General features: G+C 55.3%; 191 protein-coding genes and 6 tRNA genes (1 of these 197 cut by a window edge). 47 read left to right on the top strand and 150 right to left on the bottom strand.

Translation table 11 applies throughout. The features are described 5' to 3' along the window. Positions 1-190: 190 nt before the first annotated feature. From ACL7TT_RS01520 to ACL7TT_RS01505, 4 genes are all read right to left on the bottom strand, one after another. Positions 191-523 carry a hypothetical protein gene (locus ACL7TT_RS01520; RefSeq protein WP_413392581.1) on the bottom strand — a complete coding sequence of 111 codons (333 nt, stop codon included), beginning with the start codon at positions 521-523 and terminating at the stop codon, positions 191-193. Between the two features lie 700 nt (positions 524-1,223). Then, on the bottom strand, positions 1,224-1,508 hold the full coding sequence (locus ACL7TT_RS01515) for a hypothetical protein (protein ID WP_413392580.1): 285 nt from the start codon (positions 1,506-1,508) through the stop codon (positions 1,224-1,226). Between the two features lie 732 nt (positions 1,509-2,240). After that, positions 2,241-3,263, bottom strand: coding sequence for a site-specific tyrosine recombinase XerC (gene xerC / locus ACL7TT_RS01510; RefSeq protein WP_413392578.1), 1,023 nt, complete (start codon positions 3,261-3,263; stop codon positions 2,241-2,243). A 5-nt stretch (positions 3,264-3,268) separates the two neighbouring features. Beyond that, on the bottom strand, positions 3,269-6,274 hold the full coding sequence (locus tag ACL7TT_RS01505; protein WP_413392577.1) for a CHC2 zinc finger domain-containing protein: 3,006 nt from the start codon (positions 6,272-6,274) through the stop codon (positions 3,269-3,271). 124 nt (positions 6,275-6,398) lie between these two features. Between ACL7TT_RS01505 and ACL7TT_RS01500 the strand changes: the two genes are divergently transcribed. Next, positions 6,399-6,806: a helix-turn-helix domain-containing protein gene (locus ACL7TT_RS01500; protein ID WP_413392575.1), complete on the top strand. Its 408-nt coding sequence runs from the start codon at positions 6,399-6,401 to the stop codon at positions 6,804-6,806. A 75-nt stretch (positions 6,807-6,881) separates the two neighbouring features. Here ACL7TT_RS01500 and ACL7TT_RS01495 read toward each other — a convergent pair whose 3' ends face one another. The 27 genes from ACL7TT_RS01495 to ACL7TT_RS01365 all read right to left on the bottom strand — a co-directional run bounded on the left by ACL7TT_RS01495 (position 6,882) and on the right by ACL7TT_RS01365 (position 47,667). Continuing rightward, entirely contained in the window at positions 6,882-7,238 is a 357-nt protein-coding gene (locus ACL7TT_RS01495) for a hypothetical protein (RefSeq protein WP_413392573.1), read from the bottom strand. Positions 7,239-7,249: 11 nt separating this feature from the next. After that, a complete protein-coding gene (locus ACL7TT_RS01490) occupies positions 7,250-13,174 on the bottom strand; it encodes an RHS repeat-associated core domain-containing protein (protein WP_413392571.1) in 5,925 nt (1,974 codons plus the stop codon). A gap of 1,209 nt (positions 13,175-14,383) precedes the next feature. Then, on the bottom strand, positions 14,384-23,839 hold the full coding sequence (locus ACL7TT_RS01485) for an LPD38 domain-containing protein (protein ID WP_413392569.1): 9,456 nt from the start codon (positions 23,837-23,839) through the stop codon (positions 14,384-14,386). An 84-nt stretch (positions 23,840-23,923) separates the two neighbouring features. Beyond that, positions 23,924-25,240 (bottom strand): hypothetical protein, encoded by a 1,317-nt coding sequence (locus ACL7TT_RS01480; protein ID WP_413392567.1) that lies wholly within the window; start codon positions 25,238-25,240, stop codon positions 23,924-23,926. Between the two features lie 13 nt (positions 25,241-25,253). Further along, entirely contained in the window at positions 25,254-25,541 is a 288-nt protein-coding gene (locus tag ACL7TT_RS01475; protein ID WP_413392565.1) for a hypothetical protein, read from the bottom strand. Next, positions 25,541-26,008, bottom strand: a complete 468-nt coding sequence (locus ACL7TT_RS01470; protein ID WP_413392563.1) for a hypothetical protein — start codon at positions 26,006-26,008, stop codon at positions 25,541-25,543. Before ACL7TT_RS01470 ends, ACL7TT_RS01475 begins: the two co-directional genes overlap by 1 nt. A gap of 6 nt (positions 26,009-26,014) precedes the next feature. Next, positions 26,015-26,758: a hypothetical protein gene (locus ACL7TT_RS01465; protein ID WP_413392562.1), complete on the bottom strand. Its 744-nt coding sequence runs from the start codon at positions 26,756-26,758 to the stop codon at positions 26,015-26,017. Next, positions 26,755-27,150 carry a hypothetical protein gene (locus ACL7TT_RS01460; RefSeq protein WP_413392560.1) on the bottom strand — a complete coding sequence of 132 codons (396 nt, stop codon included), beginning with the start codon at positions 27,148-27,150 and terminating at the stop codon, positions 26,755-26,757. The genes ACL7TT_RS01465 and ACL7TT_RS01460 overlap by 4 nt, the downstream gene beginning before the upstream one ends. 23 nt (positions 27,151-27,173) lie before the next feature. Continuing rightward, positions 27,174-27,536, bottom strand: coding sequence for a DUF4376 domain-containing protein (locus ACL7TT_RS01455; RefSeq protein WP_413392558.1), 363 nt, complete (start codon positions 27,534-27,536; stop codon positions 27,174-27,176). Beyond that, positions 27,520-27,903, bottom strand: coding sequence for a hypothetical protein (locus ACL7TT_RS01450; RefSeq protein WP_413392556.1), 384 nt, complete (start codon positions 27,901-27,903; stop codon positions 27,520-27,522). The genes ACL7TT_RS01455 and ACL7TT_RS01450 overlap by 17 nt, the downstream gene beginning before the upstream one ends. Further along, a complete protein-coding gene (locus tag ACL7TT_RS01445; protein WP_413392554.1) occupies positions 27,900-30,185 on the bottom strand; it encodes a phage tail tip fiber protein in 2,286 nt (761 codons plus the stop codon). The genes ACL7TT_RS01450 and ACL7TT_RS01445 overlap by 4 nt, the downstream gene beginning before the upstream one ends. After that, positions 30,185-31,786: a hypothetical protein gene (locus tag ACL7TT_RS01440; RefSeq protein ID WP_413392552.1), complete on the bottom strand. Its 1,602-nt coding sequence runs from the start codon at positions 31,784-31,786 to the stop codon at positions 30,185-30,187. The genes ACL7TT_RS01445 and ACL7TT_RS01440 overlap by 1 nt, the downstream gene beginning before the upstream one ends. Before the next feature lies 1 nt (position 31,787). Further along, positions 31,788-32,486: a hypothetical protein gene (locus tag ACL7TT_RS01435; RefSeq protein ID WP_413392550.1), complete on the bottom strand. Its 699-nt coding sequence runs from the start codon at positions 32,484-32,486 to the stop codon at positions 31,788-31,790. Beyond that, positions 32,487-32,780: a hypothetical protein gene (locus tag ACL7TT_RS01430; RefSeq protein ID WP_413392548.1), complete on the bottom strand. Its 294-nt coding sequence runs from the start codon at positions 32,778-32,780 to the stop codon at positions 32,487-32,489. An 85-nt stretch (positions 32,781-32,865) separates the two neighbouring features. Then, complete coding sequence (locus ACL7TT_RS01425) at positions 32,866-33,408, bottom strand: hypothetical protein (RefSeq protein WP_413392546.1); 543 nt, start codon at positions 33,406-33,408, stop codon at positions 32,866-32,868. Further along, a complete protein-coding gene (locus tag ACL7TT_RS01420) occupies positions 33,408-37,256 on the bottom strand; it encodes a pyocin knob domain-containing protein (RefSeq protein ID WP_413392545.1) in 3,849 nt (1,282 codons plus the stop codon). The genes ACL7TT_RS01425 and ACL7TT_RS01420 overlap by 1 nt, the downstream gene beginning before the upstream one ends. Before the next feature lie 3 nt (positions 37,257-37,259). Continuing rightward, the gene (locus ACL7TT_RS01415; protein ID WP_413392543.1) at positions 37,260-37,631 is read right to left on the bottom strand and encodes a hypothetical protein; all 372 of its coding nucleotides are present in this window, start codon (positions 37,629-37,631) and stop codon (positions 37,260-37,262) included. A 16-nt stretch (positions 37,632-37,647) separates the two neighbouring features. After that, positions 37,648-38,262 carry a hypothetical protein gene (locus ACL7TT_RS01410; RefSeq protein WP_413392541.1) on the bottom strand — a complete coding sequence of 205 codons (615 nt, stop codon included), beginning with the start codon at positions 38,260-38,262 and terminating at the stop codon, positions 37,648-37,650. Beyond that, entirely contained in the window at positions 38,262-38,909 is a 648-nt protein-coding gene (locus ACL7TT_RS01405) for a phage adaptor protein (RefSeq protein WP_413392539.1), read from the bottom strand. The genes ACL7TT_RS01410 and ACL7TT_RS01405 overlap by 1 nt, the downstream gene beginning before the upstream one ends. Beyond that, complete coding sequence (locus tag ACL7TT_RS01400) at positions 38,896-39,459, bottom strand: hypothetical protein (RefSeq protein ID WP_299940458.1); 564 nt, start codon at positions 39,457-39,459, stop codon at positions 38,896-38,898. The genes ACL7TT_RS01405 and ACL7TT_RS01400 overlap by 14 nt, the downstream gene beginning before the upstream one ends. A gap of 128 nt (positions 39,460-39,587) precedes the next feature. Then, complete coding sequence (locus ACL7TT_RS01395; RefSeq protein ID WP_413392537.1) at positions 39,588-40,220, bottom strand: DUF2306 domain-containing protein; 633 nt, start codon at positions 40,218-40,220, stop codon at positions 39,588-39,590. A gap of 80 nt (positions 40,221-40,300) precedes the next feature. Continuing rightward, positions 40,301-40,765, bottom strand: coding sequence for a DUF1203 domain-containing protein (locus ACL7TT_RS01390; RefSeq protein ID WP_413392535.1), 465 nt, complete (start codon positions 40,763-40,765; stop codon positions 40,301-40,303). 308 nt (positions 40,766-41,073) lie between these two features. Continuing rightward, positions 41,074-41,457 (bottom strand): hypothetical protein, encoded by a 384-nt coding sequence (locus tag ACL7TT_RS01385; RefSeq protein WP_299940465.1) that lies wholly within the window; start codon positions 41,455-41,457, stop codon positions 41,074-41,076. A gap of 61 nt (positions 41,458-41,518) precedes the next feature. Then, positions 41,519-42,754, bottom strand: coding sequence for a N4-gp56 family major capsid protein (locus ACL7TT_RS01380; protein ID WP_413392533.1), 1,236 nt, complete (start codon positions 42,752-42,754; stop codon positions 41,519-41,521). A 21-nt stretch (positions 42,755-42,775) separates the two neighbouring features. Next, the gene (locus ACL7TT_RS01375) at positions 42,776-43,864 is read right to left on the bottom strand and encodes a hypothetical protein (RefSeq protein WP_413392531.1); all 1,089 of its coding nucleotides are present in this window, start codon (positions 43,862-43,864) and stop codon (positions 42,776-42,778) included. A 138-nt stretch (positions 43,865-44,002) separates the two neighbouring features. Further along, positions 44,003-46,096: a portal protein gene (locus tag ACL7TT_RS01370; RefSeq protein WP_413392529.1), complete on the bottom strand. Its 2,094-nt coding sequence runs from the start codon at positions 46,094-46,096 to the stop codon at positions 44,003-44,005. Beyond that, positions 46,096-47,667 carry a hypothetical protein gene (locus ACL7TT_RS01365; RefSeq protein ID WP_413392527.1) on the bottom strand — a complete coding sequence of 524 codons (1,572 nt, stop codon included), beginning with the start codon at positions 47,665-47,667 and terminating at the stop codon, positions 46,096-46,098. Before ACL7TT_RS01365 ends, ACL7TT_RS01370 begins: the two co-directional genes overlap by 1 nt. 165 nt (positions 47,668-47,832) lie before the next feature. Between ACL7TT_RS01365 and ACL7TT_RS01360 the strand changes: the two genes are divergently transcribed. After that, positions 47,833-48,717, top strand: coding sequence for a right-handed parallel beta-helix repeat-containing protein (locus ACL7TT_RS01360; protein ID WP_413392525.1), 885 nt, complete (start codon positions 47,833-47,835; stop codon positions 48,715-48,717). A 106-nt stretch (positions 48,718-48,823) separates the two neighbouring features. Here the strand turns inward: ACL7TT_RS01360 and ACL7TT_RS01355 are convergent, their stop codons facing one another. The 18 genes from ACL7TT_RS01355 to ACL7TT_RS01270 form a co-directional block, all read right to left on the bottom strand. Beyond that, positions 48,824-49,369, bottom strand: a complete 546-nt coding sequence (locus ACL7TT_RS01355; RefSeq protein ID WP_413392523.1) for a terminase small subunit — start codon at positions 49,367-49,369, stop codon at positions 48,824-48,826. Beyond that, positions 49,369-49,632: a hypothetical protein gene (locus tag ACL7TT_RS01350; protein WP_413392521.1), complete on the bottom strand. Its 264-nt coding sequence runs from the start codon at positions 49,630-49,632 to the stop codon at positions 49,369-49,371. The genes ACL7TT_RS01355 and ACL7TT_RS01350 overlap by 1 nt, the downstream gene beginning before the upstream one ends. After that, positions 49,629-50,135, bottom strand: a complete 507-nt coding sequence (locus tag ACL7TT_RS01345; RefSeq protein ID WP_299948452.1) for a hypothetical protein — start codon at positions 50,133-50,135, stop codon at positions 49,629-49,631. Before ACL7TT_RS01345 ends, ACL7TT_RS01350 begins: the two co-directional genes overlap by 4 nt. Before the next feature lie 210 nt (positions 50,136-50,345). Beyond that, the gene (locus tag ACL7TT_RS01340; protein ID WP_413392519.1) at positions 50,346-50,681 is read right to left on the bottom strand and encodes a hypothetical protein; all 336 of its coding nucleotides are present in this window, start codon (positions 50,679-50,681) and stop codon (positions 50,346-50,348) included. A gap of 290 nt (positions 50,682-50,971) precedes the next feature. Further along, positions 50,972-51,334: a D-Ala-D-Ala carboxypeptidase family metallohydrolase gene (locus ACL7TT_RS01335; RefSeq protein ID WP_413392518.1), complete on the bottom strand. Its 363-nt coding sequence runs from the start codon at positions 51,332-51,334 to the stop codon at positions 50,972-50,974. A gap of 103 nt (positions 51,335-51,437) precedes the next feature. Beyond that, a complete protein-coding gene (locus ACL7TT_RS01330) occupies positions 51,438-51,695 on the bottom strand; it encodes a type II toxin-antitoxin system RelE family toxin (protein ID WP_413392517.1) in 258 nt (85 codons plus the stop codon). Continuing rightward, a complete protein-coding gene (locus ACL7TT_RS01325) occupies positions 51,670-51,828 on the bottom strand; it encodes a hypothetical protein (RefSeq protein ID WP_413392515.1) in 159 nt (52 codons plus the stop codon). The genes ACL7TT_RS01330 and ACL7TT_RS01325 overlap by 26 nt, the downstream gene beginning before the upstream one ends. 2 nt (positions 51,829-51,830) lie before the next feature. Beyond that, entirely contained in the window at positions 51,831-52,055 is a 225-nt protein-coding gene (locus ACL7TT_RS01320) for a hypothetical protein (protein WP_413392513.1), read from the bottom strand. Positions 52,056-52,330: 275 nt separating this feature from the next. Next, the gene (locus ACL7TT_RS01315; protein WP_413392511.1) at positions 52,331-52,759 is read right to left on the bottom strand and encodes a hypothetical protein; all 429 of its coding nucleotides are present in this window, start codon (positions 52,757-52,759) and stop codon (positions 52,331-52,333) included. A 221-nt stretch (positions 52,760-52,980) separates the two neighbouring features. Continuing rightward, a complete protein-coding gene (locus ACL7TT_RS01310; protein WP_413392509.1) occupies positions 52,981-53,361 on the bottom strand; it encodes a hypothetical protein in 381 nt (126 codons plus the stop codon). Further along, positions 53,358-53,648, bottom strand: a complete 291-nt coding sequence (locus ACL7TT_RS01305) for a nuclease domain-containing protein (protein ID WP_413392507.1) — start codon at positions 53,646-53,648, stop codon at positions 53,358-53,360. Before ACL7TT_RS01305 ends, ACL7TT_RS01310 begins: the two co-directional genes overlap by 4 nt. Then, on the bottom strand, positions 53,635-54,078 hold the full coding sequence (locus tag ACL7TT_RS01300; RefSeq protein ID WP_413392505.1) for a hypothetical protein: 444 nt from the start codon (positions 54,076-54,078) through the stop codon (positions 53,635-53,637). The genes ACL7TT_RS01305 and ACL7TT_RS01300 overlap by 14 nt, the downstream gene beginning before the upstream one ends. Next, entirely contained in the window at positions 54,078-54,641 is a 564-nt protein-coding gene (locus ACL7TT_RS01295; protein ID WP_413392590.1) for a replication protein P, read from the bottom strand. The genes ACL7TT_RS01300 and ACL7TT_RS01295 overlap by 1 nt, the downstream gene beginning before the upstream one ends. After that, on the bottom strand, positions 54,544-55,419 hold the full coding sequence (locus ACL7TT_RS01290) for a helix-turn-helix domain-containing protein (protein ID WP_413392503.1): 876 nt from the start codon (positions 55,417-55,419) through the stop codon (positions 54,544-54,546). The genes ACL7TT_RS01295 and ACL7TT_RS01290 overlap by 98 nt, the downstream gene beginning before the upstream one ends. 322 nt (positions 55,420-55,741) lie before the next feature. After that, the gene (locus ACL7TT_RS01285) at positions 55,742-55,993 is read right to left on the bottom strand and encodes a hypothetical protein (RefSeq protein ID WP_413392501.1); all 252 of its coding nucleotides are present in this window, start codon (positions 55,991-55,993) and stop codon (positions 55,742-55,744) included. Positions 55,994-56,347: 354 nt separating this feature from the next. Next, positions 56,348-56,524 carry a hypothetical protein gene (locus tag ACL7TT_RS01280; protein ID WP_413392499.1) on the bottom strand — a complete coding sequence of 59 codons (177 nt, stop codon included), beginning with the start codon at positions 56,522-56,524 and terminating at the stop codon, positions 56,348-56,350. A gap of 18 nt (positions 56,525-56,542) precedes the next feature. Next, positions 56,543-56,731, bottom strand: a complete 189-nt coding sequence (locus ACL7TT_RS01275; protein WP_413392497.1) for a hypothetical protein — start codon at positions 56,729-56,731, stop codon at positions 56,543-56,545. A gap of 43 nt (positions 56,732-56,774) precedes the next feature. Next, positions 56,775-57,002 (bottom strand): helix-turn-helix transcriptional regulator, encoded by a 228-nt coding sequence (locus tag ACL7TT_RS01270; protein WP_413392495.1) that lies wholly within the window; start codon positions 57,000-57,002, stop codon positions 56,775-56,777. Positions 57,003-57,104: 102 nt separating this feature from the next. Between ACL7TT_RS01270 and ACL7TT_RS01265 the strand changes: the two genes are divergently transcribed. The 11 genes from ACL7TT_RS01265 (at position 57,105) to ACL7TT_RS01215 (ending at position 64,856) form a co-directional block, all read left to right on the top strand. Further along, complete coding sequence (locus ACL7TT_RS01265) at positions 57,105-57,764, top strand: helix-turn-helix domain-containing protein (RefSeq protein ID WP_413392493.1); 660 nt, start codon at positions 57,105-57,107, stop codon at positions 57,762-57,764. Positions 57,765-57,782: 18 nt separating this feature from the next. After that, the gene (locus tag ACL7TT_RS01260; protein WP_413392492.1) at positions 57,783-58,052 is read left to right on the top strand and encodes a hypothetical protein; all 270 of its coding nucleotides are present in this window, start codon (positions 57,783-57,785) and stop codon (positions 58,050-58,052) included. A 516-nt stretch (positions 58,053-58,568) separates the two neighbouring features. Further along, positions 58,569-58,802 (top strand): hypothetical protein, encoded by a 234-nt coding sequence (locus ACL7TT_RS01255; protein WP_413392490.1) that lies wholly within the window; start codon positions 58,569-58,571, stop codon positions 58,800-58,802. Beyond that, positions 58,799-59,518 (top strand): hypothetical protein, encoded by a 720-nt coding sequence (locus ACL7TT_RS01250; protein ID WP_413392488.1) that lies wholly within the window; start codon positions 58,799-58,801, stop codon positions 59,516-59,518. The genes ACL7TT_RS01255 and ACL7TT_RS01250 overlap by 4 nt, the downstream gene beginning before the upstream one ends. 7 nt (positions 59,519-59,525) lie before the next feature. Next, the gene (locus tag ACL7TT_RS01245) at positions 59,526-60,032 is read left to right on the top strand and encodes an HNH endonuclease (RefSeq protein ID WP_413392486.1); all 507 of its coding nucleotides are present in this window, start codon (positions 59,526-59,528) and stop codon (positions 60,030-60,032) included. Continuing rightward, positions 60,029-60,439, top strand: coding sequence for a hypothetical protein (locus ACL7TT_RS01240; RefSeq protein WP_413392484.1), 411 nt, complete (start codon positions 60,029-60,031; stop codon positions 60,437-60,439). Before ACL7TT_RS01245 ends, ACL7TT_RS01240 begins: the two co-directional genes overlap by 4 nt. Then, a complete protein-coding gene (locus tag ACL7TT_RS01235) occupies positions 60,432-61,184 on the top strand; it encodes a recombinase RecT (protein WP_413392482.1) in 753 nt (250 codons plus the stop codon). The genes ACL7TT_RS01240 and ACL7TT_RS01235 overlap by 8 nt, the downstream gene beginning before the upstream one ends. Then, entirely contained in the window at positions 61,181-62,746 is a 1,566-nt protein-coding gene (locus ACL7TT_RS01230) for a YqaJ viral recombinase family protein (protein WP_413392480.1), read from the top strand. Before ACL7TT_RS01235 ends, ACL7TT_RS01230 begins: the two co-directional genes overlap by 4 nt. 84 nt (positions 62,747-62,830) lie before the next feature. Next, a complete protein-coding gene (locus ACL7TT_RS01225; RefSeq protein WP_413392478.1) occupies positions 62,831-63,361 on the top strand; it encodes a hypothetical protein in 531 nt (176 codons plus the stop codon). Positions 63,362-63,809: 448 nt separating this feature from the next. Next, positions 63,810-64,376 (top strand): BRO-N domain-containing protein, encoded by a 567-nt coding sequence (locus ACL7TT_RS01220; protein WP_413392476.1) that lies wholly within the window; start codon positions 63,810-63,812, stop codon positions 64,374-64,376. Positions 64,377-64,586: 210 nt separating this feature from the next. After that, entirely contained in the window at positions 64,587-64,856 is a 270-nt protein-coding gene (locus ACL7TT_RS01215) for a helix-turn-helix transcriptional regulator (protein WP_413392474.1), read from the top strand. A gap of 215 nt (positions 64,857-65,071) precedes the next feature. Here ACL7TT_RS01215 and ACL7TT_RS01210 read toward each other — a convergent pair. Together ACL7TT_RS01210 and ACL7TT_RS01205 are read right to left on the bottom strand one after the other, a co-directional pair. Continuing rightward, positions 65,072-65,159, bottom strand: a tRNA-Ser gene (locus ACL7TT_RS01210). A 140-nt stretch (positions 65,160-65,299) separates the two neighbouring features. After that, positions 65,300-65,866, bottom strand: coding sequence for a nitroreductase family protein (locus tag ACL7TT_RS01205; protein WP_413392472.1), 567 nt, complete (start codon positions 65,864-65,866; stop codon positions 65,300-65,302). A gap of 242 nt (positions 65,867-66,108) precedes the next feature. Here ACL7TT_RS01205 and ACL7TT_RS01200 point away from each other — a divergent pair, with 242 nt between their 5' ends. Continuing rightward, positions 66,109-67,509, top strand: a complete 1,401-nt coding sequence (locus tag ACL7TT_RS01200) for an adenylate/guanylate cyclase domain-containing protein (protein WP_413392470.1) — start codon at positions 66,109-66,111, stop codon at positions 67,507-67,509. 43 nt (positions 67,510-67,552) lie between these two features. Here ACL7TT_RS01200 and cyoD read toward each other — a convergent pair whose 3' ends face one another. The 13 genes from cyoD to msrB form a co-directional block, all read right to left on the bottom strand. Next, positions 67,553-67,873, bottom strand: coding sequence for a cytochrome o ubiquinol oxidase subunit IV (cyoD, locus tag ACL7TT_RS01195; RefSeq protein WP_299940523.1), 321 nt, complete (start codon positions 67,871-67,873; stop codon positions 67,553-67,555). Beyond that, a complete protein-coding gene (locus ACL7TT_RS01190; RefSeq protein ID WP_413392468.1) occupies positions 67,866-68,498 on the bottom strand; it encodes a cytochrome c oxidase subunit 3 in 633 nt (210 codons plus the stop codon). Before ACL7TT_RS01190 ends, cyoD begins: the two co-directional genes overlap by 8 nt. An 8-nt stretch (positions 68,499-68,506) precedes the next feature. Beyond that, positions 68,507-70,582, bottom strand: coding sequence for a cbb3-type cytochrome c oxidase subunit I (locus ACL7TT_RS01185; RefSeq protein ID WP_413392466.1), 2,076 nt, complete (start codon positions 70,580-70,582; stop codon positions 68,507-68,509). Then, a complete protein-coding gene (locus ACL7TT_RS01180) occupies positions 70,579-71,613 on the bottom strand; it encodes a cytochrome c oxidase subunit II (protein ID WP_413392464.1) in 1,035 nt (344 codons plus the stop codon). The genes ACL7TT_RS01185 and ACL7TT_RS01180 overlap by 4 nt, the downstream gene beginning before the upstream one ends. A gap of 307 nt (positions 71,614-71,920) precedes the next feature. Next, positions 71,921-72,751 carry an NADPH-dependent 7-cyano-7-deazaguanine reductase QueF gene (gene queF / locus ACL7TT_RS01175; protein WP_299940535.1) on the bottom strand — a complete coding sequence of 277 codons (831 nt, stop codon included), beginning with the start codon at positions 72,749-72,751 and terminating at the stop codon, positions 71,921-71,923. An 8-nt stretch (positions 72,752-72,759) separates the two neighbouring features. Then, on the bottom strand, positions 72,760-73,533 hold the full coding sequence (locus ACL7TT_RS01170) for an ABC transporter permease (protein WP_299940583.1): 774 nt from the start codon (positions 73,531-73,533) through the stop codon (positions 72,760-72,762). Then, positions 73,530-74,465 (bottom strand): ABC transporter ATP-binding protein, encoded by a 936-nt coding sequence (locus ACL7TT_RS01165; protein ID WP_299940586.1) that lies wholly within the window; start codon positions 74,463-74,465, stop codon positions 73,530-73,532. The genes ACL7TT_RS01170 and ACL7TT_RS01165 overlap by 4 nt, the downstream gene beginning before the upstream one ends. A gap of 184 nt (positions 74,466-74,649) precedes the next feature. Continuing rightward, positions 74,650-74,725, bottom strand: a tRNA-Gly gene (locus ACL7TT_RS01160). A gap of 39 nt (positions 74,726-74,764) precedes the next feature. Next, positions 74,765-74,840 (bottom strand) — tRNA-Glu (locus tag ACL7TT_RS01155). A gap of 106 nt (positions 74,841-74,946) precedes the next feature. Continuing rightward, positions 74,947-75,022 (bottom strand) — tRNA-Gly (locus ACL7TT_RS01150). Position 75,023: 1 nt separating this feature from the next. Beyond that, a tRNA-Glu gene (locus tag ACL7TT_RS01145) sits at positions 75,024-75,099 on the bottom strand. Between the two features lie 120 nt (positions 75,100-75,219). Further along, positions 75,220-76,038, bottom strand: a complete 819-nt coding sequence (locus ACL7TT_RS01140) for a DUF1499 domain-containing protein (RefSeq protein WP_413392462.1) — start codon at positions 76,036-76,038, stop codon at positions 75,220-75,222. Further along, positions 76,035-76,448, bottom strand: a complete 414-nt coding sequence (gene msrB, locus ACL7TT_RS01135) for a peptide-methionine (R)-S-oxide reductase MsrB (RefSeq protein ID WP_299940591.1) — start codon at positions 76,446-76,448, stop codon at positions 76,035-76,037. Before msrB ends, ACL7TT_RS01140 begins: the two co-directional genes overlap by 4 nt. A gap of 127 nt (positions 76,449-76,575) precedes the next feature. Here msrB and ACL7TT_RS01130 point away from each other — a divergent pair, with 127 nt between their 5' ends. Then, complete coding sequence (locus ACL7TT_RS01130) at positions 76,576-77,790, top strand: pyridoxal phosphate-dependent aminotransferase (RefSeq protein ID WP_413392460.1); 1,215 nt, start codon at positions 76,576-76,578, stop codon at positions 77,788-77,790. Continuing rightward, positions 77,790-78,212, top strand: coding sequence for a hypothetical protein (locus ACL7TT_RS01125; protein ID WP_413392459.1), 423 nt, complete (start codon positions 77,790-77,792; stop codon positions 78,210-78,212). The genes ACL7TT_RS01130 and ACL7TT_RS01125 overlap by 1 nt, the downstream gene beginning before the upstream one ends. Here ACL7TT_RS01125 and ACL7TT_RS01120 read toward each other — a convergent pair. Genes ACL7TT_RS01120 through ACL7TT_RS01100 form a run of 5 tightly spaced genes read right to left on the bottom strand, consistent with a single transcriptional unit; the run spans position 78,209 to position 82,939 of the window. After that, positions 78,209-79,150, bottom strand: a complete 942-nt coding sequence (locus ACL7TT_RS01120; RefSeq protein ID WP_413392457.1) for a class I SAM-dependent methyltransferase — start codon at positions 79,148-79,150, stop codon at positions 78,209-78,211. The genes ACL7TT_RS01125 and ACL7TT_RS01120 overlap by 4 nt on opposite strands. A 3-nt stretch (positions 79,151-79,153) precedes the next feature. Then, entirely contained in the window at positions 79,154-80,302 is a 1,149-nt protein-coding gene (locus ACL7TT_RS01115; RefSeq protein WP_413392456.1) for an ATP-NAD kinase family protein, read from the bottom strand. Then, positions 80,293-81,468: a 4-phosphoerythronate dehydrogenase gene (locus tag ACL7TT_RS01110; protein ID WP_413392454.1), complete on the bottom strand. Its 1,176-nt coding sequence runs from the start codon at positions 81,466-81,468 to the stop codon at positions 80,293-80,295. Before ACL7TT_RS01110 ends, ACL7TT_RS01115 begins: the two co-directional genes overlap by 10 nt. Continuing rightward, entirely contained in the window at positions 81,465-82,358 is an 894-nt protein-coding gene (locus ACL7TT_RS01105; protein WP_413392453.1) for a 5'-3' exonuclease, read from the bottom strand. The genes ACL7TT_RS01110 and ACL7TT_RS01105 overlap by 4 nt, the downstream gene beginning before the upstream one ends. Beyond that, entirely contained in the window at positions 82,355-82,939 is a 585-nt protein-coding gene (locus ACL7TT_RS01100) for an elongation factor P hydroxylase (protein ID WP_413392451.1), read from the bottom strand. Before ACL7TT_RS01100 ends, ACL7TT_RS01105 begins: the two co-directional genes overlap by 4 nt. A 292-nt stretch (positions 82,940-83,231) precedes the next feature. On the opposite strand from ACL7TT_RS01100, the gene ACL7TT_RS01095 reads away from it, so the two are divergent. Then, on the top strand, positions 83,232-83,918 hold the full coding sequence (locus tag ACL7TT_RS01095; RefSeq protein WP_413392450.1) for a hypothetical protein: 687 nt from the start codon (positions 83,232-83,234) through the stop codon (positions 83,916-83,918). 141 nt (positions 83,919-84,059) lie between these two features. Here the strand turns inward: ACL7TT_RS01095 and tusA are convergent, their stop codons facing one another. From tusA to ACL7TT_RS01070, 5 genes are all read right to left on the bottom strand, one after another. Further along, the gene (gene tusA, locus ACL7TT_RS01090) at positions 84,060-84,290 is read right to left on the bottom strand and encodes a sulfurtransferase TusA (RefSeq protein ID WP_413392449.1); all 231 of its coding nucleotides are present in this window, start codon (positions 84,288-84,290) and stop codon (positions 84,060-84,062) included. A gap of 72 nt (positions 84,291-84,362) precedes the next feature. Beyond that, positions 84,363-85,001 carry an alpha/beta fold hydrolase gene (locus ACL7TT_RS01085; protein ID WP_413392447.1) on the bottom strand — a complete coding sequence of 213 codons (639 nt, stop codon included), beginning with the start codon at positions 84,999-85,001 and terminating at the stop codon, positions 84,363-84,365. Then, positions 84,994-85,218 carry a YheU family protein gene (locus ACL7TT_RS01080; RefSeq protein ID WP_413392445.1) on the bottom strand — a complete coding sequence of 75 codons (225 nt, stop codon included), beginning with the start codon at positions 85,216-85,218 and terminating at the stop codon, positions 84,994-84,996. Before ACL7TT_RS01080 ends, ACL7TT_RS01085 begins: the two co-directional genes overlap by 8 nt. Before the next feature lie 88 nt (positions 85,219-85,306). Further along, positions 85,307-86,119: a class I SAM-dependent methyltransferase gene (locus ACL7TT_RS01075; protein ID WP_413392443.1), complete on the bottom strand. Its 813-nt coding sequence runs from the start codon at positions 86,117-86,119 to the stop codon at positions 85,307-85,309. 22 nt (positions 86,120-86,141) lie between these two features. Continuing rightward, positions 86,142-86,441, bottom strand: coding sequence for an MTH1187 family thiamine-binding protein (locus ACL7TT_RS01070; RefSeq protein ID WP_413392442.1), 300 nt, complete (start codon positions 86,439-86,441; stop codon positions 86,142-86,144). Between the two features lie 130 nt (positions 86,442-86,571). Here ACL7TT_RS01070 and ACL7TT_RS01065 point away from each other — a divergent pair, with 130 nt between their 5' ends. From ACL7TT_RS01065 to mnmC, 4 genes are all read left to right on the top strand, one after another. Continuing rightward, the gene (locus ACL7TT_RS01065; RefSeq protein WP_413392440.1) at positions 86,572-87,102 is read left to right on the top strand and encodes a glycine cleavage system transcriptional repressor; all 531 of its coding nucleotides are present in this window, start codon (positions 86,572-86,574) and stop codon (positions 87,100-87,102) included. A 71-nt stretch (positions 87,103-87,173) separates the two neighbouring features. Next, positions 87,174-87,647, top strand: coding sequence for a tRNA (uridine(34)/cytosine(34)/5-carboxymethylaminomethyluridine(34)-2'-O)-methyltransferase TrmL (gene trmL, locus ACL7TT_RS01060; protein WP_413392439.1), 474 nt, complete (start codon positions 87,174-87,176; stop codon positions 87,645-87,647). A gap of 13 nt (positions 87,648-87,660) precedes the next feature. Then, entirely contained in the window at positions 87,661-88,200 is a 540-nt protein-coding gene (gene fldB / locus ACL7TT_RS01055) for a flavodoxin FldB (RefSeq protein ID WP_413392438.1), read from the top strand. 13 nt (positions 88,201-88,213) lie between these two features. Continuing rightward, complete coding sequence (mnmC, locus tag ACL7TT_RS01050) at positions 88,214-90,211, top strand: bifunctional tRNA (5-methylaminomethyl-2-thiouridine)(34)-methyltransferase MnmC2/FAD-dependent 5-carboxymethylaminomethyl-2-thiouridine(34) oxidoreductase MnmC1 (RefSeq protein ID WP_413392436.1); 1,998 nt, start codon at positions 88,214-88,216, stop codon at positions 90,209-90,211. Here mnmC and ACL7TT_RS01045 read toward each other — a convergent pair whose 3' ends face one another. Continuing rightward, positions 90,212-90,829, bottom strand: a complete 618-nt coding sequence (locus tag ACL7TT_RS01045) for a DUF502 domain-containing protein (RefSeq protein ID WP_413392435.1) — start codon at positions 90,827-90,829, stop codon at positions 90,212-90,214. It lies immediately after the preceding gene. A gap of 9 nt (positions 90,830-90,838) precedes the next feature. Between ACL7TT_RS01045 and ACL7TT_RS01040 the strand changes: the two genes are divergently transcribed. Continuing rightward, positions 90,839-91,663 carry a glutaminyl-peptide cyclotransferase gene (locus ACL7TT_RS01040; protein WP_413392433.1) on the top strand — a complete coding sequence of 275 codons (825 nt, stop codon included), beginning with the start codon at positions 90,839-90,841 and terminating at the stop codon, positions 91,661-91,663. On the opposite strand, the gene ACL7TT_RS01035 is transcribed toward ACL7TT_RS01040, so the two are convergent. Next, entirely contained in the window at positions 91,644-92,075 is a 432-nt protein-coding gene (locus tag ACL7TT_RS01035; protein ID WP_413392432.1) for a hypothetical protein, read from the bottom strand. The two genes, ACL7TT_RS01040 and ACL7TT_RS01035, sit on opposite strands and share 20 nt — an antisense overlap. A 153-nt stretch (positions 92,076-92,228) precedes the next feature. Between ACL7TT_RS01035 and recQ the strand changes: the two genes are divergently transcribed. Both recQ and ACL7TT_RS01025 read left to right on the top strand, forming a co-directional pair. Next, positions 92,229-94,031, top strand: coding sequence for a DNA helicase RecQ (gene recQ / locus ACL7TT_RS01030; RefSeq protein ID WP_413392430.1), 1,803 nt, complete (start codon positions 92,229-92,231; stop codon positions 94,029-94,031). A 99-nt stretch (positions 94,032-94,130) separates the two neighbouring features. Next, positions 94,131-95,642 carry a CoA-acylating methylmalonate-semialdehyde dehydrogenase gene (locus ACL7TT_RS01025; protein WP_413392428.1) on the top strand — a complete coding sequence of 504 codons (1,512 nt, stop codon included), beginning with the start codon at positions 94,131-94,133 and terminating at the stop codon, positions 95,640-95,642. A gap of 222 nt (positions 95,643-95,864) precedes the next feature. Here the strand turns inward: ACL7TT_RS01025 and cysM are convergent, their stop codons facing one another. Next, positions 95,865-96,758, bottom strand: a complete 894-nt coding sequence (gene cysM, locus ACL7TT_RS01020) for a cysteine synthase CysM (RefSeq protein WP_413392426.1) — start codon at positions 96,756-96,758, stop codon at positions 95,865-95,867. Between the two features lie 352 nt (positions 96,759-97,110). Here cysM and ACL7TT_RS01015 point away from each other — a divergent pair, with 352 nt between their 5' ends. After that, positions 97,111-99,990 carry a response regulator gene (locus tag ACL7TT_RS01015; protein WP_413392425.1) on the top strand — a complete coding sequence of 960 codons (2,880 nt, stop codon included), beginning with the start codon at positions 97,111-97,113 and terminating at the stop codon, positions 99,988-99,990. A 21-nt stretch (positions 99,991-100,011) separates the two neighbouring features. Here the strand turns inward: ACL7TT_RS01015 and acpS are convergent, their stop codons facing one another. From acpS to ACL7TT_RS00975, 8 genes are all read right to left on the bottom strand, one after another. Beyond that, on the bottom strand, positions 100,012-100,398 hold the full coding sequence (gene acpS, locus ACL7TT_RS01010) for a holo-ACP synthase (RefSeq protein ID WP_413392423.1): 387 nt from the start codon (positions 100,396-100,398) through the stop codon (positions 100,012-100,014). Continuing rightward, complete coding sequence (gene recO / locus ACL7TT_RS01005; protein ID WP_413392421.1) at positions 100,395-101,144, bottom strand: DNA repair protein RecO; 750 nt, start codon at positions 101,142-101,144, stop codon at positions 100,395-100,397. The genes acpS and recO overlap by 4 nt, the downstream gene beginning before the upstream one ends. Before the next feature lie 31 nt (positions 101,145-101,175). Next, positions 101,176-102,075, bottom strand: coding sequence for a GTPase Era (gene era, locus ACL7TT_RS01000; protein ID WP_413392419.1), 900 nt, complete (start codon positions 102,073-102,075; stop codon positions 101,176-101,178). A gap of 111 nt (positions 102,076-102,186) precedes the next feature. Then, positions 102,187-102,867 (bottom strand): ribonuclease III, encoded by a 681-nt coding sequence (rnc, locus tag ACL7TT_RS00995; protein WP_413392418.1) that lies wholly within the window; start codon positions 102,865-102,867, stop codon positions 102,187-102,189. Further along, a complete protein-coding gene (locus ACL7TT_RS00990; RefSeq protein ID WP_413392417.1) occupies positions 102,860-103,288 on the bottom strand; it encodes a DUF4845 domain-containing protein in 429 nt (142 codons plus the stop codon). Before ACL7TT_RS00990 ends, rnc begins: the two co-directional genes overlap by 8 nt. A gap of 64 nt (positions 103,289-103,352) precedes the next feature. Further along, complete coding sequence (gene lepB / locus ACL7TT_RS00985) at positions 103,353-104,120, bottom strand: signal peptidase I (protein ID WP_413392415.1); 768 nt, start codon at positions 104,118-104,120, stop codon at positions 103,353-103,355. Between the two features lie 49 nt (positions 104,121-104,169). Next, on the bottom strand, positions 104,170-105,975 hold the full coding sequence (gene lepA, locus ACL7TT_RS00980) for a translation elongation factor 4 (RefSeq protein WP_413392413.1): 1,806 nt from the start codon (positions 105,973-105,975) through the stop codon (positions 104,170-104,172). 131 nt (positions 105,976-106,106) lie between these two features. Further along, complete coding sequence (locus ACL7TT_RS00975) at positions 106,107-107,504, bottom strand: Do family serine endopeptidase (RefSeq protein ID WP_413392411.1); 1,398 nt, start codon at positions 107,502-107,504, stop codon at positions 106,107-106,109. Positions 107,505-107,677: 173 nt separating this feature from the next. On the opposite strand from ACL7TT_RS00975, the gene mpaA reads away from it, so the two are divergent. Next, entirely contained in the window at positions 107,678-108,382 is a 705-nt protein-coding gene (gene mpaA / locus ACL7TT_RS00970) for a murein tripeptide amidase MpaA (RefSeq protein ID WP_413392409.1), read from the top strand. Here the strand turns inward: mpaA and ycjG are convergent. From ycjG to rpoE, 5 genes are all read right to left on the bottom strand, one after another. Further along, a complete protein-coding gene (gene ycjG, locus ACL7TT_RS00965; RefSeq protein WP_413392407.1) occupies positions 108,370-109,317 on the bottom strand; it encodes an L-Ala-D/L-Glu epimerase in 948 nt (315 codons plus the stop codon). The two genes, mpaA and ycjG, sit on opposite strands and share 13 nt — an antisense overlap. Positions 109,318-109,356: 39 nt before the next feature. Next, positions 109,357-109,809, bottom strand: coding sequence for a SoxR reducing system RseC family protein (locus ACL7TT_RS00960; protein WP_413392405.1), 453 nt, complete (start codon positions 109,807-109,809; stop codon positions 109,357-109,359). Between the two features lie 4 nt (positions 109,810-109,813). Beyond that, the gene (locus ACL7TT_RS00955; protein ID WP_413392403.1) at positions 109,814-110,944 is read right to left on the bottom strand and encodes a MucB/RseB C-terminal domain-containing protein; all 1,131 of its coding nucleotides are present in this window, start codon (positions 110,942-110,944) and stop codon (positions 109,814-109,816) included. A 1-nt stretch (position 110,945) separates the two neighbouring features. Beyond that, positions 110,946-111,647: a sigma-E factor negative regulatory protein gene (locus tag ACL7TT_RS00950; RefSeq protein WP_413392401.1), complete on the bottom strand. Its 702-nt coding sequence runs from the start codon at positions 111,645-111,647 to the stop codon at positions 110,946-110,948. A 117-nt stretch (positions 111,648-111,764) separates the two neighbouring features. Next, positions 111,765-112,379, bottom strand: a complete 615-nt coding sequence (gene rpoE, locus ACL7TT_RS00945) for an RNA polymerase sigma factor RpoE (RefSeq protein WP_299940683.1) — start codon at positions 112,377-112,379, stop codon at positions 111,765-111,767. 178 nt (positions 112,380-112,557) lie between these two features. Here rpoE and nadB point away from each other — a divergent pair, with 178 nt between their 5' ends. Then, a complete protein-coding gene (gene nadB / locus ACL7TT_RS00940) occupies positions 112,558-114,165 on the top strand; it encodes an L-aspartate oxidase (RefSeq protein ID WP_413392399.1) in 1,608 nt (535 codons plus the stop codon). A 25-nt stretch (positions 114,166-114,190) separates the two neighbouring features. Here nadB and ACL7TT_RS00935 read toward each other — a convergent pair whose 3' ends face one another. After that, the gene (locus tag ACL7TT_RS00935; RefSeq protein WP_413392397.1) at positions 114,191-114,643 is read right to left on the bottom strand and encodes a protein YgfX; all 453 of its coding nucleotides are present in this window, start codon (positions 114,641-114,643) and stop codon (positions 114,191-114,193) included. Next, positions 114,618-114,863, bottom strand: a complete 246-nt coding sequence (locus ACL7TT_RS00930; RefSeq protein WP_299940689.1) for an FAD assembly factor SdhE — start codon at positions 114,861-114,863, stop codon at positions 114,618-114,620. Before ACL7TT_RS00930 ends, ACL7TT_RS00935 begins: the two co-directional genes overlap by 26 nt. 112 nt (positions 114,864-114,975) lie before the next feature. Between ACL7TT_RS00930 and ygfZ the strand changes: the two genes are divergently transcribed. Continuing rightward, positions 114,976-116,016: a CAF17-like 4Fe-4S cluster assembly/insertion protein YgfZ gene (gene ygfZ, locus ACL7TT_RS00925; protein ID WP_413392394.1), complete on the top strand. Its 1,041-nt coding sequence runs from the start codon at positions 114,976-114,978 to the stop codon at positions 116,014-116,016. A 634-nt stretch (positions 116,017-116,650) separates the two neighbouring features. On the opposite strand, the gene ung is transcribed toward ygfZ, so the two are convergent. From ung to ACL7TT_RS00900, 5 genes are read right to left on the bottom strand one after another with little or no spacing between them, the layout of a single operon-like run. Further along, a complete protein-coding gene (gene ung, locus ACL7TT_RS00920) occupies positions 116,651-117,376 on the bottom strand; it encodes a uracil-DNA glycosylase (RefSeq protein WP_413392393.1) in 726 nt (241 codons plus the stop codon). 2 nt (positions 117,377-117,378) lie between these two features. Next, on the bottom strand, positions 117,379-117,963 hold the full coding sequence (locus ACL7TT_RS00915) for a uracil-DNA glycosylase family protein (RefSeq protein ID WP_413392391.1): 585 nt from the start codon (positions 117,961-117,963) through the stop codon (positions 117,379-117,381). A 9-nt stretch (positions 117,964-117,972) separates the two neighbouring features. Next, positions 117,973-118,905 carry a hypothetical protein gene (locus ACL7TT_RS00910; RefSeq protein ID WP_413392389.1) on the bottom strand — a complete coding sequence of 311 codons (933 nt, stop codon included), beginning with the start codon at positions 118,903-118,905 and terminating at the stop codon, positions 117,973-117,975. A gap of 11 nt (positions 118,906-118,916) precedes the next feature. Then, positions 118,917-119,399, bottom strand: a complete 483-nt coding sequence (locus ACL7TT_RS00905; protein ID WP_299940701.1) for a YajQ family cyclic di-GMP-binding protein — start codon at positions 119,397-119,399, stop codon at positions 118,917-118,919. Further along, complete coding sequence (locus ACL7TT_RS00900; protein ID WP_413392387.1) at positions 119,399-119,950, bottom strand: YaeQ family protein; 552 nt, start codon at positions 119,948-119,950, stop codon at positions 119,399-119,401. Before ACL7TT_RS00900 ends, ACL7TT_RS00905 begins: the two co-directional genes overlap by 1 nt. Before the next feature lie 82 nt (positions 119,951-120,032). On the opposite strand from ACL7TT_RS00900, the gene ACL7TT_RS00895 reads away from it, so the two are divergent. The 5 genes from ACL7TT_RS00895 to ACL7TT_RS00875 all read left to right on the top strand — a co-directional run bounded on the left by ACL7TT_RS00895 (position 120,033) and on the right by ACL7TT_RS00875 (position 124,815). Beyond that, a complete protein-coding gene (locus ACL7TT_RS00895) occupies positions 120,033-120,644 on the top strand; it encodes a LemA family protein (protein ID WP_413392385.1) in 612 nt (203 codons plus the stop codon). Then, on the top strand, positions 120,641-121,387 hold the full coding sequence (locus ACL7TT_RS00890) for a TPM domain-containing protein (protein ID WP_413392384.1): 747 nt from the start codon (positions 120,641-120,643) through the stop codon (positions 121,385-121,387). The genes ACL7TT_RS00895 and ACL7TT_RS00890 overlap by 4 nt, the downstream gene beginning before the upstream one ends. Then, on the top strand, positions 121,381-121,998 hold the full coding sequence (locus ACL7TT_RS00885; protein WP_413392382.1) for a TPM domain-containing protein: 618 nt from the start codon (positions 121,381-121,383) through the stop codon (positions 121,996-121,998). The genes ACL7TT_RS00890 and ACL7TT_RS00885 overlap by 7 nt, the downstream gene beginning before the upstream one ends. A gap of 240 nt (positions 121,999-122,238) precedes the next feature. Beyond that, complete coding sequence (locus ACL7TT_RS00880) at positions 122,239-123,249, top strand: lipid A deacylase LpxR family protein (RefSeq protein ID WP_413392380.1); 1,011 nt, start codon at positions 122,239-122,241, stop codon at positions 123,247-123,249. Positions 123,250-123,978: 729 nt separating this feature from the next. Beyond that, complete coding sequence (locus tag ACL7TT_RS00875; protein ID WP_413392378.1) at positions 123,979-124,815, top strand: MBL fold metallo-hydrolase; 837 nt, start codon at positions 123,979-123,981, stop codon at positions 124,813-124,815. Between the two features lie 61 nt (positions 124,816-124,876). Here the strand turns inward: ACL7TT_RS00875 and ACL7TT_RS00870 are convergent, their stop codons facing one another. From ACL7TT_RS00870 to ACL7TT_RS00830, 9 genes are all read right to left on the bottom strand, one after another. After that, on the bottom strand, positions 124,877-125,302 hold the full coding sequence (locus tag ACL7TT_RS00870; protein ID WP_413392376.1) for a hypothetical protein: 426 nt from the start codon (positions 125,300-125,302) through the stop codon (positions 124,877-124,879). Then, positions 125,303-126,787, bottom strand: a complete 1,485-nt coding sequence (gene lysS, locus ACL7TT_RS00865) for a lysine--tRNA ligase (protein ID WP_413392373.1) — start codon at positions 126,785-126,787, stop codon at positions 125,303-125,305. Between the two features lie 72 nt (positions 126,788-126,859). After that, a protein-coding gene (gene prfB / locus ACL7TT_RS00860; protein ID WP_413392371.1) for a peptide chain release factor 2 occupies positions 126,860-127,955 on the bottom strand; the annotation gives its coding sequence in 2 pieces (ribosomal slippage) (positions 126,860-127,882 and positions 127,884-127,955; 1,095 coding nt in all). 328 nt (positions 127,956-128,283) lie between these two features. Then, positions 128,284-128,733, bottom strand: coding sequence for a hypothetical protein (locus tag ACL7TT_RS00855; protein ID WP_413392369.1), 450 nt, complete (start codon positions 128,731-128,733; stop codon positions 128,284-128,286). A gap of 40 nt (positions 128,734-128,773) precedes the next feature. Then, on the bottom strand, positions 128,774-129,403 hold the full coding sequence (locus ACL7TT_RS00850) for a LysE family translocator (protein ID WP_413392367.1): 630 nt from the start codon (positions 129,401-129,403) through the stop codon (positions 128,774-128,776). Positions 129,404-129,411: 8 nt separating this feature from the next. Beyond that, positions 129,412-130,323 carry a DMT family transporter gene (locus ACL7TT_RS00845; RefSeq protein WP_299940732.1) on the bottom strand — a complete coding sequence of 304 codons (912 nt, stop codon included), beginning with the start codon at positions 130,321-130,323 and terminating at the stop codon, positions 129,412-129,414. An 80-nt stretch (positions 130,324-130,403) separates the two neighbouring features. Beyond that, the gene (gene recJ / locus ACL7TT_RS00840) at positions 130,404-132,131 is read right to left on the bottom strand and encodes a single-stranded-DNA-specific exonuclease RecJ (protein WP_413392366.1); all 1,728 of its coding nucleotides are present in this window, start codon (positions 132,129-132,131) and stop codon (positions 130,404-130,406) included. 49 nt (positions 132,132-132,180) lie between these two features. Further along, positions 132,181-133,581: a threonine synthase gene (gene thrC, locus ACL7TT_RS00835; RefSeq protein ID WP_413392364.1), complete on the bottom strand. Its 1,401-nt coding sequence runs from the start codon at positions 133,579-133,581 to the stop codon at positions 132,181-132,183. An 88-nt stretch (positions 133,582-133,669) separates the two neighbouring features. After that, positions 133,670-134,974, bottom strand: a complete 1,305-nt coding sequence (locus tag ACL7TT_RS00830; protein WP_413392588.1) for a homoserine dehydrogenase — start codon at positions 134,972-134,974, stop codon at positions 133,670-133,672. 404 nt (positions 134,975-135,378) lie between these two features. Between ACL7TT_RS00830 and ACL7TT_RS00825 the strand changes: the two genes are divergently transcribed. Further along, on the top strand, positions 135,379-136,395 hold the full coding sequence (locus tag ACL7TT_RS00825; protein ID WP_413392362.1) for a type I asparaginase: 1,017 nt from the start codon (positions 135,379-135,381) through the stop codon (positions 136,393-136,395). Between the two features lie 160 nt (positions 136,396-136,555). Then, a complete protein-coding gene (gene aspA / locus ACL7TT_RS00820; protein ID WP_413392360.1) occupies positions 136,556-138,022 on the top strand; it encodes an aspartate ammonia-lyase in 1,467 nt (488 codons plus the stop codon). 44 nt (positions 138,023-138,066) lie between these two features. Here the strand turns inward: aspA and ACL7TT_RS00815 are convergent, their stop codons facing one another. The 7 genes from ACL7TT_RS00815 to ACL7TT_RS00785 form a co-directional block, all read right to left on the bottom strand. Next, complete coding sequence (locus ACL7TT_RS00815; RefSeq protein ID WP_413392358.1) at positions 138,067-138,819, bottom strand: DsbC family protein; 753 nt, start codon at positions 138,817-138,819, stop codon at positions 138,067-138,069. 316 nt (positions 138,820-139,135) lie between these two features. Then, positions 139,136-140,407, bottom strand: coding sequence for a patatin-like phospholipase family protein (locus ACL7TT_RS00810; protein WP_413392356.1), 1,272 nt, complete (start codon positions 140,405-140,407; stop codon positions 139,136-139,138). A gap of 308 nt (positions 140,408-140,715) precedes the next feature. Continuing rightward, the gene (locus ACL7TT_RS00805; protein ID WP_413392354.1) at positions 140,716-141,729 is read right to left on the bottom strand and encodes a YhdH/YhfP family quinone oxidoreductase; all 1,014 of its coding nucleotides are present in this window, start codon (positions 141,727-141,729) and stop codon (positions 140,716-140,718) included. Positions 141,730-142,064: 335 nt separating this feature from the next. Next, positions 142,065-143,216, bottom strand: coding sequence for a protease SohB (sohB, locus tag ACL7TT_RS00800; RefSeq protein ID WP_413392352.1), 1,152 nt, complete (start codon positions 143,214-143,216; stop codon positions 142,065-142,067). 79 nt (positions 143,217-143,295) lie between these two features. Continuing rightward, a complete protein-coding gene (locus ACL7TT_RS00795; RefSeq protein WP_413392350.1) occupies positions 143,296-143,946 on the bottom strand; it encodes a cation/multidrug efflux pump in 651 nt (216 codons plus the stop codon). A 43-nt stretch (positions 143,947-143,989) separates the two neighbouring features. After that, positions 143,990-144,805 carry an NAD(+) diphosphatase gene (nudC, locus tag ACL7TT_RS00790; protein ID WP_413392348.1) on the bottom strand — a complete coding sequence of 272 codons (816 nt, stop codon included), beginning with the start codon at positions 144,803-144,805 and terminating at the stop codon, positions 143,990-143,992. A gap of 13 nt (positions 144,806-144,818) precedes the next feature. Continuing rightward, positions 144,819-146,516, bottom strand: coding sequence for a hypothetical protein (locus tag ACL7TT_RS00785; RefSeq protein WP_413392346.1), 1,698 nt, complete (start codon positions 146,514-146,516; stop codon positions 144,819-144,821). A gap of 385 nt (positions 146,517-146,901) precedes the next feature. On the opposite strand from ACL7TT_RS00785, the gene nhaB reads away from it, so the two are divergent. Then, on the top strand, positions 146,902-148,437 hold the full coding sequence (gene nhaB, locus ACL7TT_RS00780; protein ID WP_413392344.1) for a sodium/proton antiporter NhaB: 1,536 nt from the start codon (positions 146,902-146,904) through the stop codon (positions 148,435-148,437). 282 nt (positions 148,438-148,719) lie between these two features. Here nhaB and dnaQ read toward each other — a convergent pair whose 3' ends face one another. The 3 genes from dnaQ to ACL7TT_RS00765 are packed head-to-tail and all read right to left on the bottom strand — an operon-like array spanning position 148,720 to position 150,745. Further along, positions 148,720-149,454 (bottom strand): DNA polymerase III subunit epsilon, encoded by a 735-nt coding sequence (gene dnaQ / locus ACL7TT_RS00775; RefSeq protein ID WP_413392342.1) that lies wholly within the window; start codon positions 149,452-149,454, stop codon positions 148,720-148,722. 13 nt (positions 149,455-149,467) lie between these two features. After that, complete coding sequence (gene rnhA, locus ACL7TT_RS00770; protein WP_299940767.1) at positions 149,468-149,905, bottom strand: ribonuclease HI; 438 nt, start codon at positions 149,903-149,905, stop codon at positions 149,468-149,470. A 51-nt stretch (positions 149,906-149,956) separates the two neighbouring features. Further along, entirely contained in the window at positions 149,957-150,745 is a 789-nt protein-coding gene (locus ACL7TT_RS00765) for a class I SAM-dependent methyltransferase (RefSeq protein ID WP_299940769.1), read from the bottom strand. A 217-nt stretch (positions 150,746-150,962) separates the two neighbouring features. Between ACL7TT_RS00765 and gloB the strand changes: the two genes are divergently transcribed. Then, a complete protein-coding gene (gene gloB / locus ACL7TT_RS00760; protein WP_413392339.1) occupies positions 150,963-151,745 on the top strand; it encodes a hydroxyacylglutathione hydrolase in 783 nt (260 codons plus the stop codon). A gap of 370 nt (positions 151,746-152,115) precedes the next feature. Continuing rightward, positions 152,116-153,675, top strand: coding sequence for a LysM peptidoglycan-binding domain-containing protein (locus ACL7TT_RS00755; RefSeq protein WP_413392337.1), 1,560 nt, complete (start codon positions 152,116-152,118; stop codon positions 153,673-153,675). Between the two features lie 97 nt (positions 153,676-153,772). On the opposite strand, the gene ACL7TT_RS00750 is transcribed toward ACL7TT_RS00755, so the two are convergent. The 11 genes from ACL7TT_RS00750 to ACL7TT_RS00700 all read right to left on the bottom strand — a co-directional run bounded on the left by ACL7TT_RS00750 (position 153,773) and on the right by ACL7TT_RS00700 (position 169,235). Continuing rightward, positions 153,773-155,656: a SurA N-terminal domain-containing protein gene (locus ACL7TT_RS00750; RefSeq protein WP_413392335.1), complete on the bottom strand. Its 1,884-nt coding sequence runs from the start codon at positions 155,654-155,656 to the stop codon at positions 153,773-153,775. A gap of 121 nt (positions 155,657-155,777) precedes the next feature. Next, positions 155,778-156,050, bottom strand: a complete 273-nt coding sequence (locus tag ACL7TT_RS00745) for an HU family DNA-binding protein (protein WP_299940781.1) — start codon at positions 156,048-156,050, stop codon at positions 155,778-155,780. A gap of 259 nt (positions 156,051-156,309) precedes the next feature. Next, a complete protein-coding gene (gene lon / locus ACL7TT_RS00740; protein ID WP_413392332.1) occupies positions 156,310-158,715 on the bottom strand; it encodes an endopeptidase La in 2,406 nt (801 codons plus the stop codon). 275 nt (positions 158,716-158,990) lie between these two features. Further along, a complete protein-coding gene (gene clpX / locus ACL7TT_RS00735) occupies positions 158,991-160,280 on the bottom strand; it encodes an ATP-dependent Clp protease ATP-binding subunit ClpX (RefSeq protein WP_299940786.1) in 1,290 nt (429 codons plus the stop codon). A gap of 165 nt (positions 160,281-160,445) precedes the next feature. Then, the gene (gene clpP / locus ACL7TT_RS00730; protein ID WP_299940789.1) at positions 160,446-161,087 is read right to left on the bottom strand and encodes an ATP-dependent Clp endopeptidase proteolytic subunit ClpP; all 642 of its coding nucleotides are present in this window, start codon (positions 161,085-161,087) and stop codon (positions 160,446-160,448) included. Positions 161,088-161,275: 188 nt separating this feature from the next. Further along, entirely contained in the window at positions 161,276-162,586 is a 1,311-nt protein-coding gene (gene tig / locus ACL7TT_RS00725) for a trigger factor (RefSeq protein ID WP_413392330.1), read from the bottom strand. A gap of 191 nt (positions 162,587-162,777) precedes the next feature. Further along, positions 162,778-162,862, bottom strand: a tRNA-Leu gene (locus tag ACL7TT_RS00720). A gap of 179 nt (positions 162,863-163,041) precedes the next feature. Further along, the gene (gene fadA, locus ACL7TT_RS00715; RefSeq protein WP_413392328.1) at positions 163,042-164,217 is read right to left on the bottom strand and encodes an acetyl-CoA C-acyltransferase FadA; all 1,176 of its coding nucleotides are present in this window, start codon (positions 164,215-164,217) and stop codon (positions 163,042-163,044) included. Between the two features lie 11 nt (positions 164,218-164,228). Continuing rightward, on the bottom strand, positions 164,229-166,385 hold the full coding sequence (gene fadB, locus ACL7TT_RS00710) for a fatty acid oxidation complex subunit alpha FadB (protein WP_413392326.1): 2,157 nt from the start codon (positions 166,383-166,385) through the stop codon (positions 164,229-164,231). Between the two features lie 255 nt (positions 166,386-166,640). Then, positions 166,641-167,291: a helix-turn-helix domain-containing protein gene (locus ACL7TT_RS00705; protein ID WP_299940798.1), complete on the bottom strand. Its 651-nt coding sequence runs from the start codon at positions 167,289-167,291 to the stop codon at positions 166,641-166,643. Between the two features lie 87 nt (positions 167,292-167,378). Beyond that, positions 167,379-169,235 carry a beta-ketoacyl synthase gene (locus tag ACL7TT_RS00700; protein WP_413392324.1) on the bottom strand — a complete coding sequence of 619 codons (1,857 nt, stop codon included), beginning with the start codon at positions 169,233-169,235 and terminating at the stop codon, positions 167,379-167,381. 140 nt (positions 169,236-169,375) lie between these two features. Here ACL7TT_RS00700 and ACL7TT_RS00695 point away from each other — a divergent pair, with 140 nt between their 5' ends. Further along, positions 169,376-170,362, top strand: a complete 987-nt coding sequence (locus tag ACL7TT_RS00695; RefSeq protein ID WP_413392322.1) for a GlxA family transcriptional regulator — start codon at positions 169,376-169,378, stop codon at positions 170,360-170,362. On the opposite strand, the gene ACL7TT_RS00690 is transcribed toward ACL7TT_RS00695, so the two are convergent. After that, positions 170,342-170,995, bottom strand: coding sequence for a class I SAM-dependent methyltransferase (locus ACL7TT_RS00690; RefSeq protein ID WP_413392320.1), 654 nt, complete (start codon positions 170,993-170,995; stop codon positions 170,342-170,344). The two genes, ACL7TT_RS00695 and ACL7TT_RS00690, sit on opposite strands and share 21 nt — an antisense overlap. A 9-nt stretch (positions 170,996-171,004) precedes the next feature. Then, positions 171,005-171,472, bottom strand: a complete 468-nt coding sequence (locus ACL7TT_RS00685) for an Hsp20 family protein (RefSeq protein ID WP_413392318.1) — start codon at positions 171,470-171,472, stop codon at positions 171,005-171,007. Between the two features lie 150 nt (positions 171,473-171,622). Here ACL7TT_RS00685 and thpR point away from each other — a divergent pair, with 150 nt between their 5' ends. After that, positions 171,623-172,213: an RNA 2',3'-cyclic phosphodiesterase gene (thpR, locus tag ACL7TT_RS00680; protein ID WP_413392316.1), complete on the top strand. Its 591-nt coding sequence runs from the start codon at positions 171,623-171,625 to the stop codon at positions 172,211-172,213. Between the two features lie 16 nt (positions 172,214-172,229). On the opposite strand, the gene ACL7TT_RS00675 is transcribed toward thpR, so the two are convergent. Beyond that, positions 172,230-173,219 (bottom strand): hypothetical protein, encoded by a 990-nt coding sequence (locus tag ACL7TT_RS00675; protein ID WP_413392314.1) that lies wholly within the window; start codon positions 173,217-173,219, stop codon positions 172,230-172,232. A 478-nt stretch (positions 173,220-173,697) separates the two neighbouring features. Here ACL7TT_RS00675 and ACL7TT_RS00670 point away from each other — a divergent pair, with 478 nt between their 5' ends. After that, positions 173,698-174,048 (top strand): HPF/RaiA family ribosome-associated protein, encoded by a 351-nt coding sequence (locus ACL7TT_RS00670; protein WP_413392312.1) that lies wholly within the window; start codon positions 173,698-173,700, stop codon positions 174,046-174,048. A 280-nt stretch (positions 174,049-174,328) separates the two neighbouring features. Here the strand turns inward: ACL7TT_RS00670 and gorA are convergent, their stop codons facing one another. Continuing rightward, the gene (gorA, locus tag ACL7TT_RS00665) at positions 174,329-175,690 is read right to left on the bottom strand and encodes a glutathione-disulfide reductase (RefSeq protein WP_413392310.1); all 1,362 of its coding nucleotides are present in this window, start codon (positions 175,688-175,690) and stop codon (positions 174,329-174,331) included. Between the two features lie 248 nt (positions 175,691-175,938). Between gorA and ACL7TT_RS00660 the strand changes: the two genes are divergently transcribed. Beyond that, positions 175,939-176,439 carry a hypothetical protein gene (locus ACL7TT_RS00660; RefSeq protein ID WP_299940823.1) on the top strand — a complete coding sequence of 167 codons (501 nt, stop codon included), beginning with the start codon at positions 175,939-175,941 and terminating at the stop codon, positions 176,437-176,439. A gap of 148 nt (positions 176,440-176,587) precedes the next feature. Here ACL7TT_RS00660 and ACL7TT_RS00655 read toward each other — a convergent pair whose 3' ends face one another. The 4 genes from ACL7TT_RS00655 to ACL7TT_RS00640 all read right to left on the bottom strand — a co-directional run bounded on the left by ACL7TT_RS00655 (position 176,588) and on the right by ACL7TT_RS00640 (position 180,852). Further along, on the bottom strand, positions 176,588-177,739 hold the full coding sequence (locus ACL7TT_RS00655; protein WP_413392308.1) for a TIGR01620 family protein: 1,152 nt from the start codon (positions 177,737-177,739) through the stop codon (positions 176,588-176,590). Next, positions 177,736-179,166, bottom strand: a complete 1,431-nt coding sequence (locus tag ACL7TT_RS00650; RefSeq protein ID WP_413392306.1) for a YcjX family protein — start codon at positions 179,164-179,166, stop codon at positions 177,736-177,738. The genes ACL7TT_RS00655 and ACL7TT_RS00650 overlap by 4 nt, the downstream gene beginning before the upstream one ends. 143 nt (positions 179,167-179,309) lie before the next feature. Beyond that, complete coding sequence (locus ACL7TT_RS00645) at positions 179,310-180,119, bottom strand: GIN domain-containing protein (RefSeq protein WP_413392304.1); 810 nt, start codon at positions 180,117-180,119, stop codon at positions 179,310-179,312. A gap of 310 nt (positions 180,120-180,429) precedes the next feature. Then, entirely contained in the window at positions 180,430-180,852 is a 423-nt protein-coding gene (locus tag ACL7TT_RS00640; RefSeq protein ID WP_413392302.1) for an HIT family protein, read from the bottom strand. Between the two features lie 336 nt (positions 180,853-181,188). Between ACL7TT_RS00640 and ACL7TT_RS00635 the strand changes: the two genes are divergently transcribed. Beyond that, complete coding sequence (locus tag ACL7TT_RS00635; RefSeq protein ID WP_299940834.1) at positions 181,189-181,548, top strand: globin family protein; 360 nt, start codon at positions 181,189-181,191, stop codon at positions 181,546-181,548. Positions 181,549-181,640: 92 nt separating this feature from the next. On the opposite strand, the gene ACL7TT_RS00630 is transcribed toward ACL7TT_RS00635, so the two are convergent. From ACL7TT_RS00630 to ACL7TT_RS00595, 8 genes are all read right to left on the bottom strand, one after another. Next, a complete protein-coding gene (locus ACL7TT_RS00630) occupies positions 181,641-182,549 on the bottom strand; it encodes a DegV family protein (protein ID WP_299940836.1) in 909 nt (302 codons plus the stop codon). Positions 182,550-183,252: 703 nt separating this feature from the next. Then, complete coding sequence (locus tag ACL7TT_RS00625; RefSeq protein WP_413392299.1) at positions 183,253-184,605, bottom strand: ATP-binding protein; 1,353 nt, start codon at positions 184,603-184,605, stop codon at positions 183,253-183,255. Positions 184,606-184,617: 12 nt separating this feature from the next. Next, positions 184,618-185,292 (bottom strand): response regulator transcription factor, encoded by a 675-nt coding sequence (locus ACL7TT_RS00620; RefSeq protein WP_299940839.1) that lies wholly within the window; start codon positions 185,290-185,292, stop codon positions 184,618-184,620. A 46-nt stretch (positions 185,293-185,338) separates the two neighbouring features. Further along, positions 185,339-185,656: a PepSY domain-containing protein gene (locus tag ACL7TT_RS00615; protein WP_413392297.1), complete on the bottom strand. Its 318-nt coding sequence runs from the start codon at positions 185,654-185,656 to the stop codon at positions 185,339-185,341. Positions 185,657-185,720: 64 nt separating this feature from the next. Further along, the gene (locus ACL7TT_RS00610) at positions 185,721-186,278 is read right to left on the bottom strand and encodes a glycine zipper 2TM domain-containing protein (protein WP_413392295.1); all 558 of its coding nucleotides are present in this window, start codon (positions 186,276-186,278) and stop codon (positions 185,721-185,723) included. Positions 186,279-186,469: 191 nt separating this feature from the next. Then, positions 186,470-187,834 carry an L-cystine transporter gene (locus ACL7TT_RS00605; RefSeq protein WP_413392293.1) on the bottom strand — a complete coding sequence of 455 codons (1,365 nt, stop codon included), beginning with the start codon at positions 187,832-187,834 and terminating at the stop codon, positions 186,470-186,472. Between the two features lie 117 nt (positions 187,835-187,951). Then, complete coding sequence (locus ACL7TT_RS00600) at positions 187,952-188,314, bottom strand: TlpA family protein disulfide reductase (RefSeq protein ID WP_413392291.1); 363 nt, start codon at positions 188,312-188,314, stop codon at positions 187,952-187,954. Positions 188,315-188,327: 13 nt separating this feature from the next. Further along, on the bottom strand, positions 188,328-189,716 hold the full coding sequence (locus ACL7TT_RS00595; protein ID WP_413392289.1) for a YihY family inner membrane protein: 1,389 nt from the start codon (positions 189,714-189,716) through the stop codon (positions 188,328-188,330). Between the two features lie 127 nt (positions 189,717-189,843). Between ACL7TT_RS00595 and arsC the strand changes: the two genes are divergently transcribed. The 4 genes from arsC (at position 189,844) to sppA (ending at position 193,121) form a co-directional block, all read left to right on the top strand. Continuing rightward, positions 189,844-190,188 (top strand): arsenate reductase (glutaredoxin), encoded by a 345-nt coding sequence (gene arsC, locus ACL7TT_RS00590; protein ID WP_299940853.1) that lies wholly within the window; start codon positions 189,844-189,846, stop codon positions 190,186-190,188. After that, positions 190,188-190,823, top strand: coding sequence for an NAD(P)H:quinone oxidoreductase (gene wrbA / locus ACL7TT_RS00585; RefSeq protein ID WP_413392287.1), 636 nt, complete (start codon positions 190,188-190,190; stop codon positions 190,821-190,823). Before arsC ends, wrbA begins: the two co-directional genes overlap by 1 nt. Next, positions 190,820-191,167, top strand: a complete 348-nt coding sequence (locus tag ACL7TT_RS00580; protein WP_413392285.1) for a DUF2069 domain-containing protein — start codon at positions 190,820-190,822, stop codon at positions 191,165-191,167. Before wrbA ends, ACL7TT_RS00580 begins: the two co-directional genes overlap by 4 nt. Before the next feature lie 85 nt (positions 191,168-191,252). After that, positions 191,253-193,121 (top strand): signal peptide peptidase SppA, encoded by a 1,869-nt coding sequence (gene sppA / locus ACL7TT_RS00575; protein WP_413392283.1) that lies wholly within the window; start codon positions 191,253-191,255, stop codon positions 193,119-193,121. A gap of 31 nt (positions 193,122-193,152) precedes the next feature. Here sppA and ACL7TT_RS00570 read toward each other — a convergent pair whose 3' ends face one another. The 7 genes from ACL7TT_RS00570 to purF form a co-directional block, all read right to left on the bottom strand. Further along, entirely contained in the window at positions 193,153-193,458 is a 306-nt protein-coding gene (locus ACL7TT_RS00570) for a DUF3175 domain-containing protein (protein ID WP_413392281.1), read from the bottom strand. Between the two features lie 78 nt (positions 193,459-193,536). Beyond that, on the bottom strand, positions 193,537-194,778 hold the full coding sequence (locus ACL7TT_RS00565) for an MFS transporter (protein WP_413392279.1): 1,242 nt from the start codon (positions 194,776-194,778) through the stop codon (positions 193,537-193,539). A gap of 3 nt (positions 194,779-194,781) precedes the next feature. Beyond that, on the bottom strand, positions 194,782-196,812 hold the full coding sequence (locus tag ACL7TT_RS00560) for a transglutaminase TgpA family protein (RefSeq protein WP_413392277.1): 2,031 nt from the start codon (positions 196,810-196,812) through the stop codon (positions 194,782-194,784). After that, entirely contained in the window at positions 196,812-197,810 is a 999-nt protein-coding gene (locus ACL7TT_RS00555; RefSeq protein ID WP_413392275.1) for a DUF58 domain-containing protein, read from the bottom strand. The genes ACL7TT_RS00560 and ACL7TT_RS00555 overlap by 1 nt, the downstream gene beginning before the upstream one ends. 4 nt (positions 197,811-197,814) lie before the next feature. After that, positions 197,815-198,726 (bottom strand): AAA family ATPase, encoded by a 912-nt coding sequence (locus ACL7TT_RS00550; protein WP_413392273.1) that lies wholly within the window; start codon positions 198,724-198,726, stop codon positions 197,815-197,817. Positions 198,727-198,900: 174 nt separating this feature from the next. Further along, complete coding sequence (locus ACL7TT_RS00545; RefSeq protein WP_413392271.1) at positions 198,901-200,082, bottom strand: O-succinylhomoserine sulfhydrylase; 1,182 nt, start codon at positions 200,080-200,082, stop codon at positions 198,901-198,903. Between the two features lie 99 nt (positions 200,083-200,181). Beyond that, a protein-coding gene (purF, locus tag ACL7TT_RS00540) for an amidophosphoribosyltransferase (RefSeq protein ID WP_413392269.1) crosses the window boundary here: on the bottom strand, positions 200,182-201,656 show its 3' portion. The gene runs 13 nt beyond the window's last position; only the last 1,475 of its 1,488 coding nucleotides appear in the window; its start codon lies off the right edge, out of view — the gene reads right to left on this strand; it ends in the stop codon at positions 200,182-200,184.

Raw genomic sequence — 201,656 nt, 5'->3', positions numbered from 1 at the left:
GCCTAGAGCCACCGCAATCTCTGCTTGTGTAAAACCGCTTTTCTTGAACGCCTCAATCTGGCATCTTTGCTCATAGGTCAGTTGCTTGTAGTGTCTCATTGCATAACTCTTGCCGGAGAAAAAGCGAGAAGCCTACGGGCAACTGGTTGCTTTTTCTAGCTCCATTGAGATATGCACTTACAAGTTGAATCTAGGTAAATAAAACAAATGCACACACAAGAACTAAAATCGAGAATAATATTGACACCCTTCCAAAGAGAATATGTCTTTCACAAATTTTGGCTAGATCTATATCTTTAAAAAATTTAAATTCTTTATCCTTTAAGAATTTATTGAATAATTTTTGCTTTTCGAATTCATTTGAATCAAAAGAATCAGATATAAGCAAGCTGTGATACTTATCTGGATACAGCTCCTTTAACTTACTTTTAATCATAGTCTTATATTTCCATGCTGCCACGGAAGTTAAAGCCGTTAGAAGAATGAAAACAATAAAAAAAACAGAAATAAGTGAGTTATTCATTAAAATTAAACACCTCGTATTTAAATCCAATCACCGGCCTGGCAACGGAGCCCCCTCGAACTAGACCAATTCCAACCTTTCCATTCAGACCATCAGACCCTAACGCTCCAGCTGCTTTAACACCAAATAAACCATATATAGGTGTAGCAATAGATGTTTTCCCCAGAAAGTTTAGTCCTGAGTCATTACCCGGAAATAAAGGAGCCTTAAGGTTTAAATCTGCAGTCAGGGAGTAACTATGACCCCCAACATAGCCTGCGCCTCCGAACAAACTAAGACCGTCTTTATTTAGGACGAGATCAATCTTTATCCCTGAATGTTGCGAAACTAATCTAAGTCCAGAGATCTGCCTAGTGTAAGAGGCAGTAATTGAGCCGTTCTCTACAATTTCATTAGCTAAGTACTCAAGAAGGTTTATCGGGTTCAGAGAGTTTAGAATGTAGCTGTTAATTGAATCCCTAGTCTTTTGTGCAACAGCATGACACTGACACAATATCGTAGCTACAGCCCGATTTTCCCCAATGCGATCAGCAACTTAAAGAGCACTTCCCCGGCGAACGGCGCTCTTACCAACTTTTTTGCCCCGACGCGGGTTTTACTTTAGCGGCATACTTTCCCAGTGGCAATGCTTTCACCAGATTCGCTCCCTGTCGCCATTGGAGCCGCAACGCGGAGGGGGCCAGCCCCTCCTAATTGACAGTTAGAACGGTGGTGCCTCCTCCTCAATGGCTTTAATCAGGTGGCGGTATTCCTGCCGCAGGTGCTTGACGTAGAGCTGCCATTCAAGCTCTAACCGCTCCCACGCTTCGATAACCCCCCAACCCTGCGGCAGGTGTTCCATACGTTCCAGCACGAAGGCAGCGGCGATCTGTTCGCTGGTACTGGCGCCGCTGCTGCCAGTTGTGAGTAGGTCGTTAGCGGTGTTAAGGATTTTGTCCAGGGGATACGGCAGTTGGTTTATTTGCTCTTGGATTTGCTGTTGCATGGCCATGCCTCCTTGAGTGGCTGTTGTGTGGCCACTTGGCAGAACCTCGCGCGCAGGTCGGTCAAGGCTGCGTAGCGCTTTCTGCTGCGCACCGCGCAGCGGCTTGGCCTTGAGGGGGCGAGCACGGGGTTATGCTGAGAAGGCACACAACAGACACGGAGGTTCGGTTGGCACTGGACCCAAGGTAGAAGGTTTGTGCGGCTTGCCGCAGCCTGGCTTTGAGCGCGGCGGAGGAAGGCGGGAAGAACACCAGGCTTATTCCGCGCGCACTTTCTGACCCTGCTACACAGTAAGCCCCCTTGGGGGCGCGCCGACAGGCGCGGGGTAAACGCCATGCGACCAGCCCGGCCTGCCCGCTTTAAAGACTTTACGCTGGCACAGCACTTTGTCAGAGCCGCTGGCCCCTCAGCCGGCGTAGGGCTCGCCCACGCCGGCGGGCAGGTGTTTTTCGGGCGGGGAGGCGCGCTTACGCGCCGGGGGAGGCATGGCTAGGAGAGCGGCCGCTAAGGGAAGATTGCGGCTGGCGCCCTGCTTGCGCTTTTTCTGCAAGCAGGGTGACAGACGCGAGCTTGCCTTTGCAGCCACCTCTTTTCCTGTGCAGTGCGCAAGCGCTGCCCGGAGCCACGACTGTGGCGGAGGCTGAACGGACGGTTTGTAATCTCCCCTGGCATGAGGCGAGCCTGGCACCTTGGCTTGCACTTTTTGCAAGCCATGTGACAGGCGGATTGGTGCTTAGAGTATCGCTTCTTCCTGAGTTTCGGCGTGCAGTGTTTCCAGTAAATCCGCCTCGTCAGTGTCATGCTGCTGCACTGTTCGCCTGGTCTTTTGCTGCCACTTGGCCGGGTGCGTCACCTCGTAAATCTGCTTGAGCTTTACGATTGAGACATGAGTGTAAATCTCCGTGGTCTGCAAGTGTGCGTGGCCCAGCATTTGCTGGATAAAACGGATGTCGGCGCCATTGTCCAACATCAGGGTCGCCACAGTGTGGCGGAACAGGTGGCAGGAGCCGGTTTTACCAATGTCGGCTTGCTTGATGTATTTGCTGACCAGGCGACTGAGGCGGTCGGGGGTCAATGGGAGCCCGTTCGCTTCGATAAAGATTTGATGGCTGTCCGGCTCCATCACAAAGCCGGGGCGGATCTCCTCCTGGTAGGTTTGCAGCCATTCAATGGCGCGCTCTCCAATCGGGACAAAGCGGTCTTTCTTCCCCTTGCCCTGTCTGACGGCCAACACGCCCTGGCTGGCATTGAGGTCAGCCTTTTGCAGGTTGACGCATTCCATGCGCCGTATGCCGGTGCTGTAGAGCACTTCCAGAACGGTTCTGTCCCTTATCCCTTCCACTGTCGTAATGTCCGGTTGGGCGAGGATAGTTTCTGCTTCTTCCGGGCTGAGGGTGGCTTTTGGTAGGCGCCGCTCCATCTTCGGCAACTCCAGCTCGCTGGCCGGATTGTAGAGTAAATAATTTTGCCGTGTGGCCCATTTAAAGAAGCCCCGGATCGGGATCAGCCGGGCGGCCTGGTTTCTGGCGCTATAGGGTTTGCCGCTGCGATCCCTGGAGTGGTGCAGGTGGCGGCGGTAGCGTTCCAGGATCGGCTTGGTCACTTCGTTGGCGCGGCTCATGCCCCGCTCTTCGCACCAGTTGGCAAAGTGATCCAGTGCCGTGGTCTGCTGGCCCACTGTACGCGGCGAGTAGTGCATTGCCTGCAAGTGATCCAGGTACATGCGGCTAAGGAAGTGCAGGCTTTTGTTGTCCACCCTGGTTACACCAGTACGACAGGATCAACAGTATTTTTTTTAGCCCCAGAAGTGCTTTTCGCACTTTTCGGACCAGTTTCCGCTAACCTCTTATCAACACTGGAGTTTTCCGGTTTTTTAGAACCTGACTGCCCCCTGACCAGGCCCTGACCGCACCCTGACCAATTCCGTGTTTGCCCTGACCGATTTGCTTCTTGCCCTGACCGGTTTCTGTCATAAGTTAACTTTTCCACATTAATCAGGCCCATGAGATGGGGTTCTTCATCGTTACCATCGAACAGCAGTTCGTAGTCATAACGCCCACCAAGCCCCCGGTGCGCCAGCAGATATTCCATTTCCACCAACCTGGCGACATGGACCTTTAAGGCCGTATCACTCCATTGCACGTATTCCCGAACAGCGCGGCGGGTAAAGCGATAATCCTTTTGTGCCAAACTGTGCTGTGAGCACTGGTCGCCAACCATCTGCTGGATCAGCCTGAGCAGCTTGCGTGTCTGTGGTGGCAGCTCGTCCAGGGTACGGCCCAGCACCTCATGGGCCAACCGATTGGCGGTTTCTATGTCGCTGCGCTGTACCTCCAGATATTCCATGGCTTTGCCATTGCGGGTAACGGTTTTAACTTGGCGCTGGTACTGATGCAACAGGGCAATGCTGTCGATTAGGGTCAGGTACTTTTCGTGATCCCTTCTGGTGCGGGTTTTGTCGTTCAGGAAGGTGAGCTGGTCCGCGTAGGGGTTGATGACAGCCAGAGGCTTGAGAAGTCGTTGGGCGTTGCGGTGCAGCTTGACCAGATGAGCTTTTTCCAGCTTGGCTTCCAGACCAGCCAGGGTGCGGCGTTGGCGTTGAGCGGCATGGATCAGTTGGGTTTGTTCTCTCGATTCGTTCACTGTCAGCACCACACAGCGGTTCAACAACTCTTCATCAATGTCGATAGCAGTGGTGGTTAAGAACAGCATCACCGGGCCTTCCACCTTGTATTCCCGCGTCACCAGATTGCCGGTGCTGTCGTCCTTGCCAGTGCTGGCAATGGTGATCTCTCCCTCGCTCTGTAACAGTTTTAGGGCGTAGCTGGCCTGGCTTGCGCCCTCCTCTTCGGCAATGGCGAGGATTTTATGCTTGAGGTTGGTTTCCCCCATATAGAACAGGCTCTGCCCGGTCATGGCGGAGTACTGCACCCGCTCCTCTTCCGGTATCAGGTTTAATACGGATTCCATCAAAGCGCTCTTGCCAGCAGCACTGGTGCTTTGGATCATCACCGCCAGGGGCCTGTCCAGTTTGCGACTGCCAGCAGCGAGGTAGCCCACCAGTTTGTTGGTTTCTTCGCCCACCACACCACAGCGCTCGAAGTCAGACAGGATACGCTGTAGCAGGTCCGGGTCGCACAACAGCTCCAGGGCCTGCTGTCGCTCTTCATCACTTAACCGACTCGGTTGCTTTTCTTCCGCCTTGTTACCGCCCAGGTGTTTTTCCTGTAGCTGTTCCAGTTTGAGTAATACTTTGCCCAGGTCTTTTTTTAAGGTGTTTTCCTCCTGTTCCAGCTCCAGTGCGGCCAGCTTGATAAACTGCTGCCGATGCCTGGCGCTGTACAGGTCGAAGGTGTCCACGTGCAGATCACTATCGCAACTGACCAACACATTTACTTTCAGCACTTCATGGCTTTTGTTTTTATCAAGGCCGCGGATTCGGTAACGACGGGGCCCGAAGCTCAGGGTAATTTCCTGGTCGGTCACTTCGGCGGCAACATCACTTCCGGGTAGTGCGGGGACAACCTCAGCCGGTGGTGTCACTTCTGGCTCTGTGGATTGAGCGGCTAAAGCAGGGGCGGTTCTAGTTGCGGTTTCCGCTTCCACAGTAACGGGCTGTCCGGTTTGTGATGTGATCTCTAACTGTCGTTCAGGCGGTTTACCGCTTCCCAGCCAACCCGCTTTTCTGATCGCGAGCCCCAGGCTTTGCTGTGCTGGCGTTACCTGCAAGGCGTATTCGTTAACGTCCATGTCCTTGGGTAATTCGATACGGAAGCAGTCGAAGCCTTCTCCATTCAACCGTTTGGCCAGTTCTTCTGCGGCAGCATTGCCAGCCTGGTCCCGGTCATAGGCGATCAGAACCCGCTCAACGCCGCAGTCCTTAAACTGCTGCAAGTGATCAGAGGTAAAACCCGAAGTGCCGTAGCTGGCGGTGACATTGCGGTAGCCCGCTACCCAGAAGGTCATGGCGTCCATCAGAGCTTCGCACAGAATCACTTCCCGCTGATCCTCCAACCCTGCACTGTTCCAGACTCCGGCATGGGGGCCGGGTAGATACAGATGCTTTGGGGTGCCTTTGCGAAGATCATCGCGCAGCTTGCGGCCATAGATTTCCACTGCGTCGCCGTCACCGTTGAAGACGGGCACTATCAGCGAGCCGTTGAAGTGCTCGTGACCACTGTCTCGCAGTACGCCAATCTCTTGCAGCTTGCCGCGTACCTCGGCACCGGCCTTACGGTTCTTGGCTGGCAGGCGGTAGCCCAGGGTGCGGTTGGCAAAGCCGAGCTTGAAGCGCTCAATCAGCTCTCGATCCCCAAGACCACGGCCAGCCAGGTAGTCCAACGCTTCGGGGTTTTGCAGTAGGGTTTCGTGATAGTAGTTCACCACTTGGTTGAGTAGTTGCCGGGCTTCGCTGTCCCCGGACAGTAGCACTTCCATTTTCTGTACTGTGCTGCGTGTTACCGGCTGAACCGGAGCGGCTAAAGTGGGAAGGTCGTTACGCAATATCTCGACAGCGTGGCGGAAGCTGACCCCCTGCGTTTTTATCACCCAGTCGATCACGCTGCCAGCCGCACCGCAACCAAAGCAGTGATACAGGTTGGTCTTGGGGCTAATGATCAGCGAGGGGGTCTTATCATTGTGGAAGGGGCAGCGGCCCACCTTGTCTTTGCCGTGGCGCGCAAGCTTGATGCCATAAGCCTCCACCAGCCGCTCCAGGGACACTTCCGCCTTGATCCGCTCGATTTCCCTGTCTGCGATGCGTGCCATTGCCTATTCTCCCCAAAATCTGTCAAGCGGCCATTTAATGCGTTTTACATATCATTATATATGCGCATATAATATATTCGTCAAGATGTATTACACACCACCGATTACACTTGAGGCCCTTATCATGACAAGTGAACTGATACTACTCATGCAAGACCAAGAGATAAGAAAGGCTTTTGGCTTACGCCTCAAGGAACTGCGCAAGCAAAAGGGCTGGACTCAGAAAGAGCTGGCCAGGCAGGTTGATATACGCTTTGCGCAGCTCAATAAGTATGAATGTGGAATGCACATACCTCCTATTGAGCGCCTCATACAGCTCAGTACAGCCTTGGGTATCACGTTGGATTATTTAGTGATGGGCAACGAAGAGAACATTCAGCCACTTCACAACCGACGGCTAATGGAGCGGCTAAAAGAGTTGGAACAATTTGATCACGAAGACCAAGAAACGATTATTAAGATGATTGATGCCATGATTGTAAAACGGCGGGTTGAAGGTGCTATTTCGCCTATCGATAACCCAGGCAGCTAAACAAAAGCCCACCCTCTACAGCCAGCTAATACAGCTGGCTGAGTGCACACAAAATCATAAATGCCAACACTAATGTTAGCGGCTCTTGCTGCTTACAGCCCAAACACCTTTATCAACTATATCAATCATTTCTTTTATAGTGAGATGCTTCACCTCTATTGGGTTACGATATTTAAAAACAAATAATAAATAATAGAAAGGGTACAAAATTTTCAATATATTGTTCTCTTTCACAAAATTATTAAAGCTCTGTGATGGCATATAAATTTTAAAATGACTGACAAAACCCTCCAGAAGACAATCAAGGCGCTCATCCTCATGACGAGTCGACCAATCAATATCAGAAACAATGTCAGTTCCATCATTTAGTTGATCTGAAGGCACCTCAGAAAAGTCAGATATGTATTTTATCACTTCGCTTCTTGTACCCATATCTCCAGCTCCTACTGACTTGGCCTGGTGCAAGTAGCAACACACTGATCCAATGCTCTAGCATCTGGAAATAGAGATGCAGCCCCAAGTATTGGTACTGATCGACCAAGAACCGTACTAAGTTTATTTGAAGTCAAGAAGCCGCTCTTAAGCGTTGGGGCTGGCAGCTTGATAGGCAAGCGTGTATTGCCAAATAATTTTCGAGCTGTGAGAGAGGCTGGTGAAGTCCCCTTACTTGATCCCTCCATTACAAAACGTTTATTTATTATTGGAGCCCCTGATGCAGCAACCCCAGCTTTAGCAACTGTATCAAGCCCTAAAACTTCTGACGCACACTCTATGGTGCACTGAAGATATTGACCGGGATCATTAATTAACGCCCCTATATCCTTGATCAGGTGTGGCTCTGTCTGCCCCTTTTGTGCAACACCAGAACCCGGTGATAGAGTGCGTACGTAAATATTAGCAGTTGAGGAGCCACCCTGAGCCAGATCAGCTAGATTAGCTAATTCAAGCCCCCCCAATATTTCATCTAAGAGATCCGCCAGACTCTGACTACCTACCTCTACAAGATTCTGATGTGTCGTTAGATAAAGTTGCCCATTAATCATTGCTGAGCCTCTAAAAAAAACTGGCCCCCATTTTAGTTCTGGTAACCTAGATCCAGTAACTTCTACCTCCTCGATCGGCTGTTCAGGATTATCTCCTTCACCATCAGTGGTTTTTTTGGTTTTTTTTCTCGGTGTAGGCCGCTCTTTTTCCTCCTCTGCTACATACCCACTAGGGTCAGTAAAACTCAAGGGATTATTAAAGACATAACTATACCGGTTCCAGCTCTGGCTGTAAGTGGGCGCCTGCACGATGGGGTCGGGGCTTAAGAACCTTCCGAGGGTCGGGTCGTAAATCCGCCCGTTCATATGGATCAGGCCGGTTCTGTCCAGGTGCTCGTGGCCGGTGTAACCGCGCTTGCTGGTCACGTGTTGCACCGCGAGTAGCTCCAGCGTCTGCTGCAGTCCCAGATCCCCGCTCCAATCGTCCTGGCGGCGGCTGCCATCGGGGTTAAAGGCGGTGCTCAAAATCTCCAGGCCATCCGCATCGGTAATTTTCTCCACAGAGCCCAGGTGATCCCGGTGCAGGTACTGATACTCACCGGTGGTACTTGCGGGGTCTGTGATCGCTATATGCTGCACCGAACCACTCAGGGTGGTGCGCTGAACCCGGCTAATCAATCCATCGTGAATGGGCCAAATTACTTCAAAGTTACCAACAATAAAGGCCTTTTCGGTTTTGAGTTGGTCGCCTTCCATCCAGTGGGATTCACGGTAAAAACGCTGCCCATCGGGGCCGTATTTGAAGCGGTCCCTGGCTGTCGGGGTGCTGTCGTTCTGGCTGCTGCCCAGCACAATCTCCGTGGGCAACTGCCGCGCATTCCAGCGGATCCATTTGTCGTCGCCTGAGGTGGCATCGTAGCGTTCTATGGCGCCGTTGGCATCGTAGTGCAGGCTGTGGGCCACGCCGTCGATGGTTACACTACTGACCGCATTGGGGCCGGCGTTGCCGGACTGACCATACTGGTAGCCGGTCACCTGGGTATCGGCACTATTGCTGGAGGTCTTGGAGAGAATATTGCCCAATTCGTCGTAGCGTGTGCTGAGCACCCGGTTGCCACCGGCCACGGTGGTGGCGCTCTGCAGGCGGTTCAGGCCATCGTAGGCAAAGTTTTCCTGTTTTTGCAGGGTTTGTGCGGCACTGTAGGTCAGGCGGCTCTCCAGGGTGCCGTTGGAACGCCAGCGGTAGGCATTGTTCTGCACCTGGCCACCGCCGGTATTGATGGTTTCCAGGCGCCCGGTATCCGGGTTGTAGGTGCGGTTGGTTACCAGGCCGTTACCGTAGGTTTCCTGTTCCACCTGGCCCCAGGCATTAATGTTATCAAACGTCTGCAGGGGGTTGTTGCCGGCGGCGTCGCTGCTGAGGCTCTGCAGATAGCCGCGCTGGTTGTAGCGGTAATGGCCCTCCACCCCATTGGGGTAAATGATTTTATTGGTGCGGCCCTGGCTATCGTAGCCATAGCGGTGCCGGTAGCTGGGGACCTGTCCATTGACATTCAACCGGGTCCAGATGTTATCCAGCTTGCTGTCTGTGCGATAGATGTACTCCTCAAGGAATACCTGGGTGCCGCTGTCGGTATAGCTGCGGTTCTTGAGGGCGCCAATCGCATTGGTGGCATCATATTCCCACTGGGCCAGGCCCTGGGCATCCTGTTGTTGCAGCAGGCGGCCCAGTTGGTCGTAGCGGTAGGTGATACTCTGGCCCTTGTTGTCGGTCTGCCGGTCCATTTCACCAAAGGCGTTGTAACCGCTGGTAACCGTGCCCAGGTTGGGGTCGGTGAGGCTGGTGCGGAAACCGGCCTGGTCCATCACAAAACTGGAGGCGATTGTGCCGCTGTCACCGATGACGGTTACGGTCTTCGGCAGGCCGCTGCCATAGTAGGTGTAGTCTGTGGCCACCGCCAGGCCGGTGGCATCGTCCACGGTTTTGGCCAGATCGCCGTTGAGGTCGTAGTAGCTCTCCTTCACCTGGGTGCTGGTGCCCCCCTCGCCCACCACGGATTCTGTCACGCGGACCTTTACCTGCTTGCCGCTGCTGCCGGTACTGGTGGCATAGTGGATGGCCACGGTGCCGCCGCCGGCCTTGTCGATTGTTTTGAGGCGGTGGCGCAGGTCGTATTCGTAACTGGTGATCGGCTTATTGCCATCAACCGCTGCCGCATCCTGGGCAAAGAAGGGCGCCGTTTCCAGGGCCAGGCGGCCCAGTTGGTCGTACTTAAACTCACGACGGGATACGTGATTGCCGGAGAACGCCTGGCTGTCCTGCTGTACCAGACGGCCCAACTGGTCGTAGTAGTACTCTGCCGTCGGAGTGATCGACGATTCGGTCTGCACCCAGTAGGGCACCTCGATGTCGCCAACGGTGGGGCAACTACCGTGGCAGAAATTGTACTGGCTGGTAAATGCAACACCGTCGGCATTGGTGCGGCGCACTGTGCGTCCGAAAGGATCGTACTCGATGCGGGTGGAGCGGTTGTTGGCATCGGTAATTCGGCTGGTGCTGCCAAAGCGGTGGTCGTACGCCATGGTGATGGTGTGGCCAAGGCTGTTGCTGAGGCTGGTGGGGTAGCGCCGGTCGGCAAATGCACCGTTCACCACCGTGCTGCGGGTCTGGGTACCGGTGCCATTGAGGGTGGCATCCACCTTGCCGGTGGCCGTTTCGCTTTTAATATTGCCGTAGGCGTCATAGGCATAGGTGACCGCCAGCTGGTATTTGGCATCACCGGGGTATTGGGTCAGTGTCTGCACCCGGTTGGTATTGCCGTAAGGGGTCATGGTGCTGCTGGCCACCTGGTCCGGTGTGCCGGTAATGGCGCCGGCGTAGTGGCGCTGCTCCTGGGCACTGGGGAAACCAATCAGCCAGTGGCCGCTGACACGGTTTTCCAGCAGGGCGGTGCTTTCCACACTGCGCCGGGGATTTCCGTAGACGCTAACGGGGATAACATCTCCCCACACACTCTGGCTTTCGCTGATCTGGGCAGATTGCACGGTGCGGCTGGTGCGCACACTGCCACTGGGCAATTCACCGGCACTCCCATAGCTGCTGGTTTGGGGGGTGGTATCGGTAATCGCATAGCCCAGGATCTCCCCACCTTCCAGCAGGGTATCCAGGCTCTGGGCCACATAGGGGTAATAGGTGCTATTGCCCCCGGCCGACAGTGCCAGGGCACTGTGGCTGATACGCCCACGCGTCAGCAGCTCGCCGAAGGTATGGTTGTTTTTATACTGCAACTGCCGCGCCACTTTGCCAAAGTGGGGAAAGTCCTGGCGGAACTGGCGGTAGGTGACGATATTGGCTTTGGTATCGTAAATCCGCTGGGCGCTATAGCCGAGAAAGCCCCAGTGTTTGTCACTGATGAGGCCCACCCCCTGGTAAGCGTACTCGGTAGTGTGCCAACCGTTGCCGTAAGCGTCCTCGGTACTGTGCAAATCGTTGCGGTAACCGTTGGAGCGGAGCATCTTCGTCACCACAGTGCGGTAGTCGCCGTCCACCGCCTCTACCGGGCTGGCATCGGGAATGGCACCGACGGAGCCAAACAGGGTTGTGCCCTCATCAAAGCGGCCCACTGCCTGCTCGCCGGGTTTATCGGAAATCCGCTCCAACTCAAACCTGGTCTGCGCGCCCAGGCCGTCGGTGACGGTCTCGATGCCCGTGGCAAAATCCTCCGGGTTGGCGGAGTCGGTCAGCTTCCAATCAAACTCCAGCGGGTTGAGGCACTGGCGGCCGCCGCCATTGGTGTTATAGGCACACAACTGTATCTGCTTGAGGCGGCGGTAATGCACCTGAACAGCGTCCTCAGGCTGCTCTTCGGAAACTGGCTTGATTGGACCAATGGGATCAATGGGACCAATAGGATCAATAGGAGCAATGGTATTAATTGGATTAGTCCTGATCGGATTGATCGATTTATATTCCCTCTGCAACACACCATTTTGAAGCGCGAACTGATACCCTGGATCAAAGTCCGCGGGCTCCTCTTCAGAAATCAGCTTGTACTCCCGCTGCAGCACACCATCGAGATGTACGCGGATATGGTGCAGCAGCACCAGCTGTTCCTGCTGGATATCCTGCACAGGAACCGGCGGCGCATCGGTGCGGGTGCCGTACTGGAATTCGATTTTTGCATCGCCCTGGTTGCCGTAAGTGATCTCCAGGGGATAGTTGATGCCCTCCACCAGATCGCGGTGGTATTTGTAGGCCATGGTATTGCCGAAGGCATCGGTGACTTTATTCAGGCTCCAGCCGAAATGGGGAGAGTCCTCAATCTTTAAACGGCTATTGCTGGTTGCGCCGTACTCTTCGATCGCGCCACTGGGCATTTTCACCCGAAACCAGAGTTTGTCCGCACTGTTTTTGTGTAATTCAATCAAACGGAAACTGTCGCGCAGGGTGCGATACGCTGCCCCCGCCTGCCAGTGGGTACCGGAAACCAATACCAGGGGTTCGCCATCCAGGCACAGGGAATCCTGATTATTCAAGCGCACTCTATCACTGCTGGGCCGGTTAACCACACAGCGGCGGATACTGCTCAAGCCGCCCACGCGCCAACCGTGACCGAGAATATCCTCCGGCAGGGCTTCATTCATACGCTTGTTAAAACGGGCACTGGTATAGCGCAGGGACAGGTTCGGTTGCAGTCCGTTGACGCCGGGCGCCACTTGCACAGGTACCGTGATCATGGCACTGCCGGAAACGCTGACATCCGCATTGTAAGCCAGGGTTCCGGGGGTGTTTGGAGCTTCGGTGGTTACCGCCGGTAACTCATCGGTGTTTTCCAAACTATGCACCTTGATCCAGGAGCTCAATACGGATTTGCAAGCAAAATCATTACAGGCATCCAGCTTGTAACGGTAACTGCCGGGGGCACTGGCCCCAGCAAAATAGCTGGTGCCCGATGTAGTGACTACTTTCCAGCAGTTGCCATCGGACTCCACAGCACAGCCACTCTCATTTTGTCCCAGGCGCATCCGCTTTAGCCGGTAACTGCTGGCGCCGACATCTACCCAGGTGATGGTGTGATCCAGGTTGTATACATGATTGGGCAAGTTGTCGGAAAACCTGGGTGTGGGGGGCGTGGGTGGATTGAGCTGTTTGGTCGGCGACCAGGCACCGCAGCCGGAACTGTTACAGGCCCTGGCTCTGAACTTATAAACAGCGGCGGTGATATCCCGGCCCGTGGTCGCCTTGCTGATAGTGACCAATGTGGTTTTTCCAAGATTGGACCCATCGAGACTGCCCACAAAAGGCACATAGCCATAGCCGCTGCCACCCACACTCCACTGCAGCTGATAATGGGTGATAGGGTCCGAGGCATCGGGGTTACCCACAGAACTCCATTTTAATGGGAAACTGGAGCCCGGCAGTGTACTGCCACCGGGCTCCACCCAATGGCCAACCTTGCCTGGAAGATGCTTAACAGTAATTGCGGGAGAAGTGTTCCAACTGCTGTAATTGTAAAAATTACCAACTTTGGCATAGGCGCGAACCCTGTATCTGTACTGGCCGCTAGGCAGGGTGCCAGTAGAGGGGAGCGCTACTGATCGGGTACCAAGACTCACTTTCGGGCAAGTGCTTTCAGTCTGCCATACCCCATCTTTTTCTTGGCACCATTGGTAGCCGCTAACTAGAGGGCCCTGTGAGGATGCCCCCCACTGCAAGGTGTATTTGCCATCGGTATCGGTGGATCCATCCTCTACGGTACTGGCGTTATAGCCGATGCTAGGCGGGGTGTTCGGTTTAAAGGCAACGTTGACTGTAAGTGTGTCAATTTTTGACCTTATGAACGAGGTTCCAGGACAGGAGCCTGCAGCCTCAGTCTGAAAGTTTAAACCAAACCGACTATCATCAGGATCGCCTCCAAAGCCAGGATCACCCGGGTGGGGGTTGGGATCTCTCCGACAAGTTTCGTACCAGTACTCGTAGCGGTATTGAGCTGAAGAGGTTACCGAAATTGATTTGCTGAGAGCTCCTTGCGGAGAATATCTGAACAACGAAATATTGCGGGTAAATACTCCATTTTTATACTCTTGAAGATAAGCGCTCAAAGTATAGTAGGTGGAAATCGACCCAGTTGGCAGGGTATATGTAAGAGTATATTTACCATCCGCGTCGTTACCTGGGCCATTCAAACTATCTGCCGAGGCATTCGATACCAAAACGCTCAAAAAAAACACTAAGCAAAATACAATAAACTTCATATACCCAACCACTATTTTATTTTTTAAATCTTACACAGGTGGGCAGGCATTCTACTTTTCAGAAAACAAGTTGCAACTTTTAATATTGCTAAAATTCCAATTTTTATCTAAAAAAACACTTCGAACAGTTTTTCAGTAGGATGCATCAGATTTCTATGTCAATCGGCGAGCAAGTTGGTACTTCTACTCCACTTAGTATCCACCCAACACTTCGCAGTTTTCAGGAAGAAATGTGTAGGAACCACGGGCAGATACTGAGACAATAAGCTTTTCAGATCCAATTAACGTAGCACCAGCCCATGGACTTAATAAAAGCTATTTTCGCCAGAATGTCCAACATTAAAAAACCGCCTCAGATCTTTGCGAGGCCCTGGCAGCCACCGCATTGACTTTCTCCTGAATCACATCCAGCTTTAACTGCTTGGCCTTGCGCGACACATCCTCCGCCAAAATACGCTCGCGCCGCTTGCGCAATTCGCTCAGGTGCCGGCTGGCTTGATTCAGTGGACGGCGCTGGGCCAGCTTGTTGCGGTGCTCAGTAATGAACTCTGCTCTTTCCCGGCCTCGCAGCTCCTTCAGGCTGGCCGCCAGTTGACTCACTTCTTTCAAGCGTTCATAGAGATCGTTGGTATATTGGGTGCTGTAAGGCGGCCTGGTGCCGCGGTAAAAGCTCTTCAGTACCGGAATGTCCGTAGCCAGAAACTCCCCCTGATTGGGCTTGCCCTGTGCCAGGGACACCAGCATATCAGAGACAGACAGCGCATAGGCCCCCATGGTGCCCGTATAGCCCACCCAGAAGTGCTCCATCTGCTTTGGGGACCAGCCGACTACTTGGGCCAATGACACCATCGTATCGCTGGTAAAGCTGTTGTAGCGGTCTTTGGGGAGCTTGCGCTGGTCTCCCAGGGATTCAATGGGCTTGTCGAAGTGGAACGAGCGGTTAGCGTACAGCTCCACCGCGGGCAATAGCATCTGCGGAGTGATATTGAAGCCCAGGGTTTCCAGCAGCCCATGCTTCATACTCCACAGCAATTTCTCGTCCGGCTGATTATCCAGTATCCAAGTGTGCATCATACGCTCGGGAATGGTGCCGGCGAGAATGCCGATTTCAAACGGCTTCGGCACACGGAGATGGTGATCCCCCATGAAGATATGCCAGTAGGCATCTTTCTCCCAGTCCGGCAACGACTGATAGTGCTCATCGTCATCATTCCACAGCGCCAGCGCGGACGATACCAGTGCGATCTTGGCCACTGCCATGCCCACCAGCGGGTCCATACGCCAGGTCCAGGGTTTGTGCAGTTCCCCTTTGAGTTCGCCAGCACGTATCAGTTTTGACAGGCCCTGCAGGCGGGCATTCAGGAAAGGCACCACATCGGTCAGAACATTCATTGCCGCCCAATTGCCGCGCAATGAGTAGTCCATTAAATCTTTGGCCTCGAAGGCCGCCTGTGCCTTGGACTTGCCTGCTTCCAGTGCAGCCTTGTAAGTAGCGAGGCGGTTGGAATTCTCAAGCTTGTCTCCCTTTTCCCGATACCATTGCCACGCCTGCTGTACCTTGGACCAACCCGCTTCTCCCACATCAATCACGCTATCCATGTGATTGTCGATCTCAGTGCGCGAGAGCCCCTTTTTCTTCAGGGCACGGCGGATCATCTGCGCCCCTTCCTCCGGATCACCACCGTGTACATAACCGCCCTGGAAGGAGGCGTTGGTGGCTGTCATCGCCCAAAACTCTTCATCTTCCTTCGCGGCAGCGGTGATACCGGCCACTGTGTCTTTGCCGAATACAAACCCATCCTTGTTGATCGCCCAGGCGTGGGCCGCATCGCGCACCAGGTTCCGCAGCATAAAATCCGGGCTGGCAGTAACCCCAGTGGTCAACAGACGTTTGAACCCGCGGGCGGCACGAATCGGCATCCAGTTGATTCCGTTATCGGAGAGATGCACCAAGCCCCGTAACAGCGCTGGATCATTGACCCGGTAATAGGTGTTCCTGCCATTGCGTTGCACCCGAATCACCTCCGGGTCTGTGGGTGCTGTAATGGCCCATAGTTTCTCGAAGCCACTGCTGTCCAGTTGGTTCAGTTCATGCAGCACTTCCAGTTCACCGGCCTCCGGCAGTCCCAGTTGGTCCGCCATCATTTCCAGATAGGCTCGATCGGCCTTGATACGCTTTACCACTTCGGACCTTGGCACAATCGCGGCGGTGTATTTCAAGCTTTCGTCGCTCAGGTAATCCGTGCCCTTTAGGTTATCCACCGTTTTCAGCAATGCCCTGTTTTTCATGGCGGCATCAGCCAGTTTCATCCAGTTGGTGAGGATGTTCTGCAACAGGTCGTTGGTGGAAGTCGCACCGCCTTTCAGTGCCTTGATACCGGCGCTCTGGTGACTGAGCCCGCGCTTGGTACGCGGTGCCAACAAACCATTGCCGTCCAGTTCCTGGCGGTAGAAAGGGATATACCATTCGGAAGCCCACTTTCTGCGGGACTTGGGATCAATCAGCCCTGCTTCCTGAGCCAGGTCCAGCATGGCCCGGTTCAAGGCGCTATAGGCCCGCTTCGCCTCCAAAAACCTGGCTTCCCGTCCCCGGTTCAATACCAGCAGCTCGGCTATATCGCGCTTGGATAGATTTTTCTCGCGGCCCTGCAGCATCAATTCCCTGGCGCGGTTGCCACCCATCCAGCCCAGCCAGTCGTTCAGGTCCGGGCCCAGCGCCTTGAAAATATCCAGCAGGCCCTGTGTGCCCTGCCGGTACTGCGTGACGCCCTCTTTCCATTCCAGGCCGCCCTTGTGCAGGATATGGAACATCACATCGGCAATACCGGAAGCCAGGCGGGCACCCACATAACCGGAACCGGCGAAATCCCCGGCGGCTATGCCCTTGCCCACCGCCTCCTCTGCACGCTGAATGCCCACCAGACCGTCGAAGGTGCCTTCGTAGGTACGCGCCTTTGCGCTGGTCCAGGCTTGACGAAAATTGGCAGTTTGAAAACGATTGATCAGGCGGCGGATACCGCGGGCTTCGGATTTGCCCAGACCCAGGCGGGCCAGGGCTTCGTCGGTGGCGGGATCGGAAAGGGAGTATTGAAGCCTTACCAGTGGCCTTGGTAACTTCTGGCTAATTGAAGCCAGAGCCAGTCCCCATGCTTTTTGATCTGAGGCTCCCATAAAGGCAGATGTGAGCGCCGCCCTTTTAAGCGACGTGCTTCCAAATATCTGCCGACCCAGATTCTCGGGCCCGCGCGTTCGGAATGCAGAAGCTCCCAAAGCTCGGACTCTTTGTCGGTACCGACCAACAGACTCATCAGCCAGTCCGTTAAAGAAACGGTCAGGAACGGCGTCCCCTGCCCTTCCTCGGTGCTCTCTTTCTCCAACTTTGCCAGCAAAGCTCCGAGCGAATTCGAATCGGCCATTTTCAAAGCTGTAGCGGACATACTCTATCTCCGGCAGCAGGCTGGAAACATTATGATAGGACGCCTCCAGAAGTCGGCGCAAATTCTCCGTGTCGGAATCCCCAAAGCGCAGCGGCTGCACCCATTCCATCCCGTCGTCAGGATGTTCCTGCCTTGGATGTGGGTGAACGTGCCTGGTGGAGCCGAATTTCAAGGCGCTGGACAGCATGTGCTCGGTACGTCGCAGCATGGCTGCATCGCTCAGCCCCTCGGGATCACCGATAAACACCTTGCCATTGTTATGGGCATAGTTGCCGACAACGGCATAGATATTCTGGCCACCGCCCAGGCCCGCATCGAGACGGGAGACATTGATCCACACTTCCCCGTCGCCGTTCTCCAATACCTCCACCGGCTTGTACAGGGTCTTTCCGTCCTTACCCTGCTTTTGCTGGGGTACCTTCAACAGCCAGTGCCGCATCACCTCCTTGCCCCGTGTGCTGTTACCCTCAGCAACATTCTCCAACCGAATACCAGTATCCGTTTCACGCAGTATGTCGGCCAGATTTTTCGCATCCGAAGGCGGTACCCGGAACAGGTCATCGTGGCCGGCCAACAATTTCCATAGCGCTACCACATAGTCGTTGGCGCGGCGCTTTGTGGCATAACGAACGCCATGCTCCTTTCCTTTACCATCGGCACCGCGGCGCAAAGCCCGCTTCCCCCTGGCCAGAAGTTCCACAATATCCGCTTCGGTCCATCTGGAGTTAAAGCCCACCTGGCGCAACCAGCGGCGCACTATGGCAATGATGTTCCTGAGTAACGTGTTGTGTGAATCGTTCTCTGCCAGGTGCGCCACATATTCATCCGCCAGCCTGCGCCTGGCCTCGGGGCCGCTCAGCCCCTTGAGTTGGCTGTGGTACTTGCTTTGCAGCGTATCGCGCACGTCCATCGGCATGTCCCGATAGATTTCCGTCAACACCGGGTCCAGGCGTTTTTTTAGAGTCGCACGAATGCCCTTGTGCCCTATCACCTCATGCAAGTAAACACGCGCAGCATCGGCGGGATGGTTAAGGTTGCCGGCCACAATATAGGCGCTGCCACTCTCCGCATGGTAGAGGCCGCGCACCTGTCCGCTCACGCCATCCGCCTCAATCTGCTGGCGCAGTGCCGCAGGCAATCCGGATTCATCCGCCACCACCTTGGCATCAACGCCTACCGATTGCTTAATCCGACTGAGCGCGGCCTTGGCTAATTCTGGTTTAATGCCTTTGCCAGTACCCAGAGAATACAGTGCAGCGCTTTTTTCTGTATCTTGCGCCTTCGCTGAATTCACAAAGGTATCGACGTCTTCCTCAGGCTTCTCGATCACTACCAGGTTGGTTTCTACACCCGTGCTGTTGAGAGAATCCTTAAAACTGCCGGATGGCAGCTCTGACACAGTAGACTCCAGGTCTTCCAGCCACTTGCGGAAACCCTGCGCCTTGCTGTCGCTACGGAAATGGATACCGCGACCGGTAATAGCCACCAGTCGCCCACCCGGTTTCAGAAACTGATAGGCATGCCGCACATGGTCGGCATCCTGCCCCTTACTGAAAGGCGGGTTCATCACAATGCGATCGTAGCGCTTTTGGCTATCAAGCTGCATAAAATCCCGACCCACCAGAGTGTGCCCTTTTTCTTCGAGAATTTCCCGTAGGTTGCTGGACTGCTCCACCGTATCAACATTGGCTCCCGCATCTCGCGCAGCATCGGCGAGAGCACCGTGCCCTGCAGAAGGTTCCAGTACCTCCATGCCCGTCTGAATATCGGCCTCGTCAATCACGCGCTTGGCCAACTTCGGCGGGGTCGGATTGAAGTCGATGCCGACGCCCTTGCGTCCCACCAGGGAGCGCTCAAGTTCTTTCAGTCGGTTGGCTTTCTTTTTCTCGGTGCCCTGCTCAACGACATCCAGTTCACGCAGGGCCTGGCGCAATTGATGCAAATCCTCAATGCCCATGCGGCCCAGGCGTCCGCCCTGGCGCACCTGATCCAGAATATTGGGTGCTGAGTGATGCCCGTCACTGCCAAAGCGGTCGGCGTATTCCCGCAGCTTGACCAACGTTTCCTCCCATTGATGCCCAAGGAGCGGCTTCAGCGGGCCAAAACTTTTTTCACGGCCGCGCAGTGTATCCACGGCCTTTTGTAAGCGCCTGCCTGTCTGTACAAAACCCTTGCGCTGCTGCATATCCTCCGCCAACCACTTGAGTGGGCTGACGTGGGCGATAACTTCCGGCATCTTGGCATGGCGCACCACTGCATTGATGTCAGCAGGTTTTAGGGGCTCGCTGACGCCCTTGTTGTTGGTGCGCTTTTCCGTATCCGGCAGGCTGCGCACATAGGCATGGTAGGCTTGCCCAAAGACCCCCTGTAGTTCATTGAGCTGGGTCATTGTCGAAAGCCTCGACAGCACCGGCGCATTGCCAGCTTCTGCGGCTTTAGCGATTCGTCGCAACAAACGACTCTCATCAATTTGTGCGCGGGCGCGGGCATCGGCATGGGCTGCCATGGCCGCACGCCGCGTGGTATTTTCCTTGCGCTCAACCTGGAGTGCCGCCTCTCCGGTGGCTTCCAATCGGTCAGCCAGTTCCGCCACTTTGGTAGTGCGCTTTTTCAGTTTGCGCTGCTGGCGCTCCTCAACCCGCACGGCGTTGTCCACGGCTTCACCACCGATCACCTTGAGGAAATCGGCCCGCGCTTCCTCGCTGTTAAACTGGAAACCCGGTACCGCACCATTGCCCCGATAATTGGAGTAGTAGCCGCCCAGTTGCTTGGCCACTTTGTTGAGTTTGTGGTACTCCTCACGCGGTAAACGCTCGCCTGTGAGTTTCACCACATAAAGGTCGTGGCCTTTCTTGGTATGGGTAGTGTCTATGGTTTCGTAGGCAACGGAACCCTCCATTTGCGCACTGACCTGGCTGCGCTCTTTCACCAGCTGTACGCGCTGCTTTGCCTCCACCTGGGTGCGCAGTCGGTCGTATTCTGCCAACTGGCCGTCGGTCAACTGGTCTTCCCCCCGGTGAAGCACCAATGCCCGGTAGTCCTCCAGGTTCTTCGGGCTTTCCAGCTGCTGTGATAACTTTGCTTCGGCTTCCTTATTCTCCCGCTCTGCCTGTTGCCGGCTCTCGGCAAATCGCTGTAAATCCTCCGCACTGGTGCTGCGGGCAATATCCACGGTTTTTTGCCACTGCTCACGTTCGGCCTGTGCCGGGTCATCACCAACCCCAAAGGTTAAACTGGGTGCGTTCCTGTCCAGCAGATAGAGGCTCAGCAACCGCTTTTTAACCGCCCCAACCAACTCCGGTTTTTTCAAATCCACTTTCCAGCGGAAGCCCGCCATATTCATCAATTGTGATTTTTTGTACTGGTTGAGCCGGCTGGTCACTTCTTCCAGGTTGTCGAGTAGCGCCTTCAGGCCCGCCTGGAATTCCTGAATACTGGCCTTACCGGTGCGCAGCTGTTTGCTCAGGTGGTTGTGGAAATTGACTGAATAGGGACCACCTTTGAGGTCTTTCTTAGGGGTGTCGGCGTGGGAGGAAACGGGTTTAAAATCCGCTTTGCTCTCCGTGGTTTTAAATTGTTTCTCAGGAGGTTTGGCTGCTTTATCTACGCCAGTTTCCTGCGATGACTTGCGCAGCGTCCCAGCAAGCGGCTGCTTGGTATCGCCTTTCAGCCAGGTCTTGAACGCCGGCATGTCCATGGCCGTTACCGGTCCGACCTTCCACCCCTTGTCATAGGCCCCTTTGTAGCCGGCAATGGCCTTGGCTTTGTCACTGAATCCCAACAGGACTTTATGCTCATCAAAGCTGCCGTCCTCGTTCACCTGATCCAGCACAAATACCCGTTCGGAATCCACATCAGGCCCCACGAAAACATCCACATGGTCGCCGTCGGCACCCTCGGTTTTGCGGATATAGCCGTAGTGGTGAGGCAGTGTGTTTTCCCAGCGCTTGCCGTTTAGACTGGTGCCGGAGCGGACAGAGCCGCGGGGGTTTTCGATGGAAAGTTCCAGGCCGTGCAGCTTGACTTTGCCCACTTTGTAGTTGCCCGCTTCTTTCTGGGCATCTGTCGGTTCCGGCAAATTGTTATGCGGGCTGGTGGCGGCTTCCCTGGCAGCCGTTTCGATTTCCTTATCGGTTGATGTCAGTCCTTCAGGTTCGGGTCGTTGAGTATCGGTCGCAGTCGCTCCATTATCCGCTTGTTGCGCTCCACCTTCTTGCGCTCTTGCTCTTCTCGATAGCGCACCCGCTCGCGATTGATCTCCTCCCGTGTGGGTTCCCTGTACTCCGGCTTTTTGGATTTGCTCATACAATGCCTCGGCGTGCTGTTTTAGGGGAAGTTGTTGCGCAATCAACTGTGTCAGGGTTTCGTGGGATACACCGGCTTTCAGCGCCTCCTCTTCCAGCATCGCATAAGTACGCGGTCCATGACTATCGGCAGGATCAAAGCGAAAGCGACCCTTTTCATCGTACCAACTCCGATCATCGACAGGGTCGAAAACCCCCTCACCATGGTACCTTTCCGTCAGCTCTACCGATTCTCGATCCAGACCGTTTTCCACTTCATAGACGTCCATCAAGGATTCGATGGCACGTTGTTGACGCGGACCCAGCTTTTCGCCCTGCAGAGCTTTATATACGGCCTGGCGGACATAATTGACAGACGCCAGGTCCTCACTGTTTTGAAACCACTCAGGATTGACACTGGATGTGCGCCCATTAATGCTGCCACGGGTATCCCGCTGATAGGACACATCACCGCCGGGCACAAGTTCACGTGCCAAACTCTTCACAGCGGATCGATAGCGGCGATTGGAAAACCTTGCACTCAGGCCCTGGGCCTCCACTTTTTTTACCGCCTCAACTTCTGGAAGACCATCAACCAGCGTATTCGCCGTTTGAAATTCCGCTTCCCGGTCTAAAGAGCGGTTATCATTTTCCCGCTCATTACGGGCAATACGTTCCTCCAGCGCGCGGGATTTAGCCTCAAGCTGCGATGGCGGTTCATACGCAACCCCTGCGCTCTGCGATTCCTTGGGCAACAATTTCAGGATATTTTCCTGCGGAAGCGCTACCCGCTCAAACTCGATACCGTTTTCCGCTGGCTTTTCTCGCGAGGCTTCCAACGACTGCATATCCTGCGCATAGGGTGTGTAATCAACCGTCCCTTCCTGTGGAGCACTCGTCTCTGGCATGCTGGTACTATCAAGGGGCAATACCACATCAAAATTGGGATTAATCTGTTGTCGCGCAGCTTCCAGACTTTGCACATACGACGCTTCCTGGTTCATCTTGAGGATTTCCGCTTCAATCTCGGATTCCAGATCTTCCGTACTCTGTGCCTTGCGCTGCTTTCTGGCTTTTATCTCCTCCTCGATTTTCTCTGGTGTGCGAGGCAATAAGCCCGTCGCCACGGCTGTCTGAGCGCCAACATTAACTACCGCACCAGTACCTCCACCTGCTACAGCGCCAGCCAAGCCACGATCAACACTCTCAACAGCCGACCAATCTTTGTCAGTATCCAGCGTTTCGCCAGCGTAATCAGATTGCTCCTGCACAAACTCGGTACCGGCCTCTCTCTTTGCAGCCCCGACTACACGCTTGGCAGATTCTTTCAAGCTGCCAGCCCCACCGACATTGACAGCACCTTTGGCACCGATCCGCTCCAGAACTGCAGAGGCGACCGCAGGGACCAGAGCTTTCCCTAACTCCGTACCATCAACCTGGTTCTTGTCCCTGGTATTTTCTACGCGGGTTTCAGCGATCTCCTCTGTTCGCGATGCAACATAGGCAGGCAGCGTCGTGAGGGCCGCAGCCATGTCGGCAATGGAACTACCGGACTGCTCGACGATATAGCCCGCCAGGTTTTCAGCACTGACATCGCCTTTCAGCCTTTCCCATGTAAAAGTGGGTCGATAGTCCAGATCTATGTCATTGAGTAATTGGCCACCCTGGTTCAGCACAGAGTTAAGGTCTTTCTCGTAGGGCTTTTTGCCCCGCCACAGTTGCACTCCTTCATCACCCCAGGAGACACCAGCATTCGGGAGATTCAGATCCTCGGTAAGATATTTCTCACCGATAACGGCTACATTACCAATAAACTGCAACAGATTGCCGCTAACCTCTCCGGCCCGTTCACCGAAATTGCGCGATGCATTGTTTAACCAGCCGCGATCCACTTTCGGGCCTGTCACAGCCGCCCCAGGCTGGACCCGCCCCGGAGCAACACCTGAAGGATCTCGAATTGCAATAGAATTGTCCTGCTGTTGATCAAACTGGTCAAAGAAATTACCTTCGGTGGACTGCTGTTGCGAAGGTTGATCGGCAGGTGCAGGATCGAACTGGTCGAAGAAATTGGCCATTGCATTACATTCCAGTAGGCATACGAAAGACGCCCCCTGTCTTGGGACAGAGGCGATTACATTAAGCAGAAGGGATGGCGGTGTTTAGCCGCCGGAACGGGGAACTTCGGGGAGACTGGCAGTTTGGTTTATGTACTGTTCGTAGCCCTCTGGCACAAAGCCGTATTTTTTGTAAAACTGGGCTGCCAGGTTTGGATTGGCTGACAAAGCTTCCATAGCTGCCGATGGAATTTTACTTTGGTCACCACTCACACTCGGACCCGTGTTCTGCTGACCTGCCATTTGCTGGCCACTGCCTTCCCCGGCGCCGTGCAAATTCAGATACTCCTGAATAAAATACTGCCTTGCACGCTCTCTACTTCCGCCCCAAGGTTTGAAGTCAGAGTCATCACTGGAGAACCATCCCGCACTCTCATTGATGCGTGCGTCCGCATAGGCTTCGGCCTTGGGCATTAACCCCGTCCTTCCCTGCGGCGCTTCCAATGGGATCACCTCATTGGTTTCGGGATCAACACGCACAAGTTTTTCACTAAAGCCATCCTTACCCTTCACGGTCTTGATAATCGGCTTTTCCGGTCCGCTCAGCTTTCTGGGGTCTTCCAGGTATTTAATGCGCGCAGAGAGTGATTGATATTCGTCGCTATCCGGCTTGACCTTTGCACGTGCTACCAGCAGCCTCTCCAGCTCGGTAGTGTTTTTAGTTGGTTCCGGGTCTTTCAGTTTGCCACGACTTCTCAGGTAGCCCTCGGGGTCTTTGAGGATTATTTCCACACCACGATCATAAGCCATGGCACGCTGCATCAATCCATCTATCGGATACTGGCGCACAGGATCGTCATCGGCTGTTGATTGATTTTCAGTTTTCGGTACTACCTCGCCATTACGCCGCACTCCGATTACCACCGTACCCGGCTGCTTGCCACGGGTAACCCCAGCCACGCCTTCCAATTCGTCGGCGACTTGGCTCTGCTCAATCAGATCGGGGCTGGTAAACTGTACCGCCCGTGCTGTCTGTGGTGCCTCCAGACGTTGCGTGCCGTTTTGCAACCCGGCAATGCTGCTGCGCAAATTCTGAATTTCTTCAAAGCGCGGGTCGCTCGATAGATCAAACTCCCTGCCATTTTTCCTCGCATCCAACGCCGCCAGCGCTACTTGATCCATAAAATTGTAGTAACGATCTTGCAGTTTCATCCTATACTCGGCTTGCTGCTGCTTCCACTGCGTATCTCTCCTGGCATCTGCCAGACCGCGCTGACTTCTGGTATAGGCAAGCTCTTCTTCTGCCAAAGTATCGGCTTTGGCCTGACGCTCCCGCTGTATCCGGCGATCTTTCACGCCCTCCATAAAACTGAAGCCCTGCATAAAACCATTGGCCGCGTTGGCCGTGCTTAATCCTGCCATAGTGATTCCCTCCTTAAAAAAGTTCGCTTGTTGCCCAGCCAGCCAGGGCACCCAGCGCTGCGCCATACAACATCCCCATAGGCCCGGCAAATGCACCACTCTTCGCACCAGCGGCCATGGAGGCGCCAATACCAGCACCAGCACTGACATTTGTAGACTTCTGCTGCTTCTCAGCCATCTCCAGCTGGTCGTTGCGCATTTCGCGCTGACGCTCATTCTGAGCCACCTTTTCCATGCCCTGCATGGCGTCCCGCTTGACACCACGGCCAACGCTGATTAACCCGTAGCTTCCACTCATCATTAACGACCCTCGCTAATAGCTTCTCTCAGTCCGACGGCACCGGCTCCAGACATCACCTGTTGCTGGCGATCCTGTACATGCAGTCGGGTATTGTTTCTTGCAGCCAGCTTCGCGGCGGTTCCACTGGCGGCATTGGAACGGCTTTCACTGGCCTGCTCGCGCGGACTCATCGACAACCCATAGCGACTGCGATCCCGCTGCAAACTTTCTTTTGAAGTAGCAAAGCTCTGCTCCATAGCAGAGCCCGCCCGGTCCACGGCCTCAGTGACTGCCTCGGGATTGGTGGCAAAGTCGATGGCCTTGTCCTCGTAAGGGGCAAAGCGGTTCAAATAGTCCTGCCACTCGGCGCGGTAAATTCTCGCCAGGGTGTTCTCGGCGCTACCGTCGAAATACACCCCACCGCGACCATAGTTGGCACCTTGCCGCTGATCACGCACCCCATTGATTGCACTGTCTAATGCACCCATGCTGAATTACCCCACTACCTGGTCGTAATTAAGACCGATTCTCGCGGTCTGGTTTTCTGGAAGCTCTGTGGTCAATCCATAGCCTGCGGGCTTTTTCTGGGCGTTATCAAGTCCGTAGCTGGTGGCTACACCGGCAACATTGCCCACCATTTGTTGTGTCATGGCAGACTCGTTAAATGCCTCAGCAGCGTCACTGCCCGCTTTATCTGCTGCAGCATCTGCCAAACCGCCAAGGCCCGCTGTCGCCGCGGCAGATTTTCCCTGCCCCATATTGACGATATTCTGCACCCCGGTGACATATTCATCTTTTTGGCTGTTGCCAGCCCTGGTCACCGTCTCCCCGGTGGATTGCCCTTCGGCAACCGCCATAGAGTTCGTGGCAGCTTTGAATTTCCCGCTATTGGGGTTGATGCCTGCAGAAGCCAGATTGCCCTGAAGATCCTCTTTCGCTTCACTGAATTTGGCCCTGCTGTGCTGGTTCGCCGAGCCCTCGGCAAAATCCATGGCGGCTTTACTGTCCTGTGCATCCACCCGGTCCATATAACCCTGCTCAAGACCAGAGTATTTCTGCTGATAGTGATTCCACTTCTGCGCCACCACATCCGCAAAGGCTTTTTCATCGGCAGTTTCCTTTACCTTGCCATCCCCCCCTTTGTGAAATACCCGGCGGAATCGGAAAGGCTGGAAAGTTTCAAACTCGCCGGTACCGGGCAATGCCGGTATCAGCGCGCTATCGCTCATATCAATCACAATGGAATTCTCCAAATAGTAAAATCATACTCAGTATGATGACGCTCAAAACCCAGACGCCGGGCAAACTGGTCGAGGACCGGCAGCACCGTCCAGAATTGGATACAGCCTGCATCCACCTCCCGCGCCAATGCCTTCACCTGCGGCAGATGGGTACGGATTGCATTACCGCGTCGGCTGTAGGCCACCCAGACCTCGATTATTTTTTCTTCCGCCTCAGCTTGCGGGCGCAGCACACAGAAGCTGTCTTCATCGGTAAACAAAAAAGCCCGTTTATTGGCCAGGGCATACACGATTTGAGAGAGCATGTGCGGCACACCGCAGCGCTTGCCAATGGCATCAATGGGGTTTTTATAACGGATCAAATGCTGGAAGGGTTGCAGCTGCAACATGGGCTTTTATTATGCAGGGGATATTAAAGGGTCCATTCCCTCAGTTGCCGCAGTGTGACGCCATCACGTTTGAACTGCTGCGCGGTATCGTGGAGTACGGAACTGCGTCGGGCTTTTTCCGTCATGGCATGTGCGTAAAGTTTGCCCAGGTCGTCCTTCGTAAGCCATACCTGATGATTGTCAGCCGTCATCCAGGCAACATTCGCCGTACCAATCTGCTCCCAGTTATGTATGCGCAGCTGTAAACGGTGCAAACTGTCCTGATCCACATCCAACTGAAAGCCACCTACAAATAGAGGTGCTTCCTCTTGTGTGCGACGCCATGTATTGATCTGCTCCCGCGAGGCCGGCACATTCAGCGGATCGTATTCAGGTAACTTCGGCACGAATCACCTCGCTATGGTAGGGAAAGCATTCAAGGGTGATTGGGTAAATGCCCGGCTCAACCACCGGCCAAATCACAAAGCCATCATTAACAATTCCCTGCCAGTTGGGCACCACCAACTGCGCACCGCTCGGGATATTTTTTATCACAACCTCTCTGCCTGAAGGGTCGTACTGCCAGGTAACCGCCATACGTGGTCGCTTTTCGATGGCCCCGTCCGCCACATAGTCCTCGTTGACATCCACGTCTCTGTTCACAAACATCCAATCCAGGTGCTCGGGAACGGAGGTCTCCAGCTCCACCAGGGTTATCGCACCATCCAGGGTCCATTGAATCTGCCCATTGGACGGATCAAAAACGACAATCATCGCTTGGTGCCCAATATCAGCAAATTGGCATTGCGTAATTTTCCCCCTTTGTGCGCCAGATGCTTCGCAGTCACCCTGACCGATACACTAGAGGCACTGGTGCCGCCATAACTCATGGACACCGGCACCGACCAGTTCATATCCGAGCCGCCACCCACGTCCTGCCAGATCACATTACCCTGCTGGCGCTTACCATTGATAAACAACTCCACCTCCACCGCGCCATCATCCCACTGGTAAAACTCCCCGGTGACAATGACATGGTAACCACCGCCCTCGGGATTGAAGCTGGTTTGTGCCAGCACGGCGCTGGCGTTGCGGTTGGTCAGATCTTTATTCCCAATCTTGACCGCCTGCGCCACCGTGATCGCGTTCCCTTTCACATGCAGTGTGTCGATAATATTGACGGCATTGGCCTTTAACCGGTCCGCCTCAATATTTCCCCGGGCATAGATATTGTTAAAAATAGCTGATCCGTTTTTATGAATACGCCAGCCCTGTGTACCGCCGGAATTATCAAAACTGTCCGACTGGATCACGTCGCCGATATAGGCGTTGGTGATACTACCGGTACCGATTCTTGCCAGCACAAAGGCCGCATTGATACCGGTGATCCTGTCCACCGCAATACGGCCCACCTGCGCCGTACTGATGGTAGCGTCCTTAATCAGCGCGCCGTCCATCACCACCCGGTTGCCATCAATAATAAAGGCCAGCTCGGTCGCCCCCGGGGCGCCGACAGAAAAACGGTCTACAGAGAAAATCATCTCGCTGTGCTGGCTGCCGTCGTACTCGTTTTGGGTCACTGACAGGCCATAGCCAGCCACATAGCCGTTGCTGTCGATCTTGACCGTGTACTGGCCTTCAATACCGTCCACACTCTGCTGCAACACCTGCACTGCGGTGGTGTTGTCACCGGATTCTGTTTGCACCTGAGTCAGCGCCGTGGCCTGGCTCTTTAGCTCACCGTCAATAAAGCTCACATCAATCTGCAACTGATCAATGGCCGCCGCACTGGCTGCCACGCCATCGCTGGGGTTTTCCACCGTGGCCTGCAAACTGGCAATATCCTGGCCCTGGGCCGCAATGTCCTCTCCGATGCGGGTAATATCCAGGGCTTGGCTTGCCAGTGCGGAGGCATTGGCACCCACCCCGGTATTGGCATCGAATACCGTCAGCGCCAAGCTGTCGAGACGCCCGGCCTGGGCCACCAGCCCCCCTTCATTGCTGGTGATACGCAGGTTATGGGCACTGACCGCATCGGCATTGGCCGCCACGCCATGGATAGGATCATTGACCGTCAGCTCCAGGGCATCGAGCCGCACCAGCTGCGCGTTGTCCGCACCGATCCGGGCCAACTGCTCGGCGGTTAAATTGGCCTCCACGTTCAGTACCAGTTGATCGCGGGCATCGTGCCAAAGGCCGTCGTCCTCCGTAAACACATAGGGGTGATTGTTGTCGTCGGTGTCGAACCAGCGGGAGCCCTCCACCAGTACCCCGCCGCTGGCATCTTCATGGGTGGGTTCGATCGGCTGATAAAAAATCTCCACATCGGTGGCCACCACCAGCCCGTCGATCTGCTGCTGCAGACTGTTGACCGCCTGCTGGCGGCGGCTGATTTCATTGCCGAGACTGTCCACCAGCCCGGTGGCGGGGCTGTCGATTAAGTCAATGCGATCCTGCAGCGCCTGGTACAGCTGCGTCTCGCGAATCTGCCCCGACAGGCTTTTCAATACCAGCGCCGGGTCCGGTGCCGTGTGTCCGGCGGTGCCCGCAGCAGCATTGCGTGGTCCCTCAATATCAGTGGCGGAGGTGTAGGTAATCCAGTAGTAGTAAGTGACCTCGCGCTGTACACCCACATCCGCATAGAGAAAACTGGTGGACTGGCCAATGGCCACCGCGTTGGCGAGATTATCTTCAGTCGCCCGGTAGATAGTGGTAAAGGCGTGTCCCTGATACTGACTGTTGGGGTTGTCCCATTGCAAAAACACATGGCTAAAACCGTTGCTCACGGTAAAGCCCGTGGGCGCTGGCGGTACAATGGGATTGGGCGCCGGGGTGGTGGCAACCAGGTCTCTGCCCGGTACCGGAAAACGCGTGTTGTTAATCAGCTTCGCCAGCCCGGTATCAATCAGGCTGCGTATTGTTAGATAAGCGTCGAGCGGATCGCCCCGTACCCCCTCCCCTACCTCAATCACCTCAACCATTTTTTCCAGAAGCGGGCGAAGGGCTCGGTCTACCTTGGGAGAAACATTCGGTAACCCGGAAGTGCGCCTGGCCATCAGCGGATCTCGCTCATGCTGCTGGCCAACTGGATATTCGATACCGGCGCATTGCCGCGCAGCTCAAACTGTACATGGCGGTAACGACGCGCACAGGGCAGCCGAAAAGCGCGGCCGTCTGCCACCGAGCGGCTGTGCAGTAGCTGACCGTCAGCGTAAAAATCGAATGTCAGGGGATAACTGTCCGCATCAATTTTGCCCGCGGTGAAGATAACCCCAAGGGGGCTCGGCCAGATCTTGCTGCGCCAGGTATAGGAGGACTCGGCCCCGGCACCCCAGCGACTCACCACGCCTGCCAGGCACAAATACAAATCGCCACTCACCTCATCCAAATAGGCCGCATCGGCGTACACCTCATAAAAGCGAAAACCCTCCTCTACAGAAAAACTGAAACTGCCCCGCTCGCTGCCGTTGTTGTAAAAGGCCAGGTAGCGGTCCTCAAGGCGGTAGGCATGAATACTGGCAGGGTTGAAACGTTGCTTAAATTGCGCCGGCAATATCAAAGGTTCAGTAACCAGGCGCGCATCGGTGCCGCCAACGGCAACCAGCCCGTCCGGCGACGCATAGAGCACATATTCCCCCATATCCACCATGGAGCGTTTACTGGCGCAGGCGTGAATCTGGTCCAGGGGCACCAGGCTCATGGCCGCCGGTTCCGAGCCCGCCACCAGGTAGGGTTTGCCCGTGGTGCCGATCACCGCACCGGCAGAAGTCACTGCCGCTGCAACGAAGTCATAGGCCATGGCCAGTTGGTAGCGGATTGGCCAGGCGTGGGGCTGGTAAGGTTCGCAAAACGCCAGGGTATTGCCGAAGGCTCCCAGCATGACCCCGTTGGGCAGCGCCGTAAGTCCGCGCATATTCGGGTCCGGTGCAATCCAGTCCAGGCTTGGGCAGGTTTCCCCCAACTGTTCCGATTCCACGCTGTCACTGAAATCGGTCTGGCCTGCGGGAATCTCGGCCACAAACTGGTAGCCCCCGGTCGATTGAGCGCGGTAAATACGCTTGCTCTGCACGATAAAATTGCCGCTGGCGACCGGGATTGCCGTGACTTCCACCGCAGCGCCATCCCAGCGTTGCACAATGCGCGAGGGCGCACTGGGCGGCCCCTCCTCACCGCGACTGGACACAAAGGTGACAATATAGGCGGTGTCGATCGCTTGCCCGCCCTCCGGCGGTTCGCCATCGGGCCCACTGACATCGGGGGGACCGGAAGGTGCCGGCAGGCCCAGGTCGTGGGCTGCGGAAGGGTAGGGACCAGGTCCACCGGTCGCGAGGGTGGCGTCGGTAATTTTTGGCACCCCATCGCCGGTATAATAGGTGCGCAGCGAAGTATCCCCGGCAATCTGCCCGCGCACCACATCCACATCGCCGGCAAATTCCAACCAGAACCCCTGTCCCTCGTTGCCCTCGCGATTGAACAGGGACAATGTCTGCGTGGCCGTGCCCAGGGTCTGCCCCGTGTCCGCCGGTAAATTGGCCGGTGCTATTTGTCCCCGGCGCAGCTCCACGTTTAATGCCTTGGTGGCAAAACGGCCGTCCAATAGCTTTGGGTCGATACGGGGCATTTCCCCGGCAAAGTTATAACTGTTGATCCTGGCCATATCAGTCAAACCCCCAAAACGCTTCCTGTTGACGCAGGGCCTGATGCAATCCCTCGCCCAGTTCCCCTGGGGTCATAGCGCTGGCGGTATTGTCCGCCAGCATCCACTGGATCGATTGGGCACTGCGAACTTGTTGGAATGTTTCCAACAGGCCGCTCACCAACTGTTGCACAGTCAGGTCTGCATTGCCCTGCTGCGCTTCCAGGTAGTCGACCAGGCCATTCATCAACTGCTGCTGAGCCACGGCCACCACCCGCGCCATGCGGGTCTGGGAAGTCTCATCACCATCCAGCCGTTTGCCGTTGACCTCCGCCTGCACAGTGCGGAGTTTCTGCGCCCGTTCGGCTTTGAAAATCCGGCGATAAAAATTCGCAATCACCTGCTCCGCCTGTGTTTGACGCACTGCTGGATCATCTTCCGGCAACGCCACAACCTCACCGCGGTAAAATGCCAGCCAAGGGTGCTCCGCCTCCAAAACCGTTTTATCCGCCGCCTGTGCCCACTGATGCACAATGTCCATATGGGGCGGATACTGCACATAGTTGGCAATCACCTCCTGCACCAATGGACTGTGCTCATCCAGTGCTCTACTGCGCGCCACGTCGAGCACGCGGTTCAAATCGCGCAGATCAGAAACAATAACGGCCTGCACTTGCAGGCCGTTCTGGGCATCGTAACGGTATAAAAAAGCATCGCGCATTTACGTCACCGGCTCCAGTTTCTGTAATACATCCGCCGCCTGTGTCGCCAGGTTCTGATTGGCCTGGATCATGCCCGTATACATTTTTAACGGGTCGGGATTAAACACGGAACCCGTCTGCACAATGGCCCCCAGCAGCTGGCGTACCTGTTGCAACTGCTCACCGGTAATCACATATCCGGCAGAGGGATCGGCTTGCGATAACGGTTGCGATGATGGTTGAGGACTTTCCACTACCTGTGACTGTTCCACTTTGGTCACGGATTTATGGGCGGATCTTTTGTTTTTTGCCATAATGCAAACTCCAAGGGGTTGAAAAAACGATATTAAAAAAAGGGGGTTATCGAGACTCGATTGCAGAAATACCTTGGCCCCAGCACTAAATTTCTTCGCCTGCTTCCACCAGCAGGGTATACACCGCACTGTCCAATATCGCTCCACCGCCGTAGGGGCGTAACTCGGCTCGAACAGTGGCCCTGCGGTAGCCCAATCCAACCGACAGGGTGATAGATCGGCTCTGGCTCAGGCGCAACCAGGTGTTTGTGCCACTGCCGGAAACTCCGCTGCCGGTCAAAAGGGTAAAACGGATCTGGTAGTTGTTGCCCACGCTGCTTGATGACGGTATTACCCAAGCGCCAATATCCGTATATTTGGGGATCACATGTGCCCCGTATCTGGCAATACGACCATTTTGGTAGAAGTAGACACCCGCCGTGGCCCCTTTCCGGTGTGTAGCATCAGTGGCAAAACTATCCGTCAGGCCGTAAAGCATATTGGACTTGCCGATAAAATCGCTGCCTTTGAGTGGCAGTGAACTGGGTAAGCCGTTTTTCCCCAGAAAATCCGAACCCTTGGCCCCGGCCTTGGGGATGTTATATTCGGCACAGACTTCACTGCCGGTCGGTGTAGTGGAAATGGCCATCAGGCGGCCTCCAGTTTTTGTTGCAGTTCGGCAACCGCGCGCTCCAGCTGCTGTATACGCGCCACATCATTTAGGCGCGCACTCAACTGATACATTTGCAGGGCGCGGTAGCGCAGGCTGTACAGGCCGTCGTGCTTGCTGGCGATACTGCGCAGGCCTGCACGCCTGGCGGTCTGTGCCCCCACACCCAGTTGGTTGCGTTGTTGAATATCGGTGCGGTCGTAGAAGTGTGCAGCGCCCAGTTTTTGCAGGGCCCTGGCGGCATCTTTTGGCTTCAATTTCCGCCAGTTGGTTTTCACGGTTTCGTCGGAGGTAATTTCCCAGTCCGTGGTAAATTTGTGGGTGCCATTGGTTTTGGCACCATAACTCTGGGTAATCAGCTTTTCACTGCCGCCATAAAAGAGGCGCACATAGTGAGCGGAGCCGGTACCATCTACATAGATACACGCCTCGTTATTGCCGCTGCTGTCCTCGGCCTGAAAATAAATACGGCCACCGTGTTTCAGATTTCTAACATACAGATCGCCGGTATAGTTATTAAAGTGGGTATTGGAGCCACTGTGATACAAGCGTGCATCACTCTGGCTGCCCAGATGTAGTGATTGATTATCTGGCAACAGGGCATAAGAACCGGTGACCTGCATGGCCATGGTATTGTTCGCCCACAGCTCGACTATTCCACTGCCGTTTTGGCGAATGCCGGTGTCGTTATCCCCAAGCGCAATGCCCTTGCCATTGGCCAGGTTGCCGCTAGGGGCGACACCAATGCCCAGTGAACCTGCAACAGAGGCGTTTTGACTGCCGGAGTGCAGCACTTTTCTCCACGGTGACCAGTTGCCACTGTAATAACCCCGAAAATAGAAATCCGGCGCATCGGAGTTCAAAAAATTGTAGGTGTAATACTGTTGGGTGACACCGGCAGAAGCCTGGACCACCAGGGAACCTGCTCGCGCGGCTGGGTAGTTGGTACCGTTGGTCGCATCAGCATTGGCTGTCTGAAAATAGAAGCCGGGCGTCTGGTAACTGTTCAGATCCACCACGCCCAGCTCTGGCGCGGAGGCCGGGGTAACACCCGATGTATTGCCATCATGCCAGACTTGGTGGCCGCTCTGCGTCAAGGGACCGTTGGCATTCAGCCCTGGCACAGCGATTTTGGCGGTGCCGGACCCGGAGTTACGGTAGACATCCAGGGAACCGGCGGTGGAGGGAGTGATACTCCAGCTTTCTCCACCTTTAACAATATTGATATGCTGGCCATAGTTTGCTGAATTGAATGTGGTCAATCCGCCAATCGACTGACCGCCGCCGCTGTGCAAAATATCGTGATAGACACCACCAAACTTTGCTTTCAGGCCAGTGAGGTCGGCGGCGTTGTAGCCGGTAAAGCGGATGTTACCTTCCGACTGTAAATACACATGGCCACCGGAAGCGGTCAGCCTGTGATTGTTGCCGGGATTGTTCTGGTCTGACTCGTAGAGTTCCAGGGCTGGCGATGTATTGGAAATTGTAAGATCGCGAACTTCCAGACCGCCGTGAATGGTCTGTCCGCCCTTGCTGGTAATAATCTGATGCCAGTCACCCCAGGTGCCGCTCCGAACACCGCGCAGATACCAGGTCGGGTTGCTATCGTTACTGGCTACCAGGGTCCAACCGTAGTGGTTTCCATTTTCATGGCTGGCGTGAATGCCCCAGTACCAGCCGCTAGCATTGCCACCGGGGTCATTGGGCTGTGCATCGCCGTTATAGAAACCACTTTTTATCACATCGTTCCAACCGTTTTCACCGAGTTCGGCAACCCCCAAAGTGCCCTGACCATTCTTGCCATAAATAAAATGTTCAGGGTGTTTACCAGCCAGTTTTGCCGAGTCCGCCGCCCGAGCATTGATCCCCAGATACTTATCAGACAGCGCGGTATCGCCCTCACTGATCGCACTGGCATTCAGGCCGCGTTTAAATTGAGAGACACCATGACGGCTGAGCTGGACAACCGTTTCGTCATAGTCGTCCAGGCGGATACCGGCCGGATTATCATTACCACTGCCGCGAAAACGCAGGTAGTCATCCTTGAAACCGACACTGAATAACCCACTGACAGGGTGGTGGAATTCGATATGCTCAACGCTGGTACGCGGAAAACTGATCTTATCCAAGGTGGTTGTGCCGGAGACTGCCTGCCCACCACCGGTATGCAGAATTTCATTGGTGCCCAGAAAGCCCCTGCGATCAGGAAGAACCCGAAACAGATTTGACCAACCACCACTGCCGGAATTGTGCTGTCGTACCTGAAAGCCATTCACGGCCTGATCCACATCGACGTAAATTGTCGCGGCCAGTTTGCCGGAACCGTCATCTTGCATACGGAAATCAGCAGTGTGGTAACCGTTGGATTGACCGCCAATACCGACACTGCCATGGTGGGAAGAAAATCCAAGGTGGCTGGCCACTTCCTGCCCGCCGCCGGTCGTCAGCAAAGCGCGGGTTTCACTACCGTTGTACCATTGCGGTACGCTGTTCCCAAAAAGGCGGACGGGATACGCACTTTCTCCAACTTGGACATACCCCTCCGATCGTGCGCGAATCAGATAGCGATGACTGCCGCCGACATCTTTCCCTAGGATTCCCAAACCATTATCCAGGGCAATACTTTGTGCCCCGGCAAAATCGCCATAATCCAACGCCACCGCACCGATATGGCCGTTGACGCTGGCCACATTGCCCGAGCCCGGCGTGACAAACCACTGCGCATCCGGTACCGAGTAGGTGATAAAGTCATTGACGTAGACGTTTTTGCCGTCCACAACGCCGTCACTAACGATCACATAACGCGCGGAGTTGGCAGGCGTCGGCGGTGTACCCTTGGCAGCGGCATCCCAGGACCCCAGAAACTCCACCTGCCCCGAAGCCGTGGCAGCGGACTCGGCGGCCTTGGCTGCCCAGTGGGCGCTGGAGTATTGGGTTTCTCCGGGTAGCAACTGGTCTTCAGGATGGTTGGCCCACTGAAACGCTTTTTGCTGCGCCGCACTCGCACCCGCCTTTGCTGTCTGTGCGGTTGTTGCACTGCTGGCCGCAGCGGTAGCACTAGCGGCGGCATTGGCCTGGGCTGTCTCGGCACCGGTGCGCGCGTTTATGGCCGCATCCCGCGCTATTGCCGCATCGGTTTTTGCACTGGTGGCCAAACCGGCTTGGGTGGTGGCAGTCTCGGCACTGTGACCGGCATCACTGGCATGACCCTCCGCCTGCCCGGCGCTACCGGCTGCATTCTGCGCGCTGGTGGCAGCCGCCGAGGCGGAACCTGCGGCATCCGTGGCGCTGGTTTCTGCTTTCCCGGCCTCAGTGCCAGCCTGTTCGGCAGAAATCTGTGCAGAGCCTGCCCAACTTTGCGCGGACGCGGCACTATCGGCAGCGGCTTGTTTGCTGCCTTCGGCAAAGGCCGCGCTGCTGGCAGCATCCCCGGCTTTGTTTTCGGCGATGATACGGTGGTCATTGGCCTGTACCGCACTCCTGGCCGCATCGGTAGCGCTGGAGGCCGCGTTCTCCTCGCTAACGCCGGCATATTCTTCACTGTTGGCTGCACCGGCTTCACTCAGTGCCGCCGCCAAAGCACTGGCAGAGGCGCTGCGCTCCGCCTCCACCACCTGCGCCGCCAGTCTCGCCACCACACCCACATCACCGGTGACTTCAACCGTGATCGGCTGCCCTATAGCATCGAGCGTCACCTCCAGGGCCTGGCTCGCTACCTGTCGGGCCTCGACGGTTTCAGTAACCGACTGCACCTGAACCGACTCGGACGCGAGCACAGAAATCGTGTTGGTGGCATTCTCTTCAATAAAGGTAATGGTATTGGCCATGGTTCAGCGACTCCGGGTAATCTGCTGCAGAAAACGGATGCGGCCGTACACGATGGTCTGCACTTCCGGTTCATCGCCGGAAATCGGTGTGGCCATCTGCACGTCGTAGTTGTAACTGGTGGCCTTGAGGTTTTCCGTCTGCGCCGCGGACAGACCAATGGCCACTTCCCCGTTTTGGCTGTTGGCATCGGCGGGCGCTGTCAAAATGACCTGGGCATCTGCCCGCTCATCCGGAACCTGCGGATTCAATTTGACAGTGAACCAGAAGGTGCGACCGGAAATATCAATACGGCTGCCATTCTCATCCTTAAACACCAGCGGCAGGCTCAGGCTGTCCCCGATCACTGCATCGGTGAGGTTCTTTTTACTGGCCATAGGCGCCTCAGAAAAATCAGAAGAAATTGCGGGGTTTGGGCTGGTAACGTCTTGGGGTGGTAGAAAATCCACGCCCGGCCTTGCGGGCCGCCTGATCCCGATCCTGCCTGTAGAGCCCCTGGGCCATGGGTACCGCGTTTGGCGCGGACCAGGGTTTGTTGGGCATGGCGTAGAGTTTGGCCAACGTGCCCTGCTCAATGGCTTCGCGGTAATCTGATAACAGCGTGCGGGAAACCTGTGTAGCATTGGCTCCCGGCTTGACTGCGGCCGTCACCTGCAAAAACTGTTCGCCAACCTCCGCGTATACCTCAAGCACACCCGGCTGGGATTGCCACCACCACTGTTCACCGGAGCGTGGCGCAGAGCGTAAAGTCAGCGGTGACCCTTGCGCATCCTTTACCGTCAGCACTTTGACAATATTGGTATCACCGGGGCCTTCGAGGGAATAACTGCTGATCCCGTCAATGGTAAATACATCGGCCAGCCGCTCGCGCCAATAGCAGGAATGCTCGCAAAAATCCTGCAGGGTCAGCAGCAACTGGTGTTGTATCAACGGCTCCGGTGCGTCCGGTACATTGATCACGATACCCGGCAGGAAGGTATCGATACTGACCAGCTCGTGTTCCAGCATCAGCTTTTATGCTCCGGTTGCCGGGGCGAAACCCGCGCCTCGTTCTGCACTTTTACCCCGAGGAAATTAAAGAAGTTGGCGTAATGCTTGCGGCTGCGGGACTCGTTCACGCTGCCCTCGGTGTCCTCACTGAACAACCGGTACAGCGCGTACTCAGTCAATGCCGGACAGTATTCATCGCCGACCGTCAGGCTGGCATCGGCCAGGTCGTCGTAGGCAAGGGGGCGCTTTGCCAAAGTCGCCACCACCGTGCCGGCGATAACCGGCGGGGATAACTCAAAAACCCTGGGGTTGCGCTCGTCATAGGTGTACTGGCGGGCCTCCGCCACCGTATCGGCACTGCGCCAATCCGGCGTCATCAGGTCCAGATGCTCCCGCGCCACCAGGCGGATACTGCGCCCCGGTATCGTCATGGAACCGTTGTGCTTAATATCCAGTACCCGCAAATAGTCCAGCGGAATTTCCTGGCGGGCACCGTCCACCGTGGGTACTTCCACATCCTGCGCGGTGGCCTCCGGCTTGTAGGCGACAATTCCCAGCTCCGCATCATAGAGCGCATGACCAATGGTGGCATCGCTGTAAGCGGTGGCACCGGCATCGCGGAGCATACCGCGCACCTTGCCAATCTGATCGCTAACGCTCGCCATCGATCTGTTTCCACGCTTCCGCCACATCCTTGGCCGTAATGGACATATCGCCAGACAATTCCCGCACCTTGGCAACCAATGGCTTATTCGTGTGCTGGGAGAAATGCACCTCGTCCTTCGGCATGGTGCGAATCACGGCAACCAGATCCACTGCCCCGTTGGGTGCAGCAGCCTTTACTGGCTCGGGGCCATTATCGTCTTGGTCACCACTCTCCGTCTTAACTGGCACACTCGTCAGGGTTGGCTGCCCCACTTCACGGCGCTCATGGGGCGGGGGATCACTCTCTTCATCGTGAACAGAGGCTTCGGCCTGCAGCGGCGGCTTTGCGGCTGAGGCAATACCGGTTGCCGGGCCATAACCACAGGCAGCCGCTTCTTGTTCACCAGCGATACGCCATACCTGTTTATGCCGCAGCAACAACACAGCCTTGTTGCGCGGGAAAGGTTGCACATCGCCATTACCGGTCCAAAGTGTTCCGGTACAGCAAACGGTATCTTTTTTTACCGGCTTGTTGCCGATGTACTGGATCAACACAGTGGGTTCAGTCATTAAAAATCTCCTAAATAGAAAAAGCCCGCATTAAGCGGGCTTATGGTCTTACTCTGAAAAAACTATCGGTTGACTACTGCCAACCAGCTCAGTACAGGAAGGAAAAAGGGTTAATCAGGTAACGAAAGTTAGTAAGAATCCGATAGGCTACTTTTATTGAATCTTTTCACTTTATTCAATTTTAACCAAAGGTATAATTCAGCTATTAACAAGTTTGGAACCCAACACAACCAAGCCAATATAGGGTAAGCATCAATAAACTTAATGCCTAAAACTACGCTAAGGCCAAGATAAAGTCTTAGGGTAACGCCTGCCAATGTTACTGCATAACTCCGCACCATCCAGCGCTCATGAGACTTAACATCCCGCTGAAGAATAACGCGATATGCATTTAGTGTTGTTCCCAACCAAAATATTGCCATTAGCGCAAATCCAGTCTGTACCCAAGCCCCCCCTACAGAATTCACAGCTAAAATAAACCCAGAAAGACCGCCAAAAGCAACAGAGATAACATAAATACGGCCAAGTATACGATGCAAATATAGATATTTTCTCCTTATTGAGGAGCTTAGCTGAAAAGCACCTATTAATATAGCAATAGCACCACCCAAAAAATGAATCTTAGTAAAATTTGGAAAGTGTAAAAATAGGTTCTGGACAAATAGCGGCCTAATATTCGGCTCAATCAAAAGGGCCAATGCATAAATCGCAACTCCTATTGCTGATAAAGTCATTATGCTCCATGAGGATTTATTAATCATATGCATTCCTTATTGACCTGACGTCGCACTCCGCAAAAAACTGGAGCGTAGCGGAAAACTTGTCTCTGCGACTAGGTTTGTTATGCCCTGACTACTGTGCAATTGAAGCAGCCGGGCCTGGCATTATGGATCTGTATATACTCAACACACTGATCCATCAGAAGTTTATTGATTACTACATCTAAATCTCTGCCTTCTGTGACAATTGCATTTACCATATTCCCTTCACTATTGTATGCGCGTAAAGAGAGTAACCGATGACGAAGCATTTTGGGAATTTCGTTTTTTGATAGACATGCTGTTACCGCATTTTCTCTGATAAATATCGGGCCGGATGCTTTATAAGCTGTATCTACTGAGTGATGACAATAATTAATAGCAAGCACTCTTTCTCCAATTTCTGCATCCTCTAGAGATACTCTGCATGGATATCCCGGCTTTGAGTCAACATTAATCCACTGAGCGTTAAATTCGTTGAGTGCAGCATCATCGAGTGAAGAAAATAAGCTGCTCTCCAGCGGTACGACTAAGAGGTCGTTTTCCATTTCGTTGGCCTCTATCAGGGGGAAGTACGAATTTACTTAGCAATTATTCAAACTCACAACTGAAAATGAACAAGTAATTCGCGCATAACAGTTTATTAAAGAACCAGTGGCTCATTATTCATTTGGTTACTATTTCTGGAGTCGACCGCTCAAACTCCATAATAAAGCCATTATTTACAGCAACATATAGATTTTCGATCAAATAGCAACTGAAGATAGTGAACCACTGGCTCAAGTCGCCTTATTCAACACATAACCGTCAATGCGCCACTTTAGGCATGAGTGGTTGTATAAAATGTAACCAGCACTCAGGCCCCAACGTACACATACTCGACAATACACTCCACTTCCCCGGTAGCACTGCCACCAGCCAGGGTTAATTGCAGTTCAGTAGGCTCGGGAAGCAACAGTGATTTGCCGGTATACAAAGCGTTGCCTGCAGAATCGGTCGCAGTTGCAGCCAGAATTGGGGTGGAACCGGTATCACCAACCGCATTGACGGTAACCGTGGTGGATGCACCAAGGGCATCATTGACCATGCGGAAGCCGGTGATTCTGGTCATCGCCGGTAACTTCAGCACAGCACCCGCTGTACCTCCGCCATCGCCTTCAAAAATGGCCTTGCCGGTGGCAATGCACAGATTGCCGTATTCACCATTCTGCTGAATGGTGTTCAGGTTTGGGGTTTTCATATTGGAGTGCTCCAGTAATTAAAAAAGAGGGTGAACACGCGAGGGCCGAAGCCCCCGCCAATCAGTTACCGCTTACCGCCGTGTCATGTACCATCACACCGTGGTCGTTAATACGACCGTTGGTGCCCTTGAAGCGGATCTTGGCCTTGCCGTTCATCCAGGAAATTGAGTGCTCCACCACGTTTTCATGGTCGGTCTTCTCTTCGTGCATGGAGAAGTGCATACCGCCCTTGGCCTTTTTGCCACTGCGACCATAGGCATTGGCCAAAGCCTGGCCACCCAGGAGGATTGCGCGATCGATAGTGGTATCCGCAGTCTGAATAGTGGTCGTCGCGGCAGCGCTGTTGGTGCATACCTGCACATTGGTGCCGGCAACAAAACGCACCGGACGCTTCATCTTGCGAATAAGAATCCCATTCCACATGGCACACTCGCCTAAGAAAACGGGATGCTTGTAGCCCGCCGCGCGCTGGTGCGCATTGGCCAGCAGTGCGCGCCAGTCGTTACCGCTGGTGGAGGTCCAGAAGTCATGCCACTGACGCGGTGAAACAAACAGCACATGGAAAGGTGCATCCTCCGCTTGGGGATCGTCTTCATACTTCACCGGCTGCAACGGGAACGGCATCTCATCAAGGATCAGCCGCATATTGTCCACGCTCGCCAGGGTGAAGGTGTCGGCGCTGTCTATTTGCTCCAGCGCCGTTGCATCGCCGCCGTAGGTGTGGCGGTCATAGGTGGGCGGTGTCAGGGGATTGACACAAATCTCGGCAAATTCCTCATCATCCTCCAGCGGTACAATCCAGTCGGAGTCGTTGTGCACACCGCGTGCGCCGGCCAGGTGAATCAAAACAAGCTGGTCCTCCATGGTGTTGTAGTAAGGCCCCAGCAGGGTTTTCGCCAGCTGTTTGAGGTCGTGGGCGGTGCGCTGCTGGCTCATCTTGCCGCCGGAGTCCACCATGGTGCGGCCCTGGTCAATAACCAGATCGAACTGGCTGGAGGTTAAGCTTGCACCCTTACCGGCCAGCTTCTTATCGCCCATGACCGGCTTCTGACGCAGCTGGTGAAACAGGTCCACGGTGACTTCATCACCAGCCTCCTTGGACAAATCCGTAATACGCACAATGGGCGCACCGGGATTGGTCTGCTTCTTACCGTCGATCTTTTTCTTGTCGGCCTTTTTCGGCGCAGGGCCGGTCAGCACATTAGTGAAGGAATTGCGGCGTGTGGCCTCCATAAAGAGTGCCGCGTTAAAAATGCGGTTGCGCGCTGCGCTGCCCGCAGAAATGGAAGTAGACATGGTGATTTACCTGATTACCTGTTATTCCCCGAGCTCGGCCATCAGATCCTCGATCTGGTCCTGCGTCATATCCGCCATGGCCGATTCCAGCTGGGATTCGGACATTTCGGCAAACGTATCAGCGCGGGACTTTTGAGCGGTGGGACCCTGGCCTAAATCGGAGAGCGATTGAGGGTGTTGTTGTTTGGTGGCCTTCTCGACAGTCTCCTGGGCCTTTTCCGCAAGCACTTTCGCGTCCTGGGGCTTGTCGGCCGGAGGTTCGTCGGGAATGCCAAAGGCGGCCTGGGTGCGCTTGACCACCTCATTAAAGCGATCCTCGAAAGAGGCATTTTTAAAAGCGGGGTCTTGTCTGAGCTGGTTATCGACGATGGTGGCCATATCCCACTTGTCGGGATCATTCTCCCTCCAATCGGACAGGCTCGGGTTGCTGGCAATGGCGGTTTCCACTTGCTGCTGAGCGGCATTGGGATCGTCATCCTGTGCCGATGGACCTGCCTCACCCTGACCACTGCTGATGGCCGTTTGCAACTGCTTGTTCTGCATTGCCAATGCGCGCACCACTTCGCCAATACTGCCATACTCGCTCAGTGTTTCGAGCATCGCATCGTCAATATCGGCTTTTTTAAGCACATCGGCCGGGGTGAGGTTATTATCCTGCAGCTGCTGCTTCAGCTGATCATTCAACCCTTTCAGCTGATCCATCTCAGCCTTGGTACCAGTGAGGTCCTGCTCCAGTTCCGTGGCGCGATTCTGAAGAGAGTTGGCTCGATCCCGTGCATTTTGCAGCACTTCGTACGGAATCTTGTGCTTGCCATCTCGGCTCTCTACAAACTGACTACCATCATCGGAAACAGGAGGTTCTGCTTTCTGCTGGTCGGCAGCGGGCGGGGTGCCGTCGGTATCGCCCTGTTTTCCAGCTTCGTTCTCATCTGGCTTGTTATCATCGTCATTTACTTCAGGAGTCTTGACCTCTTCCTTCTTGGGTTCGTCGCCAAAACCAAGTAGCTCCTCAATGGCTTCTTCATCACCACTTTCCAGAAGCTCGTTGATCTCCTCTTCCGACTTGCCCAAATCATCGAGATCCACGTCGTCCATTTCAAACTTACTCATCGTATTTCCACCTTTTACCAGTTGTCGCATGGTTGCGAAGTTGCCCTCTATCGCTTAGGCGTGCGAAGTTCCGGGCATAAAAAAACCCGCACAGAGCGGGTTGTTTACGTCCGGGGTTGGCCGTTGCCAGCCAATGCTTTATCCAGTCTTTTGGGTGTTCCCAAGTTGCTGAAACCTGAATTGCGAGCGCTTCAGAGCGACATCGGCGATAACACTCTTCATCTCGGCAATTAGTTTTTCGGTTTGAATGTCCAGGTGGCGCAGCTGGGAATCAGACATCTTGGCCTTACCTTTCTCTCCCGCCGCCTGCGCATCGATCTTGCGCGCCTCAGCAGCAATTTTGGCCACCTTCTGCCGGGCCTCTTCCATGCCCAGCTGCTTCATCGCCTGCTCGAACTGCTGCTCCTGTTCCATTTGCGCGCGCTGCTCCGGGGTCATCTCGTTCGGGTCCAGGCCGCGACCGGTTACCTCGCGGATACGTTTAACGATCTCATCACGCTTGGGCAGATCCGTGCTCTCCACAATCAAATCCAGCATTACCATCTGCATATCCGGCGGCAGGCTTGATGCCAGTTCCATCATGCGCTGGGAAACCTGGGCGCGGTAACTGGGCGTGCTGGTAATATCCCCCAGCACCACCTGCAGCTTGGCTTTGGTAACCAGATTGGTTCTGGGCTCGCCTGTACCTTCGCTGCCGTTCAGCACAATAATTTTGGTCTTGTCCGGTGTGCCCACATTGCGCGCTACCGGATAGTCCTGGCGCTGGCTGAGGTCGTGAATCACATGGGCCATCAGCATCTCACCCACTTGCTGACGGGCGAAGCGGTAGTTATCGGTGAGTTCCGCAAGCGTAGTGCTGCCTTGCTCTACCAATGAGTCAATCGCCACACCGGACTTGGCACCACTCTCCTGGCCGAGGAATGCGGAATACACCCCAGCCGTCTCCTGAATAATCTGCTGCGCTTCCTGCATAATGGAGAACTGCTGTGCCGCCACATGGGTTTCCTGCTCGATGCGAAAGGCGTTTTTGTCGTTATTACTGCGATTTGGATTCAGGTTCACCACACCATCAGCGCGGTAGAATTCATCCAGCATCTCTTCATCGGATAAATTTCCTGCCAGTGCATCCTCGTCCTTGATCACCATCACCTTGTTCAGCAGGAAGGTGAGCTTTTGTCGGCGCACATTCACCTCATCCTGCGCCGGCATCATGCGCCGTCCCAAGCCATAGGGAACACTGGTGCTGTCCTCGCGAAAGCCCCAGAAAGGCACATAGGGAAAATTGTTGTGTGGGTGTGGGCTGGGCACATCCACCAAGCGGTGCGGCCCGATAAAGTAAGCCAGGCGCATCTTCGGAAACGCCATATTGCGCACCTGCACCTTGCCGCTGGCGAGTATGGCTTGGTGCATCCTATTCCGCGAATCTACCTCCAGCACATGGCCATCGCCGGAGAACATGACCGGGCGCTGTACATAGTGGCGGTAATACACTTCATAGATCAGGGCGCGTTCCCGGTCACTGTCCCACCAATCCTGCAGGAACATATCGGTGGCGGTGTAATCCGAATAAGCCCCGAGCAAATCCTCCCGCCGCATCAGTTGGTATTCGGTGTCGAACCCATCCCAACCCTGGCAGGCAAACCTGATCAAATCCTTGTGGCCGGGGAATGCCAATTCCGCCTGGTCCCGATCCACCCAGCGCCGCCGTACCAACCAACGTGCGTTGGAAAGGTCCGACTCCGCATGCCAATCCCAGAAAATCTCATTGCGGTGCACACGCTTACAGCGGTAGGGATAAGCGAAAGGGTCACTACTGCGGGAAACCTCCACCCAATCGAGCCCGCACTTGACCTGGCCGGCAAAGGCATCGGCACAGGCTTTATCAGACCGCGTCATGCGCGCCGCTTCATTGAGCTTTTCGTTAATGCCCTCTGCCACTTCCACGCTGTCGTCATCGTCCGGGCGCACCACCCAATCTGCCCGGGTGCGCGCCTCCAGGCCCAATACCCCATCGATCGCTGGCGCCATCAGGTTGTGAATCAGGATCGGCTGACCACGGGATTCCAGTACACGGCGCATCTCAGGCGTAATCTGGTTACTGTCGTAATAGGCACAGGCCCGGTCCGCTTCACTGCGCCATTCTGGCTGCACGCGAATGTCGTCGAGAAAGCGCTCCAGCTGTTTAAGTGCCAGGCCATCGTGTTTCTCTGCGTAATCAATGCCGAAGGACATTACATCGCTCTCCAGTCGCGCGGTGGCCGGCGCTGTCCATGGCGTCCTTTGCGCTTTTCAGGCGCAACCACGGGAATTGCCAGGGTCAGCGCCAGCGCCTCAGCTTCGTCGGGAGAGCGAACTTCACGTTTTTTCATCTGCTCTTTGGTTTCCAGGACCAACTGTTGCTTTACGTTATAGGTGTACTGCGGTGCGATCAGATCCGCGTGGAGGCTGTTTACATCGGGGATAGAAACGGAGCCATCGAGCCAATTAGCCAGGTTGTTCCACATCTCTGCGCGCAGATTGAAATACTTTTCGGGTTCACTGGCCGCAGAACCCGCGTTGACACCAATCACCGGATAACCCATATCTTCCAGCGCATCGACAGTCCCCGCACCCAGGCCCACCTCATCGACGAAGATGGCATCGACCGGATTACCTTCTTCTGCATAGGCATCGCATTCTTTGGCAACCTTGGCCGCAAGCTGGGTGGTGCTGGTTTTAAGCAGGCTCTTCAAGCCCCAGGCCTTGTTGCCCTTGCGATGTATCCAACTGGCCCTATCACCGCCATAACGCGCTGGATCTACTCCAACGATATGCGCTCCGTAATGACTGACAGCGTCTTCGTCTCTCTTTCGAGCTGCAGCGACATACGCTGTATTGCATAAGGTGTCCTGTCCCGATTGCTGGAAGGCGTCGGCGGCACAGAATGGATACTCCTGAAGGAAGAGCCAACCCCATTCACCGACATCGCCGCGGAGCTGAATGTTTTTCTGGTGCGCCCAGTACAGTTGGTCCCTATCCAGGTTGTAGGTCTTGGCAGTATCCAGTTCCGTATCACTGGGCTTCCAATCACTTGGCGCTTTTTTGCGATACTCCGGCTGCCAGTACCAGGGCAGAAAAATCGCGATAAACTCCGACTCACCAGCTTCGGCTTTCTGCCAGAGGTCATGGAAGTAACCGCCGATGCCATTGGCAGTGCTCTCGAAGATAATCTCGCTGTTCTCGCCTTCCGGCACTGCCTGCAGCACACCAGCTGCATGGGTTTCCGCATGAGGCCAGAAGGCCACTTCAGAGCCGTGGAAGTAATGAATCGTACTGGAGCGGCCAGCGCCTTTGCTGCCTGCTGTCGCCACTTTGTAGCCGCTATCGTTCTGCGCAAAGTCCAGCTCTTTGGAGCTGGCATTGGCCGTTGCCGGTTTCAGCAATGGATGCAAATTGTTGTGGTATCGGAACACCATATCAAACAGGTTGTCGGTAGCCTGCTGCAGGTGTGTGAGAATGAAAGCCTTCACCGCTTTGCGGAATCGTGTCTTCCAGTAGTAACGGCCTTCAACATAAGTGCTGATACCCTGCTGACGCCCTTTTAGAATCAGGGCCCGCACCATACCCAGTTCAAACAGCTGGTCTTCCAGACGCTCATGTACATACTGTTGCGCCCGATTGAGCTTGAATGGCTTCAGAGCACCGCGCTTTGTAGCGATCTTCAATTGCTTCAGGGCAAAAAAGGGGAAATCGTGAACACAGCGCTTGATCAGATCCCGAACCGATTCCACTTCCTCCGGGGAAATTTCCGCTTGCAGGTTCATTAATCAGTCATCTCTCTAACAGGGATTATTTAGCCTCTCACGACACAACAAATTGAGTGCCAACAGGTTGAGTTGTGAACAACATTCCTTTAGAAGCTGGTAACGGGACCAACAAGCCCATCATTGCAACCGCAATTTCTATACCCACACGGAGGAGATTCAGCAATGTCCCTTTTCACTTCGCTTCGAGCACGATTCGCCGCGGGTCGCCGCGTACCTGTGACCCATGCACTCGCCACCACCCTCGTGATCGTCACCTTCCACGCGACCACCGCCATGGCCGTCGACGGCGTGTTCGAGATCAACCAGACCTGCGCCGTCGATACCGGCTGCTTCAATGGAGACAGTGCAGGATTCCCGGTCACGATCACACTGTCCGGCAGCTACGTCTTGACCAGCAACCTCGGTCGCGAGTTTGCGTCCGGCGACGTCAACGACGACCGTATCCAGATCACGGCCGACGACGTCCGACTGGACCTGAACGGGTTCGCCATTAGATGCTCTATTCTCGTCTTCCCGGGCGGCGACACATGCACGGGGACCGCCGACGGGATCGAAGCCACTGGAGATCGTGTCACTGTAGAGAATGGCTCAATCAAGGGCTGGGGCGGCAGCGGCGTCATCGTCGGTGATCACTCTGTTGTTCGAAACCTCACCTCAGGACTCAACGGACGCTACGGCATCTTCGGCAGCACGGGCACCATCATCCAAGGCAACAATGTCCACGACAATGGTATCGACGGGATCAGCGCCCAGCAGGCATCGCTCGTCCGTGACAACACTGCTCATGACAACGGGCAGGATGGCATCGACGTTTCGTTCACCGGGCTGGTCGTGGACAATGTCGTCTACAACAACACCAGCGACGGGATCGAGGCCTCGGCCGGCGGGCGCGTCACTCGCAACGTCTCACGCAGCAACGACGGCTTCGGTCTGAATCTCTCGAGCACCGTCGCCTACTCCGACAACACCGTGACGGACAATTCGACCGTACAGGGTGGCCACAATACCGGCGGCAATAGCTGCCAGGGCAGCTCCATCTGCCCGTGATGCGATGAGTGAGGCCACTGGTTAGTAGACGGCAGGCCCAGGCTAGCTGACGAGCAAAGCTTTCTCAGAATGCCCCGGCCTGCCACTTCCTTAGTCTGGCCACCCATCACTCAATCAGCTCATCAATCAGCGACTTGAGAGTGACCTTCACTTCCTTCTGCTCGCGGAATGCCTGAACATTCACATGCTTGCCCATTAACTCCAAAATCTTGGTTTTGTCCGGCCATTTCAACTTCTTCAGCACTGCGAGCGTTTCTTCCGCCGATTCCGTGCCCTTGAGCACTGATTCGCTGATGTCGATGCTGCTGATTGATTGGCGCCAGACTCGCGGCCATTCGGCCAGCGGCTTGACCGTCATGTCGTCGCGGAGGATTTCACCGACCTCCATGCTGTCGATGTCAGCCAAGCGCTTCAGTACATAGTCCGCGTCTATCTGAGTGCGCTCTGAGCGGGCTTTCTGGGCTTTTTGGATGTATTCAGCCACCTCACCTTTTCTCACCAATTCTGACCCTTTTACCTCGCAGGTTCGCTGGCTCGCATTCGGATATGCAACCTTATATGCCTTCGTCGCATTTAACTCAGGATCAGCCAGATAGGTGTCTGCAAATATCTGCCACTTATCAGTCAGGCCGTTATGGTTGCGCCTGGCCATTACTCTCTCCGCTCTATCAATCTTTCCAGATTGTTATCAATTCGCTGCAACCGGGCCCGGATCTCATCCTTGAATTCACCGATATGCTTTTGCTCCAAAGAACGCAGGTCTGATTCGTGTTGAATGGCCTGGGTGTTGGCTGTGATTCCCTTCTCTACATCAGAGCCCCATATAAATAAACCAGCCGCCAAAAGAATGATGCTGACTATCTGGGTGACTGATACGCTTTTGCTCAGGTGCCAGTGCTCGGGTTGTGTGTTCATGGCTTCATTGCCTGTGTCTTTTCCTTACTTCCTTGGCTGGAGCCGTACCAGAATTGCAAGATCATTGGTATTGCGCCGGTGATCACGCCAAGCATCAGGGTTCCGGTCTGTTCGAATGCCGGGGTTACCTCTACGCTGCCGGAGAACAGCAGGTAGGTCAGGAAGAAATAACCGCTGATGAACACAAACGACAGCACCGCCTGGACCCACAGGCCCCCTTTGATGCCTAGTTCCCGTGCACTCTTGCGGTCCTCCACTTCGAGCCGATATACATCAATATCCAGCTCACGCATCTTGAGCTTGAACTGGTTGTCTAGGCTGCGCAGTTCCAGTAGCTGTTCGGGGCTCGCCGTCAGAATGGTGTTGGCAATATCCTGTTCAGTGGCCTTGTCATTACCCAGTAAGGCACTGGCCAGGAACTTGACTGCCGTTCCCGCAACAGGGCCACCAAGGGCAGCGCCCAGAGTCGGCGCCACGCTTTTAACTATCGCTTTCCAGTCCATTAGTAGCTCCAGATTGTGGGACCTGGGGAAATCTCTTTCTCCAGGCATAAAAAAACCGGCTCAGTGACCGGTTGGAGTGGTTGGTTAACTTGTACGAGAACTTACGCCTCGTTAGTTAAGCATCATATCTGGCACGCACGCCGCAAGAATTTATAGCGTTTCCAGGTGTATTTTTTTACAGGTTGAACTAATAAATTTTGTTAAATATTTTTACTCGATAACTATATAGTTAGCATTGAAATAGTCTGGATTGGAATCGCATGCCCCCCAAAACTCGACATCTTTACCGGCCATTTGCGCTGCTAATCCGATAGACATTATCTCTTTTATCCCGGGAACCTCCGTGCTTCTTATCTGAATGTAAGTTGCGCTTGCACAATTTTCGGAAGACCATTTTGACTCGCCAACAAAAAATAGAGTTTGCGCTGCGCCATTATATTGAATGCGCTTAATTAATTGAGCGTTTGTCCTATCAGTCGCATACGTTTGACTTGCGGTGAGGAAACAACCGAGTAACATCGGCAGAAGATAAGATTTACAGTTCATATTTTTCCATATTATGTTCAAGATTTACTACCGGGTCGGAAGCAAAGAATACCCTCCTCTCGGGACACGCTGTGAATACCTCCCTGTACGCTCGTAATCGGCGTCCATGCCACATACGGTCCCGAGATAAGGATATTCTTCCCTTCCGCCTTGTTAGTATATGGTGATTAGTGGTTACCGCGTCCACTATTATCCTGGACTCCTACCCCAGAAGCAATTCTGCACCAGTTCCCCCAAGCTGCTATTACAATCAGACCATTGAGCAAATTTTGTACAACCTATAAAGATGGCTAGTAGCTCCAGATTGTGGGGCCGGTACGCTCAAGATCATCCAGATGCAGGAATCGGCCCTTGTGTGAACCATGCTGCTTTATGCCAATACCAGTGAACCCTTCCTCTATCGCGATCCCCAGCAGCTCATAGGCACGCCCACCTGAAACTGATACATCTACAGCCTGCCCGGTAGTGTGTGTCATGGTCGATCCGATACTGGCGCAGTGGTCCCGACAGCGATAACCGGAGGTGATCACCATCGGCTTGTTGAAGCGCACCCTGGCTCTTATCAATCGGCGCAGCGTGTCATCCGAGAAGTGGAGTTCCCCGCAGCAACGGCAGGACAGCTCCGCTTTCGTGAAGTAGATGTTCTTGAACATGGGATTACCAGAAACGAAAAAGCCCGCACTGGGCGGGCTTGGGATTGATTTGGGCTGTAAAATTCGGCCTTCAAGGCTGGCTAATGAAGAGCTTTGAACACCTTCAACTGTAAATACTGCTCCGGTGACCTACATCGACAATCCAAACAATTAATTCACCGTCATCTATTTCGTATACTAACCTGTAGGTGCCAACTCTAGTTCGGTAAGCGTTTTCGTAACCTTTAAGCTTCTTGGTGTCTGGACCTCTCGGGGTATGCCTCAAGTAGGACAGCTTTTGATCAATGCGAAAACGAACATCTGTTGGCAACTTTTTATATGCTTTTTCGGCTTTTTTACCAAACTTTACCGTGTACGTCATTTTTACTTTTCTCTTTGGTCAGCCCTAGACCAGGGTTCCATGTAGACAGCTCTTCTCCACTATTATTTGAGGACTCTTTTTCTTTCAGGATTTCCTGAATATCCTTCTGATCCTCCGATACTTCATTGCTCATAGCTATTTTTCTCCGCGGTGGAACTCTTCAATTGACTCAGCATCAATACGATCCTCTTCCTCTTCTACGGACCTCAAGAAGTATTCATAGGCCTCAGGGGAAATGAATACTCCTAAAGTGGATTTTCCATCTTCTGAGCGAACGATAATATCTTCATCCACTGGATCAGGAGTTAAAATCATATCTTTTAGCTTCTGATCAAGCTCATTGATGTTAATTTCTCTCATTTCCCAAACCTATATGTGAATTGTGAAGGTTATCGCACATTCAAATTAGTAAGCGCCTTTGCTAAAGACTCAATCCATACCTTACTGACCTTCATCATATTACAATATACGTTGGCCCTGGCGTAGATCAGCACATCGGCCAATGACATCACATTACATTGCGGAGCACATGCCTGAGCTTCAGACACAAAAAAGCCCGCCAAATAGCGAGCTCTTAGCCTGCAATGCGCAAAAAAGGCATGCTAGGGTTTTTATACCCTCTCAGGACAAAGTTGTCAACACCCTGATAAGAAACGCTCCAGATAATCTTCAACGAGTTTAGCCACTGGGCCTAATGCCCTTGAAGGCAGTGAATCCAGGCGACGTTGAAATCGCTTCCAGATCCTCACCCATTCTCGGTTCCACTCTGTCTTGTTACAGCCCAGGATGTCGCGAGCATGATTGAGATTGATAGGCCTGCTGTTCACATCCCGAAGCGCACACGCGGTAATACAAAACAATGCCAACTTGCTGACCCGGGTTCTGTCGTGTGGCTCCTCCCATTGGTCAAACTCGGTCATCAAATAGTGGAGCAGCGCGGCACGTTCTCTAAAACGAGATGTCGGTGGTGCATAAGCAGCCATTCCCCAGCAATAGGCCAGAGGGTCAGCTCGACGCACCTGGGCAATCACGCTCTGAACCATGCCCTTTTCACAGGCGTCCATTATTCGTCCAGCACTACCCTTCCCTACCAGTGTCTCCGACGCTTCTGTTCTGGGGGCTGGCAATCGGCAAATCACCTTTCCCTCATCGTCCCGAAGAACCGTTTTCAGCCTCCGCCTGGAGCCGGTCACTGCTGTACTCTTTCCAGCGATGGCCTCATAGTCGAATGTTGTGGTTGGACTATCAAAGGCGTCATGCCAGGCTTGTCGAGCCGAATGAAATCTCATTGCTTGGATACCAACAAGTTGTGAACCAATAGAGCCGCTTCTCCACTCTTCACCAGTCGCGCCCCACAGCGGTAGACATCCCAGCCTAGCCGCATTGCATGGTGGTACTTCTCTAAATCTGCCTCAAAGCCAGCGCCGCGGTTGTGCCTGCCATTGATCCAGACTCCGCCTTCTATCTCCACTGCAAATTTGCGCTCTGACCATGCGAAATCAAAGCGCCAGTCTTTCAAGCCGGCAGCGGCCAAGCGCTTGCGCAACCCCTTACCAAGGCCAACAATCTGAGCGGCGAACCGATACTCACGTTCAGGTGCCGCTAATCCCGACTTTCTACCCAGAGCCAGGAGCTGAGTGGCGAACATCTCCTCCAGGGCGCTCATCGAATCAACCCCTTGTCTCGCATCCGAGTCTGCGTTTCATACAGTGCCCGTAACTTGCTGCGCTCTATCTCCGCTATTGAGATCTCGGTCTTACAGCGCCCGTCGATCACATCGTGGCAACAATTACAGCCATACACGCCCCACCAGTCGGGAGACTTGCGGGCCAGACCGGAGTTGCTGGGCAGGTGGCACAGCACCACGGTTTCAGGATTGCTATTGCAGTGCGGGTAGAGGCGCAAAGTACAGTCCTCTCCGCGCGCTGTTTGGCGCAACTTAGTGTTGCTCATGCAGCAATGCTCCAAAATCCACGCCCTTGAGGGTGTACTGGTTAAACACCGAGTCGATATAGCGCTGGCATTGCTTGACCGTCATCAACCGCGTCACCGGAAACCAGGCCATCAGATCGAGCTTGTCTTGATAAGCCACCGGGCGAATGATCTTGTCGTAGCTCTCACGGAATTTTTCGTCTTCCTCCCGCAGAATCGGCACCCCAATGGTCAACTTGCACTCGGCGCGGGCATGGTCGCTGTCATTACCGTAGAGGGCGCGACCAATGCGCTGGTACAGCTCGAAGCACATACGGTTCTGGTCCAGACTGCGGTCCTTACCCAGGCGCCAGAAGAAGCGCAGTACCTTGTGCTCTTCAAACAGGCGCTCACACTGGACGAAGAAGCCCTGCAAGCTGGCTTGGCTATTAACCTGAAATTGTTCTGGCATCACGCATGCTCCGCTGGGGTTTCCTCGTCGGCAAACAGGGATTTCAAGTTATCCAAATATGCCTGCGGATTGACCTTCCTCTGGTGCATCGTCCTCACCGGCCCAATACTGCGATTCTGTGGGATATATTTCGGAAGCTCACGGCCGGCCTTGATGTCTCGACATACTTGCATCCAGGCATCGGAGAACAGACGCCGCTGCTTGTCATCAGATTTCTGCGCCATCACGCTCCAGTCGAGCTTCTTGTACGCGGCATAGACCGCTGGGTGGAGCCTGGAGAAATCGCGGTTCGTCTCTCGCGGTCCCATGAACCGCTGAAGCTGTCTGAAAGCTTCCTGCTCACTCGGTACATCCAACTGGCTCAGCTTCCGCAATCCGCACATCTCGATAAAATCTCCAGTCGATGGCAAGAATGGTCCTGCGCTTTGCCGAAGCTCAGCCAAACCGCCTTCGATCACGCTCCAGTCAGAAATGCCTGCCTCCATCAGCGCCAGCAGCCACTGGTTCTTGGCCGCTCCAATCGCCGACTGGTCCGGGAAGGCCGCCCGCCAGCCCGGCTTGATGCCCGCCAGTTGCTTGAATAACTCGTTCACGAGCTGCGCCGTTGAGCCAGTCGGTTTCATCGGTGAATGGGTTTGCCGGTTGTGATGAGCCATTGCCATTGGGCTGCCCTCCGTGGTTGCGTAGGTGGTTCTGGAGCCAGTCAAATCGAAAGCCCTGCCAGCCCTGCTTGCAGCAGAGCCCGAGGCAGTCATCCACCGAGTACCCGGCGTTGTGCGCTGCCCGGAGTTCCTTGGCCATCAGGTTGACAGCGGTTTGGGTAAGCGGGGCTCGCTTGGCTTTGCGGACAGCCAGCCAGTCGGACAGGATTTGGTTATCAGGGGGATTGGGCCAGCTATCGAAATTGATTTTCGACTTCCCAGGTTTTGCAGGGGCGCGCTTGCGCGCACCACCACTGGTTACTTTGTTAGATCGTTTCTTTGTATATTCTTTACTTTGTAGTGTCGGCAAATCCGTATCCGGCAAATCCGTATCCGGGTTTTCAGGAAGTGGATAATCCGCGCCATCCACTTCCGGATTTTCAGGAAGTGGTGCATCGAAAATCTCATAATCTGTGCCCTGCATTTTTCCGTTGTCATCACGCACTGGAGTGCGACGGGCATAACGCAACTCGATCAGCTCATTCAGTAGTTTGTAAATCTTATCTCTGCCTTCCTGTGACTCTCTGGCCAATGCAGCAACAGATACGGTCCAGTTGTCCGGTTTTGACAGAAGGTGGATCAAGAGGCCAGCCGCTCCGTATGACAGCCGACGGTCCGTAGCAACTTCATTGGAAATCACCAGGTAATGCGATTCTGGACGCGGCCCTCGCCTAATCATTTATGTCTCCGTCCGCTTCTGCGGCTTTAAATGGTTTTGGTACTGTTGCTTGGAAAGGTGCCGGTCTGCCTCGGCTGCCTCACCACTACCCAGGTGACGGGATCTCGCGGTATGCTGGAAGCTCCTACACCAACAGCTACCAGAAAAAATAATGAATAACTTACTAGTTACCTATGACTTAAATCAGCAGCTCAGGCTCCCTCCAATTGTCAAAGCCCTTCAGGACATCAGTGCCGGTTATTGGGCAAGGCTATCTGAGTCGTCCTATGTAATCAGTACCGATTCAGACCCAGCTCAAATTTTGTGTGCTCTGACATCCTTGATCGATCAAAACGATAAGCTGTATGTCATTACTCTGAATTCGCCATGGGCAAGCTGTGGCTCTAAGGAGGTGAACGCATGGCTTGACCGTGCACTCTCCTGATCTGATCACCTCTACAGCTCCACCATCTTCAATCAGGCGCTCTAGTAGCGCCTCGGAATCAGATGTCAGTGGCTCCAAAACAAACTCGCCATTAATTTTTCTAATCTTCATCTCATCTCCCTTTTTTGGTTGGAGAAAAAAACCAGATCGACACAGTAGAGAGGGGGCTGGATAAATGAGCCAAACTCACGACCCAACCGGTTGAGTCGCTTGATTGGAAACAAGCCATGAAAACCAATCTCAATATTGAGGTGACCATCTGCTGGCACAAGATCATTACCTCTTCAGCAGCTCTGCTCTTTGCGCTCAGCGAAAGTGGCCTCCTCTAACCAAGCCCCAGGACCGGTTGCACCCGGTCCTGGGCACTACCCAGCCCCCCTCTCTACTATGCCGATCTGTTAAAAAACTCTGGCAGCGCTTGGGCTGTCAGGAAAAATCTATGTTCAGCCACCTTTCAGGGACTATTCAGGTCCTCCTGAACGCCCGAATATTACCTTTCGGAATTCCGGGCTTATTTCGTTTCTTTAACTCTCGCTTCACAATTTCGGCGAAGAATTCTTCCGTAGTTTTGCCATATTTTTTGGCCAGTTGATCTAACTTTTCGGCCTGCCCATGCGTGAACGGTGTGAACATTTCCTTCATAGGCCCTCTCCGGGGCCTTCAGGCCGCTTGACCTTCGTTGCTATCCTCATCAGAGAACAGCGCTAGCTGTGCTTCAACAAACTCACGCACCAGGACTGCTTTTTGCGTTCTGTTGAACTCTGCTAGTGACTCGATAAGTTTGTAAGTCGCGTCATCAACGCGTAATTTGATCTCACGGTCCTTAATATGCTTGGGGTCTGCATACATGCTTGATGCCCTTATCTTTATTCAGTTGATTCCTAATGGTTATTCAGGCCGCAGAGTCGTGGCTGCCAGGTGCTGGAAACACTTCGTCGAACGAGCATGGCGCGCCATTGCTGTTCAGCACCCGAAGGATTCGCCGAACATCATCTACGCCAGGCACCCGGGCGCCGGTTTCGTAAGAAGACCATCGGCTTTGGTGCTCCCAGCTAGCCTTTGCCGCAGCTTCAGCCTGTGTAAGCCCGGCCTTCTTTCGGTAATCAGCAATCCTATTCATTTGCTTCTCCGTATCACATGAGAGAAGAATAATCACGATATGTGATATATGTCAACACAAATTGCGTTATGCGTTTACCACACTCCGCGTTATAAGTGCGGCATGAGCATTGGTAAACGAATTAGAAGCGCCAGACAGGCAAATGGTTGGTCACAAGCCGAACTGGCCCACCATTGCGGCTGGGAGCACCAGAGCCGTATTTCCGGCTATGAGAACGACAAGCGAGAGCCGAGTTTTGAGGATGTCCGCGTAATCGCTAGCGCCTTGGGTATCCCTGCAGTATCTCTGTACTCAGATGGAGCCAACTCAATACAGGAGCAAGATGGAAATTATCACGCCAATGTGGCGCCGGGCCCCGACATTCGCGGCAAGATACCGCTAATCAGCTGGGTGCAGGCTGGCGATTGGGCTGAGATTGTCGATAACTTCACGCCCGGCGAGGCTGACGAGTGGCGTGAAACCACAGCCCGCGTGGGACCGCACGCCTTTGCCCTACGCGTGGAGGGCGACTCCATGACTGCGCCGAGCGGGCTATCAATCCCCGAGGGTTCGGTTGTGATCGTGGACCCGGATGCTGCCTATATGAACGGCTCCATCGTCGTCGCCAAGCTGGTGGACACCCAGGAGGCCACGCTCAAAAAGCTGGTGATCGACGGCCCCAACAAGTACTTGAAGCCGTTAAATCCGGCCTACGCTCCAATCCCCATCAACAGCAACAGCCGCATTGTCGGAGTAGCCAAGAAATTCGAATTCGATTTATAAGAACATCCGAGGGCCGATATGAACTACAAGCAGAGACTGACCTTGATCTGTACTGCTATTGCAGTATTTATCATGGTAATTTTTCCTCCATATGTGATTATCGGCCCACGCCACACCATCCTTAAAGCTGGTTATGGGTTTTTGCTCGACCTCCCCCTTTACGAGTATAGAATTCCTGCAACGGTAGATGCAAAAACACTACTCATGCAGATTCTGGCAGTTCTCATCATCTGCGGGCTAGCTTTTACTGCGCTTAAAAAAAAAGAACCCATGATGAAGAAAGAATAATTCCAATACTTTCGACCCTGACGCAGAAGGCTTTTTTAACAAGATGTAAAATCACCTGTTTTTGGCATGGGCTTAGTAAGTCTGAGGCTAACAATTTCGTTGTTTCTCATACAGAATTTTTGCTTAAGCGCTATAGCGAAAAATATAAACCTGAGCGTGCGCTAGCAATGTTGAGCATCTTAACATTGCGAAAGAGTATGGATGCTTCCATTCATTTTATGGGTTGTGCTGAAAAGTATGCCACATCAATGATCCTGAAATATCCGAATACAGCGCTTAGCTCTGTATTGTTGAAGAACGTTAAAGCAGCAAAGGCCACATAGGACAAAGCTCGACATCCTACCGAAAGCCCGCTCCACGCGGGCTTTTTTGCGTCAAAAATTAGCTTCTCTGACCATACCTGACTGTTTAGTCGCATATTTTATGCAAAATATCGCGATTCGCGTTGACTGCAATATCTCGTTATGTGATATTTAAGATATCACGAAAGGCAATAGCGGTCAGCAAGGAAGGGACATGACAGCCACAGCACAAAAGCTACCGGAAGCCCCTTGGGCTGAATTGATCGAACGCCGTCTCGGCAGCCTGGAGGATGTGATCGCGCTCGTGCAGCGAGCTATACCTGAAGTGGGCAAACCCGGCGGATCGACCATATCCAGCACAATTCTGACAAGCGGTTGTATTCGCCTCGACAGTGCCACTCGTCAAGCTGAGCCCGACCTGAAAGGGTTCCAGGAGGTGGCGCAATGATGCCCTTCGCCACCAACTCAACCAGACCAGTAGAGAGCGCACTGAGTGACTTTGAGCGCCACCAAGACGGCCAGCCAGAAGAAACTGCCGAAGATACAAAGCGCGTGGAGAGGGGCATTGCGGAGTATTTCTTGGAGCACATCCTCCCTAAGAAATGGCGGGATCGTTCTCGCCTGGAGACCTGCTGTGAATCTCGATTCTCGGAGATTGCCCTGGATGAAATCGACAAGAGCCGCATGGGTGACATTCTCCTGTGGGCCAGTGCCAGCCAAGAGTTTGCCAACGAATGCGCCTTGAAGCTGGCTAAAGCGTTTCGCGAAGAGCTGGAGCCGCTTGCCGTAGAGCATGGTTACATCGAAGGGCTGCCAGGCTCCTGGCGCAAACCCACCGAAGACGAAATTGAAAACGTTACATTCTTCATAGAGATGTACCTGATGCGGGAATCAGGAAAGCTCAGCCAAGAAGCCGCTCTCGCTCACAACCTCATCGATAAGCACATCCCCACCTTTATCGAAAAACTGGCGGAAGGCTCCGATTCAACCGGCCAGAGCCTTCTGGCCACAACGGCTCTGGCCGGCTACCGCAATGAAGCCGGGGATTTGATTCACGACGCCGCATTAGCCACCACTCGCTATATCGCCGAGAAATATTTCTGGCAGTTCGAGAAAGCGGCACGCACTGCCGGGTATATCGCCGAAAACGCTCCTTTGAATTAATAGGGGTATGCCTGAAATGATCAACCGCCTCTCTGAAAAACGAATCATCAGCTTCATGAAGTGGCTTGCCAACCATGGAGCAGAGATGCTGCCGATCACCAATGAATATGAGGTGATTCGTTTCCGTTGTTCCCAAGGCGTCGGTGTTATCTATCGAAACAGCAAGGGTAAATTCTCTGTCAGCGGCCCACTCGTTATTGAGGCTTTAACCGCATTTTTTTCCAGTGGAAAGTGGGCCGGAAAGGGAAAGCCAACAAAGGGATTTTGTGGGAATAAACGTAAGCAGCAGCTTTTGAAGCGAGACGGCGATGAATGTTTCTACTGTGGGCGACCGTTTGAACTTGATAAGGATATCACTGTGGAGCATCTGGTTTCACTAAGCCAGCGCGGCCCGAACAGAATAGAGAATTTAGTGCTGGCTCATAAATCCTGCAACCAGAAAGCTGACAATCTCCCGGTCATTGAGAAGGTTCGGCTGCGCGAAAAAATGCGGGCTGAGGTGAACAAGAAATGAAAACTATGCAGATAAAGAAAACCAGCATCAGTAGAGCCGCAGTTCGGATAACTCGCATAGCCAGTTATCTATTCCCCACTCTGAAAATAAGCGCGGTTCGCGACTGGGAGGCGGACTGGTGGGAAGAGGTTTGTATAGCTGTTCGGGAGCGCTGCCGCAATGCCTACGAGCGCTGGGGATACTTGGAAAACCCCTATCCGGAGGGCGATTTACGGCGCTGGGAGTGGATACAGGAATCCCAAGCAATCATTCGTGAACGTTTGCAGTCAGCCCTGGGCGACATTAGTTGGGCAGAAGAAGCCGTCTACGAATTAGGTGCAGCAAAACGCGGTGAAATTATCCCTTTCCCGCAGCAGGAAGCGGCTAAACAAAAAGTGAACTGGGAGTGTGAGGATATCTATGTCTAGGGAAATTGCAAAAACCGGTGGCTTTGCATTGCAGCCTCAAAACATGAGCGAAGCCATGGAAATAGCCAACATGCTGGCCGCCAGCCAAATGGTGCCAAAGCAGTATCAGGACAGGCCCCAGGACGCACTGGTGGCCATGATGATGGGTGGCGAGCTTGGACTCAACCCAATTCAATCTTTGCAGAACATCGCAACCATCAATGGAAAACCCTCCATCTACGGTGATGCGCTCCTGGCCCTAGTACAAAACCATCCCTGCTTTGGTGGCCATGAAGAAAGCTTTGACGAGCAGACCATGACCGCAACCTGCACAGTCTGGCGCCGTGGAGAGGATAAGGTTCACACACAGACGTTTAGCCAGGCTGACGCCCAAAAAGCAGGGCTCTGGGGCAAGTCTGGTCCCTGGACTCAATACCCCAAGCGCATGTTGATGTGGCGGGCGCGAGGTTATGCCCTGCGCGATAAGTTTTCTGACGCCCTCGGTGGATTAATCACAGTGGAAGAGGCCCAGGACATCCCCGGAGAGCGTGACATTACTCCACGCAGAGAGCCCGCTAAGCAATGCCTGCCCGAACAGTATCCAGACGAGAAATTCAACACGAATTTTGAAACCTGGAAGGGCTTGATTGTGACAGGCAAGAAATCCCCCGAAAAAATCCTGGCCACACTTGAGAGCCGTGCAGTCCTCAGCGAAGTACAGCGCCAGAAAATTCTAGCTATCGGCAATGAGGAAGCAGCAGCATGAGAATTCTAAACCTTACCCAAGGTACTCCTGAATGGCACGCCGCCCGCGCTAAATACTTCACTGCTAGTGAGGCACCCATAATGATGGGGGACTCCAAGAGAATTAAGCGCACCGAGCTTTTGAGCTTGAAGTTCACCGGTGACGAAAAGGAATACAGCGATTGGGTTCAAAAGAACCTTTTCGACAAAGGCCACGCTTTAGAGGCAAGTGCTCGCCCAATTGCTGAGTCAATCATTGGAGAAGAGCTGTACCCGGCAACCGCTGTTTGTGATGAAGACTATCTGCTGGCCAGTTTCGACGGTATCACCATGGATGATCGCATTATCTGGGAGCACAAACAGTGGAATGAGGAAAAGGCTTCCACTGTCCAGTCTGGACAGTGCCCTGTAGAAGATGCTTTCCAGGTCCAGCAACAGCTGTTAGTAAGCGGTGCTGAAAAGTGTCTGTACATGGTGTCTGACGGCACCGAAAACCGGTGCGTCCATCTCTGGTTACTACCAAATGAAAAGGATCAACAATTTATCCTGGCAGGCTGGCAGCAATTCGCCGAAGACCTGAAGAACTACCAGCCAGAGCCAAAGGCGAATGAAGTTGTTGGCCAGGCTCCTAAAACCTTGCCGGCTCTGCATATCGAAGTTAAAGGCATGGTCACCGCCAGTAACTTGCAGGAATTCCGTAACCACGCCTCGACCGTATTCAAAGGCATTAGCACAGATCTGGATACCGACCAAGACTTCGCCGACGCAGAGAAGACCGTGAAGTGGTGTAAAGAGGTTGAGGAACGCCTCAGCGCGGCTAAAGCGCATGCTCTCAGCCAAACCCAGTCTATCGATGAACTCTTCAAAACAATCGATGACATTAGTCAAGAGGCCCGCGGCAAACGCTTGCAGCTTGAAAAGCAGGTTAAGGCCCGTAAAAGCGAGATCCGCGAAGAGATCGCCATGGAAGCAGCTAAGGCCATGACAGATCACATAGAGCAGATCAATCAGACCTTGGCTGGCATTGTTCGGATGCCGGCCATCCCTACCAACTTTGCCGGCGTTATGAAGGGCAAGAGAACCGTTGCCAGCCTGCGCGATGCCGTCAACACCGAGCTGGCCCGCGCCAAAATTGAAGCCAACCAGATTGCCGACAAGATCCGTATCAATCTGGAAACGCTTCGCACAGCTACTGCTGGCTATGAAACGCTATTTTCCGATACCCAGGCTCTGGTACTGAAAGATGGTGATGACCTTCGGGCAGCTATCACTGCACGCATCGCCGAACACAGAGAAGCTGAAGAAAAGCGCAAACAAGAAGAGGAACAGCTTCAAGAGGAAGCCCAGCGCTTTGGTGAGCAAGTAGATCGGGATTGTGAACGCGCTCAAAAGTCTCACATTCAGCCAGCAAACCCGTCCATCAGTCAAGTCTCCTCTCCCTCCACCCGAAGGAGGCGCCCCTGCGATGCAGTAATCATTGGCACCATCGCCACTCAATTTCGGGTGAACGAATCCACGGTTATTGAATGGCTTATGGACATGGATCTTCAGAGCGCAAGCAAAGCTCTGGCGAGTAATTTTTAACCCGCGCCCCTGGCGCATTCAATCAGCTGTACCCCCAAGCTTAGGGCCTTTGGTACTGGGCCCATTTTTTAAAAGGATCTAATTATGGATGTCAAAATCGAAAGCGCCCAGCCCTACGAAACTGTCGAAGCACCACAGGCTGAAATCCCTGAATGGATAAAATTCGCAGGAAACGAGACAGGCGGCCTCCCTGCAGGGATTGAGGAGGGCACCCCAATCGCCATCCGCCTGCGTCAGGGCACAGAGCTGGCTGTATTTGCCGGTGACTCGTTTGATCTGACCCTTGGGGATTGGGATCACGACGACCACGAAAAAGATATCGTCGCCTATCGCCTGCTCTCAGTCAAAGAAGCGCGGGAGTTTATCGGGGCACAGGCTGTTATCGAACACGTCTCCCCACAGTTAGAGAAACAGCTTGATCACTGTACAACCGTCATCAATGACCTGAAACAGCAATTCGGCAACCCCCTATTTGAGAGCCTAATGCCCAAAATTGTCGCTACCCTCCGCTGTCCAGGCGGCAAGTACAAAAGTGTCACTGCCAACGCTACCAAATCCGAAGCCTGGCTTTTACAGCAAGTCATGCCGGCGTTTAGTGAACCACCCAAGGATTGAAAACCCAGAGCCGGTGTAGGGCCGGCAGATTTAGAAGTCACCTTAAGCCCGCACTTGCGGGCTAAGTCGGTAGAAAAACCAGCGAACGCGAGAAAATAGGTTGAGTCAGAAAGTGATGGATTAAATAGGCATGAACATGCAAAAGGCGCCAATACGGAAGAGCACACTTCCCCTGTTGACAAAAATCGGGGAACAGTGCCATGCTTATCCCGCTCTCGCAAAATCGAGAGCCGGGATATGCAACCCGTATTTACAAGGCGCCGGAAAGACGCCTTTAGCTGTATGCGTCTTTTTTTGTGCGCGAAACCTCCTTGTTATGGTGGGGTATTCGGGGGGCCTTCGGGCCCGCCGTTTCCTTGTAGCGGTATTGCATACCCGTCTACCCCGCCGCCTTATCGAGATATGCAACTCCTTGGCGGCGGGTAATCAGCTATGCAAGGAGGCTATCATGCCAAACTCCCCTGTCATTCCGTTTGACTTTCACTCCCATGCTGTACGCGTCATAGAAGCTGATGACGCAATCTGGTTCGTTGCTACCGATGTGGCGACAGCCTTAGAGTACACAACTGCCAAGGATTTAGCCCGTAACCTGGATGACGACGAAAAGGGTAGGCAGATTGTGCCCACCCTTGGCGGCGACCAGGAAATGACCGTCATCAACGAATCCGGCCTGTATCACGCGGTACTCAAGAGCCGCAAACCTAAGGCACAAGAGTTCCGCCGCTGGGTTACTTCGGAAGTTCTACCCACTATCCGCAAAACCGGTGGCTACCACGCAACTCAAACCACAGACGCCGACAAATACGCCCTGCTAAACGCCATGGTGGCCCAGATGCGCCTGCCAGGTAACCCAGTCGTAGTGCCTTATCTGGACCTGATCCGCCTTGCCACCCGCTGCGACGCAATGATCAAGTTAAGCCATAAAACCGCAGGTTTGGCGGAGTGCCTGACACAAGACCTGCAACAACTAAAGGCTGCCACTGGGCGAGGGCTTCTACTGGAAGACAGCGCATGAACTATTCACAGAATGCAAACAGAACCTCTCAAGGAACGGCAAGGAGAGAAGAAATGAATATCAGATGACCCTACCTCCTTACTAACAGCCGGTGTTGTTTTTTTATGCTCCGCCCTGGAAAAAAGCTAATTAATTTAATCGACAAATCTAATGCTTTCCGCAGTAATAACAAAATGAAATTGAGTAAAGACGAAAGGAAAAGCAGATCTGATGAATGTGGCGCGGCTTTGGCCGCGTCGCAATTTACAGAATAAGGAAATGAAGCACTGTGACTCAAAAGGTAAGAATATGAAAACACCTCGCCGCATTTTGCGATTACCTGAAGTTGAGCGACTCACCGGCTATAAACGTAGCAGTATTTACCGGATGGCCAAGGAAGGACAGTTTCCTCAGCAAAAGCGGATAGGGCCAGGCGCCGTTGGCTGGGACAGTCGAGAGGTGGAGACTTGGGTAGAGAAAAAACTTGATGGTGTCGCATAAAAACATTCACCTGATTTGGCGATGCTTTACGACGAGCCTACTAGATGTTTTTCCAAAATGGCCTGGAAGCACACCCCAGATCCACATAGTTTAAATGCCTATAGGCTTGTTGGGATGCTTGAAGAGTAGCGCAGTATTAAGTGGGGGGCTAAGTGGGGGATTGTAGAGCTAAGAAATAAAAAATCCCTGAAAAATCAGGGACTTATTTTTAAAAATGGCGGTGAGGGAGGGATTCGAACCCTCGATGCCTTTCGACATACACACTTTCCAGGCGTGCTCCTTCGGCCACTCGGACACCTCACCAAATTGTTACCCCCTGAAAAAAACTCGCTTTCAGAAGGGGGCGTTCTCGATTTCTAAATATCCAATGAAATCAATAAGATATCTAACATCCTGGCCGAGAAACCGCGCACTTTACCCAAATGCTTCTCCATATGCAAGCACTAATGTGCACTCCAATATGAAAAAAACGCATCCACCTGTAGATCTGGTGCCTGGCGAGGAGCACTTTCGGGGGTCCCGCAATAGATAAAGCCGTCTATTCGCTCGTTCTGGGCCAGTCCAAGCTCCTTGGCCACCAGCGGATTGCCTGCCAATGGGCCGGTACGCCAATAAGCGCCCACACCCTCAGCGTAGGCGGCAGTGAGCATGGCCTGTACTGCTGCGGCCGTGGACATATGCTGTTCGAGATAGGGCACCTTTGGGTGCTCCTGCAGGCGGGTAATGGCAATGATGATTAAAGGCGCACGCAAGGGCATGCCCAGGGTCCGCTGGCGCTGTGCCTCCGTCAGGGTCACCCCCTCTGCCTGCTCGCTCGCATGCAGGAAAATCCGCCCCAGGCGCTTGCGCGCCTCTCCTTCCACCAGCAGGAATCGCCAGGGGCGCAAACAGGCATGGTCCGCCGCACGTAAGGCAGCACGAAAGAGGTTTTGTCGCTGCTGTTCGGTTGGCGCGGGGCCTATAAGCTTGGCTGTTGAAACTCTATTATGCAGGGCTATCAGGGCATCCATGGTGCTCTCCAGTTACATACTGAGTCCGAAGTCTACCGCAATGAACCCTAGCAATGCCTGCACTGGCCCAAAGTGCGCAAAAGGCCCGGCAACGGTTTTTTCGCAATCTGGGTTTTGGAAGAGTACACTTCACCCAATAAAACGCTGCGCAGCCATTGCCCGACACAGGGGATACTGGAGCCCATCTTCCACCTGCTCGCAACATGTTCAATTTCTGCTCCAATGGAAAAAGATAACCACAAATGCAGAACCAGCACGAAGGAGACACAGGGCGGAGCATCAACCCCCATTACGCCACCTATTTTCGCACCCTGGTCTGTTTCGCGGCAGCGGGCACCCTGATCAATGTCAGTGCAGACGGCTGGTCACCCCCATGGCAGTTAGACAAGCTGCTCAGTATCAGTATGGCGGTGTTACTAGTAACCTACTGCGCCGTCGCCCAGTATATTCTTTGCCGGGTCCAGGCTATAAAAGCGCAAAAGGCCCGCCGCTTCCTGACCTTCATCGATACAGTATTGATTGGCATTACCATCGCGCTGGCCAACTTTAGTATGCTCCCATCCCTACTGTTTGTTACTGTTGTACAGCTGAATGCCCTCACCTCAGGCGGCGGGCGCAACTGGTTTGAGCATAATACCGGCCTACTTGTGGGCGTTGCCGCTGGTTACCTAATGCACAGGCCAACCCTGTTAATCAGTGCCGACCTCACCATCAGCACCGTGAGCCTCATTGGGATTTTGGCTTATCTGTGCGCCTACGCTTTTTTCACCCAGCGACAGATCAGGCTGCTTGAGAGCGCTAACTGCGCTCTGATAACCGAGCAGCGGGTAAGCAAGTTGCGTTCCTATAAATTGTCCAAATACCTGCCCAACCGACTGTGGCGTTCTGTAACCACCGGTGACGAGCAAGCACTGACCACCCAGAGGAAGCTGCTGAGTGTTTTCTTCTCTGATATCAAGGATTTCAGCCAGCTTACTGAAGAACTGGAAGCGGAAACCTTCACGCTTCTGCTCAACAACTATCTCTCTGAGATGGCCCGCATCGCCGGGCAGTACGGCGGCACCATCGATAAATTTATTGGCGATGCAGTGATGGTGGTATTTGGAGACGACGAAAGTAATGGGCCGAAATCCGACGCCCTGCGCTGCGTGGCCATGGCCCTGGCAATGCGCAAGCGCGTGCGAGAAATGAAACAGGAATGGTACAGCAAAGGGATCTCACGGCCCTTGCAGGTGAGAATGGGCATCAATACTGGCTACTGCACCGTGGGCATTTTTGGTACGGTCAACTACCAGTCCTACACAGTGATGGGCACGCATGTAAATCTGGCTTCGCGCCTTGAAGGTGCGGCCCAGCCCGGGGAAATCCTGATCAGCCACGAGACCTGGGCCATGATTAAGCACACGGTCATGTGCCGCGACAAAGGGCATATCACCGTAAAAGGGATCAGCACCCCGGTAAAGGTCTACCAAGTTACCGATCTGCGCAAAAACCTTGGTGGCCAGCAGAGCTATCTGGAAGAACACGCACCCGGCTTTTCCATGCACCTGGACCTGGACAAAATTCGCAATTATGACAAAGAAAAAGTGTTGCAGTCCTTACAAAAAGCAACTTCCAGCCTGAAGACCAAGGTGATTATTTGAGTCTTGTGATTATTAGTCTGCAGAGCCATCACAATTTGGTTTGTTAAAGGGCTGTGTGCATACGGACAGCCAGGTTACCCATAATCCACACGGTACCCAGAACGATAATCAACAGAATCAGGGTTGAGAACAGTACCAGTGCCAGATTTTCACGCTGCTCTTTTTGCGTAGTCGCATTTAGGAAGTACTTGAGCTGCACAACCAGCTGGGCCACTCCCAGCAGTCCTACCAGCAACAGAACACGCTTATTATCCGGACCTGCAGAGAGCACCGCTGCGAAGGCGGCGAGCGTCAACACTACAGACAGTACATAGCCGGTGAGATAAGCACGCAAATGGGTTGTAAATCCGGATTTGTCAGCCATATATCCACCCGCCAAAGTAGACTACCGAAAATATCCCGATCCAGATCAAGTCCAGAAAGTGCCAAAACAGAGCCAGGCGCAAAAAACGCAGCTTTATGATATCCACCATCCCCACGCACCATATCTGTGCAATCAGCACCAGCATCCACAGACAACCAAATGTAACATGTAGCCCGTGCAGGGGCACAAGGCCAAAAAAGGCGGACAGATAACCACTACGCTGTGGTACCCCCCCTTTTGCGGCCATTGCTGAGAAATCGTAAAGCTCCAAAGCCAGAAAGCCGAGCCCCAGAACCAGGGTCAGCACCACCCAGAATAAAAAACTGGCTTGGCTACGCTGATGTTTCATAGTAACCGTGGCAATACCCACGGTGAGGCTACTGGTAAGCAGCAACATAGTCTGAGCAAACAGGCTGCCAAAATCGAACAACTCTTCCGGGCCAGGTCCCCCGGCCGTGGCGCCGATCATAGTGATATAAATGGCGAAGACGACCCCAAAGAAAATCAGATCGCTCATCATAAAAACCCAAAACCCAAAGATGGCCACATCCGGATCTTTGTGCAAGGCACCTGGAATATCTCCCGGGTTCGTGCTCGGATTATTGATTGCAGTGTTTCCTTCCATCTATTGGTCTAATGCTCCAATTTGGCATAGCCTGTGTTCTGCGGGGTATTTTCAAAGTCCCTGTCCACCGCTTGGCTCCTTTTCACCAATCCCAACCATCGCTCCGTATCTGACTGGACTTCACTTGCCGGAATAACTCGCTCGGATTCCCAACGAAAAGAGGAAGCTATCACTGCGCCGAGTATCAGCAACGCAGAGGCCAGGGCCAACCACCACATATACCAGACCAGAGCAAACATCAGGACTCCACTGGCCACACACAGAATAAAACCCAGGGGGTTGTTTTTCGGAAGCTCAATATCCCGGTATACCTTTGGCGGCTGATAGGCGTACCCCTGTTCCTTGGCCTCGGTAAATGCATCCCGTTCCGTTACCCGGGGTAATTGGGCAAAATTATAGGATGGTGCCGGTGCCGGTATCGACCACTCCAGGGAGCGGCCATCCCAGGGGTCACCGACGGGTACCCGGTTTTGGTTTCTGTTGCGCACGCTCACGATCAATTGCACCACAATGGTAATCAGCGCGGCGAGTATCACCATCGCACCAATAAAGGCCACCACCATAAAAGGCTTGAAGGTTAGGTCCATATAACTGAAGGAGCGCCGTGGCATGCCGAGCAGCCCCGCTCCATACAGAGGGAGAAATGTCATCATAAAACCGGCAATCCACAGAAACGCTGACAGCCGGCCCAACTTGTCATTAAGACGAAAACCGAACGCTTTCGGAAACCAGTAATTGTATCCAGCGAGAAGACCAAACAACACACCGGGAATCAGTACATTGTGGAAATGCGCCACCAGAAACAAGGTATTATGCACCTGGAAATCCACTGTCGGATTGGCCAGGATCACGCCGGTCAAACCGCCGATCACAAACAAAATCAGAAACCCAATAGCGTAAATCATCGGCGCGGTAAAGCGAATCCGCCCTCGGTACATGGTCGCCATCCAGTCATAAACTTTAACACCGGTGGGTACCGCAATCAGCATGGTTGCAATACCGAAAACGATATTGATCGTGGGGCTCTGCCCCATGGTAAAAAAGTGGTGCAACCACACGGTAAAACTCAATACCGCAATACTTGCAGTAGCAAAAACCAGAGATTTGTACCCGTAAAGTCTCTTTGCGGAAAAAGTGGAAAAAACTTCGGAAAAAACACCGTAAGCGGGTAAGACCAGCAGGTAGACCTCTGGATGTCCGAATAGCCAAAACAGGTTGGCATAATTCATCATGTTCCCACCGAGATCATTGGTGAAAAAATGAAAATCCAGGTACCGATCCAGTCCCAACATCAGTGCTGCTACACTGAGCGGTGGCAGGGCAAAAATCATCAAAATAGAAGAGCACAACGCCGTCCAGCAGAACATCGGCATACGAAATGGCCGCATCCCGGGGCAACGACATTTCAAGATGGTCACGGTGAAATTAATCCCCGTAAGGGTGGTGCCCACACCGGAAAATACAATGGCCCAGATCCAATAGTCAGGGCCAACACCGGGGCTGAAATCCGCCCCCGTGTAGGGTGGATAAGCGGACCAGCCACCGGTGGAAAACTCACCCACCACCAGGGATATCATCATTAACAGGCCGGATGACACTGTGACCGCCAGGCTGATCTGGTTTAATACCGGAAAAGCCACATCGCGGGCACCAATCTGAAGTGGCATCACGTAGTTGATAATACCCACCAGGAATGGAACGGCCACGAAAAAAACCATAATAGTGCCGTGGGTACTAAACAACTGGGCAAAGTGGTCTGCATAGAGAAATCCCTCTGGTGCGGCGGCCTGTTGCGCCCGCATCACCATCCCTTCCAGTAGACCGCGAGTCAGCATCACCAACGCAAACACAATATACATGATGCCGATTTTTTTATGATCCGTACTGGTCAACCACTCGGACCAGAGAATGCCCCAGACCCGATACCAGGTCATTAATCCGAGCGTGGCAAGTGTGGCAAAAATCACAATACTACCGGCGGCACTGGCAACAGCCTCACTCACCGACGGATTATGCAGGAAGCTGCTGAAAACGATTGAATCCCAGTTCAATTTTCCCAGCCAGAAGTGATCGGCACTACTCATGGTTGCGCATCCCTCACAGCATCCTTACTCCGGCCAAATTTTTCCGTACCGGGTTGCTCCTCAATACTGAGCGGTTTACCGGAGTGATAGCGCATCACAATGTTCCGGAAAAGCTGTAAATTGGGTAGCGTGAAATAAATGGCTTTGGCAGGCATTTGCGCCGTGGCCAATTCACTATGCGCCTTGCGCCGAGTTGAACGCTCAGCCAAACGATGATAGGTGGCCGTATCCAGTTCAATTCCCACAGCACGCACCTGTTCCGACCAGGTGTGAAATTCCTCTTCGCTCCTCACCAATACTGTAAACTTTTGATCGGCAAATCCCCTTCCCGTGAACTGAGTGTTTTCCCCCTCGGTTTCCCCAGTTTTCGAAGCAATAAAATTAAGCTTGGTGGTCATACCCGGCATCACGTAGATTTGCCCAGCGAGAGCGGAGATCAGGAATGATTGCATTACCGTATCGCTGGTCAAAGTCATGGATACTGGTGTGTGTACAGGAATCACCAGTTCTCCAACCGTGGCGATACCCAGGTCGGGGTAAATGAAAAGCCATTTCCAGTCCAGTCCCACCACCTGCATCTGTATAGGCGGTAGAACCCCTTCAACCGCCTGGTAGGGGTCCAACCGGCTGGTGGCACGCCAGAGCATGGAAGACAGGACCAGTATCACCATAAAAGGGACACCCCACATCATCAGCTCCAGCGGACCGTAAGATTCCCACTTGGGTGCATAAATACCGTGTCCTTTCTTGCGGCGGTACTTGATCAGTATCACCGGCACCAGGATAAACACCGGAAAGATCGCCACCATGGTCAGGGCTATCACCCACAGGAAATGCGTTTTCTGCTCCTGGGCGATGGGCCCCAGAGGCACCAGGAAAGACTCGGCAGCAGAGACTTGGCCGGGACTCAATAAGAAAGGTAGAAAAAACAAGAATACAAGCGTGAGCCTGGGCAAATGGAAAAATCTCCACCCCGGCGCCCGGTGGCTCAGTTGCAGAAACCCCACAGGCGATCCAACTTTCCAGTCCATGGTAAAGTCCGCCGAAGATATTATTTCCCCGTCAATCAGGCAGATTGCCAGGTCCGTATGGCATAAAAAAAGTCACCACCGCTCTGTGTGCCCCTTGAATGCAAGCAACTCTGCGCGGTTGTACCGCTACTTCAAGGGCGATTGTTCGGCAAACCGTCTCACCAGACCAGAATAGCTGATCGGGGCACGCTTGTCCGCCAGCCGAACGCCAGCTCGGGGGGCAATGGATGTTGCTTTGCGTGTTTAAAATTAGAAAGCCCACCCCCCACCAGAGTGCTTCCGGGCCAATCCTGAAAAAACCGGAAGACTACTGGCGGGGAAAGCGCGGTGGCAAATGTTTCTCAATACACGTAGTACGCAGGGGGTTAATATCCAGGCCCCCGCGGCGAGTATAGCGGGCGCAAATCGTCAGCTCGGAAAAATCCGCCAGCTGCCGGAGATCACAAAACATGCGCTCTACACAGTGCTCGTGAAAATCCTGATGTTCGCGAAAGGAAATAATATAGGCCAATAGCGCCTCACGCTCGAGCGCTGGTCCCTTGTACTCCACCACGACTGTGGCCCAGTCCGGTTGACCGGTAACCGGACAGTTAGTGCGCAGCAGATGGCTATAGAGTGTTTCGTTCACGTCCTCCTCGCGTTTGTCCAGGGCGAGCAGTGCCGAATCCGGCTGGTATTGCGCCACTTCGATATCCAGAGGATCCAGGCAATAGCCCTGGGGCTTTTCCACCGTCAGGGCCGCATCCTCCACATCCATCAGGGTGACGCCCACATTGATTAGAGCGGCGGCGCTCAGGTCCCGTGTCAGAGTATCCTGCACCAAGCGCCAGGACTCAAACCTGCTCTGATTAAACGCATTCAGATACAATTTGAGGGATTTGGACTCCACCATGTGGGGACTCTCTGCGGGAAAGCTGAAGCGCGCCACTGCCACCTGGGGCTTGCCCCTGGGGTTCAGCCAAGAGAGTTCAAACGCCCACCACTCGTCCACCCCAAAAAACGGCAGCGCACCGGGGGGCAGCCCCAACTGAGCGCGGGAAACAGAGCGCTGGATTGGATGCAGCAACTGCGGGTTGTAGGTGGATTCGTAAGTAGTCTCCCGGCCCAGAGGGAGATTGTGCCAGTCTTTTCTGCTCATACTCAGCCTCAGTGCCGCAAACGCTTGCCGTGGCTCATCAGGTAGAGACCCCAGCCCACAAGCAATGCAATAAATATCAGAACCCCGACAAAAGCCCAAACCACATTGATATCGGAGACGCCCAGAATCCCGTACCGAAAGGAATTCACCATATACAAAATCGGATTCAGTTTCGACAGCCCCTGCCAAAATGGGGAGAGCAAATCAATGGAGTAGAAGACACCCCCCAAATAAGTGAGTGGTGTCAGTACAAAAGTGGGGATAATGGAAATGGCATCAAAACTGTTGGCATAGATCGCATTGATAAATCCAGCCAGGGAAAACAATACTGCGGCCAATAACACGATGGCCGTGGTGACAACCAGATACTTCACACTCAATGAAGTAAAAAACACTGCCACCAGGGTTACAATCAAACCGACCATTAAACCCCGCGCGACGCCCCCAAACACATAGCCAGCCATCACCGTCCAGTTGGGCGTGGGGGACACCAGAAGCTCCTCAACACTGCGTTGGAACTTGGCACTGTAAAAAGAGGAAGCCACATTCGCGTAGGAATTGGTGATCACCGACATCATAATCAACCCCGGCACCACGAACTCCATATAGGGATAGCCACCCATGTCACCGATCCGTCTGCCAATGAGCGAGCCAAAAATAACAAAATACAGGGACATGGTGATCACTGGCGGTACCAGCGTCTGCGGCCATATGCGGGTAAAACGCCGCAGTTCACGACGGAAAATAGTGCTGAATGATATCCAGATCAACTTGCCGCTCACTGCTCTAGCCCTTCCATTTTTTCCTCAGACAGCATGGAGAGAAATAATTCCTCCAGACGGTTGGCGCGGTTGCGCATACTGGTCACAGTGACGCCCTGTGCCTTGAGCGCAATGAAAAGCTCGGTCAACGACTGGCCCTTCTCAACAGTGACTTCCAGGGAATGGCTGTCCAAGAGGCGGCATTCAAATTCCATCAAAACCGGCGCCTTGGTCAGATACGCGTTGCAATCGAGGATAAACGTCTCGCGATTGAGTGTTTTCAGCAGGGACTTGATCGAGGTGTTCTCAACAATAATTCCCTTGTCGATAATGGCAATATTGCGGCACAGGCTTTCTGCCTCCTCCAGGTAGTGGGTTGTGAGGATTATCGTGGTGCCCTGCGCGTTGATCTTCTCCAGGAAACGCCACATGGAGCGGCGCAACTCAATATCCACCCCGGCGGTCGGTTCATCGAGGATCAGCAGCTTCGGTTCGTGAATCAGTGCCCGCGCTATCATCAACCGGCGTTTCATTCCTCCTGACAGCATACGCGCCTGGGTCGCGCGCTTGTCCCAAAGACCCAACTGCTTTAAGTACTTTTCTGTGCGCTCCCCAGCCAGTTTGCGCGGCATCCCGTAAAAGCCCCCCTGGGTCATTAAGATGTCGGAGACCTTTTCAAACTGGCTGAAATTGAATTCCTGGGGTACCACACCCAGCAAACGCTTGGCGGCGGAGAAATTCCTGTCGGTATCAACCCCGAAAATTGAAACACTCCCCGCCGTCTTACGCACCAGCGAGCAAATAATGCCAATAGTGGTGGACTTACCCGCACCATTGGGACCTAACAGGGCAAAAAAGTCCCCCGGCTGTACCGCAAAGCTGATGCCTTTCAGAGCCTGAAAGCCATTTTCATAGGTTTTTTGCAAGTTTTGGATGGATAGCGCCGCAGTCATCTTTCACTCCTATCGCTGAAAGCGCCATTCAACGGGCTTGCCTGGAAGATTTCAAGCACAGGGCAGGGATTTGACTCTAAACGCCGCCGAGCAGTTGCAAGCCGGGGCGCACCAGTGAAATAGATAGACTAACAGGCAATAGACTGGAAAACTAAAAAGCCGCTCGTTCGAGCGGCTTTTTAGTTGGAGCGGGAAACCGGGTTCGAACCGGCGACCTCAACCTTGGCAAGGTTGCGCTCTACCAACTGAGCTATTCCCGCATTTTGGATTGGCCCGGCAGCTCGGCTGCCGGGCCCTATTGGCATCCCCAAGGGGAGTCGAACCCCTGTTACCGCCGTGAAAGGGCGGTGTCCTAGGCCTCTAGACGATGGGGACAAAAACCTGCACTACAACCTGCGGGTCTCGTGCTGCCACACTGTCTTTGGCACTGCCAGCAAACAATCGGTGGCCATACTCTGCCTGGCAAAGTAACTTATAGAATTGGAGCGGGAAACCGGATTCGAACCGGCGACCTCAACCTTGGCAAGGTTGCGCTCTACCAACTGAGCTATTCCCGCATGGCATCCCCAAGGGGAGTCGAACCCCTGTTACCGCCGTGAAAGGGCGGTGTCCTAGGCCTCTAGACGATGGGGACCCAGATTTACTTGTGTTGTCGCAGCGCTCTACAGTGTAGCTCCGCGTCAGAAGTGGGGCGCATTCTATGCACCACCCGGGGTGCTGTCAACATTCCCGTTAAATTTTTTTTCTTTTATTGTCAGACACTTACCCAACCCAACGGATTCCGGTAGACAGGCCCCCAGAGCCGGACCGAGGCACTGTTATGCACACTTTTAGCCCGGTGGTGTAGCGCTTCGAGAAATACGCGGATACGCTTCGCATTGGCACCCAGATCACTGACGCCCACACGGGAGCTGGAACGCACATCCACCCGGGAGCCCCCATTGTCCTCCGCCTGCACCCGCACCACAATGTCATCGCTAAACCCCAGCAACCGTGTCCTGTCCACTGCTTCCAGATAACCGCGCTCGGGCTGGTAGGATACAAGTTTCCAGCCCAGCTCCTCTGCCACCTCTGCCGCCAACTCTGTCGTGCGAACCACGGGTAACTGGACCTGCAGGGGCATTATATCCGCATAGACATCAACACCGCGCTGCAGGCGGGCCACGGGTTCTCCCCCATATTCGGCACTGTTATCCCCTGCCTTGCGCAGAGCCAGAATTGCGCGGTATTGGGGCGGATTGCGGGTATCTGTGCTGATATCGTGAATTCGCGGTACGCTGAAGTTGTCCTTGCCCACCGTCATCAAGGGCACTGCCACCGGCAACAACCCCAATAAAACTGCCCACAGGGCATTGCTGCGGGCATCGACATTGTGACTGCGCACACCCCAGACAAAGACAAACAGACCGGCCAGCGCAATCGCCAGCGCCGCCAACCCGGCGTAAGTGAATACCTTGAAGGCCATCCCAAAGTGCAGCAGCCCGAACCTCAGCGCCAACCCAGCGAAAACAATGGCAGTGAGTAAAACCCATTGCGCCCACAACAGAGCGCGACTCCAGTGCCTGTGTGTCACCCCTCACCCCCTTTCTCGCCATCGTCTTTTTCGAGCTTTACCGACAGGGAATTCACGCAATAGCGCAAGCCGGTGTCGGTGGGGCCATCGTTAAATACATGCCCCAAATGGCTGTCGCAGTTGCGGCAACGAACCTCCACCCTGTGCATGCCTAAACTGCTATCGGGCAAGTCTCTAGTGATGCCCCGGCTCGCCTCTGCATCGAAACTGGGCCAGCCGCATTGGCTCTCAAACTTCGCTGCAGAGTCAAACAGCACTTCGCCACAACAGCGGCAGCGATAGACACCCCTGTCAAAAACATCCCAATACTCCCCGCTAAAGGGCGCCTCTGTCCCACCTTTGCGGCAGACTTCAAACTCTTCGTCTGTCAGCTTATCGCGCCAGTAGTTATCGTCTTTTTGTTTTGACATACTCTGTTACCCGTAATTACCAGTTCCCGCAGGAGCGGTGCCGACCGCTAGTGGACTTCCCGGCTTTTGCGCAGCTCGCTCGCGGCCCAGGGCGGCTCCTGCCAGGCCACAGGGTTGCCGAACCACCATGAAGGACATCCATAAATCTGACAAACTGCATGGCGTCTGCTATGAAATCCGCGGTCCGGTGATGGAACAGGCCCATCGCATGGAGGAGGAAGGCCACCGCATACTCAAACTGAATATCGGCAACCCCGCCCCTTTCGGCTTCGACGCCCCGGATGAGATCATCCAGGATGTTATCCTCAATCTCACCCGCGCCCAGGGCTATGTGGAATCCAAGGGGCTGTTCGCTGCACGCAAAGCCATTATGCAGGAGTGTCAGACCCTGGGTATCCAGGGAGTTGATATAAACGACATTTATCTGGGTAATGGCGTCTCCGAGCTGATCTCCATCGCCATCCAGGCGCTGCTCAATACCGGCGATGAACTGCTACTGCCCATGCCCAACTATCCTCTGTGGATGGCGGCAACCAATTTAACCGGCGCCAACCCAGTATTGTACCGCTGCGATGAAGCTGCCGGTTGGCTGCCGGATATCGAAGACATCAAGTCCAAGATCACACCGCGCACCCGCGGCATCGTGGTCATCAATCCCAACAACCCCACCGGCGCCATCTACCCGCGGGCACTGCTGGAAGACATAGTCGAAATCGCACGCAGCCACAACCTGGTGATCTTCGCCGATGAGATCTACAGCAAAATTCTCTACGACGGTGCGGAGTTTATTCCCATGGCCAGACTGGCCCAGGACGTGCTCTGCCTGAGTTTCAACGGCCTGTCCAAATCCTATCGCCTGGCCGGTTTTCGCTCTGGCTGGATGGTGATCAGTGGCGCCAAACATCGGGCCGAGGGATTTATCGGTGGCGTGGATATGCTGACTTCCATGCGCTTGTGCGGCAACGTTCCGGCCATGTTCGCGGTGCAAACGGCACTCGGTGGCTATCAGAGTATTAACGATCTGGTGTTGCCCGGCGGACGCTTGGGCCAGCAGCGCGACCTGGCCTACCGCATGCTCAACGAAATCCCCGGCGTCAGCTGCGTCAAACCCAGTGGTGCAATTTACCTGTTCCCCAAACTCCACCTGGATCACCACAAGATTGACTGTGACGAGCACCTGGTATTGGAGTTTTTGCGCCAGGAAAAAATCCTGCTGGTTCAGGGTACCGCCTTCCACTGGGATGCACCGGATCACTTGCGTATCGTCTTCCTGCCCCAGGCTGACGATCTCTGCCACGCCATCGAGCGCCTGGGTTATTTTCTGGAACGATATTCCCGCTGATGTTGGACGATTTACATATCCACGATTTTTACCGCCACGCCGGCAGAAGCCTGCTGGCGTTGTTCAGCCAGTTCCCTGTACCAGCCACCCTTTATGTAGAGGATATCGCCGGACCCGATACCCCGGACGCATTTGGGCTGCACTCGCCGCGCCATCTTGCCTGCCTGGGGGCAATGACGTGGCTGCAGCAGAGTGGCTATATCGGTTTTTCCCAGCTGCTGCGCCAGGAAGCGATAGAAAAAGCCGTGTTGAGCCACAGGGGCTTTGTGCTGTTAACCAACACCCAGGCCGAGTCGGGGCAGAGCAACGCACAGTTGCTCAGCAGCGCCGTGTCCAATGGTTCATCCGCGAAACTGCAGGCACTGATGGAGCGCCTGATGCGAGAGTTCGCCGCATCCGGATGCAGCCTGTGTGACCACTAATGCTGTCGGCGGTATTTCACGTGCAGCATTTTCAGTGCCGCATCCGGGTCCTGATCCGGAAAATCCGGATTCTGCGGCAGTCGCGCAGCCACTGCATACCCCGTATCGGCCTCGTGAATCAATTCGCGAAAGCGGGCCTCACTGTAGCGCGGGGAATTGATTACCATCAGCAGATCCGCCTCCTGCGCGAGACAGGCGGGCAATTGCTGCAGCAGTTTTGTGTAGTTAAGGCCCACATCAAAGCGGCCTTTCTGGCGTGTGGGCGGGTCCACCACCCCCAGCTGGAAAGGACCGCGCCGGTCAAAGCGCTTGAACTGGCGCAGCGCATCCAACGGCAGAAACTGGATACCCTTCAGGGATAGGCCATTGATCGCGTGGTTCTCGCGCCCGCGGTTCAACACACCGCGGTTCACATCCACATTCACAATGTCAATATCCCCTGCAGCGCGGGCCACCGCGGAAAAGGCGCAGGTAAAGGCGAACAAATTGAGCATTTTCACCGGTTCCTGTCCCGTGCGAATGCGGACCTGTTCCTCCAGCCAGACCCGACCCGGTTCGATATCGAGAAAGAAACCCACATTCTGCCGCTCGAAGGTGAGGGGAAATTGCAACCCGCCACGCCGCGCCATCGGCGCCGCTACCGCGGTGCCACACGGCCAGCTCACCGGCGCCCCGGCCAGATAGCGCCGCTGCACGGCAACACCCCGATAACCGCGGGGCTGCACCAGCTGCCACAATCGCTCACACACCGCCGCTTCGCCTAGGTGCGCCCCAAAAAAAGTCACCAGTATTACCGGAAAAAAACTGTCTACACAGACCTGCTCCAGACCCGCATAGCTGCGCCCACGACCGTGGAATAGCCGCCGGCTATCGCTATCACCTTCGGCCAACTTGCACGCAACCTGCTTGAGCAATGGCTCCCAAACCGCAGACAGCATTCTTTAGAGTACCCCATTGCTCAATGGATAGAGGATCGCATCCCGGTAGCCGGTCACAACCCGGATAAAACCCGACCACTGCCGATCCAGTTCGGGATCGCCACTATCCACCAGTAGAGGGCGGCCGCCCAGTTCGGTAATTTTGGTTTTGGTGGCCACCACCATTAAGTGATCGCGCCCCACGGCCCGCAGGACGCTCGGGGAAAACTGCTGGTTGCCACGGCCAAGCAAATGGCCCTGTCCTCCGATGGCGGTGAGAATAATGTTTATCGGGCCTTGGTGTTGTGCAATAGCCGCCTCAATTTGAGGAGTGCTTACATCTACCTGTTTTAAAGTGCCGCGCTGCAGCAGATCCACTCCCAGCAAAGTGCCCTGGCAGCCCAGTGCATTCAATATTGCCAAAGTGGTGGAACCCGGACCGACGATATAGAGTGTTTGCGGGTCCAGTGCCTCAAGTATGTCAGCAGCGATATCCTCCACCGCCAATGCCTCGACTTCACGCCCGGCATTTTTTATTGCCTGCAAAAAGTGGCCTTCCCGAGGTACCAGCAGTTCTCCGTAGTAGCGGGTACGCACGCGCCCCTGGCGAAAAGACTGTTCGTCGATATCCCGCACTTCGCACGCACACAGGTCCACCAGCTGCCCCGCCATCAACCGCCGCAATACCTCACCCCCGGCCTTGGGCGAGATGGCAAAACAAGCCGAATGCATCTTGACGCCGGCGGGAATCCCCAATACCGGGAAATGTTCACCAAGGGCGTTGACGATATTGCGTGCGGTGCCGTCACCGCCGATAAACACAATCAGATCGGCACCGGCATCACGGATAGCAACAGCGGCCTGTTCAGTATCCGCAGAAGTGGAGGGGGAGGACTTCGCAGCCCCCAGGGTGCGCACAGAAAAACCCAGCGCACGGGCGGTGTCCTCTCCCATTTCGTCGGAAAAACACAGTAGTTCCAACTGCCCGCGATGGGGCCTCAAAGCCTCCAGGGCAATGGCCGCGCGCTTGTGGGATTGGGGTTTGATACCCAAAGCCAGGGCCCGTGCAACCGTCTCGGCACCATCACTGCCCTTCAGCCCCGCCGGGCCACCGATGCCTGCCCAGGGATTGATAATCAACCCGAGTTTGTTAACCTGCTTGTCTATTTGCACATCAGACCCAACACTGCCAGTTGTTGCAATTCCTCTTCACTCAGCGCCTCCGCCGGGCCTGTATAGTGGCAAAACTCCAGGCGCTTGGGGTATTCCCGGCGCAGTCGGTCAAATACCTGCGCCATGGGCTCAGTGCCGAACGCGGCTTCGCGCAGGCGGCGATCATCCACGCGCGGATCGTACATCTGCAGCAGCAGATCCGCTATTGCTCCCCCCTGTCCTGTCCCTGGGTCAGCCTCGCAGCTATTCATCAGACTTCCCGGCACAATCCGGATAGTGGCGGTATCTCCTGAGGCCTCTGGAGCCACCGCCGGAAGCGCAAGATCCATCACAGCGGACAATCCTTCACGTATCTGCCGGGTTCCCGCCAGCTTGCCGTCGTCACTGTAACCGGCAATATGCGGGGTGGCTAAATCCACCCGTTGCAACAGTTCGGTATTGATCTCCGGCTCGTTCTCCCAGACATCCAACACCGTACTGAAACGCCGTTCCCGTCTGAGCTGTTGCAGCAGCGCGCGGTTGTCCACCACCGCACCGCGCCCGGCACTGATCAGCACAGCGCCATCGCGGATATGCGCCAGCTGCTCTGAACCGATCATATGTAGGCTGGGGAAGCACCCGCCTTTAATCAGCGGTGCGTGCAAACACACAATATCCCGCCCCAGCGCCTGCGCCAGTGTGGCAGAATCCGGGTTGTCCGGCAGCCAGGGGTCATATACTGCACAGGAGGCACCCAGGGCGTGCAGGCGTTTTTGCAATAAACCGCCCACATTGCCACAACCCACAATACCAAAACTGCGCCCACGCCAATCGACCTCCAAAGCGGCCAGGGCACAGAACACATATTCCACCACGGAATTGGCGTTGCAGCCGGGTGCCGCACACCAGTGAATGCCATTGCGCTCCAGCCACGGGATATCCAAATGATCTGTGCCGATGGCGCAGCTGCCAACAAAGCGCACCGGCGTGCCCTGCAAGAGGCTCTGATTCACTTTGGTCACGGAGCGCACCAGCAGGATATCCGCTTCGACCAGCTGCTCGCGGCTTAGGGTGCGGCCTGGGCAACGCTGCAGAGTGCCGAGATCACCAAAGTACGATTGCAATGCTGGAATATTTTCATCGGCAACAATCCTGAGCCCGACAGTTTCTGTGGCTGTGTCATTCATTCAAACTCTCCATGCGCACGACCCAGGATACGCGCCATTTTGCCGGCGAGGCCGGAAATGCCGAATTCCTCTGCCAGGGCATGTGCCAAATACAGGTCGACAGGTTGGGGACGCAATTCTCCCGAATTGATATCCAGCGCCATATTTTCCTCCAGGCAGGTCAGACGTTTGGCCAGGCGCAACTGGTCCGCATACTGCTCAAGACGTGCAGCGGTCCCCATGGCACCACGAAACGGCAGGGCGGCCACCCTGCCGAGCTGTGCCAACAGGGATTCAATATCTTCGAACTCGCCCAACAAATAGGCCGCAGTTTTGGGGCCCAACCCGGGAATACCGGGAATATCGTCACTCCGATCCCCCACAAGGGCCAGATAATCGGCAATCTGCCCCGGGCGTACACCAAACCTCTGCTCCAGCGCATCGCTGTCCATATGCCGGTCTGCAGCAAGATCCCACAGGGACGAAGCGCCACGGGCCAGCAACTGCCCCAGGTCCTTGTCACGACTCACAATAATCGGCGCATACCTGCGCAGCTTGCGGGTCAGGGTGGCGAGGATATCATCCGCCTCATAGCGCTTACTGGAGAAACTGGTGATACCCAGTGCCTCCGCCATCTCCCGGCAGGCCGTCAACTGGAAGGCCAGCGCAGCATCGGGCATGGCGCGACTGCACTTGTAGTCGGGGTAGAGTGCATTACGAAAGCAGTTTCCCAGGGATTCATCAAATGCACAGGCGATATGGTGCGGGCGACACGCCAGCAGATCCAACAGCAGATTGGTAAAACCGTAGACCGCCTCGGTGGCATAGCCGCTACGGCTGTGCCAGTGCGGCGGCAGGGCAAAGTAATAGCGGAAAATATAAATTGGCGCGTCGATCAGATAACTGCTCACGATAAATCCGCCAATTGATAAATCCCGGCGCTGAACGGGTCGGGCCGCCCAAATTCACAGGCCAGGGCCCGGGCAAAGGCCCGCGCACGGGCGTTGGCCCCCTTGTGGCAGTATTCCCGCACCCGCGCCCAGATCGCCACCTTGAAACTGTCGCTGGGACCCAGGCCACTGTACAGATTGTCGCTACTCACCCGGAATCTGAGGCCGCAGGCCCGTGCAAAAACCCACTCCAATGCCTGGGGCCTCACCTCCACCTCCTCGAACGCCGCCTGCTGCTCGGCACTGCGCCCATCTGGCAAATACCAGTACCCATAATCCGGCAGCCGGCGGCGAGCCTCTCCGGCCAGGCACCAATGCGCTGCCTCATGCAGAGCGCTGGCGGCATAACCCCGGGTAAACTCCACTTGGTGGTGTCTCTGACTTCCCCCGGCGGGTCGGTAATAGGGCTCAAAGTAGCCGCCGCAAAGTCGGGTATTGAACCCTTTTGGGTCGGCAAAACAGCGATCAAATACTAAGGCGATGCGATCAGCCATTGGTTGAGTAGTAGAAACTGGAGCTATTTCCGGGTTCCAAACGGGCAAGGTGTTCTCCAGGGCACTACAAAGGTGGGGACTATATCAACGCCGGCGCTGCAATCAAAGCGGTGCCGGCACAGAGCAGGTTCGCCGCCCTGGTTGTATTTCCGCAGTTCAACATATACCTTTATTGGCAGGGATGTCGCCAAAGGTAAAGCTTGTTGCGAATCCCTTCAGGGGGGAATTAATGTATTCCAACGCCCCCCTTCTTCGGTCTCCCCTCAGTGACAGTGCTTTCGCAGTCGCAGCAGCATCTGGGTGGAGGCGGTATCCAACCGGCCCTGCCAGGAGGTGTTCCATGACAGACCACTGCTGCAACAATGTGGTTGACCTCTTCACCGGCGAGCTGATCGGCACTTCGGCGGAAAGGCGCTTTATTCGTCTTTCTCCGGAACTCGACGGCTTGGAAATGCTCTACTCCAACAACGCCAGCGGAACAGATTTCTACAGCTTGAAGATTCTGTGCTGGGGACTCAAAGCCAATGGCGAGGTCGTGGGCCTCGTTCCCTGGTTAAACTCTATTGTGGCCTGCCCCGATATCCAGGACCCGCTGGACGGGTGCTTTAAGGGCTATTATGACCCCGGTATTGAAGAGATCTTCCACCAGCCCCCGATCCACAAAATCGTTGAGTTGGAGACTGCGGCGGAATATTTCGAATACGAGAGTAACAAGGCTGAAGAGGTACTTCAGGAAATCCCCGATAGTATCGGCACCCATGCGGTGTTTATGGACGAGGACAGAGAGAACCTGACACTGATAGAAGTCATCAGTTGGCGCCTGCACGCCGATGGCAGCATTCTCGGCATGTTGATAGATCACGATATTGTTGAAACCACCCCGGTACTACCGGGTGACCACTGCCTTTACCCGGCACAACAGAGTGAGGGCTTCCGCTACTTCTTCCAACACCATATCGCCAACAAGATTAAATCCGAGGACCCGGAGGCACTGGCGGCTATTGCTGCGCTGGTCACAGCGCCATGAGACCCACCCAATCGACCAATCGGTCGGTACCATATGCGTCCTTCCATGTGTGGTCGGTTTAAAGCCGGCCTCACTCTCTGGGCGCTGTGCCATTGGCCCGGCGATGGTCTTGCCGGTTTCATAACAGATATTTCTGACCGACTATCCCACTCTTTTGATCCAAAACACGAATTCCGTATTTTCCTCGGCCTGTTGAAGCAGCTCGTAACCGAGAAACTGACAGAATTTGGGAACATCCCGCTGGGTGGAGGGGTCTGTGGTAAGCATTTTCAATACCTCCCCATCAGCGACTTTACGCACTGCTGAGTGCAGCAGCATCAGAGGCTCTGGACACAGCAGGCCGCGGGTATCAAGGATGTGATCTGACTTCATAGTGCGCATTGTGTGCAATTTAATCGGCGCCGTCACCTGCCGGTTCAAACCCGCCAAGTGCAGAGGAGTATCTCACGTTCCTCTGGGCCGAAGCATAAACTGCACCACCACCTCCAGCGCCGACTGCCAATGCCGGGCCTGGGTCAATTCACTGGCGCGACGGGGCTTAAAGTCGTGATCTCCGTCTTTCAACCACGCTATCTCAATAGCCTGTGCCAATCCATAGCATGCCACTTCGGCACGGCTGCCAAGGGGGTCTCGGTCTCCTTGTACAATAAGCATTGGACAGGCAATGCCAACCAGGTGCTCTGTGCGCAACTTGTCCGGTTTGCCTCGGGGATGGAACGGATAGCCTAGGCATACCAACCCTGCGATTAAGCCCTGCTCAAAGCTCTCATCGGCAAGCAGGCTCGCGACCCTGCCCCCCATGGACTTCCCACCAATATACAGGGGCAAATCGCCCGGTTGCCGTGCTATCTGCGCGCGAAAACAGTCCTGGAGTTGGGGCATGGTATTGGGCGGACGCCTGCTCCCACCGGTACGGCGCTGGGCCATATAAGGGAACTCGAAACGAATCACTTCAATCCCCAGAGCACACAACCCCTGAGCCAGCACCTGCATAAACTGACTGTCCATGGGGGTGCCGGCACCGTGGGCAAACAGAAAGCGCGCGCCGGGCGCCTCGGGGCGATTAATCAAGTACTCAGGCATCTTCGGGCAGGTCCCGCGCCAGCACCAGGTTAACGGACTCCTCACCCGGTTCAAACCAGATTACCACCTCGCCGGACTGTAACTGGCGACGCAGATTCAACACCTTTTCCGACAGGGCCACCTCGCGCTCACCGTATTCCGTGCCCTCACGGGTGGCATACTCCTCCAGGAGACTCTGCAGGGTGGCGGGATTTAGCTGTTCAAAAGGGATAACCATACAACAACGAATCGGACGGGACGGGGGAGGCGGGCACAACCGGTGTCGCGCCCGCAGCTAGAATCCAGTTTCAAAAAGACATGGGCACTCAGGGTTTCGGCTTGCGGAAACGCAGGGTCATGCGGTCACTTTCACCGATGGCCAGATACTTTTCCTTGTCTTCATCCCCCAGACGCAGGGACGGTGGCAGGGTCCAGACCCCCTTTGGATGCTGGGCGGTATCCTTCGGGTTGGCATTGACCTCGCTGGTCTCTTCCAACTCAAAACCCGCCTTTTTGGCCACTGCAATCACATATTCCTGGGTGACATAACCGCTCTTGATCATATCCTCCATGCTGGTACCGGGTTTAGCGCGATGCTCCACCACACCCAGCACACCGCCGGGTTTCAGGGCGGCAAAGAAGCTGGCAAAGGCCTTGTCTTCGTAATTGCGGTACATCCAGTTGTGCACATTCCGGAAAGTCACCACCGCATCGGCACTGCCGGCGGGTGCAATCTGGCGGCCAGTCTGTGGAGAGAATTCCGTCACTACGATGCTTTTATAAGCCTTTTCATTGGAGGCCAGCTTCTCCTTGAAACGCTTCAGAGTGCGCTGGTAGTAGGCAGACTCACTGTCTTCGGGAAAATGCGCCGCGTAGAGCGTGCCTTTCTCGCTGAGATAGGGGCCAAGGATTTCCGTGTACCAGCCACCTCCAGGGGTGATTTCAACCACCGTCATTTCCGGTTTAATCCCTATAAATTTCAGGGTTTCCGCCGGGTGGCGGTACTGATCCCGCGCGGTGGTTTCCTCGTTGCGGTGATCTCCCTTAATCACAGAATCCAGATCTGCAGCCTGGGCGCCTGAAGACAGGACCAGTGCGCCGGCCAGGGCCAGCAGGGATTTCTTGATATTGATCGTCATAATCGTTCCTGTTTTGTTTTCGTTAATCCAGCTTCGATCGCACGCTATCGATTTTATCCTGTAAAGACTGGTCGCGGTCCAAACGGGTTCCCAACTTCAGGCTGGTACTGATGCGTTCGGCGCCCATTGTATGTACCCGTTCGTGACACGCCTTTACCGCAGCCATTACCACATCCCACTCCCCCTCAATATTGGTACCATACGCGTGCAGTTTATGCGTGAGCCCAGCTTCGACCAGCACTCTTTCACACTCTGCCACATATGCGCTGACAGACAGCCCCACACCCAGGGGAATAACACACAAATCGGCAATAACTTTCATCGGCAGCCCTCGCTAAACTACCCGTTTTCGCGGGTGTGGATAATGACTTTGAGATTGAACGATAGGGTTATCCGACGAAATCCTATTACAATCCAGTCTACACGTATCGAGTAAAGCAAGGAAACCCGGCATGCAACACCATCTGGTTATCTCCATGATCTGCGACGACAGACCCGGCGTTGTGGAAACACTCTCCGCGGTCATCGCGGATAACGGTGGCAACTGGGAAGACAGCCATATGGCACACTTCTCTGGAAAATTTGCCGGCATCCTGCGCGTTGCCGTCCCCGCAGTGAAAAGCCGGCTCCTGAAAAGTGCCCTCGACATTTTGGTCCAGGAAGGATACAACCTGGTGGTCGAGGATGCTGTCGCTGTCGCCGCTCCCCTCCGGCAGACATTGACCCTCAAACTGGTAGGCAATGACCGTCCAGGCATAGTGCGCGAGATCTCCCGCGCCCTCACCGCCCGCCACATCAATATGGAGCAATTGGAAACCACCTACGGCAGCACCCCCTGGAGTGGCGAGCCGCTGTTTCGCGCCGAGTGCAGGATCAGTGTGGCCGAAGAGCCGGATTTCGACGGACTCCGCGATGAACTCGATCAGATTGCCAATGAACTGGGGGTGGAGATCGACTGCGAGGAGATCGCCACTGCCCCCTAATTATGGAATAATCCGCACCCGTACAAGGCCGGGTACTCCCGCCCCGAGCCAGTGAGGGCGGCCGCCAGCCAATGTTCAAGATCGTTCTGTACCAACCGGAGATAGCCCCCAACACCGGCAATATTATCCGGCTCTGCGCCAATACCGGTGCCGAACTGCACCTGATCGAGCCCCTCGGCTTCCATATGGACGACAAGCGCCTGCGCCGTGCCGGGCTGGATTACAGCGAGTACAGCCATGTGGTGCGTCACCGGGACTGGCAGGCCTTTATCGATAACGAAAAGCCAACACGGGTACTGGCGCTCTCCACCAAGGGCAGCCGCTGTCACTCCGCCGTGGAATACCAAGGTGGCGACGCCATCGTCTTCGGCCCTGAGACCCGCGGTCTGCCCGCAGCATTCCTGCAAGCTGTCGGTGCGCAAAACACCCTGCGTATCCCCATGCGCGCGGAAAGCCGCAGCATCAACCTGTCCAACGCCGCCGCCATCATTATTTACGAGGCCTGGCGGCAGCAGGACTTTAACGGCGCCCTCGCCAAGCAGTAAGAATCCAGTTGTTATGCAAAGCGCCCAAGCTCCCATAGGATTGTTTTACGGCTCCAGTACCTGCTACACCGAGATGGCTGCAGAAAAAATCCGCCAGTGTATCGGGCCCAATTGGGTAGACCTGCACAATGTGGCCGAGGCAGATATCTCTCTTGCAGAAGATTACGATTTTCTGCTGTTTGGTATTCCCACCTGGGACTATGGCGAGCTGCAGGAAGACTGGGAGAATATCTGGGACAAACTGGCGGCCCTGGATCTGCATGGCAAGGCCGTGGCCCTGTTCGGCCTCGGCGACCAGGAAGGCTACCCCCAGTGGTTCCAGGATGCGCTGGGTTACCTGCATGCCCAGTTGGTGGCCTGCGGCGCCCGCGCCTTGGGCTGCTGGCCCGCAGAAGGCTATACGTTCGAGCAATCCAAGGGACTGACACCGGATGGCAGCCGGTTCGTGGGCCTCGCCCTGGACGAGGAGAACGAGTTTGACCTCAGCGAAGCGCGTATACAGTGTTGGTGTGCCCAGGTAATGCGCGAGTTTGGCTTGCGGCAAAAGGCCTGACAGGAGCCCTGTTGTGCGCGAACCCGGCCTTACATACGCGGAACTCGAGTGGCGTGACAACGGCCAGCCCCTGTCCCGTGCCTATGGCGATGTCTATTTCTCCACCGCCTCAGGACTGGAGGAGAGCCGCTACGTATTCCTGCAGCACAATGCCCTGGCAGAGCGCTGGGCAGGTCTCGGCGATGGCGAGCGTTTCACCATCGGCGAGACCGGCTTTGGCACCGGCTTGAATTTTCTCGCCGCCTGGGCACTCTGGCAAAAAACCGCACCAAAAAGCGCACGCCTGCATTTTTTCTCCGTTGAGAAATGCCCCCTGCGCCCACAGGATCTGCACCGCGCCCTGGCCCTGTGGCCCCAGTTGCAGCCTTTTGCCCGGCTTCTGCTCGACAACTATCCCGCACTCCCTGCCCAGGGCGTGCACCGTTTGCAATTCGGCCAGGTAACCCTGACCCTGCTGATCGGCGAAGCCAGCGAAGCCCTGCAGAGCCTGCGCCTGCAACAGGAGCAGCGCGACCGGCAAGCAGATGCCTGGTTTCTGGACGGATTTGCCCCGGCGAAAAACCCGGATATGTGGACTCCGCCGCTGTTTGCAAGCATCGCTGCCCTGAGCAGGCCCGGTGCCACCTTCGCCACCTTCACCTGCGCCGGGCCGGTCAGGCACAGCCTGCGCGATGCGGGTTTTACCTGGCGTAAAGTGCCCGGCTTCGCGCGTAAGCGGGAGATGCTGTGCGGCGCACTGCACAGCGTTTTGACGAGCCAGACTGCCGCTACCCGCTGGTATTTGCCCCCAGAGCCGCCGAAGCGGCCGCAGAGCGCGGCTGTCATCGGCGCGGGAATCTCAGGTGCCACCGTCGCCAGGGCACTGGCGGAACGCGGAGTGCGGGTTCGGATTTTTGAGCGGGGGGCAACCCCTGGAAGCGGTGGCTCCGGCAACGACCAGGGCATCCTCTACGCAAAGCTATCCCCTAAACCCGGCCCCAACGGCGACTTCAACCTGCACGCCCTGCTGTTTGCCCAACGCTATTATCGCCAGCACTGCGCGCAAGTAGCGCACTTCAATGGCCTGTTGCAACTGGCTCAAACGGACCGGGAGCGATGCTTGCAGCAGCAAGTCGCCGAGACCCTGGCGGAACACAACAGCCAGACTCTGGCCCACACCGTAACATCCACTGAAGCGAGTGCGCTGGCAGGGGTGGACCTGGCTTTCTGCGGGCTTTATTTCCCCCAGGCGGGCTGGCTGGAACCGCAAAAAGTATGCGCAGCCCTACTTGAACACAACAATATCGAGCTGTGTTGTGACACCGCTATAGAACAACTCGAACAGTGCAATGCCGGCTGGTGGCTGCACACTGGGGAAAAGACATTCGAAGCCAACGCGGTGATCCTCTGCGGCGCCAGGGATATTTGCAGTTTCCCACAGACCGCCCCTCTGCCCCTGAACCCCATACGCGGCCAGGTATCGGTGGCCAAAACCACGGCGGCCTCGCGCCAGTTGAAGGTAGCGCTCTGCGGCGAGGGCTATATCACCCCGGAACATCGGGGCAGCCAAAGCTTCGGCGCCACCTTCAGACTCAAGGAAACCGCCCTAAAAATACGCGATAGCGAGCACCGGGCAAACCTGGAGACTCTGGCTGCCCTGCTGCCGCAGCTGTCGAGGGATTTCTCCTCCCAGGCACTCAGTGGCCGCGCAGCCCTGCGTGCCGCAACACCGGATTACCTGCCTGTGGCCGGCCCGGTGCCAAATTGGACATCCCTCGACACCACCTATGTGGGCCTGCGCAAAAACCGCAAACAGCTGATCCAGCAAACCGCGCAATACCAGCGGGGCCTGTATGTGATGGGCGGGCTGGGCTCCCGCGGCTTTACCTACGCGCCGCTCGCCGCGGAAGTGCTCACTGCCTGGATACTGGGTGAGACTCTGCCAGTCACCGCCGGGCTGGCCAGGGCACTGCACCCGGCGCGCTTTGCAATTCGCAACCTGGGTAAAAACCGCAGTGCCGTCACCGGGTAATCAGGTCTTGGAGGCCGGCGCCAATAGGCTGGCGCTACCGGCTCCGCAGGCCACAATCGTTTTCATCGCCCCCTCCACAGTCACACCTGGCAGTATTTCCACACATTCAGCAGGCACGTGGAAGACAAAGCCCGAGGTGGGAACAGGCGCTGTGGGTACATAGACGGTCATATCCCCACCGGCGTGCTGGGATGTCACTATGGCGGTGACCGACAGGGGGTTGTGGACCCCGTGAATACGCACCCGTGCAACCGGCCCGGACAACACACCTTCGCCGCCACCACCGATAAACTGCGTCACCAACTCCCTGATGGTGCTATAGCCCGGTGCCAGACGTCCCAGCCAGTGGTCCACATGCCGGTGCAGCCAGTGGCCAATACTGGTTTTCACCAGCAGGCCGATCAGGAAACAACCACCCAAAATCAGCGCTATTACCACAAGCCGCGCGAGGGTATCCTTAAATTCGGTGTGGGCCTCCAGCCAGACAACGGCCGGTGCCACAATTTCACTGATTTGACCAAACAGCCACTGAAACAGCAGCACAAAGATGGCAATGGGCAGCACGACCGCCAGTCCGCCCAGCAGGGTCAAGGAGACAAAGGTTTTTACTCTGGTCATAGGTTATTGATGTACCGACTTCTCAATCTCAGTTGGAAACTGCCCCTAGCGCCTGCCCTGTTGCTGTTTGTAGCCGCTGCGCAAGCACAACTTCCGGTCATCCCCTATACCATCTTGGAGCAACGCCAGCGCAGCGGAGACCATTTCACCCAGGGGCTCTACTTCGACGGCCAGCGCTGGTGGGAGAGCAGCGGACTCTATCGCCGTTCCTGGCTGGCAGAGTATACCGATCCCGGCGCCAACCCGGTAAGGCGCAAATGGCTGGCGGGGGAGCTATTCGCCGAGGGCCTCACGGTGTTCGGGAGCAAGCTCTATCTGCTGACCTACAGGGCCGGCGAGGTGCATATCTATCGGGCCCGGGATCTTCAGCCCTTGGAGGTCAAACGCTACAGCGGTGAAGGCTGGGGCCTTACCCACGACGGTGCGCACCTGATTATGAGCAATGGCAGCGGTGCGCTGACCTTCCGCGATCCGAACACCTTCGCGGTATTGCGCCACCTGAAGGTAAAGAGCGCGGGTGAGGAGTGGTCCAACCTCAACGAACTGGAATTTGCCGAGGGCCTGATCTGGGCCAATATCTGGCAGGACAGCCGGATAATTGCCATCGACCCCAACAGCGGCGAGGTACGCGGCGCTGTGGATTTGCACAGCCTGGCACCGGAGGCACGCGATCACCCGGATGCGGTGGCCAACGGTATCGCCTGGGACAAAGCCCGCAACGGGCTCTGGGTAACCGGAAAATACTGGCGGCAACTGTTTCTGATTCGCCCCCAGGGGCTTGGTTTCGACAAGACGACAAACCCCGAGCCGGCCATCAGCGCCTCTGGCCAATAACCGTCAGCACACCGCCATCACAGAGATAGTGCATTGTGGAGAGCTGTAGCTGCAGGCGAAACCCGTGACCGCGGTCTTGCAGGCTGACCCCCTCCCGCCCGTCCTCACCATCGTATAGCGTGGTGGACTGGCCCAAGTCATTTTGCCACTGAACCGCCTCCACTCTGCGCATCCCCGGAAGCTCAAGCGTGACAAGGGTAAATTGCTCGGGCAGTGGCTGCAGTTCAATCTGGGCCACACCCGAGGCGGTGACCAGGGACAGTGCCAGCTGGTTTTCCGGCGCGGTGCGCCAGCCCAGATGGGTATCCGCCACAAGGGATTGCGCAAACTGGTGCGGGGCACCGGACGCACAGCCCAGTGGCCCGGCCAGAGCAGCGAACCACAACATCAATAACAAAAGCAAAGTGCGCATAGCCCTATCCTTAGCCAATTGCTGTGATGGCCTGCGATTATAACCCGTGACCCCTGTCACAAAACAAAACCTGTCCATTGCATCCTCTTTCAAGGGAAAATCGGCCGATAAACCCACCGCACAAAAACGCGGTGCAGGGTATACTCCGCCGCCATGCAATCCCCACAGCAGATTCTTGAGCACACCTTCGGCTACCCCCACTTCCGCGACCCCCAGGCCGCGGTGATCGACACCCTGATGGCTGGCAACGACGCTCTGGTACTCATGCCCACCGGTGGGGGCAAATCCCTGTGCTACCAGATACCCGCGCTGGCCAGATCCGGTTGCGGCGTGGTGGTCTCTCCCCTGATCGCCTTGATGCAGGACCAGGTAGAAGCGCTACAGGAAGCCGGTATCCGCGCCGCCTTCCTAAACTCTTCCGTACCCTATGACGAAACCCTGGCAATTGAGGACCAACTGCTTCACGGTAGACTGGATCTGCTGTACCTGGCACCGGAACGGCTGTTACAGCCCCACACACTTTCACTCCTGCAGCGAGTCGAACTGTCGTTGTTCGCCATCGATGAGGCCCACTGCGTGTCCCAGTGGGGGCACGACTTTCGCGCCAACTACCTGCAGCTGAACTGCCTCCACGAACAGTTTCCCTGCGTACCGCGTATTGCATTGACCGCTACCGCGGACCAGCGCACCCGCGCGGAAATCGCCCGGAGACTCAACCTGGAGACCGCCCGGCACTTTATCAGCAGCTTTGACCGTCCCAATATCCGCTACCGCATCGAACCCAAGGACAACCCACGCCGCCAGCTACTGCAGTTTTTGCGCGACACTCAGAAAGGAAGTGCAGGCATTATTTATTGCCTGTCCCGCGCCAAAGTGGAAAATACCGCCGAATGGCTGAGCCAGCATGGGTATACCGCCCTGCCCTACCACGCGGGTCTGCCCGCCGTTACCCGTGCCGAACACCAGCGCCGCTTCCTGCGCGAGGAAGATGTCATTATTGTGGCCACCATCGCCTTCGGTATGGGCATCGACAAACCCGATGTGCGCTTTGTAGTGCACCTGGATCTACCCAAAAGTATCGAAGCCTACTATCAGGAGACCGGTCGCGCCGGTCGCGATAGCGAGCCCTCGGTGACACTGCTGCTCTACGGCCTGGAAGATGTGGTGAAGCTGGCACAGATGGTTGAAGCCTCCGAGGGCAGTGAGGAGCACAAGCGCCACGAACGCGGGCGCTTAAATGCCATGCTGGGCCTGTGTGAAATCACCAGCTGTCGCCGCCAGGCCCTGTTGCACTACTTCGCCGAAACCCTGGACCACCCCTGTGGCAACTGCGATACCTGCCTGGAGCCCCCTGCCACCTGGGATGCCAGCGAGGCCGCCATCAAACTGCTGTCGTGCGTCTACCGTACCGGCCAGCGCTTCGGTGCCAACCATGTCATCGATGTGCTGCGGGGCTCCGGGAACGAGAAAGTACGCAAATTCGGGCACGACCAACTCTCCACCCACGGCATTGGCAAAGACCTCGCCACCAGTGAGTGGCGGGCTGTGATGCGACAATTAATCGTGCGCGGCTACCTGGAGGTGACAGGTGAGTTTCAGGGGCTCAGGCTCACAGAGCTGTGCCGCCCGCTGTTGCGCAGGGAGACATCCCTGCAGTTGCGCAAGCTGCCGGCCAAAGGCCCCCGATTCGTCTCCCGCGACGCTTCAGCCTCCGAAGACCTGGCCTGTGAGGACCAACCGCTCTGGCAGGCCCTGCGCAGCTGCCGCAAGGCGTTGGCGGAAGAGCGCGGTGTACCGCCCTATGTGGTCTTTCACGATGCCACCCTGCGCGGCATGGTAAAGGCGCACCCGCAAACCCGCAGTGAGTTACTGGCGGTTTCCGGGGTCGGCGCCAGCAAGCTGGCGCGTTTTGGCGACACCTTCCTCGCCGTACTTAGAGACTTCCCCAAGCGTTAGGCGCAGGATAGCCCGGAACGCTTTTCCCCTTCGGGCACACCTGTGTTAAAAAGGTGAAAATAGCTAAAAATAACCCGTCCATTCCAACGAGAAAAAACCATGAAAGTCATTGGCCATCTGATAAACGGCGCCCTGGATACCGGCGGCGAGAGCACCGCAGGTTCACGCCTGCAGGATGTCACCAACCCCTCAACCAACACGGTCACCGGAAAAGTCGCGCTGGCCAGCAAAGCCACTGTCGAAGAGGCCATCGCCGCGGCCCAGGCCGCCTACCCCGCCTGGCGCAACCTGCCCACTGCCAAACGCGTGCGCATCATGTACCGCCTGAAAACCCTGCTGGAACAGCACGCCGATACCATCTGTGAGCACATCACCCGGGAACACGGCAAGGTCTTCAACGACGCCATGGGTGAACTGCAGCGCGGTATCGAAAATATCGAGTATGTCTGCTCTGCTCCAGAAAAGCTCAAAGGGGAACACAGCAGGAGTGTGGGTCCCGCCATTGATACCTGGAGCGAATTCCAGCCCCTGGGTGTCTGCGCCGGGATTACTCCGTTTAACTTTCCCGCCATGGTGCCCTTGTGGATGTGGCCAATGGCCATCGCTTGCGGCAATACTTTCGTGCTCAAGCCTTCAGAACGCACCCCTTCCTCCGCATTATTTATCGCCGAACTCGGTATCGAAGCCGGCATCCCGGCGGGTGTACTCAACGTGGTGAATGGCGACAAGGAAGCGGTGGATACCCTGCTGACCGATAAACGCGTTCAAGCCATTAGCTTTGTCGGATCCACCCCGATTGCGGAATATGTCTACACCACCGCCACGGCCCACGGCAAGCGGGCACAAGCTTTTGGCGGGGCCAAGAACCATGCCATTGTCATGCCGGATGCGGACCTGGACAATGCCGCGACCGCACTGATGGGGGCCGCCTTTGGCTCCTGTGGCGAACGCTGCATGGCTATTTCCGTGGCGGTTGCCGTCGGTGATGAGTGCGCGGATGCCCTAGTCGCAAAACTCACAGAACAGATCGCCACACTCAAAGTGGGCGACGGTATGGATGACCAGAGTGATATGGGGCCCCTGGTAACGCCGGCCCATCTGAAAAGAGTCGAGGGCTTTATCGCCACCGGTATTGAAGAAGGTGCGGAACTGGCCGTGGATGGTCGCGGCCTGAAAATACCCGGGTTCGAGCGTGGCAATTACCTTGGGGCCTGTCTGTTTGATCGCGTCACGCCGGAAATGACCATACACAGTCTGGAAATATTCGGCCCTGTACTCTGTGTCATGCGCACAGACACCCTGCAAGAAGCAATGGATATTATCGATACCCACGAATACGGTAACGGCACCTGCCTGTTCACTCGCGATGGCGAAGCGGCCCGTTACTTTAGTGATAATATCAAAGTGGGTATGGTTGGTATCAACGTTCCCCTCCCCGTCCCTGTTGCCCACCACAGCTTCGGTGGCTGGAAGCGCTCCCTCTTTGGCGACCTGCACGCTTACGGACCGGATTCGGTACGCTTTTACACCAAGCGCAAAACCATTACCCAGCGCTGGCCATCCAGTAGCCTTAGAGAAGGGGCACAGTTTAACTTTCCAAATAGTGGGTGAAAAAATAAAATAGACCGCCCCCGAAAAAACTCTGGTGGTAAAAAGCCCGTGTAAACGTGGACCTTTTACCACTTCTCATATAATTTATTTGGTCTAGCAGGCTACTAAAAATCCGCATTTCCCTAAAGTTTCTCATTTCTGGGAATTTATCCGTTTTGAGGCGGTTTTTATTCAAAAATTTCACATCATTAATTAGCAGCCCCGATTGATTACCGGGTTTAATCAGCCCTGAGTAAACACGCCCGAGGACAGATAACGATCTCCCCGATCACAAGCGATAGCGACAATGGTGGCCTTTTCCACCTGGGCGGAGATTTGCAAAGCACCGGCCACGGCTCCGCCGGAGGATACTCCACAAAAAATTCCCTCGGTTCTGGCCAGCCTTCGGGTCATCTCCTCCGCCTCAAGCTGGTCCATATCAATCACCAGATCCACTGCCTCAGGGACGAAAATACTCGGCAGATATGCCTGGGGCCAGCGACGAATGCCGGGGATACTGGAACCATCGGTGGGTTGGAGGCCGATAATCTGGATATTGGGGTTTTTCCGCTTCAAATAACGGCCGCAACCCATTATGGTCCCTGTGGTGCCCATTGAGGAGACAAAGTGCGTGATCTGTCCCTGAGTTTGTTGCCAGATCTCGGGGCCCGTGCCCTCAAAATGGGCAAGTGGATTGTCATCGTTGGCAAATTGATTGAGTACCAGCCCCCTGCCCTCAGCCTGCATCTCAAGGGCCAGGTCGCGGGCACCTTCCATACCCGCTTGCGCACTGACCAGGATCAGCTCGGTGCCATAGGCTGCCATGGCCGCCTTGCGCTCGGCCGTAGCGCTGTCGGGCATAATCAGGATCATGCGGTAGCCTTTGACCGCGGCCGCCATCGCCAGGGCAATGCCGGTATTGCCACTGGTCGCCTCGATCAGTGTATCGCCCGGAGTTACACGCCCCCTGGCCTCGGCGTGGTTAATCATGGATAACGCCGGGCGGTCTTTCACAGAGCCGGCGGGATTATTCCCTTCCAACTTGAGCAGAATCGTATTGCTGGTTTCACCAGGCAATCGCTGCAACTGAATCAGGGGGGTATTGCCTACACAGTCGGCAATTGTGGGGTAATCCATGGTGCAGTCAGTTCCAGAATACTATTGCGGCCAGACAGTGTACCCGAAGATCTTTCCAGCGTTAAATATCGACTCTGTAGGGGGACTATATAGTCGGGTTATTAAGCCTGCTTCTGCAGTTAGAAAATACCCGCAATACAGTGACCGATAAATTTAAACCAATCCGTACCCGACTACGCCCTGGGTCACTTGGGAACTGGTTACAAAATTTAAAAAATAAACCTTCTACTAAACCCCCTAATACCACCGGTAAAGTGGAAAGACCCTCGGGTAATATGCCGAGCGCATAGCTAAACTATAAAGGACATAATAATTTCTCTCCCTATCGATCCGGGAGTGCATAGCGTCATGCATGCCGGTAAAATCTGAAAAAACAATCGCACAAGGCCCCCCTTCTACCATGGCCCAAAACAATGCCAAGTCATCCATGCCAGACTCCTCAACACTGCGTTCCCTGCGCGCAACCCTATTTAGGTTTACCGTCGCCCCGGCACTGGCACTGGCCATCACACTAGCCCTGGTCTTTACATTGCAGCAGATGCACGACCGCCGCCAGTTATTACTCAGCCACGGACACGCCAGTGCGGAGCAGCTTGCCGAACTGATCGCGATGAGCGGCGGCCAACCCATCGAACTGCGTATGGAATGGCTGCGCAAGAGCCTTTTAGCCCTGATGCTGGAAAAAGATATGGTGCGCTCGGTACATATCTATTCTACTGAGGCGAGCGAGAAGCAGCCTCTGAATCCGAATACCGGCCTGGGACTACTCGCCAGTGTCGGACCGCGGCCAGCCACACCCATTACCCGCGAACACCTGCAAAAGCGCGAGCCATTTATCTTCGAAGATGAAGAGAGCCTGCAGATTCTGCAGCCCCTGAAAGGCGATATCCTCACCTGTTGGATCAGCATTGAGCTGCACCGCCCCTACTTCCTGGTGGGCACTTATCAGGTATTGCTGATCGGCCTCGTGGGGCTGATCATCTGCACCCTGGCAGCCGTGGCCTGGTCTGTCATCCTATCCGAGCGATTCGCGCTCAGCCTGTCGCGTATGGGACAGGTATTGCAGGCGGTTGGGCGCGGGGAGTTTGATCGCCGCGCCCGCGAAACTGGCAACCGCGAGGTGGCACAGATGGCCAATCAGATCAATGAAATGGCCAAGAACCTCGCCAATTACCAGCGCGATTACAAGGCAAACCTGCTGCAATCTATGGACGACCTGCGGCAGTCCCTCGACAGTATGGAAGAACAAAATATCGAACTCGATCTCGCCCGTAAAAGGGCCCAGGAGGCCAGTCGCATCAAGTCTACTTTTCTGGCCAATACCAGCCATGAAATCCGCACACCGCTCAACGGCATCATCGGCTTTACCAACCTGTTGCTCAAAACCGAGGTCGACGAGCTGCAGCAGGATTACCTGCAGACCATTTTGCGTTCATCGGAAAACCTGCTTACCACCATCAACGATATTCTGGATTTTTCCCGCATTGAATCCGGCAATCTGGTGCTCGACCATATCCCCATGGACCTGGGACAATTGCTCGAGGAAACCCTGCAAATCCTGGCGCCCTACGCCTATGAACACCATCTGGAACTGGTACCCCTGATTGACTCTCAATTGCCCGCCACCCAGGTAGGCGATCCACTGCGCACCAAGCAAATCCTCACCAACCTGCTGGGCAATGCGATTCGCAGTTCGGAAAACGGCAATATACCAGTACAACTGAGCGTAGTGAACAGCAAGGATTCGGAGCTGGTCTTGCGTATCAGCGTCACCGACCTGGGCAACCGCATCGATGAAGCGGGCCGCAGTGAACTGCAGCAGATACTCAACACCAAAACGCCACAGCACAGCCAGCAAATCAGTGCCAATGGCCTCGGTATGTCCATCGCCCGCAGCCTGGTTGAGCGTATGCGCGGCAGCACCGGTATAGAAGAAGCCGACAGCGGTGGCAGTCACTGCTGGGTACAGCTGTCTCTGCAGCCGGAGCGCAATCGCGGCGTACCGCCGCGGTTTCAGTGCCCCGGCTGCCGCATATTGATTGCCGACCCCAACCACTTGACCCGCACCCAAGTGGCGCAGTTGCTTAGCCACTGGCAGGCGGAGCCCGTAGAACTCAGCGATACAGAGACCCTGCAACCGGTGATCGAACAAATGTGGCGGCACGACGCGCTGCCCGATGCCGTGATTATCGATACCGCCATCGCCAAAGGCGACTTCGACAGTTTCAGCGTGCAGGTGCAGTCCCTCGTGGATGCCTACCAATGCCAGGTTATCGTATTGGGTGCCCCGGCGGAGCTGCGCCGTTGCTATGAGCAGTTGCGTACCCGTACCCTGACTTTTCTCGGCAAACCGGTTACCCGCGAGAACCTGCTGCGCGCCTTAAAGAGAGCCGCGCCACGAAGGAATCAGCAGCGCCCCAGTAGCGGGGCCATACCCGCTCTGCCGTGGCCGGCAACACCCCGAATTCTGGCGGTAGATGATCACGCAGCCAACCGGCGCCTGGTCGGTGAGTTACTGCGCACCCAGGATATCGAGGTGGTCATTGCCGCCAGCGGCGAAGAGGCCCTGCAACACTGGCAGCAGAGCACCTTTGATCTCATTTTTATGGATATACAGATGCCTGGCATGGACGGTATTGAGGCCACCCGCCGCATTCGTGAGCAAGAAGCCGGTCGGCGCACACCGATTATCGCACTCACCGCACATGCGGGCGCCGAGGAGAAGGCGCGACTACTCTCCGCCGGCCTGGATGATTACCTGAGCAAGCCTGTCAGTGAGGCCCAACTCACCCACATGATCAAGCGCTGGATCAAGATCATCACGCCACAGGTGGTAGAGAAACTCAGCCTGGAGCAGATGCGCCTGGTGGATATTGGCGAGAGCCTGACCCTTGCCAACGGCGATATGAAACTGGCAAGGGACATGCTGCAAATGCTTCTGGACGGGCTTGTGTGCGACGAACGGGAATTACAGCGGCTGCTGAGTACCGGCGACCTCAAAGGCATGTTCGAGCTGACCCACCGCATGCACGGCGGCTGCTGTTATTGCGGTGTGGCCCGATTGCGCGAAGCCACCTGCGTACTTCAGGAGGAACTGCGCACCCTGCAAGAGAGGGAACCGGCGGAATTTGACCGGCGCAAACTGGACGCAGTATTTCGCGAGATGCGCGCACTGCGCGAATGGGCCTCCGAACAGAATCTGGATGCGCTGTTCGGGCTGGAAGTTGCCTGAGCCAAAGACTGCAACGGTAAGCTAGCGAGCCTCAAAAATAACGAATGCCAGGGCGAAGTCTTTTTCATCCGACAGGGAGAGGTGAATGACCTCAGCGCCCAGAGTACAGGCCCGCTCCTGTGCCGCACCACTTAACAGAACCTGTGCTGCAGCACTCTTGCGACGCCGCACCTCGATATTCTGCCAGGAAATGCCGTCGCCGATGCCGGTGCCCAGGGCCTTGGCTACCGCCTCTTTGGCGGCAAAACGTTTGCACAGGTATGCTGTGCGGCTGGCCTCGCCCAGATCGGCGAAGTCACAGCGCTCGCGGTCACTCAATATTCGTTGCACAAACCGATTGCCGTGGCGCCGCAAAGCCATCGCTATGCGATGATAGCTGCAAATATCTGTACCGATACTGACGATCATTTTCCGTATACTTGTCTGAACAATGTACGACTTCGCAATGGCTTGTCCCCGAGCATGGCCCGGAGCAAAATCCGAGTCAAACGCTTTGCCGGGGGCAGTAGTCCGGCGGGCCACTGCCCACTCTCCAGTGCCTGCACGATACCCAGCAGTTCCGCGCCGCTGAACTCACCATCGCGCAGAACATTACCTCCCTGGCGGTGCACAGGCACAAACCCCTGCTCAATCTCCAGCCGATAGCAAGCACTCTCACTGACAGTGCCCCGGCTGCCGGCACAATAATCCAACGGTGGGCAGTTGCCCAGTTCTGCCAACAGTTGCAACTCAAAGCGGCGCAGGGGCCCTTCCAACGGGTTGCTATCATCGCCTTTCAACTGCGCGAGGGCTTTCAGCAACATCTGATACATGGCGAACAGCGTATAGTGCGCTTCCCCCTCCGGTAACAAGCGCACCAACAACTCATTCGCATAGAGCCCCGCATAGACGGCCCGGCCTTTCAGCCAGAGTGGCGCGGTGGCATTCTCCACAGAACCCAAGGTTTTTAACGTACTATTTCCCAGCAGAGAGACCAGAAGCGGGGAGAAAGGTTGCAATGCCTGCTGGCGTCGCTGCTTGTCGCGGCGGGCACCGCGGGCAACACAACCAATACGTCCAAAATTCGAAGTCAGCAGCTCCAAAATCAAGCTGGAGTCGCGATAGGGCCGTGCATGCAGGATATAGGCTGGCTGTGCTGGTGGTGGTTTTTTCATGATATCAACGGGCATGCACCGGAGCAGAGTTCTACTCGTCCCGGTAACCGAGACTGCGCAAAGCGCGCTCATTATCGGACCAGCCGGACTTGACCTTGACCCATAGATTCAGCATTACCTTACTGTCGAAAAGCCGCTCCATATCCTCACGGGCCTGGCTGCCAATCTGTTTGACGCGCTCACCTTTGTTGCCGATAAGAATGCGCTTCTGCCCGGCCCTTTCCACCAGAATCGCCGCGCGGATATGCAAGATCTTGCCTTCCTGGGCAAATTCCTCCACTTCGACAGTGACCTGATAAGGCACCTCTGCACCCAACTGGCGCATGATTTTTTCCCGTACGATTTCCGCAGCGAGGAAACGCGAGCTGCGGTCGGTGACCTGATCGCTCGGGAAATAGTGCTGCCCCTCGGGCAAATGTTTGAGAATCACCTGTTCCAGTACATCCAGATTCTGGTTGCGCAGGGCGGAAACAGGCACAACTTCTGCCTTGGGGTACTGTTGGGCCAGGGCCTGCAACTGCGGCAACAGCTTGGCCCTGTCCTCCAGCTGGTCCACCTTATTGACCACGATAACCAGCGGGCACTTGATACCACGCAGTTGGTCAGCGACCAACTGATCCCCCTCGCTCCAGCGGGTGCGCTCCACCACAAATACCACCAGATCCACATCCCGCGTCGCACTGGTCGCAGCCCGGTTCATAAAGCGGTTGATGGCTTTTTCCTGATCCGGGTGCAAACCGGGCGTATCGACAAAAATAATCTGATCGGACCCCTCTGTTTTGATCCCGAGCATATTGTGGCGGGTGGTCTGGGGCTTGCGCGAGGTAATCGCCAGCTTCTGCCCCAGCAAGTGGTTCAGTAGTGTGGATTTTCCCACATTGGGACGGCCGACAATCGCAACATAGCCACAGCGAGAGGGTTGTTCACTCAAAAAAACGCTCCGAAAGAGTTGAAGGGAACCGCGATGCCCGAAACCGGACTCCTGTGCATTGGAGTCCGCCACCTGGAGACAGCCAGTGGCCGGATTGCCCACAATTTAAAATCAATTCAGCCCGGTGAGTCGCTTATAGGCCTCAATTGCAGCCGCTTTTTCCGCTGCACGGCGGCTGCTGGCCTCACCGCGCACAGGCTGAGCCAGCCCACTCACACAGCACTCGACAACAAACTGCCGGGCGTGCTCCACACCGGAGACGTCCACTACCGTATACTGTGGCAGTGGCTTCCTGCGTGCCTGCAGCCATTCCTGCAGGCGGGTTTTGGGATCTTTTACCGTTTCCAGGGACAGGCAGTGAAGCCGCGATGCAAACCAGTCCAGCACCCTGGCACGCGCCGCTTCCAAACCGGCATCCAGATAGATGGCGCCGATCAGGGCCTCCACCGCATCGGCGAGAATCGAGGCTCTGCGAAAACCGCCGCTTTTCATCTCTCCTTCGCCAAGACGCAGGCAGTCGCCAATTTCCAGCTCCAGTGCCAGCTTTGCCAGGGTCTCACCACTGACCAACTGCGCGCGCAAATGGCTTAACTGCCCCTCCCTCCCTTTGGGAAACCGTTCGTAAAGCGCCGCGCCGATGGTAAAACCGAGAATAGAGTCTCCGAGAAATTCCAGGCGCTCGTTATTGCGGCTGCCACAGGAGCGGTGTGTCAACGCCAGCTCCAGCAAGGCGCCCTGCCTGAACTTGTGACCGAGACGCTTGCCCAGGCGCTCCAGTAAAAGATCAGTCACGTTTGCGGAATTGCTCCAGATCCACCACTGCATCGCAGCACAGCTCCGGTCTGGCCGTATTGAGCTGTTTGTTAAATTTCATCACCACATCCACATTGTAAATCAGCGGTTGGCGCAACTCGTAATCAATACTGACTAGCGTACTTTTTGCACCGCGAATCACCTGCAGCGCCCTGGTGGGCTCACCGCGCACATTGTTGATCTGAAAGAAGCGGCCCAGTTCTTTTTTGATCTGGCCCGCCGACATAGTTTCCAGGTCCGGGTTTTCAGCCAACACCTTCAGCGCTTCGGTCACGTAGCGTGCATCCAGATAGGCGGGTGCCATCCTGGATGTACAGGTCAGGGCAAAACCCAGTACTGCCACAAGCAACAGCCAGCCCCAGTAGCTCATGCCGCGCTGGCGCCGAAATGAAAATTGCAAAGCACTACCCATGATGTCCTCAAGCCTCCTCACCGGTATCCGGTATAAACCCGGACGGTTTTTATTATTGGATGGAACCCACACGCTCGAAACTGGGCAAGCTGAACAGTTTGTCCCAGTGCATCCAGATGGCAAAGGCCTTGCCCACGATATCCCGCTCGGGCACAAAGCCCCAGTCACGACTGTCAAGGCTGTTGTCCCGGTTATCGCCCATCATAAAATAGTGGCCTTCCGGTACGGTGCCACTGAAAGTACTGTACCTTCCGGGGCGCACATTTTTCGCCATCAGGTGGCGCTGGCCGTAGAGGTTCTCCCACAGAACCTCCACCTGCGGATTGGCCGGGGGTAACGCCTGGATCAGCTCCTGTGGCGCCAGTTCGCCGTTCACATAGAGCACATTGTTCTTCAACTCGATCCTGTCGCCGGGCAAGCCGATCACCCGCTTGATAAAATAGGTATCGTTCATATGTGGCGGGAAAAACACCATCACATCCCCGCGCTGCGGCTCGCCAATATCCACAACTTTGGTGCGGGAAACCGGCAGGCGCAGGCCATAGGCATATTTGTTGACCAGAATAAAGTCGCCAATCTGCAGGGTGGGCACCATAGAGGCAGACGGAATCTGGAAGGGCTCCAGAATAAAAGAACGCAGCACGAAGACAATGGCCAAAATCGGGAAAAACGACTTGGCATACTCGACCACAACCGGGTCCTCACGCTTCCCCCCTGCCTTCTTCCTGCGGCGGCGGGCGAAAAACAGGCTGTCAAGCAGCCAGATTCCACCGCTGACGACAACCAGCCAGAGCAGAATCAAAGGCAAATTAATATCCATCACTATTCTCTATTGTCCCCAAATCTCGGAATCAAGCACCGGCTGTGCCCTATTGATCTACTTTCAGTACTGCCAGAAAGGCCTCCTGGGGCACTTCGACACGGCCGAGCTGCTTCATACGGCGTTTACCCGCTTTCTGTTTCTCCAGCAATTTCTTCTTGCGCGTAACGTCACCGCCATAACATTTCGCGGTCACATTCTTGCGCAGGGCTTTTACGGTGGTTCTCGCCACTACCTGACCACCGATCGCCGCCTGAATAGCCACATCAAACATCTGCCTCGGTATCAGTTCCTTCATTTTTTCCGCCATGGCGCGCCCTTTCTGCTGGGCATTTTCACGGTGTACGATCAGCGCCAGGGCATCTACACGGTCCCCGTTAATGAGGATATCCAAGCGCACCAGTTTTGCTGCTTCAAAGCGCACAAAACTGTAATCCAGCGAAGCAAACCCGCGGCTCACCGACTTGAGGCGATCGAAGAAGTCCATCACCACTTCACCCAACGGCAGTTCATAGCGCAGGGATACCTGTGCACCCACGTACTGCATATCCCTCTGCATACCACGCTTCTCCACACAGAGGGTGATTACGTTACCCAGGTACTCCTGGGGCACCAGGATATTCACTTCCGCAATCGGCTCGCGCATTTCCCGAATACTGCCCACATCCGGCAGCCGCGACGGGTTATCCACCATCACCACTTCGCCGTCATTCTGCTCTACGGCGTACACCACCGTGGGTGCAGTGGTAATCAGGTCCAGATCATATTCCCGCTCCAAGCGCTCCTGAACAATCTCCATATGCAGCATACCGAGGAAACCGCAGCGAAAACCAAAGCCCAGGGCATCGGAGGTTTCCGGTTCGTAAAACAGGGAGGCATCGTTGAGGGACAGCTTCTCCAGGGCATCTCGGAAAGTCTCATAGTCATCGGAACTGACCGGGAACAGGCCCGCATAGACCTGCGGTTTGACCTTCTGGAACCCCGGCAACATCGCTATGTCCTGCGCACCCTTGGCATGGGTCAGCGTGTCGCCTACAGGCGCACCGTGAATATCTTTAATGCCGGCCACCACAAAGCCCACCTCTCCGGCACACAACACACCGGTCTCGCGGCGTTTCGGGGTAAAAATGCCGGCACTGTCCACCACATGGGTACGACCGATAGACTTGGTGACAATTTTGTCTTTGGCTTTCAGGGTACCTTGCATCACGCGCACCAGAGACACCACCCCGAGGTAGCTGTCAAACCAGGAGTCGATGATCAGTGCCTGCAGCGGTGCCTCAACATCCCCCTCCGGTGGCGGTACCAGGCGCACCAGATCTTCCAGCACCTCTTGCACACCCATACCGGATTTGGCGCTACAGCGCGTTGCCTCACTGGCATCAATACCGATAATGTCTTCTATTTCCTCGGCGACCTTGTCTGGGTCCGCCTGGGGCAGGTCCATCTTATTGAGAACCGGAATCACGTCCAGGCCCTGCTCAATCGCGGTGTAACAATTGGCAACCGACTGCGCCTCTACACCCTGGGCCGCATCCACTACCAAAAGCGCACCTTCACAGGCCGCCAGGGACCGGGAAACCTCATAGGAGAAGTCCACATGCCCCGGGGTATCAATAAAATTCAACTGGTACGTCTTGCCGTCCCGCGCCCTGTAGTCGAGCGTGACACTTTGGGCCTTGATAGTAATCCCGCGCTCCCGTTCCAGCTCCATGCTGTCCAGTACCTGCTCGGCCATTTCGCGATCGGAGAGACCGCCACAGTCCTGGATGAAACGGTCAGCCAGGGTAGATTTTCCGTGGTCGATATGGGCAATGATGGAGAAATTGCGGATATGGGAGAGATCTGTGGCCACTGCGGAATAAAAACCCTTAAAAATCAGACAATTAGCTGGCAAGTAAGCCAACTGTGTGGCGCAAGTCTAACAGAACTTATGGACAGAGGTGAGGGACAGGTGGCCTATTCGGCCACCATTCGACCCGAAAATCAGCTTTCGATCTTAATCGTGCGGAAAGTTGACTGGCCCGAGCGGAAGAAGCGGATCGGCAACAGCTCATTTTTGGGGAGTTCCTTAACCACGGCTTTGTAATCCTCCATATCCCCCACCTCTTCAAAACCCAACTGGGCGATAATATCGCCGCTGCGCAGACCGGCTTTGGCGCCGGGCTTTCCCGGAACAACCTGCTTGATCAGTACTCCGGTATCCACATTCCAGCGCTGCTTCAGGCCCTCGGGAATCTGCTCAACCACCAGGCCCAGGCGTCCGCCGACAATGGAGCTTGGTTTTACTGTGGCTTGTGCTCCCTCATCATCGGAGCCCGGTAGGGTACCGACGATGACTTTGAGCTTCTCAGACTTGCGGTTACGCATCAGTTCCAGCGAAACCTCAGTTCCGGGGCGGAGCTGGCCTACCAAATGGGGCAGATCGCCGTGTACACCAATTCTCTGGCCGTTAAAGCGGGTGATAACGTCTCCGGGCATAATTCCGGCTTCGGCAGCGGGCGCGCCGGGGCTGACCTGCTCAACCAGCGCCCCTACCGGCTTGTCCAGCCCCATAGCTTCAGCCATATCGCGGTCCACGTTGCTGATGCCCACACCCAGCCAGCCGCGATCCACACGCCCCTTCTCTTTCAGTTGTGCCACCACATCCTGGGCAAGACTCGCCGGGATGGCAAAGGAGAGACCGATTGAGCCGCCACTGCGGGTATAGATCTGGGAGTTGATGCCAACAACCCGCCCTTCCAGGTTAAACAGCGGGCCACCGGAGTTGCCGGGGTTGATCGCCACATCTGTCTGGATAAACGGTACATAGTTCTCACGACTCTCATTGGGGATACTGCGTCCCATGGCACTGACAATGCCGGCACTGGCAGAGTAGTCCAGGCCAAATGGTGAGCCAATAGCGACAACCCATTCCCCCACCTGCAGTTCTTCCGAATCTCCCCAGCGCACGGCTGTGAGGTCATCGGCGTCTATTTTGAGCAGCGCCAGATCCGAACGCACATCGGTACCAATCACTTCAGCCTTATACTCGCGGCGATCAGTCAGGGTGACGGTGACCTGGTCCGCACCATTCACCACGTGGTTGTTGGTCACGATGTACCCATTATCGGAGATGATAAAGCCGGAACCCATACTGGCCACCGGGCGCTGCTGGCGCCGACGCGGCTCGAACAGGTGACGAAAAATATCGGGAATATCCTGTTGGAATTGCGGCGCATTATTGCCACGTGCCACACGGCTGCGATCCAGTGTATTGATCTTCACCACTGCGGACGAATTTTCCTCGATCAGTTCAGTCAGTTCAGGCAACCCTCGGGCAATGGCCGTGCCCGATACCACCAGACAGAACAACAGTAGATATTGCGTACAGCATTTAATCATAGGTTTGTTACCCTTATTGATCCCTTCTAATATGAAACCTGTGGAATTGGAGTTCCCTCCGGGGCTCGCCATCGCTTATCCAGGCCCCCTTGCAGGACATTCAGTAACGATTTAGTGGCGAAGTGGCCACGAAAGTTCTGCTGTGGGGTGTAAATCTGTGTAAAGGGTCAACGATGCCCAAACTGCGCCCGCGCCCCGAACGCGGCCAACTGCACCTTGCCAGGGTGCTGTATGGTCACAGCACACTGGGTGCCCCACTACTGTATTTTCCCGCACAATCCGGCAATAAACACGGCCTGGTTCTGGCCGGCACCCACGGTGATGAAGTCGTCGCAGTCATCTCCCTGTCCTGCGCCCTGCGCTCTTTGGCCCCAGATCAGCTCCGCCACCATGTGATACTGGCGGTTAATCCCGACGGCTGTCAACTCGGTACCCGTTGCAATGCGCGCGGTGTCGACCTCAACCGCAACTTCGCCACAAAAAACTGGGATGGCAGTGATAGTGTCTTCCGCTGGAACAGCGTCGCCGACGCCCGGGATGTCAAACTCAGTACCGGTCTGAGCCCGGCCTCTGAGCGCGAGACCTGGGCACTTTGCCGGCTGATCGCCAAACTGCAGCCGGCCTGGGCAGTATCCATACACGAGCCGCTGGCCTGTGTGGAGGACCCCAACACCAGCGACTTGGGTAATTGGCTGGCGAGCCGGTTACAGTTGCCATTGGTAAAAGACGTCGGCTACCAAACTCCTGGCTCATTTGGAACCTGGTGCGCCGAACAGGCGCTAACCTGTATCACCGTGGAGTTCCCGCCCATTTCGCCGGATGCCGCCAGCGAAGCATACCTGCACTCCCTGGTCGGCCTGCTCACTTACGACCAGTAGACCCGACCAGCACCAAAACGTAAAGGGGACTCTACATCCTTTGCCAGCCAGGTTGGGCCATCCAGATCCAAAAAGCACGCCCGCTTTCCCAAAGGCCAGGCCGCACGGATGGCCCGCGAGGTACACAGCATACACCCCAGCATCACCTGGAACCCCTGTGCCTCGGCCGCCCCTGCCAGGGCCTCGGCTTCAGTAATACCACCGGTCTTGTCCAGCTTGATGTTAACCATCTCATAACACCCCAGCAGACGCGGCAGATCCTCGCGGCTATGGCAACTTTCATCGGCGCAGATCGGCAGTGGGTGGGGGAAAGTCCCCAAAAACTCATCGTCACCGGCAGGCAGCGGTTGCTCTAGCATGGCCACTCCCAATTCCTCCAGCTGACTACAGCGTTCCACCAGGGTATCCGCCCGCCAGGCCTCGTTGGCATCAATCAACAGCTGCGCTGCAGGCGCAGCGGCCCGTACCGCCGCCACCCGTTGGTAAACCTGCTGACCATCCAGTTTCAGCTTCAGGGTATCGGCGCCTTGTGCGATGGCATTACGCGCAGCCACAGCCATCGCTGCGGGATCATCGATCACCAGAGTCTGCACAGTGGGCAGGGAATCCGGCCCGGTAAAAACTGCTCCGCGACACTTGGCCTCCCAGTCTGCCAGCGCACAATCCAGGGCATTGCGGGCGGCACCGGCGGGCAGGCGCGATTGCAACAGCGTGCGATCCAGCCCCGCGGCCACCTCCGCGAAAACTGGCCGAAGCTGTTGCATGACTGAGGCAACGCTCTCGCCATAACGCGCATAGGGTGTGCACTCGCCAATACCCACCACTCCATCCTCACGGACCTCCACCACCACCAACTGGACCTCGGTACGGGCACCGCGGGAAATCACAAAAGCCGTGCGCAGAGGCCAGTGCTCGGCAAAGCAGCGGGCCTGCATGAAATGCCTCCAATCAGTGTTTGGAGCTATCAGTTTAGGTTAGGAATGATCGCCGCCGGGCTCGATACGCAGGAGCACCGGGGTAAAGACAGGATTCGAGCGTTGGCGACGGCTGTACCAACGAACACTGAGCGCACCGCCAATCAAGCCAGCCAGCGCGCCAAACACCGCGCCGGCCTCTGCAAACAAGGCATCCCCCACTAGCGCCAACAGTATCAGGCAGACCAGGGGCACCAGGTAAACCAGCAGGGCACTGCTGGTAAGTGCATTTCCGGCGATGCCAATTACCGCCGTATCGTTCAGGGCAACCTTATCGGCGCGAAAGCCGTTCAAGGCCACCCGCACCCGTGCAGAGGAAGAAAAGAAATCGCCGAGTAGGCCCGTGCCGCAACCGGGTTTAGCCGCACAGCCATTGCAGGCACTGCGCTTAAAGGTATCCACCCAGATAGCATCGGTCTCTATGGCTACGATACGGCCGCGCTCTTCAAGCACTCCTTCAGCCTTTCTCAACAATCGAGCTGGCTACTCTGCGCGCAGTGGCATCGGGTATCTCACCCACGACCGTCACCGTATAAGCGACACCATTGACTTCCATACGATCCATGTAAGCCACAGTGGCACCGCGAATAGCACGTCCCTCGAAATCCTCCAACTCTGGGCCGAGGCGCTGGACAAACACGGTAAAGACACCGAGCCCGTCACTGAATACCAACATATCCCCATCGGACAGTGGCTTCACTGAAACCACCTTGAAGCCCTCCGGAAGCCAGCGCACCTGCCAACGGCTTTGAGAGGCATCACAACCGTTGCGATTATCAATGCGCCGCGCATTACTGGATACCGCCTGAAGAGCGAAGTCTTTCACCGGGGACAAGTCCAGTTGAACAAACTGGTAACGCTCCAGCACACGCCCTTGTGTGCTCACCAGCATACTCTTCAGGGGCAGGCCGGTTTCGCGGTCCAAACTGACCACAAGACCCAGACGATAACGGTCTCTAGGCCTGGCTTCGATCACCACCGTCTCGCGATCCGCGATGCGCTCGCCGCCGCGCAGAATAAACTGATAGGCACGCTGTACCTGCTGCTGGCCAGCCGCATTCAAGAGGCTGGTTCTAATGCTGGGAGAGGCATTGTATGTGCAGTGGCCACCACTGCCGTAGCTGATCAGTTCCCTCGGTGTACCACTCAGGTATCGCACCCGCTCCACCTGCTCGCCGCTACGCACCGCGCGCACCACCTGCAAGGTTTCCAGGAGGCCGGCGTGCTCGAAAGTCACCAGCCCACTGTATTCCAGTTCATTGACTGCCTGGGCGAGTTTCCCGAGCCACTGCTCAACCTCATTGTTCAGCACGCGTGTATTGGTCGGATCGGGGCTGGCTTGGGGATTGGATGCCGCTGTGGTGGTTTCGACTGCGATAGCGCCGGGCGCATTGGTATCGACCAGTACAGGACTGGCCACTGGTATGCTGGCTCCGTCGAGTTTGACTGTAGTGGCGGCGTTGGCATCAATACCGTCGAGCGTCTGCGCCAATAACAGCGGTGACAGCAAAGAGAAAGCCAGCAACAGACTACCACCGGTGCGAACTCCGCTGCGGATCAGGCTTTCCCGCATTACGAGGTTCGCCACACTACATTCCAACCTGTTCGCCGTAGGTCGCGCGAGCAAAGGGCACCATACCCTGGCTGCCGATATGCGCGGCCTGTTCGGAGTGCTGAATCATCACACGATTCAGGTGGCGCATCAGCTCTGGCGTTGGTGCTTTTTGAATGACCGCCTGCCCCACCGCACCCGGGCGCTGCTCGGGTACGAAGCGCGGAACCGCTGTGCTGACCGAGCGCGTGGAAGGTGCGGGCACGTAAAAACCAGATGGCTGCGGCGCCGATTGAACGATTGGCTGGGCGGGGCGCTCGGCCTCCGCCAACTGCTGAACACCCTGCACAGTATTCTGCTGGGTATCGGTAATCTGCTGTACCCCTAGGATTACGGCGAACGCCACAGTAGCCGCCACCGCACCCCGCGAAAGCGGGCGCCACCAACGGCTGTTGGCAAGCCCACTGGCCGCGACAACACGACCACCCGCGGTTTGCGAGAGCGGCGCTTCCCGATCAAGCGCCGCCGAAATACTGGCCGCCAGGTCACTGTCGACAGGGGCAACCTCCTCGCGCCGCATAACGCTCGCCGCCAGCTGATAACGCGACCAGCGTTCACCCGGGTCTCCGGAGACCGCTGTGGCCTTCAAAATTCGCTGCAGCTCCAACTCATCGACTTCGCCATCCATCAACGCCGATAGCGACTCGTTGAGACGTTCCTGATGATTCCCGTGGGACATAGGGGCTTACCCTCTTGTGCAATCATTTATCCGGTGCCCGCACGCACCATCATTTGTATCATTTATGACCGGGCTTCCGGCGGTTGGTTTCCCCTGTTGGGAAAATTTCCCGCAAAATTAGCCTCTGTCACCCAGTGTTTCCGGCTCCCCGGCCATAACGGCCTGGACTGTCCGGTCTATTGCCTCCCGAGCACGGAATATGCGCGAACGCACCGTGCCCACCGGACATCCCATCACCTCGGCAATTTCCTCGTAACTCAGCCCCTCCAATTCCCTCAGGGTAACCGCTGAGCGCAGATCCTCCGGCAGTGCGCGAATGGCGCCATGTACTGCAGTTTCCAACTGGTCGCGAAACATTTGGTTTTCCGGCGTCTCGTTGTCGCGGAGCAAATCGGCACCCGAGTAGAATTCTGCGTCTTCCAAATCCACATCAAAGGACGGTGGCCGGCGGCTGCGGGACACCAAGTGGTTCTTGGCAGTGTTAATCGCAATCCGATACATCCATGTGTAGAAGGCACTCTCCCCGCGGAAATTGGCCAGCGCCCGATAGGCTTTGATAAAGGCCTCTTGCGTGACATCCTGTACCTCACTGTGATCCTTGATAAACCGGCTGACTACCGCAACAATTTTATGTTGGTATTTGAGAACTAAAAGATCAAAAGCGCGCTTGTCCCCCTTTTGAACCCGTTCCACCAGCTCACGGTCACTCGCGGCCGCTTGATGCGCTGTCATCCCCAACTCCCATACACAGTCCCATTGCGGAGGTCTCTTCCATTTATTGAGAGGCTACCGGCGCAGGCATTTTTTCTACTGTGCTGATGACACTGACAATTGGGCATAAGTTCCAGATCGAATCGACGAATAGTAAGGAAGCGCTATACTACGCGACCCCAGATCATAAATAAAATCTATGAATGCCCAGGAAAACTACGACATTCTCGTTATCGGCAGTGGCGCTGCCGGCCTCACCCTGGCGCTGCATCTCGCAGCCCGATACCGCGTTGCCCTGATTTCCAAGCAGCGCTTGCAAGATGGTTCCACCTGGTTTGCCCAGGGGGGCATAGCCGCAGTGCTGGATGAAACCGATTCGGTGGAATCGCATATTGCAGACACATTAGACGCGGGTGCCGGACTCTGCCACCCATCATCCGTACGCTTCACTGTCGAGGCAGGTGCTGCCGCTATCCGCTGGCTGATCCATCAGGGGGTGGATTTTACCCGAGAGGGCAGTGACTATCACCTGACCAAGGAGGGAGGGCACAGCTATCGCCGCATTATTCACAGCACCGATGCCACGGGTCGAGCGGTGCACAGCACCCTGATTGACCGGGTGCGCAGCAGCGACAATATCGATTGCTTCGAGCAGCACCTGGCGGTCGACCTGATCCGCCAGCCCGACCCGCGAGAGGGCCGCTTTCGCTGTGGCGGAGCCTATTTACTCGACCGCAGTTCAGGGGAGGTGGCACTGTTCCAGGCCAAAACTGTGGTGCTCGCCACGGGCGGCGCCAGTAAGGCCTACCTGTATACCAGTAATCCCGATGGCGCCAGCGGCGATGGTATCGCCATGGCCTGGCGCGCCGGTTGCCGGGTGGCCAATATGGAATTCAATCAGTTCCACCCAACCTGCCTCTACCACCCCAGGGCCAAGGCACTATTGGTGACAGAGGCACTGCGCGGTGAGGGTGCCTATCTGAAACTGCCAGACGGCAGCCGTTTTATGAATCGCTTTGACAGACGCGGCGAGCTGGCGCCGCGGGATATTGTCGCCCGAGCCATCGATCACGAAATGAAGCGCCTCGGTGCGGACTGTCTCTTTCTGGATATCTCCCACAGAGAACCCGATTTTGTCCGCGAGCACTTCCCCACGGTCTACAACAACTGTCTGCAATACGGTATCGACATCACCCGCAAACCCATACCGGTGGTGCCTGCAGCGCACTACACTTGCGGCGGCATCATGGTGGACCGGTACGGACGCACTGATCTCGACCAACTGTACGCCATTGGGGAAACCACCTTTACCGGCCTGCACGGCGCCAATCGCCTGGCCAGCAACTCCCTGCTGGAGTGCCTGGTGTATGCCCGCTCCACCGCCATGCATATCGACAAGCACCTGGGGGCAGTGCAATCACCCCGCCCCGCCCCGCCCTGGGATGCTTCGCGAGTCACAGACTCGGATGAGGACGTAGTGATTTCCCACAACTGGGACGAATTGCGCCGCTTTATGTGGGACTACGTGGGGATCGTGCGCACGCGCAAACGCCTGCTGCGTGCCCAGCACAGGGTAAAGCTGTTGCAGCGGGAAATTCGTGAGTTCTATGCCAACTACCGGATCACCAATGACCTGGTGGAATTGCGCAACCTCGCTTTGGTTTCCGAACTGATTATCCGCTCGGCACTGGAGCGCAGGGAGAGCCGGGGCCTGCACTACTCGCTGGATTACCCGCAGCTGCGGGAACTCGCCATGGATACCATTCTGGTTCCGGAGAATTTTGCCAACCAACGGCAGTTCATCTAATCCAAAAGGCAAGGAGGCGCCAGCCCTAGCGGGAATAGCGCAGCGCTACCTGCAATCTGCGCCAGTCGTCGGCGTGCAGCGCATCCCGCGCCAACACCAGGCGCAAACGCCTGCCCTGCCGATCCCGGCCATTGATCACCAGCAACCAGCGCCACAGCACCAGTTCGCCACAAAAACGAAACTCCCGCTCCTCCCCCCCTCTTTCCCGCCAGTACCAGCGACGTTCGCGGGTCGACAGCCTCCCTGCCATACGCCCCAGGCGGCACTTTTCCCAAGCGACGTAAACAAACACCAGCGGCAGCGCACCCCAGAACAGCCTGGGGGGCAGCTCGCAGAGCCACAGCAGCAGTACCGCCAGCAGGGCACCCAGAAGCAAAAGAATCAACAGCAGAGGGGATGACGCAGCAACGCAGCTCAAACGGGCGCTGCGCTCAAAGTGACCGGGAGAGGACCTATTCCTGCAGACCGGTGTGGTCACGGATAATCTGCACAATGCGGAGCAGCTCCGGGTCAGCGGGGTCCTCGCGACGCAGAAACCAGGCGAACAGATCCTGATCTTGCTCATCGAGTAATCGGATGTAGCGCTGCTGGTCTGCTGGTGCCAAGGTATCATAGACATTGTCTAAAAATGGCAGCAGTACCAAATCCAGTTCCAACATGCCGCGGCGACTGGCCCAAAACAGACGGTTGCGATCCATACGACGCTTTCCAATCCAGAGAAAGAACCCAGTATACCCGCAGCCCGGTAAACTTGAAAAATGCGCAAAGCCCCCCAAATACTGCCACCAGACAACCGCAGGTGGGAACACTATGGACCGACAACAGTGGCAGGATTTCCTCAGCGGCGAAGGCGCCATTTGGGAGGGCGACAAGGCCCATTTCCCCCTTACCAGTAGCGACGACCCACAGGGTCTGCACCTGATTGACCTGAGCCCCATCGGCGCTATCTCCATCCACGGCCCTGACAGCCAGAAATTCCTGCAGGGCCAGATCACCTGCGACCTGGTGAACCTGCCGGATGGACACAGCACCCTGGGCGCCCATTGCAGTCCCAAGGGCCGCATAATCAGCACCTTTAGCGCCCTGAAAGTGTCCCCGAGTCAGTTTGTTTTCCGGCTCCCGCGGGACCTGGCCCTCACTGCGCAACAGGCACTGGCCAAATACGCTGTATTCTTTAACACGCAATTGCAGGATATCAGCGCAAAATCCCTCTGGCTTGGCCTACAGGGCCAGAACGTAGCGGAGCGCGCCGCGCAACTGCTTGGCTGCAGCGCACCCGCCATTGGTGCGGTTGCGTCTTTTGATGTTGCAGGCGAGCCCTGTATCGCCCAGTCGGTCAATGAGTACCAGCTGGCCCTGCTGGTGCCAGTCACCAAGGTACAGCAGCTCTGGCAAACGCTCGCCCCACAGTGCGAAGCAACCGGCTACGACCTCTGGCAAAAAGGGCAGATTGATGCCGGCATCCCCCAGGTTGATGCCGCCACTTCGGAAATGTTTATCCCGCAAATGACCAACCTGCATCTGCTCGGTGGTGTGAGCTTCAAAAAAGGCTGTTATACAGGCCAGGAGGTGGTGGCCCGTATGCAATACCGCGGCGCAACAAAGCGCCGCCTCTACCGGGCAAAATGCGCTGGCGGCAACCTTCCGTCCAGCGGGTTGGAAATCTACGGCGAAGGCAAGCAGAGCATCGGTAACCTGGTGCAAGCCTGCCACAGTCAGGATGGAATACAGCTGCTCGCTGTGCTCACCATCGCCAAAGTCGCCGCCGGTGAAACCCTGCGATTCAAAGACGGCCGCACTCTGGAAATCCAGGCGCTGCCCTACGACGCGGATGCCGATCCGCTGGCTTGAATGGCAATAGGGCGATGACAAAAAGGGCGGCCAAACTAGCCGCCCTTTTAAATGGCAAGCGATCAATTGGTGTTCAGAATACTGTGTCATTTCTTTACCGGTAGCAAGAGTAATCCTCGCCAGTAATACCGGACACAGGCTTAAGGGAGTTTCTTCACCTCAAAGTTTTCCGGACTGAGATAGCCAAGAGCGGTGAGCCAACGGTAATACCCACTTCACGAGTTCTGGAGCACTGCTGCCATCCATGCCAAAAGGAAATGCCAGCGGTGTTCATGCATAAATCGGTAGCAATTCACTTTTGGTTCTACGCGAAATAGGTGGCTGCTTTTTTAGGATCGCCAGAGCAGATTCTCACTTGCTTTGACTCACTTATCTCTGGTCAGTCGATCGCCAACTGTAGACCTGAGACGCGTGAAGCCCAGCCTCCTGAGCTGCCTATGGAATACGGGCTTTTCCCGGCCAGCTTCAAGGCTTCAGCTTTGAATTCACGCCTGTGTTGCTTGCTGGACAAGAATCACCTCTGTGGTTTCGCTTACTCACCTAATGAGGTGCCCAGTATTGCTGGTAGGGACCATTCTCAAAAAACTGGGACAAATTTGGAAAATATGAGAAAGCGAATAGTAGTGAAAACCGATTATTCAAGCTCTATCGCAGTCCTTTCCAGTGCCCGCGTCTCCGGTAACTGCCAGTCAATGGGCGTCTGACTCCGTTGCTGCAGCCAGTGGTTGGCCTGGGAGAAAGGCCGGGTACCAAAAAAGCCGCGGTGGGCCGAGAGTGGTGAGGGGTGCGGTGCACGCAGCACCAGATGTTTGTTGCGATCGATAAAGCCGCCCTTTTTCTGTGCGTAGCTGCCCCACAGGATAAATACCAGCCCCTCGCGCTGTTCCGCCAGTTTGTGGATCGCCACATCGGTAAACTGCTCCCAGCCACGCCCCTGGTGGGCGCCCGCCCTGCTGTCTTCCACCGTCAAAGTGGCATTTAGCAGCAATACCCCCTGCTCGGCCCACGGCTGCAGGCAGCCATGGTGTGCGGGCACTATGCCCATATCCTTGTGCAATTCCTGGTAGATATTTTGCAGGGACGGCGGAATGCGCACGCCGGGTAACACCGAGAAGCACAGGCCGTGGGCCTGACCGCTGCCATGGTAGGGGTCCTGCCCTAGTATGACCACCTTCACCTGGTCAAACGGGGTGGAATTAAACGCGTTGAAGATCTGCCCGCCCGGCGGATAGATCCGCTTGCCGGCTGCCTTTTCCCCTCTCAAAAACTGGCGCAACTGGGCCATATAGGGCTGCTCAAACTCTTCACTCAGCACCGCGTACCAGGAAGGATGAATCTTGATATTATTAGTAAGCGGCATATTTACATCCTGAGTATCTTGTGTATGTGTTGTCGCAATTCCGGCACCACCGCCTCTTCAAACCAGGGCCGCCGGCGTAACCACAAGGTATTGCGCGGACTGGGGTGCGGCAAGGGAAAATAACCGGCCGGCAGCGCGTCGCGAAAGTGGTACACATTTTCACTAATACTGCCATACCAGTGCGGCAGGTAGTGGCGCTGGGCGTATTGTCCCACTAACAGGGTTAGTTGCACATTGGGCAACTGCGCCAGCAGGCGCTGGTGCCAGGTAGCGGCGCATTCGGGGCGCGGCGGCAAATCCCCACCCTTGCCGCGGCCCGGGTAGCAAAAGCCCATGGGGATAATGGCAATGCGGGACACATCGTAGAAAGTTTCCCTGTCGATCGACAGCCAGTTGCGCAGCCGGTTGCCGGAAGGGTCATTCCACGGTATACCGCTGGCATGCACTCGGGTACCCGGTGCCTGCCCGACAATCAACAGGCGAGCCGACCCCGCTGCCTGTAACACGGGATTGGGCCCCAGGGGCAGCTGTGCCTCGCACAGATGGCAGGCGCGGATCTCGGCCAACAGTGCCGACAGTCGCTCCATCGTTACCGCCTAGGCACTGTCGGGAAAAGCCAGGTGCAACAACAGCGCGCGCCGGTCCCCCGGGTCTTGAGCGCGGGCGCTATTATCGTTGTCGAACACCACAAAAATACCCTGCTCGCTCACGGCCAGCCCGCCGCCCTTACCGCGGAGGGCCACTTCGTAAACCCGTTCCGGCGATTTCTCCAGTGCACGGTAATCCAGGCACCACTCAGCTTTCAGGCTCGGCAGGGCCCTTCGACATACCGCATGGGCATTGCCTTCCAGGGTAAAAAGCGCGCCATCGTAATACGCGAGACCGGTAAGATCTTCGGGATTACCGTGAAAATCCAGACCGGCTACGGGGGGCAGTGAAAATACCTGCGCATCGCCACCCGGGCTGAGTCTGAGCAAACCGCGAGGCTCGCGCTCAATGGCCAGCCAAAACTGGTCACGGGCTTTTACCAGCCCCTCACTGGAAACATTGGATGTTTGCAAATATCCCCGCGCCTTTACTTCAGGAGACCATAGATTTTCCAGCCAGCGAGCTTCGCCCTGCTCCTCTACCACCGCAATGCGATTGTAGCGCTCGCTCAGAAGATAGATACGATTCTCATCACAGCTGACCCCTTCAAAATCCAGATCTCTGGCCGGCCGAAATAGCTCCGGGATAAAGGACCAAAGGCTTGTCGCTTTGTTTCTCTTCGGCACTCGAAGTCCAGTGAGCTTCAAGTGGGACACCAGTTCGGCGCGCCCTTCCATCAGCTTAATCGCATAAACCTCCCTAGACGCCCTATCGGAAACCGTGAGCAGTTTGCCGGCACAAAAGCTCAAACCGGAAAGGTCCAAGCCCGCGCTGCCATCCACCCAATAACTCGCCAATAACCTGGCGGTACTGATGTCAGCGGCTATCGCCAAGGGCGACAGCAGGGCAAACGCTATACCAAAGAAAAAACGCTTAATCACGCTATATCCTATCAATCACGGAAATTATTGAATTGTAATGGTTGTTCAAGCTCCCTGCCCTTGAGCAGTGCAATGACCTGTTGCAGGTCATCGCGCTTCTTGCCGGTAACCCGCACTTGTTCACCCTGGATGGCCGCCTGTACCTTGAGCTTTTCATCTTTGATCAACTTGACAATTTTCTTTGACAGCGCTTTATCCAGGCCGTTTTTCAAGGTTATGCCCACCTTGACCTGTTTGCCGGATTGCTCTCTCTCGCCAATATCCATGGCCAGGGGATCTATATCGCACTTCACCAGTGCACCGCGCAGCATATCCACCATTTGGTCAAGTTGAATATCCGCCTCGGCACACACCACCAGGGAGAAATCATGCATTTCTACTTCTGCATCCACCCCTTTGAAGTCAAAGCGGTTGCTTACCGTGCGGTTTACCTGATCCACGGCATTGGTCAATTGATGTTTGTCCACTTCAGATACTATGTCGAATGAAGGCATTAACTTCTCTGCTCCTGTTGCCAGATTTCCGGGGATAACTCCACATTGTGATTGCGGGTAGCGAACCAAAAATACCCGTCCTGAATGGTGACGCTGAAATCCATATTGCGCTCGACCATCGCCGCAAGCTGCGCTGTGCTATGGGCAGGGAGGTAATAAACCTCAAGGTTGCCCAAGCGTGTGAGCTGGCTTTGCAGTTTCTGCCACCACACCAACGCAGTGCGCCCACCGAAGCTGTAAACCAAAACCCGCCCGCACCGGTTGCTGGCCTTGCGCAAACGCTCAGCAGTAGGCAGGCCCACCTCTATCCAAAGGTCAATCTCGCCACTGGGGCTTTTCTGCCAAAGATCCGCATCCTCGGCTGAGGACAAACCCCGGGTGAATGCCAGTGACGACGTCGCATTGTGCACGAAGGCCAGTAAACGCATCATCATACGCTCATCGGTTTCTGATGGATGTCGTGCCAAAGTCAATTGGTGCTCCCCATAGTAATCCCGATCCATATCGGCAATTTGCACTTTGGCTTTAAAAATTGTTGCTTTTAACGCCATTTCAACTTCAACTCTCTAGAGCCACCAGCATGGGGGGGAAGGCGGACTATTCTTGGTTCATGGAAGCATAAGGCTATTTTACATGACCTCTGCTACCGGCAGCAGCTCGACAATCAGACACTGCGCCCCGCTCTGCCTGCTAAAAGAGGTACCCAGCGGCTGTGGCATCAACAATAGCCCCAAGCGTGACGCGTGGGTAAAAGCGTGCTGGGCCCAGGTGGAAAACCTATACCAGCGTTGTGCAAACCAGATACCCAACCCAGTAGAAACCGTACAGGCTTATGCGGGAGGCAGACGTAAGATCCTGCAAGCCGTTACCGAAACTCGCACAAAAGCCATCAGCGCCCTGCAGATGGATAACAACCCGCTCAATGACCTTGGCAAACAGCAGCAGTATGGCGCCGCTCAGGCCCGCTTATCATATCCCCTGACCCGCTTGATTTTTGTGATAGGACACTACTCCGCCCCCAGGGCAAACTGGCATTTCCTCAGCCTGCAATCCCAACTGGAGAGCACGGGGCACTGGATCAGCATGACGAGGCGGGATTATATCCGGGCTGTCGAGCGCTACAACCGGAAGATGTGCCTCTTCCCCAAACATACCTGGCACGCCTTACTCTATAGCGATAAGCCAACAAGGAAGACCATCCAGGCAACCAGCGAGAAAGCCGAGGCGCCTCCGATCATACAATGAATTGCTCCGGTCCCATCACCTTCACCCTGATTGCACTGCTCTTCTCACTGGTTGCGCAGGCGGATGTACAATTTCCCCCGCTATCCGGTCATGTAGTGGACAGGGCCAAATTGCTGGCTGCGGATGAGCGATACCACCTGACCGAACTGGTCCAACAGTACGAATCCGATAGCAGCAACCAACTGGTGATTGCCATCCTGCCAGAGTTGCAGGGAATCACCATAGAGGAATACGCCTACCAGCTGGCACGCCACTGGAAACTGGGGCACAAAGATAAAAACAACGGGGTGCTGTTTTTAGTGGCTCCTAGGGAACGGAAAATCCGTATTGAAGTTGGTGATGGGCTGGAGGGCACCCTCACCGATGCCTTGGCTGCCAACATTATCCACACCAAAGTGCTGCCGGAGTTTCAAAGTGGCGACTTTGGCGAAGGCATTAACGCCGGAGTGCAATCCATTATCTCAGCCACCAGAAATGAATATGTGGCCGAGCCACTGGAGAGCAAGAAAGACCGGCGCATGACAGTTTTACTCGGACTATTCCTGATTCTGGTCATACTGCACCTGTTCGTCACTTCGGTGCTCAGCGCGCCGGTACACGGACGCAGCTACAAACGGGGGCGCTTTGGCGGCAACTACGGCAGCGGCGGTTTTGGGGGCGGTTATCCTGGCGCGCGCGCCGGGGACAACTTTAGCGGCGGCGGCGGCGGTTTCGGTGGTGGGGGCGCATCGGGAGGATGGTAATACTTAGCAGCAGCTATCAGCGCCAGGTTACCGAAGCGATCAAGGAAGTTGAATCACACACCGATGCCGTGGTAGTGGCAGTTGTGGCCAAGAAGGCGGATAACTACCTGTACATCTCCACGCTTTGGGCCGCTTTCCTGGCACTATTACTCTCCCCTATCCTTCAATTTCTTCCCTGGTGGATCAACTTCCAACAGGCCTTTATGCTCCAGTGGATATTTTTTATTACCCTGGCCATTCTCTTGCGCTGGAGACGCATTACCATGAAACTGGTTCCCAAGAAAATAAAGTACTGGCGCGCTTCAAATCTTGCCCGGCGACAGTTTCTCGAGCAGGGATTACATTGCACCCAGGACCAACTCGGACTTTTAATATTCGTGTGCGAGACAGAGCGCTACGTAGAAATACTGGCGGATCGTGGTCTCGCACAACATATTACCAATGAAAAATGGCAGATCATCGTCGAAAGCTTTATCCGTGAAATCAAGCGGGGAAAAACTGGAGAAGCTCTACTACAGTGTATCGTACTGTGTGGAGAATTGCTTCAAGACGCCGCCCCTACCAGTAAAGTAAAAGACGAACTACCCAATCACCTTATCCTGCTGAGCTGAGAAAAACCGAAAGCCAATCCCCACTAAAATGACAAATCATATACATTTCTGTAATACAACCCTACATCAGAACCATTGAAAACTCATTCATATATATCCACAAACCGGGATATATCATTCGCTGACCAATAATCGTCGATGTGATTTTTCATGGCTTATCTATACTTCACAGAAGAACCGCTCCTGCGTTTTTAATCCGCTCTCATTAATCATGACTTAGGCGATAGGTTAGAGCGCCCTATGATACGATTTTTATTGTCGGTTTTATCGACCTGTCTTTTGTTTTATTCATTATACAATCACGCCAATGACGAACAGAGTGCAAACCTGTGGTCCTATAACTGGGAAAACGATTTTTGGGTCAATGACGATGGTGGCTATACTAACGGCTTTTCCTATACTTGGGGTTACAGTATAGGCAAGGAAGGCTTTAGCGACGAGAACATTCCCAGTTGGATTCATCGTATAACCCGCGATACACCAATCGCCACTGTGAAAAATAAACAGCGGGCAATGTCCTTTAAGATAATGCAGGAAATGTATACACCTGACCACACCTCTAGAAAGGAAGTTAATACCGAGGACAGGCCCTATGCGGGCCTACTCTACTGGCAGGGCAATATGTTTGCTGGAAGTCACTATATCAATGACCGCCTGAGCCTGTTGCTGGGTTTTGTCGGCCCACCCTCCCTTGCCAAGCAGTCGCAAAAGGCCGCTCACAGTTTGATCGGAGCCAATCCCCCCAAAGGCTGGAAAAACCAAATCAATACCGAACCGATTTTCCGGCTGGAGGCCGAACGGGTCTGGCGCCTCGGCAGTATCACCCTTGGCGGTGATCACGAAATGGATTTTATCACCCTCGTCCAAGGGGGAGTTGGCAACCGAAAAACTGATTTTGGTCTGGGCTTTGGATGGCGCATAGGTTCGGGACTGGCCAACAGTTTCCTTAACACTTCGGTGAATCCAGCCACAAATATGAATCCGGCCATGCTACCAAAACACGGTGATTGGCATTTATTTATCACCTGTATGGGTACTTATGTCATTAACGATATCACCCTCAATGGCAATACCTTTAGCAATAGCCACTCAGTTAAGTTACAGCGAAAGCTGCATATTGCAACAGCGGGCGGAGCTATTCAGCTTTACCGTTTTACCGTTAATTTTACCCTAAGTGCGGTTTCGGAAGCTTTTGATGTGCAACAAGGCACTAATCAATACGGATCGCTGGCACTGACTTATCGCTGGTAGCGCCGTGTTACATGTCTCAGTTGTACGACACTTGTTGCCGGCAAGAATTCTGGCGCTGTCGAGCCGGAAGTATAACCTATATATTCGGGATCGCAGCTACCGGTTTAATCAGGTCAACCCGGATTTTGAATAGTATCAGGCACAAGAACAGCGGAAAGCCCTCTCATTGCTGGCGATATCACAGACAGGTTAAAAAATTCCGCCATGACAGTATACTACCACTCCCAACGCCGCTTTCTACCCCTTTTTCGACTCAAAATCGCCACAAACTTTATTGATGGAAATTCGACCTTCAGCGCCGACTTGTTGCTCCTGTTCGGGAGCAACCAGTGCCTGCTGGGGTTTTCCCATTTGGTGGCAAAATTCCTCAATGACCTGTGCTGGAAGACTTGCACTGGATACAGTACTGAACAACAGGTACCGATATCAGATAAAAGGTGCTGGCTTGGCACAGAGTAAATAGTAGGGTAAGGTAGATCTATACTTGGCAAACATAAATGCGCTCAAAAATAAGCCAAGTAGTTTCTGAAATAGTCGGGTTAACAACCTGTAAGGTCACTCACTTATATTGCCCGCTGCGATTTGTGACTCCACCCTTCCTTTTTCCGGAAGGTTTTGCAGTTTATCGATGACAAGTAGCAACTTATCGCAAATATATAGCACGCAATGCAAAAATACATAACAAGCAATACATAATATTTCTTTTTAAATCTTGGGGGGGGGGAGATCATGAATACAAAACAAGTATTAGCAGCAAGTGCTGTTTTTTTATCCTCTGCCGTTTCGGCCGCAGAGGTTTGCTTGTTGGCGAATAATGGCTTTCTGATTAAAGGTAAGAATAAGTCGGTAGTTCTGGATGCCATGATAGAAAAACCGATGTATGGATACCCGGCATTAAGCAGTGAAACTTACGCTTTATTCATACATGGAAAGGCCCCTTTTGACAGCCTCGATGTTGCCTTAACCACACATAAACATCGGGATCACTTTCAGGCAGAGGTGTTGCTGGAGCATGCTAAAAACAGCCAAACAGTTTATGTTTTGCCACCGCAGGCCAAAGCAGAAATTGATACGATCGCACCAGATCATGATTTAGCAGACCGCTTGCTAACAGATGTCCCTATTCATAATAGCAAAGCCATTGAACGACAGGTAAATGGGGTTGATATAACGATTTACAGCATCAATCATGGTGCTCGGGAACCCGCCGAAGGCGCAAAGCAAACAGAAACGAATCATTCTGCTTATAAGGTGGAGATAGATGGGATTAGTTTTACCCATCTTGGTGATGCAAAGACAACAACTGAATTTTTGTCAATGGCAGGAGTGACAAAGGCTAAAACGGATTATTTGCTGGTTCCTTATTGGTCCGTGAGGAACCCTGAATATGTTCATGCTCTGAAGGAAGCATGGGACTTTGATCATTTAATCCTGATGCATATGGATCAAATCGACAGGGAAAACCCAAAGCAGCTAACCTGGTTCAATAAAACAATTTTGTCTTTGAAGGAAACCTTTCCTGAAGCTTGGATACCACTCAAAGAGATGGAGTGTAGAAAGACTTAATGGCCTGTAGGAAACGCCATATTCAAAAACCCAAGGATTTTCCTTAAATTGAGATCCGCATTTACAATGGCCTCCACCACAGCGGCTCCCCCTGGGTGCGCAGGGGTAAAAATAAATAGGGGGTGACGGCAAAGCGCCAGTCGATTGCAGAACCTCGGTAGCCATTGGCGGTGGCGCTGTACGCGATGGCGTGGCTCCCTGACGAGGAGGGCAGACCTTGCCGCCCGGTTTGGGCCGTTGCTCCTTGGCAAAACAGCACCAGCATAGGGTCGAGAGTATTTTCACCATACCTGCCTCTACCACCGAGAACGCCCGCTGTGATCCCTCTGGTATCAACCAGATCACCGGCTGGTACACCAGCCGGTGAAAGAAAAATAATATCGGCAAACACAGGAAGCTTGCTGATTTCGACGGGGTAGTAGAAACAGCCGCCGCACCGTACCTCTGGTGCGATGGCTATGCGCACCGGGCAGTGCGTAGAGGTCAATCAGCCATTCGCTTCCGGGCGCATATGCGGGAACAGCAGCACATCGCGAATAGACGGAGCGTTGGTCAACAGCATCACCAGGCGATCGATGCCGATACCCTCGCCGGCGGTGGGCGGCAGACCGTACTCCAGGGCACGGATGTAGTCGGCGTCATAGTGCATGGCCTCGTCATCACCCGCTTCCTTCTCTGCCACCTGAGCCTTGAAGCGCTCCGCCTGGTCTTCCGCATCGTTCAACTCGGAGAATCCGTTGGCGATTTCGCGGCCACCCACAAAGAATTCGAAGCGGTCAGTCACGAAGGGGTTGTTATCGTTGCGACGCGCCAACGGAGATACCTCGGTGGGGTATTCGGTGATAAAGGTGGGCTGGTCAAGGCGGTGCTCCACGGTTTTCTCGAAAATTTCGATCTGCACCTTGCCCAAGCCCCAGCTGCCTTTGAACGGAATATCGAGTTTCTCCGCCAGAGTCCGGGCGGATTCGATATTGTCAATATCCGCCGCGGTCAGCTCCGGATTGAAATGTAGGATGGAATCGAATACAGACAGGCGTGAAAACGGCTTGGAAAAGTCGTAACTGCGGCCCTGGTATTCCACCGTAGTGGTATTCAGCACATCCTCGCAAATACCGCGCAACATCTTTTCTGTGAGATCCATCAGGTCGCTGTAGTCCGCGTAGGCCTGGTAGAACTCAAGCATGGTGAACTCGGGGTTGTGGCGGGTGGACAAACCTTCGTTGCGGAAATTGCGGTTGATCTCGTAAACCCGCTCGAATCCCCCCACCACCAAGCGTTTCAGGTACAGCTCCGGTGCGATGCGCAGGTACATATCGATATCCAGCGCATTGTGATGCGTCACAAACGGACGCGCACTGGCACCGCCGGGAATCACCTGCAGCATGGGGGTTTCCACCTCCATAAACTGTTGGCCATTGAGAAACTGGCGAATGTACTCGATAATTTTAGAGCGTACACGGAACACTTCACGGGCTTCAGGCGTGGCAATCAGGTCCACATAGCGCTGGCGGTAGCGCAGCTCCTGGTCGGCAATGCCGTGGAATTTTTCCGGCAGCGGGCGCAGCGCTTTGGTGAGCAGAGTGTACTCTTCGCAGTTAACGTAGAGATCGCCCTTACCAGATTTGTGCAATGTGCCTTTTACACCGACGATATCGCCGATATCCCAGGCACCGAAACGCGCCTTAATGTCTCTCTGTGCCGCCTTGTCTGCATACAGCTGGATGCGGCCGGACACATCCTGGATCACCATAAAGGGCCCGCGTTTCGCCAGGATACGCCCAGCTACGCACGCGCTTTTACCCAGCTCTTCCAGTTCCTCTTTCTGTTTATCGCCGAACTCAGCTTGCAGGTCGGCAGCGAGGTTCTCGCGGCGAAAACTGTTGGGGAAAGCATTGCCCTTCTCGCGCAGAGCGGAAAGCTTGGTGCGGCGCTCGGCGATCAGTTTGTTTTCGTCTTGCTGGATATCAGTCATGGTGATCTATCAGTTATGTGAGTGATATTGCCCCCTATCGACGAGGGGCGCGGTGAGGGTGGAGACCTTGAATCAGAGGCCGGCTTTCAGGCTGGCTTGGATGAACTGGTCCAGATTTCCATCCAGTACTGCTTGGCAGTTGCTGGTCTGGACACTGGTGCGCAGGTCTTTGATACGTTGGTCATCCAGAACGTAGGAGCGGATCTGGCTGCCCCAGCCGATATCGGCCTTGCTGTCTTCCATGGCCTGTTTTTCCGCATTGCGCTTGAGCATTGCCTGCTCGTACATTTTTGCGCGCAACATCTTCCAGGCCTTGTCGCGATTCTGGTGCTGGGAGCGCTCGCTCTGGCACTGCACCACGATACCGGATTCCGTATGCGTCAAGCGTACAGCGGAGTCGGTTTTATTGACGTGCTGGCCGCCGGCACCAGAGGCACGGTAGGTATCTTCACGCACCTGGGATTTATCAATTTCAATCTCGATATTGTCTTCAATTTCCGGGGATACAAACACGGAAGAAAAGGAAGTGTGGCGGCGGTTACCGGAGTCAAAAGGGGATTTACGCACTAAACGATGCACACCGGTTTCGGTGCGCAACCAACCAAAGGCATGATCCCCGGAAAAATGTACGGTGGCACTCTTGATACCTGCCACCTCACCGGCGGACACCTCCTCCAGAGTGGCCTTGAAACCGTGGGATTCTCCCCAGCGTAAATACATCCGCAACAGCATTTCCGCCCAGTCCTGGGCCTCGGTACCGCCGGAACCCGCCTGGATATCCAGATAGGCATTGTTCTCGTCGTTCTCGCCGGAGAACATACGACGGAACTCCAGGAGTCCAAGCTGTTGCTGCAACCCTTCAATCTCCGCCGAGACCTCATTCACAGAGTCCTCATCATTCTCTTCTACCGCCAGCTCCAGCAGCTCGCGGCAATCGGAGATGCCGGCATCGAGATTCTCAATGGTGGCCACCACCGCTTCCAGGGAGGAGCGCTCGCGCCCCAGTGCCTGTGCGCGGTCCGGGTCATCCCAGACACTCGGCTCTGCCAGTTCCAGTTCGACCTCGGTCAGGCGTTCTTTCTTGCTGGCATAGTCAAAGATACCCCCTAAGAACATCGGTGCGCTCTTCGAGGTCTTTTAATTGATTCAGAAAGGGATTGATTTCCATGAATTCTCGGTGTCCCGGCAAAGTAAAAGCGGCGCGCATTCTACCCCAGCACATGGGAGCTCTGCCAGTCAGCCGGCAGCCCGAAAGAGCCCTCTTGGCATATCCTTGAGCTCAGCACTGTCTCCGGAATTGCACACTGCCGGGCTCGCTACCGGTACAACTGCCTCCAATCGGGCAAAGTTGTGCTGCTTGCGCAAAGACGCTTTGGACCTGGAGCGCCTGGCTCTCACCAAATGCCGGTTTACAGGCTGTACGGTTGGGAGTTTATTGTCCAGTCTGGAAAGTTCTCACTTGTCTGTGGTAGCAAGTAGGGGGCAATGGATAAAGCCTAAGCGCTATTGTCCCGGCACTCGGACATCTGGTACTGCACCTGCTCGGCTATGTTGTAGCCCAGTTCCAGGGCGGCATCCAGGGCATCCATGCTGACTTGGTGCAACAGTATATCTCCTGTAGGCGCACCACACATCGAGGGATACATTCTATCGGTGCGCACACCGCAACGGGATGCCTGCACCACAACATTATTTTCCCGCAGCCTGGCCAGGCTCTGCTGCAATGTCATACCACCGCCCTCACATTGCTTGCGGCCACTTGTGCGGTACACCCACACCAGCGCTCCGGGTTCCGGTACAGGAGGCTTTGAAGACACCTCCACCGCAGGGCGTTCGGCAGTCTGGGGCTCCTTATCCACGCTTTTTTCCTCTTTGGGCTGCCCGCAAGCACTCACTGCCAACACCAATAACAGAGCAAGGAGCGCAGACACGGTGTCTTTGATCATCAAAATTCCTCCAAAATGCATCAATCGGTGGCAGCCTGGCTCAGGATAGCGCCAACCAGGCGCCCACCAGCAGCATCAGGGTACCAGAAACGCGGTTAATCAGGCGCACATTTTCAGTGCGCTCCAACAGTCGACTGAGCGCCTGACCACCCCCAGCGTAAATCAGTAAACACAGGGTTTCCAGCAGCAGTATGGTGGCAACCAACACCGAGAGTTGCGGCGCCAGTGGTTGGTTCTGGTTAATAAAGGGCGGCAACAGGGCTATAAAGAAAGCCCAACCTTTGGGGTTGGCTACGGCGGTGACAAACCCCTGCGTCATCAGCGCTTTCGCCGAAGGCCGCGCACGCGCGGCACTGTGCCCTACTTCATCGAGAATGGCCAGTTGCCCCCGGGAGTGCCACATTTGCACGCCCATCCAGGCGAGATAGGCCCCACCGCAATATTTAAACACCTGAAATACAGCCGGGTACTGCACTATCAGCACTGCAGCTCCAAGCACCGCGGCCAGGGCCACCAGGGCCACCCCCGCCAACTCGCCCGCCATCATCCAAAGGGTTTGACGCACCCCCACAGTAATGCCCAGACTGAGTGCTAACATCATGCACAATCCCGGGGTTAGCGAGACAAAGAAACTGGCGGGTACTAAGAGTGCGAGTACAGACAGATCCATGGCATTGCCTAGTGATGGGTACCGCTGTGATTCCCGTAATGACTGACCAGCATGCCCGCTAACATCAAGCCACAACCGATCAGCTCGGAAGTGTTGAGCACTTCATTCAAAAACAGCCAACCCGCCCCCAGAGCGAATACCGCCTCCAGGCTCATGATCACCGTGGCGTGGGAAGGTGTCGCATAGCGCTGGGCCAGAAGTTGGAAAGTGAATGCCAATGCAGTGGAAAAAATCATCATATAGGCAATCGGCCAGGCCGCATCCACAGCCGACTGTATTGTTGCCTCCTCGCTGAGAAGCGATGCCAGCGCCGACAGCAGACCACACACCAGAAACTGGATACAGGCCAGACGCAGTGCATCGTAGCGCTTCACCAGGTGATCGGCAGACAGCACCTGGATGGCGAACACAAAGGCGCTGGCGAATACCATCAGGTCGCCAACCAACTGCGAGGCCTCACTGAAATCCGCCAACCTGTAGAGGCCAAACAGGGCCAGGCCGATCCCCATCCAGGTCCATCGATTGGTCTTGTGCCCGAGAGATAGGCCGATCACCGGCACCAGCAACAGGTAGAAACCGGTAATAAATCCGGCGCGACCGGCAGTGGTATACAGTAGACTCACCTGCTGTAATGCCGCACCGAGAAACAACCAGAAACCGAGTACAGCGCCGCCGGGCAGACAGGCTGCCCAGCGGTGATTGACGTGCTTGCCGCCCACTTCACCGGGCTGGACCTCTCTGCGGGAGGACAACCAGTAGACAATCGGAATCAAAATCAGGCCGCCGAGGATAAAGCGCCAGGCATTGAACGCCAGCGGTTCTATATCCGCCATGGCGATTTTTTGTGGCACAAAAGCAACACCCCAAAACAGGGCCGCCAACAGCAGCAGGATTTCAGCCTGGACTTGTTTGCGCTTCACGGTTTCTACTTCCATTCACGTTTATGAATAACAGCTACGAACAGACTCCATACATCTCGTAACTCTCGAAAAAGGTGACCCTATACCACCTCCAATAGGTTCACCATCAACTGCAGAGACTCCCGCCCGCGAAATTCGTTGACGTCCAATTTAAACGCCATGCGCACTCTCCGCGTGGCCTGGGGCCACTGGCTGGTATCCACATTAAAAGCGATGGCATCGAGCGCCAGTTGTGGCGCCTGTGGTGGAGCCACCACCATCTTCAGATGACGCTCACCGACAATGCGCTGCTGTAATAATAGGAACTCGCCATCGAAAACCGGCTCGGGGAAAGCCTGCCCCCAGGGTGCGCAGGCACGCAACAGTGATGCAGTCTGCAAGTTATAATCCTGGATGGTCAGCTCGCCATCGGAATCAATCACAGCCTGCAGGTGGTTTTCATTGAGCCTGTTGCGCACCACCCGCTCAAATGCGGTGCGAAAGGCATCGAGATTTTCTGCCGGCAGAGTCAACCCCGCAGCCATGGCATGACCACCGAATTTGCTGATCAGTGCGGGATTGACTGCAGCCACATCGCTCAGGGCATCGCGGATATGCAGACCGGGAATAGAGCGCGCGGAGCCCTTCACCAGGCCATTGTCGCCTTCGGCAAAGGCGATCACCGGGCGGTGAAACTTTTCCTTGACTCGGCTGGCAAGAATACCCACCACACCCTGGTGCCAGCTGGCATCGTACAGGCACAGACTCCAGGGGATATCCCCTTCCAGACGCAGCGCCTCCAGTGCCGCCAGGGCCTCCCGCTGCATGCCCTGCTCAATCGCCTTGCGATCCCGGTTGAGTCTATCCAGCTCTCCCGCCAGTTCGCGGGCCTCCCCCGGGTCCCGGGTCAGGAGACAGCGAATTCCGGTGCCGATATCATCCAGACGCCCGGCCGCATTGATACGCGGCCCCAGGATAAACCCGATGTCAGTGGTGGAAAGCCGGCGCTGATCGCGCCCAGCTACTTCCAGCAGCGCGACAATGCCGGGGCGACAGCGACCGGAGCGGATTCGCGCGATACCCTGGTGCACCAGGATACGGTTGTTGTGATCCAGCGGCACCAGGTCCGCCACAGTACCGAGCGCCACCAGGTCGAGGTATTCGGCCATATTCGGCGGGGCGATACCACTCTGCTCGAACCAGCCACACGCCTGCAGGGCGCTGCGCAGGCGACTGAGCAGATAGAAAATCACTCCGACGCCGGCCAGGTTTTTACTGGGAAAATCGCAACCCGGCTGGTTTGGGTTGACGATGGCATCGGCTTCCGGCAGCTCGCTACCCGGCAGATGGTGATCGGTCACTATGACCGTTATACCCGCCGCCTTGGCCGCCGCCACCCCGTCGATACTGCTGATACCGTTGTCCACGGTAATCAGCACATCCGGGGCATAGTCTTTGGCCACCTCGACAATTTCCGGGGTCAGACCGTAACCAAAATCGAAGCGGTTGGGCACCAGAAACTCCACACCCTGCGCGCCCATGGCACCGAGCGCGAGCATCGCGACCGTGCAACTGGTGGCCCCATCGGCATCGAAGTCCCCCACAATCACAATCTTCTGCTGGGCCCGGACGGCCTTCATCAGCAGTGTCACGGCGACATCCAGGCCGCGCATTGTCTCGGGTTTCTGTAATCTGGAGAGGCTGTGATCCAGGGCCTCTTCGCTGGCGATGCCGCGACCGAGCAGAACTCTCTGCAAGATTTTCGGTGTACCAGAAGCAAAACGGCCAGTGGATAAATCCACTGGCCGGCGCTGAATTTTTGTACTCATTGTTTCTCGGCTACATTCAAATCCAACAAACAGGGCCGGAGTCCGGTGACTAATTCCCGCCGGACAGCATGGCCGCCATATAGCCCTGCACCTGGGACAGGTTGTTGGGCAGCACCTCAAGTCGCTCCTCGCGCTGCCACAGGTCCTGCATATGGGCCGGCAGGGGAATTACGGTTTGTGGCAGCGCCTGCGCCACCGCATCGGGGAATTTTGCCGGGTGCGCGGTGGATAAGCAAACCATGGGCTGTTCGGCAGAGTGACGCACCCGCCGCGCAGCCTCGACACCGATCGCAGTGTGGGGATCGAGCAGGTACCCACTGGCCGCAAACTGCTCGCGGATCACCGCCATTGTGCGCGCATCGTCGACCCGATGGCTAGAAAACACCTGCCGCGCTCGTGCCAGGGCCTGCTCACTCAAATGCAGAGGGGCACTGCGATCCGCCAGCAGCGCCGCCACAGTGGCGCCATCGTGCGCGTACAGATCGAACAGCAAACGCTCAAAATTGCTCGACACCATGATATCCATACTGGGTGACAAACTGTGTACCAGCGGCTTGAGTGTGTGGTCATTACCACTGAGGCAGCGGTGCAGAATATCGTTGGCATTGGTGGCGATCACCAGTTGATCAATAGGCAGTCCCATCTGTCGCGCCAGGTAGCCCGCAAAAATATCGCCGAAATTCCCGGTGGGCACGGAAAAGTTCACCGTTGTGTGCGGCGCGCCCAGGCGCAGTGCCGCATAAAAGTAGTAAACGATCTGCGCCATAATGCGCGCCCAGTTGATGGAGTTCACCGCGACCAGGCGGCGTCCGTCGGGCAGGAAGGACTGGCTGGCAAAGCTGGACTTCACCATGTTCTGGCAATCGTCGAAATTGCCCTCCAGGGCAATATTGAACACATTGTCCGACAGTACCGTGGTCATCTGTCGGCGCTGCACTTCGGAAACCCGGTTGTGGGGGTGCAGGATAAAAATATCGATATTGTCGCAGTGACGGCAGCCCTCAATCGCCGCCGAGCCGGTATCCCCCGAGGTGGCCCCCATCACCACCACGCGCTCACCGCGCTTCTTTAGCAGATAGTCGAACAGCTGACCGAGGAACTGCAGGGCAAAATCCTTGAAGGCCAGGGTCGGGCCGTGGAAAAGCTCCAGTATCCACTCATTGGTATCCGTCTGCACCAGCGGCGCTACCGCTCGGTGACGAAACGGCCGGTAAGCGCGCCCGATGATCTCCCGCAACACTCGGTCACTGAGATCCCCGCTCACAAAAGGCTGGACAATACGAAATGCCAACTGTTGATAGTCCAACATCGCCATAGCGGCAATATCTGCGCGGGAAAACTGCGGCAACGCCTCGGGCATATAGAGACCGCCGTCAGTGGCGAGGCCCGTGAGCACGGTATCAACAAAAGAAAGTGACGGCGCGCGGCCGCGGGTGCTGACATATTTCACAATTGTATTTAGCCCCAGAAGCTAGCGGGAATTACACAACATATGCCATCCTCTAAGGGCTGGCGTGACTTGGCCATACTAGCCGGGATCAGCCGAGACTTTCCACACGGATTCGCACCACCTCTCCCTCGACGGTATCCAGGGCCTGAATCTGTGCGACCGCCCCACACAGGCTGGCCTCCCTGGCGCGACTGGTGAGAATGACCACGGGCACTAACCGTTCTCCCTCCTCCGGTTCATGCTGGATCAAGGCTTCGATACTGATACCCCAGTCACTGCAGATGGTAGCGAGTTCAGACATGACACCGGGCTTGTCGTACGCGGAAATCCGCAGGTAGTAGCTGGTGACCACCTCTTCGGGTGGCAACACCCGGGTACCTGCCTGTGCTGTGAGCGCAACACCGGCCGCCGGCACCCGCTGGTCCGGCCTGACTTCAAGCGCGCGTGCCACATCCACAATATCGGCAATCACTGCAGAGGCCGTCGCTTCGCCACCCGCACCGGCACCGTAATAGAGGGTGGACCCAACCGCATCGCCACTCACCAGGACGGCATTCATAACGCCGTCCACGTTGGCGATAAGCCGGCGCTGCGGAATCAGGGTCGGGTGCACCCGCAGCTCCACCCCCTGGCCCCTGCGCCGGGCGATCCCCAGGTGCTTGATGCGATAACCCAATTCATCCGCGTAGCGAATATCTTCCCTGGAAATCCGGCTGATGCCCTCGGTATAGACCTTGTCAAAAGTCAGCGGCATGGCAAATGCCAGGGAGGCCATAATGACCAGTTTATGCGCAGCGTCTATACCCTCAACATCAAAGGTGGGGTCTGCTTCCGCGTAGCCCAGGGCCTGTGCCTGGCCCAATGCCTCGGTAAAACTGCGCCCTTTTTCGCGCATTTCGGTGAGGATATAGTTGCCGGTACCATTGATAATTCCAGCGATCCACTGAACTCGATTGCCCACAAGGCCCTCGCGCAGGGACTTGATAATGGGTACCCCCCCCGCCACAGCGGCCTCATAGGCGATCGTCACCCCTTTTCGGGCAGCAAGCGCAAACAGCGCATTGCCGTGCTCAGCAATCAGTGCCTTGTTGGCGGTGACGACATGCTTGCCATTATCAATCGCTGTCAATACCAGTTCCCGCGCCACGCCTGTGCCGCCAATCAGCTCCACCAGAATATCCACGTCGGGATTGTTGGCAACAGCAAAGATATCCGGGGTTATTTTCAGCCGGCTGGTATCACAATCGGGATTATTGCGGCGCGCACCGACCTGTTCAACGATCACCGCGCGTCCACAGCGTGCGGCGATCTCTTCCCCATTGCGCGCCAGGACATTGATGGTAGCCCCTCCCACAGTGCCCAGACCGCACACGCCGATACGCACCGCGCGCAGGGGCCTCCCCGCAATCTCTTGGCCTCCCGCCTGTGCAGCTTTTTCAACTGTTGCGCTCACAAATTTCCTCCCGTGCTCACGATCCCGACACACTGCGATCACACCCCAAATACCCTGTCAGGGGTCGGTGCAATAAATGCCACTAAAATCTACAGAATGTCGTCAACCTTACCGAGCAAAAAGAGAAAAAGTCAATAAAATTGCGTGCCCATACAGCCAGACAAGGGAGGGCCTGCCGAGATTTTTATCATTTTAAAACCCCTCTTGAAACAGGTACCATCCTCTGCAGATGCTATAAAAGCATCTCCTGGCACCAGATACCAACAACCAGCGAAGTTGCATCCACCGCGCCTGCTTCTGAAAAATGGGCGCACCTGGCATGAAACCCTGATAGCGGTCGAGTGATGAAGAAAACCCTTATCCTGTATACTGGCGGAACCCTAGGAATGCGCCGCAGCGCCTCCGGTTATGTGCCCGATGCCGACCTGGGGAGCGCATTGCAACGCCTCCTGGAGGACGCCGTTGACAGGCTCCCGCACTATCATTTTCAAACCCTCGAACCGCTGCTGGACAGCGCCGATATGCAACCCCAGGACTGGTACCGCATCGCTACCCAAATAGGCGACAACTATAGCCAGTATACCGGTTTTGTCGTGCTGCACGGCACGGATACCATGGCCTACACCGCTTCCGCATTGTCTTTTGCCCTGCAGGGGCTGGACAAGCCGGTATTGGTAACCGGCTCACAAATTCCCCTGAGGGAGATGCGCAGCGATGCCTACAACAATCTGATCGCGGCCCTGTTGCTGAGCGGTTCGGAAGATATCAAGGAAGTCTGCCTCTACTTCAGCGGCAAATTACTGCGTGGCAACCGCGCTGTAAAAGTGAGTGCCGGCTCACTGGATGCTTTCGCCAGCCCCAACTATCCCAGCTTGGGAGAGGTGGGTATTCAGGTCAACGTTGACCCCAATGTGCTATTGAACCCCGGCGACAGCCCGCAATTTCAAATGCCCGAGTTTGCCGATGGCGGCGTGGCTCTTGTGAAATTGTTTCCGGGTATCTCTCCCTTTTTCCTCAGTAAAATTCTCGAGTATCAACCCCGCGGGCTGGTGATCGAAACCTACGGGACTGGCAATGCCCCGACTAATAACGCCGCCTTTACCGCGCAACTGGAAAAGGCGGCAGAAGCCGGCATTATTTGTGTGGCTGTTTCCCAATGCCTGGAAAACCAGGTGGATCTGGGCAAGTATGCGACGGGCTCCGCCCTGCTGCGCAGCGGTGTTGTCAGTGGTCTGGATATGACCAGCATCGCTTGCTATGCGAAACTCAATCACCTGTTGGCCATGCGCTACAGCGCAGCTGAAATCAAGGTGCTAGTGGGAACCTCACTGTGTGGGGAGTGCACTCCCCTGCACCACTAAATCGGCAGCGGACTTTTCTGGTGGGCGACCAATGTATCCTATACCACACAATCCTCCGGCCTGTTTGGTTGTCAGGTTTTAAAATAACCCTCCTATTTATGCATCTTTTATACATCTATGAACATGTCCGTGTGCAATTGCAGAAAAGACAGGAAGCCGCATGAAAAATAATTTCCACACCCTAAAATCCACACCCATATTTAGCACTGACAGCGAGATGCGCCGGGAGCGGGATTTACTGGGGGAGCGCAATGTACCTGCCGATGTGTACTTCGGCATTCAGACCCTGCGCGCACTGGAAAACTTCCAGATCACCGGGATCACCCTCAACCACTTCCCCTGCCTGGTCAAAGCTCTGGCGATGGTCAAAAAAGCGGCCGCTCTGGCCAATGGTACATTGGGCTACCTGGAGCCCGCTGTGCAAGATGCCATTGCCGGAGCCTGCGATGAGATTATCGAAGGCAAGCTGCATGACCAGTTTCTGGTGGACATGATTCAGGGCGGCGCGGGCACCTCCACCAATATGAATGCCAATGAAGTCGTCGCCAATCGCGCCCTGGAATTGCTCGGCCATCAAAAGGGCACATACAAAGTGGTCCACCCCAACAACCACGTCAACCTGTCGCAATCTACCAACGATGTCTATCCCACCTCTATCAATTTGGCCATATTGCTCAGCTACAACGGTCTGGTGCAGTCCATGGAAGCGCTCTGTATTGAGTTCGATAAGAAGGCCGAGGCTTTCACCCGAATCATAAAGATGGGGCGTACCCAACTGCAGGATGCCGTTCCCATGACACTGGGACAGGAGTTCGCCGCCTTTGCCGCCACCATTCGCGAAGATGTTGCCAGAGTCAAAGAACTGGTAACACTCTTTAAGGAAATCAATATGGGCGGCACCGCAATAGGCACGGGTATCAATACCGATCCGCGCTATCGCCAGCTTGTCGTCAAGGCGCTATCGGACATATCCTCGATCGACTTTGTTTGTGCGGAGAACCTGGTTGAAGCCACTTCCGACACCGGTGCCTTTGTCATATTTTCTGGCGTGATGAAACGTATCGCGGTAAAAATTTCAAAAATCTGTAACGACCTGCGCCTACTGTCCAGCGGTCCCCGCGCCGGCCTGAACGAAATAAACCTGCCACCCATGCAGCCAGGCTCGTCGATTATGCCCGGCAAAGTGAACCCGGTGATCCCCGAAGTGGTCAACCAGGTGGCCTATCAGGTCATCGGCAACGACCTGACCATCACCATGGCAGCGGAGTCCGGCCAGCTACAACTGAATGTGATGGAACCTGTGATCGCCTTCAACCTGCTCCAGTCGATACGCCTGATGACACAGGCCATGCATACCCTCGCCCAGCGCTGTGTCAGCGACATTAGTGCAAATGAGGAGCACTGCCGGCAGATGGTGGAAAACAGTATCGGCCTGATCACGGCCGTCAATCCATTTATCGGTTATGAAAATGCCACTCGTATCGCCAGGCAGGCACTGATGACCGACGCGAGCGTCAAGCAGCTGATTCTTGAAGAAGGGTTGCTCAGTGAAGAGGAACTCAGTGATATCCTCGCACCGGAGAAAATGACCCAGCCGAGAAAGGTATCCTCTACAAGCCCGGCCTGAGTGAGACTGCCGACAGCCCCAGGGCTGTCGGCGCTTTAGACAATCTAGATACCCATCTCTTTCACTAAAGTCGCCGGGGGCAGGTATCCGGGCGCCACTCTGCCATCTTCCAACACGATAGTGGGTGTACCGCGCACACCAAAGGTCTCGTTACCCAGTTTGAATTGCGCCGCAACCGGATTGTCTTTGCACACATTCAGGGGCACATTTTCGCGATTTTTCAACGCCGTCAGGGTTTTGTTACTATCATCCGCACACCAGGCTGTGGCCAGCTTGCGGTAACCCAGAGATTGCAGGCCCGCGCGGGGAAAGGCCAGGTATCGCACCTCAATGCCGCGCCTGTTCAACTCGGGCATATCCTGGTGCAGTTTGCGGCAGTAACCACAATCCACATCGGTAAAGACATAGATACGCGCCTTTGTCTTCCCTTTCGGCGAAAAGACGATCATATCCTCGACGTTTTGGGCACCCAGGGCCTCTACCCGGTGGGAAGCTCTGCGCTCCTCGGATAGATTGGTGAACTCTCCGTCACTTTTCACCTGAATCAAGTCCCCACCAAAAATGAAATGACTGCCATCTGCGGTGACAAACAGGCTGTTGTTGTTGCCATCAACAACTTCATAAAGGCCTTTGATTGGGCTCTCGCGCACTTCACCGTAAGAGGACATGGGATTGCCAGCCTGGAGACGAGCCTTGATGGTTTTTGCAACCTCCGCATCTACCTCTGCCAGTGCTGCGGGCCCCAGCAGGCTGAGCAGCGCACCAGCGAGGGCCAGTGGCTTCTTGATAAGCATCATTACCGATTGCTCCTTACATTCTCAATGGGCTTCGACTCACAGGTCGGCATTCAGTTCCAGCCAGTATGGCAGCTCTCTAGCACAACCGGCCTAGATGACGCTTTTTTAACATATTCAAGCGCAGGGAACCACGCTCAGGTACACCCGTTGTGCGGTGGGCAGAACAATTTTGCGGCAGGGCAGCCACAAGCTTCCCCAAGCCCGATGGATTTCCTGTCTGGCAGGTTGATACAACCCCATGGTGCTGCCTGTGGACAGAGGGCCCACCCCGGTCGTGGCCGGCGCCCCTCAGAAGCACTGCCGGGACATGCCACCGTCACGGGTCAACAGGCCCGGAGCCGCTATCAGAGGCCTCTTCAGAGGTCCTCCCACGGACCCCAAACAACCCTTTTCGCTCTTCTGGTGCCTCAGGCAAAGGTTGCAGGAAGTGGCGCAGCTTATCCTTCTCCCACATGGCATCCTGATAGCCAAGTTCAATCAACTCTTCGATGTAGGGTTTTTCAAAAAGCAGATAACTGGCCGCAGAAACGCCCCCGCCAGCATTTGTTGCGCCGGTGGAGCGGAATAACCAACGCAGCGCGGAAGGCAGGTATCGAAGCTTTCGGCCACTCAGTCGACCGAGACTTTGCGAGGGTTCTATCACCACAGACTCAACCGGACGCAGGGGCGCCAACTGGGTATAGTGCTCCTTATCAACAGAACCCAGCAGTGTGTTTACCCGGTCCAGGTGCTCCAAGTCCCCCTCCAGGCTGTCAATAAATGCGGCATTGAACAATTGAGCGACTATTTGCGCCATCGACGGGGAGTGCTGCTGGACACTGCTGCGCCGACTGCCCCAATGTACTGGTGAGCGATTGTCTGATACACCGACGATGAATACGCGCCCAGCGCCAAGGTGTAACGCGGAGCTGATCGGCGCCATCTGACGGATAGCACCATCGCAAAAATAAACATCGTCAATTTTCACTGCGGGGAAGATTGCGGGAATAGCAGCCGATGCCAACAGGTGGTCTGTTGTCAGCCGGGTTGGGATCCCAAAGCGTCGAAAACGCTGCCAGCCCTCCACCCCTTCTGCGGCTTGAAAAAAGCTGACAGATTCGCCTTCGCTGTAGGAGAGGGCATTCACACAAGCCGCGTGCAAGTGACCAGCATCAATATTTTTTTGGATATTCCCAAGGGCAATCTCCTCCTCAAGCAATTTGCGCAATGGCGTGTTGTCGAGGAGTGCCAGAGGCTTCTGCCGCCCCACACCCTGGTTAAACAGCGAGCGGCTGATCGAAATCAAATTACCCAGTAGACTGTGCCAACTGGTTCGGTAAACCCGCTCCACACATAAATCCATCCAAAGCGCACACATAGAGTCGACCGCCTCTTTGAATGACCCTGGGTGGGAAGCGAGCATCATCGCATTCATGGCGCCAGCGGAGGTTCCACAAATGATTTTAAATGGCCTTGGGTTATCCTCAGGCACGAGTTCTGCCAGGGCTTTGAGCACCCCGGCCTGGTAAGCTGCGCGGGCGCCCCCACCGGAAAGTACCAGTGCACTGTTCTGACCGGTAGATATTGATTCGCTGTTACCTTTAGACAATGGACTCTTCCGGGAAAAACAGGCTGCAAGCAGCAATACCTGCTACAGGGCTATTGAAAAAAAACGCACAGACAAACACCGTCTTTAGCTTTGGTTGTTGTACCTCTTGCGCCAAACAGATCCCTGGGGCAGTACGGTGCAGCCAAGAACTCCAGCCAGCCGGTACAGCGCCTTGAAATACAAACAGCTCTGCGTTGTTTCAGCGGCGCCGGTAGATCAGCTCGTGATAGAGGCATTCTGCCACCGGGAAATAATCAATACGAGACTCAGAGAGCGTATAGTATATTCCAAAACATTCCGTCGCCTCGTTAAAGAGCCATATCCACAACATAGCGGCCAATACCATGTCCCCTGTGAAGACGCGCCAGATATTCCGGCACCTGCGCCAAAGAAATATCTTCGGCAATACGATTCAACTGGTCACCGATATACCATTGGTCCGCGAACAAGTGCCAGACATCGGCCTTCTTCTCAATAGGCAACGCTACACTGTCCACACCGAGAAGGCTGATACCGCGCCGGATAAATGGAAAAACGCTGGCATGAAACTGGGTACCGGAGGCCATACCGCAGGCGGCGACGCCGCCGCCATAAGCCAGGGACTTGATAACATTAAAGAGAGTCTCCCCGCCCACTGTATCCACCGCCCAAGCCCAAGATGGCTTTGTCATGGCTTTGCTGGCAAATGGGGCCAAAGCCTCTCGATCAATGACCTTCCAGGCACCCAGTGTGACAAGAAAGTCGGCCGACTCCAGCTTACCGGTCACGGCGGCGACCCGAAAACCGAGCTTGGCCAGAAGCGCAACAGCAATTGACCCTACCCCGCCTGTGGCCCCAGTCACCAACACTTCACCATCCGGCGGAGTGGCACCGGAGTCGAGAAGCTTCTCCACACACAGTGCAGCAGTTAAACCCGCTGTGCCCAGTGCCATAGCCTCTCTGGTATTCAGCCCCTGTGGCAAAGCCAAGGCCCAGTCCGGGGGGATCGCGATCCGTTCAGCTAGGCCTCCGGGTGTATGCATCCCCAGGCCGTAGCCGGTTACCAATAGCTCATCCCCAATGGTAAAGGTACCACTGTGGTCTACAACCACTTTGCCGATAGCATCTATTCCAGGCGTATGGGGATATTCGCAGCCAAAGCTACTGTTGCCAAATGCACAAAGCGCATCTTTGTAGTTCAGCGAAGAGTGGGAAACCGCCAAAATCAGAGGGTTGTCCGGTAGGTCAGAAAGATGCCGCTGGACCAGCAACTGGTCAAATTTACCAGCTGCAACTTCCTCTATCTGAATGGCCCTGAACATCGCATCTGCGCTATTTTCCATGTACCGGTCTCCATACCTTCTCTATTTTATGCACAAAAAGCACCCTTCCGGGACAGGCTGCGTAAAAATCCCGGGAGGCTCGAAAACGGCATCTGTGCCTTATCGGTCTGTAAAACGGGCGTCTTCTTTTCTGTCACCCCATGCGCAGCCAGCAATCAGGCATGTCTTCCAGGACTCCCGTCTTTGAAATACTGCCGCACACTTGTAGCGTCACTAGTGGTTCAAGGATTCACACCCGGCAGCATCCTCCGATCACACGTATCAGGCAACTTGCTTGGCGACCAGAATGAAGATTGAACAATCCGTGTGCCATCCCCTCCGGCGCTATGCACGTTCTACTGCGCTTGATGACGCCATGCGGCCAATTTGGAAAAAAGGCGGGTCAGTGCAGACTCCATTCCTGCCTCCGCTGCCAATCCCATTTTCTTGGCAATGTTTTTCTTCTCCTTGTACTCCACTTGATAGAGGTCGGCACTCTCGGCACAGTGGGTCAGGTATTCGTCAGAGGTTTTCAATGCATCCACAAGCCCCAGGGAGAGGGCATTCTGACCAAACCAGACTTCACCGGTAGCCACCTTGGTAATATCCAGTTTCGGGCGATATTCGCTCACGAAATGCTGAAACAGCACATGAATATCCTCCAGGTCGCTCTGAAACTTCTCCCGCCCTTCCGGGGTATTCTCCCCAAACATGGTGACCGTGCGCTTGTATTCGCCCGCAGTAAACAGCTCGAAATCCACATCGTGGCGCTTGAGCAGCCGGTTAAAGTTGGGAAGCTGAGCCAGCACACCAATAGAGCCCAGCATTGCAAATGGCGCCGCAAGGATACGGTCGGCCACACAAGCCATCATATAACCACCGCTGGCGGCCACCTTGTCCACTGCGACAGTGAGCTGTATCCCCGCACTGCGCACCCGTGCCAGCTGGCTTGCCGCGAGACCGTAATTGGCCACCATTCCACCGGGGCTCTCCAGACAGAGCAGGACTTCATCACCGGATTCCGCCACCTGCAAAATCGCCGTGACCTCTTCGCGTAACCGGGAGAGCGCACTCGCTTTGATATCTCCACTAAAGTGCGTGACAAATATGCGTCTGCGCTCACAGGCTAATCCGGAAGAGGCTTTCTGCCCGCCCAGTGAATCCATTTCAGATTTCTCAGGCACCACTTTGTCAGTATCCGTCTTATCCGCAGCCTTCTTTTTGGATTCAGCCTTGTGCTTTTTGGCCAGGGCTTTTTCCTGGGCTTTTTTCTCTTTAATAATTTGTTTTTTACGCCGGGAAAACTCGTGCTTTTCCATGACCGCTTCGAGCAGCGTTTCTTTAAACTGCTCATAGCGGTCATTCAAATGAGTAACACTGATATGTCCTTGAAGGCGCTCCCTAAGCTGCTCCCGGTTGGCAAAGGCAAAGCCAATTAACACCATGAGGGCCACAATAACAGTGATGATCTTTGCCAGAAACAGGCCGTATTCAATTAGAAATTCCACTTAAGCTCCAGTTTGCTGCTTTGCGATTGAGAGGTGTATGGGCCGGCAATCAACATTACCGGGTAAGCAGCGCTTCATTCTACTGCCAATGATCCAGCGCAGAAACTGCCCGCTGGTTCAGCGGCCGCGCAAGCAATCCGCTATGACTGATGCGAACATCAAACACCGCGCCATCCTCCATGGGTAGAAACGTTGCGCTTCCATAGACCGCATCGACAAATGGAAGGCGGTTGTTCAGGTCACGTACAAAGTGCCACACATCGATCCCATAATGACTGCCGCTGATCTGGTGTACCGAACGCGCCTGGGTCCGCTCATCCCGCAGGGTCAGATAGCGGCCACTGAGGCGATCCAGCCGGTAGGCCGGCTGTACACCCCAGCGGGCCAGGGAGTTCTGCCATTTCAGCACACGCGCATCCAGTTGCCACTGGTCTCCATGGAGTTCAAACGTTTGCGCAATACCATCGGCATCGGAAAATTTGACTTCAAACTGCTGCTCCGCAATTTTCCGAAACGATACCGTGCCGACGCTGTGTTCCCGCGCAAGATTGCGGTAACTGAACACATCGGCTGCCACCAACATAGTCCCCAGGGCCAACCCCAAAAAGGACAATCCAACCAAACCCCGGATAAACCCCGGCAGCCAACGACCACTGAGCAATACCCGCCCACCCCAAAATACCAGCAGCAATGCCAATATGATGGTAAAGAGGGCCAGTGCAATAGACATATTTGTCAACTCCTTGTATTCCATCCAGCACCGCTTCGGGAATCTAGGGGTGCTCCCCGACCGCTACCTGCTTTGCAAAAGTGCGGATCAGCTGCCCTGACAGGGTTTGCTCCGGTGGTATGCCCGGCAGTGATCGATAGTGAAACCACTGTGCCTCCTCTATCTCCCTGGAGTCGGGGCAGACTTTCCCCCCCGCCCACTCGGCCAGATAGCCCAGCATCAACTGCCCGGGAAATGGCCAGGGCTGGCTGCCGGCATAGTGCATATTGCCCACCTCGAGCCCCACTTCCTCGCGAACTTCACGCACCAGCGCCTGCTCGGCACTTTCCCCCGGCTCGATAAATCCCGCCAGTGCCGTGTAAGTACTATTGCGCCGATTGGCATGGCGAGCGAGCAAACATTGATCACCGCGGGTAACGAGCATAATGACACAGGGACTAATGCGCGGATACATTGTCAGCTGACAGTTTGGGCAAGTCCGCGCACGCTCACTTGGATGATACTGGGTAGCCTTGCCACAGCGGCCACAATAGCGATGGTCCCGATCCCAGTGCACAACCTGCAGGGCGCGTCCGGCCAGCGCAAAAAGCGGTTCTTCCGCAGATGTCAGCAAACTGCGCAGATTGCGCCAGTCGTACCCGCTCATCTTCAGCTGACTGGGCAACACATGCACACCACAGCTGCGCCCCCCCAACTCACCCAGATAGTGGCTCGAAATGACCGCCCCGGCCAGGCACAGATCGGTTGTGTGAACAAAACGGTTGCCACAACACAGTATCAATCCCTCCGCAACGACAATACACCGGAAAAATTCCGGCACTGCCCACACATTGGCCGCGGGAGCAAAGGTTTCAACCAAAAAAACCTCCTGTTTATGCCGCCTCAACGGGATAGCCAAGTGCTGCCAGACTCTCAACTGCGAGATTCAATGACTGGGCATCAGCTTGGCGGTGCAGTTTTACCTCGTTGAGATAATACTCAAGACTGATAATGGCATCCGCAAAGGTATCCAGCAGTGGCTCAACATCCGGGGGGGGACTGTGCCGGTCGACCACGGTTTCAACAAAGTTGAGCAGGCCCTCCACAACCCCAGCCGCGCGTCTGAGGTTGAGCACTATCAGCCCGCCGCGCACAGCGTTGAGTGTGGTGGACACATTGCGGATATGGCCGTGATCGAAGTCCGAGCCGGCATAAGCAGCGAGCGCCCGCTTGATCAGCGCGAGCCCCGCCTCAGCCTCTTTCAGCACGGCAACCTCGGCCTCGGCCAGCTGACTGTGCTCGAAGGCAATATCCGCGTGGCCGTATTCGTCCAGATCAATAGAGCCACTCTGCTTCAGGGCACGCACCGTGTTATCGACCATCAGTACCTGGCCGGTCAACTTTTGCAGGGCAGAATACGCAACCGAGCCGCCGGCACCCGCGGCACTCTGGTATTCAGCTAAGGCGGTGCGCAAACTTTCACCCACGCGCTTGAAGTTGAGCAGTTGCAGGGTTCCCGCGACCCTCTGCAAGGTGACAGCCAGGCCATCATTCTCGTCGACTGTGGAATCACCAATCACTTCGATATCATCCAGCATCCTGCGCACATCGGAAAGTTCTTCATCCAGGGCGCTGGCCACTGCTGAAATCGCGGTGGCGGCCGGGCCGCCCAGGCTCACACGCTCCCGCTCAAGTTCCTCTTCTGTGTATTCAAGTGGTTCCGTTGCAAAGGCTTTAAGAAGCTTTGCCCCGCTACCCTCAGGCTTCGAGAGTGCGAGCCAGTAAATACATTCTTTCAACAGAATCGGGGGCGCGGGTTGGTCCAGGGCGGTGTCCGACTCTTTTTGCAGGGCGCGCAACCAGCGGTCGAACAAACTGAACACCATCACCCGGGAACGGCTAAAACGCATTTCGCGGGCCGCCATACCGGTGAGAGCCGCCCCTGCCACCAGCCACAAGCGCCCGTTGGGACGCCCCATGGTAATACTCGCAATGCGTTCCAGTGCGCGGGCCATCATAGTATAAGCCGGGCCGCGGGGCTTGCCGCGTAACAGCGCCAGTAAACCAACCTGGTACATATGGCGAAACCGGCGTACAAAGCTGCGTAAGTCCTCCGACATTACCGCCGAGGTATCCATACCCGGTACTGGCGCATTCACCTTGCAGCGAAAGAAATGACTTTCGGGCACAGGAGGCTGTGAGCGCGCCGCGCGCAATTGATTAATATAAGGAATCAGCAGCTCCTGCCGGGCTATAGCACGATTCTGTACAAAGTCGAGATACCGATTCAGAACATAGAAACCGGTACCCAGGGCTTCCATCAACTCCTCGTTGGCCTGTCGGCGCCCTTCGAGAACCTCCGCCAGGGCGGTAATTTGCTCCTGAGCCAGCAGCTCCCCGGCGCGCAGCTGTACCATCTGCAGCACACCGCTCACCTGTTTAAGGTCGGCAAGACACTGCTCTAGTGGCAACTTCCGGGTGGTATCTGCTACAAATTTGTCCAGGTGGGAAGCGGCGTTATCAAGCGCAACAGCCAGTTCCTCTTTGACCACATTGACAGAAGTGATATTGATCGTATGCAATTCAGTCATTGCCACACCGCTGAATTTTTCCTGTAACCGAATAAAAATCAACCAAACCACACAGGATTTGGCTTGGTAAAAAGCAATTTATACCAATAGCAGAAAGAGTCCACCTTTCCACAGACAATTTCCATCGAATGCTCGACAAATCCTCCGACACAACCGCGCCCCGTCTAAATAACTTGAATTTTCCCGCAAACCCGTTAGCGTTTGCTACTTTCCAGTTTGCCGCGGTACGTCTATCTTGCGTTTATGTGCAAAAAATGACCAATTCGTGCGGTTTGAATGCAGGGCGTGTGAACGACGTGGCTGAGGTCTCGCCCCTTGCTACGCGGGCAAAATACCCAGCACTCCAATTTTTCTCATACCCATGGGTTTACCAGGGAAGCCATTGATGAACACATACAACAATACACTCACCGCCTCTGGCAACGGATTTGGCCGGGCTTTTGCCAGTAACTTTCTCGGTGAAGCGCCGGACTGGTACAAGCTGACCATCGCCCTCTTTCTTCTTTTAAACCCCCTGGTGCTCTATGTCAGCGGCCCCTTTATCACCGGTTGGGTACTGATTGGCGAATTTATTTTTACCCTGGCCATGGCCCTGAAATGCTATCCATTGCAGCCGGGGGGGCTGCTCGCCATCGAGGCAGTCCTGATGGGGATGACCACCACCGATGCGGTTTATAACGAGGTGATAGAAAACATCGAGGTGATTCTCCTGCTGATGTTTATGGTGGCCGGCATTTACTTTATGAAAAGCCTGCTGCTGTTTGTTTTCACCAAGATCTTAATCCATGTGAAATCAAAGACAATCCTGTCGTTGCTGTTTTGTGCAGTGTCTGCGGTGCTGTCTGCGTTTCTCGATGCCCTGACGGTCACTGCGGTTTTAATCGCGGTAGCAGTCGGGTTCTACGCAGTCTATCACAGGGTCGCATCCCAACAGCCCCACCATCACCACGACCACGACCACTCCAATGACGAACACGTAGTCGAGTATCACCGGGAGGATCTCGACCAGTTCCGCGCATACCTTCGCAGCCTGATTATGCACGGTGCCGTGGGTACGGCCCTGGGGGGAGTATGCACCCTGGTGGGCGAGCCCCAGAATCTGCTGATCGCAGAGAAAGCTGGCTGGGAGTTTGTGCAGTTCTTCCTGAAAATGGCACCGATCACTATTCCCACTTTTTTTGCCGGATTAATTACCTGTGTTCTTCTGGAAAAAGCCAAGCGGTTTGGATACGGTGCCCAGTTGCCTCAGGCCGTGCGGGAGGTGATAGTGCAATTCTCCCAGGAAGAGGAAAAAAAACGCACCTCTTTTCAGGTGGCTGAACTCTGGGTACAAGGTAGCGTGGCAGTATTGCTGGTGCTGGCACTGGCGTTTCACGTTGCCGAGGTCGGCATTATCGGCCTGATGATTATCGTGCTCCTAACCTCGTTTAACGGCATTGTGCAAGAGGCGCGTATCGGCCACGCGTTTGAGGAAGCCCTGCCTTTTACCGCCCTCTTGGTGGTCTTTTTTGCCATCGTGGCAGTCATTCACCAGCAACACCTGTTCGAGCCCGTAACACATTTTGTCCTATCGCAGAAACCCGAACAACAGCCTGCATTGCTGTTTCTTGCCAACGGCCTGCTGTCAATGATCAGTGACAATGTTTTCGTGGCAACGGTATACATCAACGAAGTGAAAGCGGCCCTTACGGCAGGCGATATCACCCGAGAGCACTTTGACAAACTGACTATCGCCATCAACACAGGCACCAACCTACCCAGTGTCGCGACCCCCAACGGCCAGGCGGCATTCCTGTTCCTTCTGACATCCGCTCTGGCGCCACTGATCCGGCTTTCCTATGGCCGCATGGTATTGATGGCGCTGCCCTACACCATTGTACTCAGCACTGTGGCACTGCTTGCTGTGATATACGTCCTCTAACAGGCTGTTGAAATTCGAAGAATTTCGACGCCTGGTACCGAGATATGGATATTTCGGCAAAATCGGCGAAGCCTAAGTCGTTGATTTTGGAAAAAAAGTGAAAATCACATTTTTCGCTTTTCGTGTTTTGAAAAAGGCAGGATGCCTTTTTCAACAACCTGCTAAGAGAAGGTTTGAGTGGAGGAGAATCGGATTAAGTACGGGCAGTGGGCTTGCTGCCCGTAGTGAGGGGGATAAAAGAACATCGGCGATCACCGGGAGGCCCTTTCATCAGCCTCCCATTTACCAGAAGTGTTTGCCGGCAGCCTTTTGCAACAACATCAGCATGGCTTGGTGGGCCTCAACCTCCTGAGCCGTAGCCTGGACCACGGAAAGTGACACCCGATCCCGCGGTAACCTGCGGATGGCAGGGGAAGGCGCATCGCTCTGCCCCCGCTTCCTTTCTTCGGCATCGGGGTTGCGGGCATCGCCCCCCTGGGCCAGAACCAGATCCGTCTGGCCGCCGGTCATCAGTAGGTAAACATCGGCGAGAATCTCTGCATCCAGCAGAGCACCGTGCAGATCCCGTTGGGAGTTATCGACAAAATAGCGTTTGCACAATGCATCCAGATTATTTTTCTGCCCAGGATGTTTTTCCCGGGCCAACGCCAGAGTATCCAGTACACTGCAGTGAGCACTCACATTCTGCCAGCGCGGGTTGCCCAGCAGAGCCAGTTCGGCGTCAATAAACCCTACATCAAAGGGTGCGTTATGAATAACCAGTTGGGCGCCTTCACAAAAACCCATAAACTCATCGGCAACCTGTGTAAAGACTGGTTTGTCCACGAGAAACTCATTGGTGATCCCGTGGACTTCAACAGCCCCATCATCCACCCGCCGCTGCGGGTTGATATATTGATGGTAGTGACGCCCTGTAAGTTTGCGGTTAACCAACTCCACGCAGCCAATCTCAATGATTCGATGACCGCTTTTGGGATCAAGACCAGTAGTTTCGGTATCCAGGACAACCTGACGCATTTCCTATTCCTTATCAGGATTTCAGTTTATCGGCACCGCGATTGGCCAACTGGTCCGCCCGCTCATTACCGGGATGACCTGCATGGCCTTTCACCCAGTGCCACCGCACTTGGTGCCGGGACACCCGTGCATCCAACTGCTGCCAGAGATCGGCATTCTTGACAGGCTTCTTACTGGCGGTTTTCCAGCCGTTTTTCTTCCAGTTGTTGATCCAGTCGGTAATGCCCTGGCGCAAATATTGGGAGTCGGTATGAAGATCGACCTTACAGGGTTGTTTCAACGCCTCTAGAGCTTTGATTGCAGCCAGTAACTCCATTCGATTATTGGTCGTATGGGCATCTCCGCCAAACAGCTCTTTTTCCCGCTCCCCATAAACCAGCAGCGCACCCCAGCCACCAGGCCCCGGATTACCGCGACATGCACCATCGGTATAGATCGTAATTTGTTTCAAAATCAATGCCAAAACAGGAATGCGACCGAGTTGCAGGGCAATCCCGCAAGCTCAGTGCTTTTGATGTTTTCCTCGCGCCGCGACGCGGGGGCTTGTCGGTGTCGCCGCCAGTGTGGGCTTTCGTTTTGTATGCCAGTTCATCTTTATAGTGCGCACACGGGCCACTTCTCTGCGCGCGACTATGATGTAAAAGCCGCCCCAAGGCAAGCGCCAACGGGAGCCCAGATGTTCCATCCAGGCCGTTTTGTCAAGGAGGTCACGCTGCTGAAGGGGGAGCCGAAAAAAGCCCCTTTCGACCCGCTCTGCCTGCAGATCGAGCAAATTCATCCAGTCGGCCACCCGCGCCGCACGCAACCGATTACCCTGCTGATAAGCCCCGCGGGAGAACAACAGGCGGGACAGACCCAACAGAGAGAAAGGGTTAAAACCCATTAGCAGCATGCGTCCACCGGGTATCAATACCCGAGCGGCTTCGCGCAGTACCTGGTGGGGATGATGAGAGAAGTCCAGCAGGTGGTGCAGTAGAACTATATCAATGGATTCTGAGGGAAGGGGCAACTGCTCAAACTCCACCAGGGCGGCGCCGGACTGCTCCGGGCAAGTAGCCAGACGAAAGCGGTGATTGATGCGGCTGCATGCCGCAAAATCCACTGCATCAGTGACACCCGCCTGCATCAGATGGTAGCCGAACAGCCCCTCCACCAGTGGCTGCGTCAGAGCCAGCTGCTGGGACAGGATTTCCTGCCCCAGCGCACTGGAAAACCAGTGGGACAGCGCTGGGCAGCTATTGGCCAGTGACGCCAACTCCGACTGGCTGCGCGGCCTCGATTCCTCTGTCATTGAGCCTCCTTTTGAACCTCGACAGGACCTGCGCTTGTGCCACTCCCGCTGCCGATCCCACTACCCAACCGGGGCACCATTGAGTGTAACCCTTTGACTATTCTCGATCATCTGGTAACAACATATTCATTTTCATCCCCTACCGGTGTCTTAATTGTGCGCCAATCCCTATCCTACATGGTATCGTTTCACTATCCACTTGGCAGGCAGGGCCGAAATGCTCTCAATATCCCCTATACCCGCATTCAGCGACAACTATATATGGCATCTCCAACAAGGCGATGAACACTGGGTTGTGGACCCCGGAGAGGCCGACCCGGTTATTAAAGCCCTCCAGGGCGCTTCGCTAAACGGTATTCTCATTACCCATCATCACCCGGATCATACCGGCGGTATTGCCCCACTGGTTAAAAAGTATCAATGCCCGGTCCTTGGCCCCGCATCCATTGCGGGAGTGACAACCCCACTGACAGGAGGCGGTGTAGTAACCGTGCTGGGCATGCCCCTTGGAGTCTGCAATATACCGGGCCACACTTTGGACCACCTGGCACTGATCCTGCGGGAACCTGTATCCGGCAGCTCTGTGCAGACCCATCTGTTTTGCGGTGATACACTGTTTGCCGCTGGTTGTGGCCGCCTGTTTGAAGGCACCCCGGAACAGATGTTCCATTCCCTGGCGAAACTGAGTGCGCTGGACGCCACTACCCGGGTCTACTGCGCTCATGAATACACACTGGACAATCTGCATTTCGCCAATACCGTCGAGCCGGGAAACACAGCCATAGCTCAGCGGCTCGCCAGCTGCCAGGCGCTCAGGGATGCGAACGAGCCCACACTCCCCTCCACCATCGCCCTGGAACTGGCGACCAACCCCTTTCTGCGCTGTAAAGTGCCCGAGATAATGAAAAGCGCTGCGCGCCACGCGGGGCACCCTAATCCCTCAACTCTGGATCAAGTCGCCCTATTTGCACTCTTGCGCGAATGGAAAGACCACTTCTAGAGAAATAGTCATCGGCTAAACTTTTATCGCTCATTCTACTTACAGGCGAAGCTTTCAATTGCCGGGGGAACACGGCTCAGAAAGGCTCATCATCGGCGTAGTCAGGTATAAACCCCGGCAATACAGCGCCGCACACGGACACTGATACTTCAAGGACGACCATCAAATGGCCATTTCAATACCCGCTTACTTGTCAGTTAGAAAGTACCACAAAGCACCTGTATATTTTATGGTCACCCGCATTGACCGAAACTATTTAGGCTATTTAGAATCACATGGATATGATCAAATGCTCAGTATCACCAAAAAATAAGTGCCCCGGCGCAATCTTGGCCGGGAATTAAAAGCAGTACGCACGGATATACCAAACATGGTTCACAAGAATTTTGCCATGGCATTGCTGGCAGCCACGGTCGGGGCCTGTTCGCAAATACCAAATAAAGATACCCCTCCCGAACGCGAAAGCATTCCGGCACAAGAAACCTCTAATACACTGAACACGGATACGCCCACCTTGGTAGCCACTGAAGAGCCACTGCCACTGGAGGATATGTGGGATCGCCTGCGTAAGGGATTTCAGCTCAACCACCATACTGGCGACCCCAAGGTACAGGACTACATCGCTTATTTTTCCCGCAATGAAGGCTATATGGCGCGTGTTACCCAACGCGCCCGCCGCTATATTTTCCATGTTACCGAGGCATTGGATCAGGCAAATATGCCGTTGGAACTGGCTCTGCTGCCAATCGTTGAGAGCGCCTACGATCCCTTTGCCTATTCCCACGCCCGAGCCTCCGGTATGTGGCAGTTTATTCCCTCTACCGGCCGTTCGTTGGGCCTGCAACAGAACTGGTGGTACGACGGCCGCCGCGATATCCACGAATCCACCCACGCTGCGGTCAAATACTTTTATTACCTGTCCGAGCGTTTCGGCGGCGATTGGGAGTTGGTTTTGGCGGCCTACAATTCCGGCGAAGGCACTGTGCGCAGGGCCATTGAACGCAACCGGCGCAAGGGGCTGGGTACCAGCTTCTGGGAACTCAAACTGCCGCGGGAAACCAGGCACTATGTCCCCCAGCTTCTGGCCCTGGCAGAGGTTGTATCGCGCCCGGAGCATTATAAGGTGCCATTGCACGACGTAGCAGACCAACCCTACTATGCCCGTGTAGATGTCGGCAGCCAGATCGATCTGGCCCAGGCCGCGGATCTGGCCGAGATCGAAATCGAGGAGTTGTACCTGCTCAATCCCGGCTACAATCGCTGGGCAACAGACCCCAACGGCAATCACCAGTTACTGATTCCCATCGACAAACAGGAGCAGTTTGAAAGCGCCCTGAAGCTGCTGCCGGAGGATCAACGGGTAACCTGGCAACAGTACACCATCGTTCGGGGCGATACTCTCTCCACCATTGCGAGGGATTACCAGACGACCGTATCGGCGATTCGCGAGGCCAACAAGCTTCGCAACAACAAGATCCGTGCTGGCAAAACCCTGCTGATCCCCAGCGCATCCGGCCCTGCCGGACAGTATGCCTATGCCCTTGACCAGCGTGTGAGGCACCGCCAGTCCCAGGGGCACGGACAAAAGACCCGCTATACTGTTAAACCCGGCGACAGTCTCTGGGCCATTGCCCGCAGGTTGAAGGTAAGCGTAAAAACACTGGCCAGTTGGAACAACATGGCCCCCAGCGATACCCTGCGTCCCGGGCGCGTACTGGTTTCTTATGACAGCACTCCGGACAAGAACAACCGCACCACCCGCAAGGTCTCCTATAAAGTGAGAAGCGGTGACTCCCTCTATCGGATAGCCAGCAAATTCAGCCTGCGAATCGATGATATTTTGCGCTGGAACAAGCTGACCAAATCAAAATATTTGCAACCCGGCCAGCGATTGACCCTGTTTGTGGATAGCGCCGGTCAAACGCGCTGAAAACCTTTCTGAGCCGACCGCTTGAATGGTTTAGGCGGCTCCTGATAACAAAAAACCCGGCAAAATGCCGGGTTTTTTACTGCCTATTACAACCCGGTTACTCACCGCTGGCGAAAAGCTCGACCTTGGCCTGATCCGACAGGTAGCGCTGCACTGCCGCCAATTCAGCACCGCCATTGACCGAGGCCAACTGCTGCATCAGTGCCTGACGCTGCTCTTTGTTTTGCTGTGACAAACTGCCTGGGCGAACAGCACGCAGCTTGAGAACCACCTGGTCTCCATTGTCGGTGGCAAATACCGCTAAGGCACCCCCACCCGCCGAAGGTGCTGACAGTGAGAAGGCTTTGTTGTTAATTTCGCCGCGCTCACCGAAGCCCCCGCGGCGGGTCTTATCACTGGTCTCAAAGGTCAGCTCCTGCTCTTGGGCAAGCTTTGCAAAGTCTTCTCCCCCGCTCAGCTTTTCTTTCAGCACTTGTGCCTGCTGCACAAGCTGCGCGCTGGCTTTGTCGCGCTTCAGGCGCTCAACGATTTGCTCGCGAACTTCTTCCAGCGGGTAAGTACCGGCTGCCTTGGACTCGGTCACACGCAGCACTAACGAGTGCTCATTGGTCAGGTTCAACACATCGGAGGTATTGCCGTCTTCCTTCACCTCAGGAGAAAAAGCGGCATCGATCACTTGGCTGTTTGCCAGTACACCGGTGCCGCCGGTGCGGGAAAAGAGATCACTGCTTTGTAAGGACACACCCAACTCCTCGGCCGGGCCAGAGAGTTCGTCGGCGTTATAGACCAGATCGGCCAACCGGCTCAGGGCATCAACAAACTCCCGCTCTGCAGCGGCACTGCGCAGTTGGCTTTCAATCGCACCTTTACGCTCTACAAAAGTAGGGGGTTCGCTCTCTTCAACTTCCAGCAGCTTGATAAAGTGGGTGCCGCTATCGGTAGTTACCGGAGACGATACCTGCCCCACTTCCAGAGAGGCTAGTGCCTCCTCGAAAGTCTTGGGAAAGACATCGCCGGTGGTGAAACCGAGATCACCGCCCTCTTCCCGGGAACCGATATCATCGGAATAAGCCTTTGCCAACTGGGCAAAGTCCTCACCGGCGTTCAGCTTGCCCTGGATCTCAGCTATTTTCTCCTGGCTGGCATCTTCCAGCAGGATATGGGCAGCATGGCGGCGACGCTCAGCGCCAAAACTGGCTACCTCCTGATCATATTGAGCACGCACATCCTCTTCGGAGATATCGATATTGGCGGCAAATACGCTAGGCGTCAGCTCGATATACTCAACAGCCACCTGCTCGGGACGCTGGTACTGACCCTGATTCTCCTGATAGTACTGCGCCACCTCCCCGTCACTGATCTCAATGCCAGCCAACAGCGCTTGTACAGGCATCACCACGTAATCGAAGTCGCGCTCCTCCATAGAAGCCGCAACAATTTGCTTGGCATCCGCCTCTGTAGTAAAAGCGCTTCCGGTGACGCTGTCTGCATACTGCTGCAAGGCCAGATCGCTTTCGATAACCTGGGGGAAGTTCGCCGTGCTATAGCCCATGCGGCGCAAAGCGTCACGATAGAGTTGCGGGTCAAAATTACCGTTCACCTGAAACGCAGGAATATCTGTAATGGCTTTGTTCACAGCTGTCGTGCTCATCACCATGCCGCTACTCTGGGCAGCTTGGCGCAGTACAGCGCTGGAAACCAATTGGCGCAACACAGGTTCGCGCAACTGTTGATCGCTAATAAGATCCGCAGGCACATTTTCGCCATATTGGCTCATGATCATATTACGGCGATTTTGGATTGCGCGTTGCAAATCCAGATTGGTAATCTTCTCACCATTGACCTCGGCAACCGCATCGGCAGCACCGCCACTGGCCCCGGCGAAAAAGTCGATGCCACCAATAACCATAATAAAACCGAAAAAGGCCGCAAGGATAATTGCCGCTGTACCTTTCAGGTTGTCGCGCATGGACTGAAGCATGCTCAGCTCCAAAAGTTGAGTCTGTTATTTGACTGTGCAGATAGAAAAAAGGCGCATCCGAGCTGACACGCCTGTTTGAAGCTCCGATGCTTTTATAAAGCCCGGAAGATCACTGACACACTCAGTTTACGGCGTCCTTCAGGGCTTTACCGGCCTTGAAGCTGGGAATTTTTGCCGCAGCAATTTCAATTGGATCCCCCGTGCGCGGATTGCGACCGGTACGGGCCGCGCGCTCTTTAACCGCGAAGGTACCAAAGCCCACCAAGGCAACCTGATCGCCCTTCTTAAGCGCATCAGTAATGCTATCGACCATTGCCTCCAAAGCACGACCGGCAGCTGCTTTTGGAATATCTGCAGATGCGGCAATTGCTTCAATCAATTCGGACTTGTTCACGCTTAATCCCTCTGTTCTTTTCAATATGCTTCGGATACCCTCAGGTTGGGCACCCTTAGTTGTAACTTTTTGACCACCAACCACTCACATGCCGGGCAGCAAGCCTTGTTTTATACCAACTGCCCGGTAACGGGTCAAGGAACCATGGGGGTTTCCAGTTGACCGGGTAATCTCCAGCCAGCTGAATATCACTTACCGGTTATATTTTGATCTTAAAAATTGTTTCGAGGTGACAAAGGCCACCCCGCACAACAGTGATTTAGTGGGTCTGGAATGAGCGCTGAGAGCGCTCCTCAGCTTGCTTTTGTAAGGCAGAGTATTCCTCATCCGATAGGGATTCCGGTTTGTGCTCAAGTGCCAGCTCGAGTACCCGATCGATCCATTTAACGGGTTTCACCACCAGATCCTGAAGGATATTGTCGGGAATATCTTTTAGGTCCCGCTCGTTATCCGCAGGAATCAGTACAGTTTTGATACCGCCTCTGTGTGCCGCCAACAACTTTTCCTTGAGACCACCGATGCGCAGCACCTCTCCGCGCAAAGTGATTTCACCCGTCATCGCAACCTCTGAGCGTACCGGGATATTAGTCAGCACAGAAACCAGTGCAGTGCACATGGCAATACCTGCCGATGGGCCGTCTTTAGGCGTAGCGCCTTCCGGTACATGGATATGGATATCCCGTGTCTCGTGGAAGTCGGGCCCTATTCCAAGTGCCTGAGCACGCGAGCGAACCACCGTCAGAGCGGCCTGGATCGACTCCTGCATCACATCGCCAAGGGAACCGGTTTTGATCATGCGCCCCTTACCTGGTACCGCGGATGCCTCAATATTGAGTAACTCACCACCCACCTCGGTCCAGGCAAGGCCGGTAACAATACCGATTTTGTTTTCCTCTTCTGCACGGCCAAAGTCAAACTTGCGCACACCCAGTAACTCTTCCAGTTCCTTGGGTTTCACCACCGCCTTTCTATCCGACGGATTGCGCACATGTTCAGTGACAATCTTGCGGCAAATCTTGGCAATTTCCCGATCCAACCCGCGCACTCCTGCTTCACGGGTGTAGTAGCGGACTATGTCCCGGATCGTATCATCGGACAGTGCCAACTCATCCTCTTTGAGGCCATTCGCTTTGCGCTGCTTGGGTACCAGATAGCGCTGGGCAATATTGAGCTTTTCATCTTCGGTGTAACCGGGTAAACGTATTACCTCCATGCGGTCGAGCAGGGGGCCCGGAATATGCATGGAGTTTGAGGTACACACAAACATCACATCGGAGAGGTCATAGTCCACCTCCAGATAGTGGTCGTTAAAGCTCTTGTTCTGTTCCGGGTCCAGCACTTCCAGCAGTGCCGATGCGGGATCTCCGCGCTGGTCCATACCCATTTTGTCTACTTCATCGAGCAGAAACAGGGGGTTCTTTACACCAGCTTTGGAGATTTTCTGTATCAGCTTACCCGGTAGTGAGCCAATGTAAGTGCGACGGTGTCCACGAATTTCTGCCTCGTCACGCACCCCGCCCAAGGCCATACGCACATACCGGCGGTTGGTGGCGCGGGCGATAGACTGTCCCAGAGAGGTTTTACCAACCCCGGGCGGACCCACCAGGCACAGGATCGGGCCTTTCACTTTTTTAACGCGCTTCTGCACCGCAAGATATTCGAGTATGCGCTCTTTAACTTCCTCCAGTCCGTAGTGATCTTTCTCCAGGATCTCCTCAGCCTTCTTCAGGTCATGCCGAACCCGACTGCCTTTTTTCCAGGGCAGGCTCAGCATCCAATCGATATAGCTGCGCAGCACCGATGCCTCCGCAGACATCGGCGACATCATTTTCATTTTAGCCAACTCTGCGCGGGTTTTCTTTTCCGCCTCAGCGCTCATGCCAGCATCGCTGATTTTATTTTCCAGCTCTTCGATTTCATTGGGCTCTTCACTAATTTCACCCAACTCTTTTTGAATGGCTTTCATTTGCTCATTCAGATAATACTCGCGTTGGCTTTTCTCCATCTGTTTTTTCACGCGGCCACGAATTCGCTTCTCAACCTGAATCAAGTCAATTTCAGAATCCATCAAACCGAGCAAGTGTTCAAGGCGCTCTTTGACACTGGCCGTTTCCAAAAGCTCCTGCTTCTGCGCGAGTTCCAGAGACATATGGGCCGAAATGGTGTCCGCCAGCCGACCCGGCTCATCAATCCCCGCCAGCGATGTAATCACCTCATTGGGTACTTTCTTGCTGACAGAAACGTACTGCTCAAACTGAGCCATCACTGAGCGCACCAGGGCTTCCGTCTCTCCCTCCGGCAGTTCCAGCGTCTCCATGGGCTCTATGCGAGCCTCAAAGTGGTTTTCAAGCGTCTCAACACCGAGGATATTGACTCTCTCCCCTCCCTCCACGAGCACTTTTACAGTGCCGTCGGGAAGTTTGAGAAGCTGCAGAACACTGGCGATTGTGCCTATCCGGTAGATGTCCTCAGCGCCGGGATCATCTTCCGATGCCTTTCTCTGCGCTACGAGCAGCACTTGCTTATCCCTGCGCATTGCCTCTTCAAGGGCTTTTATGGACTTCTCCCGGCCGACAAACAGCGGGATTACCATATGCGGGTAAACAACGACATCCCGCAATGGCAACAATGGATATGCAAGTGTAGTGTCGGATGACTGATCCATAGAACTCCTCTCAGCCCTATCACTGGGTATTTGCCACAGCACCATGCTGCTGCAAAGAATGGCAGCTTGAGTTGGAGTGCCGCCTTTCAGTTACAAGAAATGGGGGGGAATCGCCCCGAATACAAGTCTAATCTCGCCTTCAATGTGTGCCGACTTCAAATGCACCGCAGAAAACTATTCTCTATATGCTTTGAAAAAAGGGCTACAATCCTGTCATTGATAAAAAATAGCTATAAAAAAACCCCGCTATGGGGTTTTACCTGGCACATTGAGCGCTATTCTTCTGGCACCGCCTTTTGTTGCGGCTTGGTTTCGTTCTCGTAAACCAGCAGGGGCGCCGACTCCCCTCTGATGACCGGCTCATCAATAACCACCTTGGCGACGTTATCCGCGGAGGGAATATCATACATGGTTTCCAGCAATACCGATTCCATGATAGAGCGCAATCCGCGCGCACCGGTCTTGCGCTCCATGGCCTTGGTCGCCACCGCATCCAAGGCGTCCGGACGGAAGTCCAACTCCACATTTTCCATCTCGAAGAGCTTTGCATACTGTTTGGTCAATGCATTGCGGGGCTCGGTAAGAATCTGCACCAGAGCTTCCCGATCGAGTTCTTCAAGTGTGGCTGTCACCGGCAGGCGGCCCACAAACTCGGGGATCAAACCGTAACGAACCAGATCTTCCGGCTCCAGGCCCTTTACTATTTCCCCAAAATTACTCTTGTCATCGCTTGACTTCACTTCGGCACTGAATCCGATTCCGCCCTTCTCTGAACGATCACGGATCACCTTGTCCAGACCCGCAAAGGCACCGCCACAAATGAACAGGATGTTGGCGGTGTCCACCTGCAGAAATTCCTGCTGGGGATGCTTGCGCCCGCCCTGGGGGGGCACTGAAGCCACGGTTCCCTCAATCAACTTCAGCAGTGCCTGTTGCACGCCTTCACCGGATACGTCACGGGTGATAGAGGGGTTGTCAGATTTACGGGAAATCTTGTCGATTTCATCAATATAAACGATACCCTGCTGGGCCTTTTCGACATCGTAGTCGCATTTCTGCAACAGCTTCTGGATAATATTTTCGACATCTTCACCCACATAGCCAGCTTCAGTGAGCGTAGTCGCATCCGCGATGGTAAAAGGCACGTTGAGCAGGCGCGCGAGCGTCTCGGCCAATAGGGTTTTACCACTGCCAGTGGGACCTACCAGCAGGATATTCGACTTGCTGAGTTCGACTTCATCCTTGCCCTTCACACCAGTTTTGCTGCGCAGGCGCTTATAATGATTGTAAACTGCCACCGCCAACACGCGTTTGGCCCTCTCCTGCCCTACCACATACTGATCAAGGATTTCGGTGATTTCACGTGGAGTGGGCAGGCGCCCTTCCGGGCCTTCCGCAGTTTCCTGGACCTCTTCGCGAATAATGTCAGTGCACAGTTCGACACATTCATCACAGATAAAGACGGACGGCCCGGCGATTAATTTCCGCACTTCCTGTTGGCTCTTGCCACAGAAGGAGCAGTACAACAACTTGCCACTGTCTTCACCGCTGCTTTTGTCGGTCATCAAAATACTCCGTGGTCACTGCCCGGCCAGGGCCCTCTCAGATATAAGTATTCCAGCAAGGTGCTCCCTTTTGGCGTCATTTTCAAGTCCTTTTACCGAAGTATACGACTCGAAAGAATGCACCAATGAAAGATAACGCCTCTGACAAATTTCCAGTTGCAATCACTATTTATCCAGTGCTTGACGACGTGACAATACTTCGTCTACCAGGCCATACTCTCTGGCTTCATCAGCGCTGAGGAAATGATCGCGCTCCGTATCCCGTTCAATATCGCTGACCGGGCGTCCCGAATGATGTGCCATCAACTCATTCAAACGGTGGCGAATTTTCAGGATTTCCTGGGCTTGAATATGAATATCACTGGCCTGCCCCTGAGCACCGCCACTCGGCTGGTGAATCATCACGCGAGAATTAGGAGTCACAAATCGCTTGCCAACAGCCCCGGAGGTCAAGAGAAAAGCTCCCATGCTACAGGCTTGGCCAATACACATGGTGCTCACATCCGGCTTGATAAACTGCATTGTATCGTAAATTGACATACCCGCAGTCACAGAACCACCGGGAGAATTAATATAGAGATGGATATCCTTGTCAGGATTTTCAGCCTCCAGAAACAACAGCTGAGCAACCACCAGATTGGCCATATGGTCTTCAACCGGCCCAACGAGGAAAATAACCCGCTCCTTGAGCAAGCGGGAGTAGATGTCAAACGAGCGCTCCCCCCTGGCAGTTTGCTCCACCACTACGGGCACCAAACCAGTTGCTGAAGGGTCAATAGAGGCTTGGGGAAAATCAATTCGTGCCATAGGTACCATTGCTTCCTTTTGTGGCGTATTCCACGGGTCAGCATACAGGTGACTGTCACCGATGCTGAAAAATTCGGTTTTCAGAGCTTAACCGGTCAGGCGGGATAAAGCCAGCCGGCACAAGGGGAAGGAGATGCAACAGTGCCCCACCGAAGCAGGGCCGCGCATCCCTGTGGAGGAGTTAAAATTTAGCTCTTTTGCGGCTTGATGACCTCATCGTAGCTACTTTCAACATCCTCCAGTTTGGCAGAAACCAGTATGAAATCGACTACCTGGTCTTCCAAAGCGACAGACTCTACACCCGTCAACAGTTCGCGGTTGCTGTAATAGTAGTCAACCACCTCTTCCGGCTGCTGGTAAGTGGAGGCCAATTCCTCGACTTTTGCTTTCACGCGCTCTGGGTCCACAGTCAGGTCATTTTGCTTGACAATCTCACCCACCACGAGCCCAAGGACCACCCGACGCCTGGCCTGTTCTTCAAACATGGTGTCCGGCAACATACGCTCAGCATCCTCGACCTTAACCTGACCACCGAACTGCTGGATCATTTGGGCGCGGAGGGTTTTGATTTCACCAGTCACCAACGCGGCAGGCAGCTCTAGTTGATGTTTTTCGAACAACTGATCCATGACCTGGGTCTTCACTTTGTTCAATGCGGCGTTCTTAAGCTCCCGCTCCATATTGCTGCGCACTTCCTCACGGAACTTCTCTTCCCCGCCGCCCTCAACGCCGTACGCTTCGAAAAACACATCATCCAATTCAGGCAATTCAGGCAATTCAGCGGAGTTCACTTTGATGTGAAACGTTACCGCAGCACTGCGCAGCGCTTCATCCTGGTAGTCTGCGGGAAAGGTCAAATCGACATCCCTCTCTTCTCCCGGCTTCATTCCCAGGATGCCATCTTCAAAACCTGGGATCATCTGCCCTGAACCCAACACCAACTGCTCACCTTTGGCTTCACCACCCTCAAACACTTCACCGTCCTTTCGACCAATGAAATCGATGCTGACACGGTCTCCCATTTGGGCTTTACGTTTGGTATCTTTCCAGGTGGACTGCTGCTTTCGCAATACGTCAATCATATTGTCGATGTCAGCGCTGGAAACTGCTGCAATCGGCCGCTCAATGCTAATCTCAGCGAGGTCGGTCAAGGCTACTTGGGGATAAACCTCAAAAGTGGCAACATATTCGAGATTTTTCCCCGCGGCAGTTTCCTTTGCCTCAATGCTCGGCTGGCCGGCAGGCTTCAATTGTTCTTTCTCAACAGCCTCCTGGAAAGAGCGACTCATCACCTCGCCTAGCACCTCCTGGCGAACACCGGCGCCAAAGCGCTGGCGCACCAGCTTCAAAGGCACCTTGCCTTTGCGAAAACCGTTTACGCGAACAGTTTTGGCGGCCTGCTGGAGACGCTTGTCCACCTCTCTATCGACGATTTCCGCCGATAAATTAACCGTTAAACGGCGCTCCAGACCAGAAGTAGTTTCGATGGAAACCTGCATGTTTATCCTCGTGAGACTCTCTCTTTATATCGCGCCACAGCGCCAACGAATACCGGGCGCCGGAGACTCAACCGGCCACCTCGCATGGCATCTCCAGTGAACTTACAAAGCAAATTCCCGCCCATGCCAGATACAAGAAGCCCGCACCCACCCATTCGGAGCAGATCCGGCGGACTTCAGGACTCTTGATTTGGTGGGGACGGGGAGACTCGAACTCCCACACCTCTCGGCACCAGAACCTAAATCTGGCGTGTCTACCAATTTCACCACGTCCCCGGAATAGCTTCGTTGCTAACCCTTTGATATTTATAAACTTTCGCACTAAAACAAAAGGCTAACGCAGCAAGGAGCGAGATTGTGCCACAGTGGTATAAAGGCTTCAACAACTTGCCGGATACTAAGCCCACAAAATTAAAAAAGGCGTCTTGACGACGCCTTTTCAGAGCTGAAGGGATTTATACCCGTTCTAGAATCGTGGTAATACCCTGCCCCAGCCCGATACACATAGTTGAAACACCGAGGTTTCCACCCTCGTTCTGCAAAACGGATAGCAGGGTGCCTGTGATACGCACGCCGGAGCAGCCAAAGGGGTGACCCAGAGCGATAGCACCGCCGTACAGATTGACCTTTTCGTCCATTTTTTCGAGCAGGCCGAGATCCTTCAACACCGGCAGCGCCTGGGCTGCAAATGCCTCATTCAGCTCAACCTTGTCGATATCATTGATACTGAGGCCAGCACGCTTCAGTGCCTTGTTGGTGGAAGGCACAGGGCCATACCCCATGATGGAAGGATCAACGCCAGCCAGGGCCATCTCCTTCACACGGGCAATCGGGATCATACCCAGAGCCTCCGCACGCTCTGCCGACATGACCAGCATTACGGAGGCGCCGTCGGTGATCTGGGACGATGTCCCCGCTGTCACCTGGCCGTGCTTGGGATCGAACGCCGGCTGCAACTGTGCGAGACCTTCCACGGTGGTGTCCGGCCGAATGGTCTGATCGGTCTCCACCATAGAAGGTACGCCGTCATCGTCATGACCTTCAATGGCAATAATCTCGCGATTGAACTTGCCGGCTCTGGTCGCTTCTGCGGCACGCTGATGAGAGCGGGCACCGAACTCATCCATTTGCCGACGCTGGATGCCGTGCATCATTGCCAGGTATTCAGCGGTCATGCCCATGGAACCAGCTGCCTTGGCCATATAGCGACCCAGCATCGGGTTGGGGCTGACATGCTCCATCATATTCAGGTGGCCCATGTGCTCTACCCCCCCCACCACATACACATCGCCTACACCCGCCTGGATATTGGCCGCGGCAGTGTGCAGCGAGGACATGGAGGAGCCACACAGGCGGTTGACTGTCTGCGCCGGTATGGTATGGGGCAGTCCGGCGCGCAGCAGGATAAAGCGTGCCACGTTGAAGCCCTGCTCGTCCCGCTGCATCACACAACCCCAGATCAAATCATCAATCTCCGCAGGATCCAGTTTGTCGTTGCGTTGCAGGAACTTCTTCAGCAGTTCCGCGGACATATCGTCGGCGCGCACATGGCGATAGACGCCACTTTTCGAACGCCCCATGGCCGTACGCGCATAGTCAACAATTACGGCATCTCTAGGATTTAAACCCATCGCTATTCTCCTTACTTGTTGCCGTAGTAGGTTTCGCCACTTGCGGCCATTTCACGCATGCGCTCGGTGGGTTTGTACAGCTCGCCCAGCTCTGCATACTTATCGGCTATTTTCACGAACTCATCCAAACCGATCGTGTCCAGCCAGGCAAAAATACCACCGCGGAAAGGCGGGAAACCGACACCGTAAATAAGTGCCATATCCGCTTCAGCCGGGGAGCTGACAATACCTTCCTCAAGGCAGCGGGCCAGCTCAGTCGCCATAGGCACCATCATGCGCTCAACAATCTCATCGCGCTCGAATTCACGACACTCGGCGACATGGGGCTTAAGCAGATCGTAAGATTCTCTGGTAGCCACTTTCTTGGGCCTGCCCTTCTTATCCTGCTCATAATTATAAAAGCCCTTTTCATTCTTCTGGCCGTAGCGACCGGCCTGGTACATCACATCGGAAGCGGCAGTGAAGGTTTTACCCATCCGATCCGGGAAGCCCTCCGCCATAACACTTTCCGCATGCACACCGGTATCAATACCCACAACATCCATCAGATAAGCCGGACCCATCGGCCACCCCCAGCGTTCCATCACCTTGTCGATGGACCGGAAGTCGGCACCGTCGCGCACCAGCAATGAAAAACCCGCAAAATACGGAAAAAGCACGCGGTTTACGAGGAATCCAGGGCAGTCGCGTACAACGATGGCTTTTTTACCCATCTTATTCGCGTAAGCAACCACCCGTGCAACCGCCTCATCAGAAGTCTTGTCTGCGCGAATAACCTCCACCAGCGGCATCTTGTGTACCGGGTTAAAGAAGTGCATGCCCAGGAAGTTTTCCGGACGGGATAATGGCTCAGCCAAGTGGTTGATGGAGATTGTGGAAGTGTTAGATGCAATCACGGTATCTTCGCTGACTTTGGTCTCCACTTCCTTTAAAACCGAGTGCTTTACTTTCGGGTTTTCAACAACCGCTTCTACCACCACATCGACATTGTCAAACCCATCGTAACTCAAAGTCGGCTCGATGCGATTGAGGACCTCACCCATTTTTTCCGCAGTGAGACGCTTGCGCTCAACCAGTTTGGACAGCAGTTTATTGGCTTCATTCAGGCCGAGGTCGATACCTGCCTGATCGATGTCTTTCATCTTGATGGGCGTGCCTCTGTAGGCAGATTGGTAGGCAATACCTCCACCCATGATACCCGCACCCAGGACTGCCGCGCGCTCGACTGGCTTATCCGCCTTCTTCTCCCAGCGCTTGGCTGCTTTGCTAACTGCCTGGTCGTTCAGGAAGAGGCCTACCAGTGACTTGGCAGTGCCCGTTTGGGCACAGAAGATAAACTTTTCCTGCTCGATTTTCAGCGCTTCGTCGCGGGTTAACTTGTAGCCCTGCTCTATGGATTCAACCGCAGCAACCGGAGACGGGTAGTTTTTACCCGCCTGCTGGCCAATAAATGCCTTGGTGGTATAGAAAGCCATCAGAGCTTCGGTGTCATTCAGCGGAATTGGAGATTTTTTAACCTCGCGACCGGCTTTGTACTCCAGTGTTCCGTCAATCGCGCGCTCGAGCAGTTTAAGTGCTGCGCTTTTTAATTTATCGGTCGACACCACTGCATCCACGGCATGAACTTCAAGCGCCGCAGCGGGCTTTTGGTCTTTCCCTGCAGCAATCCACTCGGCCGCCACATCGACACCCAAAAGGCGGGGCAATCGCACGGTGCCACCCCACCCGGGGATCAGACCCAGCTTGACTTCAGGCAGGCCAACCTTGGCCTCTTCACCCATCACACGGAAATCACAACCGAGGCATACCTCAAACCCCCCACCCAGTGCATACCCATTGATCGCGACTGCGGTGGGTACCGGCAAATCTTCCAGGCGGTTGATGTTTTCATGATTCTGGCTCATCAGATCAGCAACACCCTCTGCACCGGCGGAGAAGGCACTGCCAAATTCGGTGATATCGGCACCGACGATGAAGACACTCTTGCCACTGGTAAGCAGCACTCCCTTAACGCCTTCCGCTGCCTCGATAGCATCCAGCGCTTGGGAAAACTCAGAAACCGTCTGACGATTAAACTTGTTGACGGATTCGCCTTGCAGGTCGAACTTAAGCTCAACGATGCCGTTGTCCAGCATCTGCACCGTAAGCGCTTTGCCATTAAATAACATTGATTGACCTCTTTTATTCTGGGCCGCAATCCTGGGCCCGGGGTCGAAATTTTATGCAACCTTGGGCCCCGCCGCTGGGCGCGGTGACACTTGGACCCAATACGGTCAGCCGTAGTATATCCAGATTCAAACAATTGTTTGAATACTATTTCTTACAAATGGAGTGGCGTCAACAGCGCCCAAACACAGAAAGCGGCCAGCTCAAAACACCAGCCGGGAATCAAAACCGCGAGCGCTTATCCCGGATTTGCCCGATTAATCAGCAGGTTGGCACAATTTATCCCCTATGCGCTCAGCCTCCAGCCCTGGGAAGGGGCTGTATAGGCGGGGAGGCATGGGGATCGTGGCGCTGACGACGATGCAGTCATTTTGCCCCCGATTGCGGAATCGATGCGGCCGCCTGCCACTGAAATAGTAACCGTCCCCCACTCTCAGTAGCGCCGAGTCAACGCCGATAGTGACCTCCAACTCGCCAGCAACCACGATACCCCCCACTTCGCCATCAGCGATAGACAGGCTGGATGCAGAGTCCTGGCCAACCGGAAATACCTTGCGCAGTATGGACATTGAACGCCCCGCTCGGTGCCCGCCGAGAAGCTGGCAGCGGACCCTCCCGGTGCCAATATCCGGCATTTCACGGGCACGAAAGAAAACCTGGCCAGGCTCGCCGAGTTGCAGAGAAAAAAATTCGGCCAGTGACATGGGGACACTGCCCAATATTTTTTCAAGGGAGCCAATGGATGGGCTGACACGCCCCTGCTCAATAAAGGATATAGCGGCGTTGGTCACACCCGCCCGCCGCGCCAATTCTCTTTGGGATAGACCGTAGATTTTGCGCACCAGTTTTAGGCGCACACCCACATCACTACTATCCTTCGACTCATGGCATACTTCCGTATCCACCATTTTACTTCCTGTAAATAAGGGGGTTATCAATCCCTGCTGCAGCCGGACACCTCAAACTGCTTAAAACACGGGGCGACCACCTCTTCCCTACACCATATCCTCAAAAGGATTACTCTTGGGAAGTTTTACCGTTGGGAAGCCCGGCAGGGTTACCGCATCGGTCGATAAGCGTATCTCGCGCTCGTCCACAAGCGCCTCGCCAAACTTGTAAATAGTGTCCAACTCTCCACGGCAGGCACGATTATCGTAGGCAGCAGCCTTCTCAACAACCGCATCATTACTTTTTCTGTAAGCTTCAACAAGCCTCGTGCCGTGGCGCCGCTCAATCATGGAACGTGTCAGGTGAGGCGATAAAACAAGCGCAGTAGCATTATTGCCGCCAAAGCCCTTAGAGTTGAGCAGTGCCAGATCAAGGGTGCTCGGATCTCGTTCGACATGCGCCAGGGAAATATTGAGATTCTTACAATGAACATCGTCAGCCAACCGGTCTACAGTGACAATCCCCGGCAAGATACCCCGCTGAAAGATACCCAGTGCAGTAATCAACTGATCACCGCTAGCTGCGGCAACAGTATGCCCGACATAGGCTTTGACTGCGCACACCGGCCAGCGATCAATACCGAAAGTGGCGGCTAACCGGTCGAGAATAGCCGACTCTGTCACACGGTTTTGCGGCGTACTTGAACCATGGGCCTGCACAAAACTGCGCCTTTGCAGACTTTCCTTGCCGGCAATCGCCTCAGCTTGCGCCAATGCCTTTGCCACAGTCAAGTAGTTGCCTGGGCCCGGGGCTGAAATGGATTTCTTATTACCATCGGCATTGGTAAAGACCCCGGCGACTGAACCGTGGATATTCGCACCCAACTCCAGTGCCAGAGAATCGTCCATCAGGATAGCCCACTGGGTCCCCTCTCCCAGCGTAAATCCACAATTTTCCCCAAAGGGACGACTGGTACGCCGAAGGTCCAGCGCCCCGGGAAACAACCTGCGCAGGTTATCGATCGTCGCCAGAGCCCCCATAGTCGAATAGCCATCCACCACCTCTGGCACGAAAGGCGCCTCAGCGGCACCGATAATGGCGACTCTGGCGCGCCCATAGCGAATATCCTCCACCCCGGCACGCAAGTTATACAGGTAGCTGGCGCAGGCACCAGCCACGGCGCCAGTGGATCCCACATTACCCAACACATAAGCATTGACAAAATCCGCCGGCATACTGTTCAGACCGAGCGCTAACTGCTTGGAGGTGACCCGTGATCCACGCAAGCGGGACTGTAATAGTCCCCCATTCCCAAAAGGATCCAATTGACTCATTGCCGAAGAGGCGTAGACCGAAATATTGTCCGGCCCCGCCGCAGCCACTACCCTTTCCCAATCGACCCCCATAGACTGCACCGCATCGGAAGCCCCGAGCACTGCCAGTTGTAAGCCACGGGGATGAAAGCGCGAATTGTACTGCTCACCAGGCTCGAAGCCGGTGGGCAACTGGCCACCCGAGGCAACGGGAATTTCCCGATAACTATCCAGCATTACCGAGAGGCTCGCGGTGGTCACCCGCACCTTGCCCCCACCGGCAGTCTCCACTTGCCACCCATCCGGCAAAGGGTGCGGTAACTGCCGTGCTGACATTTCAAACGTCAGGCCACTGGCATCGCTCAAATTCGCTGCCTGATGGAAATGGCAATTGCGGTAATCGTAAAAGCGCTCCTCGAGTTCCCGTACCAGGGTGCCTTGCAATACGCGGCGCTCAAGATCGGGCCCTAAAGGACCACTGGCAGCGGTACCGGTGCGCAATCCCATCAACGCAGCCAAATCGGAAAGCGTCTCGATGCGCTCCTTCCGGCTAAGCCTGTCCAGCACTAGGCGGGCGTAACCCCGGTGAGAGGAGCTACGCCCCGCAGGGTTAAAGCCGCCAAATGCGGTAATTACGGGAAGGCGCTGCATCCTGACCTCCAGCCAAATGTTAAAAACTACAAGAATTGGTAGCGGGAAGTGTAGGGGGTGGCGATTCTGCCCAGTTATGGGCATACTGGCCAAAAAAATTGAGTGTTTTGGCCAATGGCGCAAGTACGTTTAGATTTCTAATGCGAACAGTTACCTTTCTCCTAATCGATCAGATGCTGGCAACCAGCACGGTTCTCCCTCTTGAAATGCTACGTGGGGCCGAGAGTCGCGCCCGCCTGGAAAGCAAGAGTGCGCCACTGCGCCTGGTTACCGCCAGTCTTGATGGAAGCTCGGTAAATACCCGCTGCGGTTTCGCTTTGAAGCCCGATACCGCCCTGTGCGATGCACCGGACAGCGACCTTATCTATATTCCTGCCCTGTGGCGAAATCCACGCCCCACACTAAAGCGTAGCGGACAACTCTTGAAATGGCTTCGGGCCCAGGCGGCATCGGGAGCTGTGATCAACGCAGTGGGCACCGGCGTTTGCTTTCTTGCGGAAGCAGGCCTACTGAACGGTAAACCAGCCACGACGCACTGGCACTACTTTGAACAATTCAGCTCGGATTACCCGGAGGTCAAACTCAAGCGACAGTATTTTATTACTCAGGCGAACAGGCTTTTCTGCGCCGCGAGTATTAATGCCCTGGCGGATATCACAGTGCATATGATTCGCCAGCTCTATGGGCCCACCGTGGCCAGCCATGTAGAACGCAACTTTTCCCACGAAATCCGGCGACCCTTCAAGGAGATTGCCTACTCGGAAGGGGCTGTGCAACTGCATCCGGACGAAGACATTGTGCAGGCACAGGCATGGCTGAAAGAGCACTGCAATACAGAAGTACGCCTGAGCGATGTCGCAAAAATATTTGATATGAGCGTACGCTCGTTTAACCGGCGCTTCAAGCTGGCTACCGGACAGACACCTCTGCAGTATTTGCAGAATGTTCGTGTGGATATGGCCCGGGAGCTTTTGCAGTCAAGCAATTTGTCCGTCAATGAGGTTGCGGAAAAAGTTGGCTATCAGGATATGGGGCACTTTACAGCACTTTTTAAAAAATTCCTCGCTACCACCCCGAGCGAATACCGCACCACGGTCAGGGCGAAATTATTCCGTGTAAACACCTGACTTGCGCAGGAAAAACACATCGCTGTCAACAAACTGCAGGTCGGCCTCTAACCTCTGCGCCAACCACCGGAATGTTCTGGCACTGAAAAAGCCGATGTGTGTCGGGTCCCGGATATAGTGCCACCTGGCAAAACGCTCTGCAGAGATAACGGGCTTTGTCATTAACGCCAGGATGCCACCGCCTCGCAGCCTCTGCCACAAATTCAGTAGTTCGGCGCCCGGCTCGGCAAGATGCTCCACAACTTCTGTGGCTACAATAAAATCGTATTCCTTTGCCAACGCATCGGTCGCAGGAAGATAGAAACGGTCATACAGTTCAACCCTATGTCCACCCTCGGCCAACATGTTAGCCAGCAACGGTGCTGGGCCACACCCAAAATCCAATCCTTCGCTTTTAGCCTGCAGGGCGTTTAAAAGAGGAACGGCACAGCGGCTGAGGAAACGACGATACCCATTGTCCTCCATGGAGTTTTCATGCAGGTTATAATAGGCCAGTTCCCCAGCGGGAGAAAGGTGGAATTCAGGCGGGACAAATACCAGTGCGCAGCGATTACATTGGTAATAGCTGCGAGATGTATCGCGGTGGTAAAACTGTACCGTCGTGTGGCGGCACAGTGAACATTGATAGAGCAAATCAGGCGTCTATTGTACCGGATTTTTTTCGCTTTCCGCATGTTGAAGCAGACTGCTGTCGCCAATTTCAATTTTTCGCGGCTTCATCGCTTCGGGAATTTCCCGCATCAATTCAATATGCAACAACCCATTCTCAAGCTTCGCATCGGTTACCTTGACATGATCGGCCAACTGAAAGCGACGCTCAAAGTTTCGCGCGGCGATTCCGCGATGTAAAAAATTCCTTTGTGCAGTTTCTTCCGGTTTTTTTCCGCTCACAACAAGGCGGTTTTGCTCGACGTGAATATCCAGTTCTGACTGCTCAAAACCGGCTACAGCCATGCTGATTCTGTAACTGTCCTCGCCCGTTAGCTCAATATCGTAAGGGGGATATGCCGGCTGCTTCTGCTCACCGGAAGTCATGGCATCCAGCAGACTGGCCATGCGGTCAAAGCCAATTGCAGAACGGTACAGGGGGGTAAAATCAAAGTTACGCATTGTTATATCCTCAATTCAGAGCAATATTAAATTCCGCTCGCCTATGAGCCCGAGCGTCTACACGGATGGCACTTTCAGCAGTCAGCTACCATCCACAATGAGAATATATGGGCACAAAAATGGCATTCAAGGGCCAGGGCGGGAAATGACATGTCAAAAATGAGGTTCAGGATGGACAAAGCAACCACCCGGCTGTTTATAGGCATTCGCCCCTGCTGTCCGTCACAGGTTTTTTTTGATGAATTGGTCCGCCATTGCAGGACTGGAATTTGGCACAAGCAACCCGATCAAACTCACTGGACCAGCCCGCGTGATCGACACTTGACACTCGCATTTCTGGGAGACACCCCAGACCATGTGATCCCCTTTATAGAGGAGGGTCTGGCGAATATTGCACAGACAGTATGCAGCGCTACGGGGCACCTCTTTTCCCTGGGCCCCTTCCCGGCGCAAAACGCCAACGCATTGGCAGTAGAGCTTATAGGCGACCCGAACCTGCAAAAACTCCATGAACGCTGCCGGCAACTCATTATTGACTTGGGCATGGCGCCGGAGCGGCGCAGTTATCGACCGCATATCACCTTGGCGCGGCGCAAAGGAGGGTTTCGCGGGCTTGTGCCGCTACACCTGGATTATTCAATGCTTCTGGATAATATCACCCTATACAAAAGCGTTCCGGTACCGGGCTGTAGCCACTACCACCGGCTATTTGAAACCCTTCTGCGCGGGATACCGTTATAGTAAGGCTTATCTACACCTAGTTCAGCGTTTCGAGGGCATATTCGGGGTACATGACCAGCCGGGGCCGGGAGGGCCGACGCGCATCAAAAATAAACACATAGCGGGTATTGTCATCTTCCGCCGGGACGGTCCGGCGAAACTTCCAGGAATTGATTTTATAGGTTTGTCTGCCTGCATCGACAGTCGTCACCAAGCGGTATTGATTTTTCCCCAGGAACTCAAACGGCAGGCGTTTGCCACCGGAGGACCTCAATTCCAGGCTGTTGAACGTCTGCTTGTTCTCACCGCTCTTATCCGCCAGCAATTTGCGCAAGCGCTCTTGCTCGCGCTGTACGTAAGCCAGTAATTCCGTATCCACTTCGCGCTCAACCGCAACCGGTACAGGGTCAGGCATAACCTCTGGTTTTGGCGCTTCCTGAAGAGTCGCGGTCTTGAGTTCGGGCTTATCCAAGCGGGCAGCACTTTTCGCCAGGGCAGCCCTCCGCTCGGATTCCTCAGCCTGGGCGAGCATGGCATTCACCACTTGGTTTACGGTTTCTTGCTGTGCCGAAATTCTGGCTCTGGTCTGCGTGATGGCATGCTCCTCCTCTGCCAGCTTAGCCCGCATCGCCCCGTGGTTTACCTGAATAAATTTGAGACGACGGGTACGGCTGTCAACGCCTCGCTCGGCCATATCTAAACTGTGTTTTGCCTTGGCCAGCTGGCGTTGTGTATCCAGACTGGGGCTGGAATCGTGATTCCGTTGCGCCTTATCCAATTCCAGGCGGCTTTCTTCGTACTTCTGGTGGAGGCTGTCGAGAGACTCCCTGGCGCGCTCTAGCTTGTATTCATAGGAGAGAAGCTCGTTTTCAATATCCTCCTGTGCCACCAGTTTGTTCTCGAGAGACTGCTCCAGTCGCGCCAGTCGGTTCTTTTCCACCATCAGGGTTGGCTGTGACTGAGCCGCAGCTCCGTCAAAAACTACCAAGCCCGCCAAAAATAGCAGACAGTATCGCTTTACCGCCATTTCTCAGAACCTATTTACCGATTTCATATTACTTGTAAGATAAAAGCGCAGAGCTTGTTTTTTGTACAAAACCCCGAAACCACTGCGCGATACTGACAATCTTACGCGGGCCTCAGCTTGTGGGCAATGACCTTGCATCCACTTGGTGTACCGATTTGGTCAATGCGTCCGATTGAGTGCGGCAAATCAAGAAAAAGGTACGTTATTAAAGTTTAAGTGACAATTTCCTGCGATAGCGCTTGATTTTTTTTTTAGCGGAAGCATTATGAGTATCAGGGAGAAGATCGCTGGACTCAGCGGAAACCCGACCCGGACGTAAAACACCCTGGCTGCTCCATCAGCAACTTTTCGTTACGCTCCTGACGGCTCGGTGCTTCAACTGCTGCAGACTCGACCCCTCCCACCAGGGCGCCCTTCCTTCTCGTAGCAATCCGCAAAAGCGGCCTGCATGGTTTCTTTTAACCGGAGGTAATTGCCCATGAAATCAGCGCCTAACGATAACATTGTGTTCCGCGATATCGACAGATCAGTCACCCTGGCTAGCACGGTATCCAAAAAGTTACATAAGCTGGAACGTTATTGTGGCGACATCATACATAGTCGCGTAGTGCTTGAAGCCCCCCACCAACACAAGAGCAAAGGCAAACAATTTAAAGCTTCCCTTGAGCTTGCCATTAGTGGCAATCCCGTAACGATCAGCAGTGAAAGCGAATCCATTCACCGGGCAGTCAACGACACATTTGCTTCCGCAGAGCGCTGCCTAAAAGAACGCGGCGAACGCAAGAAAGCGCGGCGCCATCAACCCCTTCACGAAGCTGCTGAAGAGTAGTGAAAAGGAAGAAATCGAGCATTTGAATGAGGCCGTGCAGATGCATGCCTCTTCTTCAGTATCAATGACCAGCCGCAGGCGGGCCACCAACCATCTCCCGCTCATTTACTTGAAAGGCAGGAGGGAAGAATATCCCTCTGCCAGGACTGTATGAGGCATGAATGCCGATTACGAGCGTACAGGGATGTATGCGCAGCGCGTCCTGGGAGAGGGGCATTCTTCCCTTTCGCCCCGACAGTAAATTTACAAAGGGGTGAACAACTCCAGCTCACGGGTCGCTTCACTTAGCACTGACCGGGGAACGCATAGTGACGAATTCTTCGGCTGCAGTCGGGTGAATCCCGATCGTCTCATCGAAGATTTTTTTTGTCGCACCCGCCTTAAGGGCCACCGCCATACCCTGAATGATCTCACCGGCATCTTCGCCCACCATGTGCACACCAATGACCCTATCGGTACTGGCGTTCACAACGAGCTTCATTAGCGTTCGCTCAACATTACCGCTCATCGTATGGCGCATTGGCCGAAATTCGGACTTGTAAATAGTTACCGGAATACCCGAATCCCTGGCCTCCTCTTCTGAAAGCCCCACGGTTCCAATATTTGGCTGGCAGAAAACAGCCGTTGGAATATTGTTGTAATCAATCTCAGCCGTGTTACCGGTTTGCCAGTGCTTGACCAGGGCCATGGCTTCCGCCAGTGCCACGGGTGTCAGCTGGGGCTCACCCGTGACATCGCCCAGAGCATAGATGGAATCTACACTCGTGCGAAAGTTATCATCCACTGAGATGTTACCATCCCTGTGCAAGACAACGCCCTGCTCCTCCAGGCCCAGTCCAGCCGTATTAGCCATTCGTCCGGTGGCATAGAGAACCATATCGACATTCAGGCCAGATCCATCTGCAGCATGTACGAGAAGACTGCCATCCTGCAGTTTTTCAATCGCACTGACATTGTGATTGAATTTCAGGTCCACATCTTTTTTAATCATTTCATCGCGTACAAAATTGCGAATGTCACGATCAAAACCGCGCAGGAACAAGTCCCGGCGGTAAGAGAGGTGCGTATCCGCTCCCAGGCCCGAAAAAATGCCAGCAAACTCCACGGCGATGTAACCACCTCCAACCACAAGCACTCGCCTGGGAAACTCTGCCATGGAAAAAACTTCATTGGAGGTCAGCACAAGTTCCCGGCCTGGTATCTCCGGTACAAATGGCCACCCACCTGTCGCCACTAAAATACGTTTTGTTGTGAACGCCCACTCGTTGACAACAACGCGATGGGGATCAACGATACTTGCGCGGCCATCAAACACAGTGACGCCGGAATTTTCCAGCAGACTGCGATAGATCCCGTTGAGCCGGGCAATTTCCTTTGCGTTATTATCCCTCAACGTCGGCCAATCGAGCTCTGCGCCAGGATTTTCCCAACCGTAGGCCCTGGCATCGACAAAATCCTGGCTGTAACCACTGGCATAAACAAACAGCTTTTTGGGGACGCAACCCACATTGACACAAGTTCCACCCATGTAGCGGTCTTCCGCCACCGCCACTTTCATGCCCTGATCCGCGGCCATTCTCGCAGCGCGTACGCCACCGGAGCCTGCCCCGATTACAAAAAGATCAAATTCGTATTCTGCCAAAACAAACCTCTACCATTCGTTCAAATATTCTGCAGCTTTGTGAGCGGCAGCCGAAAAAATCTGTACTTTCAAACCAACCTGGAACAAGAATGACTTTCTATACTTAATAACCATTGACAGTCTTTCGCACTTTAGATATTCATGTGAAGACTGTCACAAAAAACAGCCCGAAAGCAAAGCCACAAATCAGACAGCCTGTTTAGCGGATAGAATAACCATCATTAAAAAAACAACTCCTGGGCAAGATCATGAACTTTCCTATTAGAGCGATTCAGCAAACCCTTGGACTATTGATCCTGTTTATTGCCAGCAGCCAGAGCTACGCCAACACCCACCCCGCCTACTTGACCAAAGACTACTGTAACAGTGTCGTGGAACAATTTATCGACTCGGGTATGCGCAGCCTGGACAAGTATATCAACGAGCACTTCAATCTTGAGTACAAAGGTGGTATCCGTAATACCGTACGGTTTCTGGAGCAGAGACTGGAATGGCTGACCGAGTGCAATGACTACCTGATGGACACCTCGAAAACCCATGTGTTCCACAGTCAGGATGACACACAGAGCATCTTCACCGCTATCAATGCCTTAGCCCAGGAGCTGCAGCATGTCCGCTCTGGTGTTGAATACCAGGACGATGCCGGAAACAACAACCCAACCCCCTTCATAAAACGTCGTTATAAAGACCTGGCCCAACTGTTAGACCGCCATCATACACGCATGTTGATGCAGAGGCAGTTTCGGTAAAGCTCCGCGGCCTGATTCCCCCAAAACCCGACCATTGTCGGGTTCATCGCCAGCGCGGATGCTTATATAGAAGCACAAGGGGGAGCTCCCACCAGTGGTGTATTCACCCTACCGAGGGACTTAGGGTTTTTCGGTGCTTCCCGGTAGCCTAACCGAGATCAAGGCCCGTTCGAGGCTCTTTCGCCGACGACTCGGGCACAGATTGCGCCCCATAACGGCCACGAGTAACTACCGAAAAAACCCCCGGCATGCGCTCTTTCAGGCCAGCACCAATGCTTGCTATCACCGTCGCCAATCGGGGGCCCTGCTTTCCCACAAAAGGAACGGGCCTGCAGCCATGCAGGGTTGCCAAGCCAATACGGGCTACAAACAGGCTGGCCCCAACCCCCTGCCCCAAGCGCACGGAAATGGTTGAGAGCATACTGTCTCCAACCAACTCGGGCCACATCTCAGAAATTGCATACTCGCTGGCGCCGCTGTAAGCCACCAGTGCCAGCACTTTTTTGAACAGGCGCCAACGCACCACCATTGATGGTCGTATACCGTAGATTTGCGCCACATCATCAATCATGCGCAGAGACTGACGCAAGGCAACAAGGATATCGACACTGGCAAAAGGGCTTAATCCAACCAGGGCCCCTGTCGTGGTAGAATGACGCACCACGCGTCTCAGCGCCTCTTGATCAAGGGCATCGAGAAAAGCGGCCTCAAGATACTGCAACAATTCACTACTGTCATAGTAATCAGGGGCCTCATTCAACACCCGGTCGAGCAAAATCCCCTGGGGCTTGCCGACAAAATGCTCCCGTAACTGGCGCCGAAAAAGCTCTGCCTCTTCATGACTACGACAGTCACGCATCTGCACGGCCATCGCTCGACTTTTCTCAAGTTTGCGCAAAGGCCGCCCGGCTCGAAAGAATTCCCATACCGAACTGACAATGGTGGATGCGAAGGCGACGATCACCAAAGCGGCAAGAACCCCGAGGACCCAGTGTTTGTCCACCGCCCAAGTGTATAGCTGGCGCAACTCCCAGGCCAAGGCTGCCAGCGCCAGTCCGAATGCCGACAACAACGCCGGCTTCAGCCATCTCAGCCGAAACACCGGCAGACGCAATTCGGAAAAGGCGATGCGATCCGGCAGGGATTCCCCTGTGGTAATTGATCTGGGGATCTCCTCAGACTTCTCACGCAGTGTTTCCACCCGCGTTGTATCGCGCTGTGGGGCTTCCACTCCCAGTTCTTCCAATGGCTCAATTCGTGTTGTGCATCGCAGCGGCTCTTTGTTCTCGCCTTTTATCATACCTTGTCTCCCAACAGCAGATTTAGCAATGCATCCACACGAATATGCGGGATATGACCAGACGCCATACCCTGGGGTGGACGCAACTGCGGTGGCGCGGCCCCGGTATAGTGCCCCCAATCCGCCTGGTCCGCTGGCAATTGGGAAAATATTTCTGCGTTCTCAAAGCCGAGATAGCGCCCCTGCAGATCGTGCCCTACCAGCATGCGCCGGCCACTGCGCTGATCCTCCCGTGAACAGCGCACAGCAGCAATTGCCTCACTGAAAATGGGCAGGCCCCGGTGGCGGGCTCCGCTAAAGCTCTGCTGCAGCTGCTGCCCCAGCAACTGGCGCAATGCATCGTGATCCGCTGCGAGCACCTGATCCACCTTGGTGGCTGCAAACAGCAACCGATCCACTTTTGGCCGCCACAGCCTGTTGAATCGCCCGGACTTCCCGTAGCGGAAAGTATCGGCAATCTGTTCGAACGCCAGACACATGTCGTCCAGGGCCTGCTCCCCTGCGAACAGCGTACCGATCATATCCACCAGTATCAATTGCCTGTCCAGATGACGGAAATGGCTCTCTGCGAAAGGGGCGACCTGTTCCTGCACATAGTCTTTGTAGCGTCGACGCAGGACCTGGTAATTGCTGTTGTCCGGCATTGCCGCCAACGCCTCTGCACTCAAACCACGCAGGTCGAGCAGGGGCAGCAGCCCGTAGTCCTTTTTCTCAAGCAATGCACGGCCCGGCTGCAGATAACTGAGCTTGCTTTGCGTGCGACATTTCAACAAAAATTGGCGATATTCCTCCCAGAGCACCGCCAATTGGGCCTCCTGCGCCGGGGCCTGAGGGCAGAGGGCTGCCAGCCTTGATATCAGTTGTGGCGCCAACCTGGCTCGCGAGTCGGCATTGACAATATGTGCCTGATGGCGACACCACTCCCGATAGTCCATGCGCAGCAGTGGCAGGTCCATCAACCATTCACCGGGATAGTCACGCAGCTCCAAAATCAGGGTTTTGGTGCCCGCACCTCGAAAGCGGCGGTGGTTACGCAGATGGATGTGCAGCTCCATTGCCGACACACCGCGGGTGCTTTGCGGCCAACGGGGTGGTTGTGACATCAAAGCATTGAGGCAACCGTCATAGTCAAACGGCGGCAGACCGGAGTCGAGGGCGGGCTTTAATTCCGCGCCGAGCAAATCACCCGTAAGCGCAGGGGCAAATCCCGGCAACTGGGCCTTTTGAGGGTGGCTGAGTTGGTAGATGAGACTGGTGAGCAAGGTTGACTTACCGGCCCCACTGAAGCCGGTAACACCAACGCAAATCCGGCGATCCATCAGCCGCTCCGCCACCCAGTGGGACTTTTCCTGCGCGCCCTGCCTCCAGCGACGCCACTTTTCCTTGAAGCGCTTGCTGCGCTTACTATCTTGATCAGCAGAGTCCACAGGATTCTCATGTGTGGACTCAGTTATCTGCAATTCCATCGGGGTGACAACTTCCCAAATCAAAACTAAAGATCTTACGTGGGTAACTCCCGCAAGAGGAGCATCGCCCCAATGGCAGCGCTTTATCGCTTGCAGGGGAGGGGTCAATCTATCAGTGCAACATCCCCGGAGCCCATAACGGAAAAGGCGTCTCGGCGCGGACGTTTCAAGACAATATCCCCAGAGCCCATCACCGAGCCGCCAGCACTGTCCGCGAGCAGACTGCGGCCAACAAAATCCCCAGACCCCATGATGCGAATAGTCACATCGGCAACCCGGCCATTGATTTGCATATCACCAGACCCTTTGATCTCGGCGGAAAGCTGCTCACCGGCGATACTGCCAATATGCAAATCACCAGAGCCGGTTAGGGAGACTTCACCGTTGATCGCCAGGGCCCTGTCCAGAATCAGGTCGCCAGAGCCAGTGACAAATGCACTCAGGGTTTCCGCTGCCGCCTTGCTGACATACACTTTGCCAGAGCCACTGACCCCCAGGTCAAGATTTTCGCCCTCAATCCTCTCTGCGCTGGCTTCACCGGAGCCGGAAACCTGTATCCCCTCAACCCGGGGCATGGTCACCGAGAACTTCACTTCCTGGTCCTGCTCCCAGGTGACAGTAACCACACCGAACCACTTCTGCCTGTTGTCCTCTACAGACAACTCCAGGGTATCCCCCTTCACCACAGCTTTAGCGTAGGGCATCGCCACAGTCGGGCCTGTGGCACTCACGGCAAAATTCTCCCCCTGAATTACCTCCACATGGGAGCTGCCTTTGAGTGAAACACGGGTAAATCCATCGACATCGAAGTGCTTGGAATCCATTTCCTGAGCCTGGGCGAGAGCACTAAAGGCTAAATATACAGCCAACAGCGCAAACAGTGGGGCCAGCAAGGCTTTAGTCACAGTTGTCATTGCGGAGTTCTCATCATTATCTGTATTACATTTTACTAGACTACCCGGAAAGCCGGTTTGGATGCAGCGCCCTCTGAACGGTATTGGAGATTCTGCGGCCCCGACAATCAGGAGGCTGTCGGGTTAACGCCGCACAGATACCATATCTGCCAGATGCGGATAGTGGCAGGCTCGAGCAAAACAAACCGGCCCAAACTGCTGCACTATTGCATGGGTGACAATCCTACCCCAGCTAAAAAGCCCATCGGAATCCCAGGCCCGCCATATAGTGAGACCATCTGGTCAAAAGAGGAAATCGCCGAAAGCCCCACTATGCACACCCCGCCTCTGCGCAACCCAGCTCAAGCAACGCCTCGCGGATTTTCCCGGCCTCGAAAGCCAGCTGCTCGGGGGTAGCGGGCTCTTGTAAAGAGAAATCAAGATCCGCCAGTTGATCAACAGGAATCAGATGCAAATGAGTATGGGGTACCTCCAGTCCTGCAATCATCATTCCCACCCGCTTGGGCGAGTAAACGGCCTTCTGGCCTTTGGCGACTTTTTGTGCGACCAATATCAAGTGTGCGGCAAGGTCGGCCGGCATATCATCCCAATGATCAATTTCCTCCACCGGAATCACCAAACAATGCCCGGGTTTAATCGGGGAAATGGTCATAATTGCAACAGCTCTATCATCGCGCCAGAGGAAATGTCCCGGTAGATCCCCATTGATAATTTGAGAAAAAATACTTGCCATCAATCAATCCACCCCGTTGAAAATGTGTAATTGGTTCAATCGTGCAGTCTAATCATGAGAGAATAAAACACAATGTAAAGTGACAGAAAATCTACAAGTTAACACCGATACTCTATTTGGCGTGCTTAAAAACAAAATCCGGAACAACCTGTCGAACAGAATGACAATTTTCTTTAGGCAAGTTGGCATACCAGGGGAATATGTCTTAGGCTCCTCACCAATTACAACCTTACTGCCAATGAGCCGGCGTACTTTGTGCACGAATCGTTATCACGCTCTTTTTTGGCTCAGTACAAATTTATATTTCAGTACTAAATGCTCGCCGGGGGGGGAGACATGGACAGCCTGTTGGATCAGGTCGGTGGTGCTCAATTTGTCAACCACACAGTCAGTGAATTCTACCAGGCCATAGGCCGCCAGCTTACCAGCTACGAGATCGGCGAACACCGCAAACAGCTGAACCGGCAAGCCCGGTTCCTCAGCCACGCGCTCTCTATCCAGCCCGAGCCAGATCGCAGCAGCCGTGCAAGCTTCCTCGCCAAGGGGCTGAATCCCGCACTGTTTGATGCGCTATTGGAGTACCTCGAAGCGCGCTTGCTGGAACTGGGATTTTCCTGGCAACTGAGTAGCCACCTTGTTGAGACTGCCAGCCGTTTATACGGCGGTTGCGAGCAGGACCTTTCTATCGCCTGTTGACTGTTCGGGCACGCAATAGGAATTGCCACCTGCACGCTCGCGCTATCTCTATAGGCAGCGCGATTTTTTGCAAAAGTACGTTTGCGCTTAAGTCAGGGATTCTCGGCAGCCAACGCCATAGCCACAGTGCCCGGCCCGAGATTGATACCGCCGGAAAGACTCATCATGGATTTATACACCTTGACCTTGTGCTCCGCGGCAACCTTCAGCAGAGCTTCAAAGCCTTGAATTCTATCAAGATCCTGTAGCTTGCCAGCAATACTCACCATCAGAGTCGGAACGACCAACTCTCCTGCACGGATTTTGTTAACTGCGATCTGAAACAAAGTTTCGGTGCAGCGCGCATAGCCCTGCACTATATCTGTGACGGTACTGCCCTCGTGATGAATAGAGAGGATGGGATGCAGTTTGAGCAATCCGGAAACCTTGGCCTTAAGCCAACTGATGTTGTTTTCATTTTTACTGCGCGCACGCTCACGCACATAGTAGACATCCCTGATTGCCGCATAACCGTGAACTTTGCGGCGAAAGCGCTCCACCTGTACCCGCACCTGCTCGCCAGTTAGCCCGCGCTTGATGAGCGACAGTGTATAGAGTGCCAGCAACCCCTGTCCGCTAAAGAGCGTATGAGAATCGATGGTATGTACCCGCACATCCTCGTTGCCGGGGAGACCGCACAACGTATCTGCAGCGGCAACCGCATTCTGGTAGGTTGGGCTGTTAGCGCTATTAATGGTTTGCACCACAATATCGCGGTGCCCATCCCGCACCAGACCATTCAAGAGCCGCTCAATCTCAGCAAAAGGTGCTGGTCCCGTGATAATCTGGTGCGAGCGGTCCACCAGTGACAAGGTATAGAAGTGGGCCATCTGGGCCGGGTTGCGTCGATCATCAAATGTGTCTTTGCCAACACTCACGGTATGGGGCAATACCGGAATGGAAAACTTACGCAAAAAATCATCTGGCAGGTCGCAGCCAGAATCTATGACTAACTGAACCATAAAATGCTCTGCAAGAAAATGTTTGTTATCTTTTGTCTGTTATGGCTGCCAACTTGAACACCAGCCGGCCGGAACAGGATAAACTGATCCGGATATACTGCAAAATCACCAACTACAGTGGGTGTATCCACCCCGCAAGCCAACAGCCTAACGCCAGCCTTTTGACTTGTCACCCTCGCCTTTAAAAAATGACTGGCGCAACAATGTGAAGCTGCCTGTATTTCAAGGGTTCGCACCAGAGTTCCAATTGCGCCCGCTACGAAGGAAAGTGTCAAAGACAATATACAAACCTAAATGGTACCCGTGGCCCAGGTATCAAAACGCATCCCCTTTGAACTACACCCTGCGCATTCAATAGCGGGCATCAGTAAGACCTGCTGACAGTACCCGCTTAAGCGCCGTACCTAAACATTTTGGATCGCAGATGGGTAGCCCCGAACAATAAGCAGCCAAGTAGTTTATTCGCCACAGGTGATCTCTTTGTATCTGTTACTCCCGGGCCGGAAGAATACCCTCTCCCAAGGCGCGCTGAGAATACATTCCTGTACGCTCGCAATCGGCATCCATGCCTCATACGATCCTGAGAGAGCGGTATTCTTCCCTCCTGCCTTACTGGTATGGTAAAGAAACCGCACAGAAGCTGAAACCCCATCCGTGGTGCCACGGCGAACGGCACAGTGCACATTTTTATTTTGCGTGGGTGCTAAAGTGTTATGGTAATTTCTGTACCTCCGCAAGAAAGTGGCTCTGCACTGATGTGCCCCTGGTAGCTTTCAGCAATGTCCACCACCACGGCAAGGCCGATCCCCTGTCCAGGCTGCTGCTGATCGGCACGCACGCCGCGCTGGGTAACTGCCTGCCAGGTTTCGCGATCAAGCCCAGGTCCATTATCAGCGACACGGATCATCAGGTTGCGTCCACCGGGCATCTGTTCGACATGTACGTCAACCCGGCCATTGCCGTACTTGTAGGCGTTATCAAGCAGGTTGCCGAGCAACTCCATGAGATCCCCCTCATCACCGTAAAACAGCGTCTCCTCGCTGCAGTGACTGCGTACCTCACTGGGTTTGTTGCGGTATACTTTTTCCAGCGCATCCAGAATTTTGTGCATCAGTGGTGCTACCGGAATACCGCGCAAAATAGACTTCGGTGAACTGGTCACCGCGCGCTGCAGTTGGTAGTTGATAATACTGTCCATACGGTGTACTTGATCGGTCAAAGTATTGCATGCGGGCTGTGAATCGCCACTTAAGCGCAATCCTTTCAATACCGCCAATGGGGTTTTCAAACTGTGTGCCAGATCCGCCAGGGTGTGACGGGTTTTTTCCCGCTGGCGACGCTCATTTTCAATCAACAGGTTTAGATTATCGGTGAGAGGGCGCAATTCCCGCGGGAAGTTGCCCTCCAGTCGGTCGCTGCCACCGCGCTGTATTTCCCGCAGTGCATGCGCAACTACCCGCAACGGTGCAAACCCCCAGCGCAGCACAAGCCACTGGGCCAGAGTCAATAGCAATGCACACACGCCCAGCCAGCGCCAAATGATAGAGCGGAACTGGTCGACCTGCGCCTGCAGGGGCCCGGCATCTTCCAGTACAACGAAGGTAAACGGGTACTCATTTTCCAGTCCCCAGGCCACACCCTGGCGAAAGCTGCTGTAATTTGCAACATCGCCGGGCAGAGCAACTGTCATATAAGACTGCTGCCCCTGAGATAGGGGGTAGAATTTCAGCTCCGGCATCGCCAGGGCCGATTCAGAACGCCAAACAATCTGCCCTTCGCCATCGACCACCGCGCCTACCAAACCGGAATCCGGCTGGTTAAAGCGCTGCTCGGGCAGCTCCGGAGGCAACAGCAGGCTGTCGCCCTCCGGTTCCGCTAACGCCAGTAACGTGTAGATATAGAGCTGCAATTCCCGCTGCTTTGCTTCATCCAAAGAAGTGCGGTAGGCGTGCTCCAGTACCCCGGAGATCAACAGTACAAAGCCCACCAGTACCAGGCTGGTGACCAGCGCCAGGCGGCCCTTGAGGGAATTCGACCAGGGAGCAATCACGCGCATCGGCATCCGGACTTATCGGGGCACAACAAAGCGATAGCCGCGCCCGCGCAGAGTTTCAATGGGCTTGCACTGGGCTGTAGCAGCTATTTTCTTGCGCAAGCGTCCAATAAACACCTCGATCACATTGCTGTCACGATCGCAATCCTGCTCGTAAATATGTTCGGTCAGGGTGGTTTTGGAAACCACCTCATCAGGGTGCAGTATCAGGTATTCAAGCACCTTGTACTCAAAAGAGGTCAACTCCAGCTCCACACCGTTGGCCACCACTCGCTGGGAACTGGTGTCCAGACTTATAGGACCGGCTTTGATGGTGGGGGAGGAAAAACCCGCTGAACGACGTACCAGCGCATTGAGACGGGCCAACAGCTCTTCTGTATGAAAGGGCTTTACCAAGTAATCATCGCCGCCGGCCTCCAGCCCGGCCACCCGCTCCTGCCAGTGGCCACGGGCGGTTAGAATCAATATGGGGAAGTGCTTCTCTTCACTGCGCAGGCTCTGTATCACCTGGATGCCGTCCATTTTCGGCAGGCCCAGGTCCATCACCGCAATATCATAGGGATACTCACGGCCCAGATAGAGCGCCTCCTCTCCATCGGGAGCTTCATCCACGGTGTAGCCCGCATCGCGCAGCGATTGCGCCAGTTGCTGTCTGAGCAGTGCTTCGTCTTCGACTAAAAGTGCGCGCATTTGCTTTCCCTTTGTGCTGCTGGTCTGAAGTGGTTGCTGAAGGCGTTTATCGGGAGATACGCCCGCTTTGCTTGTCCACATAGACCACATAAACCTGACTCTTATCCGACAACCCCTTTACACGGTACACCGCCTGTCCATTTTTACGGGTTTCAGAGATTGCCAGTATTTTGCCGCCATAGCGCCGTTTCACCAGGGAGGCGGCCTCCTCGCGGGAGATCTCCCCCCCCTGTACATGACGGTATTCAGGTTTGTACGCTTCCCTTTCAGAAATCGGCAAACCGCGCACAGAGGCGGAACACAACCCGGGAAACAGGGCAAAAATAAGAAAAAAAGTGCGTAAAAAAGCGCTGCTAGGTTTCACGATGCGGCTCCTGTGGATATCCAGATTTCCACCTTTGGCTGTCTGCGGCCGCTCTCGCTTTGACTCAAGGCGCCGGCGAGACAGCGACACGAACCCGGATTCTATCTCCGGGGTGGTGATCGGTGCGGGTCAGATACGCCCGGTCATTATACCGATAGCGCACATCGTATCCGACCAGTTCCCTACGCGTTGTGAATTCATCCACAACCCGGCAGCGGGATTCCGTAGTGTAGTAAACCGGGGCGTTGGTACGACTGATCTGGTTGCCAACCAAAGCGCCCACCACTGCCCCCGCCACTGTGGCACCGCCGCGGTGGTGATAACGACCGTGGCGGCGGCCGCCCAGATTGTTGCCAATGGCCGCGCCGATCAACCCGCCGACAAGGGTGCCGGCGGGGGACACGGGTTCACGGTAGGCTACCTGTTCGTCGCGGCATTGGGTGCGCGGTGTGCGTACCTGAATATCGGTATAGATGGGGATGACTTCAGTAACCGGTGCAAAATCGTAGATATCGGCCTCATAAGAACCCGCATAGTCCCCCGGCCCCGCTTTGACAGAAATACTGAAACTCAATAGTGTCACAATGGCCGCACCGGCCATAAGCTGTTTAAAGCATTGCACAATCAATCTCCCGCTGTTCATCAACGGGGGCCAGATTAAGCAAATCGGCCTGAATAGACGCTGAATTACACCGGGGCAGGCAACGAATATCCAGCTTTCCAAAATCCCCCCGCACCAGATACCGAATTACCTGTTGGAACAGCCTTCTCAACAATCGGTTGACCACCCAGCCGATGTGTTGCACGGATCAGTTACCCTTCCACAACCTCTGCTCCGGGCACTTCATCCCCCAGCCAACGCTGGGTCAGTGTGCCCGCTGTGATCGCGCCATTTACATTGAGTGCCGTTCGCGCCATATCGATCAGGGGCTCCACGGATATCAACAGCGCGGCAATGGTCACCGGTAAACCCATTGCAGGCAGAACCACCAGAGCGGCAAAAGTGGCACCGCCGCCCACTCCGGCAATACCAAAGGAGCTGATTACCACCACGGCAATGAGCGTGCCCAACCACAGGGGATTCCAGACATCGACCCCCAGTGGTACGGCTACCATGGCAGCCAGCATCGCCGGATAAATCCCCGCGCAGCCGTTCTGACCTATGGTCGCGCCAAAGGATGCAGAGAAATTGGCGATTGCAGAGGAGTTGCGCAACTGATCCACCTGGGTTTCCACATTGAGCGGGATAGTGGCGGCACTGGAGCGAGAGCTGAAAGCGAATACCAGCACCGGCCACACTTTGGCAAAGTAGTGCAGCGGGTTAACACCGTTGATCCATAACAACAAGCCATGCACCAGGAACATCAAGCCGATCGCGCAGAAGGAAGCCAGTACAAAGCCGAGCAAGTTGACAATATCGCCCCAACTGGATTTGGCAATCAGCCCGGCCACCAGGGCCATTACACCATAGGGTGTGAGGGCCATGACCAGGCGCACCAGTTTCATCACCCAAACCTGTGCGACATGCGCAAAGCGCTCTATGGCCGCCCCTTCTCGCGGGAACTCGCGGCGCACCGCCAGCGCAGCAAGCCCCAGTAGCACCGCAAAAATAACCACCGCAATCACCGAGGTGGAACGGGCTCCGGTCAAGTCCTGAAAAATATTTCGCGGGATAAACGAGGCGATAATCTCCGGGATTGAGAGGTCACTCACCCGCCCGAAGCGCTCATTGAGTACCTCAACCCGCGCAGCCTCACGACTGCCCTCAACCAGACCGGCTGCGGACAATCCGAACAGCTCAACCATAGCCACGCCAATCAACCCTGCCACCGCTGTTGTGCCCAGCAACACCGCCAGCACGGAAACACTGATTTTGCCCAATGCCTGGGTGTGACTCACCTTCACCACTGCCACCAGAATAGAGGTAAGCACCAGGGGCATCACCAGCATATACAGCAAATTCACATAACCGTCTCCCAACATCTCTATCCAGGGCAGAACCTCCCCGGGCACGGCTCCCCAACCCCGTGACAACTGCAGCGTTGCTCCGAACACTGTACCGAGGAGCAGGCCGGCAAAGACCGCCGGTGCGAGAGAACTTGTTCCCCTGTGCCAACGGTGCAGGGCATATAACAAAACCGCAAAGAAAAACAGCAGAGCGAAGGAGCTGATATGCATGATCTATGAATCCCACCCCGGGCAAACTGGAAAGTGGCGGCATGCTATCAGTGATGCGCCAAAGCCCTATAGTTGTATTAGTTATAGTTATATACAGTGTATCGTGGACCGGACCGATTACCGCAGTGCCATCCTGAAATCTACAGCGGCCTGAGGGCCCACCAATGTTTTTTTCCAAGTGCCATCGGCATTGATGATCAGGGTTGTCGGCAACACACCGGGCCGGGGCTGCCCCCAGCGCCCGGCTGGCTCAGAGGACAGGACTGGAAATTCAATTCCCAGCTTAGCCGCCTGTCCGGTAACGACAGGAATCGGCAAATTATCAAAATTCACCCCCACCACCACAATATTTTCCTGGCTTTGTGCAAGCTGATTGAGTATCGGCACCTCTTCACGGCAGGGCTTGCACCACTGCGCCCAGTAATTGACCAGTAGAATCTTCCCCTCCGTCTCAATCGGTTCTCCGCCGATGGTTTTCAAAGCCCTGCCTGTATCACAGGCGCTTATTGCGCCGAGCGAGCACAGAAAAGCTGCCCCCAGGGTGCTCTTCAGCTTTTCTTTTATCATTGTCAGGAACATCGCTCCCCCCTTCATGCAGGGCTGTTTCACCCTTATTATTTTTATCCTCGCCCGCAGGCGCTGCGCCGTGCTGCACCGCATCTTCGCGATCACAGGCAGCCTTGAACAATGCCCCAATAGTAACCTTGAGTTGTTCTCTGGCAAAATCCCGTGTATTGGCAAGACGCCGCTCCACCTCGCTGTACCATCGCAGCCCCGGCAGGTCTTCTGGAATACCACCGGGTATCCACTGGGGGCTGAGCCAGGCCGTCAGTTCCATCAGTGGAACAGTGTTCAGGTCGCGCATCAGGACATAATCATTCCTGTCAGTCCGGGTGAGAACCCCGTGATCCTGCAGTACCTTGCTCAGGCGCCGCCACTGGCCGAACTTGATGCCCATCAGGGCGATATCCCGCTCGCGCAAGGGCTGCCCATGCCGGCCGCCGGTATAGAGCTGCCACAGCACAATCAGGGTTGCCACCAGGTCCGCGTGCCGGCGCCCCTGAGTCGCCGACTGATACATTGAAAGGGTGCGCACAAGCACACAGCCCGCCAGTACCAGCATCCACATCAGGTAGATCCACAGGAGAAACAGCGGCACAAAGGCAAAGGCCCCGTAAATCGCCTGCACCGAACTGCGCGCGACAATGACTCCGAACAGGTATTTCATGACCTCAAAGGCGATTGAGGTAATGACACCACCTTCAATCCCGTGGCGTAGGGGCACGTAACAGTTGGGTACTGCGGTAAACAACAGCGTGAAGATGGCACTGGTAAAAATAAAAGGCAGCAGCCTCAACGCAACCGCCATCAAACCCAAACCATCCTCTCCGCCCAGAAATAGTTTCTGGGACAGCAAATAGGTACTGGCGGCCAATCCCGCGCCCAACAGAATCGGCCCCAGGCTGAGTATCGCCCAATAGAGTAGGAAGCTGGAGACCCCGCTGCGCCCACGGGACACATCCCAGATGGAATTGAAGGTGCCTTCGATACTGCGCAGCACCAGTCCGGAAGTAACAATCAGCATGGCGATGCCCACACCGGTTAAGCGCTGGGCCTGGGTGGAAAAGCTGCTGATATATTCCTGCACCTCACGTCCGCTCTGGGGCACGAAGTGGGAAAAAATCTGTTCCTGTAACTTGCTTTGAAGGCCGGCAAAGTCCGGAAACAGCGATAGCATGGCATAGCTCACGGTCACCAGCGGTACTATCCCGAACAGGGTGATATAGGTGAGGGCCGCCGCGCTCCGCTGGCAGCCCTTCTCATTGAACAGCGTCCACAGTGACACCGCAAAGCGCCGCCAGTGGTTCACCCAGTCCTGCATGGTGATTCCTGTTTTGATATCTTGCGCTGTGCGAACGCTTGCACAGCAAGGCAGTACTTGCCCAAGCTTAGAACTCCGCAAGGTTATTCGGTTAGAATACGCCAAACATTAACAGGATATCGCCAAGATGTGGACGATTTACCACAACCCCCGTTGTTCAAAATCCCGCCAAACCCTGCAGCTATTGCAGGAAAAAGGACTGGAACCGGAAGTGGTCCTCTACCTGGAAACACCGCCATCGGCACAGATCCTCAATGAGATACTTGCCAGGCTCGGTACCGGCGCGCGTGACTTAATGCGCACCGGAGAGGCGCTTTACGGGCAGCTGAACCTGCAAGATAAAACACTGAGTGAAGCGCAGCTGATCGATGCAATGGCAAAAAACCCCATTCTGATCCAGCGCCCGATTGTTGTTAAGGGTGATAAAGCTGCCATCGGTCGCCCGCCGGAAGCGGTATTGGAGTTATTTTAATGGGGGAAGGTTCCACGGCCTATATTCTGGTCCTTTACTACAGCCGCACCGGCGCCACTGCACGTATGGCCGCGGAGCTTGCCCGCGGTGTGGAGTCATCGGGAATGAGCGCACGCTTGCGCACAGTGCCCAGTGTATCCCCTGACACCCAGGCCAGCCTGGCGCCGGTACCCAGCGAAGGCGCCCCCTACTGTACAATCGATGACCTGCGCCACTGCGCCGGCCTGCTCATGGGCAGCCCCACCCGCTTTGGCAATATGGCCTCACCGATGCGCTATTTCCTCGATCAAACCAGCGATCTCTGGCTGGAGGGCAGCCTGACTGGCAAGCCAGCCGCGGTATTTACCTCTAGCAACAGCCTGCACGGCGGACAGGAGACCACACTTATCTCTATGATGTTGCCACTGTTGCACCACGGCATGCTGATCGCCGGTATCCCCTATTCCGAGGCGGGGCTGACTCGCACCCACACAGGCGGTACCCCCTACGGTGCCTCTCACTGGGCCAGAGGCGGTACCAGCGCACTGAGTGATGATGAAATCACCCTGTGCCGGGCACTCGGCGCGCGCATCGGCAAGCTGGCCGGGGCCCTGCAACAAACACCGGTCAGCAGCGGGATGGGGGGCTCCCAGTGAACGATGCCGTGCAGCACATGCTGAAAATCGCACTGGGCATCAACTGGTTCTGTTATACCGGCCTGCTGGTGCTGTTTGCGGTATGGAACCTGTTTTTGGAGGGCGGTTCCATCCCGCTGTGGAGCATACAGACCCTACCGCTACTGCTGGTATTGCCCGGCTTGATCCAACAGCGCTATCGCAGCTATTTGTGGCTCTGTTTTATCCTGCTTTTGTACATCACCAGCGGTATTGTCGACGTAATGATGCCTTCACGCGGCTGGCAGGATGGCGCCATGCTGACCTTAAGCCTTATTCTATTCTTTTCTGCAATGATGAGCAGTCGCTGGCATCGCCTGCAGTAGCCCCCAGGCGGGCACCCTACCTATGATTCAAAAGAAAGATGCGCGAAAACGACTGAACCCCCAACGCGCTAAGGAGTTTTGAGGTTTGACTGATTTACCCCCGCAAAAAGGCCTTGTACGCAGTTTTTTTAGTGCTATTGGCGCTTTCATCACCTGGTTGAGACGCGTGTTCACCAACCTGTTGTTCCTGTTGGTACTCTTGTTTCTCGGTGTCGCCATTTTCAGCAAGGATGACCAACTGGTGGTTCCCCAGGGCGCCGCTCTGCGCGTGGCGCCCAGCGGTTTCCTTGTGGATGAGCTCTCCCAGCCCGCCACGCTGCCAATCTTCCTGGGAGGCCCAAATAGCCCTATGGAAGTCCGCGTCAAAGATCTGGTCGATGCGATCGACCATGCCGCCAAGGACAAGCGCATCTCCTCGCTGGTACTGGAAATGGATCAGATGGTGGGAGGCAGCCTCAGCAAACTGGACGAAATTGGCGCATCCCTGCAGCGCTTTAAAGCCGCTGGCAAGCCCATATACGCGGTGGGCGACAACTATACCCAGGCCCAGTATTTTCTCGCCAGCCACGCCGACAAGGTTTATCTAAACCCCATGGGCTCGGTGATACTTACCGGCTTCGGCGTCTACCGCAACTATGTAAAGAGCGCGCTGGACAAGCTGAAGGTGAATTTCCATGTGTTCCGAGTGGGGGATTACAAGGACTTTATCGAGCCCTACACCCGCGACAACATGTCCCCCGCTTCACGCGAGAACAATCAGCGCTGGCTGCGCGAACTCTGGGGCGAATACACCGAACAGGTGACCGGTCTGCGCAACCTGCCCGCCGAGAGTATCGATTTGTTTATCGACGAGCTGCCAGAGAAGCTGTCGCAGCACGGGGGCAGTTGGGCCGAGGCGGCACTGGCCAATCAACTGGTGGATCAACTCGCCAGCCGCAACGAGGCCATGAAGGAACTGAGAAAGGCCATCGGTGAGGATGAAAAGAGCAAACGCAAGTACAAATCCATTGATGCCCTCAATTACCTGCGCAGCCGCACCCTCGCCGACACCGCCAGGAAACTCCAGCAAACCAGCAAAGTCGGTCTGATCACCGCCAGCGGCACCATTGTCGATGGCCAGGCCCCCGCCGGCAGAATTGGCGGCAAAAGCCTGGCTAAGCTGATTGCCCAGGCCCGCAAGAAAAAAGTGGATGCCCTGGTACTGCGTATCGATAGCGGTGGCGGCTCCGCATTCGCTTCCGAGGAAATTCGGCAGGAACTGCTGGCCACCCGCGAAGCGGATATTCCGGTGGTGATTTCCATGGGCAGCGTGGCCGCATCCGGTGGATACTGGATCGCCACCGGCGGCGACCGCATCTGGGCCTCCCCCGCCACCATCACGGGCTCAATCGGCGTATTCGGCGCCTTCCCGACCTTTGAGGATTCACTCGAATCCATCGGTATTTACACCGATGGCGTGGGCACGACGGATCTGGCCGGCAGCATGCGCCTGGACCGCCCCCTGTCGGACGCGGCTGCCAGCATACTGCAGCAGGGGGTCGACAACACCTATGCGCGTTTTCTGCGCATTGTCGCCGAAGCCCGTGGCAGCACCCCGAAAGAGGTGCACAAAATTGCCCAGGGACAGGTGTGGACCGGGCGCGCCGCAAAGAAGCTGGGGCTGGTGGATGAGCTTGGCAATCTCGGTGATGCCATCGCTGACGCGGCACAACTTGCCGATGTTGAAGAATACGATATCGTAGAAATCGAACGGGAAATGACCCCTGGCGAAAAGTTTCTGCGTGCCCTGAGCGACAATGTGGACGCTCAGCTCGCCGCACGCCTCCAAGCCAACCTGCCCTTAGGAGCTTGGTTGAACAGCGTACAGCCTGTACTGGCGCCAATCGCCGAGCTGCAAAGCTACCGCGACCCCCGCGCCCTTTATCTGCGCTGCCTGCCCTGCCAGGCGCCCTGAATCCCGGAAGACCACCTCGCGCTGCGCCGGCTCAATGCCGGCGCCCACGCCCATAAAGCCCGCGTAATTCGGCCTTGGCCGCTTCCAGAACCCGGCGCCTGTGCGCGGGCAACCGTTGCCCTGCGCGATTGATATAGAACGTCAGCATCGACATTGCGGAGCGATAGGGATCAGATTTGCGCTGCCCTCTGGTCTCAGCCGCCCTTTTCAATGCGCACGCAATAGCCCTGGGGTCATCCAGGCCGAACAGGCCCTCGCGCAGATCCAGGGCATGGCTGCTGCGCGTCACCCGCTCAGACCAATTGCTGCTGGTACTTTTACTTTTCGTGGAACTCAACGGATACCTCCGTCAAACGGGGCCTCACAGCCAATAGTAGGGTGTGCGCTTGGCAGTTGGTCCTCTCGGGGCAGGGCTTCATGCTGTGCCATCGGGCACTTTTATCCGGCGCAGTGCGCCGCTTAGCGCCGCCAGCACAAACGCCATAAAGCTCAAGATACCAGCCCACAGCAGGGTGGTGAGGGGCGCCGCGTATTCGCTCAACACGCCCGCCGCCAGGGCACCGAGCGCTGCAGAACCAAACAGGGCTAACTGGTAAATGGATATGATCCGGCTGCGGTAGTCCGCCGGTGCCAGCAGTTGGACGATACCGCGCCCCAACCCCGCAGAGGCCGCCGCTACAGCACCCCAACACAGGCACAGCAAGGTCAGGCCGAGAGGCGTGGGCCCGAAACTAATCGCAACCAGCAAAGCCGCGCTGTAGAGCAGACACATCAGGATGCCCCGCCCCGGCTCCGGACCCTGGCCACGGCGCAACATGGTCACGGTGGCGGTGACCGTACCGGCCACAAAGGCCAGCTGCAGCGTTGCATAGTAACTAGCGCCGCGACCGTAGTCCTCGGCCAGCAGTGGCAGTACCACCAGGAATACGCCGATGTGCACAAAGCCGTTAAACGCCATCAGTGCCGTGAGTTCGCGCAGTACCGGGCGCCGCCAGGCCTGCGAGAGTCCGTCAAGAATCAGTGCATGCGGGCGCTGTTCCGCCGCAGCGACACTGACACCGCGCTCGCGTAATGAGAGTAAGAAAAGTGCAGAGAGCAGCAGCGCCGCAATCTGCACCCCCAAAAGAGACTCCAGCCCCCACTGGTCAAAACGGCTGGCCAGCAGCATGCCGACAGCCTGGCCACCGTACTGGGCCAGCATCATCCAGGTCACCGTTGTCTGCACACAGCGCTCCGAAGCCCGCCCTTTTGGATTGCGGGCACTGCGCTGTACCAGGTTGTCCCGGGACGGCTGTAAAAAAGCGCTGCAGACCCCCAGACAACTACCATAGGCCAACAACACCGGCAAACTGATGACATACAGGGTGAAACACAGCAGCAGCACTGCGTGACACAGGGACAGGCCAAAGCAGGCCAGCGCCGATACCACGGCGGGATCGCGCCGGTCTGCCAGGGCACCGCCAAACAGCAGCAGGAGTAGGTTCGGCAGCAACACCGATGCCTGTACCCAACCCAGTTGTAACGCCGGCAGGTCCACCACCGTGAGGGCGATCCAGGGCAACAGGATCACCTGCAGGCCGGTGGCCAGGGAAGTACCGCTGTAGCCCAGCAGGAAACACTGCAGCCTCACCGGCATCTTGAGAGAGAGGTTGTTCAAGGATTAGTGCTCTGTCGGCGCCTGTCCATGCCGCGCGTCCTGGATTGATCCCGGCAGCACAAGACGCCAGCGCAACAGTTTACGCAAAGCTCTCTGCGCGGTCTGATCTTCACCGTAAGCCGCGCGCTCGAAAGCGTCGGTGACGCGCCGGGCCAGGGCCGCCAACTGCGGCCTGGCCTCAATGATACGCTGTGCATAGTCCCGCGGTGTCTCCCCCGTGCTGCGCACTAACCCTGCACGCGCCATACGCCGGCAGAATTTATCGTAGAGACGCTCAGCCGGGGACAACTTGCGCCCCTGCCCCCCACGCCAAATCCACAGCAGTAGGCCCAACAATACCACTGCCATCGGCACGGCGAGCAACAACGCCATGCGCAGCGGGGAAATCTCGCCCAACAGGCGCAGCAGATAATCCCGCTGTCTGTCCCGATCAAAGCTAACGACGGTCTGATACCAACGGTAGTTGATCCTGTCCCACTGCAGGCGCAGTTTCACCAGAATATCAACGCGGTGCCAAGGCAGCAGGGCATCCTGCATAAACTCTGCACCTGCCGCGCTTTCCAGGCCATCGCGCACCCGCTCCGGTGATACTGCCGCTGTCGGATCTACCCGCTGCCAGCCGCGCCCATGGTGCCAGACCTCCGCCCAGGCATGGGCATCGTATTCCCGTACCAGCAGGTACTCCTCGCCGCTCACCCACTCCCCACCCTGGTAACCGGCCACCACCCGCGCGGGCACACCCGCAGCGCGCATGGCGAAGACATAGCTACCGGCAAAATGCTCACAGAAGCCCTGCCGGCTGTCGAACAGGAATGCATCCACACTGTCGGTACCCAGGGCCGGGGGACTCAATGTGTAAGTAAACTCGCGGTTGTAGCGCGCGAGTAGCTGCGCGGAAATAGCACTGGCATCCAGGCCCTGCCGGCGCAGGCGCTCCATCCATTCGCGGGTACGTGCATTGCCGGACGGCGGCAGCTGCAGATTGCGACGCCGCTCGGCACTGCTGAGCGGCACCGTCGCACCCCCGGAACCCCTGGGCCAGGAGCGCACCTCATAGGCGAAGCGGTTGAAGACCGGCGTGCGCTTGACCAGACGGTCATCAGCTGTGGTCCCGACCCCGGCGCTGTCGGAAGCCGGGCGCGCCAGGGCGAACAGCCACGGGGCACGGCTCGCCTCCTGGATCACCTGGTAGCGATAGCGCGGGCCCACCTGCGGCAGGGGCCGTTCGCCACTTTTCCAATACACCCGGCCACCGTTGCGGGGATCGACAGCAAAGCCCTGGCGCCAGGTACGCCCATCAAACTCGGAGTAGACCAGCCCGCGCCAGTAGCGCTGCTCCGGCGGTGGTATGGGCCCGTCGAAAGCGATCCGCAGTACCGGTTTGCCGGACCTGGACAGGCGGGTAAAGTCCCCCGGCGCCATGGAATCGCTCACCCCGGTACGCCCCGTGGAAGTGTCCTGGGGCACAGACCAGAGTGGCCCAAGGCGCGGCATCGCCACAAACAGCAGCAACATCAGCGGCGTGGCCTGGACCAGCAAGCAGGTCGAGAGACCCAGGGCCCGGCGCGGGTGTGCACTGGAGCGACCCAACTGCGCGGCCAATGCCGCAGTAATCACCACCACACAGAGCAGGCCGTAAACGGCAAAGGGGATGGTCTGCTCCCGCACGAACAGTGTCGCCGCAACGAAATAGGCCAACAGCAGGCTGACAAAGGCATCGCGGCGGTTCACCAGCTCCAGGTTTTTCAGGGTGAAGGACAGAGCCAGCAGCGCCACCATGGGTTCCAGTGCGAACCAGTGCTGGTAGGACAGTGCCAGTCCCGCTATTGCCAGCAAAGTAATCAGTAGTTTTAGGGGGCGCCCGGGCAGGTCGCGGCGACCCCGGAAGACCTCCAGGCGCCAGTAAACTGCAAATGCCCAGGCAAAGGGGATCCACAGGGGCAACTGGGTGAACTGGGGCAGCAGGGCGACAAACTGCGCGGCAAAAATCCACACCAGGCTCTCGCGGGGTAACCATTCCCTGGCGCTCGCCATCAGATTCCCCACTTCGGGAACAGGGCCAGGGCTTGTAGTACCTGTTGTTGATGCTCCGGCCCAAGGGCAGGCGCAATACGGGTGCCAGGCAGGCGCAGGCCATAGGCCATATTCTGTCTCTCCGCCTGTAGTACCCAGTGACACAGGTTGCTAAGGCGGGCCTCTACATCCCGCCCGTCGAGCAGCGCCCAATCCAGCCAAAGACGCCCATCGGTGCGGCTCTCGTACTCCTTGCTGTAGAGATCGCGCCCGGCGGCGTATTGTTTCCAGGCCAGATGGCGCAATGAGTCGCCAGGCTGGTATGGCTTGAGGGCGCTGAGGTCATCGTAACCGCGGCGCACCTCGCCGCACTCGCCCTCAGTTTGCGCGGTACCGACAGGAAGTGGGCCGGCGGATACCGGGCGCGGGTACACCAGGAACTCCACATCCAGATCGAGCCAACTCCAACAACAAAACAGGCCCAGGGGAAAGCGGCTTTTGATACGCAGGCGCGGGGCCTGTACCCGCCCGCGTTCCACCACGGGCATGGCAATGCAGACATCTGCGCTGACCCGATCACACAGGTCCACATAAGCCCCCTCTTCCGGCGGCCAAGCCAGCTGTATCCTCTCCCGTTTGCGCTTGCCTTCGCGGCGGAGATTGATGTCTACCTCGGCAAAATCCCCGGCAAAAGCCGCGCGGGTGCGCAGCAGTTGCAAGTGCAAACCCGTCAAGTTGGCAAAGGTATGCACCGGTAAAACCACAAAAACACCGACCAGTAAAAAAGTCAGGGCAAATACCAGATTGTTCTCATAATTGGTGGCCAGCAGCCACAACAGCGCGAGCATCAGCAGGAAACCGAACCCCGCACCGGTGGGCAGGATAAACAGGCGGCGGTGATTGAGGGTGATGGTGCGAGCGCGGGGCGCACGCCGGTTGAGCCAGCGCTGCATAGTGCCGCGCCAGCGATTGCCCAGCATGCGGGAAGGATTGCCTGCGGTGTTGCGGGTCACACTCATCTGCTCAGGCCGCAATAATATCCACTTGGCGCATCAGGCGCTCTACCAGTTGATCGCCTTTGCCACCGTCGCTCTGCAGACGGTGTCCGGCTACAGAGGGCAGAACCGCCTGGATATCCTCCGGCAGCACATGACCGCGGTTGTGGATCAGGGCCCAGGCTTTCGCCGCACACAGCAGCGCCAGGGCACCCCGCGGCGACAAACCCACGGCGCAGTCTGGGCTCCGGCGCGTATGCAGTACCAGCCGCTCCAGGTAATCCAGCAGGCTTTCAGAGGTTTTCACCTGCCCCACCAGATGCTGCATTTTCTTCAGGGTATTACTGTCAATGCGCGGTTTTATTTCAGCCAGTTGCCGGCGGGGATCAGCGCCCAGGTACAGGGCCCGCTCCGCCTCGCGGGGGGGATAGCCGAGGCTGATACGCATCAGGAAACGGTCCAGTTGGGACTCCGGCAGGGTGAAGGTACCCGACTGCTGCAGCGGGTTCTGGGTAGCGATCACAAAAAACGGCTGCGGCAGCTTACGCGTCTCGCCATCGGCACTGACCTGGCGTTCCTCCATGGCTTCCAACAGGGCGCTCTGGGTTTTCGGCGAGGAGCGGTTGATTTCGTCAGCCAGCAACACCTGGCAGAATACCGGGCCTTCATGGAAATGGAACTGGCCCGACTGTCGATCAAAGATCGATACACCGAGGATATCCGCCGGCAGCATATCGCTGGTGAACTGCACCCGCTTGTAGGAGAGCCCCAAAACCTGCGCCAGCGCGTGCGCCAGGGTGGTCTTGCCCATGCCGGGCAGATCTTCAATCAGCAGGTGGCCTTTTGACAGCAGGCAGGCCAGCGCCAGTTGCACCTGGCGTTCTTTGCCCAACAGGACACGGCCAACATCGGAAACGATGGCGGAAACTATTTTTTGCACGGCAAATCCATTACTGCTCACTGTTGCTCAGGCCGTTTTGCGGCCCCGCTGAGGGCACCCCGTTTCCGGCAGGGGCAGACACCAAATGGCCAGCCCGCCGCCGAGTGATGTCGCCCCACTATTTATCATAGGCAGAGGCCCTGCCCCCGCTGCACTACCGGCAGATCACGACGCTTACAGCCGGGACAATCCCCGCATCAGGTCGCGCTTGAGGTCCTCTACATTCTCCAGCCCCACGGAGATGCGGATCAGGTTCTCAGTGATACCGGCGCGGTTTTTATCTTCTTCGCTGAGGCGCCCGTGGGTGGTGGTGGCCGGATGCACGATGGTGCTCTTGGCATCGCCCAGGTTGGCCGTACAGGACAGGAGCCTGCAGCTGTCGATCACAGTCCAGGCCTGCTCGCGACCACCGCGCACGGTAAAACTCAGTACCGCGCCGAAAGCGGCCTGCTGCTCGCGGGCAAGTCGGTGCTGGGGATGTTTGGGCAGACCGGTGTAATTGACCCGCTCCACCTGCTCCTGCTCATCCAGCCACCAGGCCAGATCCAACGCGTTGGTGCAGTGTGCCTGCATACGCAGGCTCAATGTCTCCAGCCCCTTGAGAAACACCCAGGCGTTAAACGGACTCATACTGGGCCCGGCGGTGCGCAGGAAAACCACCAACGCGTCCATGATTGCCTCGCCACCCACGGCGACGCCGCCCAGGGCGCGGCCCTGGCCATCGAGGAACTTTGTCGCGGAGTGCACCACGATATCGGCACCGAGCGCCAGCGGGCGCTGCAGGGCCGGGGTGCAGAAACAGTTGTCCACCACCAGCAGCGCACCGGCACCGTGGGCCACTTTCGCCAGGGCGCGGATATCCGCCACTTCGCAGAGCGGGTTGGAAGGGGTTTCCATAAACAGCAGCCTGGTGGAACCGTCCACCGCCTGTTCCCACGCGTCCATATCGGTAAGGTCCACGTAGCGCACACGCACACCGAACTTTTCCATATAGCGCCCGAACAGCGCCGTGGTGGTACCGAACACACTGCGGGAGCAGACCACGCTGTCGCCGCTTTTCAGCAGGGCCATGCAAATACTGAGAATGGCAGCCATGCCACTGGCTGTCGCCACTGCGGCCTCGCCACCCTCTAAAGCGGCAATGCGCGCTTCAAACATGCGCACGGTGGGGTTGGTATAGCGGGAGTAGACGTTGCCGGCACTCTCACCGGAAAAACGTCTGGCGGCTTCCGCGGCGGAGGGAAAAACGTAGCTGGAGGTGAGATAGAGCGCCTCGGAGTGTTCGCCCTCCGGCGAGCGGACCTGCCCGGCACGCACCGCCAGGGTTTCCAGAGCGTAATTGTCGTCTTCAAGCATATACCGCTTCCTGGTCAGTATTTACCGAAGCGGTCATCTTACCTGAAACGCCCCTCTATGGCGCGCTCTTCTGCTGAAGAGCGCGCACTGGAGGATCACCTACAGGGCACTGGTATCGACCTTCTTGTGTTTGGCATTATCATTGCGCGCCGTGTGCAGGTCGTCGAGGTACTGATCGTCCACATCGCAGGTAATGTAGTTGCCGTCGAATACGGAACAATCGAAACGGTCGATCCTCTGGTCACCACCGCTGGAGCTGACCACCAGATCTTCCAGGTCCTGGTAGATCAGCCAGTCTGCACCGATTTCTGCACAGATCTCCTCGGTGGTGCGCCCATGGGCCACCAGTTCGCTGGCGGACGGCATGTCGATACCGTATACATTGGGGTATTTCACCGCGGGGGCGGCGCTGGCGAAATATACCTTGGCGGCACCGGCATCGCGGGCCATTTGGATAATCTGCTTGCAGGTGGTACCGCGTACAATGGAGTCATCCACCAGCAGGACGTTCTTGCCGCGGAATTCCAGCTCGATCGCATTGAGTTTCTGGCGCACAGATTTTTTGCGTTGCCTCTGCCCGGGCATGATAAAGGTACGGCCGATATAACGATTTTTCACCATACCCTCACGGAACTTCACGTCCAGACGGTAGGCCACTGTCTGGCCGGCGGTGCGGGCAGAATCGGGGATGGGGATCACCACATCGATATCGTGGTCCGGGCACAGACGCAGGATCTTGTCCGCCAGGTGCTCCCCCTGGCGCAGGCGCGCCTTGTGTACAGACACACCGTCCATAATGGAATCCGGGCGCGCAAAGTACACATGTTCAAAAATACAGGGGGTGAGGGATGGGTTCCTGGCGCACTGCTCGGAATGCACTGTGCCGTCAAGCTCGATATAAATCGCCTCACCGGGTGCCACATCGCGCACCAGGGTGTAACCGAGCACATCCAGGGCCACGGATTCGGAGGCCACCATATACTCGGTGCCCTTGTCCGTTTCGCGCTTGCCATACACCAGCGGGCGAATGCCGTTTGGGTCGCGAAAGGCGACGATACCGTAACCCACAATCAGGGCCACACAGGCATAGGCACCGCGCACGCGCTTGTGCACGCCGCGCATGGCGGTAAAGATATCTTCCGCTTTGGGCTGCAGCTTGTGCAGTTTGTGCAGCTCGTGGGCGAAGACATTCAGCAGCACTTCGGAATCGGAATCGGTATTGATATGGCGCAGGTCCTGCTGGAAGATCTCGTCCACCACCTCGCGCATATTGGTGAGATTGCCATTGTGGGCCATGGCAATGCCGTAGGGGGAGTTCACATAAAACGGCTGCGCCAGTGCAGGGCCTGAACTGCCTGCAGTGGGATAGCGCACATGACCGATGCCAAAATTACCCTTCAAACGCTCCATATGGCGCGCTCGGAACACATCGCGCACCAGGCCATTGGCTTTCTGCTGGTTCAGACGATCATCGTCACAGGTCACGATGCCGGCGGCATCCTGACCCCGGTGCTGCAATAGGGTGAGTCCATCATAGAGTTGCAGATTGACGTCACTCTTACCGACGACACCGA

Source organism: Microbulbifer jejuensis, assembly GCF_047289955.1.
GTDB lineage: Bacteria > Pseudomonadota > Gammaproteobacteria > Pseudomonadales > Cellvibrionaceae > Microbulbifer.
Note: the sequence above shows the minus strand (reverse complement) of the source record. Positions and strands in the feature narration are given on the sequence as shown.

Coding starts and splice junctions, on each gene's coding strand:
- ACL7TT_RS00815 (WP_413392358.1), bottom strand. CDS start 138,819: ATGATGCTTATCAAGAAGCCACTGGCCCTCGCTGGTGCGCTGCTCAGC.
- ACL7TT_RS01415 (WP_413392543.1), bottom strand. CDS start 37,631: ATGGCCAGTAAAAAGAACCTCACCGATGCAGTGATCGGGGACAGCCTG.
- ACL7TT_RS01065 (WP_413392440.1), top strand. CDS start 86,572: ATGCAACACCATCTGGTTATCTCCATGATCTGCGACGACAGACCCGGC.
- ACL7TT_RS01180 (WP_413392464.1), bottom strand. CDS start 71,613: ATGGACTGGAAAGTTGGATCGCCTGTGGGGTTTCTGCAACTGAGCCAC.
- dnaQ (WP_413392342.1), bottom strand. CDS start 149,454: ATGCGTCAGGTTGTCCTGGATACCGAAACTACTGGTCTTGATCCCAAA.
- ACL7TT_RS01335 (WP_413392518.1), bottom strand. CDS start 51,334: ATGTTCAAGAACATCTACTTCACGAAAGCGGAGCTGTCCTGCCGTTGC.
- rpoE (WP_299940683.1), bottom strand. CDS start 112,379: ATGACAGCGCATCAAGCGGCCGCGAGTGACCGTGAGCTGGTGGAACGG.
- cyoD (WP_299940523.1), bottom strand. CDS start 67,873: ATGGCTGACAAATCCGGATTTACAACCCATTTGCGTGCTTATCTCACC.
- ACL7TT_RS00560 (WP_413392277.1), bottom strand. CDS start 196,812: ATGGCGAGCGCCAGGGAATGGTTACCCCGCGAGAGCCTGGTGTGGATT.
- ACL7TT_RS00930 (WP_299940689.1), bottom strand. CDS start 114,863: ATGGATCGCAACCGTCTGTTTTGGGCCAGTCGCCGCGGCATGTTGGAA.
- ACL7TT_RS01395 (WP_413392537.1), bottom strand. CDS start 40,220: ATGATTAATAAATCCTCATGGAGCATAATGACTTTATCAGCAATAGGA.
- ACL7TT_RS00785 (WP_413392346.1), bottom strand. CDS start 146,516: ATGACTGAATTGCATACGATCAATATCACTTCTGTCAATGTGGTCAAA.
- ACL7TT_RS01475 (WP_413392565.1), bottom strand. CDS start 25,541: ATGATGAGTGGAAGCTACGGGTTAATCAGCGTTGGCCGTGGTGTCAAG.
- gloB (WP_413392339.1), top strand. CDS start 150,963: ATGCTCTCAATATCCCCTATACCCGCATTCAGCGACAACTATATATGG.
- ACL7TT_RS01040 (WP_413392433.1), top strand. CDS start 90,839: ATGTACCGACTTCTCAATCTCAGTTGGAAACTGCCCCTAGCGCCTGCC.
- ACL7TT_RS00635 (WP_299940834.1), top strand. CDS start 181,189: ATGGACAGCCTGTTGGATCAGGTCGGTGGTGCTCAATTTGTCAACCAC.
- ACL7TT_RS01375 (WP_413392531.1), bottom strand. CDS start 43,864: ATGAGTAAGTTTGAAATGGACGACGTGGATCTCGATGATTTGGGCAAG.
- ACL7TT_RS01340 (WP_413392519.1), bottom strand. CDS start 50,681: ATGAACTGTAAATCTTATCTTCTGCCGATGTTACTCGGTTGTTTCCTC.
- recO (WP_413392421.1), bottom strand. CDS start 101,144: ATGAAAAAACCACCACCAGCACAGCCAGCCTATATCCTGCATGCACGG.
- ACL7TT_RS00640 (WP_413392302.1), bottom strand. CDS start 180,852: ATGGCAAGTATTTTTTCTCAAATTATCAATGGGGATCTACCGGGACAT.
- ACL7TT_RS01250 (WP_413392488.1), top strand. CDS start 58,799: ATGATGCCCTTCGCCACCAACTCAACCAGACCAGTAGAGAGCGCACTG.
- mpaA (WP_413392409.1), top strand. CDS start 107,678: ATGCCCAAACTGCGCCCGCGCCCCGAACGCGGCCAACTGCACCTTGCC.
- ACL7TT_RS00915 (WP_413392391.1), bottom strand. CDS start 117,963: ATGGAGCGACTGTCGGCACTGTTGGCCGAGATCCGCGCCTGCCATCTG.
- ACL7TT_RS00895 (WP_413392385.1), top strand. CDS start 120,033: ATGACCTCTGCTACCGGCAGCAGCTCGACAATCAGACACTGCGCCCCG.
- clpP (WP_299940789.1), bottom strand. CDS start 161,087: ATGGCACGAATTGATTTTCCCCAAGCCTCTATTGACCCTTCAGCAACT.
- ACL7TT_RS01365 (WP_413392527.1), bottom strand. CDS start 47,667: ATGAACCTGCAAGCGGAAATTTCCCCGGAGGAAGTGGAATCGGTTCGG.
- ACL7TT_RS00950 (WP_413392401.1), bottom strand. CDS start 111,647: ATGTCCCACGGGAATCATCAGGAACGTCTCAACGAGTCGCTATCGGCG.
- ACL7TT_RS01330 (WP_413392517.1), bottom strand. CDS start 51,695: ATGACGTACACGGTAAAGTTTGGTAAAAAAGCCGAAAAAGCATATAAA.
- ACL7TT_RS01410 (WP_413392541.1), bottom strand. CDS start 38,262: ATGCTGGAACACGAGCTGGTCAGTATCGATACCTTCCTGCCGGGTATC.
- ACL7TT_RS01310 (WP_413392509.1), bottom strand. CDS start 53,361: ATGAGCGCCCTGGAGGAGATGTTCGCCACTCAGCTCCTGGCTCTGGGT.
- ACL7TT_RS00620 (WP_299940839.1), bottom strand. CDS start 185,292: ATGCGCGCACTTTTAGTCGAAGACGAAGCACTGCTCAGACAGCAACTG.
- ACL7TT_RS01245 (WP_413392486.1), top strand. CDS start 59,526: ATGCCTGAAATGATCAACCGCCTCTCTGAAAAACGAATCATCAGCTTC.
- ACL7TT_RS00880 (WP_413392380.1), top strand. CDS start 122,239: ATGATACGATTTTTATTGTCGGTTTTATCGACCTGTCTTTTGTTTTAT.
- ACL7TT_RS01165 (WP_299940586.1), bottom strand. CDS start 74,465: ATGACTGCGGCGCTATCCATCCAAAACTTGCAAAAAACCTATGAAAAT.
- ACL7TT_RS00605 (WP_413392293.1), bottom strand. CDS start 187,834: ATGCATATCAGCTCCTTCGCTCTGCTGTTTTTCTTTGCGGTTTTGTTA.
- ACL7TT_RS01130 (WP_413392460.1), top strand. CDS start 76,576: ATGAAGGACATCCATAAATCTGACAAACTGCATGGCGTCTGCTATGAA.
- fadA (WP_413392328.1), bottom strand. CDS start 164,217: ATGGGTTTAAATCCTAGAGATGCCGTAATTGTTGACTATGCGCGTACG.
- ACL7TT_RS01445 (WP_413392554.1), bottom strand. CDS start 30,185: ATGGCCAGGCGCACTTCCGGGTTACCGAATGTTTCTCCCAAGGTAGAC.
- ACL7TT_RS01095 (WP_413392450.1), top strand. CDS start 83,232: ATGACAGACCACTGCTGCAACAATGTGGTTGACCTCTTCACCGGCGAG.
- ACL7TT_RS01430 (WP_413392548.1), bottom strand. CDS start 32,780: ATGGCAAAAAACAAAAGATCCGCCCATAAATCCGTGACCAAAGTGGAA.
- msrB (WP_299940591.1), bottom strand. CDS start 76,448: ATGTCAAAACAAAAAGACGATAACTACTGGCGCGATAAGCTGACAGAC.
- ACL7TT_RS01190 (WP_413392468.1), bottom strand. CDS start 68,498: ATGGAAGGAAACACTGCAATCAATAATCCGAGCACGAACCCGGGAGAT.
- ACL7TT_RS00705 (WP_299940798.1), bottom strand. CDS start 167,291: ATGGTGGATACGGAAGTATGCCATGAGTCGAAGGATAGTAGTGATGTG.
- cysM (WP_413392426.1), bottom strand. CDS start 96,758: ATGGATTACCCCACAATTGCCGACTGTGTAGGCAATACCCCCCTGATT.
- ACL7TT_RS01460 (WP_413392560.1), bottom strand. CDS start 27,150: ATGTTGCAGCTGCAACCCTTCCAGCATTTGATCCGTTATAAAAACCCC.
- ACL7TT_RS00825 (WP_413392362.1), top strand. CDS start 135,379: ATGAAGAAAACCCTTATCCTGTATACTGGCGGAACCCTAGGAATGCGC.
- ACL7TT_RS01315 (WP_413392511.1), bottom strand. CDS start 52,759: ATGGACGCCTGTGAAAAGGGCATGGTTCAGAGCGTGATTGCCCAGGTG.
- arsC (WP_299940853.1), top strand. CDS start 189,844: ATGTGGACGATTTACCACAACCCCCGTTGTTCAAAATCCCGCCAAACC.
- thpR (WP_413392316.1), top strand. CDS start 171,623: ATGTCAAAAATGAGGTTCAGGATGGACAAAGCAACCACCCGGCTGTTT.
- tusA (WP_413392449.1), bottom strand. CDS start 84,290: ATGAAGTCAGATCACATCCTTGATACCCGCGGCCTGCTGTGTCCAGAG.
- ACL7TT_RS01240 (WP_413392484.1), top strand. CDS start 60,029: ATGAAAACTATGCAGATAAAGAAAACCAGCATCAGTAGAGCCGCAGTT.
- ACL7TT_RS01425 (WP_413392546.1), bottom strand. CDS start 33,408: ATGGCCATTTCCACTACACCGACCGGCAGTGAAGTCTGTGCCGAATAT.
- ACL7TT_RS01085 (WP_413392447.1), bottom strand. CDS start 85,001: ATGCCTGAGTACTTGATTAATCGCCCCGAGGCGCCCGGCGCGCGCTTT.
- ACL7TT_RS00700 (WP_413392324.1), bottom strand. CDS start 169,235: ATGCAGCGCCTTCCCGTAATTACCGCATTTGGCGGCTTTAACCCTGCG.
- ACL7TT_RS01345 (WP_299948452.1), bottom strand. CDS start 50,135: ATGGACTGGAAAGCGATAGTTAAAAGCGTGGCGCCGACTCTGGGCGCT.
- ung (WP_413392393.1), bottom strand. CDS start 117,376: ATGCCGCTTACTAATAATATCAAGATTCATCCTTCCTGGTACGCGGTG.
- ACL7TT_RS00555 (WP_413392275.1), bottom strand. CDS start 197,810: ATGAGTGTGACCCGCAACACCGCAGGCAATCCTTCCCGCATGCTGGGC.
- ACL7TT_RS01205 (WP_413392472.1), bottom strand. CDS start 65,866: ATGGATGCCCTGATAGCCCTGCATAATAGAGTTTCAACAGCCAAGCTT.
- ycjG (WP_413392407.1), bottom strand. CDS start 109,317: ATGCAGGCCCGCTGCTTTGCCGAGCACTGGCCTCTGCGCACGGCTTTT.
- ACL7TT_RS01500 (WP_413392575.1), top strand. CDS start 6,399: ATGACAAGTGAACTGATACTACTCATGCAAGACCAAGAGATAAGAAAG.
- nhaB (WP_413392344.1), top strand. CDS start 146,902: ATGAACACATACAACAATACACTCACCGCCTCTGGCAACGGATTTGGC.
- ACL7TT_RS01350 (WP_413392521.1), bottom strand. CDS start 49,632: ATGAACACACAACCCGAGCACTGGCACCTGAGCAAAAGCGTATCAGTC.
- aspA (WP_413392360.1), top strand. CDS start 136,556: ATGAAAAATAATTTCCACACCCTAAAATCCACACCCATATTTAGCACT.
- ACL7TT_RS01400 (WP_299940458.1), bottom strand. CDS start 39,459: ATGACTGAACCCACTGTGTTGATCCAGTACATCGGCAACAAGCCGGTA.
- ACL7TT_RS01285 (WP_413392501.1), bottom strand. CDS start 55,993: ATGAAGATTAGAAAAATTAATGGCGAGTTTGTTTTGGAGCCACTGACA.
- ACL7TT_RS01505 (WP_413392577.1), bottom strand. CDS start 6,274: ATGGCACGCATCGCAGACAGGGAAATCGAGCGGATCAAGGCGGAAGTG.
- queF (WP_299940535.1), bottom strand. CDS start 72,751: ATGAGCAGAAAAGACTGGCACAATCTCCCTCTGGGCCGGGAGACTACT.
- ACL7TT_RS01235 (WP_413392482.1), top strand. CDS start 60,432: ATGTCTAGGGAAATTGCAAAAACCGGTGGCTTTGCATTGCAGCCTCAA.
- ACL7TT_RS01480 (WP_413392567.1), bottom strand. CDS start 25,240: ATGGCAGGATTAAGCACGGCCAACGCGGCCAATGGTTTTATGCAGGGC.
- ACL7TT_RS00805 (WP_413392354.1), bottom strand. CDS start 141,729: ATGGAAAATAGCGCAGATGCGATGTTCAGGGCCATTCAGATAGAGGAA.
- ACL7TT_RS00645 (WP_413392304.1), bottom strand. CDS start 180,119: ATGACAACTGTGACTAAAGCCTTGCTGGCCCCACTGTTTGCGCTGTTG.
- ACL7TT_RS01265 (WP_413392493.1), top strand. CDS start 57,105: ATGAGCATTGGTAAACGAATTAGAAGCGCCAGACAGGCAAATGGTTGG.
- ACL7TT_RS01270 (WP_413392495.1), bottom strand. CDS start 57,002: ATGAATAGGATTGCTGATTACCGAAAGAAGGCCGGGCTTACACAGGCT.
- ACL7TT_RS01075 (WP_413392443.1), bottom strand. CDS start 86,119: ATGACGATCAATATCAAGAAATCCCTGCTGGCCCTGGCCGGCGCACTG.
- ACL7TT_RS01025 (WP_413392428.1), top strand. CDS start 94,131: ATGAAAGTCATTGGCCATCTGATAAACGGCGCCCTGGATACCGGCGGC.
- ACL7TT_RS00755 (WP_413392337.1), top strand. CDS start 152,116: ATGGTTCACAAGAATTTTGCCATGGCATTGCTGGCAGCCACGGTCGGG.
- ACL7TT_RS01125 (WP_413392459.1), top strand. CDS start 77,790: ATGTTGGACGATTTACATATCCACGATTTTTACCGCCACGCCGGCAGA.
- ACL7TT_RS01405 (WP_413392539.1), bottom strand. CDS start 38,909: ATGGCGAGCGTTAGCGATCAGATTGGCAAGGTGCGCGGTATGCTCCGC.
- ACL7TT_RS01220 (WP_413392476.1), top strand. CDS start 63,810: ATGCCAAACTCCCCTGTCATTCCGTTTGACTTTCACTCCCATGCTGTA.
- ACL7TT_RS01390 (WP_413392535.1), bottom strand. CDS start 40,765: ATGGAAAACGACCTCTTAGTCGTACCGCTGGAGAGCAGCTTATTTTCT.
- ACL7TT_RS00625 (WP_413392299.1), bottom strand. CDS start 184,605: ATGCGCGTGATTGCTCCCTGGTCGAATTCCCTCAAGGGCCGCCTGGCG.
- ACL7TT_RS01380 (WP_413392533.1), bottom strand. CDS start 42,754: ATGTCTACTTCCATTTCTGCGGGCAGCGCAGCGCGCAACCGCATTTTT.
- ACL7TT_RS01440 (WP_413392552.1), bottom strand. CDS start 31,786: ATGGCCAGGATCAACAGTTATAACTTTGCCGGGGAAATGCCCCGTATC.
- ACL7TT_RS01015 (WP_413392425.1), top strand. CDS start 97,111: ATGCCGGTAAAATCTGAAAAAACAATCGCACAAGGCCCCCCTTCTACC.
- ACL7TT_RS01360 (WP_413392525.1), top strand. CDS start 47,833: ATGTCCCTTTTCACTTCGCTTCGAGCACGATTCGCCGCGGGTCGCCGC.
- ACL7TT_RS01320 (WP_413392513.1), bottom strand. CDS start 52,055: ATGAGAGAAATTAACATCAATGAGCTTGATCAGAAGCTAAAAGATATG.
- ACL7TT_RS00875 (WP_413392378.1), top strand. CDS start 123,979: ATGAATACAAAACAAGTATTAGCAGCAAGTGCTGTTTTTTTATCCTCT.
- ACL7TT_RS00595 (WP_413392289.1), bottom strand. CDS start 189,716: ATGCAGGACTGGGTGAACCACTGGCGGCGCTTTGCGGTGTCACTGTGG.
- ACL7TT_RS01515 (WP_413392580.1), bottom strand. CDS start 1,508: ATGCAACAGCAAATCCAAGAGCAAATAAACCAACTGCCGTATCCCCTG.
- ACL7TT_RS01450 (WP_413392556.1), bottom strand. CDS start 27,903: ATGATTGTCGTTTTTGATCCGTCCAATGGGCAGATTCAATGGACCCTG.
- ACL7TT_RS01225 (WP_413392478.1), top strand. CDS start 62,831: ATGGATGTCAAAATCGAAAGCGCCCAGCCCTACGAAACTGTCGAAGCA.
- nadB (WP_413392399.1), top strand. CDS start 112,558: ATGAATGCCCAGGAAAACTACGACATTCTCGTTATCGGCAGTGGCGCT.
- ACL7TT_RS00675 (WP_413392314.1), bottom strand. CDS start 173,219: ATGGCGGTAAAGCGATACTGTCTGCTATTTTTGGCGGGCTTGGTAGTT.
- clpX (WP_299940786.1), bottom strand. CDS start 160,280: ATGACCGACAAAAGCAGCGGTGAAGACAGTGGCAAGTTGTTGTACTGC.
- ACL7TT_RS01045 (WP_413392435.1), bottom strand. CDS start 90,829: ATGACCAGAGTAAAAACCTTTGTCTCCTTGACCCTGCTGGGCGGACTG.
- ACL7TT_RS00795 (WP_413392350.1), bottom strand. CDS start 143,946: ATGTCTATTGCACTGGCCCTCTTTACCATCATATTGGCATTGCTGCTG.
- ygfZ (WP_413392394.1), top strand. CDS start 114,976: ATGGACCGACAACAGTGGCAGGATTTCCTCAGCGGCGAAGGCGCCATT.
- ACL7TT_RS01255 (WP_413392490.1), top strand. CDS start 58,569: ATGACAGCCACAGCACAAAAGCTACCGGAAGCCCCTTGGGCTGAATTG.
- ACL7TT_RS01260 (WP_413392492.1), top strand. CDS start 57,783: ATGAACTACAAGCAGAGACTGACCTTGATCTGTACTGCTATTGCAGTA.
- lepB (WP_413392415.1), bottom strand. CDS start 104,120: ATGGATATTAATTTGCCTTTGATTCTGCTCTGGCTGGTTGTCGTCAGC.
- ACL7TT_RS01355 (WP_413392523.1), bottom strand. CDS start 49,369: ATGGCCAGGCGCAACCATAACGGCCTGACTGATAAGTGGCAGATATTT.
- ACL7TT_RS00655 (WP_413392308.1), bottom strand. CDS start 177,739: ATGATAAAAGGCGAGAACAAAGAGCCGCTGCGATGCACAACACGAATT.
- ACL7TT_RS00660 (WP_299940823.1), top strand. CDS start 175,939: ATGAACTTTCCTATTAGAGCGATTCAGCAAACCCTTGGACTATTGATC.
- acpS (WP_413392423.1), bottom strand. CDS start 100,398: ATGATCGTCAGTATCGGTACAGATATTTGCAGCTATCATCGCATAGCG.
- ACL7TT_RS01420 (WP_413392545.1), bottom strand. CDS start 37,256: ATGGCCAATACCATTACCTTTATTGAAGAGAATGCCACCAACACGATT.
- ACL7TT_RS01470 (WP_413392563.1), bottom strand. CDS start 26,008: ATGGGTGCATTAGACAGTGCAATCAATGGGGTGCGTGATCAGCGGCAA.
- ACL7TT_RS00905 (WP_299940701.1), bottom strand. CDS start 119,399: ATGCCTTCATTCGACATAGTATCTGAAGTGGACAAACATCAATTGACC.
- ACL7TT_RS01385 (WP_299940465.1), bottom strand. CDS start 41,457: ATGAAAACCCCAAACCTGAACACCATTCAGCAGAATGGTGAATACGGC.
- ACL7TT_RS01300 (WP_413392505.1), bottom strand. CDS start 54,078: ATGCCAGAACAATTTCAGGTTAATAGCCAAGCCAGCTTGCAGGGCTTC.
- ACL7TT_RS01275 (WP_413392497.1), bottom strand. CDS start 56,731: ATGTATGCAGACCCCAAGCATATTAAGGACCGTGAGATCAAATTACGC.
- ACL7TT_RS01185 (WP_413392466.1), bottom strand. CDS start 70,582: ATGAGTAGTGCCGATCACTTCTGGCTGGGAAAATTGAACTGGGATTCA.
- ACL7TT_RS00765 (WP_299940769.1), bottom strand. CDS start 150,745: ATGACAGAGGAATCGAGGCCGCGCAGCCAGTCGGAGTTGGCGTCACTG.
- ACL7TT_RS00855 (WP_413392369.1), bottom strand. CDS start 128,733: ATGATCAAAGACACCGTGTCTGCGCTCCTTGCTCTGTTATTGGTGTTG.
- fadB (WP_413392326.1), bottom strand. CDS start 166,385: ATGTTATTTAATGGCAAAGCGCTTACGGTGCAGATGCTGGACAACGGC.
- ACL7TT_RS01325 (WP_413392515.1), bottom strand. CDS start 51,828: ATGAGCAATGAAGTATCGGAGGATCAGAAGGATATTCAGGAAATCCTG.
- ACL7TT_RS00975 (WP_413392411.1), bottom strand. CDS start 107,504: ATGATTAAATGCTGTACGCAATATCTACTGTTGTTCTGTCTGGTGGTA.
- recJ (WP_413392366.1), bottom strand. CDS start 132,131: ATGAGTACAAAAATTCAGCGCCGGCCAGTGGATTTATCCACTGGCCGT.
- ACL7TT_RS00750 (WP_413392335.1), bottom strand. CDS start 155,656: ATGCTTCAGTCCATGCGCGACAACCTGAAAGGTACAGCGGCAATTATC.
- ACL7TT_RS01120 (WP_413392457.1), bottom strand. CDS start 79,150: ATGCTGTCTGCGGTTTGGGAGCCATTGCTCAAGCAGGTTGCGTGCAAG.
- ACL7TT_RS00685 (WP_413392318.1), bottom strand. CDS start 171,472: ATGCGTAACTTTGATTTTACCCCCCTGTACCGTTCTGCAATTGGCTTT.
- ACL7TT_RS00850 (WP_413392367.1), bottom strand. CDS start 129,403: ATGGATCTGTCTGTACTCGCACTCTTAGTACCCGCCAGTTTCTTTGTC.
- recQ (WP_413392430.1), top strand. CDS start 92,229: ATGCAATCCCCACAGCAGATTCTTGAGCACACCTTCGGCTACCCCCAC.
- ACL7TT_RS00900 (WP_413392387.1), bottom strand. CDS start 119,950: ATGGCGTTAAAAGCAACAATTTTTAAAGCCAAAGTGCAAATTGCCGAT.
- lysS (WP_413392373.1), bottom strand. CDS start 126,787: ATGACTGATATCCAGCAAGACGAAAACAAACTGATCGCCGAGCGCCGC.
- ACL7TT_RS01200 (WP_413392470.1), top strand. CDS start 66,109: ATGCAGAACCAGCACGAAGGAGACACAGGGCGGAGCATCAACCCCCAT.
- ACL7TT_RS01110 (WP_413392454.1), bottom strand. CDS start 81,468: ATGAATGACACAGCCACAGAAACTGTCGGGCTCAGGATTGTTGCCGAT.
- trmL (WP_413392439.1), top strand. CDS start 87,174: ATGTTCAAGATCGTTCTGTACCAACCGGAGATAGCCCCCAACACCGGC.
- wrbA (WP_413392287.1), top strand. CDS start 190,188: ATGGGGGAAGGTTCCACGGCCTATATTCTGGTCCTTTACTACAGCCGC.
- ACL7TT_RS01280 (WP_413392499.1), bottom strand. CDS start 56,524: ATGAAGGAAATGTTCACACCGTTCACGCATGGGCAGGCCGAAAAGTTA.
- ACL7TT_RS01230 (WP_413392480.1), top strand. CDS start 61,181: ATGAGAATTCTAAACCTTACCCAAGGTACTCCTGAATGGCACGCCGCC.
- ACL7TT_RS00695 (WP_413392322.1), top strand. CDS start 169,376: ATGCGAACAGTTACCTTTCTCCTAATCGATCAGATGCTGGCAACCAGC.
- ACL7TT_RS00545 (WP_413392271.1), bottom strand. CDS start 200,082: ATGCTTGAAGACGACAATTACGCTCTGGAAACCCTGGCGGTGCGTGCC.
- ACL7TT_RS01305 (WP_413392507.1), bottom strand. CDS start 53,648: ATGAGCAACACTAAGTTGCGCCAAACAGCGCGCGGAGAGGACTGTACT.
- ACL7TT_RS01435 (WP_413392550.1), bottom strand. CDS start 32,486: ATGCGCGATGCTTTTTTATACCGTTACGATGCCCAGAACGGCCTGCAA.
- ACL7TT_RS01485 (WP_413392569.1), bottom strand. CDS start 23,839: ATGGCCAATTTCTTCGACCAGTTCGATCCTGCACCTGCCGATCAACCT.
- fldB (WP_413392438.1), top strand. CDS start 87,661: ATGCAAAGCGCCCAAGCTCCCATAGGATTGTTTTACGGCTCCAGTACC.
- tig (WP_413392330.1), bottom strand. CDS start 162,586: ATGCAGGTTTCCATCGAAACTACTTCTGGTCTGGAGCGCCGTTTAACG.
- ACL7TT_RS00630 (WP_299940836.1), bottom strand. CDS start 182,549: ATGGTTCAGTTAGTCATAGATTCTGGCTGCGACCTGCCAGATGATTTT.
- ACL7TT_RS01035 (WP_413392432.1), bottom strand. CDS start 92,075: ATGCGCACTTTGCTTTTGTTATTGATGTTGTGGTTCGCTGCTCTGGCC.
- ACL7TT_RS01370 (WP_413392529.1), bottom strand. CDS start 46,096: ATGTCCTTCGGCATTGATTACGCAGAGAAACACGATGGCCTGGCACTT.
- ACL7TT_RS01215 (WP_413392474.1), top strand. CDS start 64,587: ATGAATGTGGCGCGGCTTTGGCCGCGTCGCAATTTACAGAATAAGGAA.
- ACL7TT_RS01520 (WP_413392581.1), bottom strand. CDS start 523: ATGAATAACTCACTTATTTCTGTTTTTTTTATTGTTTTCATTCTTCTA.
- ACL7TT_RS01070 (WP_413392442.1), bottom strand. CDS start 86,441: ATGAAAGTTATTGCCGATTTGTGTGTTATTCCCCTGGGTGTGGGGCTG.
- ACL7TT_RS01495 (WP_413392573.1), bottom strand. CDS start 7,238: ATGGGTACAAGAAGCGAAGTGATAAAATACATATCTGACTTTTCTGAG.
- ACL7TT_RS00670 (WP_413392312.1), top strand. CDS start 173,698: ATGAAATCAGCGCCTAACGATAACATTGTGTTCCGCGATATCGACAGA.
- ACL7TT_RS00890 (WP_413392384.1), top strand. CDS start 120,641: ATGAATTGCTCCGGTCCCATCACCTTCACCCTGATTGCACTGCTCTTC.
- ACL7TT_RS01080 (WP_413392445.1), bottom strand. CDS start 85,218: ATGGTTATCCCTTTTGAACAGCTAAATCCCGCCACCCTGCAGAGTCTC.
- ACL7TT_RS00885 (WP_413392382.1), top strand. CDS start 121,381: ATGGTAATACTTAGCAGCAGCTATCAGCGCCAGGTTACCGAAGCGATC.
- lon (WP_413392332.1), bottom strand. CDS start 158,715: ATGGATCAGTCATCCGACACTACACTTGCATATCCATTGTTGCCATTG.